Consider the following 223871-nt stretch of genomic DNA (forward strand, 5'->3'; position numbering starts at 1 on the left):
ACCCGGATATCATGCGGTTTCTCGACACCAAACGGGAGAATGCCGATGAGAAGATCCGCATCAAGACACTGAGCCTCGGCGTGGTGATCCCGGACATCACTTTTGAGCTCGCCAAGAAGAATGCCGAGATGTACCTGTTCTCGCCACATGATGTCGAAAAACTCTACGGCCGGCCGTTTTCGGAAATCTCCGTCTCCGAGCTTTACGATGAAATGGTCGCGGACAAACGCATCCGCAAATCGAAGATCAACGCCCGGGAGTTTTTCCAGACCATCGCCGAGATCCAGTTTGAGTCCGGCTATCCCTATGTGATGTTCGAGGACACGGTGAACCGGATGAACCCGATCGCCGGACGGATCAACATGTCGAATCTCTGCTCAGAGATCCTGCAGGTGAACAGCGCCTCCAAGTTCCACGACGATCTGAGCTATGCCGAAATGGGCACGGATATTTCCTGCAATCTCGGGTCCTTGAACATCGCCAGGACCATGGACGGCAAAGACCTCGGTCAGACGGTCGAGGCGGCGGTCCGCGCGCTCACCGCCGTCTCCGAAACGTCGACCATCGACTCCGTGCCCTCGGTGCGCAAGGGCAATGAAGAAAGCCACGCCATCGGTCTCGGCCAGATGAACCTGCATGGCTATCTTGCCCGCGAACATATCCATTACGGCTCTCCCGAGGGGGTGGAATTCACCTCGGTCTACTTTGCCGCCGTGGCCTATCACGCGCTTCGCGCCTCCAATGCTTTGGCGCGGGAGAAAGGCGAGAGTTTCAAAGGCTTCGAAGACAGCACCTATGCCGATGGTACCTTCTTCGACAAATACACGCGTCGCGACTGGTTGCCGGAGATCGACCGGGTGAAGGCCCTGTTCATGGGGATGGAATTGCCGACGCGCGGCCATTGGGCGGCGCTTCGCGAGGCGGTGATGCAGGACGGGCTCTACAACCGCAATCTGCAGGCCGTGCCGCCCACCGGGTCGATCTCCTATATCAACAATTCCACCTCTTCGATCCATCCGATCGTCTCGAAAATCGAGATCCGCAAAGAGGGCAAGATCGGCCGCGTCTATTACCCCGCCCCCTTCATGTCGAACGACAATCTCGGCTATTTCCGCGACGCCTATGAGATCGGGCCGGAGGCGCTGATCGACACCTATGCCGCGGCCACCGAACATGTAGATCAGGGCCTGTCGCTCACGCTGTTCTTCCCGGCGGAGGCCACCACGCGCGACATCAACAGAGCCCAGATCTACGCTTGGAAGAAGGGCATCAAGACCATCTATTACGTGCGCCTGCGCCAAACGGCCCTCGAGGGGACCGAGGTGCAGGGCTGCGTCTCCTGTAGCCTGTGAGGAGGTTCGACATGAAAGATATGCAAGACATCCGCATCCCCCGTGCGATCAATTGGAACCGACTTCAAGACGACAAGGATCTCGAGGTCTGGAACCGTCTGACGGTGAATTTCTGGCTGCCGGAGAAGGTGCCACTCTCAAACGACATTCCGAGCTGGGCGACGCTGTCGGCGGAAGAGCAGCAACTCACCATCCGGGTGTTCACCGGGCTGACGCTTCTGGACACGATCCAGAACACGGTGGGCGCGCCGTCGCTGATGCCCGATGCCGTGACGCCGCATGAGGAGGCGGTGCTCACCAATATCGCCTTTATGGAAGCGGTGCATGCGCGCAGCTACTCGTCGATCTTTTCGACGCTGTGCTCCACCAAAGAGGTCGATGAGGCCTTCCGTTGGTCGGAAGAGAACCCGCATTTGCAGGCCAAGGCCAAAGCCATTCTCGAGACCTACGCGCCCGGCAATGACCCGCTCAAGCGCAAGATCGCCAGCGTATTTCTCGAAAGCTTCCTGTTCTACTCGGGGTTCTACCTGCCGATGTACTGGTCAAGCCGCGCCAAGCTCACCAACACCGCCGACCTGATCCGGCTGATCATCCGCGACGAGGCGGTGCATGGCTATTACATCGGTTACAAGTTCCAGCGCGGCAAGGAGCGCCTCCCGGAGGGGGAGCAACAGGCGTTGAAAGACTATGCTTTCTCGCTTCTCTTCGAGCTCTACGGCATCGAGTGCCAGTATACCGAGGAGCTTTACGACGGGATCGGGCTCAGCGAAGAGGTCAAGACCTTCCTGCATTACAATGCCAACAAGGCGCTGCAAAACCTCGGTTTCGAGGCACTGTTCCCGCCGGAAGTCTCGGAGGTGAACCCGGCCATTCTCGCTGCGCTCTCACCCGACAGCGAGAACCACGATTTTTTCTCCGGCTCCGGGTCGAGCTATGTCATCGGCAAGGCGGTCGCGACCGAGGATGAAGACTGGGATTTCTGAAAGCGTGACCGGGTTGGGGCTTACTGCCCCAGCCCTTCGCGGGTGAGCCAGTCCATCGAGGGCATGATCCCCGAGACCGAGCGCAGTTCCAGAATGAGATGCGGGTCGGCCTCGATTTGGTCGAGCGCGCGGAACACTTCGTGCCAGCGCACCGTGCCTTCCCCAATCGCCCAATGCCGGTCGGCAAAGCCGTCGGCGTCCTGCAGGTGAACATGGCCGAGCATCTCGCCCGCCGAACGGATGAACACATCGACCGGACGCGCGCCGGTGGCGCCATGGGCGTAATGCGCGTGACCTGTGTCGACGGAGAGTTTGATCGCTTCACTGTCGAAACTGCGGGCGAGGATCTTGCGGTCCTCCGGATCGATATCCTCGATATTCTCCAACATGAGCGTGAGACCCATGTTTTCGGCGCGTTTCACCACGTCCCTCAGGCTGTCATGCACCAACTCGATCACCCGACCCCTCGCTCCCGCGTGCAGGTCGAGATTGTGCCAGTCCCATGTGGTGTAGGGCGAATGGATCACCATGAAGCGGGCGCCGAGCGCCTCGGCCACGTCGAGCCCCTGCATCATGCGTTTGGCCACGATCGCCCGGATCTCCGGGTCGGGGTTCGACAAAGACAGGCCCCAGAACGGACCATGGATGCCCAAACGCCCGTTATGGCCGTCGAGCTGTTTCTTGGCCTCCTCGACCAGCCCCTGCCAGTCGCCGGAGATCAGAAGCTCCGGCCAGAAGAAGCTCTGGATCTCCAAGTCACGGTCCTTCTCGATCAGCCAGTCGCGAAACTGCGGCAGGTCCTCGACCATCAGCGCGGCGCCAATCACGGGCAGGGTCATGTCTCTCTCCTATCGTTGCTCGGCGCCACCCTAGGCGCCGAGCATCACGGGAGAATGACAGATCAGCGAGAACGGTTCAGCGGATCGCGAGACCTTCCGCGTCAAACAGATGGCTGCGGCCTTCGCCGAACTTGAGCCCAACTTTCTGCCCCGGTTGATGCGGCGCATCGCCTAGGTCGCGAATGGTCATCTGACCGGCGCCGTTTTCGGCATCGACGATGACATAGGTGTCGGCGCCCAAGTATTCGACCACATCGACCGTACCGTCCAGATCGCCCTGACCGGGCTCCACGATGGTGATATGTTCGGGGCGAATGCCGAAATCCTTACCCTTGTCGCCCTCGCCCACGGCAGAGGCCGGGATGACATTCATCTTCGGCGAACCGATGAATTGCGCGACAAACAGATTGCCGGGGCGCTCGTAGAGTTCCTTCGGCGAACCGACCTGCGCGATCTTGCCGGCTTCCAGCACCACAATCCGGTCGGCGAGTGTCATCGCCTCGACCTGATCATGGGTCACATAGATCATGGTCGACTCGAGCGAGCGGTGCAGTTTCGCCAGCTCATAGCGCATCTCGACCCTGAGCGCGGCGTCGAGGTTCGACAGTGGTTCGTCAAATAGAAACGCCGTCGGGTCACGCACGATGGAGCGGCCGATGGCGACCCGTTGGCGTTGCCCGCCAGAGAGGTCTTTCGGCCGCCGATCAAGATAATCGGTGAGTTTCAGCACATGTGCCGCCTCATCGACCTTTTTGGCGATCTCGTCCTTTGGCTCACCCGCCGCTTTCAGAGCAAAGCCCACGTTGTCGCGCACCGACATATGCGGGTAGAGCGCGTAGGACTGGAACACCATGGCGAGACCGCGTTTCGACGGCGGCTCGGCGGTGGCGTCCCGCTCACCGACAAAGATCTTGCCGCGCGAGGTTTCCTCGAGGCCCGCAATCATCCTGAGAAGCGTGGATTTGCCACAGCCCGACGGGCCGACGAAAATGATGAATTCGCCCTCTTCGATCTTGAGATCGACGCCCTTGATCACCTGAACATTGCCGAACCATTTCTCGACGGCCTGTAACTCGATGCTTGCCATGTTATCTCTCCTTGTCTGCCGCGAGCGGGGTGCGGCCCTGACCGCACCAGGTTAGCCAGACGGCAGCCGTCCAGCCAAAGGACGGGCCGCCACAGGGCGTCCCATCGATCGGATCGTAATATTCCCAGAAGCCGCCCGCCTCGATCAGCCGGGCGGTCTCATCGCGCAACCGTTCCTCGGCCTGCAGGCGTCCCATGTCCTTGAGCCCCATGGCGATCAGTGAGTTGACCACCGGCCAGGTCGGGCCGCGCCAGTAGCGCCGCGGCTCGAACCGCTCGCTGTCGGGATCGGCCGAGGGGATGCCATAGGCAACCTTGTCCCAGGCGCGGGCGAAATGCGCATCCTGCGCCGGGCGCGAGACCCCCGCCAGATAGGCGAGGAAGGCACCGGAGCCTAGCACATTGGCGAATTCACCGCTGCGGATGTCATAGGCATCGAACCAGCCATGATCGGCATTCCACAGCTTGCCTGCGCCTTCGCGCAAACGCGCCTCCTGGGCCTTCAGCTCCGCCGTATCGGCACCAAGGATGTTCCCCAGTTCGATCAGGTCGGCATAGGCACGCATGAGCACGAAGGTGATGCCCGGATCGGCCATGAGGAACGGCCCGTTCTCGATCATCTCCCGGTCGTCCCAGTTCACGGAACGGCCAAAGGCGAGGATCGAGAGATAGCGGTCGTAATCCGAGGCCACCGGCCGTTGATCGGCGTTCAGAAGCCCGAGATCCCGCCGGCTGTTTGCACGGGATTTCACGATGAACGGATCGCTGTCATCGACCGGCACCCCGGCCATGCCGATGTCCCAGTCCGGGCAGTTGTCGCGACCGGATTCCCAAGGGTGCGTGATCGCGACCGGCCCGTCGAAACAGCGCTCCCTGAGCCACCACGCGTGCCATGCGACGAGCTTTGGATAGAGCGCCTTGACATGCGGCAGGCCAGCTTCGGGATCGACCTCATAGATCTTGCGAATGAGCGTCGCGGCCACCGGCGGTTGCGAAATCCCCGAGGTCGGCGGGCTTTGGTGCGCGCCCCAGACATCGGGGCCGGGGAAATACTCCGGATCGACTTCGTGGAACACCATATGGGGCACCATGCCGCTCGGCCATTGCGAGGCGAACAAGAGCTCGACCTCGGCCCAGGCGCGGGGGATATCGAAGGTCGCATAGCCCCAGGCCGAGAACATGCTGTCCCAGTTCCATTGGAACGGGTAGAGCCGCGCGGTCGGGATGGTATAGCCACCACGGTCATTGCCCAGAAGCACGTCGCGGGCGGCCTGATCGAGCGGTTTCGTCAGTGTCTGTGTCATGTCATTACCCTTTCACCGAACCGGCAGTCAGGCCCTTGGTCATGAATTTCTCAAGCCCGAGGAACAGCGCCATGATCGGCACGGTGGCGATCACCGAACCGGCCATCAGGTGTTGCCGCGGGATTTCCGAGGAGTTGAGCGAGGCGATGCCGCGCGTCAGCGTGAATTTCGACGGATCGTCCAGCAGCATGAAGGCCAGAAGGAATTCGTTCCAGGCGATCATGAAAACGTAGAGCGACACCGAGGCCAGCGCCGGCAGCGACAGCGGCAGGGTGATTTTCCAGATCACCTGCAGCCTTGAGAGCCCGTCCATCAGACCGGCTTCCTCGACTTCTGAGGGCAGACCCCGGAAATAGCCCTGAAGCATGTAGAGCGCCACGGGGATGGTCGTCACCGGGTAGATCATCACGATCCCCACGATGGAGTTTCGCAGCCCCATCATCGAAAACGCGATGTAGATCGGCAGCGCCAGAACGATCATCGGCACCATGTAAATGAGCAGGATCGAACGCGAGAACGCCGCCTGCCCCCGAAATCTGAGCCGCGCCACGGCATAGGCGCCGGGGATCGCAAACAAGAGCGTGATCAGCACGGTCAGCACGGAAATGTAGAACGAGGTCCACATGTAAGTGCCGAAATTGAACTCTGTCATCAGCTCGACATAGGACCGGAACAGCCCCCAGCCCTGGGTGAGATCGATCGAGAAATCCAACGGGTTCTGCATCAGCTGCGCCTGATTTTTCAGGCTGGTCATCACCATCACGTAGAAGGGAATGACGACAATGGCGGTGAAGAAAATATAACCGAAGCCCTTGAGCGTGCGGATCACCGCATCCTCGAACTCATGCCGGGTGAGCGCCCCCATGGAAAGCTCTTCGACAAAGACTTTCAGCGGCCAGCCGATACCAATCCCCATGAACAGGGCGGCAACGATCCGCGCCAGCGTCGAGGCATTGCCGGTCAGAACCGGACCGACCCCGAGGGTAAGCGCGACGACATAGACCCCGACAAGCACGCCAGCGGCGATCAGCGCCGTGCCCCGCCAGACCAGCGCCAGGCCGGTCGGAATGCCGAAGATCACCGACCAGATCAGCGAGGGACGGAAGGCCTCACCGGTGGCGAAACTCATCGCCACGGCGACGGTCACCGCCAGCACAAAGGTCCAGAGCACGCCCAGAACAGGCCCGGTGAGATATCCGAAACGGAGGTGTTTCATAGCCCTTCCTCCTTCGACATGAATTTGAAGAAGAAGACCGAGAACGCCAGCAGACAGCCAAAGATCACCACCGCCACAGCGGCGCCCGCGCCGATGTTGGAGACGGCAAAGGCCTGTTCATAGACATTAACGGTCAAGACCCTTGTGCCCGCATTGCCGCCGGTCAGAAGGAAGATGTCGTCGAACTTGTTGAAGGTCCAGATGAACCTGAGCAGGAACAGCACCGACAGAATGCCCAAGAGTTGCGGCAGGCTGAGATACCAGAATTGCTGGAACGGCGAAGCCCCATCCATATCGGCGGCCTCGTACATATCGGTCGGGATCGATTGCATCCGTGCCAGGATGAACAGGAAGGAGAGCGGGAAATAGCGCCAGATCTCGAACAGGGTCACCATGATCAGGGCCAGCGGTCGCTCGCCAAAGAAATTGATCGCCTGATCCGTCACCCCCATCTGCACCAGAAGCGCATTGGCGGAGCCGGAAAACGGGTCGAACAACAGGATCCAGGCAAAGGCCACGGCGATCACCGGTGCCACATAGGGGAACAGGTAAAGTCCGCGCAGAATCCCCTGCCCCTTGAAAGAATGATTGAGCAGCATGGAGGCAAAAAGCCCCATGATCATCGCCCCGAGCGTGCCGAAGATGGTGTAAAACAGGGTCACACCCAACACCGACCAGAACTCGCCGCCGTCAAATACGGATACGAAATTCTGCAGCGTGAACTGATTGTTGGTGAGCACGAATGAGGCTTTGCCGTCGACCTCGACCGGATCGGCATCGACATCGCGCCCGGCGTCGAACCAGGCCTGTTCGGTCACCACCGGAATATTCAGCGTTTCGCGATAGCCACCCTCCCAATCGCCCAGATCGCAGGAGAGCGTCGTCTCAGAGAGGGTACAGCGCGGATCGAGCGCCCCGTTCAACGAAAGGCCGGCGGGCCAGGTGTCGGTCAGCGTCACCCCGGTGATCGCCGAGGTCGGCGAGGAGTTGCGCAAGCGGTAGCGCAGCGTCGCCTCGTCGCCAGCGGCGGCAGGACGTCCGCGCAGGTCTTCGCGCACCACCGTTTCCGGCGCCCGCAAATCGGCCAGCGACACGGGTTTGACGGAGATCCAGAACACCGCCAGAAGCGGCAGGATCACCACGAGAGAAACCGCGAGAAGGGTCGGGGTCAAAAGCCCCCAGGCAAGCCGCGCCTCGGTACGGGCCAAAGGCCCGGTGCCGCGCGGCGGTCCGATGTCAGACATGGAAAACTCCCCGTCCGAAAGATGGAGGATAGGGGGCGGCCAGAGCGACCGCCCCGCAGATGTCACACGCGTTGAAAATCGCGTGTGTTGAACGATCGGGCGCTTACTTGATCGCGCTCAGCTCGGCGTTCATCTCGGCCACGGCGGTGGCGGCATCGATTTCACCATCGATATACTCGCGCACGACGCGGTTGATGACTTGCGAGTTGTTCATCTTGGACGCCAGACCAAGCTGACCTTCCTTGACGCCCCAACGCTGTGCCACATCGAGACCGCCGACGATCTTGTCGATCATGTCCTGAGCATAGAGATCGCCCAAGGGCGCCTTGCGATCCACACCAACCGGCAGTTTCGCCCATTCCTGGATAAAATATTCCGGTGCATTGGCCGTACCGCGACGGGTCGGGAACATGCCTTCGGGCGCGATCGAGAGCGTCTGGACATAGCCCTCATCCATCGAGAAGGCGACGAATTCCTCTGCCGCATCGGTATCCGCATCGGTGGTGATGCCGAAATAGTTGATATTGGCATAGGCGGCGCCCTCCGGGTTCGAAGGACCGGAGAAGGTGGTCACGATACCGGTCTTGGAGGCGAGATCGGTCGAGGTCGGATCATCGTTGATCGTGGGCGGAGCACTGTCGCGCAGACCGGCCAGCTCATCGAGAATGAAGGGCGACCAGATGATCATCGCGGCATTGCCGGAGAAATACAGCGTGCGCGACTGATCCCAGAACAGATCGCCCGGAGGCGAAGCGTCGGCGAGCTTCTTGTAGAACTCGAGAACTTCGGTGGTTTTCGCCTCGTCGAGCGGCGCAAAGCCGTTCTCGTCCACCGGGCTCACGCCATTGGCGAGGAAGACATGTTCGAGCACCTGCGACATGAAGGCTTCGTCCACCTTGGTCGCCGCCACGAACCCGTACATTTCCGGCGGATTGTGCAGTTTCTCAAGCGCGGCTTCCACCGCCGCATAGGAATTCGGCGCCGCAAGACCGGCAGCATCGAACAGATCCTTGCGATAGACGATCATCTGGGTCCAGCCATTGGCCGGCACGGAAGCATAGCCGTCGTCCATGGCCGCCATGCCGAGAGCCCCCGGGGCGAATGTGTCGGCGCCGAGGGTTTCGATCACATCGGTGGCGGCATCCATGTCGAGGATACCGGCCTCGGCCCAGGGCAGCGCATATTGCAGCGAATGATAGATCACATCCGGCAGATCGCCCGCCGCATAGGCGGCCGTAGCGCGGGTGCCCAGCTCGGATTCGGTGACCGGGATCACCTCGACCGCGGTGCCGGTTTTCTCTTCAAAAGCTTTCGCCATCGCCTCCTGCTTTGCCAAGCGATCCGGCTGTTCCTCCGTGGTCCAGAACCGCAGGGTCTCTGCGGAGGCGGCAAAACTCATGAGCGCCAAAGCGCTCGCGGTCGTTGCCAAAAGCATTTGTTTTCTAAGGGTCATCTCTCTCTCCCTGAGTTGGTGAGTTGAACTCTCTGTACGTTTTAAATCTGGTCCGACAGTTCCTGAGCGGAAAGTCGGACCATGTGGCGCGCCAGTTGATCCGGCGTCATCGACGGGCGGCCGGTGGAGCCGCCCGGTTGAAAGTCTGCAGTGATAAGATCCTGGGTCACGGGCACGCCCGCGTCGCGGATCCGGGCGATGAACATGGCGCCCAGAGCGGCACCTGCCTTGCGATTGTCGACGGCGAAACTTGCCAGGCGTGGCCACATCGCCTGCGCCTCGGGCGAGCCGTCATAGCCGATCACCGAAAGCTCGGACCCGATTTTCAACCCCAGCACATTGGCCACCTCGTAAACGCCACGGGCCAGGGTATCGGTGGCACATAGAATGGCCGTCGGCGGCAGCTCCAGTGCCAGAAGACGCCGTGTCGCCTGCGCCGCCTCATCGGGCGAGAGCGCGCCTTCGCTGATCAGTTCGGGCGCGGCATCAATCCCGGCTTCGAGCAAGCCCGCCAGATAGCCCTCGCGGCGCAGATGCGAATAGGCATAGTGGGTCGAGCTGCCGATATAGGCGATGCGTGTATGGCCGAGACCGGCCAGCCACGCGACGGCATCGCGCATGGAGGTCTCGCTCGCGACGTCAAAATAAGACATTTCTTTATGGTCTTTTGGCCGACCATAGCAAATAAATGGGATTTCCTCGCGATCCAGGAAAGCGATCCGAGGGTCCTGCCAGAGCACACGCGGCAGGATGAACCCATCGGCCTTATGATCCTGCACCAGATCGCGCATGATCTTGAGCGTGTCGCTCTCATTCTCGGAGGTGGCGACCGTGAGGGTCCAGCCCTCTTTCGAGGCCGCCTGCGTCAGCCCGGCGAGGAACTCCGCCAGGAACGGCCGGTGCGCATCGTGTTCGGAAAGCTCAACCACGAGGCCCAGCGAACAGCTGCGCCCGGTCTTGATCGCCTGAGCATGGCTCAACGGGCGATAGCCCATGGCCTGCGCCGCACGTTCGACCCGCACACGGGTGGTTTCGGAAATGTCGGGATAGCCGTTCAAGGCACGGGACACCGTCCCCTTCGTCAGGCTCAACGCCTGAGAAAGATCCGTAATCGTCACCCGCGCATTATCGCGGGAGCGTCGATCCATTTTGGTATCTGTCCGCACCTGATTCGCCTCCTCCTCCTCACCAGAAACTCCGAAACCGGTTTCGGCAATGGATTTTTATCAAATAGTCCGCTTTTGCGCTGCGGCAAATTTGCTGCGGCGCAACATGGAAGCGTTTGATCGGGTGGGGAAAATTCAGGCGATACGGAAGACTTTGGCAGCGTCCTCCTTGGAAATATCGGCCTTGTCATGGGTCGAGGTGACACGCCCGCGCTCCATGAAAACAAGCTTGTCAGCGAGCTCATAGGCGAATTCGAAATATTGCTCGACGAGCACGATCGCCATGTCGCCGCGGTCGCGCAAAAGCGAGATCACCCGGCCGATTTGCTGGATGATATTGGGCTGAATGCCCTCGGTCGGCTCATCGAGCAGAAGCAGCTTCGGCTTGATGATGAGCGCCCGGGCGATGGCCAGTTGCTGTTGCTGCCCGCCCGACAGGTCGCCGCCGCGACGATGCATGAAGTCCTTGAGGATCGGGAAGAGATCGAAAATCTCGTCGGGAATCCTGTGTTCGGATTTCGGCAGACAGGTAAATCCCGTCTCGAGATTTTCCTTCACCGTCAAAAGCGGGAAGATCATCCGCCCTTGCGGCACCACGGCGACGCCCTTGTGGGCCAGACTATGGGCGGGCTGTTTGCCGACATCTTCGCCGTCCAGCGCCATGGTCCCGCCGGAACGCGGATGGGTTCCACAGATGGCTTTCAGAAGCGAGGTCTTGCCCACCCCGTTGGTGCCCATGACGCAGGTCACCTTGCCGGCCTCGGCCGAGATGTCGACATCATAGAGGATCTGTGACCCGCCGTAATGCAGGGAGAGGTCTTTCACTTCGAGCATGGCATCTCTCCTTTAGCGGCCGAGATAGACGTCGATGACGTCCTGGTTTTGCGTCACATGGTCGAGCGAGCCTTCGGCCAGAACCGAGCCCTCGTGCAGCACGGTGACCTTGCAGTCCAGGCGCCGGACAAATTCCATGTCATGCTCAACGACCACAACGGCGCGGGTTTTCGCGGCTTCCTTGAGGATATCCGTGGTGTGTTCGCGTTCGCCCAAAGTCATCCCGGCGGCGGGCTCATCGACCAACAGGAGCTTGGGGTCCTGTGCCAGCAACATGCCGATTTCCAGCCATTGCTTTTGCCCGTGCGACAGCTCGCCGGATTTGCGCGAGAGCTGATCGGCGAGCCCGATCTCGGCGGCCAGCTCCTCGACCTTGGCGAGATCCTTGAACTTGGGTTTGAAGAACAGGACCGCAAGCGGATTGCGATCGTTCTTCACCGCCATCAGCAAGTTCTCGAACACGGTCTGATCCTCGAACACCGTTGGGCGCTGAAATTTGCGACCGATGCCGGCGCGGGCGATCCGCGCCTCGTTCATGCCGATGAGGTTACGCGAAAGATCGCCCCAGAGCACCTTGCCCTCGTCGGGTTTGGTCTTGCCGGTGACGATATCCATGAACGTGGTCTTGCCCGCCCCGTTCGGCCCGATGATGGCGCGCATTTCGGCGGGGCCAATGGAAAAGGACAGGTTGTTGATCGCTTTGAACCCGTCGAAGGAGACAGAGATGCCCGAGACTTCGAGCAGCGTGCCGGCGGATTGCGTTGCGGGAGCGCTCATTTCTCGGCCTCCTCTTCACGCAAAGACCCTTTGTCGGGGCCCAGCGGCAGACCATGGCGATCGGGCGACATGCGATGCGAGATCAGATCGAACAACCCGCCGATGCCCTTGGGCGCGAACAGCGTCACGAGGACAAAGGACAGGCCCAGAAGCACCAGCCACCAATCGACCCATTTGATCGTGTAAAATCCGAGATTGATATCGGGCGCCTGACCGCCGGTGAAATAGGTCGAGACGAGCGAGACAAACGCAGCGCCGATCACCGCGCCATAGATCCGCCCGCGCCCGCCGATGGCGACCCAGACCGCGAGATAGATCGAGGCGATAGGAGCAATTTCCGCCGGGTTGATGATCCCCGCCTGCGGGTAATAGAGCGCGCCGCCAATCGCCGCGATCACGCCGGTGAGGGTGAAAACGAAGAGCTTGAACCCCTCGACCGAATAGCCGAGGAACCGCACCCGCGCCTCGTCATCGCGAATGCCACGAATGACCGAGCCGAATTTGCCGGAGACCAGGAAAGTGGCCAGCAGGTACGTCAGGAGAAGCGCCAGGCTTGATGCCCAGAAGAACCAGACCGAGATATAATCCTGTGAAATCGCATCGGCGCCGGGCAGGTTCTGCAAACCCGACAGACCATTGTTGCCCCGCAGGCCGGAGTCGTTCTGGAACAGGTAGAGCGAGAGCGCCAGCGTCATCGCCTGGGTCAGGATCGACAGGTAGACGCCGGTGACCCGCGAGCGGAAGGCGAGCCAGCCGAAGATCAGCGCCAGAATACCCGGCACCAGCACGACGAGCGCGATCTGCGCCCAGAAACTATGGGCGAATGTCCAGATCAGCGGAAAATCACTGGACCCGACCACGCCGAAAATCTGCGTGCCGATGGCATCCGAGATCTCCGAGGGCGTCGGCGGCAGGGCGGCGGAGGCCATGCTCTCGACCACGATCAGCTTGGTGCGGGCATACATCAGCCACATGCCGATCATATAGCCACCAAGCCCGAAAAAGGCGAAATGCCCGAGCGACAGGATGCCCGTGTAGCCCCAGACCAGATCCATGGCGATGGCCACGAGCGCAAGACAGAGCGTCTTGCCCAATGTCTTGACGAAAGAGGTGGAGATCGCCCCCGCGCCATAGGCCTCCGACAGGAAGGTCACGGCGAGGGTAAAGATCACCAGCACAGCGATGAAAATCGGCAGCGAGGGGGTTTTCTTGAACATGTCCATGGCTTGATCTCTCCCTTAATCGCCAGCCGCACGGCCTTTGAGGGCGATGATGCCCTTGGGCCGGAACTGAATGAATATGATGATGAAGACGATCATGTAGGTCTGCGCCGCCAGGGTGTTGGACGGGTTGAACCATTCGATGCCCTTTTGCAGGAAGCCGATCATCGTCGCCCCCAACAGCGTGCCCCAGATATTGCCAACCCCGCCGACCACCACGGTCATGAAGCTCTGAACGATATAGTCGGCGCCAAGCTCAGAGGTGACTTTCGCGTAAAGCCCGATGGCAACCCCGGCAATCCCGGCAATCCCCGACCCGAGCCCGAAGGTCATCATGTTGACCTTGTCCGGGTTGATCCCCATGGACGCCGCCATCGACGGGTTCTGGGTCACGGCCCGGGTCTCGAGACCCAGCCGCGTCTTTTTCATGATGAACAGAAAGACACCGAGGAAGATCAGCGCCAGCACGAAGATCGCAATACGGATATAGGAGATCGACACCACGTCATTAAACGACAGCGCGCCGTCGAGCCAGCCGGGCGAGGTCAACGGCCGGGCCTGGGTGCCGAAGATGTTCTTGGCCAACTGCTGAAGCGCGATGGAGACCCCGAAGGTCGCAAGAAGCGTTTCCAGCGGACGGTTGTAGAGCCAGCGGATGATCAGCCGCTCCATGGCGACGCCGGCGGCGAAGGTCACGGCAAAGGCCAGCGGGATCGCGACAATGATCGACACCGTATAATCCGGGATCACCTGTTGCACGACGTACCCGGTATAGGCGCCCATCATGATGAACTCGCCATGCGCCATGTTGATCACCCCCATCACCCCGAAGGTGATGGCAAGGCCGATGGCGGCGAGGAAATAGATCGAGGCCAGAGACAGCCCGTCGAGCGACAGATCGAAGAACTGGTTGAGCCCTACCGCGCGGTTGATCGAGGCAAGCGTGGCCTCGGCGGCACCGGTCACCGCCCGCGAAGGTTCGTCATAGATCTCGGCAAAGCGCACGCCCTGAACTGCGGTTTCTTCGGTCGCGGCCGGATCGAAATCCGGCACCAGCCCCTGATCCGCGAGAGCGGCATAGGCCCGGTCGCGGGCCTCTTGCGTGTTCAGCTCGGCCAGCGGGATACCGGCCACCGACCCATCCGATATATTGGCCTCGAGCGCAGCTTTGCGCTCCGCCAGGCTCGGCTGCGGTGTGACGGCACCTGCCGCGACCATCAGTGCATACGCCTCTGCGACCGGAAGATCGCGCGACCCGGCACGCAGCTCGCGTTTCACATTGGCGGTCTCACCCACCCCATCGGCATAGGCTATATGGGTGGTGACAATCGGATTGAGCGCCGCGCGGGTGTCGAGCGACAGAGAACCCTTGAACCCTTCGATCGCCGTGACGCGGGCCGCCTCGTCCGGATCGAAGGAAATCGTCAACAGACGTTCGGTGACCTCCTTGAGCGCCCTGATCTCCGGGTCGCTCTCGCTTTTGATGGAGGCGCGCAGCGGCGCCAGATGGCTCGCCTCACCGTCGCGCTGGATCGCCAGAAGCGCCTCACGACGCCGTTCGGGATCGGGGTCGTTCAGCTGGAATTGCACCAGCGCCGCCGCGATCATCGCACGAATGCCGGAGTTCGGCTTCATTTGTGTCAGCTCGGATTTATCCGCCTGACCAACGGGTCCACCGGTGTCGAAATCCAACAGATCATAGGCGCTGCCCTCGGCTTTCACCGCTTTGAAAAACACCCCGTCGCTGTCGCGTTGCCACATGTCCTTGGCCTGCCAGGCCTCAAGCACATCCTGCGCGGCAGGCAGGCCGGAATTGGCCACGGCCTCGATCGCGGGCGCAATGGTCTTGCGCGAGGATTTGACGATGACATCGGCGTGTTCTTGCAACACGTCCTGAATGGTCCGGTCCTGCCCCTGTACCGGCAGGGCACAGGTCAGCAGAAGCAGACAAGCTGCAATGATGCGGCGGATCATGAAAGTACTTTCCGAGTGGGGAGTGCGGGAGGGCGCAAAATGCGCCCTCCCGAAGCGGTCGGTCAGCTCAGTAGTTGGATTTCAGCTGAACGCAGGTCTCGGTCTCGGTGTTGTACATGCCACAGCCGAGGTCTTTCCAATCGGATTTGAGCACGGCCGATTCCGGCAGATAGTCGGTCCAGGCGTCGCCCGGAACCGGATCGGTCTCGGAAATGATGTCGAACTGGCCGTCCGCGAGAATCTCGCCGATCAGCACCGGCTTGGCGAGGTGATGGTTCACCCCCATGACAGCGGTGCCACCGGTGAGGTTCGGGAATTCCTGACCGTACATCTCGGCGCGCACGGCATCGACATCGGTGGAACCGGCGGCGGTGGCGGCATTCACCCACATGTTGAAGCCGATATAATGGGCTTCCATCGGGTCATTGGTCACGCGCGCGTCATCACCGATGAAGGCATGCCATGCGTCGATAAAGGCGGCGTTTTCCGGCGTGTCGGCGGACATGAAATAGTTCCAGGCCGCGAGGTGACCGACGAGGTTCGAGGTGTCGAGGCCCGACAGTTCTTCTTCACCCACCGAGAAGGCCACGACCGGGATATCGTCGGCGGAGACACCGGCAGCGGCAAGCTCCTTGTAGAAGCCGATATTGGCGTCACCGTTGATGGTGGAGATCACGCCGACCTTTTTGCCATCGGCGCCCAGCGCCACCACGTCGGCAACGATCTTCGACCAGTCGGAATGACCGAACGGCGTGTAGTTGACGAAAATATCCTCTTCGGCGATGCCCTTGGATTTCAGGTAAGACTCGAGAATGTTGTTCGTCGTCCGCGGGTAAACGTAGTCGGTGCCCAGAAGCGCGAATTTCTCGACGCCAAGCTCATCGAGGAAATAGTCGGTCGCCGGGATCGCCTGCTGGTTCGGCGCAGCACCGGTATAGAAGACGTTTTTCGACGATTCTTCGCCTTCGTATTGCACCGGGTAGAACAGCAGACCGTTGAGTTCTTCGATCACCGGCAGCACGGATTTACGTGACACCGAGGTCCAGTTACCGAAGATCACGTCGACATCATGCACGGTCAGAAGCTCACGGGCCTTTTCGGCAAAGAGCGGCCAGTCGGACGCCGGGTCCACGACCACGGCTTCGATCTCGCAGCCCAGAACACCGCCTTTGGCATTCTGCTCCTCAATGAGCATCAGCATGGTGTCTTTCAGCGTGGTCTCGGAGATCGCCATGGTCCCGCTCAGAGAGTGCAGAACCCCCACTTTCACGGGGCATTCCGCAACCGCGGAAGACGCAATCGCAGTGCTCGCGAACAGAGCGGCAGCCAAAGTGGTTTTGAGTTGAATTTTCACGTCCAAGTTCCCTTGTTGGACGCTGCAAACTGTCGCGTTTCCCAAACGGGATAGATCCACCTTATTGTTTTATATGGATAAACGCCAACAGTCCCCTTTGCAGCGTTATAAGTTTTATCCCGTGGGACGAAGACGCACCGGCAAGTTTTGTCTCCTCCCACAAGTCCCTTGCAAAGCCATGATCATGTCCCGTCGACGGGTGACGTCATGGTGTGCACAGAAAGACTGCAGTTAGAGGAAATACGCACACAAGCCTGCCAACATTCGCTCAAACCATTAACCACCGGGGATGCAGAGGGCGCCCACGAATTAATCGCTTTTGCGGCGCAGCGCTGACATGCTGAGCGTCCCGAAAAGCCATTCATCACATTTTCACCCTGGACCGGGCCGGGCGCGCCCGGTCGCGCGATTCCTCAATCTCCCGGTTTGCCCCCTCCCGTCGCGGCATCAAGACCCTCAACACAATATTAGGAGCTTTCTGCAAACCTGCCTCGGACTGCCTTGCCGGACCCGCGATCCGGATGACACAAAATAGAGACGGAGCTCACTATGAAAACCAAGATCGGAAACCTTCTGGGATCGGTCGCGACCAAGATCCTGGCGACGCTGCTCGCCCTGGTGGGGACCACCCTCGCCGCCATCCTGGTCTCGGGTTCATTGATCTCGACGATCGACAAGGAGGCCGAGATCCTCGCATCAGAATCGATCCCGCCGCTGGAGGCCGCCTCCGGTGTCTCCAACGCGGTGTCCGGCCTGAAAGACACGGTGAATGCCCTGTTGGTCACACAATCCCACCTGGCGATCCCCGATGTCCTGGCTAAGCTCAATGGCGCGACAGGAGAGCTTCAGACCCAGGTGGACAAGATCGACACCGCAAAATATCCGCAGATGGCCGAGGAGATGGGCGTTTTGTCGAGCGATCTGTCGACCCTCGGCGAAGCCCGTCTCGAAGAGCTCTCGGCCCAGAGCCTCAACATGAAAGCTCTGGCCGCGCTGAATCAGGAATCGCGCACCCTGAGCGACGCGCTTCAGGATCAGGTCGGCCGCGCCTCTTTCGCTTTGGCAATGTCGAGCAACTCCGCGACGACGAAATCGAACCGCGCCGTGCGCAACCTGCTGAAACATCAGGTTGAAGCCCTGAAACTGGCGCTGACCCTCAAATCCGAGGTCAACCTGTCTCTGGCGATGTCGCAGACCCTTCTGGAGACCAATGACATCGGGCTGAGGGGCGATCTGCATCAGAAGGCCACCGCGGGACAGACACGGATCATGATCCTGCTCTCGCAAATGAACAAGAACAAGGCCTCGAAAGGTTTTGTCCCCGGGCTGCGCGAAGCACTGGCTTTCCCCACCGAATTCCTGACCCTGTCGCCCTCCGAGATGAAGCTGCGCGCGCGCCAGCTCTATCAGGCACAGGAAGACATCAACGCCAGAATGACCGACATTGTCGATCAGGTGCTCGCGGATCTCGACAGCGAGAGCGAGGCAGCCCTGTCCGAGAACGAAACCATTCTCAAATCCCTGCTCGAGGACGATGTCCGCCACATCACCGATCTCGCCCATCTCGACACCACGGTCAAATCCGTATTGATCAAGGCCATGCAGGGCACCGCCTCCGCCAATATCGGCTATATCCGCGCCCTGCAGATCGAGATCGACGAAATCGTTCCCCAGATCCGTGATGCAAGCGCCGACCAGCCCGAGGATCTGAAAACGCTCGTGGACTCGGTCCTGACAAAGGTCGATCCGGACACCGGGCTTTTGGCGACCCGTCTGCGTGCGCTCGAGGCGCGCAAATCGGGCCTTATTGCGACCGAATCCGTGGCACAGGACCTGTTGCGGGTCTCCGATGTCGTGTTGCAAATCTCCAAGGACTCGCTCGCCGGGATGACTGCAGCGAGCCATACGCTCGTCAAGACCGCCCGCGGCGCGTCGACCACGATGAACGGCATCTCGCTGATCGCCATTGCCATCGTTCTGGCGGCGCCGGTGCTGACCTATTTCCTCATCATGCGACCGCTGTCGGCGGTGACCGCAAGCACCGAACGGCTGGCCGTCGGCGATATGGGCGAGATCAAACGCGTCGGTGGCCGCTACGGCGAGATTGCCCGGCTGTTCTCCGCTCTGACCGTCTTCCGCAACAATCTGGTCGAGAAAGAGCAGATGGAAAGCGAAGCCGCGGCACGCAAGGACCGCGAAGCTCAGGCCGAAGCCCAGGCATTGCGTGAGAAACAGGAGCGAGACGCCAAGGACCTGGCGCGCCAACAGGAGCTGGAACAACGCGAACGCGAACGCGAGGCCGCGACGGAAGCGGAGCGCCAGGCGCTCGAAGACGCCGCCGAAGCGGAACGTCAGGCCCGTCACGCCGAGCAAAGCGCCGTGGTCGAAGCCCTCGCCGATGGTCTGCGCCGGATGTCTCAGGGCGACGTGCGCTACACCATCGATCAGGAATTCCCGGGCGGCTACGAACAGCTGCGTCAGGACTACAACGCCGCCGTGCTGTCGCTGCGCTCTGTCGTGGAACAGCTGGCCGGCTCGTCGCAAACCATCCACACCAACTCTTCGGAAATCTCCAATGCCGCGCGCGACCTGTCGCAACGCACCGAACGTGCCGCCTCGACCCTCGGAGAAACGGCCTCCGCTCTGACCGAGCTGACCGCAGCGGTGAAATCTGCGGCCGACGGGGCTTCGCAGGCCAACACCACGGTGGCCGGAGCGAAATCCAACGCCCAATCGGCCAGCGCGGTGGTCAAGGATGCGATCTCGGCCATGGATGCGATCGCCGATTCCTCGGATAAGATCTCCAAGATCATCTCTGTCATCGACGATATCGCCTTCCAGACCAACCTCCTGGCGCTGAACGCCGGTGTCGAGGCGGCACGGGCCGGCGAGGCCGGGCGCGGCTTTGCCGTCGTCGCCTCCGAAGTGCGCGCCCTGGCACAACGCTCTTCCGAAGCCGCCCGCGAGATCAACACGCTGATCTCCGTCTCCGGTCAGGAGGTCGGTCGTGGTGTGACCCTTGTCGATCAGACTGGCGAGGCGCTGCGTTCGATCGTGCAGGACGTCTCGGAGATCTCCACCCATATGGCGGAAATCGCCACCTCGGCCGAACAGCAATCGGCAGGGATCTCGGAGATCAACACGGCGGTTGCCAATCTCGATCAGACAACGCAACAGAATGCCGCCATGTTCGAGGAAACCACCGCCGCCAGTATCTCTCTGGCGCATGAGGCCTCTTCGCTCAACGACATCGTATCGCAATTCCGACTGGACAGCGAAACTCCTGTCGAGCTGTCGCATCAGATCGCGGCGGATGACGCGGATGACGATCTCAGCATCGCATCCTGACAACGGTTCGCCACCGGCCCATAACCGGCCCACACCCGGTTCAGGCACTCATTGGCCGGGCGTCCTCGCGGACAGCCCGGCCTTATTCCATCCGGGGCCGGGCTTGCCAAAGCGGAACAATGCGTCATCATGCCGGCATGGCTTTGGCATTTCTTGCGCCATGTCTGCACTTTTTCCCGGCTTTTCCCGGCACGCAGAGGGGCTATGCGAAAACGTCATGGACCTGAATGAAATCCTTGATATGCCTCAAGGAAATCCAACCGGTTCTGCCGCAGTTAGACGCTAACAGAAGTTCAAACATAGCAAGGGCTGAATGTGACTAAGTTCAAGAATGTTCCCTTCGATCAACTTGAGATCGGAATGGAAGCCGAAAACCGCCGTCTTTGCGTGGCCGACGATCTCTATGTCTTTGCCCATGCCTCCGGCAACCTGAACCCGATGCACCTGCCGAAAGAGGACGGCGATCAGGACGGCAAGCCCGAAGCGGTCGCGCCCTCTTTCTGGGTCGGATCTCTGATCTCTGCCGTTCTGGGTAACAATCTGCCCGGTCCCGGAACGCTCTACAAATCCCAGAACCTGACGTTTCACGGTCGCGCCCATGCGGGTGACGAGCTGGTGGCCAAGGTCAAACTCATCCGCAAGGAGAGCGGTCGCAGCGCCGTGTTCGAAACCACGGTGAGCCGCAGCGATGGCACGCTCCTGGTCTCGGGCGAGGCCGAGGTGATCGCGCCGGAAAAACCGACCACCTTCGATGCCCAGGAAGTCCCCGGGCTGATGGTCGAGAGCCATCGTCACTTTGACAAGCTGCTCGAAATGGCTGAGGCCCTGCCCTCGACCAAGATGGCCGTGGTCGCCCCGGAAGAGGCCAATAGCCTGCGCGGCGCTTTGATGGCGGCCGAGCACAATCTGATCATTCCGGTGCTGATGGGCAATGACGCTAGGATTCGCGCCTGCGCCGAGGAAAACGGGCTCGATCTCAACGGCCATGAGATCATCGATTGCCCGAGCCATGCCGAGGCGGCCCAGCTCGCCGTCACCATGGTGCACGAGCGGCGCGCGACCTCGATCATGAAAGGGCATTTGCACACCGACGATCTGTTGCGCCCGATCCTGCGCTCCAACGGCGGGCTCAAGACCGGACGTCGGATCAGCCATATTTTCGTGATGGATGTCCCCGGGCTCGATCATCTCTTGCTGGTCACCGATGCCGCGATCAACATCGCCCCGGATCTGCCGACCAAGGTCGACATCGTGCAAAACGCCATCGATCTCGGGATCAGCCTCGGGATGGAAATGCCAAAGGTCGGCGTGCTCTCGGCGGTGGAAACCATCAATCCAAAAATCCCCTCGACCCTCGATGCCGCAGCCCTGTCGAAAATGGCAGATCGCGGCCAGATCACCGGCGGGTTTGTCGATGGGCCTCTGGCCATGGACAACGCGGTCAGCCTGTCGGCCGCGCGCACCAAGGGGATCAAGGGCGCCGTGGCCGGCCATGCCGAGATCCTCGTCGCACCGAACCTTGAGAGCGGCAACATGCTGGCCAAGGAACTCTCGTTCATTGCCCATGCCGAGGCCGCCGGTGTGGTGATCGGTGCGCGTTGCCCGATCGTGTTGAACTCGCGCTCCGACAGCGACAAATCGCGGCTCGCCTCCTGCGCCGTGGCGGCGCTCCATGCGCAGCGCGCTCGCATGATCCAAGGGGGGATCGGCGGATGAGCTCCTGCATCCTGACGGTCAATGCCGGCTCGTCCTCGGTGAAATTCGCACTCTACGAGACCAGCGAACCGCCCAAGAGCCTCGCGCGTGGCCAGGTGCAGGGCATCGGGTCGACCCCGTCCTTTGAATTCAAATCCGGCGGGTCGGTGGGCAAGAAACCCGTCAAAGCCGCCGATCAGGAACAGGCGTTCGAGGTCATTCTGGCGGAGATCCAGCCGCTGCTTGCCGGCAATGAGGTCGCGGGCGTCGGTCACCGCATCGTCCATGGCGGCCCTTTGCGGGCGACCCCCACCGAGCTGACCGATGATGTGCTCGAGGATCTCGCCACCTTCAACCCGCTGGCGCCATTGCACCAGCCGCACAACCTCGCCGGGGTCCATGCCTCGATCAAGGCTTTTCCCTATGCCTTGCAGATCGGCTGTTTCGACACCGCCTTTCACCGCAACCATCCCTGGGAAAACGATATCTACGCCATCCCGCGCAAATATTACAAACAGGGCGTCAAACGTTACGGGTTTCACGGGCTGAGCTACGATTACGTGTCGCATCAGATCGCCCGCGAACGGCCGGAATTGTCGGACAAGCGGCTGATCATCTGCCACTTGGGCAGCGGCGCCTCGATCTGTGCGGTGAACAACGGCTATTCGATTTCCTCGACCATGGGGTTCTCGCCCCTGGACGGCATCCCGATGTCGACCCGCTCCGGCCAGCTCGATCCGGGCATCCTGCTCTATCTCCTGGAGACGGAAAAAATGTCGGTCGAGGAGCTGACCCATATGCTCTATCACGACTCCGGGCTTTTGGGCCTCTCGGAGCTGAGCGCCGACATGCAGGTGCTCGAAGCCTCCGACGATCCCCGCGCCAAGGAGGCGATCGACTATTTCGTCTACCGGGTGCGGCGCGAGATCGGCGCCATGGCGGCGACACTCTCGGGCATCGACGCGCTGATCTTCTGTGGCGGGATCGGAGAGAATTCACCGATGATCCGGGGCCGGATCTGTGACCGGCTGGGCTATCTCGGGGTCGAGCTGAATCTCGAGGCCAACAGCCGCAATCAGCGCGACATCTGCGCCGGCACCACGCCGGTGATGATCATCCCGACCGACGAGGAACAGGTGATCGCCGATGCGGTGGCCAAGGCACTGATTCCGGCCCAATAAGCGGCAACTGCGCGCCGTGACAGATGACGACCCGCACCGAAACCTCCCTTTTGGGGGCGTCCCTGCCAATTTATTCAGGTCGTCCCAAAGCCCCCGCCACCCGGGGTCTCTATGACGAACACCCCGCCTGCGGGCAGCTCGATCTCGTCATTGCCCTTGAGCGCCACCTCTGTCCCGTCGGGCAGAACCGCGAAATTGCGCCCGACCTGACCCGGCGCGCCACCGGCCACGCCAAAGGGCGGCACCACGCGATGCGAGCTGAGCGTCGTCACCGTCACAGGCGTCAGGAATTCCATCCGCCGCACCACGCCATTGCCGCCATGATGCGCGCCCGCCCCGCCGGAGCCCTCGCGAATGGAAAACTCCAACAGCCGCACCGGAAAACGGGCTTCGAGAATTTCCGGATCGGTCATCCTCGTGTTGGTCATATGGCTTTGCACAGCGTCGCAGCCGTCGAAATCCGGCCCCGCGCCCGTGCCCCCGGCGATGGTCTCGTAATTCTGGAATTCATTGTTGCCCCAAACAAAATTGTTCATCGTGCCCTGCGACCCGGCAATCACGCCCAGCGCACCAAAGAGCGCATTACAGGCCGCTTGCGAGACTTCAGTATTGCCCGCAATCACAGCCGCAGGGGCCAGCGGATTGAGCATCGAGCCTTCGGGCACGATCACGGTCAGCGGCTTGAGGCAGCCCTCGTTCAAGGGGATATTCTTGCCCACCAGCGTGCGGAAGACATAGAGCACCACGGCTTTCGAGATCGCCAGCGGCGCGTTGAAATTTCCGAGGCGCTGCTCCGATGTACCGGTGAAATCCACCGTCGCCGAGCGGTTTTCGGCATCCACCGTCACCGCGACCCTGATCTCGGTCCCCTCGTCCATCGGATAGGTGAATTCCCCATCCGACAGCCGGTCGATGACGGCGCGCACCGAAGCCTCGGCATTGTCCTGGACATACTGCATATAGGCCTCGACCACATCGGCGCCGTAGCGGGCAATCACCCCCATCAGCGCGCGTTTGCCGGTCTCGTTCGCGGCCACCTGCGCCTGCAGGTCGGCGATGTTTTGATCAATGTTTCTCGCGGGATAGCGGCCAGATCCGAGGATCGCGCGGATATGCGCATCCTGGAACGCCCCTTGCCGCACCAGACGGGTGTTCTCGATCACCACGCCCTCATCCTCGAGGCTTTGGCTATCCGGCGGCATCGAACCGGGCGTGCGGCCGCCGACATCGGCATGATGGCCGCGCGAGCCAAGCCAGAAGGCGGGTTTTCCCCCGTTCAAACCCTCGACGAAAATAGGCGTCACCACGGTGATATCCGGCAGATGCGTGCCGCCCCGGAACGGCGAATTCAACACGAATGCATCGCCCTCGGCGGCATCCGGATTTTCCCGCATCACCACCTGGATCGAGTCGGACATGGAGCCGAGATGCACCGGCACATGCGGCGCATTGGCCACCAACTGCCCTTGCGCGTCAAAGATCGCACAGGAGAAATCAAAGCGTTCCTTGATATTCACCGACCACGAGGTATTCGCCAGCGTCGCGCCCATCTGATCGGCGACCGACATGAACAGGTTCGACATGACTTCCAGCAGGATCGGATCGGCCTCGGTCCCGGCGGCGGCCTGATGCACCACCGGATCGACCCGGCTCAGCACCAGATTGGCCTGATCGTCGAGCCGCGCCACCCAGCCCGGCTCGATCACATTGGTGCCGGTGGGCTCCGAAATCACGGCGGGGCCGGCGATCTCGGCATCACGCGACAGGGTCCCGCGATCGTAAAGCGGCACCTTGCCCCAACCCTCGGCCCGCACGGTGAGCATGGCTTTCGGCGCAGCCTCACCGGTGGGCATCGGACGGGCGGCGGGGCTTTCGCCCGTGTCACCCACGGCCTCGACCGCGAGCATTTCCAAAATCAGCTCACGTCCCGGCGGGGCGAAGCCAAACCGCGCCAGATGCGCCTCCTCAAAGGCTTCGGTCATTTCCTCCGCCGAACCAAAGGGCACATCGAGCGTCTGATGTGAGCCCGCATAGCGCAGATGCGCGCGCGCCAGCACGCGAATGTCGGAGAGCCCCTGCCCGGCCACTTCCGCCTCGGCCTCTGCCCTGAGGACGGCAAGCTGCGCCTCGGCAGGCGTCAGATCGCTGAGCGGGCAATCGGCCTGTGCCTCGCGCAGCGCCCGCACCTCGGCCAGCCCCATGCCATAGGCAGACAAGACACCGGCAAAAGGATGGATCAACACCCGCGACATGCCCAGCGCATCGGCGACGAGACAGGCGTGCTGCCCCCCCGCGCCGCCGAAACATTGCAGCGTGTAGCCCGAAACATCGTGGCCGCGCTCGACCGAGATCTTCTTGATCGCATTGGCCATATTGTCGACGGCGATTTTCAGGAAGCCTTCGGCCACTTCTTCGGGGCTGAGCATCTGATCCGTCGCGGCGTTGATCTCTGCCGTGAGCGCTTCGAACCCGCGCCTTGTCGCCGCGACATCCAACGGCTCATCGCCACCCGGTCCGAAGACAGGCGGAAAATGATCGGGCGAGAGCTTGCCCAGAAACACGTTGCAATCGGTGACGGTGAGCGGCCCGCCCCGGCGATAGGCGGCAGGTCCGGGATCGGCACCGGCGCTTTCCGGACCGACCTGAAACCGACCGTCGCGGAAGGAACAGATCGAACCACCGCCCGCGGCCACCGTGTGAATATCCATCATCGGCGCGCGCATCCGCACGCCGGCCACTTCGGTCTCGAAGCTGCGCTCATAGAGGCCCGCGTAATGCGAGACATCCGTCGAAGTGCCGCCCATGTCGAAACCGATCAGCCGGTCGAACCCGGCGGCCTCGCCGGTGCGCACCATGCCGACGATGCCGCCCGCCGGCCCCGACAGGATGGCGTCGCGCCCCTGAAACAGCGCGGCATCGGTCAAACCGCCATTGGATTGCATGAACAACAGCCGTTCGCAGGCATGGCCCAGGGAGAGCGCCTGCGCCACCTGTTCGACATAGCGGCGCAGGATCGGCGACAGGTAGGCATCGACCACGGTGGTATCGCCGCGCGACACCAGCTTCGCCAGACGCGACACCTCATGCGAGACCGAAATCTGAGTGAACCCGATCTCGCGCGCAATCTCGGCCACACGCGCCTCATGCGCAGGGGTGAGATAGCCGTGCAGGAAGGCAATGGCGACGGCGCGAATGCCTCGATCATAGGCCGTTTGCAACCCTGTGCGCGCGACCTCCTCATCCAGAGGCGTCACCACCTCACCTTCGGCAGAGAGACGTTCGGACACTTCGCAAACCGTCTCGAACAACAGATCGGGCCGTTTGATGTCGAGGGCGAAAAGATCGGGCCGTGTCTGATAGCCGATGCGCAACAGGTCGCGGAACCCTTCGGTGATCATCAAGAGCACGCGTTCGCCCTTGCGCTCCAAAAGCGCATTTGTGGCCACGGTCGTGCCCATCTTGACCGCCCCGATCGCGCCTGCGGGAATCGCGTCGCCGGGTGTCAGCCCCAGAAGATCACGAATCCCCTGCTCGGCGGCATCGCGGTAGCGTTCGGGATTATTGGACAGGAGCTTGTGAGTCTTGAGCCCACCATCCGGTGCCCGCCCGACCACATCGGTAAAGGTGCCGCCCCGGTCGATCCAGAAATCCCATTTTCCCGTCGTCATTTGCCCTCGCTTCGCTTTGCGCTTCCTCAACCCGGGCGAGACTATGTCAGGCTTCGGACAGCAACAAGCATACGACACTGCGGCTCCTGCGCTCGTGGTCAAAATTCTTGGAAATTTCCTGTCATTTCCCTCTTGACCCCCTGCGCCCGGCAGTCTACCTACGCGGCACTTCGGCGGAGTAGCTCAGTTGGTTAGAGCAGCGGAATCATAATCCGCGTGTCGGGGGTTCAAGTCCCTCCTCCGCTACCATTCCCCTTCAGTTCGCCCCCTTTCGTCCGCCTCATCGGTCGGACACAAAGCGCAGTGCCCCCGTTCCGGTGTCATCGCCTCTGTAGATCAGTGGCGCGATGTTTTGCGGGCACCGGACAGTCTTGCGGGACCAGACACGATGGGACCCGGCTCTGACTTCCGCGCCATGTCCTCCATAGCGAACGCATGATGAGAGCGATCTTGTCATTCAGTTCGAATGTGCCCAGGCTGTCAGCGACGCGTCAGACCCGATGGTACAGAAAGGTGTCATGATCAGATCCCTTCCTTCCTGCTTCGCCTCTTGCCTTATCTCGGCTTTCTGCCTCGCCACGCCCGCCTTTGCGGATGAGGATCACGACTTTGCCCGCGAGGCTTTCGCCCGGGGCGACATCATTTCGCTGGCCCGCATCCTGCCCGAGCTCGAAGCACAATTTGACGCGCGTCTGATTGATGCAGAGATCGAACGCGAACACGGTGCTATACTCTATGAAATCACACTGATCTCCGACAGCGGTCGCCTGATCGAAGTGGAGGTGGACGCAGAGACCGGCGACATTCTGTCCGAGGAGGACAGCGATGACGATGGCAGGAAAAAACACCGCAGCGAGCGGTATACTGATGATCATGAGGATGACGACTGATGCGAGCTCTGGTGGTCGAGGATGATCTGCGCATTGCCGCAGATCTCTGTGCCGCGCTGACGGCGGCCGGGTTTCACACCGAGACCTGCGGCGATGGCGAAGAGGCCTGGTTCCTCGGCGACACCGAAGATTACGACCTGATCATTCTCGATCTCGGCCTGCCACGGCTCGACGGGCTGACCATCCTCAAACGCTGGCGCGCCAATGGCCGGGACATGCCGGTTCTGGTGCTGACCGCGCGCGGCGCCTGGACCGAACGGGTCGAGGGGATCGACGCCGGGGCCGATGACTACCTACCGAAACCTTTCCGGATGGAAGAGCTGGTGGCCCGGGCGCGGGCGCTGGTCCGGCGCTCCGCCGGGCGGGCGAGCGCGCTACAGAGCGTCGGGGAATTGAGTCTGGATGCCAATCGCATGACGGTCTCGGTCCGGGGCGTGCCAATTGCGGCCACGGCGCTCGAATACCGGCTGCTGGCCTATCTCGTGCTGCATCGCGACCGGGTGGTTTCGCCCACCGAGCTCATTGAACATCTATACGGCGACGATGATGCGCGCGAAGCCAATGCGCTCGAGGCGCTGATCGCCCGGCTGAGACGCAAGCTCGGCACCGGGATCATCGGCACCCGTCGCGGCTTTGGCTATTTCCTCGAAACCGCTGAGGACGCAACCGGGGACCGCAGATGAGAGGCTCGTCGCTGCGCCTCCGGCTCGTACTCGCAGGGGCAGTGGCGATCTCGATTGCGATCGCGGCGGCTCTGCTCGGGCTAACGACCTTGTTCACCGCCCATGTCGAACGCCAGGCCACGGACGCGCTCACCGTCCAGCTCGATCAGGTGATCGCCGGTCTGGATCTCGGCGAGACCGGCGAGGTGGCGCTGACGACGATCCCGACCGATCCGCGGTTCACCCGCCCCTATGGCGGTCTCTATTGGCAGGTCTCCGAAGGCGAGACCGTGCTGCGCTCACGGTCTTTGTGGGATGCGACAATCCCTCTGCCGGTCGATGAGCTGGCGGATGGCGCGGAGCATATTCATACGCTCGACGGCCCCGAGGGGCAGACCCTTCTGGTTGCCGAACGCAGCGTGACCCTGCCGGCGCGGCTTGGCGGCGCCCGCACCCGGGTCGCGGTGGCGATGGACCGCGCCGCATTGGCCGAGGCGCGCAATGCCTTCCTGTTCGACCTGATTCCCTATGCGATCCTGCTGATCCTCGTGCTCAACCTCGCTGGCTGGGTCCAGATCGCGGTCGGGCTGCGGCCGCTGCGTGAAATCGGCTCGCGGGTTGCCGCCGTGCGCTCCGGCACGGCCGAGCGGCTGGGCGAGGATTTCCCGACCGAGGTGCGCCCGCTGGCCACCGAGGTGGACGCCCTGCTCACGGCCCGCGAAGCCGATGTGGTCCGCGCCAGGATGCGCGCCGGCGATCTGGCGCATGGGCTCAAAACACCGTTGCAGGCGCTGTTCGGCGAGGCCCAGAGATTGCGAGAGACCGGGCGCACCGAAGCGGCGGAACATATCGAGGAGATCGTCGGCAATATGCGCCGCCATGTCGACCGGGAGTTGACCCGGGCCCGCATCGCCCATCAGGGGCGCGACGCGCACGCCGATGTCGCGCTGGTGGTTGCCGGGTTGCTGCGGGTGATCACACGCACCCATGAGGGCGGCCTCCGGCAATGGGATGTCGCCATACCCGACGGGCTCAATGTCGCCGCAGATCCCGCCGATCTGTCCGAAGCGCTGGGCACCCTGATCGAAAACGCAGCCCGTCACGCCAAACGTCGCGTGTTGATCTCGGCAGAAGCGCAGGACGCCACGCAGCCGGGTCAGATCGAGATCCGGATCGCCGATGACGGTCCGGGGATTCCTGAGGATCAAATCGCCGCGCTGATGCAGCGCGGTGCCCGCGAAGACACAAGAGGCACAGGGCTCGGCCTCACCATCGCCACCGATATCGCCGAGGCGCTGGGGGGCACGCTGGTGCTTGGCGCCACCTCTGACGGCGGGCTGGAAGCGCGTCTGACCCTGCCTGCCGCTCATCGTACAAGCTGAATCTCCTCTGACATCTCATGGCTGAAACGCTTGCCTGATATTTCGCTGACGGGCGGGGTCAGATTGGCGTCAGCCGCATCATGCCATGAAGACGGGGCAGATCAACGAGGCCCCCATGGCACGGAACAAGACAGAGAATAACGAGACACAACCGGGCGACGCGGAGACAACCGTCAAGGTCTGGGACATCTGGGTCCGGCTGTTCCATTGGGGACTCGTGATGACCGTGGCCACGGCGGCGCTGACCGGATTCTTTGCCAATGCCACCTGGCTGCAACTTCATATCATCGGCGGGCTCATGGCCGGGGCTTTGGTACTGGCCCGGATCGTCTGGGGGCTACTCGGCTCCCGCCATGCCCGCTTCGCCGATTTTGCCCCGAGCCCGCGTGCCGTGATCGATCATTTGCGGACCCAGTCGCGCGGCGGCACGCATCGTCATCTCGGGCATAACCCGTTGGGGGCGCTGATGGTCTTTGCCGTTCTGGCGCTGATCCTGTCGCTGGCGCTGAGCGGATTGGGCACCTTGGGCGGGGTGTTGCGTGTCGGACCGCTGGCACCGGATCTCGGGACCGACACCGGCTTCGCGCTGCGCGAAGCGCACGAGATCCTCGCCCTGATTCTTGCCGCCCTCATCGCCCTGCATCTGGGCGGGGTGGCGTTCGAAAGCTGGCGCTCACGTGAGAACCTGACGCGATCGATGGTCACGGGCCGAAAACCGAGCCGGAGCGGAGATGTTCGACACGCTCCGGTGCGAGCCCGGGGCCTGATCGCGCTCACGCTGATTGCGCTTGCCGGCGGTGGGCTGGCCGTGGCCAATGCCACGCTCTCGGGTCGTCCCGTCCCCGGGCTGCCCACCGCCACAATGCCCGAGCTCGTGACCGAGGAATGCGGCGCCTGTCACATGGCCTATCATCCCGCGCTTCTGCCCGCCGCAAACTGGCACGCGATCATGCGCACGCTCGACGATCATTTCGGCGAGGATGCCTCGCTTGGCACTGACGATGTGGCCGAAATCACCGCCTGGCTCACCACCCATGCCGCCGAAACGGTCGACACCAAACCGGCGCGGCTCTTTGCCCGTGGCCCCGAGGATGCGCTGGCGATCACCGCGCGCCCGGCCTGGCAGAGGCTCCATGCCGATCTGCCGGAGACCTTGTTCACCACGCAACCGGTGGGCAGCGCCTCGAATTGCGCCGCCTGCCATCAGGACGCCGAAACCGGGCGCATGAGCCCGTTTGCCATCACCCTTCCAAAGGAGACACAGCCATGACATCACCGATCCCGAGCCTCAAGGCCGCGATGGCCGCCGCAGCCCTGACGGTCCTCGCCGCCCCCGTGCTGGCGCAGGATACCAGCCCCGACCAGCTTCTCTCTGCCTATGAGGCCGAGGCCGGCGCCAGCGCCGATCTCGCGCGCGGCCAGGCCTTGTTCACCGGCCAGCATACGGGCGGCAAACCCGACACGCCGTCTTGCACCACCTGTCACACCATGGACCCGCGCGCCAAAGGCCAGGCTCGCACCGGCAAGGTGATCGAACCGCTCGCGCCCGGCGCCAATCCGGAACGCTTCACCGAGACCGCCAAGGTCGAGAAATGGTTCGGCCGCAATTGCAACAGCGTGCTCGGGCGCGACTGCACCGCCCTTGAAAAAGCCGACCTCATTGCCTGGCTCTCGAGCCTCTGAAGGAGACCCCTATGCGTAGATTTCTCACCCCGCTTGTGCTCGCGACGCTTGCCATGCCTGCGTTTGCCGAAGACGACTATATCCGCCCAGTTCAGCACCCTCTGACCCAGGAGGAATGTTCGGCCTGTCACATGGCCTATCCGCCGAGCCTCTTGCCGGCACGGTCCTGGTCCGAGATCATGAACACGCTCGACGATCACTTTGGCGAGGATGCCTCGCTCGGTGAAGAGGCCCGCGCCGAGATCGAAGCCTATCTGGTGAGCGCCGCAGGCGACGCCAATGGCCGCCGCTTCCGTGCCGCCCCGGCCGATGAAACGCCGCTGCGGATCACCGACCTGCCGTGGTTCAACCGCGAGCACAAGCGCGAGGTCTCCACCCGGATGCTGGAGCGCGCCGGCTCGATGTCGAATTGTTCCGCCTGCCACCGTGGCGCCGAACGCGGCTATTTCGAAGACGACTGATCCCGGGAACCTCTGCGCGCGGACCGACGGCGCTTGAGCCGAGCCCGCGCGCCATGACCCTGTAAAGCCCCTGTAAATCATGCCGCTTTCGGCCGCACCGACCGGGCGCAGTAGATCGCGACCTGTCACAAGTCGCAGGAATATGGCCTTGCCAGAAGCACCGCATGCAATGCGGAGCGCACACCCCTTCCGATCTTTTCCACCTCCGGCCAGTCCGCGCCACCCCTGTGGTTCGGCGCGCATGCCGCTGCCGAGCCTCAGCTTTCGCGCGGCCAGAAATCAATCAAATTTGATCTGGATTAAAGCGCCATTGACAAACCCAAACGAAATTGTCAGGAAATTGAGCCTGAGAGGTGACCCTGTGGAACTCAGACAACTGGACAGTATCGACCACCCCGTTTCGCTTGGCGAAGCACGCAAGGGCTATTGCGGTCGAGTGCGCTGCCTGCTGCCGCTCCCGGGCACCGGACGGCTCGCCCCGGAAGAAATGGAACGCCGTCTGATCGAAATGGGCTTTATCGAAGGGGTCGATGTCTCGGTGATTCACGAAGGCCCCTTTGGTCGTGACCCGATCGCGGTGCGCGTCGGAACGGCAACCGTGGCGATGCGCCGACGCGATGCCATGGCCATCCTGACGGAATGAGTATCTGATGCCAGATGTCTCAACAGAGACCCCCGCGCGCCCCACCCGGATTGCGCTCATCGGCGCCCCCAACTGTGGCAAGACGTCTCTTTTCAATGCTTTGACCGGCGCCAATCAGCGAGTTGGGAATTATTCCGGCGTCACCGTGACCCGCAAGATCGGGCAGGCTCAAACCCCCGGCATGAATACGCTGCAGATCACCGACCTGCCTGGCACCTACAGTTTGCGCGCCCGCAGCCCCGACGAGGTGGTGACCCGCGACATCGTCTTGGGCACGCGCCAGGATGCCGATCCGATCGATCTCCTGATGATCGTCGCCGATGCCACTCATCTGCGCCCCGGGCTCAGACTGGCCAAGGAGCTCGGCGCCTGCGGCCTTCCGCTTCTGCTGGTCGTGAACATGATCGACATTGCGCGCCATCGCGGCATCGAGATCGATCTCGACCGGCTCTCGGAGGAACTGGGGATTCCCGTCGTCGCCTCCACCGCCGTGCGCCGGGGCGGCACCGATGCGCTTTGGCAGGAATTTGACCGACTGATCGAGGCCGGCCTGCCAGAGCGCAGCGCCTCGGACTGGACCTCACCCAGCGCCGCCGATCTGCGCCGGAACCTGCGCGAAGCCGACCGGATCATCGCCCATGCCGTGACCACCCCGGCCCATCATCGGAGCCTGTCGGAACGGGTCGACGCGCTGCTGCTCAACCCCGTCGCCGGACCGATCATCCTCTTGCTGATCATGTTCGCCATGTTTCAGGCGGTGTTTGCCGGGGCAGCCCCGGTGATGGATGCGATTTCGGCCCTGATCGAGGCGCTTGCCGCGACCGTGTCTCAGCTCCTGCCCGACGGCATATTGGAGAGCCTCGTGGTGGACGGTGCGATTGCCGGCGTCGGCAGCGTCGTCGTCTTCCTGCCGCAGATCCTGATCCTGTTTGCCTTCATCCTGATCCTCGAGGATCTCGGCTACATGGCCCGCGCCGCCTTTCTGATGGACCGGATCATGGGGCATGCCGGTCTGCATGGCCGCGCGTTCATCCCGCTCTTGTCGAGCTTTGCCTGCGCCATTCCCGGCATCATGTCGGCCCGCGTCATCGATGACGAGCGCGACCGGCTGACCACCATCCTGATCGCGCCCCTGATGACCTGTTCCGCGCGCATTCCGGTCTATACGCTGCTGATCGGCGCCTTCGTGCCGGCGCGTCACATCGGCCCGGGCATCGGGCTGCAAGGTCTGGTGATGTTCGCGCTGTTTGCCGCCGGCGTCATCAGCGCCCTCCTCGTGGCCTTCATCAGCCGCATGCTGTTTCGCCGCAACGAGATCCCGGCGCCCCTGATGCTCGACCTCCCGGATTACAAATTGCCCCAGCTGCGCGGCGTCGCCCTCGGCCTTTGGCAGCGCGCTTACGCCTTTCTGCGCCGCGCTGGCACGATCATCTTCACGGCGAGCATCGTGGTCTGGGTCCTCTCGACCTTCCCCTACCCGCCTGCCGGCGCCACCGAACCGGCGATCAACTACAGTTTCGCCGCCATGCTCGGCCACCTGTTGCAGCCGCTTCTGGCGCCCATTGGCTTCACTTGGGAAATCTGCGTCGCGCTCATCCCCGGCATGGCCGCACGCGAAGTGGCCGTGGCCGGGCTCTCCACCGTCTATGCCGTCTCCGGCGGTGAGGCGGCTCTGGGACACGCGCTCGCCGCGCAATGGAGCCTCGCCACCGGCGTTTCGCTCATCGTCTGGTACATCTTCGCACCGCAATGCCTCTCGACCCTCGCCGTCATCCGGCGCGAAACCGGCAGCGCGCGTTGGATGTGGATCGCCGTCGGCTACATGTTCGCCCTGGCCTATGTGGCAAGCTTTGCCGCTTACCACATCACCGCCGCACTTTCCTGATCTGCCGACTTAGCTCTCCGTCGAAAGCCCGCGCTCGGGGTCCTCTGGAGCCTTTGAGAGCTTGAGCCCCAGATCTTCGAGCACCGCCAGAAAGGCCGGTGTCACGAACAGCGCGAGGAAGGTCGCCGCCGTCAGACCGAAGGCGAGACTGGCCACAATAGGCCGCAGGAATTGCGCCTGCGTGCTCTGTTCGAACAGAAGCGGACCCAGCCCCACCACCGTGGTCAGAGAGGTCAGAAAGATCGCCCGGAACCGGTCGCGCACGGCCTCTCGGCCCGCCTCGATCATTCCCGCCCCGGCGCCGCGCCGCTCCGCGATGAAAGCATCCAGAAGGATCGCGTTATTGACCACGATGCCGACCAGGGTCGCCAGGCCGACAAGGCTCGGCAGAGAGATCGCCAGCCCCAAGGCCATATGCCCCCACATCACCCCGATCAGGCTCAGCGGGATCGCCGCGATCACCGCAAAAGGCCGGATGAAACTGCTCATGTAGAAGGCCAGCAGGAAATAGACCCCGATCACACCGGCGAGCATATTGCGGCTGAGCGAGGCACCGGTGGTCGCGGTATCCTCGGCCTCACCCAAGATCTGCACCGTCACGCCGGGGCGCTTTTGCGCCAGCTCTGGGAGGTAATCCGCCTTCATCGCCTGCATCAGCTCACGCGCATTGGCGACAGCCGGATTGATCGAGCCCTGAACTGAGACCGCACGCTGACCGTTCACATGGGTGATGGTGTTGTAGCCGCGCGTCTCGGTCACCTCGGCCACGGTCGAGAGCGGGATCAGCGTGCCATTGGCGCCTGGCACCTCGAGCGAGAGAACATCGCTCAGAGACGCGCGATCGCTGGCCGACAGCCGCGCCACGACATCGATCTGACCGTAAGGATCGGCAAAGGACACAGCAGAGTCGCCACGAAACGCCGCGCGCAACTCACCGGCCAGCGCCTGTGGCGTCACCCCCAAGAGCGCCGCCGTGCCCGGACGCATCCGCAACACGATCTCGGGCTTGCCGGGGCGCAGATCGAAACTGACATCGCGCACCCCGTCAAAATCGCGGAAGAAGCGCCGCAATTCCCGCGCCGTGATCGCCAATTCGTCGAGATCATTGCCAACGAGACGCAGATCGATCGGCTTGCCACCGGCACCGCGCTCCTTGTCGGTAAAGCGCATCGACGCCATGTCCGGCATCGGCCCGGTGAGCTTTTTCCAGCGATCAACGATATCGGTCACCTCGGTCGTGCGCACGCCCGCCGGCAAAAGTGCCGCGCTGACCGTGGCCATATTGGGACCGCTGTTCGGCGCATCGGCATTGAAGCCGTAAGTAATCGTGTAGCTCTTGACCAAGGGCTGACCCTCCGGCTGATCCGGGGTCCAGTCCGCGTCCATCTGTTCGAGCGCTTTGACGACCTTGGCCACCCGTTGCTCGGTGCGCGCGAGCGGCGAGCCCTCGGCCAGCAAAAGTCGCGCCTCCACCGTGTCGCTCTCAAGGCTCGGGAAACTCTGATATTTGATGAACCCGCCAGTATAAGGCGCGATGGAAAGCCCGACAAACAACACCGCAAGACCGAGCGTCAGGTAACGAAAACGCAGGGACAGTTCGGCCAGCGGCACCACCACCTTGTCGCGGAATCCATCGAAGACAGCGTTGACCGCGCGATTGACCCGTCCCGGCCGCGTCTCACCGCCCAAAGAATGCATCATATGCGAGGGCAGGATCAGGAAGGCCTCAATCAGGCTGACCGTGAGGGTGATCAAGAGCACGATGGGAATGTATTTCAGGATCGCGCCAATGTTGCCGGTCAGATAGCCCAGCGGCCCGATCACCATGGCGGTGGTGAGAAACGAGGCCAAGACTCCCGGTCCGACCTGTTTCACGCCATTGATCGCCGCCTCTCTCGGGCTTTCACCGGCCTGTCTGCGGCGCACGATGTTTTCCGAGATCACGATGGCGTCGTCCATCAACAAGCCGATGGCGACCAGAAGCGCCACCATGGTCATCATGTTGATCGTGTAGCCCAGAAGCTGCATCACGAAGATGGCGCCGAGGAACGAGACCGGCAGCCCCATCGCCACCCAGAACGACAGGCGCAGCCCGAAGAACAGCCACATCACCACCAGAACCAGCACCAGACCCTGAATGCCATTGTCGCTGATGATGCGCAGCCGGTCGCGGATGTTGGAGGTGGAATCCTGCGAAATCGTCAGGGTGATATTGCCCGGCGCCTCGGCCTGGGCCTCTGCAATCTGGCGATCCAGCGCCGCTTTGACCTTGAGCGCGTCCTGCGACGCGGTCTTTGACACGGCGACGATGGCGGCGCGCTGACCGCCAAAATACGTCGCCTGCGACGGGTCGTCGAACCCCGCGCGAATGCTGGCCACGTCGCCCAGACGCACCTCTCCGCCGGCAGCACTTTCGGCAATCGGAATGAGCGCCAGTTCGGCGGGTGTACGTTTCTCGCCCAGAAAGCGGATCGAACTGTCACCCGCCGCACCTTCGAGCGTGCCGGCGGGCATGTCGAGGCTCTGACGGGAGAGCCCCGCGCCGATGTCGGAGATCTTCAGCCCGAAGCGTTGCAGGCTGGCCTGATCGAATTCGACGGCGATCTCACGATCCGAGAAGCCATTGACATCGACCTGCGAAATCCCCGGATCGGCACGCAGCCGTTCCGCCAGCTGTTGCGCATAGGCAAAAAGTACGGCCGGGTCATCCGGTCCGGTCACCGCGACGGAGGAGACCGAGGCCACCCGCTCGACGATCTGGGTCACCGGATCGTCGGCCTTGTCCGGGAAGGTCGAGACACCGTCCACCGCGTCTTTGACATCGTTGTAGAACCGCGTCATGTCGGCGCCTTCGATGATCTCGGCACTGATCTGGGCGGCGTTTTCGCGCGCCACACAGGTCAGTTCCGCGAGGTTCTCGACCTTCATCAGCGGAATTTCGGCAACCGTGCAAATGCCGCGCTCGACCTCAGAAGAGGCCGCGCCCGGATAGGCGATCCGCACCGAGACCTCTGAGGGCGGTGTGAGCGGAAAAGTGTCGCGCTGCAACATCGGCAGGGCCATCAACCCCAATCCCAACAGCGCCAGCATCAGGATATTGGCAGCCGTGCGATGCCCGGCGAACAGCCCGATCATTCCGAGCCCTCCTGCGCCTTGCCGGCGCCACCACCGCCGCCTCCAGCACCGCCGCCGGTCTTGACGGGTGCCGGTGCCTGACCGAGGGCCGCGGCGGTGATCTCACCCTTGCGGGCCTCATCCTCGACCGGTTTCACCGCCATGCCCGGCACGGCAATCGACGGATCGGTGATCACCAGCTTGTCGCCTTTCTTGAGCCCTTTGCTCACCACCGCGACATCGCCGGCGACAAAGCTCGTCTCCACCGCACGTTTTTGCAAAGTGCCCTCTTCGGACACCACCAGCGCCGTGCCGCTGCGCACCGCCTCAGTTGGCACCACCAGCGCGTTTTGTTCGGGGGCGGAAAGTTCCACTTCGACAAACATGTTGCGGCGCAGCGGCGGACGCTCACCTGCCGCGCTCTGGGACAGCGGATCGGTCACACGGACCACCACCGGCGCGCTTTGTGTCTGGGCATCGATGGCTTCACCGACCCGTTCGACCCTGGCCGACCAGGTGACCGAATGGCCCGGCGCCGGCAGGCTTACCTCAGCCGCGAGATCGAACACCGTCGCCCCGTCCCCCATCAGCCGCAACAGCGGCCCGATCTTCCCGATCGGGAATTGCGCGGCAATGTCCACCGCCTCGATCCCTTCGCCAGACAGCAGTGTCTGACCGGACCCGACGAATTGTCCCATATCGGCGTTGAGCTCGCGCACCCGCAGATCATAAGGCGCGCGGATTTCGGCAAATCCCAGGTTGCGGATGACGGCGGCGCGCTGGGTCGCGAGCACCTCGCGCTCGGCACCGTTCAAGGTGATCTGGCTTTCCAGCTCCGTCACCTTGGTGCGCGCCGTCAACTCTTGCCGTCGTGCGGTATCGAGCGCGGATTGTGCGGTCACGCCCTGACTGTTCAACTGTTCCTGGCGGGTGAGATCGGCCCGGGCCAGCTCAAGATCGGATTTCGCCAGCTCGAGACTGGACCGCACCGTATCATCCTTGATCGCCGAAGCCGAAAGCTGCGCATCTATGTTCGCGAGATCGAGCTTGAGATCGCTGTCGTCGATCCGGAACAACACCGTGCCTTCGGCGATGATATCGCCGGGGGCCAGGGGCGTCGCCATCTCGATCACCTCGCCGGCGATGCGCGACACCGCCCGCCATTCCCGCACCGGCTCGACCGAACCAAAGCCATTGACCCGCGGCACGATCGGCAGCGGCGCCACGGTGATGACCCGCACGGGTGAGGGATTCTTCGCCATGGAGGAAGGTTCCGGCAGCTTGGCAAAATTGCCCGCATAGACAACGGCCAACCCGCCCATCAGGGCCGGCACCGAAAAAGCCACCAGGCGTCCGATTGCTTTCATCATGGTCAATAGATCCTCCAAATTCGTATCTGCACGGCGCAGAAGGACGCCCTGCCGCACACAAGGCCTCCCGTCGCTAGGTTAGAAAGATGCCCGCGACCTGTCACACTTTATATTGTGTTTCCCGAATGCATATGACGCTTGCGTTTTTAATCGCGACGGATCTTAGCGCAAAGAAAAGACCCCGCCCGAATGGGCGAGGCCTGTCGCAAAGCAGTCGGAAACCAGGGTGGCTTCAGCGCAGCAGCGAATCCAACAGGGATTTCGGGGTAATCATCCCGACCCTCAGCCCGTCTCGGAGCACGGCCACGGGCCGATCCTGTTCCGAAAGTTTGCCGGCGAACTCGGCCACCGGCGTCTCTTCATCCACCTCGAATGCGGTCTCGGCACCGCCGTCGATCATCACATCCTTGGCCCGCAGGAAGGTCAGCGGGTTGGAATGCGCCACGAATTCCGCGACATAGTCATCGGCCGGATTGCTGGCGATTTCGTTGGGCGTGCCGCATTGCACGATCCGCCCGCCTTCCATGATGGCGATGCGATTGCCGAGCTTGAAGGCCTCATCGAGATCATGCGACACGAAGATGATCGTGCGCTTGAGTTGGGCCTGAAGTTCCAGAAGCTCGTCTTGAAGCTTGGTGCGAATGAGCGGATCGAGCGCCGAAAACGGCTCGTCCATCAACAGGATCGGCGCATCTGTGGCAAAGGCCCGGGCCAGACCGACCCGCTGCTGCATGCCGCCCGAGAGCTCACTGACCTTGTTGTCGGCCCAGTTCGACAGTCCGACAAGATCGAGCTGCGCGAGCACTTTCTCGCGCCGCGCTTTCTTGTCCATGCCGCCGAGTTCGAGCCCGAGCCCGACATTCTCGGCGACGCTGCGCCAGGGCAGCAGCCCGAATTGCTGGAACACCATGGCGAGGCGTTCGCGGCGGATGCGCCGCAGATCGGCGGCGGGCGCATCGGTGACATTCACCAGCCTGTCGCCATCGCGCACATGCACTGCGCCGCGCACCACCGGGTTGAGCCCGTTGATGCCGCGCAGAAGTGTCGATTTTCCGGACCCCGACAGGCCCATGAGGACGAGAATTTCACCCTCATGGATGTCGAGATTGCAATCGTGCACCCCCAGGACCTGGTCGCATTTCTCTTGGACCGTGGCCCGATCGAGCCCCTGATCCATCAGCGGCAGGGCGTTCTCCGGATCACTGCCGAACACGATGGACACATTGTCGATCCTGACGGCGGTCTGAGCCGATGTCGTCATTGGTGATCCCCCTTGTTGAGCATCCGGTCGAGGATGATCGCCACGACCACGATCACCAGCCCGCTTTCAAACCCGAGCGAGGTGTTCACCTGATTGAGCGCGCGCACCACCGGCACGCCGAGCCCGTCGGCACCGACGAGCGCCGCGACCACGACCATCGAGAGCGCCAGCATGATGGTCTGATTGAGACCGGCCTTGATCTGCGGCAGCGCGTAAGGCAGCTCGGCCTTCAAGAGCACATCGCGATTGGTGCCGCCAAAGGCCCGCACCGCCTCGGTCAGGCGTTCGGGCGTCGAGGCAATCCCCAGCTGGGTCAGCCGGATCGGCGCCGGCAGCACGAAGATCACCGTGGCGATCAGCCCCGGCACCATGCCGATGCCGAAAAACACGATGGCCGGGATCAGATAGACGAAGGTCGGCAGGGTCTGCATCAGATCGAGCACCGGGCGCAGCGCCGCATAGAACCGCGGTCGATGCGCGGCGGCGATACCGATGGGCACACCGATCGCCATACAGACGACACAGGCCGACAGAACGAGCGTGAGGCTCTCGGTCGTTTCCTCCCAATAGTCCTGATTGAGGATGAAGACAAAGCCGAGCGCCACCAGAAGACAGGTCTTCCAACTGCGTTGAAACAGCCAGGTCAGGGCAACAAATGCCAGGATGATCACCAAGGGCGGCGGCGTTTGCAGCACCCACAAGATTCCCTCGATCAGGCTCTCCATCGCCACAGAGAGCCCGTCCAGCGCGCCCTCGGCATTGTCACGTATCCAGTCGAATACCGCACTGGCAAATTCGCCAACCGGCAGTTTGTGATCTGTCAGCCAATCCACGGCCTGCTCCTTCGTTCTTTGAAATCGGTCAAAGCAAACGACCCCGCCGAAGCGGGGCCGAAGCAGATGTGAAGTGATCAGAGACCGTAGGAGGCTTTCACCGCGGCAAGCGCCTCGCCACCGTCGAGCGTGGTCACGCCCTCGAGCCAGCCGGCGAGGAGATCCGGATGCGCCGTGACATAGGCTTTCACCGCGTCATCGGCATCTTCGCCATCGGTGAGGATGGCCCCCATGATTTCGCTTTCCATGCCAACGGTGAAGTCGAGATTGTCGAGCAGCTTGCCGACATTCGGGCAGTCTTCGACAAAGCCTTTGCGGGTCAGGGTGTTCACGACACCCACACCGCCAAAGAACTCTTCGCCACCGGTGAGGTATTTGAGGTCGAACTCGACATTCATCGGATGCGGCGCCCAGCCGAGGAAGACCACGTCTTCGTTCTTGTCATAGGCACGGCGCACCTGGCTCAGCATGCCCTGTTCGGAGCTTTCCTTGACCTTGAACTCGCCCAGACCATGGGTGTTCGCCTCGGTCAGACCGATCAGGTAGTCATTGCCTTCGTTGCCGGGCTCGATCCCGTAGATCGTCTCGTCCAGCGCGTCGGCGAATTTGGCGATATCGGCGAAATCCTTGAGACCTTTCTCATAGGTATAGGCCGGCACGGCGAGCGTGTAGACGGTGCCCTGAAGGTTCTCATGCACGGATTCGATCGACCCGTCTTCGAGATAGGGGGTCACCGCGCCGCTCTGGGCCGGCATCCAGTTGCCGAGGAAAATATCGGTGTCGCCACCCGACAGCGACGCAAAGGTCACCGGCACGGACAGAACAGAGACGTTCACATCATAGCCGAGCGGCTCGAGAAGCTGCTTCGCGATGGTCGTCGTCGTGGTGATGTCGGTCCAGCCGACATCGGAAAAGGACACTTCGGAACAATCGGCAAAAGCCGCTGTGGCACAAAGAGCGATAACGGAGGAGGAGAGTGCGATCTTCATGTGGTTTCCCTGAGTTGATATTTTAGTTATTGATTGACGAGTCAATTAATAATGACCTATCTCGGAAAAGCAAGCATTTGAAGGAGACCCCGGCTAAATGGCGGGTAAGTCACGGAAATCAGAAGAAGAGCGGCGCGCGGAGCTGATTGCGGCGACGATTCGCGAGATCGGGGCAACCGGTTCTCTCGACGTGACCACAAGCCAGATCGCCAAGCGCGCAGGGGTCTCTCCCGCCCTCGCCTTTCACTATTTCCACGACAAGGAGGGCCTGTTCCTGGCGGCCATGCGCGCGATCCTGACCGAATATGGCGCCGATGTCCGTGTCGCACTCAAGGGCAAGGCCACCCCCGACGAGCGGCTCCAAGCGATCGTGCACGCCAGTTTCGGCATGGCCAGCTTCCGGCGCGAGGCGATCTCGGCCTGGGTCAATTTCTACGCGCTCGCCCTGCGTTCGGCCCCGGCGCGCCGCCTGCTCTATCTCTACCAACGCCGCCTGCATTCCAACCTGGTCAATGCGCTGCGTCCGAAGATCCAGAACCGCGCCCCCGATGTCGCCCGCCGCATCGCCGGCCTGATCGACGGGCTCTATCTGCGCTACGCGCTCGACGCCAAGGCGCTGCACAGCACAGACGAGGCCGTCGGCGTGATCGACGGCTCCGAAGGCGCCCATCACGTGTTGCACGCCATCGCCGCCGAATGCAGCGAAGCGCAGGAGAACGACGACATCTCGCTCACCAAACGCGATCCCGATCCCATCACCCCACTCGCGAGCCCGCAAAAATGACCCAACCCAATATCCTCATTTTGATGGTGGACCAGTTGAACGGCACCCTGTTTCCGGATGGCCCCGCCGACTGGCTGCATGTGCCGAACCTGCGCAAACTGGCCGCACGCTCGGTGCGTTTCGCCAATGCCTATACCGGCTCGCCGCTCTGCGCGCCGGGACGGGCCGCCTTCATGTCCGGGCAATTGCCCTCCGGCACCGGCGTCTATGACAATGCCGCCGAGTTCGGTTCCGACATCCCGACTTTCGCGCACCATCTACGCCGGGCGGGCTATCGCACCGCGCTCTCGGGCAAGATGCACTTCGTCGGCCCCGATCAGCTGCACGGGTTCGAGGAGCGCCTCACCACCGATATCTACCCGGCCGATTTCGGCTGGACCCCGGATTATCGCAAACCGGGCGAGCGCATCGACTGGTGGTATCACAACTTGGGCTCGGTCACCCAGGCGGGCACGGCCGAGATCACCAACCAGCTCGAATATGACGACGACGTCGCCTTTCAGGCGCAGCAATGGATCTATGACGCGGCGCGCAGCGGCAATGCCGATCGCCCCTGGTGCCTGACCGCCAGCTTCACCCATCCGCACGACCCATACGTGGCGCGCAAACGTTATTGGGATCTCTACGCGGATTGCGACCATCTCGCGCCCATCGAGCCCGCCCTGGCCTTCGAGGATCACGACCCGCATTCGCAGCGCATCTTCAACGCCAATGACTGGCGCAATTTCGAGATCACCGAGACCGACATCAACAAGGCCCGCCGGGCCTATTTCGCCAATATCTCCTATCTCGACGACAAGATCGGCCAGATCCTGCAGGTGCTCGAAGATACACAGCAGGAAGCCATCATCTTCTTCGTCTCCGATCACGGCGACATGCTCGGCGAAAAGGGCCTGTGGTTCAAAATGAGTTTCTTTGAGGGCTCGGCGCGGGTGCCGCTGATGATCTCTGCCCCGGGTCTGGAACCACGGCTCGAAGAAACGCCCGTGTCCACCATCGATGTCTGCCCGACGCTCTGCGAGCTGGTCGGCGTCGATATGGAAGAGGTCATGCCCTGGACCGACGGCGAGAGCCTCGTCGGGCTGGCCAAGGGCGGCGAGCGCCTCTCGCCGGTGCGCATCGAATATGCCGCCGAGGCCTCGGAAGCGCCGCTCGTCTCGCTGCGCCGCGGCAGGTACAAGCTCAACCTCTGTGCCCTCGACCCCGATCAGCTTTTCGATCTCGAGGCCGACCCGCAGGAGCAACACAACCTCGCCGATGATCCGGACCACGCCGAGGCCCACAAGGCGCTCCGGGCCGAAGCCGAGGGCTATTGGGATCTTGAGAAATACGATGCCGATGTCCGCAAAAGCCAGGCCCGCCGTTGGGTTGTCTACGACGCTTTGCGCAAGGGTGGCTATTACCCCTGGGATTACCAGCCGCTGCGCGATGCCTCCGAACGCTACATGCGCAACCACATGGACCTGAACGTCCTTGAAGACGCCAAGCGCTTCCCTCCCGGTGACTGAATTGAACGAGACCAAGAAATGACCCAGACCTTCCAGCCGAAAGCCAGCCATTTCATCAATGGCGCCTATGTCGAGGACACGGCAGGCGATGTGATCGAAGTGATCTACCCGCATACCGGCGAGGTGATCGCGACGCTGCATTCCGCCACGCCCGCAATCATCGACCGGGCGCTCGCCTCGGCGAAAGCGGCGCAGGTCGACTGGGCCAAACTGTCCGGCACCGAACGGGGCCGGGTGTTGCGCAAAGCCGCCGAGATCATGCGGGACCGCAACCACGATCTGTCGGTGATCGAGACCCATGACACCGGCAAACCGATGTCGGAGACGCTCGTGGCCGATGCCGCCTCGGGCGCCGATGCGCTCGAGTATTTCGGCGGGCTGGCCGGCACACTCACCGGCGAGCATATCCCGGTGGCGGGTGGCGATTTCGTCTATACCCGCCGCGAGGCTCTGGGCGTCTGCGTCGGCATCGGCGCCTGGAACTACCCGATCCAGATCGCCAGCTGGAAAGCCGCGCCGGCTCTGGCCTGTGGCAATGCGATGGTGTTCAAACCCTCGGAAATGACCCCGCTCACCGCGCTGCAACTGGCCGAGATCCTGATGGACGCGGGTGCCCCCGCCGGGCTTTTCAACGTCGTGCAGGGCTATGGCAATGTCGGCGCCGCGCTGGTCACGGACAGCCGTGTCGACAAGGTCTCGCTCACCGGCTCCGTGCCCACGGGCCGCAAGGTCTATGCCGCCGCCGCCGAGGGCATTCGTCACGTGACGATGGAATTGGGCGGCAAATCCCCGATCGTGGTGTTCGACGATGCCGATCTGGAAAACGCCGTCTCGGCCGCGATCAATGGAAATTTCTACTCGACCGGGCAGATCTGCTCCAACGGCACGCGGGTGTTTGTGCAGGACGGGCTTTATGATGATTTCGTCGCCCGTGTCGCCGAACGCATGGACGGCGCGGTGATCGGCGATCCGATGGATGAGGCCACAACCATCGGCCCGATGGTCTCCGCCCGTCAGCGCGAGATCGTCATGGGCTACATCGAGAAGGGCGTGAGCGAAGGCGCGCGTCTGGTCAAAGGCGGCAAATTGATCGAGGGCGACGGCTTCTATCTCGAACCGACGCTGTTTGCCGATGTCGAGGACGAGATGTCCATCGCCCGCAAAGAGATTTTCGGCCCGGTGATGTCGGTGCTCCGCTTCACGACCGAGGAAGAGGGGCTCAAACGCGCCAATGCCACGGAATTCGGTCTCGCCGCCGGTGTCTTCACCAAGGACCTGACCCGCGCGCATCGCGTTGCCGCAGGCTTCGAGGCGGGCACGTGCTACATCAACGCCTATAACCTGACCCCCGTGGAGGCGCCTTTTGGCGGCTCGAAGCTGTCGGGCGTCGGGCGCGAAAATTCCAAGGCCGCGATTGACCATTATAGCCAGATCAAAACCGTCTACGTCGGTATGAACGATACCGAAGCACCGTTCTGACGCAGATCGAAGGAAGTTTCCATGCAAGCCGAATATGTCATCGTCGGCGCTGGCTCCGCCGGCTGCGCCATCGCCTATCGCCTCGCCGAGGCCGGCAAGACCGTCATCGTCATCGAACATGGCGGCACCGACGCGGGCCCGCTGATCCAGATGCCCGGCGCGCTGTCCTATCCGATGAACATGAAGCGCTATGACTGGGGCTATATGAGCGAACCGGAACCGGGGCTTGGCGGGCGGCGTCTGGTGACCCCGCGCGGCAAGGTCCTGGGCGGCTCCTCTTCGATCAACGGCATGGTCTATGTGCGCGGTCATGCCCGCGACTTCGACACATGGGAAGAAATGGGGGCACGCGGCTGGGCCTATGCCGATGTGCTGCCCTATTACAAGCGCATGGAAAGCTGGGACTGCGGCGGTCATGGTGGTGACCCGGATTGGCGCGGCAAAAACGGCCCGCTACATATCTCGCGCGGCAAACGCGACAACCCGCTGGTCAAGGCCTTTGTCGAGGCCGGGGCGCAGGCGGGCTATCCCACCACCGACGATTACAATGGCGAACAACAAGAGGGTTTCGGCCCTTATGATGCGACGATCCACAAGGGCGAACGCTGGTCGGCCTACAAGGCCTATCTGAAACCGGCGCTGGCGACCGGCAATGTCACCCTGATCCGCGGCCTTGCCCGCAAGGTGGTGATCGAAGACGGTCAGGCGAAAGGCGTCGAGATCGAACGCAAAGGGCAAATCGAGGTGATTTCCGCCAGTCGCGAAGTCATCCTCTCCGCCTCCTCGATCAACTCGCCGAAACTCCTGATGCTCTCTGGCATCGGCGACGCGGCGCATCTCAAAGACCACGGCATCGCGGTCGTGGCAGACCGTCCGGGGGTCGGGCAGAACCTGCAAGACCATCTCGAGCTCTACATCCAACAGGCCGCGACCCAGCCGGTGTCGCTGTTCAAATATTGGAACCTTGTCGGCAAGGCCTTCGTCGGCGCGCAATGGCTTTTCACCAAAAAGGGTGTCGGTGCCTCGAACCAGTTCGAAAGCGCCGCGTTCATCCGCTCGAAACCCGGTATTGAATATCCCGATATCCAATATCACTTCCTGCCCATCGCCGTGCGCTACGACGGTCAGGCCGCCGCCGAGGGCCACGGGTTTCAGGCCCATGTCGGACCGATGCGGTCAAAATCCCGCGGCGCGGTGACGCTCAGATCCGCCGATCCCTCCGAAGCGCCGAAGATCTTCTTCAACTACATGTCGCAAGACAGCGATTGGGAAGATTTCCGCGCCTGCATCCGGCTCACCCGTGAGATTTTCGCCCAGGAGGCCTTCGCCCCTTATCGCGGCAAGGAAATCCAGCCCGGCGCGGCCATGCAATCGGACGAAGAGCTCGATGGTTTCATCCGCGAGCATGCCGAAAGCGCCTTTCACCCCTGCGGCACCTGTCGCATGGGGGAGAAAGACGATCCGATGGCCGTGGTCGATCCGGAATGCCGGGTGATCGGCATCGAGGGCTTGCGTGTCGCCGACAGTTCGATCTTCCCGCAGATCACCAATGGCAACCTCAACGGCCCCTCGATCATGACGGGCGAAAAGGCCGCCGACCATATCCTCGGCAGGGCGCCGCTGGCACGTGAAAATGCCCAGCCCTGGATCGCGCCGAATTGGCAGACGGCTCAGCGCTGAACTCTCCTTCACCCCAAAAGAAAACGACCGGGGCATTGCCCGGTCGTTTGGCTTTGCAGATATGGGCTCGCCTCAGCCCAGCGCCTCTTCCGGCGAGATGGCATCCAGCCCGAGCGCCGCGCCAACGGCCACATTGGTAATCTTGCCGTCCCAGACATTCAGACCGGCCCGCAGATGCGCGTCGTCTTTCAGCGCCTGTTTCCAGCCCTTGTCGGCCAATGCCTTGGCAAATGGCAGGGTTGCGGCATTGAGCGCATAGGTCGAGGTGCGCGCCACCGCGCCGGGCATATTGGCAACGCAATAATGCACGATACCGTCGACCTCATAGGTCGGTTCGGCGTGCGTGGTGGCATGCGAGGTTTCGAAACAGCCGCCCTGATCGATCGCCACATCGACGAGCACCGCACCCGGCTGCATGGTCGAGAGCATGTCGCGGGTGACGAGTTTCGGCGCCGCCGCCCCGGGGACCAGCACCGCACCGATCACCAGATCGGCCTCGGCCACCTCTTTCGCCAGCCCCGCCTGGGTCGCGTAGAGACAGCGGGCGGAAGACCCGTAGTGCAGTTCGAGCCGTTCGAGCGTCGGCAGGGAGCGGTCAAGAATGGTGACATCGGCCCCCAGCCCCACGGCCATGCGCGCGGCGTTGAAGCCGACGACACCGCCACCGATCACCACGACCTTTGCCGGCGCCACACCGGGCACACCGCCCAGGAGCACACCGCGCCCGCCATGGGCCTTTTCCAAAGCGGTGGCACCAGCCTGGATCGAAAGGCGTCCGGCCACCTGACTCATCGGTTTCAGAAGCGGCAAGCCACCGGCCGCATCGGTCACGGTCTCATAGGCGATACAGGTCGCACCGCTCTTGACCAGATCCTCGGTCTGAGCCGGATCGGGCGCCAGATGCAAATAGGTGAAGAGCAGATGATCCGGACGCAGACGGGCCCGTTCCTCGGGTTGCGGTTCCTTGACCTTGACGATCATCTCCGCGGCCTCGAACACCGCTTCTGCCGTCGCGAGGATCTCCGCACCTTCTGCTTCATAGGCGGCATCCTCGGCTCCGATGCCGAGCCCCGCACCGCTCTCGACCACCACGGAATGGCCGGACGCAACCAGCTCCGCAACGCTCTCGGGGGTCAGCCCGACACGAAACTCATTGTTCTTAATTTCCTTAGGGATACCGATGCGCATTTCTTCCTCCGCTTCTGTTGGTACAGGGATGCTAGCCCGGAGGAGACAATAAGAAATTCGAAAGTCTCTCGGGAAATGCACCCAAACGGGATGATTGCATCGAAAGTGAAAAATATTCGGGAAGATGCTTCGATTACAATTCATTAACGCAAAGGATGACCGGCTCGGCTTTCGAACATCCGTTCCCGGCGCAGGTTCAGAAGAGACCTCGGCCAGCCCTGAAGGACGGAGCTGCCACTGAGTCGTTTCTCGCCCGAAATGGCACCGCGCCACGTCACGAAACAGCGCGCGATGCCATTTCGGGCGCACAGATTTTCTGCGACGCAGTTCATTTTTGCCGCATCGCAGAACACGACGCCGTGAAATCGCGTCAACTGTCTGTGAAAATTCGTGAATCCATCGATGATGCGTCAATCCGTCGCGGTGAAGGCCGGCGCTAACAGGCGTAGCCCGGGCCCACAAAACTCGTGGTCGGCGTGCCGGCGACCCAATGAGCCGCCGGGACAGCCGGACAAATAAAAAGGCACGCACATTGCTTAGACTCAGGCCCCTCCTGCTGGCTTCCGCCGGCGCTTTTGCGCTGTCCGGGTGTCAGTACCATGTACTTTCGCCGCAGGGATGGGTGGGTGATCAGGAACGCAATCTTCTGATCATTTCCACCCTGCTCATGCTCATCGTCATCGTCCCCGTATTGATCATGGCGGTCTATTTTCCGCTGAAATATCGCGCCGATCGGGAAGACATGTCGGATTACGATCCGACCTTCGAACATTCCAACAAGATCGAAGTGGTGATCTGGGGCGTTCCGATCCTGATCATCGTCGCGCTCGGGTGGTTCACCTATGACTACACCCACAAGCTCGACCCCTATCGCCCGCTCGACCATCTCGGCGCCGGCGAACCGATCGAGGTTCAGGCGGTCTCGCTCGACTGGAAATGGCTGTTCATCTACCCCGAATTCGGCGTCGCCTCGGTCAACGAACTGGCGATTCCGGAAGGCCGTCCGGTGAATTTCTCGCTGACCTCCTCGACGGTGATGAACACGCTGTCGATCCCGGCACTGGGCGGCATGGTCTATTCGATGGCCGGCATGGAGACCAAACTGCACCTGATCGCGGATACGACCGGCACTTTCCCGGGGCGCTCGGCGCATTACTCGGGTCCGGGGTTCTCCAAGATGACCTTCGACACGCTGTCGATGACCGACGAGGATTTCAACGCCTGGGTCGCCAAGGTGAAAGAGACCGGCGGGGAGCTGACCCGCGCGAGCTATCTTGAGTTGGAAAAACCCACCATCGACGAGCCCGTGCACAGCTATGCCTCGGTGGAAGACGGGCTCTTTGGTCGCATCGTCGAGATGTGCGTCGAAGACGGCAAGGTCTGCATGGGTCACATGATGATGCAGGACGAATTGGGCGGCGGCGGTCTCGCCGGCATTCCGAATGCCGCGGCCTATAGCTATGACCGTGCCCGCACCATCGACGGCTTCGGCAATCTCATCGACCTTCCCGAACCCGAAGTGAATGCTTTCCACGAAGCCTTCCTGAACGACCCGGATGCGATCTGCGGCCCGGATTTCGCGCGCACGTCCGCCCGCACGGAGGAAAAGAACAATGGCTAACGCACAACCTGCCGAGACCTTCTCGCCGATCTTCGGGCGGCTGACGCTCGACTGGATCCCCTATCACGAACCCATTCTGATCGCGACCTTTGCCGGCGTGGCCCTGGGCGGGCTCGTGGTCCTCGCCCTGATGACCTATTTCAAGCTCTGGGGGCCTTTGTGGCGCGACTGGGTGACCTCGGTCGATCACAAGAAAATCGGCATCATGTATATGGTGCTGGGCTTCATCATGCTGATCCGCGGTTTCGCCGATGCGCTGATGATGCGCGCACAACAGGCGATGGCCGCCGGTGAGGCCGCGGGCTACCTGCCGCCGCACCATTTCGATCAGGTCTTCACCGCCCATGGCGTGATCATGATCTTTTTCGTCGCCATGGTCTTTGTCACCGGCATCATGAACTATGTCATGCCGATGCAGATCGGCGCGCGCGACGTGGCCTTTCCCTTCCTCAACAATTTCTCCTTCTGGATGACCGTTGCCGGGGCACTGCTGGTAAACATCTCGCTCTTCGTCGGGGAATTCGCCCGCGTCGGCTGGCTCGCCTTCCCGCCCCTCTCGGGCGCGAGCTATTCGACCGGTCCGGGGATGGATTACTATCTCTGGGCGCTGCAGATCGCCGGCGTCGGCACGACGCTTTCGGGCATCAACCTGATCGCCACCGTGCTCAAGATGCGCGCCCCGGGCATGAAGCTGATGGACATGCCGATCTTTGCCTGGACGACCCTGATCACCAACGTGCTGATCGTCGTCGCCTTCCCGGTGCTGACCGCCACCCTGGCGCTTTTGACCCTGGATCGTTACTTCGACTTCCACTTCTTCACCAATGACTTTGGTGGCAACGCGATGATGTACATCAACCTGATCTGGATCTGGGGTCACCCGGAAGTCTACATCCTGATCATCCCCTGCTTTGGTGTCTTCTCGGAAATCGTCTCGACCTTCTCCGGCAAGCCGATCTTCGGCTACAAGACCATGGTCTGGGCCACCGCCTGTATCATGGTGCTGAGCTTCGTCGTCTGGCTGCACCACTTCTTCACCATGGGCTCCGGCGCCAGCGTGAACACATTCTTCGGCATCACCACGATGATCATCGCCGTGCCGACGGGCGTGAAAATCTTCAACTGGCTCTTCACCATGTACAAGGGCCGCGTGCGGCTCGAAGTGCCGATGTACTGGACCATCGGCTTTCTCGTCACCTTCACCATCGGTGGCATGACGGGCGTGCTGCTGGCCGTTCCGCCGGTCGACTTCCAGCTCCACAACACGCTGTTCCTGATCGCGCATTTCCATAACGTGATCATCGGCGGCGTGGTCTTCGCCGTCTATGCTGCGGTGAGCTACTGGTGGCCGAAAGCCTTCGGCTTCCAGCTCAGCGACAAATGGGGCAAGCGCAGCTTCTGGCTCTGGTTCACGGGTTTCTACTTTGCCTTCATGCCGCTCTATGCATTGGGCCTGATGGGTGTGACCCGCCGGATGAATTCCTATCCGGACCCCGCCTGGCAGCCCTATTTCATCGTCGCGGCCTTCGGCGCGGTGCTGATCCTCGGCGGGATCGTTTCGACCTTCGTGAACTTCTATGTCTCGATCCGCGATCGCGAACAGAACCGCGTCGGAGACGACCCCTGGGATGCACGTACGCTGGAATGGGCGACGCAATCGCCGCCGGCGCCTTATAACTTCCCCGAAAGCTTCCGCGTCAATGGCCGCGAAGCCTTCTGGCAGATGAAGCAACAGGGCTTCAAATGGTCCGGGCATTACACCCCGATCCATATGCCGAAAAGTACCGCCATGGGCGTGCTGATCGCCGCTGCGGCGCTGGTCTTCGGCTTTGCCATGGTCTGGTACATCTGGTGGCTCGCCATCCTGAGCTTTGCCGGCATGCTGATCCTCGGCATTGCCCATACCTTCAACTACAACCGCGACTATTACATCCAGACCGATGTCATTGCCGCGACCGAGAAGAAAGGAGCGACGGCATGAGCCCGCTGGACTCTCCCACCATGACGCCGGAAACGGCCATGACACCGGGTGTCACCGTGATCACCGATGATCACGGCCACCATGACAGCCCCACGCCCATCGGGTTCTGGATCTACCTGATGAGCGACTGCATCATCTTCGGTGCGCTTTTCGCGACCTATGCCGTCCTGGGCGGCGGGTTCGCGGGCGGGCCGGGGCCGAAGGACCTGTTCGAGCCTGGGTTCGTCGCCATCGAGACGGCTTTGCTGCTGTTCTCCTCGATCACCTTCGGCCTCGCCATGCTTCAGGCAGACAAGGGCAAGCTCGGCGGTACCACCCGCTGGCTGATCGCCACCGGCCTGTTCGGCGCCGGCTTCATCGGCATGGAGCTCTATGAGTTCCGTCACCTGATCCACATTGGCGCAGGGCCGGATCGCTCCGCCTTCCTGTCGTCCTTCTTTGCCCTCGTGGGCACCCACGGGCTGCACGTCACCGGCGGTCTGATCTGGCTCATCACCCTGGTGGTTCAGATCAACATGCACGGGCTGAACGGGCCGAACATGCGTCGCCTCGGCACGCTGTCGATGTTCTGGCACTTCCTCGATCTGATCTGGATCGGCGTGTTTTCCTTTGTCTATCTGGTGAGGTTGGTCTGATGTCCGCTGATACGCATTCCGCACAGTCCCACGACGCCGGTCATGGCACAGGGCATGGCACCATGGGCCAGTTGATGATCGGTTTCGCGCTGGCCGCGATCCTGACCATCATCCCCTTCGGCCTCGTCATGGGCGAGGTCGAGATGAACCGGACCGCCCTGGTCGGCATCATCATGGGGCTTGGCGCCATTCAGATCGTGGTGCATCTGGTGTTCTTCCTGCACCTGAACACCCGTTCCGAAGAGGGCAACACCTTCATGGCCACCATGCTGGCGCTGATCATTCTGGTGATCGTGCTCGCGGGCTCGCTCTGGGTCATGCACAACATGAACACGAACATGATGCCCCAGCATGAGATGGATCAGCAGATCGAACAGATGAAAAGCCTGCAATCGCAGCAGGGCTGATCACATCTTTACCGCACCATTCGCCGGGGCCCTCGTGGCCCCGGTTTGCCATTCAGGACTTTCCCAATGCGCCTCTCTCCTCGTCTTTTCTCGCTCAAGATGATCATCGCCACGCTGCTGGCCGCCCTCGGCATCGCCGGGTTCATGAGCCTCGGCTTCTGGCAGGTGAACCGCCTGCACTGGAAACTCGATCTGATCGATCGGGTCGATGCCCGCATCCATGCCGATCCGGTCGCCGCGCCCGGCCCGGCGGATTGGGCCGGCATCACGGCGGAGAAGGACGAATACACCCGCGTCACGCTCAAGGGCGCGTTCCTCGCCGATCAGGATATCCTGATCTATACGCCCTCAGATTTCGGCCCCGGCGACTGGGTGCTCACCCCGTTTCAGCGCGACGACGGCACCATCGTGATGGTCAATCGCGGCGTCGTGCCCGACAATCTGGCCCGGGCGGGCGCGTACACCCATGTCACCGGCCCGACAGAGATCACCGGTCTCCTGCGCCGCTCCGAAGACCAAGGCTGGCTGTTCTCGCGCGACAACGATCCCGAGAACGGCAAATGGTATCGCCGCGACATCGGTTCCATCACAGCGGCCAAGGGCTTTGCCAATGCCGCACCCTATTTTGTCGATCAGGAGTTGACCGATCCCACCGGTTGGCCGCGCGGCGGCAAGACCGTCGTCTCGTTCCGCAACGCCCATCTGAGCTATGCGCTGACCTGGTTCGCACTGGCCGGTGTTGTCCTCCTGGGCTACGCGCTCGTGCTGCGGCTGGAATTCAAGCGCGACACTTGACAGCGGGTCCTGCGCGCCCTCCCCTAGCTCCGAACGGACAGGAAGGCGCGCCATGACGGATCACTCTGCATCCCGAAATCTCATCACCGATGTCGCGGGGCTCAAGGTCGGCAATGCCTCCTCGCCCCGCCTCAAATCCGGCGTCACCGTGGTGACGGCAGACGTGCCCTTCACCGCCTCCGTGCATGTCATGGGCGGCGCGCCCGGCACCCGGGAAACCGATCTTCTGGCCCCCGACAAACTGGTCGACGGTGTCGACGCGCTGGTGCTCTCGGGTGGATCGGCCTTTGGCCTCGACGCCTGTTCCGGGGTCTCGGACGGGCTTTTGCAAGCCGGGCGCGGCCATGCTGTCGGCCCGGCTCGCGTTCCCATCGTTCCCGGCGCGATCCTGTTCGATCTGCTCAATGGCGGCGAGAAGGAGCTCGCCGAGGCCCCCTATCGCGCGCTCGGGCGCGAAGCCTATGACCGGGCCGCCCCGGACTTTGAGATCGGCACCGAGGGCGCCGGCTACGGCGCCCTGACCGCGACGCTGAAAGGCGGGTTGGGCTCGGCTTCCACGCGCTACAAAGACTACACTGTCGGCGCTCTGGTGGCGGTGAATGCCGTTGGCGCAGCGACAACACCGGGCACGGCGCATTTCTGGGCTGCCGCTTTCGAGCAGGGCGCGGAATTCGGCGGATTGGGCCCCGATCCCCGCCGGGGCTTTCGGGCGGAAGAGCTGCCGACCAAGCTCTCTGCGCTCGAAGGACCGGGCGAGGCCACGACCATTGCCATTGTCGCCACCGATGCGGCGCTCACAAAGGCCGAATGCCACCGTTTGGCCGTCGCCGCCCATGACGGGCTCGCCCGGGCGCTGGTGCCGGCGCACACGCCCTTTGACGGAGATCTGGTCTTTGCCCTGTCGACCGGCACGAATGAGATCACCGGAGATCGCGCCATGCTCCTGGCCGGGCTGGGCGCCAGCGCCGCCGATTGCCTCGCCCGCGCCATCGCCCGCGGTGTATATGCCGCTCGGGCGGAACCGGGCGACCTGCTGCCATGCTGGTCGGATCTGAGGAAGGCTTAAAGAAGAATCCGAATGATCACAGCCGCCGCGTCAGCTCGGCGACAGGCATGTCTCAGAACAGCCGCTCCAGCGGCCGGACCCGGTTTTGACGATGCCGCCGAACAAGGGTCTTCTGACGTTTGAGCGGGAGGATCTCCCGCGCCGCAGGATAGCGATCCGGATCGCCCTCGATCCCCGGGAAAAGCGCTGAGAGTTCCTCCCAGGCCCCCCGGCTCATCATCTTGCACGCCTGTGGCCCCGGCAAAAGCGTTTCCGACGGCGCGCCTTCGGCAAAGATAATCTCGTGATGATCGCAGAGCAGATGACAATACACGAGTTCCTCAGGGCCTGATGTGACGGAGATCCCCGGCATGCCGGCAAGCTTGCGCGCCGAGACGAGGACCTCGTCCTGCCCGGTCATGCGCCGGGCGATGCGGGAACTGATCAACATGCGATGCTGAGGAGAGACCCGGAGATCGCGCTTGGGCAGACCGGCCCCCAGCGCCCCGGCGCGGATGTGGATCGGCGCCAGTTTCGGGGTCCAGCCGACACGCGCCCGACCGACCCAGCGCACCGGCTGGGCGCCATGATCGGCGGTGATCACCATATCCCCGGGGCGCAGCGTCTCCACCGGGCGTTCGCCCTCCGGCGTCAGGATGCCGGTGCCCTCGGTGAAACAGGTCACGCCGGTGTTCTCGGTGGTGAAGAACGCGCTGTTGGCCGAGGCGCCGGAGAAGGTGAGCGAGCCGGTGCCGAACTGCAGATTGTCGGAATAATCGACATCGCCGACGCCGTCGTTCGACTGGTTCAGAATGCCATCGTCGGCCTGGTCGGCATAGAGCTCCCAGATGTCGTCGTAGAAGCCCGACAGATCGATGAAATCATTGTTCGTGCTGTCGCCATCCGCGAGCGTGCCGGTGTTGCCGCTGTTGAAATCGGTGATGATGTCGGAGCCGTCGCCGACATTGTAGATGAACGTGTCATTGCCGAGCCCGCCGGTCAGCGTGTCATTGCCGGTGCCGCCGACGATGGTGTCGTCGCCCGAGCCCGCGGTGATGTCGTCATTGCCGGCGCCACCGTCGAGATAGAGCCCGGAATTGTCGGCCGAAGCATCGATCGTGTCGCCGCCGCTGCCGGTGATGATCGCCTCGATATTGTCGAAGGTGACGGTGTTGGTGCCGTCGCTGACCGTGCCGTCCTCCGGCGCGGTGAAGGTGACGGTGAGCGGCGCCGAGACGGCGGAGAAATCGAGCGTATCCGTGCCGGTGCCAGTGCCGTCCCAGTCATCGCCATAGACGATGTCATTGCCCCAACCGTCGTCGAAATAGAAGGTGTCGTCGCCCTCGCCGCCGGCGATCTCATCATTGCCGCCACCACCAGTGATTGAATCATTCCCGGCATCCCCGAAAATGTAATCATCCCCACTGGTGATCTGATCCCCCTCGGCATCGGTATAGCCGACCCCCATCGTGTCATCGCCAGCCGTGCCGTCGACAATCGTCGCATAATTCGCGGCATAGCGTTCGGCCGCCATATTCGCCGTGTCGTTGACCACACTATCCAGGGTGATCGAGGAGACAGGTTGCGCCTCCAGTGCGACCTGATCGGAGTTGTAGCTCAGTTGCGGGACAAGATAGAGATTGCCCGCCGTGTCCTGCATCACCAGAGCGTTGATCGTCGTGGTCGAACCATCCGTATAGGTCAGGGTCGCGTTGTAAGAAATCAGCGCGTCAAAGGTCTGAAGCGACCCGCCATCGATCCGGAACGTATCATTGGCGATCTGGTTGTTGGTGTCGTAGGTGGTGACGTCACCACCCGAGTAGTTGCCCGGGGAAAAGCTATGCACCTGTTGATGCAACGGATCCGTCGTCGTTCCGAATGTGGAACCGACAATGGTGCCCGCGTTTTCCGCGGTGGAATTGCTTTCGAACGGGTCGAGATCTCCGATCGTGCCGAGATAGAAAACGTCAAATGTCGTGGACATGTCCCCTCACCACCGTCAGCTCAAGGGAATGGAAGACCCGAAGACCGCGCCGACCGACCGCAATCGTTCATCGTGCTTCGGACATTCCATGTCTTCGCCATCTTAGCCAGTTGCTCCAAACCCCGCCCAGCCCAGCCATCGGATCGTCGCTACGGCACCGGGGTTAACGTCTGATAACAGCAACTGATTGCCATAGGGTGAACGCCCCCTGACCGGGAATGCCATCGATCGGCGCGGATGAGGACGCGGGCACAGGGCAAATCTCCCCCGAACCGGACAGCGAAAAGGCCGCCGCAGATCTGCGACGGCCTTCGGTTTTCATCCCTCGGATATTGGATCAGGCGACGGCCAGGCTGAAATCCAGCCCGACGATCAGCGGATCGTGGTCAGAAGAGGCATAAACCCCGTCATTGTAGAAATCCGAATTGGTGAAGCTGTCGTCATAGCCGATCAAATCCGGCTCGTCGGCGTTGATATGCCATTCGGTGACACCGGTGACATTGTCCGCCAGAGCGCTGTCGGCCAGGCCCTGATCGAGCGTGCCCTGCGCCCCGTCGAAGACATAGGAATAGGCCTCGTCCTGACCGATGAATTGATCGATCAGGTCGGTGAGACCGGCATCATCGTCAAGGTACTGGACCGCATCCTCTTCGGCATAGGAGTTCATGTCACCCAAGAGCAGATAGTTGCTCGTTCCACCGCCGTTGTACGCATTGGCGATCCAGTCGGCGAGTTCCGTAGCGCCGTCGAGACGGACACCGTTCCAGAACCCCTGACCGTCGCCCTGATCGAAGTTGGCATCGGCATAGAGATCGGCCAGCAGTCCCTCGACCGTGGCGTAATCCGCGTGCCCCGGGTTCGCGGACAACCAGCTCTCCGCCGCATCGGCTACATCCTGCAACCCGCTGTCGCCTTTCGATTTGAAATGCGAGGAAACGACGGTGAAGGTCTCGCCGGTGGCATTGTCCTCAAAGGTCGCTGCAACCGAAGGACGGTTGCGCTGGTAGTCCTCGAAGGAGTAGCCGACGAGATCGCCCAGCGTGCCGGCGATGGCATAGGTCGCATCGGCCGAAGTCTCGTCATAGACGTGATACTCGGAATGCAGGAGCGTCACCGAAGAGCTATCATAGATGATGCCGGTGGTGATCGCATCCGTGCCGATGAAATCGCCGGTGCCGGTCGGATCGACATAGGCATAGCTGGCGCCGGTGCCCTCGGCATTCAACAGATCGACCAGCGTGCCGATCGCTTCGGTGCCGTTGTTCTCGATCTCCTGAAGCGCAACGACCTCCGCCCCGGTGCCGATGATGCCGTCGACGATTTTCGACGACTGGCGGGCGAATTCTTCGACCGTATCGGCGCCGCGCGGATCAAGATCGCCATTCGGCCCGGTGCCCGCGCCAGAGACGTCGATCGTGGTGAAGAAGTTCAGCACGTTGTAGGAGGCGACTTGCAGCGTGCCACCGACATCCTCGGGCGTGGCGTCACGCGCGCCGGAATTGGTGCTCTCGACGAATTCGATCGTGTCGGTCGCGTTCAGGGTCCATTCGTCGAAGGCGAAGCTCAGGACACCTTCGACGGCGCCATCGACCTCGGCGCCCAGACGCAGGGTGGTGCCCGCATCGGAGAAATCATCGCCGCTGTCGAGAATGCCATCGCCATCATCGCCGGCGCCGCCCGAATAGGCCGCGAAACTGTCCGGGTTCTGGGTCGAGGAGCCGTCATCGATCAGCAGGCGGGCATTATCATTGGCCTCGACATGGGCCGCGATCTCGGCGGCTTGCGTCTGGGCGTCATAGATCTGCGTCGCCTGCGTCTGTGTGCCGGCGGAGACCACGATCTGACCGTAGCGGTCGAGATTGAAATTCTCGATCACGGTCAGCGCATCGGTGGTCCCGGTGGTGACCGAAAGACGCATGCCTTCGAGGGCTTCGTAATTCTGGGCGATATCGGGCGAGAGCGTCACTTCGGTCAGCTCCGGCAGGGTATTGCCAGAAGAGATGACATCGACCGAGCTCACCGAGGTAATCTCGGTCAGGCCGAAATACTCGGTCACCGAGCCGCTCACCTCGACCAGATCGCCCAAGGTGACGGCATAGCCCCCGCCGGTGTAGACGAAGATGCCTTCGGAGGTCAGCGCATTGCCATCGCTGTCGGCATCTTCCTCCTGCAGATAGAAGCCGTCAGAGGTGATCAGCGTGACAATGGCGGAGACCATCAGGCTCTCGCCCACGAAGGAGGAGCTCGCGCCCTCGCCCTGAATGGTGGAGATCAGCGTCGGTTCAAGCGGCTCTTCCACATCTCCCGCCGCATCCGGATCGGAGGTCACGAGCACATTGTCGATGAACAATGCTTCGGAAGAGGAATTGCTGTCGAATTCCACCACGAGCTGGGCGGTGTCAATCTCGGCGTCGATCGTCGCGGACAGGGTGGTCCAGGCGCCTTCGACCCCGAGATCGTCGATGTCCATGCCGGTGCTGTCCAGAAGCGAGATCCGCCCCTGATCGGTCTCGACATAGATATTGACCAGATCGTCGGCTTCCCAACCGGTGGATTGCAAGAAGGCATCGAGAGACACGGTCACCTCGCCCACGGCAGAGAGATCGAGCTCGTCGAAGCTCATCACCAGCATGCCATCGGCATCCGAGAGCTCGTAGCCCTGCGTGCCGTCGGTGAAGCTGCCGACCGTGCCGGTGTAGCTCTGCACCCCGACATAATCGCCGTCCGAAATGCCGACGTCCCCACGGGTGTTCACCCAAGAGAGATCATAACCCAGCTGACCGGCGGAGGCCTCGGTGCTGTCCACCGTGGCCAGACCGTCGACATTCACCAGATCGACCGTCTCGCCCAGCGCGACCAGAGACCCGTCCGCCGCGTCGAAATCGTACCGCCCCCCGGTCGCCTCGGTTTCGAAGCTCTGACCGATGGAATAGATCTCCTGAATGGCGACATTGTCGATATAGAGGTTTTCCGAGCTGGAATTGCTGTCGAGTTCGACGATCAGCGTGGCCTCGGTGACATCGGCCCCGAGCGTCACGCTCAGATCCTGCCAGGCGCCTTCGATGCCCAGATCGTCGATGTCCTCGCCCGTCGTATCCAGAAGCGTGACTACGCCCTGATCGGTTTCGACATAGATCTTGATCAGATCATCGGCTTCCCAACCGGTTTCCGCGACGAAAGCGTTGAGCGAGACTTTGACCACGGTGTTGTCGGCCCGCGCCGAGAGATCCACCGTGTCGAAGCTCAGACGCATCAAACCATCGGCGTCCTGCATCTCATAGCCTTGGGTGCCATCGGTGAACTGATCCACCTCGCCGGTGTAACCAGTGACACCAACATAATCGCCGTCGGAGAGGCCGGTATCGCCCCGGGTATTGACCCAGCTCGCGTCAAAGCCCAACAGGCCGGCGGAAGCTTCCGTGCTGTCGACGGTCGCCGCGCCATTGCTCAGATCAACCTCGGTCCCGATCGGCAGAACCGAGCCATCGGTGTCGGTGGCATAATATTTGCCACCCGAGCTTTCGGTCTCGAAGCTCTGGGTCAGACCGATCGGGTCCCAGAGATCGGTGACGGAGACGGTGAGCGCAGCGCTGTCGCTCGCCCCGAACTCATCGGTGACGATCACCTCGAGCTCATAGAGATTGTCGCCATCGGCATCGGCGGGCGCTTCGAAATCCGGAGCGGTGTTGAAGGAGATCTCGCCGGTTTCAGCATCGATGGAAAACAGCGCCGCATCGGCTCCGGCGAGGCTGTAGCTCAGCACCGCGCCGGTGTCGACATCGCTGGCGCTGACGCCAGCATCGATGACAGTGGTGTTTTCGTCGCTGGAAATCGCGGCGTCGCTCAGGCTCAGAACCGGCGCATCATTGGTGCCGGTCACGGTGACAGTGACCGTGGCCACATCAGAGCCACCAAAGCCGTCATCGACCGTGTAGGTAAAACTATCGGTGACCACCTCGCCCTCGGCCAGCGCATCGAAGGCCGCGCCCGGCAGATAGGTGATCTCGCCATTCTCGAAGCTGACCGTCGCGCCCAGCGCCGAGGTGGCATCCACGGCCGAAATCGCAATCTCGTCACCGTCGAACTCCAGATCATTCTCGAGCAGCGCCTCTTCCGAGATCACGGTCTCGACGTTCTCAATCGCCTCGACCGCATCGTCACCGGCCAGAACCGCATTGTTCCGCCCATCGAGATAGAGCGTGTAATCGTCAGCCTCGAAATGCAGCGCCTCGATGCTTTTGAGCTGGTCGACGCCGGTGACATTGCCGTCATCGTCATAAGTGGTGACCAGCGCGGTAGAGGCTTTCAGCCCCTGATGACCACGACCATGATGATGCCCGTGACCACGAGATGCGCCAAAGAGCGCCAGATCGATGTCGCGGATCGAACCATCGTAGATCACCGTGTCAAAGCCATGGCCACCATCGATCCGGTCATTCCCGAGAGAGGCGATGATCGTGTCGTCGCCGCGCTGCCCGAAAATGAAATCACGGCCATCCGTGCCGCTCAGCGCATCATCCCGCTGCGAGCCGAAAACAAAGGTTGGACGGGCATGACCCCAGGCCCAACCGTGAGAATGGCCGTTCGCGAAAAACAGCTGCGAGAATTTGTGATGGTACATACCAGCCCCCCAGGGAATCAATTGATCGAACACATGGCTCTCATCCTAGGGTGACAGGGATATGAAGCGGCAATCCCAAAGGTAAATTGACATTACGTCACCCAAGCCTGTGACTATTTTTTAATCATTGGTCAAAATTATCGGCGACCTCGCACACCAACCGATCCACGCCCCAAAGGCTGTGGAACATAGAGGCCAGCTCCCGGCCCACAAGGTAACAGAGATCACCGCCGCAGTCAGGCTGTCCCCGCTCGACACGGTCTGACGCCTCTCTCACGAAAGCCAGATGTCCTCGTAGTTGTTGGCCTTGAAGTGATCCGACAGGAATTCGATGAACAGCCGCGTTTTGGCGGGCATGTGCCGACGGGCCGGAAAGGCGATATTGATGGTAAGCTGCGGCAGGTCCCAATCATCGAGCACGCGGACCAGACGCCCGGCCTCCAGGTCTTGCTGCACGATATAAGACGGTTGGGCGATGATGCCCATGCCGTCACGCGCCGCCGCCATCAAAAGCTGTCCCTCGTTGCTGGTCAGCGTCGGGGTGACATTGATCGTGGTGCGGGAATTGCCCTTTTGCATGTGCAGTCTCAAAGGGTCGTCGGCGAGCATGTAGATCATCATGCGGTGACGTTCGAGGTCCTCAGGATGGCGCGGCATCCCCATTTCGCCGATGTAATCCGGCGAGGCGACAAGGCGGCGCCGGGTCTTGGCCAGCTTGCGCATGGTGATCGAGCTGTCTTCTTCGACGCGCCGGGTGCGAATGGCCAGATCGACGCCGGTCTCGATGATGTCGTGATAGCGGTTCGAGGCCGCGATATCGACATGGATGCGCGGGTATTTGCGGGTGAATTCCGGGATCAGTGGCATCAGGTGCAGCATCGAAAACGAGGTCGAAGCCGTCAGTTTCAATGTGCCCGAAGGCGAATGCGAAACACTGCCGACCAGGGCCTCGGCATCCTGGAGCTCCGACAGGATGGATTTGCCATAGGAACAAAACAGCTCGCCCTCCTCGGTAAAGGAAATCCGCCGCGTGGTGCGATTGACCAGGCGCACGCCAAGACGCTCTTCGAGAGAGGCAAGGTGGCGACTTGTGGCCGAGACGGATTGTCCCAGAATCTCGGCGGCCTTGCTGATGCTGCCCTGCTCGACGATCTGCACGAGCACTTCTATTTCCGTAAACCGATCCATGGACCTCCCCTTCCATGTTTGCCTCCACGTTTGATGTTAGCGATCACGACAGAAATAATCTCGGGTTATTATTGCAAAATAAGCAAATATCTTTTCCGAACCGGGCGATTTCTTTCGGAAGGCGGAAAGGTAGTTTGGGACTCTACTTGATAAAGAAAATGCGCGTTGCGGCTTTTGCGGTCCTCGCGCGCAGGCGCGTACTGGGAGGAAAATCGTGATCAAACATATCGTCATGTGGAACATGTCAGGGCAAACCGCAGAGGAGCGCAGCAAGGCAGCACAGGTCGTCAAAGAGAAATTCGAGGGCCTGCGGGACGCCATTCCCGGTCTCATCGAACTTGAAATCGGCATCGACGAAAGCGCCGTGGATTATGCCTGCGATATCGTACTCTATTCGGTTTTTGACTCCCGGGAGGCGCTCGCCGCCTATGCCAATCACCCGCTGCATCTGAAGGTGCGCGAAGATCTGGGCACCCTGCGGATCGCCCGGCATCAAGTGGACTATCGACCTGCGGCACAGGTTTGAGACCTGATCCAGCCCCTTCCGAAATCGGAAGGGGCTTTTCGCATCAATGCTGCGACGGCGGCCGGCCGTGGAAGGCATCCTCGAGCAAGAGCGTCAGCCCCTCACGGTCCAGCGGGCGCGGATTCCAATAGGGATTTTCCAAACTCAAATCGACGACCCGGGCAATGCCCTCTTCCGGCATCTCGAGCGCTTTGAGCCCCTCGGGCGCGCCAATCTCACACCCGATCTCATAGAGACGCCGCGCCGGATCATCCGTGTTCAGCGTCTCGCGCAGCCGCGCCATGACCTCCGGAATCGCCGGCGCCGTGTAGGCCAGCGCATGCGGCAGAACGATCGTGTGAGTCGCGGCATGCGGCAGATCGAAGGCCCCGCCCAGCGCATGGCAGAGCTTGTGATGCAGCGCCATGCCGACGGTGCCCAGACAGGTGCCGCAGAGCCACGCCCCATAAAGCGCGTCCGAGCGCGCGGCGCGATCCGCAGGGTCCTTGGCAATGCGCGGTAGCGCCTCGGTCAGAGCCCGCACCCCTTCCGCCGCGATCAGCGACGTGACAGGGTTCGCCTCCCGACAATAGAGCGCCTCGATCGCATGCGCGACGGCGTTCATACCGCTCAGCCCAGACATGGCGGCAGGCAGGGTCATGGTCAGATCGACATCATAGATCACCGTCTCCGGCAGCACCTTTTCGCTCCTGAGCGTACGTTTCACCCCATCGGCGGTTTCGCCAAGGATGGGTGTCATTTCGGAGCCGGCATAGGTGGTCGGGATGACGATCTGACCCAGATTTGTCCGCAGAGCCAAAGCTTTGCCCAAACCAATGGTGGAGCCCCCGCCCAGCGACACGATCCCGTCGGCCCCAACGGATTTCAGATATTTGAGCGCCTGTTCGGTGACCTCCGCGGGCGTGTGCATCCGAGCGTCGGAAAACACCCCGGCACTCAGATCGCCAAGCGTGTCGGACAGGGCCTGCACCTGATCGACCTGCTGCGGTGTGGAGAGCAACAGAACGCGTGTCATCCCGGCGGCCCGGATCTCCTCCCCCAGGGCCTCAAGCTTGCCAAAGCCGAACAGGATACGTCCGGGATTCGCGGTGTAGGTAAAGCTGTGCATGGTCTTCTCTCCGGTCTCGCGGGGGGATCGGCCAGGACGTCCTGTCGTCTCCCTCAGGGCGCGCGATGGTGTTTCTTTGCAGTCTTCCTCAGCAAGGATTGCGGGTGAAAACTTGGCAGCAGAAGCGCACATTGGGAACGTGGAAGAGGTGGGAAACATCTTTGCAAATTCTGCAATTATGCCGCTTTCGAAGGCTCTTTCGACAGGCTCACCTCCCCCCTTCCCGTTGCGACCAGGCGTCTGCGACACCAAGTCAAATAGATTATATCAAATTGATAACAATGACTTTATTTTCAACACCCCACCTTTCCGCAACTCTCGTTCGCATAGGTTCTCAGCCGCCAAAACGGTCCCACCGACTTATGCAAAATTTGGGGCAATTGGGCGCTTGGCACCCTCTCGCCCCCTGACGGCTCTCTGGACATGCAAAGATTTGCGCTCCTAAGATCAGGGCAACCGAAAGGCCGAGCACAAACGCACAAGTCGCCGCCTTTCATGACAGACAACAGCACCTGGTGGAGCAGGCGCCGGCTCAGGGAGGACACAGAATGACACAACCGCGGATCGCCTATCTTGGGACCGGTGCGAACGGCGCCGGGATCGCGGCGGACATGACCCGCGCGGGCCATGATGTGACCCTGATCGAGCAATGGCCCGCCCATGTCGAGGCGATGCGCGCGCATGGCATCATCGTCGAAATGCCGGGCGGACGGTCGGAGACGACGGAGGTCACCGTCAGGCACCTTTGCGAAGTGGCCCAATTGCGCCAGAGCTTCGATCTCGTCTATCTCGGCATGAAGGCCTATGATACCCGTTGGGCGGTCGAGTTGATCAAGCCGATGCTGGCCGAAGACGGTGTGGTCATCGGCATGCAAAACGGCATGACACGCGACACAATCGCCTCGATCGTCGGACCGGATCGCTGCCTTGGCGCGGTGATCGAGGTCACCGCCAATATGTACACGCCGGGCCGAGTCGACCGGCAAAGCTCGCGTGAAGAAAGCTGGTTCGCGCTCGAAGACAGTGCCGAGGTCGGTGCGGAGCGTGTTGCGCTGGCGGCAGAGGTACTGCGCGCCGCCGGGACCGTCGATGTTGTGGCGGATATTCACTCCGCGAAATGGATGAAGCTGGCGGTCAATGCCGCCGAGCTGGTGACCTCTGCACTTGTGGGCCTGCCGTTGATGCACGCGGCGAAAGACCCGGCGCTGTTGAATTTCATGCTGGCCGCCGGTCGCGAAGCGGTGGCCGCCGCCGCCGCGGACGGGGCGGTTTTGATGCCGATCCTCGGCATGCCCGAGGATGTTGACACCTCCGATCCGGCGGCCTTTGCGGATGCGCTTTTTGGCAAGGTGCTGTCGTCCTTCTGCCTGCCGGACACGGAAACCACCTGTTTGCAGGACTGGCGCAAGGGACGTCGCAACGAGGTGCACGGGTTGAACGGCCATGTCGCGGAAGTGGCACACAAAAACGGGCTGCGCGCACCGCTCAATGAACTCACCGTCGCCATGGCCGAGCGCATCGAGGCGGGCGAGATGCCCTTTGACGAGACCAACCGCGATGCCATGGCCGCCGCCTTGGCCGAACACTATCCGGAGCTTGGCAACCTTGCCGGGCTTCCTCCGCACATGGCCGGCGCCTGACACGCAGGGCCGCGCCACTCTGGCTCAGAAAGTCTGAGCACCACGAAATTTGAGCACAGCAAGAATTGCCGATCTGTCCCCGGGCGCCGCACAGCCTGCGGTCGGGACAGGACATGCACCGACATCAAGGGAGAGAGAGTATGACCAGAATTTTGATCAAGAACGCCGCCGTCGTGACGATGGACGACCGTATCGGCGATTTCGAGACCGCCGACATCCTGATCGAGGACGGCGAGATCAAGGAGATCCGCCCCGACATCGACGCGGAGGCCAGCGTGGATGCAAAGATCATCGACGCCGCGGGCATGATCGCCATTCCGGGCCTCTGGGATGCACACCGCCACACCTGGCAGACGGGCCTGCGCGGCATTCTCGCCGACGGGCGTATTCCCGATTACCTGCGCGGGTTCCGCATCCAGATGGCGACGCTCTATCGCCCCGAGGACATGTATGCCGCGAACTATGCCGGCGGGCTCGATTGTCTTGAGAACGGCGTGACCGGTCTGGTGGACTATTGCCACAACATCATCAACGAAGATTACGCCCGCGCCTCGGTCGAGGGGCTCAAGGCCTCCGGCGTGCGGGGTCTCTATGGGCATGGCATGGTGCCGGTGACGGAGAACACCTTTGCCGATGGGCGCGGCTTGTCCGAAGGCAATGAAAAGGCCGATCTCAGCCACAACTGGCGCTATGAGACCGCGCGCGAGATCCGCAAGGAATATTTCGGCGACGATGACCTTCTGCGCTTCGGCATCGCGCCACAGGAACTGGCCATCGCCCCCGCCGCAGAGGTGGAGCAGGAGTTCGATCTGGCGCGTGAGCTGAACGCCCGGATCACCTTCCACAGCAATCAGGTCGCGGTGCCCGACGGCGGGATGCGCGACATGCACACCCTGTCCGAACACGGGCTTTTGGGGCCGGATGTGAACCTCGTGCATATGACCTTCACCAATCCGGAAGAATGGGACATTCTCGATGGCTCCGGCGCCTCCGTGACGCTCTGCGCGGAAACCGAGATGCAGATGGGCATGGGCTTTCCGGTGGCCGTCGAGGCGACGCGCTATACCGAAGCCGGCCCGAGCCTCGGCATGGATTGCACCAGCAGCACCAGCGGCGACATGCTCGCCCACGCGCGTCTTGTGCTGCAATGCACCCGCTGGCATGGCGACGCGGTGCATTACGAGAACTTCAGCCACCCGAAAAAAATCCACTGGACGACCCGCGATGCGCTGGCCTGGGTGACGATCAACGGCGCCCGTGCCGCGGGCGTCGACGACATCACCGGCTCTCTGACGCCGGGCAAACGCGCGGATATCGTGCTCTTGGACATGCGCGGCATCGCCTTTGCCGGCTGGAACCGCAAGGACCCGTGCAGCATGGTCGTGTCGCAGGCCAACAGCCGCAATGTTCACACGGTTCTGGTGGATGGCAAGATCGTCAAACAGGGCGGGCCTCTGTTGCACGTCGATCCCGAGGCGGCGGTGGCCAAGCTCGAAAGCTCGCATGATTTCCTCAACGAAGTCATGGACGAAAATGGCGGTTTCATCCCGCAGCCCCCGGTGCCGCTGCCGCTTTACGAAGCGTGATGGCGGGAGCGTAGTTTTCTTGCGAAATTCGCAAGAAACTTTCCCGAAAACCCCAGATTTTCCCATGTTTTGGGAGATGGCATAGTCAAAAGGCCATAGTCATCAAAGGACCACAGGGGGCGACAGGCGTCGCCCCCTGCCAGACCCCGCATATCTGCCACACCGCGAAGGAGATACCATGCTGTTCGTTATCCACTGCCTCGATCACCCCGGCAAAGTCGCGGATCGGCTGGCGCATTATGACGCACACAAAAGCTACCTCGCCTCGGCGCCGGTCGCCTCGGTGGTGTCGGGGCCGCTGCTGGCCGACGACCACGAGACGATGATCGGCTCCATGTTCATCGTCGAGGCGGAGAGCATCGACGCGGTGAAACAGTTCAACGCGAACGATCCGTTCCATGCCGCAGGGATTTGGCAAGAGATCAACATTCATCCGTTCAGCATGCGCGTCGACAATCGCGGCGCCCGCTGATCGGGAAACGGGCCTGCGGGAGGGTGGGGCCGGATCAGGAAGTTCGTGATCAGAAAGCTCATGATCAAAAGGCTCATGAGAGCCAGTAAGGGAGGACGTACAATGACATATTCTTACACGGCCAAAGGACGGGGGGCAGCGCTTGCCACAACGCTCCTTGGCGCGGCCATGGCCGTCTCGGCACAGGCCGAAACCGCCGACATCGTGGCGCAATCGACCGAAATCGTCGAACAGGGCTACGCCGGTCTCTACGAGGCGCCGCCAAGCTCCGGCCCGGCCGCCGTCGAGGGCAAGAACATCTGGTATATTTCCTGCGGACAGGCCTTTGTGCTCTGCGCCCAGCAGGCCGCGGGCTTTGAAGAGGCCGCTGAACATCTCGGCTGGACCGTCAGCATTCAGGACGGCAAGGCGACGCCCTCGATTGCCAGCGACATCATCCGCCAGGCGGTGGCCGCCAAGGTCGACGGCATCGCCATCTCGGCCTTCGATTGCCCGGGTATCAAAAGCGCCCTGCTTCAGGCCAAGGCCGACGGCGTGCCCGTTGTCTCGGTTCAGTCGATCGATTGCAGCGCCGATGTGTTCGGCGCGGAAGAGCCGCTGTTCACCGCCTCGGTCAACATGCTGGGCTCCACCGATGCGCGGGATTTCTACTACCGTTTCGGCGAATTGCGCGCGCATTACGTGATCGCCAAGACCGGCGGCGAGGGCAAGATCGTCTCCATCGCCGAAACCAGCCAACAGGTTCAGCAGTCGAACCATCAGGGCTTTATGGACATCATCGGCAAATGCGAGGGTTGTGAGGTCGCGGAATCGACCTTCAACTTTGGTCAGGTGCCCAGCCCGGCAACGCAAATCTGGCAATCGGCGTTGCTTCAGAACCCCGATGCGGTGGCCGTGGAATACGGCATCGACGCGCTCATGGAGCTTGGGCTTCAGACCGCCGTGCGCCAAACCGGGCGGCGCGATCTGATCGTGGGCGGCGGCGAAGGCTTCCCGAACAATTTCGAGCAGATCCGCTCCGGCACGCAGACCTTCTCCATCGGGCTGCCGTTCAAATGGTTCGGCTGGGCCGTGGCCGACACGATGAACCGCGTCCAGGCGGGCGAGGCGCCGGAGGACATGCCGAGCCAAGGCACCGGGTTCATGTTCGTCGATGCGGAGCACAACCTGCCCGCGTCGGGGGAGATGCTGGAACCGCCCGTGGATTTCCGCGCCGCCTATCTTTCGATCTGGAACGGATAAACGAACGGTCGTGCCGGGGGCATCCCCGACACGCCGGGACATGTGGCGGCCTCTTCCCATACTCAGGCGCGCCACATGTCCCTCTGTGCCCCTGCGGCACAGCTCGGCAGGAGGAAAACCAACATGCAACACACAACAGACACGACAGGCCCGTCGCACGCCCTGCGCATCCGCAACCTGTCCAAATCCTTTGGCCAGACACAGGCGCTGGATGGGGTGTCCTTTGACATCCGCGCGGGTGCGGTTCACGGGCTCTTGGGCGGCAACGGATCGGGAAAATCGACCCTGATCAAGGCGCTGGCCGGGGTTCAGACGGCCGAACATGGCGGCGAGATCGAGTTTCTCGGCACCAAGGTCTCCGCCGATCACATGACGCCCGAACTGGCGCGGTCTCTGGGGTTGCGCTTCGTGCACCAGAACCCGGCGGTCTTCCCCGCGATGACGGTGGCCGAAAACATCGCCATCGGGGCCAAGTTTCCGACGACGGCGGGCAAAATCCGCTGGAAAGAGCTGCATACACACGCCCAAGAGCTGCTCGACAGGTTCGAGATTGCGGCCAAGGCCGATGATATCGTCGGCGATCTGCGACAGGCGGAACAGACGATGATCGCCATCGCCCGCGCGCTTCAGGACGCCGATAAAAACGCCGTTTCCGCGCTGGTGCTCGACGAACCCACTGCCTCCCTGCCCGACCATGAGGTCGATATTCTGCTCGACGCTGTTCGGCGGTTTGCGGCAGAGGGACATACGATCATTTACGTGAGCCACCGCCTCGATGAGGTGATCCAGCTCACCGATGACGTGACGATCCTGCGCGATGGTCACCATGTTGTCACCCGCCCGACCGAAGGTCTCTCGGAGACCGATCTGATCGAATTGATCGTCGGGCACAGCCTTGAGAAATCCTACGCGTCGGCGCATGCGAAAGCCCCCGTTGCAACGACGCAGCCGCGTCTCGAGGTGCGCAACCTTGCGGGCGGCCCGCTGCAGGACGTGAGTTTCGATGTCGCGCCGGGCGAAGTGCTTGGCATTGCTGGCCTCTTGGGCTCCGGGCGCACCGAAATCCTGCGCATACTCTTCGGCGATCTGGCGCATGAGGGTGGCAGTATTGCCCTCGACGGCCAGCCCGTTGCCTTCAAGGAAGTGCGCGAAGGCATGAAGGCCGGTGTGGCGCTCGTGCCGGAAGATCGCAATCGCGAAGGCGTGTTTCAAGGGCTGTCGGTGCGGCACAATCTGTCGATTGCCGATCTGGGCCGTTTTGCCCGACGCGGTCGGATCAATGGCAAAGCCGAGCGCAAGGAAGCGCTGCGCTCCGTCGCAAATTACCGGATCAAGACTGCCGACGACGCAGCGCTGATCTCGTCTCTCTCGGGCGGCAATCAGCAAAAGGTGGTGATGGCCCGCTGGCTGCGCCGCAAGCCGAAATTGCTTTTGCTGGATGAGCCAACCCAGGGCGTCGATGTCGGCGCGCGCGAAGATCTCTACGCCTCGATCCGCGGCAGCCTCAAGGACGGGATGTCCGTGATCGCCGTCAGCTCCGATTTCGATGAGCTTGCCCAGATTTGCGACCGCGTGATCGTCCTGCGGGACGGTCGCATCACCGATGAGCTTTCGGGCCAGGACATTAACCGACAGACAATGACCCATCTGGTTCTCGCCAGCAGCGGAAAGGATGCCGCATGACACTCGCCAAAGATACCCAAACCCTTCCTACTCAGGCTCTGAAAAAACCGGCCGGACAGGGCTTTAAAAGGACCGAATTCATCGAGCGCGCGGGGCTGATCCTGTTGCTGCTTCTGGTGATCGTGGTGTTCAGCGGGCTGCGCCCGAACACCTTCGCGACCTATGCCAATTTCCGCAGCATCGCGACGGTGCAGCCGGTGATGGCGGTCACGGCGATTGCCCTGATCGTGCCCCTGATCGGTGGACGGTTCGACGTTTCCGTCGGGGCCACCTTGGGCCTGTCCGCGATTGCCACCGCCTCCGCTATGAGCCATTTCGATCTGCCGCTTGTCGTCAGCATTGTCATCGGCATTGGCGCCGGCGCCTTGATCGGGGCGATCAATGGCACCATCGTGGCCTATCTCGGCGTCAACTCGATCATTGGCACGCTTGGGATCGCGACGATCCTTGGCGGCATCGTGACCGGCTACACCAACGGCATTCCGATCAGCAGCGGCCTCTCACCCGTCCTGACCAATATCTCGATCCAATCGGTGTTCGGCATTCCGGTGCTGTTCATCCTCATGGCGCTCATCGCGGCGGCGGCCTGGTTCCTGCTGACCCAGACGCCCTATGGCCGCAATCTCGCGGCGGTCGGCTCCAACGCCGAGTCCGCACGACTGGCAGGCATCCGCACCAAGCGAGTCGTGATGCAGAGCTTTGTCATCGCGGGCAGCCTCGCGGGCGTCGCCGGAGTGCTCCAGATCGGCGCACAGGGCAATGCAGGCCCGCAGCTCGTCGGCATCACCTTTATCCTGCCGGCACTGGCCGCCGCCTTCCTTGGCGCGACCACATGGGAGCCGGGCAAGTTCACGGTGCAGGGCACGTTGATCGGGATTTTCTTTCTCGGCACAACGATCAGTGGCCTGTCGCTTGTGGGCATCCAGCCGTGGATCACCGATGTGTTCAACGGGGCCGCCGTGGTGCTTGCGATTGCGCTTTCGGCACAGCTGCGCCGTCGCCGGACCGGGTCGCTGGAAATCGGCAGTTAAGAGCAGAATAGGAGACCAACATGAGCAAATATTTTTCCGAGGAGCGCTCCGCCGAGGTGGTGAACGCGCGTATGGGCGACGCGATCAATCCGCGCCTGAAAGAGGTGATGGCCAGCCTCGTGACCCATCTGCACGCCTTCGCCAAGGACGTCGATCTGAGCCAGGAGGAATGGGACATCGCCATCGATTTCCTGACACGGACGGGCCAGATCTGCACAGAGGAGCGGCAGGAGTTCATCCTGCTCTCCGACATCCTCGGGTTCTCGATGCTGGTCGACGCGATCAGCAACCGCAGGCCCGAAGGCGCGACCGAGAACACTGTCTTCGGTCCGTTTCATGTGGCCAATGCGCCGGTCCGTGAGTTTGGCGAGACCATTTCGCTCGACGGCAAGGGTGAGCCCTGTCTGTTCACCGGCAAGGTGCTCGACACTGACGGCACGCCCATCGCGGGCGCCTGCGTTGATGTGTGGAGCGACAATTCGGACGGCTATTACGATGTGCAACAGCCGGATATTCAGCCGAAATGGAACAACCGGGGCCGGTTTATCACCCGCGAGGACGGCAGCTACAGCTTTGTCGGCATCAAACCGGTGAGCTATCCGATCCCCGACGACGGTCCGGTGGGCAAGCTTCTGGGCGCGCTGGGGCGGCATCCCTATCGTCCGGCCCATATGCATTTCCTTGTGACCGCCGAGGGCCATCAGACCATCGTCACGCATACATTCGTCGGCGATGACAGCTATATCGGCGACGACACGGTGTTCGGCGTCAAGGAAACGCTGGTCGCCCCTTTCACCAAGACGGACGGTTCCGAGACCTCCTGGCTCTCCGAATTCGACTTCGTGATGGTGCGTGCATAAACGTCATGAACTGCGGCCGCACCGAGCATATCTCAATAAAAAGGGTCGTCCAAAAGACGATCCGGTTTTGCAAAACGCTCGAGGTCTGCCTGATCCGAAATCGTAATATGCTGCCCATCGATCGTGACGCCATACGCCTGCAGCCCCTTGAAGGCGCGGCTGAGGTTTTCCGGCGTCATCCCGAGATAGGAGGCTAAACGGCGCTTCTCGAAGGGCAGATCGAATTCATGCGAAACACCCTCACGTTTCTGATGTCGCAAGAGGTAATTCGCCAGGCGTTCAAGCGACGTGCGCAGTTTCTGTTCCTTTTGCGTCTTGATGACAGCGCGATAACACTCCGCCAGTTCAGTCACCATGGCACGCGCAAAAGCATTGTCCAATTCGAAGACCTTGCGCACATCCTCGCTGGGGATCAGGGCGACACGGCTCTTCTCCAATGTCCGCGCGGACATGAGATAAGGCGCATCCTTGATGGTTGCAGCCAGAATGAAGCTGTTCACAGGGCGAAGTGTGGCCATGATCGTTTCCCGTCCGTTCCAGCTGGAAAAGAGATCAACGGAACCGGACAGAAGGACGTGGAGAAAGTCGCTTGCGGCCCCCTCCTCGATCAATTCGAGCTGCGGCGGGAAATTCTGAACATAGGCACCCCGCATGAGCATCTGAAAATGCTCATCCGACATTTCTGAGAACAAGTGAAGCTCCCGCACATCCTGATGGGATAATGCTGGCATCGTGTTTCAACCTCCTGTTGCGCACCGACAATTGTCAGGCCTTGGCGCAAAATATGTCAAGCACAAGAGACATCAGGTGCAATTCGACTGCATAAACATGCCATCCACGCCCATGACAAATTTATGTAAGTCATTTATATATCAAGATTTTCTGCATTTCGTGATATAGATCAAGTCCCAATTCGCCCCTTCCGTTCTTTTGTCGGCCAAGCCCTCTCCGGGCGTTTCGTCACTCTGCCAATTAGGGGAACAACGATGGAGCTCGAAAACAAGGCCACCGCATTGTGGTCCAACTTTCTGAACGTCAAAATGCCACAGATCAGAACCTTCCACATGACGTGGTTCGCGTTCTTTTCCTGTTTTTTCGCGTGGTTCGGTATCGCGCCGTTGATGAGCGTCGTGCGTGATGAATTGATGCTGACCAAGGATCAGATCGGCTGGGCCATCATCGGCTCCGTGTCGATCACGATTTTTGCCCGCCTGTTCATTGGCTGGCTCTGCGACAGAATCGGGCCGAGGAAGGCCTACACCTGGTTGTTGGTGATCGGCTCCCTTCCGGTGATGGGAATCGGGCTAAGCTGGAACTTCGAAAGCTTTCTGCTGTTCCGCGTCTTGATCGGTGGCATCGGCGCATCCTTTGTGATCACCCAATACCATACAACGGTTATGTTCGCCCCCAACGTCGTCGGCCAGGCAAATGCGACATCCGCCGGATGGGGTAACCTCGGCGGTGGCGTGACGCAATTCGTGATGCCTCTGCTGTTCTCGGTCTTCGTTGTCGGCTTCGGCTTTTCCGAGGCGGTTGGCTGGCGCCTGTCCATGGTCGTCGTCGGCGTCATCATTCTGTTGATCGGTATCGCTTATTTCTTCCTGACCCAGGATGCGCCGGACGGCAACTTCGACGATTTGCGGGCGCAAAACCGGATGCCCGAAAAGAAAAAGGTCACCGGGAACTACATGAACGCCCTCAAAGACCCGCGGGTCTGGGTGCTCTTCGTCATCTATGGCTCCTGCTTCGGTATCGAACTGACCGTGAACAACGTCGCCGCACTCTATTTTGCGGATTACTTCGATCTCTCGCTCGTCGCTGCCGGGTTCGTCGCCGCCTCCTTTGGCCTGATGAACCTGTTTGCCCGCACCCTGGGTGGGGTTTTCGGTGACAATTTCGGGGCGCTCTGGGGCTTGAAAGGGCGCAGCTTCTGGCTGTTCATCTGTCTGCTCTTCGAAGGCATCGCCCTGATCATCTTCAGCCAGATGCAGGTGCTCTTTCTCGCCCTGCCTTCGCTGATCGTCTTCTCGTTGTTCACCCAGATGGCCGAAGGTGCCACCTATTCCGTCGTTCCCTTCATCAACAAGAAAGCGCTCGGCGCCGTGGCCGGTGTCGTGGGCGCCGGCGGCAATGCCGGCGCGGTTCTGGCCGGGTTCCTCTTCAAGAATATGATCGACTGGTCCGAAGCATTCCAGGTGCTCGGTATCGTGGTCGCGTGCGCCTCCTTCCTCGCCTTCTTTGTGCGGTTCTCGACCCGCCAGGAAGACGAGGAGCGCGCCGCCTTTGCGATCGCGAATATCGAGACTTTGCGCCGTCGCGCGGAAAAGGCGAATGCCGCGCTCGAACATGGCCTGAACGCGCTTGAAGCGCGCCGGCCCCAGGCGGCGCAAGACGGACAACCCGCGGAATAAACCAACCTGCGCCCCGCCGCGCGGGGCGCGCATAACAATCCCAACGCCAAGTGGAGGAGAACCCAATGGCGATTGCTCAAACACATCCCGAAAACCACGGTCACACGCTGATCGACTGGCGTCCGGAAGACGATAAATTCTGGACCGAGACCGGCAAATCCATCGCAACCCGCAACCTGTGGATTTCCATTCCCAACCTGCTCCTCGCCTTCTCGGTGTGGATGGTCTGGTCGGTGGTCGTGGCAAAACTGCCGGCAATCGGTTTCGATTATTCCACCGGCCAGCTGTTCTGGCTGGCCGCCCTGCCCGGCCTGTCCGGCGCAACACTGCGCATCTTCTACAGTTTCATGATCCCGATCTTCGGGGGCCGAAAATGGACCGCATTGTCGACCGCATCGCTGCTTCTGCCGGCGCTCGGGATCGGGTTTTCCGTGCAGAACCCGGACACGCCCTACATGGTCTTCCTGCTTCTGGCGCTGATGTGCGGCTTCGGCGGCGGCAACTTCGCCTCCTCGATGGCCAATATCGCGTATTTTTATCCGAAGAAAACCAAAGGCAATGCTTTGGCGCTCAATGCCGGTCTCGGCAACCTTGGCGTCTCCGTCATGCAATTTGTCGTTCCGATGGTCATCACCGCAGGCGTGTTTGGCGCCATCGGCGGCGAGCCCGTCACATTGGCGGATGACAGCCAGCTCTGGATTCAGAACGCGGGCTTCATCTGGGTGCCCTTCATCGCCGTAAGCGCGATCGCAGCCTGGTTCGGCATGAACGATATCGCCGATGCCAAGGCCTCGTTCAAGGAGCAGTCCATCATCTTCTCGCGTCGGCATAACTGGATCATGTGCATTCTCTACACCGGCACCTTCGGCAGCTTCATCGGCTACTCCGCCGGCTTCCCGCTGTTGATGAAAACTCAGTTCCCGGACGTCAACGTGCTGTCCTACGCCTTCCTCGGTCCGCTCGTGGGCGCGCTGTCCCGCGCCGGAACCGGCTGGATCTCCGACCGTTTCGGTGGCGGCCGGGTCACTTTCTGGACTTTCCTCGGCATGATCATCGCCGTGTGGGGCGTGCTGCAGTTCCTGCCGTCCGAAGCCGCACCTGCGGGCAATTTCTGGGGGTTCTTCGCCTGTTTCATGGCGCTCTTCTTCCTGACCGGTGTCGGCAATGCCTCGACCTTCCAGATGATCCCCTCGATCATGCGTCAGGAAATCCCGCGCCTGATGCCAGGCCTCGACGATGCCGCGACGCTCAAGCAATCCGAGCGCGAAAGTGCAGCCATCATCGCCTTCACCAGTGCGATCGCAGCCTATGGTGCCTTCTTTATCCCGAAAGCCTACGGCACCTCGATTGGCATGACCGGGGCGCCGAACGGTGCGCTCTGGGCCTTTCTGATCTTCTACGTTCTCTGCGTCGTGATCACCTGGATCTTCTACAGCCGCAAGAACGCGCCTGTCCCCTGCTGACCCAACAACGGGGTCACGCACGCCCCTGTGCGTGGCCCCCTGCCATCCCCAAGGAGAGCCGAAATGAGCAACCTGCTTGATAGACTGAATTTTTTTCAGCCCAAGGAGCTGGAAAGCTTCGCCGATGGCCACGGACAGGTCACGCGCGAAAACCGGGACTGGGAAGACACCTACAGGAATCGCTGGCGCCACGACAAGATCGTGCGTTCGACCCATGGCGTGAACTGTACCGGGTCCTGTTCCTGGAAAATCTATGTGAAATCCGGGATCGTGACCTGGGAAACCCAACAAACGGATTATCCGCGCACACGGCCCGATCTTCCGAACCACGAACCGCGCGGCTGCGCCCGTGGCGCGTCCTACAGCTGGTATCTCTATTCCGCCAACCGGGTGAAGAACCCGCTGATCCGCGGCAAGCTCATGAAGGTCTGGCGCAAGATGCGCGAGACCATGGGCCCGATCGAGGCCTGGACCGCCATTCAAAGCGACCCGATCCTGCGCCAGGGCTATGTCGAGACCCGCGGCAAGGGCGGTTTCGTGCGGGCGAGCTGGGATGAAGCCACGGAAATCGTCACCGCAGCCAATGCCTATACGACCAAGACCTATGGTCCGGACCGGATTTTCGGCTTCTCCCCGATCCCGGCCATGTCGATGATCTCTTATGCGGCCGGCACCCGCTACCTGTCGCTTCTGGGCGGGACCTGTATGTCCTTCTACGATTGGTATTGCGATCTTCCGCCGGCCTCGCCGATGACCTGGGGCGAACAGACGGACGTGCCGGAATCTGCCGACTGGTACAATTCCAATTATCTCCTGCTCTGGGGCTCGAACGTGCCACAGACCCGGACCCCGGACGCTCATTTCTACACGGAGGTGCGCTACAAAGGCGCCAAATCCGCCGTGATCTGTCCCGACTATTCCGAGGCGGCGAAATTTGGCGATGTCTGGTTGAACGCGAAACAGGGCACCGACGCGGCACTCGCCATGGCCTTTGGTCATGTCATCCTGCGCGAATTTCACCTCGATCGTCAGGCCCCTTATTTCGAGGAATACTGCCGCAAATACTCCGACTTCCCCATGCTCGTGAAACTCGAGAAAAAAGATGGGAAACTCATCCCCGGACGGTTCCTGCGCGCCGACGATCTCGACGGCAAGCTCGGCGAAGACAACAATCCGGAATGGAAAACCGTCGCGATCGACGAGGCTTCAGGCGGCCTCGTCGCTCCCAATGGCTCGATCGGGTATCGTTGGGGAGAACAGGGCGAATGGAACCTCGAGGAAAAGGCTGCCGGGGCAGAGACCAAACTTAAGATGACCCTGGTCGTCGAGGGCGACCATGACGATGTGGTCGGCGTGGATTTCCCTTACTTCGGCGCCGATGCGACCGAGGCTTTCTCCACTGGGGACAAGCGCCCGAATGTCTTGACCAGGAACCTTCCGGTAAAACGGCTCAAGACCGCAGAGGGCGAAGTGGCGGTGGCCACCGTCTTCGATCTGTTCTGTGCCAATTATGGGCTGGATCGTGGTCTGGGCGGCGAATGGGTGACGCAGGATTTCGACGAGGACATCCCCGGCACTCCGGCCTGGGCCGAAAAGATCACCGGTGTCGATCGTGCCAAGATCGTGCATGTGGCCCGTGAATTCGCCCAAAATGCGGAACAGACCAATGGTCGTTCGATGGTGATCATCGGGGCGGGCATGAACCATTGGTACCATATGGATATGAACTACCGTGGCATCATCAACATGCTGGTGATGTGCGGCTGTGTCGGCCAATCCGGCGGTGGCTGGGCCCATTACGTCGGACAGGAAAAACTGCGCCCCCAGACCGGCTGGCTGCCGGTGGCCTTCGCGCTCGATTGGGGACGCCCGCCGCGGCACATGAATTCGACCTCGGCCTGGTATGCACACACCGATCAATGGCGCTACGAGACCCTCACGGCGGGCGAAATCCTGTCTCCCACCGCTCCGGAAGGAGATTGGGACGCGGGTATGATCGATTACAACATCCGCGCAGAGCGCATGGGCTGGCTGCCCTCCGCACCGCAACTCAAGACCAACCCGCTCGAGGTGGCGAAAGCCGCCAAGGAAGCCGGTCAGGAGGTTGCGCCCTATATCGCGGAACAGTTGAAATCAGGCGCGCTCGAAATGTCGTGCGAAGATCCGGATGCACCGGAAAACTGGCCGCGAAACCTCTTCGTATGGCGTTCGAACCTGTTGGGATCGTCGGGCAAGGGTCATGAATATTTCCTCAAACACCTGCTGGGCACGGACAATGGCGTGATTGGCAAGGATATGGGCGAGGAAGGCAAGCAATTGCCGAAGGAAGCCAAGTGGCACGATGAAGCGCCGCGCGGCAAGCTCGACCTGTTGGTGACGATCGATTTCCGCATGTCGACCACCTGCGTCTATTCCGACATCGTGCTGCCGACCGCATCTTGGTATGAAAAAGACGATCTCAACACCTCGGACATGCACCCGTTCATCCACCCGCTTCAGGCGGCGGTGGACCCGGCTTATGAATCGAAATCCGATTGGGAGATCTTCAAATCCCTCGCCAAGAAATTCCAGGAGATAGCCCCCGGATATCTCGGTCAGGAAACCGATGTGGTGGCGTTGCCGATCCTGCACGATACCCCGGCGGAGATCGCCCAAGACCAGGTCAAGGATTGGAAAAAAGGGGAATGCGATCTGATCCCCGGCAAGACGGCGCCGAACTATATCGCCGTGGAACGGGACTATACCGCGATCTACGACCGGTTCACGGCGCTTGGCCCGCTCATGGACAAGCTCGGCAACGGGGGCAAGGGAATCGCCTGGAACACCGAGGACGAAGTGCGGGCGCTGAAGGATCTCAATGGCGAACGTCTCGACGGCTCTGCCAAGGGGCGCCCGATCATCGACACCGCAATCGACGCCGCCGAGGCAGTCCTGATGATGGCACCGGAAACCAACGGGGAAGTGGCGGTGAAAGCCTGGCAAGCTCTTGAAAAGGCCACGGGACGCGAACATGCGCACCTGGCCGAGGGCGAGCATCACAACAAGATCCGCTTCCGCGACATCGCCGCACAGCCGCGCAAGATCATCTCCTCGCCGACCTGGTCGGGGATCGAGAGCGAACATGTGAGCTACAACGCCGGCTACACCAATGTGCATGAGCTGATCCCCTGGCGCACCCTCACCGGCCGTCAGCAACTGTATCAGGATCACCTGTGGATGCGGGCTTTCGGCGAGAGCTTCATGTCCTACCGCCCGCCGGTGGATCTCAAGACCGTCACGGCAGAGATCAACAGCGAGAACGGTGCGCCGCATGTCGTGTTGAACTTCATCACGCCACACCAGAAATGGGGCATCCATTCGACCTATACCGACAACCTGATGATGCTCACGCTCAATCGCGGCGGTCCGGTGATCTGGATTTCCGAGAATGACGCGAAAACCGCGGGCATCGTCGATAACGACTGGGTGGAACTGTACAACGCCAACGGGGCGCTGACGGCCCGCGCGGTGGTGTCGCAACGCATGAAGGACGGCACGACCTTCATGTATCACGCGCAGGAGAAAATCGTGAACACGCCGGGTTCCGAGAAAACCGGTCTCCGCGGCGGCATTCACAACTCGGTCACCCGCGCCGTGCTCAAACCCACGCATATGATCGGCGGCTATGCCCAGCAATCCTACGGCTTCAACTACTACGGCACCGTGGGGTCGAACCGCGATGAGTTCGTCATCGTACGCAAGATGAACAAGGTCGACTGGCTCGACGACGAAGCCACCCCGAAGGAGGCAGCAGAATGAAAATACGTGCTCAAATCGGCATGGTGTTGAACCTCGACAAATGCATCGGGTGCCACACCTGCTCCGTCACCTGCAAGAACGTATGGACCAGCCGCGACGGCGTCGAATACGCATGGTTCAACAATGTCGAGACCAAACCCGGCACCGGCTACCCGACCGATTGGGAAAACCAATCGCGCTGGAACGGTGGCTGGACCCGGACGAAATCGGGCAAGCTGCAACCGAAGCAGGGCGCCAAATGGCGGATCCTGGCCAATATCTTCGGCAACCCGGATCTTCCTGAGATCGATGACTATTACGAACCGTTCGACTTCGACTACGACCACCTGAAATCGGCACCGGAGGGCAAGGCCTTCCCGACCGCCCGTCCGCGCTCCAAAATCACTGGTGAACGGATCGAAAAGATCGAAAAAGGCCCGAACTGGGAAGAAATCCTCGGCGGCGAATTCGAGAAACGGTCGCAGGACTACAATTTCGAGGGCATTCAGAAACAGATCTACGGGGAATACGAGAACACCTTCATGATGTATCTCCCCCGGCTGTGCGAACATTGCCTGAACCCGGCCTGTGCCGCCTCCTGCCCGTCTGGGGCGATCTACAAACGCGAGGAGGACGGGATCGTCCTGATCGATCAGGAAAAATGCCGCGGCTGGCGGATGTGCGTGTCTGGCTGCCCCTATAAAAAGGTCTATTACAACTGGTCCACCGGCAAATCAGAGAAATGCACGCTGTGCTATCCCCGGATCGAGAGCGGCAACCCGACCGTGTGCTCGGAAACCTGTGTCGGGCGCATCCGCTACCTCGGCGTGATGCTCTATGACGCCGACAAGATCGAAGAGGCGGCGAATGCGGCCGAGGAGATGGATCTCTATGACGCCCAACTTGGCGTTTTCCTCGACCCCAATGACCCCGAAGTCATCAAGGAGGCGCTCAAGCAAGGCATTCCCCAGGATTGGCTGAAGGCCGCAAAGGAAAGCCCGATCTGGAAGATGGCGATGGAATGGAAAGTCGCCTTCCCGCTTCATCCCGAATACAGGACCTTGCCGATGGTCTGGTATATCCCGCCGCTCTCCCCGATCCAGAACGCCGCCGAGGCGGGTGCGATCGGCACAGATGGTGCCATGCCGGACGTGAAAAACCTGCGAATTCCGCTCCGCTACCTCGCCAATATGCTCACCGCTGGCGACGAGGCCCCGGTCGCGCAGGCGCTCGAACGGATGTTGGCCATGCGTGCCTACATGCGCTCGAAAAGCGTTGAAGGCGTGGTCGATGAAGGCTTGGCGGCACGCGTGGGCCTGTCCGGGCGCATGATTGAGGACATGTACAAGATCATGGCCTTGGCCGATTACGAAGATCGGTTCGTCATTCCGACGACCCATCGCGAACAGGTCGAAGAGGCTTATGATCTGCGTGGCGGCTGCGGCTTCACCGACGGCAACGGCTGTTCCACAGGGATGTCGAAAGGCTCCCTGTTCGGCGGCGCCAAGAAACCCCTGAAAATGCCAGAGGAGGTCCGAGGATGACACGCCACCCCGAGACGCCCCCAATGGATCGTACGCTCAAATCTCTATCGCTGCTGCTGAGCTATCCGACCCGGGAGCTGCAGAAAACGATGCCAGAGATCGGCGGTGTCCTCGCCTCCGAAACCCGGCTCACGGCGGCCGCGCGGCGCGCCCTGCGCCCACTGATCGAAGAGCTCGGCAGCCGGAACATCTTCGATCTTGAAGAGCAATATGTCATGCTTTTCGATCGCTCTCGCACCCTCTCGCTGAACCTGTTCGAACATGTCCACGGCGAAAGTCGCGACCGGGGCGGAGCGATGGTATCGCTGATGGAAACCTACCGTGAGGGCGGGTTCGAGCCTGCCACCACGGAATTGCCGGACCATTTGCCGGTGCTGCTGGAATTCCTGTCGACCCGTCCGTTCGGCGAGACCAAGGATATTCTGGCAGATGCGGCTCATATCTTCGAGGCGCTGAACGCTCGGCTGGTCCGCCGCGAGAGCCCCTATGGTGCCGTATTCGCGGCGCTCATGCAGATCGCCGGCACCAACCCGGACAGAGAGGCCGTCGCGGAGCTCCTGGAACAACCGGAAGTCGATCCGGACGATCTCGAAGCGCTCGACGCCGTCTGGGAAGAGAGCGAAGTCCGATTTGGTCCCGACCCGAACGCCGGATGCCCGCAGGTGCGCGATATGCTGTCGCGCATGGATCAACCCGTAACACCCGCGCCGCAGGCGCAGGCCAATTGAGGGAGGCCGCCATGCACAACTTCTTCTTCGGAATATACCCCTATATCGCGCTCGGCGTCGGGATCATGGGAAGCATCGCCCGCTATGAACGCGATCCTTTCACCTGGAAATCTTCATCGTCGCAACTGTTGCGCCGCAAGCAGCTGGTGATCGGATCGGTCCTGTTCCATGTCGGGGTTCTGTTCATTTTCCTCGGACATCTGTTCGGCCTTCTGGTTCCGCACCAGATCTATGAGGCCATCGGCATCCATGCCGAGGCCAAGCAACTGCTCGCCGCCGTCGCCGGTGGCATTGCCGGTGTCGCGGCCATCGCCGGCGGGATCATGTTGGCGCAACGCCGCCTGTCCGACCCACGCATCCGCGCCACCTCCAGCTTCTGGGATACGACCATCCTGCTCATGCTGATCGCCCAGCTCGCACTCGGACTGATCAGCGTTCCCTATTCGATCGCCACCGCCGAACATGGCGAGGTGATCAAGTTCATGGAATGGGCCCAGGGCGTGTTCATCTTCCAGCCCGATGTGGCCGAACACATCATCGATGTCCCGCTGATCTACAAGTTGCACATCGTGCTCGGACTGACGATATTCCTCGTCTTTCCCTTCACCCGGCTGGTTCACATCCTTTCGGGCTTTGCTGCCCCGTTCCGCTATTTCTTCACCCGGACGGGCTATCAGATCGTGCGGTCGCGCCGTCAGGCTCCACGCAATCCGGCGGAGTAACGGAGATGAACACCACGCTTTTTCCAGATCTGGTCGTCAATGGCGAAACCGTGCCCCATCATCTGATTGCGGCAGAGGCCCAGAACCACGAGGCGCCGAAAGGAAAACCCGGCATAGCCTGGCGCAAGGCCGCGAAGGCCATCACAATGCGCACCCTGATGTTGCAGGAGGCACAGCGGCGTGGGATCACGACCCTGCCCGAAGAGATCGGCCCCGGTCGTTTCGAAACCGACGAGGAGGCCCTGATCAGGGGCCTTCTCGAACAGGCCGTCGAGGTTGCGCCCCCCGGCGATGCCGAAATCCGTGCCGAATGGGCGCGCGATCCGGCACGTTTCAAGGCGCCGCCGCTCTGGGAGGTGTCCCACATCCTCTGTGCCTGCGATCCGCGCGACGAAGAGGCCCGCAACCACGCCGAAAGGCGCGCAGGCGAGCTCACACGCGAGGCATTGGCCACCCCGAAACATTTTGCCCGTCTGGCCAGCGAACATAGCGACTGCGGATCGAAATCATCGGGCGGCGCCCTCGGACAGCTCGGCCCGGGCGATACGGTGCCCGAATTCGAGGCCGTCTTACGTGTGCTGGCAGAGGGAGAGATCACGACGGAGCCGGTTCTGAGCCGCCATGGCTGGCATGTCATTCGGATGGACGCCTGTGCCGCCGGATCCGAACTGCCTTACGAGGCTGTCAGAGAGCAGATCGCGCAGGCGTTGGAAAAAGCCGCCTGGACAAAAGCCGCAAAAGCCTTTGCGCAAACCCTCGTCGCCAGCGCCGAAATCTCGGGCGTAGATATGGATGGGACGTTAGAGGAGGAATATCCATGAAATCCGTGATTTCGAATACGCGCCGCGGCAATCCCGGGGATGATGCCACCAAGCTGGAATTGCTGGAAGAGCCGCTGGAGTTCATCAAGGAAGACCATATGCACATGCGTGCCGTGTGCGATCAGATCGACCATATCGCCGATACGCCGCTTCCCAAGAAGATCGAAATTTCGAACGTCTTACGCGCCCTGTCCAATGAAGTTCCGCTTTTGGTCAAGGACGAGGAGGAGGACCTCGCCGCGCTCATCCTGGCGCGCTGCACCCCGGACGACGAGATTGAGGTCACACTGGAGCGTCTTCACCGGGAGCATCTGATCTTGTCGGAACAATTGCCCGCGATACGCAGGACATTGGAGGTGCTGCATGATGCCCATCGCCGTGCGACAGAGCAGGAGCGAACAGAACTGCGGGCATTTTCCCATCAGTTGCGCCAGCACATCATCGTAGAAAACGCCCTGCTCCTGCCCTTCGCAAAGGCGCGATTGACCGAAGACGACCTCACCACGTTGCGAAACAAAATGATCACCCGTCGAATTCAGACGATGGTGCGTTGAGAACACTCAGGCCCGGCTATCCAATGATCCCAACACAAAAGTTCGAGAGCCTCGGATGTGGTTGTGACACATCCGAGGACCCCAATGGTCTACCGAGCATCGATACCGCGCTTGAACGGATTGCATCCTTGTGCGGCCGGCCGATCGCGGGGACCGAAACCCTCCCGCTCGGCCAAGCGCATGGGCGTGTTCTCGCTGAGGCGATACATGCACAGGGCGCCACACCACCGTTCGATGCCTCCGCGATGGACGGATATGCGCTCTCCTCGAAAAGCCTGACCGGACAGGGACCGTGGCATCTGAACATCGTCGACGAGGTAACGGCGGGAAGCCTCGGCGAGGGAAAGTCGCTGAGCCCCGGCGAGGCCAGTCGGATCTTTACCGGCGCCCCCCTGCCCCACGGAGCCGATACGGTGGTGATGCAGGAACGGATCGAACGGCAAGGCGACCGGTTCCGCCTCGATTTCAGGCCGCTGGTCGGGGAAAACGTACGCAAGCGAGGCGAGGACATGTCCCCCGGCGACATCATCCTTTCTCCCGGCAAAAGACTCGGTCCGCGCGAGATCGCGGCCCTGGCGGCCGCCGGGGCAGATGAGGTTATCGTCCGCAGGAAACTCCGCGTCGCGCTGATTGTCACGGGCAATGAAATTCGCGAACCCGGCACGACCCTGGCTGCTGCGGAAATCCGCGACGTCAACACGCCGATGCTGCAATCGGCTCTGACCGATGCGCGCATTTCGCTGATTGCATGCCACAGAACCGGCGATGATCCGGACAAATTGCGCCGCCTCCTCGACGAAATGGCGGATGCTTCGGATCTCATCGTCACCACCGGCGGCATTTCGGTCGGCGACAAGGACCATGTGAAACCGGCTATGCTCGAACTTGGCGCCGATCTCTGGTTCAGCGGCGTCGCGATCAAACCGGGAAAGCCGGTGACGCTCGGCAAACTCCGCCAGTCGATCTGGCTCGGCCTGCCCGGTAATCCGGTATCCGCGCTGACCACATGGACCCTGTTCGGGCAAGCGCTCCTGGCACATTTATGCACAGAGGAGACGCCAAACCACCGCAAACGACATGTCGTCACGAGCGCCTCGCTGCGCTGCCACGCCAGCCGCTGCGAACTGCGCCCGGCCCGGCTTGTCGGTTTCGACGGTGCCGGACGGGAACTGGTCACCTTTGACAGCGCAACGCATTCCGCGCGCGTCGCGGGCCTGCCGCAGGCCGATGGCTTCATCTTCATCCCCTCGGGACAAGACGCCCTACCCGCCGGAGCGGTGGTGGAATTCTTACCCTTTTGCGAGAACTGAAAGGCTACAAACATGAAAATCGCCTACACGATGGCGCCGGGCCGCGGCGATATGGACGGCCTGCTGATTCAGGTTGCGAACAGACTGATGTCGCGCGGTTTCCGGCCTGCGGGCACGGTTCAGATTAATACCGACCGTCCCGGAGGCGGCCCGTGCGACATGGACATCAAGGTCCTGCCCCTGGGCCCGATCCTGCGCATTTCTCAACATCGCGGCGCCCACGCCCGAGGATGCCGGCTTGATCCGAATGCCCTGGAGACGGCAGTGGCGCAGGTCTCCACCGACATCGCCACTGAAGAGCTCAGCCACGTCCCGGACTGTCTCATCGTGAACAAATTCGGCAAACACGAAGCGGAAGGCCGCGGCTTTCGCCCGGTTATCGCAGATGCCCTGATGCGGGAGATCCCCGTGCTCGTAGGGGTCAACAGCCTGAACCTCGAAGCCTTTCAGACATTTTCCGGTGGCCTGGCCGTTGAGGTCCCCGCCACTGTCGCTTCCATGCTCGAGTGGTTCGATCACAGTCTGTCCTGTGTCGAGACTACCGGCTGAAACTACCGGACCGCGATCTGGCCCGACAGAGGCCCGATCGATTGCTCCACCCTCGTCTTTCTTAACGAAAGTCAAGGCGATGACATCGCAAATCGGATCAGGTTTTCCCAGTCTCACCCACTGGATGGTGTTCGGAATTCCGAGCTGATCGGGCCGATCCATCGACATGATATCCCGCTCCCGATCGCAAGATGGCGAGCACTCTGCCCCGCCGCACGCGATCCGGCGGACGGATCGGATATCGGTCATCGCGCTTCGAGCCTCCATGCGTGCGACTTTGAAACCAAGTCGTAGCGGGACCGCGATATGAAATTCGAGCCAGTGCAAGACCAGCCAATTCCCCCTTCGCCGCATGGCAAGGTCATCCTTGTCGGGGCCGGACCCGGCGACCCGGATCTGTTGACGATCAAGGCGTTGAACGCCATTCGGAGCGCGGATGTCATCGTGTTCGACCGTCTGGTCAGCCCGGAGATCATGGCGCTGGTGCCACGCGGCACCCGGCGCATCGATGTCGGCAAAGCCCCGAAATGCCATCGCGTACCGCAAGACGAGATCAATCGCCTCCTCCTGAGCGAGGCACGGCAAGGCCACTGTGTGGTCCGCCTCAAAGGCGGCGACCCGCTGATTTTCGGACGCGGTTCGGAAGAGGCCGCGGACCTGCGTGCAGCGGCGATTGAGGTGAGCTATGTCCCCGGCATCACCTCGGCCCAGGGCGCGGCCTGTTCCTCCGGCGTGCCATTGACCCATCGCGGTCTGGCGACGGGGGTGCGCTATGTCACCGGACATCGTGCCCGAGACGCGCATCTGGATCTCGACTGGGCCAGCCTCGCCAACGTCGACACCACGCTCGTCGTCTATATGGGGGCGATGAATGTTGCCGAGATCGCCAGCCGTCTCATCGCCCATGGCATGCCCGGCCCGCTGCCGGTAATGGCCATCGCATCCGCCACGACACCGCGTGAGGCACGGCTGATCTCTTCCCTGCAAAACATTGCGATCGATCTCGAAAACAAGCCGCTCGACGGCCCCGTGCTCTTCGTCATCGGCCATGTCGTCTCGCTTCACCCGGACCACGCCGCCTCTCTCGCCAACATGCAACCCAGACCGACCGCCGATGCCTGACCGTTTCCTGCTTCTCTTCTGTCTTGCCCTGCCCGGCGCCGGTTTTGCGGAGCCGCTGGTCGACACCGGACGGGCGGCCGAGCTCGAGCATATGGTGATCCAGGATTGCGGGTCCTGCCACGGGCTGACCCTGAAAGGCGGGCTGGGCAGCCCGCTCACCCGCGCGGCGGTCGACGGGGTTCCGCCCGAGGTCCTCTCTTCGATCATCCTCGACGGTGTCCCGGAGACGGCCATGCCGCCATGGCGCCCGATCCTGACCGAAAACGAGGCGCTCTGGATCGCCGAATTTCTTTTGAACAGGGAAGACGACCAATGAAACATTTCCTCCTGGCAACCGCGCTCGCGCTCCTGCCCGGGCTTGCCCTCGCCGAGGGCCCCTGCTGCGCAACGGGCGATCTCGGGCTGATCGTGGAGCGCGCCACCGGCTCCGCACTCGTGGTCGATCGCTCGGACCATGCCGCCATCGGTCGCGTCGAAGGGCTCGGCGACATGTCGCATGCGTCGATGACCTACAGCCCCGATGAGCATTACGCCTATGTGTTCGGACGCGACGGCGGGCTCACCAAGATCGACATGCTGACCCAAAAGATCGTCGCCCGGACCATCCAGGCCGGCAATTCGATCGGCGGCGCGATTTCGGATGATGGCGAACTGGTCGCCGTCTCCAATTACACACCGGGTGGCGTCAAGGTCTTCGACGCGGAAACGCTCGAGCTGGTTGCCGATGTGCCCGCCGACGGCAAGACCATCGGCCTGGCCGACCTGCCCGGTCGCCGCTTCATCTGGACCGTCTGGGACACCGGCGAAGCCTTTCTGGGCGATTTCTCCGGCCCGGAACCGATGATCACCAATCTCGGTGTCGTCGGCAAGAACCCGTTCGATGCCGTCGTCACCGATGATGCCCATACCTATCTGATCGGGTTGTTCGGCGAGAAAGGCGTCACCGCCATCGATCTGTGGCAGACCCCGCCCGCCCCGCAACGATTCCTCGAAAACTACGGCAAGGATCACGAGGACATGCCGGTCTATAAAATGCCGCACCTTCAGGGCTGGGCCTTCACCGAGGGGCAGTTCGTCCTGCCCGCGGTCGGGCAATATGCGCTTTTGTGGGTGGATCGTGAGACGCTCGAGGAAACCGGTCGCACCGAGATGCACGGCCAGCCGGTCTTCGTCATCTCGCAGCCCGCCTCCCCCTATGTCTGGGTCAATTTTGCCACCCCGCGCAATGGCGTGGTACAGGTGGTCGACAGTCGCACCCATGAGATCGTCAAGACCCTGGAACCGGGCAAAGCCGTGCTGCACATGGAGTTTGCGCCACGCGGGGCCGAGGTCTGGGTCTCGGTCCGCGATGAGGACAAGATCGTCGTCTACGACACCAGGAGCTTTGAGAAAAAGGCCGAAATCCCGGCCCAGGCACCATCCGGGATCTTTTTCACCGCGCGCGCGCATCAGCCGGGATTGTGACCCATGTTGTCCCGTCTCCCACCACTCGATCAATCCCTCCTGAACAGCTTCCAACGCGACTTCCCGCTTCATCTGCGCCCCTTCGCCTGGATCGCGGCACAATGCGGCAGCAGCGAAGCGGAGGTCCTCACCCGTCTCAGGGCCATGCAGGCCGAGGGGCGCATTGCCCGGGTCGGCGCGACGGTGCGTCCGAACACCGCCGGTGCCTCGACCCTCGCCGCCATGCGTATTCCGGAAGAACGGCTCGAAGAGGTCGCCAACCGCATCTCGGAAGAACCCGGCGTGAACCATTCCTATCTGCGCGAGCATGAGTTCAACCTCTGGTTCGTCCTGACGGCGCCGAATACCGCTGAGCTCGAGCAGACGCTGCACCAGATCCGCACGGACACCGGGATCGATGTGCTTGATCTGCGTCTGGTGCGCCCGTTCAACATTGATCTCGGGTTTGCCCTCGATGGTGCCTATCACAACACTCCGCGACAGGCGGACCCGGATGTCTCGATCCTGCAACCGACCGACCGCCCGCTGCTTGAGGCGCTGTCACGCGGTCTCGACCTGACATCACGCCCGTTTGCTGCATTGGCTCAGGCCCTCAACCGATCCGAGACAGAGGTGATCGCACGGATCGGCACCCTGCATGAGGCCGGTATCCTGACCCGGATCGGGATCATCGTGCGCCACCGCTCCATCGGCTGGTCCTCGAATGCAATGGTGGTCTGGAATGTCCCCGAGGACCGGATGATCGCGGCCGGGACCGCGCTTGCCGCCTGTCCGGGCATCACCCTGTGCTATCAGCGGCGCAGCATTCCCGGCACCTGGGAGTATGGCCTCTATTCCATGATCCACGCCCGCAGCCGGGACGAGGCGCTCGCGCTCCTGTCGCGCGCCGCCGCCCTCCCGGAACTGGCGGGATGCGCCCATGAACCGCTGTTCTCGGTGCGCTGTTACAAGCAGACCGGTGCGCGCTTTGCCAAGAATTCGAAGGTGGCCTGAGATGCGACGCGAGCCTCTTCCCCATGACGCCCTCGACACTGCCGACCGCACATTGATCAACATGTTGCAGGATGGTCTGCCGATCACCTCCCGTCCGTTTGCCGGCATTGCCGCCGAACTCGGCCTGACCGAAGCTGCCGTTCTCCTGCGCATCGCGCGTTTGCGAGACATCGGCGCGATCACGCGTTTCGGTCCGTTTCTCGATGCCGCGGCCATGGGCGGCGCCTTTTGCCTCTGCGCCATGGACGTGCCGGAGCCTCGTTTTGACGCGGTCGTGACTTTGGTCAATGCCCACCCGGAGGTGGCGCATAATTATCAACGCATCCACCGCTTGAACATGTGGTTCGTTCTGGCCTGCGATCGGCCGGAAGGGATCGGACAAGTGGCGGATCGGATCGAAGCGGAGACGGGACTGCCGGTTCTGCGCTTTCCGAAACTCAAGGAATTTTTCATCGGCTTCAAGGTGACAGCATGACCCTCGACGCGACAGACCGCAGACTGCTGAGTGCGACCCAGGCCGGTTTGCCGCTCTCGCCCAGACCTTTCGCCGAGATCGCTCGTGAGATCGGGGTGAGCGAAGACGAAGTCCTCAGACGTTTCGCGCGTCTGCAGGAAACCGGCGTCGTCCGACGCATCGGCGTCGCCCCCAATCACTATGCGCTCGGCATGACCGCGAATGGCATGAGCGTCTGGGATGTCGATGACGACATGGCGGATGTGCTCGGCGCACAAATCGGTGCCCTGGCCTTCGTCAGCCATTGCTACCTGCGCCCGCGCGCCCTGCCGGACTGGCCCTACAACCTGTTTGCGATGCTGCATGGCTCCGAGCGCAGCGACGTGGAAGCGCATCGGCTCGAAGTGCTGTCGCTCCTCGGAGCAGCCTGCCGCAGTCACGACATTCTCTATTCCTCACGCATCCTGAAAAAGACCGGCATGCGTCTCAAAACGGGAGCCTGACCCATGTTTCGCCTCACCCAATACATGCGCGAGCTTGTCGCCCCGACCCCCGTGCGGACCCGCCGCGGTACGGGCGGCGTCAAACCCGTGGTCATCTGGAACCTGACGCGGCGCTGCAATCTGCGCTGTCGCCATTGCTACACCACATCGGCCGATGTGCAGTTTCCATGGGAGCTCAGCTCTGAGCAAGCGCAGGGCGTCCTCGACGATCTGAACAGCTTCGGTCTCCCTGCCCTGATCCTGTCGGGAGGCGAGCCCCTGTCACGTGCCGATTTCTTCGATCTCGCCGGCTACGCCCGACAGTTGAATTTCCGGCACTTGGCCCTGTCCACCAATGGCACCAAGATCAACCGGGAACAGGCCGACAGGGTCGCCGATCTGAACTTTGACTATGTCGGGATCTCGATCGACGGGCTCAAGGATTTCAACGACTGGTTCCGGGGTGGCGAAGGCGCATTCGATCAGGCCATGGCCGGCGTGCGCGCCTGCAAGAAACGCGACATCAAGGTCGGTCTGCGCTTCACCATCACGGAACAGAACGCCCATATGCTCGACGACATGCTGGCGCTCTGCGACAGCGAGGGGGTCGACAAATTCTATCTCTCGCATCTGGTCTATGCCGGGCGCGGCGACAAGAACCGCGGCGAAGACACCGAACATCTCCGGGCCCGCAACGCGCTGGACAGGCTGATCGAACGCGCCTGGGAGGATGTGTCGAACCATCGCCCGCTCGAGATCGTCACCGGCAATAACGACACGGATGCGGTCTATTTCCTGCATTGGGTGCGTCGGAACTTCGGCGCGGATCAGGCCGCACATGTCGAACATCATCTCGAAGCCTGGGGTGGCAATTCCTCCGGCCTCGGCGTCGCCAATATCGACCCGGTCGGGGACGTGCATCCCGACACTTACTGGTCCGCCTACAAGATCGGCAATGTCAAGGAAACGCCATTCACCGAGCTGTGGACCGGCGACGACCGGATGCTCGCCACGCTGCGACAGCGCCCCCGGCCGCTGAAAGGCCGCTGTGGCGATTGTGCCTTCAAACATGTGTGCGGCGGCAACACCCGGATCCGGGCCCTTCAGGTCTCCGGCGATCCCTGGGCCGAAGATCCCGCCTGTTACATGTCCAACGTAGAACTCGGTATCGCGGATGCCGAGCGTCTCACCGTCACCCCGTTCAGAGGCAAGAGCCATGACCCCGCCTATCGCTTTTTCTGATGTGTTTCGAACAGGGCGGCGCGCCGGCATCCTCGGCGCCACACTGGCCTTGCTCGCCAGCCCCGCCCTCGCCGACCCCGATGGCGCAGAGATCTACATGGACCTCTGCGCCTCCTGCCACGCCGAAAGCCGATTGGGCGGCACCGGCCCGGCGCTGATCCCCGAAACCATCGGGCGTTTGCGCGGCAACGCTTTGGGCGAGACCATCACCAATGGTCGGGTGGCCACCCAGATGCCCGCCTTTCGCGACACTTTGAGCGCTGCGGAAATCGACGCCGTGGCGTCCTATGTCAAATCTGCCCTGCCCGACATCCCGCGCTGGACCGCCGATGAGATCGAGGCGACGCGGGCCCTGTCGCCCGACTACACGCCCGTCGCAGCCCCGGTCTTCTCAGCCGATCCGATGAACATCACGCTTGTGGTGGAGACCGGCGACCACCATGTCAGCGTGCTCGACGGCGATACATTCGAGGTGCTCGACCGCTTTGCCACGCCCTTTGCCGTGCATGGCGGCCCGAAATTCAGCCCCGACGGCCATTATGTCTTCGTCATGTCCCGCGATGGCTGGGTCCAGAAATATGACATCTGGGCCTTGCAGGAGGTCGGGCGCGTGCGCGCAGGTGTCAACAGCCGCAACATCGCAATGAGTTCGGATGGCAAATGGCTGGCGGTCGCCAATTACCTGCCACATACCCTGACGCTCCTGTCCACCAAAGACCTGAGCGTGGCCGAGGTCCTGCCGATCGACACCGTGAGCGGCGGCAGCAGCCGGGTCTCCGCCGTCTATCAGGCGCCACAACGTGCAAGCTTCATTCTCGCGCTCAAGGATTCGCCGGAAATCTGGGAGGTCTTCACCAAACCCGAAGCCCTGTTCGAACACCGCCGGATCGACGTCAGCGCCCCGCTTGACGACTTTTTCTTTACCCCGGACTACGCCCATCTCATCGGCGCCAATCGCGGGGCGGAAACCGGTGTCGTCGTCAGCCTCGACGCAGGTCGCGAGATTGCCGATCTGCCGCTGCCGGGCATGCCGCATCTGGGCTCCGGGATCAGCTTCATGTCCGGCGGCAAACGCGTCATGGCCACGCCGCATCTGAGCGAAGGCGTGCTCAGCGTGATAGACATGGACAGCTGGACCATCACCAGGGAAATCAAGACTGCGGGACCCGGGTTCTTTCTGCGCAGCCATGAGAACACGCCCTATCTCTGGGCCGATGTGTTCTTCGGGCCCAACAAGGACAAGATGCATATCATCGACAAGGAAAGCCTCGAGATCGTCAAGACGCTCGATCCGGCGCCCGGGAAAACCGTCGCGCATATCGAGTTCACCCGCGACGGGAAATATGCGCTCGTGTCGATCTGGGAGGATGACGGCGCGGTCATCGTCTATGACGCCGAGACCCTCGAGGAGGTGCGCCGCCTGCCGATGAAGAAACCTTCGGGCAAATACAATGTCTGGAACAAGATCACCTTTTCCGATGGGACCAGTCACTGACATGACAGCTCAAAGCGTTCTGATCGTCACCCATGGCAGTCCCTCGGACCCGGAGCCGCAGGAGATGGCAGTCAACGCACTGGCCCGGCAGGTCGCGCAGAAGCGGCCGGATCTCACCGTCGCGGGCGCCACGCTGGCCGCTCCCGGGCAGTTCGAGGCGAGAGTAGCACAGCTGGGCCGCCCGCAGATCTTTCCCTTTTTCATGTCCGACGGGCATTTCATCCAGCATATTCTGGCCAAACGGGCCGCCCCGTTCGATCTGCGAATTCTGCCCCCTTTCGGGGTCTCACCGGAACTGCCCGGTCTGGTTGCCACCCGACTGTCCCGGGTTCTCGCCGCAAAAGGCTGGCGCAGCGCCGAGACCGGCCTGCTCATCGCGGCACATGGCGGTCAGACCTCGGCGCGCAATGCCACGACCACCCGCGATCTGATGCAACGGGTCGGGGCACAAATCGAATTTCGCGAAATCCGCGTGGGCTTTGTCGAAGAACCCCCTTTCCTGAACGACGTGGCAAAGGAAATGGGCCAGGCCATCTGCCTGACGTTCTTCGCCCAGCGCGCCGGACACGTTCTCGAGGATCTTTCCGCCGCCTTCAAATGCAGCGGGTTCTCGGGGCTGATCCTGCCGCCCTTCATCGAATGGCCGGAAACCCCGGATATGATCGCGACGATCCTCGACGCTCACCCGGGCGAGTCAGACAGGCTATGAGGCTTCGGCGGACCATTCCGCCCCGAAGGCCCCGGTCAGAAACCCGTCGGACAGATCCATCGCCGGATCAAAAGCCTCGAGTTTGCTCACCAGATCCTGCCCGGAAATCTTGCCGGAGAGACGATCGGCATAGCCCGACACCAAGCTGTCGAATGCTCCGATCTGCGGCGACAGCCGGATCGCGGAGACTCCCGCCTCTTGCAATGCCGTGATCTGCATCGCCACCGTCGCGGTGCTGTGGCTCAGGGTCTGCACGCCGTTGACGACGAGGAATTTCTGATCGTCGAGCGTTTCCACCTCCCGACCGTCCGGGTCTTCGCCGCAGACGAACTGGCAATTGTCCTTGGCCCGGTCGTGCAGCCGTGCATGATAGCATCGTCCGGAGATCGCCAGCGGCAGCCGGCCATGGCCCCAAACCTCGACCGCGACACCGAGCTCGTCGCCAACCCTGCAAAGCGCCGCCACCGCCTCGATCGGCAATTCCGGCGGCAGACAGACCCGCGTGGCCCCGCGCCGCGCCAAAAACCGCAGGGCGCTGTCATTATAGACATTGACCAGCGGCCCCACCCAGAATTCCCGATCTTGGGGCAGCTTCTGCAAGGCCGAAAGATCGTTGATCTCGATCGGCAGCCCCATGTCCATCAGATCCGCCGTGAGCTTGCGTTCGCGCTTGAGCGTGATCAAGCCGAGGCTGGTCAGCGCGACCTCCTTACCCGCAGCCAAAAGCGCCTCGACGGCCTGCGGAATCTCCGCCTGCCAGAAGGGTAGTCGCTTCGAACAAACGACCTCTCCCAGAACGACACGTGTCGCGTCACTCTCAGCCAGCGCAGCATAAAAGGCGCGCTGCTGTTCTGCCTGCCAAAAAAACTGGTTCGGTCCAATGGTCAGATCCATCCGCCGTTCTCCTGCTCTCGTCCTGCTATTTTCCTCGGTTGCCACCGCCGATCGTCGCGGCCTATCGCCAGGTCTTGGCATAGGCGCCGGTGGTCGCGGCCTGACCCTCGGTCAGTTTGGCAAGCGCCGATTTCGGCAAGGGTTGACCGGCCGCCTGGGCCTCCACCGCGCCCCGAAAGGCCCGCACCACCTGTGCGACATAGGCCCGCGAGCGTTGCCGCCCCTCGATCTTCAGCGCCGTCACCCCGGCCTTGGCCAGTTGCGGGATCAGCTCCGTCGCGTCCAGGCTCACCGGATCTTCAAAGATATGGCCGGTCTGCGCCCCGGAGGTGAAACAGCCCTTGCACAGGGTCGGGTAAGGCGCCGGGGCGTCTTTGGGCCGACGATGGATCGTGTAGCCCCCGAGCCGCGCCGCCAGCTCGCCGCCCTCCTCGGCATAGACCACATGGCTCGCGGGCGAACAGACACCGTTCATATTGGGCGATTTGCCTGTCGCATAGGAGGACAGCGAACAGCGCCCCTCGGCCATGACACAGAGCCCGCCGAAGACGAACACCTCGGTCTCGACATCGATTTCCGAATTGATCGCCGCGATTTCCGCCACGGTCAGCACCCGCGGCAGCACGACACGACGCACGCCAAAGGTCTCGGCATAGAAATTGATCGCATCCGGATTGGCCGCGGCGGCCTGAACCGACAGGTGCCGGCGCAGCGCCGGGTGATGCTCCGCGGCATAGTCCAGAAGTCCGAGATCGGCGAGGATCACCGCATCGGCCCCGGCCTGTTCCGCGTCCCGCACGGCCGCATGCCAAAGCGCCTCGGCACCCGCGCGCGGGAACGTGTTGATCGCGACCAGCACTTTCGCGCCATGGACATGGGCAAACTGCACCGCCTCTGCCAGATCCTCGCGCGAAAAATTCAGCCCCGGAAAATTGCGGGCATTGGTTTCATCGGCAAAGCCGCAATAGACCGTATGAGCACCGGCCTTTACCGCCGCACGCAACGCCGCCGGGGTGCCTGCGGGACAGACAAGTTCCATCATATGAGCTCTCCAAAAGGATCGGTGCGGTGCAGATGCAGCCCGGTGAACCGCTCGGCGCGGGCACAGGCCTCTCGCATGGCAGAGGCAAACGGCCCTGAAAGCGCGGCCAGTTCCTCGGTCAGGTCCAACTCGGCATCATCCATCGCGTTGCGCAGGGCCAGAGCGGCAGAGGTATCGCCCTCCACGGTCAGATCACGCGAGAAGAACAGCGCATCGCCATCTTCGGCCCCGTGCATCATCGCCAGAAAATGCGACAGCGGCCCGGCCAGCCGCACGTCGTGCTCCGGGGCCGCACCACGCCGATGCGCGCTCATCCGCCCGGGCGCAGGGCAGAGCAGAAGCACATAGGGCAAATCGGTAATGTCGATCAGAAACCTGCGCCCGGCATAGTCTCCGAGACGCCTCAACATATCGGGGTGATCCTTGATCATCCGTGTCGTGACGCTCTGAAGAAACCGGCTCAGGGGCAGAAGCGGCAAAGGTCTCAGCGCCATTCCTACCGGGCGGGGAATGCGCGGGGCATCGCTGGGCATGTGGGCTCCTCATGGTTCTCCCCCCTTCTATGTGGCCCGAGCGCCGCCGGGATTGATTTTCGTCAAACCGGAGTGCGCCGCTTGCTGATAGCGAGAGAAAAAATCGAGAGACTCATGCGATCCCTACCCGTCTTTTCCGATCTGCGCGCCTTTCTTGACTGGGCCGAGGCCCAGGGCGATCTGCGTCCTGTACCGCACCCCGTCGCCGTCGAGCATGAAATGACCGCCGTCCAGCTCGCCGCCTTGCGCCGTGGCGGCCCGGTTTTGCGCTTTGACCATGCCACGGTTCAGGGACAACGCACCGCCATGCCCGTCGTCAGCAATCTTTTCGCCACGCCGGAACGCGTCGCAGCCGGCCTCGGCCTCGGCCTTGGCGAAATACCCGAGTTGGGGGCGTTTCTCGCCGCCCTGCGCGCGCCGGCGCCGATCGAGGGGATGAAAGATGCATTGTCGCGCTGGCCAATGCTCAGGGCCGCGCTACGCACCCGTCCGAAAATCCGTCGCAGCGCGCCGGTTCAGGAGGTGGTGCGGGAAATCGGAAGCGGCGCCGATCTCACCGATCTGCCGGTGCAGACGCCCTGGCCCGAGGATGCCGGACCGCTCATCACCTGGCCGGTTGTCATCACCCGGCCGCAGGACAGCACGCAGAACCAGACCGCCCGCTACAATCTCGGCGTCTACCGTACGCAGGTTCTGGGGCCGGATCGGCTGATCATGCGCTGGCTCGCCCATCGGGGCGGCGCGGCGCATCACCGGACATGGCTGGCAGCCGGCGCGCGCATGCCGGTGGCAATCGCGCTCGGTGCAGACCCGGCAACGCTTCTCTCCGCAGCGCTTCCGCTACCCGAGACCGTGTCGGAACTGACCTTTTCCGGCGTGTTGCGTGGGGCGCGCAGCGAATTGGTGACGGCGCAGACCGTGCCCTTGCTCGTCCCTGCCCATGCCGAGATCATCATCGAAGGCTGGATCGACCCGACCGAGACCGCCCCCGAAGGCCCCTTTGGCGATCACACCGGCTATTACAATTCGGTGGAATCCTTTCCGGTCATGCGGGTCACCGCGATCACCCATCGGCGCGACCCGCTCTATCTCACCACCGTAACCGGGCGGCCGCCCGATGAACCCTCGGTGATCGGCGAGGTTTTCAACACGCTGTCTCTGCCGGTGATCCGGGCACAGATCCCCGAAGTGACCGACCTCTGGCTGCCGCCTGCTGCCTGTTCCTACCGCATGGCGGTGATCCAGATCGACAAGCGCTACCCCGGTCAGGCGCGGCGGGTGATGGCCGCACTCTGGGGCATGCTGCCACAATTCTCCTATACCAAGATGCTGGTGGTGGTGGACCGCGACATCGACCCGCGCAACTGGGACGATGTGGCTTGGGCGCTGGCCACCCGCATGGACCCGGCCCGCGATGTCATGATCCTGAAGGATACACCGATGGACTATCTCGATTTCGCCTCTGAGAAAGAGGGGCTCTCCGGTAAACTCGGCCTCGATGCGACAACCAAGATCGGCACCGAAACCAGCCGGGACTGGGGCAAGGTGATGCAGCTCAGCCCCGAGCATGTCAGTCGCGCCGAGACGATCCTGTCGGAGCTCGGGTTATGAGCCGGGTGGTCCTCGGCGTCTCCGGAGCCTCCGGCGCCATGCTGGCCCGTGATTGCGCCGCGGGGCTTTCCCGCCTCGGCGTGGAAATCGATCTGGTCTGTTCCCCCATGGCGGCACGGACGTTCGAATTGGAGTTGGGGCCGGATGCGCTTGCACATCTGACCGCCAAGGTCGCGCGACGGCACACCCCCGACGATCTGGGCGCCACCATTGCCTCTGGCTCTCATCCGGTTCATGGCATGATCATTGCGCCCTGCTCCATGCGCACACTGGCCGCCATTGCCCATGGGCTCGACGACAATCTTCTGACCCGCGCAGCGGGGGTCCAGCTCAAGGAACGCAGGCCGCTGATCCTGTTGACCCGCGAGGCGCCCCTGACGCTGGCGCATCTGCGCAACATGACGGCGGTGACCGAAATGGGCGCCATTGTCCTGCCGCCCGTCCCGGCCTTTTATCTGAAACCGCAAAGCGTCGGCGAAATCAGCGCGCAGATCGCAGCACGGGCAATCGATCTCCTCCAGATCGGCCCGGCTCAGGCACAGGCCTGGTCCGGGTGACGCGGGGTGAAACGCAACCTTATCCCGTCCCGGCCCCGCACGGTCAGTTGCGCCACCGGAACCGGCGGGTTGTCTTCATCCAGCGAGACACGGTAGCGCCGCATCAGCATCGCCAGAATGAGCGGCCCCTCCGTCATCGCAAAGGCCGATCCGGGACAGACCCGCGCGCCTTTCGAGAATGGCAGATAGGCGATGCGCGCGCTGTCGCGTCCCGCCGGCGTTTCCCACCGCCCGGGGTCGAACCCGTCGGGGTCTTGCCAGAACAATTCGTGACGATGCAGATGCCAGGGGCTGATCACCACCTGCGCGCCCTTCGGCACCGAGCGGCTGCGAAACCGCGTCGGACAGGCCGCCTCGCGCAGATACATCGGCACCGGCGGGTAGAGCCGCATCGTCTCGCGAAACACTGCACGCGCTGTTTTAAGCTTTGAAACGGTCGAGAAATAGATCTTTTCCGGGTCGATCGCACGTTGTGCCTCACCGGCCAGGCGATCCTGCCACTTCGGCGAAAGCGCCAGAAGATAAAGCGCCCAGGCCAGAGCGGCCGCCGAGGTCTCATGCCCGGCCAGAAGGAAAATCCCGACCTGATCCACCATCTCTTCGCGTGTGAAGCAGAACCCGCTCTCGGGGTCGCGCGTGGTCATGATCCGGGTCGCGAGATCATCAGGCGCCGTCCCGGTCGCGATCTGTTCCGCGCGGGCATCGACCAGCTGACGGATCAGATCGCGGATCTGCCACGCGCTTTCGCGGGTCTTGCGTGATCTGAGCCGCGGCACCCAGCGGGGCAAAGGCAGAAAAGACGCAGAATTGATCATCGGGCGCGAAGCCTGATGGGCCTTGAACGCGGCAAACACCGCCTGTGCGGTGCTATCCTCGACCGGCAGGGAAAACAGGGTGCGGAAGATCACATCGAGCGCGATATGGCTCATCTGCGGCTCGACATCGATCACCCGACCGTCGGCCATCTCCGCCAAACGATCGCCCCCGGCCACAGCGGCATCCCACATGGCGGGGAACACCTCACGCAGGCGTCCACTCTCGAAGGCCGGATCGATGATCCGGCGTTGCCGCTGCCATTCCGCGCCGTTGGTGATGAAAATCGAATGCCCCAGAAGTGGCACCAGCCCCTCGAACAAGCGGGTCGATTTCGGAAAATCTTCCGGGCGCTCGCTCAGCACCCGGTCGATGAGCTCCGGATCGTTGCACAGGAAAGAGCGAAAGAACGGCGTGCGAAATTCCGCCATCCAGGCCCGGTAGAGGCGCACGGGCTGGGCGGAGAGAATGTCTTTTCGAAACCGAAGGAGATAGGAAAACAGCGAAACCCGCTCGGGACGTGGAGCGGGTTTCACCGGTTTGGGACACATAGATGGTTGATGAGATGCGGCGCGGGGATTGTCGAACTTCATGCGCGCGCCATCGTCCTTCATTACTTCTCCTTTCGCTGCGTGAAAGGTGTCATTCTGCTCCGATTCGACCATTGACTTTGATCAAGACTAAAACCGTAAGGCTTTCCCTCCGCGCGGAATGGCCGAGTGATTGTCTGCGCCATTGCTTGTGCGATTATCTGCGCGTTCTCGAACTCAAGGCCAAACGACGACACCGATGACCAGCCCGTGCAAAGACAGCAGCGCGCCATAAAGTCCGATCCCGATCAGCAGGCGGGCCAAAGCCTGCCCCCGCTGGTCCCGCGCCGGCCAAATCGTCCCCTTGCGGGTCGCGGCCCAAAGCGCCTCATGGTCCTGACCGCGCGCGCTCAATTCGCGGCGCTTGCGGCGATCGATCATGCGCCCTCCCATGAGCGCAAAGGCACCGAACGCACCGAACAGAATGACATGGGCAAGATCGCCGTTGGACAGGAGATGGGCAAAGGCCCAGAGCGCCAGCGCGAGCAAGAGCGGATGCCGGGTCAGTCGCACGACACCCGGATGCGCCGGATCGAACCGCGCATTCCGGGCGCCGCCGAAAGAGAACGGATTGGGCCTCGCAATGCTCGCAGCCAGCAAGAGACACACGAGGAACATCACCGTCAGCGTGACATGCGGCATCCATGGTGCCGTGTCCCAGATCGGGGCGAAGGGCGCCCGGTTGGCGGCCACGATGAGCCAGACGAGGATGGCGGTGGACAGGATCGAATAGGCGATCCCGAATCCGCGCGCTCCGACACGCGCCACGACCCAGGGTTTGACCGGCGGACGCACCGGAATGGCATGGCTGAGGAAAAACACCACAAAGGCCAGTATGAAAGATCCCCATCCGGTCATGTCATTGCTCCCTGGCCTTCAACAGATGTTCGTACCGCCGATCGGTGAGCGTTTCGAGAAAGGCGATCAACGCCTCGATATCCGCGTCGCTCAGCACCGGTCCCTTGATCAAGAGCCCGACCGACAGGGTTTCGGCCACAGCGACCTTGCCATAGCTCGCGCCGGTTTCCGGATTGGTTTGCCATTCAGACTCCGTGCTTTGGTAGCGGTTGTAGAATCGCACCGCGGTTTCGAGATCTTCGAAAACCCCATTATGCATATAGGGACCGGTGATGGCGACATTGCGCAGCGAGGGGGTCTTGAACCGCCGAAGGTGCTTTGCTTCGCCGGTCACCTCCGCCAGACCGCCATCCTGCGACGCGGCGACGGGGTTTTCTGGCACCCCGGTGTTGAAATAGCGATAAGAGGTGAAAAGCTCGGGCTGCGTCCCGCTCGAATGGCAGGCGCTGCAGTTGCTTGCCTGCGGATCGAAGAACAGCTCTGCACCGCGCTGTTCAAGCGGTGTCAGGGCGGCTTCGCCCCGCAATGCGCGGTCGAATTTACTGTCGAACGGGGAAAAGGACGACCGCCTCTCGAAAGCGGCAAGGGCCTCGGTCATCGCCGCGAACCCGGTGTCTGTCCGGGTCAGAACCCCGGCATCGTAGAGCGCCGCGAACCTCCGTCGATACGCCGCATCTTCGTTCAGCCGTGCCACGACAGCCGCCCGGTCCGGCATTTGCATCTCATTGGGATCGAGAACCGGCCCGGCGGCCTGTTCGGCCAGTGTCGCGGCCCGTCCGTCGTGGAAAAAGCCGCCGATCAAATGCCCACTGGCGTCCGTGCTCCGCTCCGGCGTGAGCGCCGCATATCCCAGCGCAGGGGCATTGCGACGGCCCTTGGCAATGCCATCGGCACCGGTCGAAACCGCCCCCGAGGGATCGGCGAAACCCTGATCCGGGTCGTGACAGCTGGCACAGGATTGTGTCCGGTTGAGCGAGAGGTTCGGATCAAAAAACAACGTCTCTCCCAACTGTTCCAAGGCCGTCATCTCGGCGACGGCCTGCACCTCGGCAGGTTTGGGAGAGACCACGACAAATGCCGCAGCCGTCAGGAGAGCAAGGCGTTTCATTCTGTCGACATCGGTTCAGGACATGGGGTCTGCCGGCCGAGTGAAACCCGTTCAGCGCCGCAGGACATTGACGATTATCAAGGCACCTGACTGAAAAGCTCGGGGAAAGGTTGTCATGGCGCAGAGCACTCTCTACGGTCGGCGCGACTCACGCACGCCAAAGGTCCCGCCATGCGTCATGATATCGCAAGCATTGCCAAAAACTCCCTGTTGCTCAAGAATGCTCCCGCGCAGTTGGTCGACCCGCTTCTCGAGGGGGCACGCGTCACGCAGCACGCACGCGGGGAGACAATTTTTATTCAGGACGACCCGGCGGATGCGATCTATATCGTCGCGCGCGGCTGGATCAAACTCTACCGCATCGCAGCAAATGGTTCGGAAGCGGTCGTCGGCACGTTCACCAATGGCCATTCCTTTGGCGAGGCGGTGGCGCTCCGTTCGGATCGCTATCCGGTCTCAGCGGAAGCGGTTACCGAGTGCGAACTGATCGCAATCAACGCGCATACGCTCATCCGGCTTCTGGAGAGCAATCCCAAGATTGCGATTTCCATGCTGACGGCCACCTATGCCCATCTGCACAATCTGGTCGATCAGGTCGAGCAGCTCAAATCCCGCACCGCGCCGCAGCGGGTCGCGGAATTCCTGCTCGAGCTTTCGGATTGCGACGATGGCGGCTGCACGGTGACTTTGCCCTATGACAAGATGCTGATCGCCGGGAGATTGGGCATGAAACCCGAAAGCCTGTCGCGCGCCTTTGCAAAGCTCAAGGAACAGGGCGTGAAAGTGCGCCAGAATGCCGCCGAGATTACCGATGTGGAAGCCCTGCGTGCCTATGTCGAAGAGGACCCCGCCGCCGCCTGGTCGCGCTGAGACCGCTCAGCCGATGACCCCCAGGGTGATCGCGATGACGAACCAGAGGGCGACGGCCAGGGTGACGCCCGACAAGATGCGGGGGGCCTGCCGCAACTCCAGATAAGCTGCGAGGATCACCCGGCTTTTCACGAACGCCAACCCGAGCAGGACGGGGGCCAACCAGATCGTCTCGGGACCGATCACCGCCAATGCCGTGGTCGCTGCGGATGCCCCGACCAGGATGAGCCAAGCTGTGATCAGCTCTTTCATGCCGCCCCCATCAGATAGATGACCGGAAAGACCGCGACCCAGACCAGATCGACCAGATGCCAGAACGCGACGCCGGCGGAGATTTCCGCGGATCGCCGACGCAGCGCAACGATCGCGAGGATCACTATTCCCGCCACCACATGCGCCGCGTGAAACCCCGTCAACAGATAGTAGAATGTGAAAAACGGATGGGTTTCCGTCGAGATTTGCGCCGCGATCAGACTGCTCCATTCGTGAGATTTCAGCCAGAGGAAGGCAAGCCCGCCCAGCGCAGCCAAGAGCAGCCAGCGCGCCGAGTTGCGCTGTGCACCGATGGCCGCGAACAGGCCGGAGGTGACCAGCAGGATCGTCCCTATTCCCGCCGAGACCGGGTGCAGATGCGTCGCCGCTTCGGCGAACCCCGGGGGATCGGTGATGCGCACCGCGAGAAAGGCCCAGAGCCCGGCGCCGAAGACCAGCATCTCGGAAACGATCAGAACCCAGATCATCAGATCATGCGGCAGCTCTTCACGCGCAACCTGTGCCATTCAGTGCCCCACGATCTGCGCATAAATACGAGGCAAAGCTTCGGTCAACCGGTCCGGGTCCGGCACCAGCGCGAACCCGCCCTGCCCGAAGATCCGCGGGAACCAGGCCTTGCCGTCCCGGTCCACCGTGATGCCGAACACCGCATGCCCGGCGCGGCGGGCCTCGATCACCGCCATACGGCTGTCCTCAATGCCGTGCCGCCCCTCGTAATGGTCGAGATCATTCGGTTTTCCATCCGTGATGACCAACAGAAGCCGCCGCTTGCGCCCCTGTTCCGTCAATCCGGCGCTGGCATGGCGGATCGCGGCGCCCAAACGGGTGTAAAAGCCGGGTTTCAGCGCCGCGATCCGCGCTTCCACCCCCGACCCCATCGGCTCACCGAACGCCTTGGCCCCGGCAATGAACACCCGATCGCGCTTGATCGACGAGAACCCGTGGATCGCGAAATCGTCACCGCAGGCGTCGAGCCCCCAGGCGAGCGCGGTGAGCGCCTCGCGTTCGATGTCGATCACCGGACGCCCGGTCCCCTGATGACAGGTCACGGTCGCCTCGGTCGAACGCGACACATCCAGCAGGATCGACACCGCCAGATCACGCTTGAGTGGCCGGTTCTGACGCCAGACACGGGCATCGCTCTCGCCCGTCGCGGCGAAATCGGCCGCGGCTCGCACGGCGCGTTCGTCGTCCAGCTCATCACCGTCGAGATGCCCCACCGTCGAAATCATCGACGGGCGCAGCGCCTCGAACTGACGTTTGACCGCGCGAATGCGCTTGCGGGCGCGTTGATCGAACTCGGCCCCGGCGGTTCCGTCGGGTGCGACGGCATGGGCCAGAACACGGGTGTGATCCGGCAGGTAGACCCCGCGTTTCACGTCCCATTCCGGATAGGTGCTCTGCGCCGACAGGCGTTCGATTTCCGCATCCTCCGGAGCCAGATCGAGGTGAAGCCTGAGCCGGGTGGCCGGCGCTTTCTTGATCTCTCCCAGACCGATCTCCTCCTGATCGTCGGCGGCCTTTTTGGCACTGTCCTCGTCGTCATCCTCGACCCGGCGGTTGAGATTGATGAACTGCGCATAGGACAGGATCGCTTCGAATTTGTGCAGGATGAAACTGTCCTTTCGGTCGATCTGATCGGAGCGCCGCCGACGCGCCCGCCGGGTCTTTTCATCCTGTTCCTCGCTGTTTTCCGGGACGGGTTCGGCCGGCTGTGTCTCGACTGCCCCCGCCGTCGAGCGCGCGCCGACCCGTGGCTCCACCCAGATCGGAACCGGTCGGAAGGGTCGATATTTGCGCGGCGCTTTCCAGATCGAGACATCGCCGCGCTCGACAGAGGCGAGCATCTTGTGGGCTTTGGGCACAAGCGGGGCGGGATCGCCGAGAATATGTCGGATCACCGCCTCGACAAGCCGCTCCGCCTCCGGCAGCTCCGGCGTATCCCGCAGCGACAGATGCAGCTCGGCGAGCTCTCGATATAGCGATTGCAATCCCGGCGCCTCGTCGAAGCTCCGCCCCAGCGCCTCCCGGATCGATCCAAGCGCCTGCAAATCCGAAACCAGCGGGTCCTCATGGGCCGTGGCGGCGCTGGTCTGCGACGCCATCGCCACCAGCCAGAGATAGGCCGAAGCATTCGCGTCTTCGAACGGAAAACATGCAAGCGTTGCGGGCAGACGCAATGCACCCCCGTCGAAACTCGCCCGCGGCAACTCTTCGGCATAGGTGCCCAGAGCCCGCAGGCGCGACAAGCGATGGTGAGAGATCTCGTCGGAAACCGGTTTGATCTCGACCGACGGATCGCCCCCCATCGCACGGAAAAATACGGCCAGCCGCCCGTCGATCTGCGAGAGATCGACCCGGGCTCCGTCATACGCCTCTGGCGCATCAAAGCGGCTGGCCAATTTGTGCCAAAGCTTCCCGACAGTCTCCTCGGGTTCCCATGGCTCAAATTCGATCTTGCCCATGGCCGGCCTCACCCGAAAACGGCAGTGACAAGATCGAGGAGCCCGCGTTTGGTGTCCGCATCATCGCTGAGCGGCTCAATCATCGCGGTCAAGATGGCCCGTTCGATCGGCATGCCTCCTGCGATCAGCGTCGCGGCATAGACGATCAGGCGGGTCGAAACGCCTTCCTCGACATCCTGTCCTTTCATCGCGCGCAGCTTGTTGGCGAGACGCACGAGCGGTTTGACACGGTCTTCCGGCAAGCCGCTTTCGGCTGCGACCACGGGGATCTCCAGCTCGGGCGCCGGAAAATCGAAATCGATGGCGAGGAAGCGTTGACGTGTCGAGGGTTTGAGGGTCTTCAAGATGTTCTGATAGCCCGGGTTATAAGAGGCCACGAGCATGAAACCCGGCGTGGCGGCGAGCTCTTCGCCGGTACGATCGATCGGCAGGATACGCCGGTCATCGGTGAGCGGGTGAAGCACCACGGTGACATCCTTGCGGGCTTCCACCACCTCGTCGAGATAGCAGATCGCACCTTCGCGCACGGCGCGGGTCAAAGGCCCGTCGACCCAGACGGTTTCCCCACCCTTGAGCAGGTAGCGCCCGATCAGATCGGCGGCGGACAGATCGTCGTGACAGGCCACGGTGTAAAGCGGGCGCCCGAGCCGGGCGGCCATATGGGCGACGAACCGGGTCTTGCCACAGCCCGTCGGACCTTTGAGCAGGATCGGAAGATCATGTGCGGCGGCGGCTTCGAAAACCGCGACCTCATCGCCCTGAGGCAGGTAGAAGGGGGCGATGGCCGCCCCGTTCTGTTGATGTGTGTTCGCGTCTTTCATCTGGCTCACTCCGCAGCCTGTTCGACCACCGGGCCGGGTTTGATCACTTCACGACGCGGAGCGACGATGGCGTAGATGAACAACAGCGCACCGAGGACCACGGCAACACCCGAGCCGAAGCGCATCACGTAGAAGATCCAGAGCTGATCCTGCACATCCATGAAATATTCGCCGTTGACGCGTTGCAGGTGGGTTTGCACCGTACCTGCGAAGGTCAGGGTGAAGGTCATGAACAGCATGCCGCCCGACATCAGCCAGAAAGAGGCCATGTTGAGCACCTGATTGTACGGGTCACGCCCGCGCAGTTGCGGCATGGCGTAGGAAATGATCGCCAGATTGAGCGCCACATAGGCGCCGAAGAAGGCGAGGTGACCATGCGCGGCGGTGATCTGCGTGCCGTGGGTGTAGAAGTTCACCCCGTGCAACGTGTGCAGGAAGCCCCAGACACCCGCGCCGAAGAAGGCCAGCACCGCGCAGCCCAGCGACCACAGGAGCGCAGCCTTGTTGGGATGATCGCGACGGCCCTTCCAGACCATGACGAAGGCAAAGGCCATCATCGCGAAGAACGGGATGACTTCGAGCGAGGAGAAGATCGAACCGATCCACTGCCAATAGCCCGGCGTGCCGATCCAGTAATAATGGTGACCCGTCCCGAGGATACCGGAAAACAGCGCGAGGGCCGCGATCACATACATCCATTTCTCGACGATTTCACGGTCGACCCCGGTGAGTTTCAGCATCAGGAAGCCGAGGATGCCGGCCATGACCAGTTCCCAGGTGCCTTCCACCCAGAGGTGCACCACATACCACCAGTATTGCTTGTCGAGCGCCAGGTTCGACGGGTTGACGAAGGCAAAGAGGAACAGCAGCGCCAGGCCCCAGAGCCCCAGGAGCATGATATTGGTGATCGCGGTCTTGCGGCCCTTGAGCACCGTCATCGAGATGTTGAAGAGGAAAATGAGCGCGGCAACGACGATCCCCGCCTTGACCCATTTCGGTTGTTCAAGGAACTCCCGGCCTTCGCGGCCCAAGAGGAAATTGCCCTCGAACAGGTTGAAGAAATAGGTGAGCACCACGCCCAGCGTGCCGATCACGAAGATCGCCAGTTGAATATAGGCCAGCGTCGGGGAATGGATCTCGCGTTCGCTTTCCTCCGGGATGAGGTAATAGGCAGCGCCGAAAAAGCCCAGGAGAAGCCAGACGATCAGCGAGTTGGTGTGCAACATCCGGGCGACATTGAACGGCAGGATCTCGGTGAGGAAATTTCCGTCGACATAGATCCAGCCCATGATGAGGCCAAGCGTGACCTGAACGGCAAAGAGCGCCATCGCGGTCAGGAAATAGGCCAGAGCGATTTTCTGAGTTTGATATTTCATGAGTGTCTCTCCTCAGCCCGCGTCATTCGGGGGCCAGTCCTGATTGCGAATCGAATCCGTCCACAGCAGGAAGTCGCTGAGCGCGCGATATTGATCATCGTCCAGCTCGAAAAACGGCATCTGACGACGCCCCTCGATGCCGGTCGGCATGGACATCATCCAGCCTTTGAGCCCTTCGAAGGCGGCATCAGGATCGTCCTTCACACCCCAGCGGGTCATGACATTGCCGAGTTCCGGAGCGAAGTATGCCCCTTCCCCGAGGATCGTATGGCAATTCACACAGCCCTTTTCTTCCCAGAGATGTTTGCCCTCGATCACCGAGGCGGTGAGGGTCTCGGCATCTGTCGATGTGTTTCGGATATACAAGTGGCTATGCGCGGATAGCCCCAAAAAAATGAGGATGAAGAACAGGGATCCGCCGTAGAATACGTTTCGGGCCATGCTCTTCGTCATGACTTCTCGCATGACTCTGTCTCCTTGGCTGAGCGGTTGGATATATCCTTCTTGCGGTGCTTGGCGTGTGACCTCCTTAACGAAAGTCAATCGCGCCTCATTTCACCGGTGGCGGACCGACCGGCGCGCGCGGCGGGCGCGGGCTGGTCAGGATCGGCCAGAAGGCCGCCGCCACCAGGGCGAAGGCCAGACACCAGATCAGGCCGGAGAGCAGCACAAGAGGCACATATGCCGCGCCGCCGATCCAGCCGCCGGCCCAGCGCAGAAGCGCGCCACACGGCAACAGGAGATAGGCCAGCGCCACGCCACCTGGCGCGACCAACGGTCTCCCCGCATGTCCCAGCGAGGCGCGCGACATCACCGAGACGGTCATGCCTCCGACCCCGCCGATGGCCAGAAAATGCAGGGCGGCAACATCATCGCCGATCCCCATGAGGGCACCGCCCCAGAGCAGAAGCCCGAGGCCGACGGCGCCGTAGGACAGGTGCAGGGTCCAGAGAATCGGCTGCGTCCACTGAAACCGCGTGTGCCATTTGAGCCCCCGCAAGAGCACGAATCCCCCGGACAGGATCATCACGCTCCCCGTCCACCAGCTGTCCCCGAAGACCAGTTCGGACAGTGGCAGGACCAAACCGGCCGCAATGGCCAGAGGGGTGAAGATCTGTGGATCGCTCGGCATGTCCTTTTCGATCCCGGCGCGATGCATGGCATTGCGCGTGAACGCCGGCGCGACACGACCGCCAAGAACGATGATCATCGAGACCAACGCCAGAAGCCCGACCCGAAGCCCGGTGGCGGCATCGCCCGCTGGCAGGTCCAGCCAATCGAGTTGCACCAGCAGGTCACCGGTCCAGAAGGCCGCCAGGAAGATCAGAAACACGAGGTTTTGCAGCTTCGGCTTCCTGATCAGCTGCAGCGCGATCTTTGCGCCGAGAAATGGCGCGAAGGAAAGCGCAAGAAGAGAGACGACGCCAATCGGAAGAAAATCGATGAAGAACACCGCCATACGGGCGCTGAGCCAAATCGCCGCCGCTGTGCCGATATAGAGATGACGTGCCGCCTTCGCCCCGGTCCAGTTCGGCACCGCCGTCAGGAAGAACCCGGCAAGTGCGGCGCCGCCATAGCCGAACACCAGCTCATGCGCATGCCAATCGGTGGGCGGCAGCCTCTCCGGCAACAGGGCAAGCCCCCCGAAATAGGCGGCAAGCCAGAGAGAGAGAGCCACCAAAGCGAAGAGCACCGCGATCAGGAAGAAAACGCGGAACCCTTCGCCCAGTAGCAGTGTGAAAAATCGTTTCATCACTGGTGATCCTGTTGTTTGCGCGTCGAGGGCAGGATCTCAACCGCCCCGCGATCTGGCCTTAACAAAAATCAAGGAGGTGCAATCACAGACGCGTGAGGGTGTCCGTGGCCTCACCAGCTAACGGAGAAACCAGATGTTCACCCGAGCCACCACACTGAAGCACGCGTTGCTTGGTACGGTTGCCTTGGTCTTCGCAGGTGCCAGCGTGCCTGCCATCGCCCAGGACAACGCGCATGCCAGCGATCCCGCGGCCGCTTACGAACCGTCCATGACCACGCTTGCCCAGATCAACGTCGAGCTCCCCGGCAAGAAACCCGGCGATCCGGTCATGACCGCCGAAGAGTTCCAGATGGGCACCGAGATCTACTTCCAGCGCTGCGCCGGTTGTCATGGCGTGCTGCGGAAAGGGGCGACAGGCAAACCGCTGACCCCGGATATCACCCGCGACCACGGCTACGATTATCTCGAATCGATCCTGACCTACGGCTCCCCGGCCGGCATGCCGAACTGGGGCACCTCGGGGGAGTTGACCGAGGAACAGATCAATCTGATGGCGCGCTACATTCTGCTCGACCCGCCGGCTCCGCCGGAATGGGGCATGCCGGACATGAAAAACAGCTGGGAAGTCGTGATCGCGCCGGAAGACCGTCCGACCGAGAAGATGAACGACATCGACATCGACAACCTGATGTCCGTCACCTTGCGTGACGCAGGTCAGGTGGCCCTGATCGACGGCAACACCTATGAAATTCGTTCGATCATCGACACCGGCTACGCGGTGCATATCTCGCGGATCTCCGCATCCGGCCGCTATCTCTTCGTGATCGGCCGCGACGCGCTGGTGAACATGATCGATCTGTGGATGGAAGTGCCGGACACCGTCGCCAAGATCAAAATCGGTATGGAAGCCCGCTCTGTCGAGACCTCGAAGTTCGAGGGCTACGAGGACAAGTTCGCTGTCGCCGGGGCCTATTGGCCGCCGCAATATGTGATCATGGATGGCGACACGCTCGAGCCGCTCAAAATCGTCTCGACCCGTGGCAATATCTATGACGAACAGACCTATCACCCGGAACCGCGCGTCGCCTCCATCGTGGCTTCACATTACAATCCGGAATTCATCATCAACGTGAAGGAAACCGGCAAGATCCTTCTGGTCGACTATTCCGACCTGAAGAACCTCAAGACGGTGGAGATCGAAGCTGAACGCTTCCTGCACGACGGCGGGTTCGACAGCACCCATCGCTATTTCCTCGTGGCGGCCAACGCCCGTGGCAAGGTCGCGGTGGTGGACACCAAGGAGGACAAGCTCGTCTCGATCATCGAGACCGAAGGCCAGACCCCGCACCCGGGGCGTGGGGCCAACTTCAACCACCCGGTGTTCGGCCCGGTCTGGGCCACCTCTCACCTGGGCGACGAGTCGATCGCGCTGATCGGCACCGATCCCGAAGGTCACGCGGAACAGGCCTGGCAGCTGGTTGACAGCTTCTACGGCCTGGGTGGCGGGTCATTGTTCATCAAGACCCACCCGAATTCGCAACACCTCTATGTCGACGCCCCGCTGAACCCGGACGCGGAAATCACCTCTTCCGTCGCCGTGTTCAACATCCCGGATATGGATGGCGATCGCGACACCGAGGAAGAGTATACCACCCTGCCGATCGGCGAATGGGCCGGGATCGAAGACGGGCAGCCGCGCGTCGTTCAGCCCGAGTTCAACAAACAGGGCACGGAGGTCTGGTTCTCGGTCTGGAATGCGAAGGACAAGGAGAGTGCCATCGTCGTCGTCGACGATGCAACGCTTGAACTGAAATATGTGATCAAGGACGAACGCCTGATCACGCCGACAGGCAAGTTCAACGTGTTGAACACCCAGCACGACATCTACTGATCCCGAAACGAGATCGGGCTCACACTCTCCCGAACCCGATCGAGCGAACCGGCCACGTCCCCCCTACGTGGCCGGTTTTCATTTCAGTCGCGCGGCAGATGACTTTGGTCAATGCGCCGACCGCACGCTCCGCGCAGGTTGCAAGCATGATGACACCCCGCCTCCCGCTCCTGCTCACGCTCCTTGCCGCCCATCTGGCGCAGCCGGCGCTGTCCGGCATCGTCAGCACGGACGGGCATTGGCACGCGGAAACCATCGCCGGAGAGTTGATCATCGCCTCATTGCCGGACGGACGCGAACACCACCGCCGGGCGCTCATGCCGCAGAGCGGAGAGCGCAGTGCCACCGCCGCGCTCCTCGCGCATCAGAATCCGCACGGGGTCCTGCTTGCGCTCGAGGGAGCCGCAGAACTCTGGTTCATCGCCCTCGATGAGGATGCCGGCCCGTTTCATCAGGGCTTCGTGCATTCCTATATCGCCGGGATGGAAGAGAGCCTGGCCTCCGAATCCGGGCTGTTTGCACGCCAACGCATCATGCTCGAGGCGCCTCTCATCCGGCTGCAAGATGAGCCGGACGAAATCTATATCCTGCAAGGCATCCGGACCGATGGCACCTGCGTGCGCATCCATCTGATCGCCAAGCGCGAGATTGGCCCCTGCCCCGAGGACCCCAGCCAATGAACGATGATCTCTTCCCCCATGCCCGGTGGTCCCGACGCAAGATTGCCGTCGTGCTCTATCCGTTCGCCGCCGCGGCCGTGGCGATCAATCTCTTTCTTCTGTCGCTGATGTCACAAGCCATCGGGCTGACCGCGCTGCCACCGGTCTGGGCCCTGATCCTGTCCATCCCCCTGGGTCTCCCTGCAACATGGGGCTTCGCGCGCTGGGTGGAGCGCCTTCTGGACGAGGCCGCGAAATAGAGCTGTAAGAAAAGCCGGAAGGGACCGCCCCCTGACGGGAAATCACCCGGCCGCCCCGGCAAACGCGCGCGCCCTATCGCTCACCTGCTGCCCCGACGCATATCATCCAGCACCGCATAGAAGGCCGGCAACACCATCAACACAAGCACCGTCGCGGTCAGGAGACCGAAGACGACCGCGATCACCAGCGGCTTGAGAGTCTGCGCCTGGGTCGAGGTCTCGAGCAGAAGCGGCGCCATACCGATGATGGTGGTCGTGACCGAGACGAAGATCGGCCGAAACCGGGCGCGCACGGCCTCCCCGGCGGCATCCCTGGCCGGTAATCCTTCGGCGCGGCGGACCTTGATCACCCCGACGAGAAGGATTGCGTTGTTCACGACAATTCCGGCCAGGGACGCCGCGCCCACCAGAGATGGCATCGAGATATTGTAACCCATCAGCACATGACCCCAGATCACCCCCAGAAACGCCAGCGGAATGGTGAGCATCACGATCAGAGGCTCGGCATAGTTGCGGAACTGGAAGCTGAGCACGACGTAAACACCGACCAGCCCGATCAGAAAGCCCCGCAGGATCGAGCGGACGGTTTCCGCGGAACTCGCGGCCTGTCCACCGATCTCGAAACCGAGACCGGGCGTCGCGGCGGTGAGACTCGGCAGGAAATCTGCGGCCAGCCGGGCGGTGATCACGTCGGCATTGCCGATACGCCCGTCCACATCTGCGGCGATGGTCAAGCTGCGCAGCCCGTCACGGCGGGCGATGCTGCCCCAGCCCCGCGCCTCTGCGAGCGTCGCGACGGAACCCAGTGGTACGGTGCCGCCGCCAGGAAGCGCGATCTCGAACTCGGTCAGACCGGCCCGGGTGGCACGGTCTGCGTCGTCCAACCGAACCTCGAGTTCCCAGGCCAGATCGCCACGCCGGATCTCGGAGAGCTGTGTTCCGAGGAAGGCGGCGCGCAACTGGCCCGCAACATCGCTCGCCGTCAGCCCGAGCGCCTCGGCCCCCGGAGACAGGCTCAGTTGCAATTCAGGCGTGCCGGGTCTCAGGTCCAGGATCGCGTTCCGGACCCCGGCGTAGGTTTGAAGCTCGGCCAAGGTCGCGCGCCCTGCCGCCTCGAGTATTGTGAGATCGGCATGGGTCAGACGCAGTTCCACCGCAATCCCCTGCGGACCGATCCCCGGTTCGGTCAGGATCAGCGAGGAGACACCCGGCAAAGGCCCGATTTCCGCGCGCCACAGGGAGGCGATCTCATCGAGCGTGCTTTTCCGCGTCTCGGCCCCCAGAAGGTCTACTCCGACGGTGGCGACATGGGCCCCGGCCTCTCCGGCCGACAGGTTGCGTCCCATGCGTGTGATCCGACGGATCACCAGAGGCTGTGCATCGGGTTGCTCTGGCGTGAGGCGCGCGTTCACCCGCATGAGAGCCGCCTCCACCTGCGTGACCGCCTCGGATGTGCGTACCAAGGGTGTGCCCGCAGGCAGCATCAGCCGCGCCTCGAGAACATCCCCGTCGATCTCAGGGATCGCTTCACGCTTGACCACGCCACTGCCGAGCGCACCGGCGGTCAGGATCAGCGCCGCGACGGCCAGCCCCACCACCAGCCACCGCCAGCGAATTGCGGCATCCGCCAGGCGGCCCACCCCGCGTTCGCGCAGAGCATCGAACCCGGCATCGAAGCGGCGCCGAAAGCCCGAGGGAGCCGTCTCTTTCACGCCCCCCTTCAGGTGATGCGGCAGAATCAGAAAGGCCTCGATCAGCGACGCGGCCAGAGCGGCCAGAAGCACGACCGGCAGGACCTCCAGCACGGCCCCCAGTTCGCCGGCAAGAAAGGCCAGCGGCAGGAACACGGCCAATGTGGTGAGAAAGGACGAGATGACACCGGGGGCCACGGCGGCGACCCCGGCGGCCACGGTCTCGACCGTTGCCCCCTTGGCAGCATGGACGGCGATCGAATCCGCGATCACGATTGAATCGTCCATCACGATCCCGATCGCCATGAGCAAGGCCACCAGCGTCATCATGTTCAGGCTGAGCCCGCTCAGCGCCATCCAGGCAAAGGCACCTGCGAATGCCACCGGCAGACCCATCGCCGCCCAGACCGCGAACCCGGGCCGGAAAAACAGGCTCATCACGATGACGACCAGCACGAGGCCGATCACCCCGTTCTGCACCAGCATCAACAGGCGATCGCGGATGATGGATGTCACATCCTGCACCACCTCGATCCTGATCGTGTCGGGCAGGATGCGCGTCTGTTCGGCGACCAGCGCCGTGACGTCATCGAGCACATGCAGCGCGTCGGCGTCGAGCGTCTTGGCAACGTCGATCAGGATCGCCGGGGCGCCATCGACAAAGGCGCGATCGTGGGCCGGATCAAAACTTTCCTCGATCACGGCCACATCGCCCAAGGTCAGGCTTGCGCCATTGGGCAACACCAGCACCGGGATCGCGGCGAGCGAGGCCACCGTGTCCCGCTCGGCGATGAGGCGCAGCGTCAGATCCGCCCCGGCCCCTTCCAGCGTCCCGGCGGGCAAGTCGATGTTCTGCGCGACGATAACATTCGCCAATGTCGCGGGCGTCAGCCCATGGCTTGACAGAACCGCGTCTTGCACGGACACGCTGAACATCCGCGTCCCGAGACCCGAACGGATCGCCGTGGCGACGCCGGGCAGCGCAGACAGGCGGTCTGACAGACCTTCCGCGTAACGGTCCAGCTCGGCCAGAGGAAGCGCACCCGAGACCGCGACGGACGTCACCGGATCGGTCCGATGCAACTCTCGAGTAATGGCAGGATCGGCGCTTTCCGGGAAAGTGTCGATTGCCGACACCTCGGTGCGCAGGGAATTGACAAAACGCAGGGCGTCATTGCCCGGCGCCATCGTCGCCACGGCACGCGCACGACCGGTCTGCGCCGTGCATGTGAACGTCTCCAGCCCCTCGACGGGCTGCACACCATCCCAAAGCGGTGCACAGATCGCGCTTTCGACGTCAGCAGCAGAGGCGCCGCGCCAGGGCACCGTGATCTCGGCCTCGACGGCGCGAAAATCGGGAAAGGTCTCCCGCAGCAGGCCGGGCGCCGCCAGGACACCCGCGGCCAGGAACAAAAGTAGCAGGAGATTCCCTGCCGTCGGATGCCCGGTGAACCAGCGGATCATTCCGACACCTCGATGGGCAAGAGCGTCATGCCCGGGATAGCCGGTGCGATGTCGTCAAGGACCACGCGGTCACCTGGGGCCAGCCCATCGGCAATCACCACCTGCCCATCCTGGGCAAAGGCGACGGTAACGGTGCGCAATTCCAACAGGTTATCGGGCCCCGCAACACGCACCCTCCCGGCATGCAGGGCCGCCTCGGGGATCACGACGACGCCGTTTCGCGCGCCCCCCGTGAAATCAAGCTGGACCTGCATATTGGGCAGCAGCGGCAGGCGGAGGGGCGGATCTGCGCCCGCATATGGATCCTCGATCTCGACCACCACGGGCACGGTGCGGGCACGCGGATCGAGGGCGCCTTCGATCCGGCTGACACGCGCAGGCCAGACCTGCGCGATATCCGACAAGGGGCTGAGCGACACGTCGATCTGCGTGGCGGGCAGATCGCGCATCATATCCTCCAGGGAGATCCCCCCGGACCGATCGGCCACGAGGCGACGAAAGCTGTCGATCGGCAGATGCGCCACGACCTCGGCTGTTGCGATACCATCGGCGCGGATCACGACATTGCCCGGCGCGACGGTCTGAAAACGCTCGGCGCCCAGCTCGGTCACGCGCAGATCAAAGGGTGTCGTCAGCGTGGTCCGATCGAGCGATCTGCGCGCGCCGTCGCGCGCCGCCCGGGTACGGGCGATCTGCGCCGCGATCCGCGTCTCGCGCGACGGCATGAGGGCAAGCGCGTTTTCCAATTCCGCCACTGTGCGGCGGGCCAGAAGGGTGGCGCGCTCGGCCTCGTCCAGACGGGCCTGTGGAACCGTCCCCTGTTCCGTCAACCGGCGGGTTCGGTCCAGATCTCCCTCGGCCAGCGCCAGCCTTTCGCGTTCCAGCTCGAGAATGCGACCGGTATTGGCGCTCTCCGCTGACAGTTGCGCGGCCTCGGAGGCGAGGGCGTCGAGATCGGCCTCCGCCTGCGCCAGCGCAAGTTCGTAATCCGTCGGGTCGATGCGCAGCACCTCTGTCCCCGCCGCAAACAGGCGGCCCGGTTCCAGTTCGGGATGACGCCAGATCACTTCGCCCTGCACCTCGGCCACGGCGACCCAGGTGTCGGCGGCGCGCAGGTTGCCCCAGGCGGTGGCGGTGGGACGGATGTCTTCCGCAGAGACCGTGCGCACACGGACAGGCTGCGCGGGGATATCGCCTTCGATCTGCGCGGGGCCGGGCGCCGATGAAATCATCCAGACCGCCGCGACGATCGCAAGCGCAACGGGAGGCACGGCGAGGAGAGGCGCGAGACGCATGGCCTCAGCCCTCCGCCCGGCGCATCCGCGCCAGAATGCCGTCGCGCCGGACGAACCGGGCGACCTGAAGATGCAGGGCCTCGAGGACATGGAGGCGGGCAGGAAGGACGATCAGCGCGAAGGCCTGCCAGTGCAGCGCAATCTGCGGGCGGGAATGGCCGGTCGGGACGGTCTCGGAGAACATGGCGGGGCCTTTCTGTCGGACCTATCCGACTCGGACTCGAGGTTGCGAGTGGTCAAACTATATGTTAGTAAGCTATAACTAACAAGAGGGGCAGAGATGACCGGTCGCCAGAGCACAAAGGACCGAAAGGCACAAATCGTGACCGAAGTGTTGCGGCTGGCCGATGAAATCGGGCCGGACCGTCTCAGTACAACGGATGTGGCCAAGGCCGTCGGGCTCAGCCAGCCGGCGGTCTTTCGGCATTTCCCGACCAAGAGCGCATTGTGGCTGGCCGTGGCCGAAGACACCGCGGCGCGCCTGCGCGAAAGCTGGGCCGCCGCCGAGGCGCAAGCCGCCGAACCGCAGGCGCGCCTGAAAGCGTTGATCCGGGCACAATTGAGCGCCGTCGCCGGCACACCTGCCCTGCCCTCGATCCTGTTTTCGCGCGAATTGCAGGTGGAAAATACAGCGCTGCGGGAGGTGTTTCACGGGCTTCTCGCTTCGTTCCAGCAACGTCTTGTCACAGCGCTCCGGGATCAACAGGCTGCAGGCCTTCTGCAGCGCGAGGTCGCGGCCGAAGATGTCGCGATACTGTTGACCTCTCTGGTGCAAGGCGTCGCGATCCGCTGGACCTTGGGCGCGCGCGGCTTTCCCCTTGTCGAGGAAGGGCTGCGGCTTTTCGATCTTCAGATGGCACTCTTGCGCACGCAGGAGGATGTTTCCGATGGGCACATCCAATAAGGCCCGCCGCGTTGCGGGTCTCATCGCGATCGGTTTTGGCGCACTCTCACTCATCTCGGGTGGCACCACACTGCTTGGCGGGCTCGACATGGGGCGGGTCGTTCCCGTCGTACTCTGGTTCAACACGCTGGCAGGGATGGCCTATATCGCGGCCGGCCTTGCGCTCTGGCGCGGCAGGCGATGGGCCTTTGCCCTGTCACTCACCATATTTGCGGCAACATTGCTGGTCTTTGCGATCTTTGGTCTGCACATCGCACAGGGCGGCGCATTCGAGATGCGGACCGTCCTCGCGATGACCTTGCGCTGCGCGATCTGGGGCATGATCGCATGTCTGGCGCATCAAATCCGAGTGACACCTCCCCGTGGATAGGGGCGCGGAGGAGCAATCCCTCGCTCGGGCGGTGTGAGTTCAGGCCCTGTTTCAGGCCTCATTTCAGGCCCCGGAGCCATCTGCTCGGCGCCATCAGCCAGCACAGGGTCAGCCAACAGGGCAAGACATCCGCACGACGGCCTCACCTGCCGCGTTCAACCTGACGACAAACTGACAGTGGCGATCAGGCTGATATCAGGCGGCATGGTGCAAAAGGGGGCATCGGCGGCCATGGAGGCTGCCACCCAATCTGGAGACACCGTATGAGACGCACCATCCTTTTCACCGCATCACTGGCCACCGCGGCCGGTCTTTTCGCACTCGGCGCGACCGCGCAGCAACAGGCCGGCAGCGGCCCGGTACCGACGCCTATGAGCATCGCCGAGATCGCCACGCTGCTGGAAGGCCAGGGCTATACCGTTCGCGAGATCGAATTCGAACGTGACCGCTACGACGTCGAGATGATCGACGGCGCGGGCCGGCGGATCGAAGCCTACCTGGACCCGCTGACGGGCGAGGTTCTTCCTTACCGCGATGGTCACGACGATGATGATCGCTACAAACGCTATGACGACTGATCGCCGAGACGATTGACTTCGGCACCCTGCGGATCCGGGCTTTCCCGATCCGCATCGGTGCCTGAGGCCTGTTGGCGGACTGAACCACAGGTATCTGCGACAGATCTCAGCCAATATAGGAAACAGCCGCGATTTGCGGCTGTTTCGGGTTTCGGACGCTATCGCCAGGGGCCGCTCGGGCGCCCCCTTTGCACCTGTATGTCGCGCGAAACCCGCGCGCCTCAACCGCTGACAGAAGCCAGATAGGCGGCCATATCCTCGGCGCCCTTGCGATGTTTATAGGTCATCTTGGTCTTGGCTTTCGCGTCACCGGTCACATCCGCCAGGAACGCTTTCGGGTCTTGAATATAGGTCGCGATACTTTCTTCGTCCCAGACGAGGCCCGCCTCTCCGGCCGCCGCAAGGCTGTCACCATAGCGGAATCCCTCATAGGTCCCCGCAGTCCGCCCGACGATGCCATAGAGATCCGGACCGGTCTTGCCGCCCTTCTGGATCGCGGTGCCATCCTCCGCGGTGATCGCGTGACAGGCTTTGCATTTCTTGAAATCGTTCTCGCCCACCGCCGGGTCGCCGGCATGGGCGGCAAGGGACATCATCGGCAGGACCACGAGCGCAGCGCTCAAAATTCGCATGGGTATGTTCTCCGTATCATGGGTCTTCGGTCAGAGGATAAAGCTCTCGAGCCGGCTCTCCTTGACAATGCTCAAGAGGGTTTCGGCTTCGCTCCGGGTTCGGGTCAGGATCAATCCGGTCGACAGCCCGTCGGCCAGCGCCGCCGAGGGCGCGCTCACCGAGATCTGGCTGACACCTTGGGCCAGATCGCCAAGACGCGGGTCAAGGATGTGCCCCTGCCCCGGCGCGATTTCCGTCCCGGCAGAGGCCGATGTGGCGATGGCCCGATCCAACAAGAGCCATTTCCCCGCTTCCCGCGTGATACTCACCGGCCAGCCGCCCCGCCCCGGGCCCATGCCCATCGCCAGGATTTCTCCGGTGTCGATCAGCACGTCGTCGATGCCGTTCGCCCGCAGCAAAGCCGCCACGCGATCGGCGATATAGCCCTGAGCGATCCCGTTGAGCGTCAGGGCCTGACCGGGGGCCAGTTTCACGCTTGCGCTGTCGAACCGCAGCCGGTCGAAGCCGATGGCGCGTTTCGCGGCGGCAAGCCGCTCGGGCGCAGGCGCTCGTCCCGCGACCGCCGCCTCGGCGAGCGCCTGCCAGAGCGGCTGCACGGTTGGATCGAACCGCCCCTCGGTGACATCATGGACCCGCCGACACATCGCGAGACAGTCGAGCAATTCAAAGGCCGGACCGTCCAGTCGCCCGGCGCGGTTCAACCGCGACAGTTCGGACCTCCGGTCGTAGAGGCTGAACACCGCTTCGAGCCGGGAGATTTCCGCCTGCGCCATGCGCGACAGCCGCGGCGCATCGGGATGATCGAGGATGATCTGCGCCCGCGCCCCAAGGGTGATCCCCTGCCAGCGAAACGCATGTGCCGGGGCCGCAGCGATGAGGCAGGACGCCGAGGCAATCGTGAGGAAGCGTCGCCGGCCGATTTGCCGTGTCTGTTGCATGTTCAGTTCCCTTTCTGCTTCTGCGCGGACAGAGCGCTCAGACGCGCTTCGATGTCGGATGTATTCTCGTCTGGGGGTTCAATTTGTCGCCCGTCGGGGCCGAGCGCCTCCGCTGTCGAGATATCCGACAACTCTTTCAGCCGACCACCGTGGTCGCGGACAAAGGCCTGCGCCGCGCTCGGGTCGGTAAAGGGCACGAACTCCGGTGCCCCCATGCCGCCACGCATATCGGAATCAATCACATAGATCGGCTCGGACACCTCGACCCAGCCCCCCGGCGCGTCCCATGTCGCACCGCTCATGTCCTGCACATAGGTCGCCGTCACGGCATAGTTTTGCTCCGGCATCTGCAGATAGGCGATGGCGTCTCGCACCTGACTGAAAAAGATCGGTGCGGGCATCCCGTCGAGGTGGATCTGCGCCTTCGGCCCGGCATGTTCGAGCAGGGTCATCTGGCAATAGAAGCCGACCGCTTCCGGCGTCATCTCGACCGGATCGGGGCGCGCCAGCCGGTCATCGCGACAGGCGCCGAGGGCGAGAACGCTCAGGATCACAACGAGCCATTTCATGGTGTCACCCTCCCGAATGCGAACCGCGCAGCGAAAGCCGCCAGGACCGGCCAGAGCAGAAGCGAGGCGAGCGGCTTCCAGATCGCGATACTCGAGGCGGCACCGGCGAGCCCCGAGACCGCACTCACCGCGTCAGATGCTGCGAGATTGTAGATCCGAAAAGCATCGGCCGGATTGAGGATCAACGCCCAGGGGAAGATATCGGTGGTAAAGACCCCGCCATCGTCGGCCACGATCGCCGCAAGCAGACCGAGATCGTAGAGCACGATCATGATCAGCCAGAGACCGATGGCCAGAGCCGCCGCGCCGGAGGGACGGCGTGCCAGCGCGGACATCATGTGACCGAGCGACAGAAATCCCGCGCCCAGAAGGGTCGAGCTCCAGATCAGCCGCCACAGGGCCGGAAGGCCGGCAAAGGCATCGCCCCCGGCGGTGAGAAACGCGTAGCCTGCCGCCAGCCCGTAGCCGGCGCCGACGGCAATCGCGACCACCGCAAGCTGTGCCGCGAGTTTTCCGAGCAACATCTCGGAGCGACTGAGCGGATAGGTCAGATGCAGCGGCAAGGTCCCGCGTTCCACCTCGCCCGCGATGGCATCGAAAGAGATCAGCAAGGCGATCAGCGGCACCAGATAGACCGAAAGCGAGGTCAAGCTCGCGACGGTCACCGATAGGGGATCGGCGGCAAGCGATCCGGCGCTGCCCGCCCCAGCCAAGGACAGAACGAGCGAGAACAGCACCATCAGAACCACCCCGACAGCGACCCAGCGATTGCGCAGCGCGATGGCAAATTCGATCCGGGCAGTGGACAGGATACGGGCAAACATCATGCGGCCCTCCGGCTGATATGCGCGTAGATATCATCGAGCGACGGCGGATGGATGTCGAAATCCGCGACGCGTTCGGTATTGGCCGCAAGCCGTTCCAGCACCTGCCCCTTGTCATCCGGCGCACAGGAGAACACCAGTGCGCCATGCTCTTCCTGGGCCTCCGGGAAGGCATTGGCGAGCGAGGCGCATTTGCCGAGCCGCGGGATCATCGACACGGTCAGCGGCAGGGCGGCGTGACGGCGCAGGTCGTTCAATGTGCCTTCGGTCACCTGTTGGCCTTTCGACAGGATCACGATCCGGTCGGTGCGGGCCTCCACCTCGGACAGCGCATGCGAGGACAGAAGGATCGCCGTGCCGTTTTCCGCCAGCTCATCGAGAATATCGTAGAACTCGCGGCGCGAGATCGGATCGAGACCGGAGGTCGGCTCATCGAGCACCATCAGACGTGGTGCCCCGATCAGCGCCTGCGCCAGACCGATGCGCTGACGCATGCCTTTGGAATAGGTGCCGATCCGACGCCCCGCTGCGCCCTGCAAGCCGACCCTGTCGAGAAGCCCATCGGCCTTCGATGCCGCCTCGCCACGCAGGCGCAGGAAATGGCGGATCTGTTCACGTCCGGTGAGCGCCGGGTGAAATGCGGCGCTTTCCGGCAGATAAGAGCTCAGCGCGCGCGCCACCGGCGAGCCCTGCGCATGTCCGGCGATCGCGATCTCGCCGGAGCTGGGCGCGATCAGTCCCAGAACGCATTTCATCAGGGTCGATTTCCCGGCGCCGTTGTGCCCGAGCAGAGCCACGCGCTCGCCGGCGGCGATGGTGAGCGACACATCGGCGAGCGCGGCGGGACCCGTCGCGTGTCCGTCGTAGCGCTTAGTGAGATGCGAGAGAGTCAGAAGCGTCATCGCGACCTCCATTGGCCCAGAGCGGTGTGGCCTGGGCGAGGGTTTCATAGGGAGACGGCACCCGATGCACCGGTGCGGTGGTCAGCGGGTGGCTGTCGACGACACCGCCGGTCTGGGTGGCCGGGAATTGCGCCTGCGACCACCGCACGAGCTGCACCGCCGGCGTGCCGAGCAGCAGTTTTGCCGCGGGTTGCGACCAGAGGATATGGTCCATCAGATCGTTCGGGCGATAGGCGCTGTCGGCGCGGGCATCACCATCGAGATCGAAGGCGGCGTGATCCGACCAGAAATTGCCCCGCCCCTCATAGGACCATTCGACATCGCGGGTGCCGACGTATTTGACCTGGGTGCGGTTGCCGATAAAGGCGTTGCCGGTGATCGTGTTGCGTTCGGAGCCGGCGGTGAAATGCACCCCGATATCGCAGCCATCAAAGACATTCTCGGCCAGAAGATTGCGGTGCGAATTGTAGATGAAGGCGCATTTTTCCGTCCCGCCGGTCACCAGATTGGCAAAGATGTCGGATTGGTTGGTGTAATTCAGCATGACCCCGTGATCGCGATCATTGATCGAGATATTGTCCCGCGCCACGATCCGGTCGGAATACATCATCGCGAAACCGAGATGGTTGCCGATCGAGATATTGCCTTCGACCGTGCTGTCGTTGGTGTACATGTAATGCACGGCAAAGCGCAGATCGCGGAACAGATTGCCGCGATAGGTGTTGCGCTTGGACGTGTTGGAGAAAATCCCGTCGCGACCGTAGCGGATCTCATTGCCTTCAACCACCGAACCCGGTGCATTCCAGACATAGACCCCGTTGCCGCGGTCATTCATCCGTGCCAGCCGCAGCCCCTCGATCCGGTTGCCTTTCACCAGCGCATCCCGCGCGCCGTGAATGTCGACCCCGACGAGATTGCCGCGAATGTCATTGTCGAGGATACGGGCCCCGCGGGCGGCTTTGGTCAGTTTCACGCCGGCATCAATGGTGTCGTGCGAACGTCCCGACCCGGTGATGGTCAACCCGGTCACAATGACATCGGGCGCATCGACGGTGATGACGGAGCCCTGCCCCGCAGCATCGATCACCGCACCGGATTTTCCGGAGAGCGTCAGCGGTTTGTCGATCACCACAGGACCGGCATAGCGCCCTGCGGTCAGAATAAGATCATCCCCCGCCGCGGCCTGAGCCACGGCGGAAGACAGAGCACCCTCACCCGGCACAACCGTCACCCGCTCGGCACGGAGCGGCGCACCAAGTGAGAGAATGATCAGCAGGGTGAGAATGAACCGGTGCATCTTATGCAGGCTCCACCAGCATGCGGCCGCGCATTTCCATGTGCAGCGCATGGCAGAACCACTGGCAATAATACCAGTAGACGCCGGGTTTTTCGGCCACGAAGGTGGTCGAGGCCGTCGCCTGCGGCGCCACTTCCATCGCCACCCCGTGGTTGTTGAGCGTGAACCCGTGGGTCAGATCATCGATGTCATCGAGGTTGGTGACGATCACGGTCACCTCGTCCCCCTGTTTCACGGTGAATTTCTCCATCGCGAATTCCGGCGCCTGTGCCGACATATAGACCCGCACCTTGTTGCCGTCGCGGATCACCTCGGCGTGCCAGTCATCCATATCGACGCCATCGGCGAGACCCTGGTTGCGCGTATCGGCAAAGAACCGGTCCTCGCGGTTCCAGACGGAGACCGGGTTCACCACCGAACGGTGCACGATGATACTGTCATGCGGCTCGGCAAAGGTCGGGCCATCGTGAACCAGTTCCAGCTCTTCGCCGTTGATCGAGAAAAGCTGCTCGTTCTCGGGCTTCAGGGGACCGACATTGAGGAACCGGTCTTTCGAGAACTTGTTCATCGAAATGTACCATTTGCCATCGGCCTCGAGGGTTTCGCCCATGGAGGTGGAGTTATGGCCCGGCTGATAATGCACGTCTTTCTTGGTGAGGATCGGATCGACATCCTCGCCGGCATAGGCACGCACGGCTTTCTCGATGTTCCACATCACCACCTGGCTGTCCAAAAACAGCGTAGTGAGCGCGTTGCCCTTGCCGTCGAAACAGGTGTGAAGCGGCCCGAGCCCCAATTCCGGCTCCCCGACCACGGCGGAGCGCGGATCGACATCGCTTTCGAACAGCGCGTCGAGTTTGCGCACATCGATCACCGACACAGTGGGCGACAGTTTGCCGTTGATGCAGAGGTGGATCTTATCCGGCGCCATGTTCACGCCATGCGGGCTATTGGGGATCGGAATATAGCGAGTGTATTTCTTGTTCTGACCTTTGCGGCCATCGATCACCTTCACCCCGTTGAGTTCGATGAAATCTCCGGCGGCGATGCCTTTTTCGATCTCTTCGAGATTGAACACCACCACATGGTCCATTTCCGCGGCCATCATCTCCGCGAGGTTCATGCCCATTTCCGAGTTATACGAGGTCGAGAAGGCATATTTGCCATCATAATCGCAATCGGTGTTGTCGAGATTGCCGGAAACCATCACCTGCCAGGCCACCTGCATCTCGTCGGCATCCACGGCGGTGAAGAAGTTGACGTATTTCTCCGGCTCGTCCAACACCGACCCGTCATTGACCATCGGCGTCTCGTCTTCGCCATTGGCAAACACGTAATTGGTGCGCGGCCATTTCTGCGGCCGCAGACCGTGGATCGCCTTGGCGTTGGGAATCTCGAGGATCTTGTCGCATTTCATGACATCGCAACGCACGCGGGCGACGCGGGTGTTGGCCTTGTCATTCATGAACAAGAAACGACCATCGTATTTGCCTTCGGTGAAAGACATGTGGACGTGGTGCAAATCACCGTTGTCATGCACTTTCTTACCCTGGGCTTCGAGATAGGCCTTGGTCTCCGGCAGCATGTTCTCGGTCAACACCTTGAGGCTCTCGTTGGTGGCGCCCCAGCCGGTCGCCGAGCAGCGGTTGAACACCGGCACCCGCATGAATTCACGCATCGACGGAATGCCGAGAATGCGCATCTCGCCGGTCTGTCCCGAGGACCAGAACCCGTAATATTCGTCAAGCTCGCCCGGCCCCGGGATCGCGGCGTCATGACCCGATTGTGCAGCCGCGGAACGCGCGCCCGCTGCGGTCAGTGCGGCCGTGCCTCCGAGCAGGCCAAGCCGCCCGCCAGTGCCGCCGAGCAATGCAGCCCCGGTTGCCGTGGCGCCCATGAAGCCGCGCCGGCTCAGTCCTTTTTGATCCGTCTCAGACATGATGTTTCCTTTCTCTAAGTGCGGATGTTGGGATGGTTTTCGATCCCGGCGGTTTTCGCCGCTCTGGGAGCGTTGGAGAGATCCGGAGGGACATTGGAGCCGCTCGCCGTCGCGCGCCGTTTCAGCTTTTTGATGACGACGGGGCATTTGTCCCTGGATTGGTAGAGCACCTGACAATGCATGCAGTTCAGGCATTCGTTCGGGTTGATCTCGCCGGTCGGGTGGATCGCCTGCACCATGCATTCATTGCCGCAGGTCTGGCAGGGGCTGCCGCAGTCCTTGTAGCGTTTCAGCCAATCGAACATGCGCAGCCGGGCCGGGATCGCCAGCGCCGCACCAAGCGGGCAGAGATAGCGACAGTAGAAACGCTCGACGAACAGCCCGGCGATCAACAGCGCCGCAGCATAGGCGACAAAGGGCCAGGCGCGGATGAATTTCAGCACGATCGCGGTCTTGAACGGCTCCACCTCGGCCAGGTGCTCGGCCTGCTCGATCGAATAGAGCGACACGGCAAAGAGCCCGAGGAAGATCATGTATTTCAACGCCCAGAGCCGCTCGTGCAGCCCCCAGGGCAGGGTGATCTGCGGCACGCCCAAACGCCGGGCGATATGGTTCGACAGCTCCTGCAAGGCGCCGAAGGGGCAGAGCCAGCCGCAATAAGCCCCCCGACCCCAAAACAGCAGCGCAGCCGCGACCGAGAACCACAGGATGAAGGTCAGCGGATCGAGCAGGAAGGCCTGCCAGCTGAACTCTGTCATCAACGCCCCGAACAGGGCCATCAGGTTCACCACCGACAATTGCGCGTTCCACATCCAGCCAAGCGCCACCAGCGTCACGGTCAGAAAGGCATAGCGAAAGATCTTCGTTCCCCGAGCCGAACGGGTCAGCAGCATCTGGAAGAAAAAGGCCAGTGTCAGCACGGCCAGCATGCTGGCCAGCACCACGATCTGCGGCGTCTTGTCCACCCAGATACGTTTCCACAGCGCCGCTTGCGCTGCGGCTTCGCTATTGTCCTCGGAGATCACCGCCGGTTGCGGTGCCGACACTGCGCGCAGATAGGATTTCGGCAGCTGATAGCCCAGATCGAAGGTGGTAAAGACCTTCTCGATCGCAGCCACTTCGCGCTGCACCAAAAGCTGCAGGCGGAAAGGTTTGGTCGGATCGAACCCGACATCGGCGGGGATCTTGAACAGGTCGCGCTCGACAAATTCCGGCGCATCCGCCGCTGCAATCACGCCCATGCGGCGATGACCCCGGTCCCGGAACCGCACGGAGACATCGTCCTGAATGAGCACGATCCGGTCGAAAATCCCGCCCCGCACATAGCCCGAACCTTTGAAGGAATAGAGACCGCGCCCGGTGACGGCGATCGCGTGCTCGCCCTCTTCGAGCCAGTCCTGCAGATTGCGGTTTTCGGCCTCGCCCAGAATGGCCTCGCCAATCCCCGGCACGGAAACCAGCGCCATCTGCATGTCTATGAACACGGTCTCCGGCGGCTCTGTGAGCGCACGTTTGGCGGCGCGCGGATCATCCATGGCGGCGAAGGCCGCGTTGATCTGTCCAACGTCGAGCGACATGCGGCGCACCGTGCCGTCGCCTTCCATGTCCATCCAGCTTGCGGGCGCCTGAACCGTGGCATCGACCTCGAACTTCGGCCCGGTATCCACTTCGGCATGGAGCCCGCCAAGACCGAGAGCTCGCGCAACCTTGAGACCGGAGCGGATGATGCTGTCGTCGATCACCATCACCGTCACGGTCGCCCCGGAGATGATGTTGAGATCATGCGAGGAGCCGCCGCTCTCGGCCTCATCGACCAGGCTCACGCCGCGGTAATCGGCGGCCATGGCCTTGATCTTCGTATCGGGAATACCGATGAGAACGATCGGTTCGGAATGTTTGACGAGTTTCACCCCGAGCACACGGGCATCCCCGTCAACCGCCACCATCGTGTGGATCGGCTTGCCCGAGTAGCCCGTGGTGCCGACGAAATCCGAGGTGACATAGACCCAGCCGAGTTGTTCTTGCCCCGCCAGAATGGGCGCAACCGGGATATCGTCGCGGATCGCCCCGAAAGCATCCGCCCCCTCGACAATCTCGCCGGGGGTTTCCGATTGCAGGAAGCGGGCGAGAACGGGCTGGGTCGCTTGTGCAGTCGCTCTATCCGGAGATAGGAGCCCTGCGAAAAGCAGCGCGATCAGAAGGCAGAAGAGCCTGCCGAAAGACGCAAAAGGATTTTCTGACAATCGCAACATGGATCAAACCTTGCTCTGGCTGGGAGGACCACGGGACGGTCGCCAGATGCGTTCGCTGCGCTCCGGCAGGATGGTCAACGTGATGAAAACGGGTTTCCCCCGCACCGCGTTCAGGCACTTGAATTTAAACGCGAACAGTGCGGCCAGCGGCACGAGGGAACAGTCTGCGCAATGCGCGCATCCTTTGGTGTCTTTGGACGAGACGGGCTCGCCATTCGCATCCAATGTGATCGTTTCCGCCCCGGATTGGCCACAGATCACGATGCTGGTCTGACCCGCGCGGGAAAGAACATGCGCGGTTTTCAAAAGCCCCGACATCCCTGCCCCGGCCAACAGGCTAAGGGCGAGAAACGCGGAGATCACAAGAGGCACATAGCGGGTCATAGCCGCAGAAATGCGCGACACGCGGCGCACACTCATTGACTATTATCAAGAGCACGCGAAAGGCGCCCTTTTCACAAAAACATTCTTTAAATCGAATATCCTGCACCATGAGCTCCCCCCCGTATTTCGGACACTCACATATGCTACGATTTGCAATCTTCTGATCTTCGACGAGAAGGAGACCGGGACCTTGTCCGCCATCGATCCGAGGACGATGGCCGAGTGGAGGCAGACTTCTGCGTCGACGCACTGAACGAGGCCATTCACAAGTTCAGACCGCCCGAGATCATGAATATTTCCCAAGGCCCCAGTTCACGTCCTTCGCCTGGACGGATCGGCTCCGCCGGTCTGGTGTGCGGATCTCCCTCTCGGCGATTACCTGCAATCGCCTGCCGGCAATGTTGGAATGGAAAAGGCCGGTTCCTCGACAAGATCTTCATCGAGAGGTTATGGCACACCCGGAAATACGAGTGTGTCTACCTCCATGTCTGGGAGACCGGTTCAGCGACGAAGGCAGCCATCCCGAACCGGAGGACCTTCCACAACCATCAGCGCCCTCACTCTGCCCTCGGCGGCAAGCCACCGGCGCTGGCCCATTGGCAGAAAAGGATATCAACCAACCCGATCAGCAGCGTCGAGCAGCTTTAATTATGCCAGGTCCTGTCCAAGAGATGCGGCGTGGATCATTCTTCCCAGATCGACAAACCGATCAATCGAACGCAGTACGTGATCTTGGGGAACATGATCTTCCAGAGAGAACTTGTAGAAACAGGCTGACTACGCTTCCTGTCTCGGCCATTTCTGCTGAATGTGACGGCCGCTGAAATGGGTCGACTTAGGGCGATGTGACAAGACAGAACTTCAAACCCAAGCAGAGCCGTGGCGAGAAAGTTGGGAGAGAGATTTATCGTGCGTCCCGCAAACGGTATTCAACGGAACATGCTCTGCTGATTGGACGGAAAGGCAATTTCTCGCCTTTCCGTTATTCCTTCATGTCTAAATCGGATCTTTGACTGCGGTTCGACCGCCAATGACTGCGCGCCGCCGCAGCTGGTCGACCTTTTCCTCGGAATATCCCAGTGCATCACGGAGAACTTCTAAGGTGTTTTCGCCCAAAAGTGACGGCGCTGTCGCCGGAACGGCTCCTCTTCCATCGAACTTTATGGGCCCCCGCACGACTTTCATGGCTCCGATTTCCAGGTGGGACACCTCTTCGACCAGCTGATGGTCCGCGACATGTTGCTGTTCCAAGGCCTCGCCAATGGACAGGATCGGCGCATTGGGGACGTCGAACTGTGTCAGACGGTCCAGCCAATAGACGGTGCTGTCGCGGGTCATCCGTTCATGGAGGATGGGTTCCAATTGGTCGCGATTGGCGAGCCGGGCCTCATAGAGTGCGAAACGCGGGTCTTCGATCAGATCGTCGCGCCCGAGGCATCGTGCGAAATTGTGCCAGAACCGTTCCGTCAGACAGGCGACGATCACATGGCCGTCCTTCGTGGGAAAAGACCCATAGGGGACAATGCTGGGATGCTGCGTGCCAACCGGCTTCGGGCTCTCTCCGGTGACAAAATAGATTTGCGACAGATAGCCCTGCAACGCGATCAGGCTGTCGAGCATTGCGATTTCGACATGACGCCCGTGTCCGGTCACATTGCGCTCATGGAGCGCAGCAAGCACGCCGAACAGAGAGAAAATGCTGCCGGCCATATCCCCCATCGGGATGCCGAGCTTGTTCGGGGCCTGTCCGGGTTCGCAATTGATGCTCATGATGCCCGAGAGCGCCTGCGCCACGATATCAAAGGCAGGTTTGTCTGCGTGGGGGCTGTTCTTGCCGAACCCGGTGATGGAGCAATAGATCAGCTTTTCGTTCACCGCTTTGAGGGTCTCGTAGCCGAGGCCGAGCCGGTCCATCACACCCGGCCGGAAGTTTTCGAGCACGATATCGCTCTGAGCCGCGAGGTCTTTGGCGATCTGCACGCCTTCGGGGGATTTCAGATCAAGAGCGATACTCTTTTTGCAGCGATTGAGCGCGATGTAGTAATGGCTCATTCCTCCGATGAAAGGCGGGAAATTCCGTGTTTCGTCGCCTTTTTCCACCGGTTCGACCTTGATGATTTCGGCGCCGAGATCGGCAAGCACCATGCTTGCGTAGGGGCCGGATAGGATGCGTGAAAAGTCGAGAACTTTGATGCCGGAAAGAGGGCCCTGATAGGTTGTGCGTTCGTGCTGGGTCATCTCATGCCGCCTTTCGGGAAATTTTCATCACCGCCGTGGCAAGGGCGATGACCTGCACGCCGTCAAGAACTTCCGCATCAAGGAACATCAGCGAGCCAGTGGTCTCTCGGACCGTCGCACGAGCTTGCAGACGTGCCCCGGGTTTTGACGCGCTGACGAAGCGCGTGTCCAATTGCACCGTGACACAAGGCGCGCGGTCGGCCGCGTTCCAGGCCTCAAGCGCAATTGCCTGATCGAGCAGCGACGTGATGACACCGCCATGCACCAGCCCCAAGGCATTGCTATGATCCTTTGTGGTCTGCAGCGCGTAGACGAAACCTCCCAATTCGTTGCGCGCGGACATCAAAGGTCCGATCTGTTCCATAAGCCCGCCTGCTTTCAGTGGTTTCCATATGGTCTCCTCCCCAAGTGTCATTGGCCTCTAACTCCCTGTCGTGATTTGCATGGTTTCAATCTCGTCGCGCACCGCCATCAATGCGGCAGCGAGTTTCGGAATTTCGCCCTCATCCAGCCGTTCGGAGATGCCGATGGCGACGAGGGAGCGGATCATTTCCTTTCGTTCGTTAAAGATCGGCACCGCGACCACGGTGACACCGGAAATATAGGTGCCGGTATCCACGGCATATCCGCGTGTGCGTGCCTCTTCGACCTCATCGAACCAATCCTCGAAAGAGGGCGGGTGGTCCCAGACAAGCTTTGAGAACTCGGTTTTCAACTTCGTTTCGTCCAGATCATTGAACGCCGCGAAAAGACGCCCGGTCGCGGAAATCAAAAGCGGGAAACGTGAGCCCAGATCGACCTGAAGCCGGAATGGCAACGAGGATTGCGAGAGCGCCACGACCACCATTTGGCCGGGTTCGGCGAGTTGGGTCGCGATGGCCGTCACGCCGAAACGAGAAGACAGTTCGGAGAGGCGTGGCTGGATCAGCACCGAGAATGTGTTCTTCTGAAGCGCGGACCGCGCTAGGGGCAGAATGCCGATTCCAATCGAATAGCGTTTCGTCTGCGAATCAAATTCGACCATCCCCTCGTCTTGCAGAACGCGCAGAATGTGCAGACAGGTCGAGGGCACCAGCCCCAGCTCCCGGGCGATCGGATTGACGCCCACAGGATCGCTGGATCGGGCCAAAAACCTCATGATTGCAAGGGCACGCGTGACGGCTGGCACCTGCCGTTTCGTTGTCTGAGTGTCGTCCTTTTTGACCATGTTACCCTCTGGTTTTGCATCAAAATCATTGTCTATATACAATAATTATAGCGTATTGACAATAATCTATTCACCTCCTTACCGTTGTTGTCAACGAGCTCGACGCCCCGGAAACGGGCATGACGGCTGGAATGGGAGGAAGAATAAGATGGTCCGACTGACCGAATACACGTCCTACACGGACGCTCAGGCGCATTACTCGAAAGAGGCTTTGTGGGACTTGTTCGATGGCAGCCGCGAACGGTTCAACATTGCGCATGAATGTATCGACCGGCATGTGGATGGCGACAACGTGGCACTGCGGATCGCTCACGCCGATGGGCGGGACGAGATCGTCACCTTTACGGAAATCTCCCGTCGGTCCTCGCAGATCGCGCATTTCCTGAAAGCGAAGGGCATCGAGAAAGGCACCCGCGTCGCGGTGATGATCGAGCCGTCGCTCGCATTCTACTGTGCCATTTTCGGTGCGATCAAAGCTGGTGCCGTGGCGGTGCCGATGTTCACGCTCTTTGGCCCGGAAGGGATCAAGTTGCGGGTTGGCGATTGCAAGCCGGAACTATTCTTCACCAATGCCGAGAAAAGCCCCGAGGCCGAAGAAGGCGGGGCGAAAAACGTCATCGTCGTCGATCAGGCCTTTCTCGACAGCCTGGCCGATCTGCCGGAAACCTTTGAGTGGGACACCAGCGGCAGCGATCTGGCCGTACTGCAATACACCTCCGGCACGACCCGTGCCTTGCCTGCGGCGGTACATCACAATCACCGGTCCATCGTGACCCTCATGGTCGCGGCGCTCTACGCGACGGGTATTCGTCCGGGGGATCGGTTCTTCTGTCCGTCTTCGCCCGCCTGGGGGCATGGTCTTTGGCACGGCACGCTTGCGCCGCTGGCCATGGGGGTCTCGACCGGCACGTTTTCGGGCAAGTTCGATCCGGTGCGCCTGTTGAAAGCGCTAAGTGATTTCAAGATCACCAACCTCACGGCCGCCGCCACGCACTACCGCATGATGCGCAATTCCGGCGCAGCCGAAGACTACAGCTATGCCTTCGACAAGCTGTCCTTCACCGGCGAGCCGATCGACAGCGAAACCGCCGCCTATGTCGAGCGGGTGTTCGGCACCAAGGTGCGCTCCATGTACGGCACCACAGAGATCGGCGTGATCATCGCCAACTATCCTGGCGCCAACGATCTTGAGGTGCGCGACGGGGCCATGGGCAAGGCCGTGCCCGGTGTCGAGGTCGAGGTGCAGCGCGATGACGGATCGCGCTGCGACCCCCTTGAGACCGGCGAGTTGATGGTCAAAAAGGCGGGAAAATGGTTCCCGACCAAGGATTTGGGCCGGGTCGACGCGGATGGCTATTTCTACCACGGCGGGCGTGCCGACGATGTTATCATTTCCGCCGGTTGGACCATCGGCGCCGTCGAGGTCGAAGATGCGATCCTGAGCCATCCGGCCGTCGCCGAATGTGGCGTGATCGGCGCTCCCGACTCTGTGCGGGGGCTAGTGGTCAAAGCCTATATCATCCTCAAGGACAAGGAGACCGACGGCCTTGCCCAGAGCATTCAGGACCACGTGCGCGCCAAGCTCGCGCGCCACGAATACCCCCGCCAAATCGAATTCGTTACCGAGCTGCCGAAAACACCGGCGGGCAAGGTGAACCGCAAGATCCTGCGCGATCAGCAGGCCGCCAAACTTGCCTCGGCCGAATGACGACCGGGCGCAAAACATCTTTCAAGGAGGAATAAGATGAACGATATGACTCGGAAGTTTCCGAAAATCACCGAGGAAGGTCTCGACGATCTGCGTAAGCGGATCGGCGTGAAGATCGAGAAAACCGTTGAGCCGTGGTGCTACGAGGCAACCCGCGACAATATCCGTCACTACGCCCATGGCATCGGCGACGACAACCCGCTGTGGTGCGACCCGGCCTATGCCAAGACCACCAAATTTGGCGATGTGATCGCTTGCCCGTCTTTCCTGTTTGCCACCAGCCGGATCATCTCCGGCTATGTCGGCGGTTTGCCGGGGGTGCATGCGATGTGGTCGGGCGCCAACTGGAGCTGGCACAAGACCATCCCGCGCAACACCGAGTTTCGCACCGAGGCCTATCTCAAGGACCTGATCGAGCACGACACGCGTTTTGCCGGCAAAGCGATCCAGCAGATCTACCACGTCGATTTCTATGACGCCAAAACCGGCGATCTTCTGGCCGATGCCGACAGCTGGTGTTTCCGCACGGATCGTGACCAGGCCCGCGAGAATGGCACGAAATACACCGCCGCCAAGGAAAAAGGGCGTCGCGTCTACACGCAGGACGAGCTGAACGAATACTACAAATATTACGAAAACGAGACCATTCGCGGTGCCGAGACCCGCTATTGGGACGATGTGAACGAGGGCGATGCGATCCCGACGATCGTCAAGGGGCCGATGACCGCCACGGGCTTTATCGCCTATGCGCAGGGCTGGGGCGGTCTTTACATCCGCGCCAATAAGCTGGCCTGGCAGCTTCAGCAGAAACATCCGTCGGCCGGGATCAAGAACCGCTTCGGGATTCCCGATTGCCCGGAACGTGTGCATTGGGAAGAGGAATTCGCGCTCGAAGTCGGCGCGCCGGGGGCCTATGACTATGGTCCCGAACGCTCTTCCTGGCTGACACAGCACGTGACCAACTGGATGGGGGATGACGGTTTCCTTCGCAAAGCGAACTCGCAGGTGCGCCGCCATAACCCGGAAGGTGACATCATTCTGATCAGCGGGAAAGTGACGCGGAAGTTCGAAGAAGACGGGCGCCATTTGTTGGAAATCGAACAGCGTGCCGAACAGCAGGATGGGGAACTTTCCGCCATCGGCTCCGCCGTCGTCGAGCTCCCCAAACGCTGAGGGACGCGCCGACGATTGTCTTGGACGTCAACCACTGGGAGGAAAGGTTGATCGTGTTAGGAACACTCTTGGAAAAACTGGAGGACACCCTGCATTTCGTGGGGTGCCTCGGCCTCGTGATCGTCGTTGCGCTGATCAATGCGGACATCCTTCTGCGCCTGTTCTTCAATGAACCCGTGCAGTTTCAGTTCGAATTCACCGAACTCTACCTGATGCCCGCCCTGGCCACCTTGTCCCTGTCGCGGGTGTTCCGCGATGGAGGGCATCTGGCGCTCGACTTCGTTCCCGAGCACCTCCCCGGACTTTTGGGAAGAGCTGTCGCGAAACTGCGCCTGCTGCTTCCGGCCGCCTTCTTTGGCGCCGTCACCTATATGTCCGGCAAATTCGCCCTCCATGCGTTCTCGCAAGGAGATGTCGAATTCGGAGTGATCGACTGGCCGCTCGGGTGGGCCTATGCCGTTGTGCCTTTGGGCTGCGGCGTTCTGGCTCTGCGGCTGCTCTATGACACTTTTCAAAAAGAAGTGCTTGAGACGACCCAATAGAAACTTTTCAGGGAGGAGACTGAAAATGACTATCGCGAAGAAAGCATTCGCCACCTTTGCAAGCGTGATGGCGCTTGGCGTTTTTGCCGCCCAGGCCGAGACACTGAGCCTTGGGGACTTCCAGTCCACCAGCCATATCGTGTCGGTGGAAGGCACTGTGAAATGGATGGCTGCTGTCGAGGAGGCGACAGGCGGGGAACTCACATTCGACCACTTTCCGTCGCAACAGGCGGCCAAGTCCAAGGCACAGCTCGATGCGGTGAACAGCGGCATTCTGGATGCGGCGCTTCTGGGCGCATCCTATCACGCCGAGACCCTGCCGTTGAACTCGGTCGTTGGCTTGCCGGGCTACTACGGTTCTGCGGTGCAGGGCACAATGGCGCTTCAGGCGATGCTCAAAGAAGGGCCGCTACGTGAGGAGGTGCTTGCCGCCGGTGTGACACCGATTTTCGGGTTCACCTTGCCGCCCTATCAGGTGCTGGCCAAGGAACGTCTCGGCCTGCCTGCCGATTGGGAGGCGCTTGATGTCCGGACTTCGGGCGCCACACAGGCAATGACGGCGCGCGATCTGGGGGCCGTCGGCATTTCGATCCCCGGTCCCGAGGTCTACACCGCGGTGGAACGCGGGCGTCTCGATGCGGTTCTGTTCCCGCTGGCTTCTGTACCCGGCTACAAGCTGAACGAAGTCGTCAGCCATATTTCCACCAACGGATCCTTCGGTGGCTACAGTTTCATCATGGTGGTCCGCAGCGATCTCTTCGACGCATTGGAGGCCGAAGCGCAGGAGGCGATGATCACGCTCGGCAATGAGACCGCCATTCATGTGGCCCAGGCTCAGGATGACAGTGTCGAAGATCTTATCGCACAGTGGAAAGCGGAAGGCATCGATACCTACAGCTTCACCGAGGCAGAACTCGCGGGGCTCAAGGAAGCGATGGGACCTGTGACGGATGATTGGGTCACGCGGATGGGCGGTGAAAAGGCGCAGAGTGTTCTGGCGACCTATCGCGCGCTCACCAGCCAATAACCTGCAGCATCTTCCCGAAACATCAGGGCGGTCGATCACCCGACCGGCTGCCCTCAATAGGACTTCGCGTGCCATTCATGCTGACTTTCATTGCCATACTCGTCCTTCTGGCGCTTCTCATGATCTTCCGAATGCCAATTGCATTCGCCATGGGGATCACCGGCTTCGTGGGACTTTCTCTCCAGCTTGGTCTGCGCCCCGCATTGGCTGTGTTGGAACGGACATTCTTCGACAGCTCCGCCTCGTTCATCCTTGTGGCGATCCCGCTTTTCATCCTGATGGCGGAACTTTTGACGGCCGGAGACGTGACGCGTCGCGCGATCATTTCCTGCCAGGCCTGGATCGGACATTTCAAAGGTGGGCTTGCGATGGCCACCGTCGGAGCCTCTGTCATTCTCGCCGCTCTGGTTGGCAGCTCGACCGCCTCCACCGCGGCGATGGCCGCTTCCGCCTTTCCGGAAATGCGCAACCACAACTATTCGCAGCGCCTTGCCGCTGCTGTGGTCTCTGTCGGAGGAACCCTTGCGGTTGTCGTGCCGCCCTCGATCGTGCTGGTGGTCTATGGTGTGCTTACTGAAACGTCGATCGGCAAGCTGTTCATCGCGGGTATTGTCCCCGGCCTTTTGACAGCCACCGGGCTTGCCGTCGTGATCAAGCTCATCGCGCATACGACCGATCAGGCCCCGAAGGGCGACCCTTTCGAACTCAAACGCGCCGTAAAAAGCAGCCGTCATGTGTTCCCGATGATCGTGCTGATGGTTCTCGTGATCGGCGCCATCTATGGTGGGGTGGCCTCGCCGTCCGAGGCCGCAGCCCTTGGCGTCATGGGATCTCTGGTCATCGTGATCTTTCAGCGGACCCTGAGTTTCATGAACTTCAATCGCTGTGTCTCCGGCGCGATCCGGGCCACTGTGATGATCGTCGCCATCGTCGCCTGTTCCGCGATATTCTCGAACTACCTTGCGTTTACACGCATCACCCATGCCCTTCTGGAATTCGTGGCCACGACCGACATGTCCCGTGGCACGATCATGGCGATCATGATCCTCACACTTCTGGTCATGGGAATGTTCATGGATCAGCTCGCGATCCTCTCGCTTGCCATGCCCTTGGCGTTTCCGACCGCCATGGCGTTGGATTTCGATCCGATCTGGTTTGGCATCGTCGTGACAAAAACAGTGGAAATCGGCCTGCTCACGCCACCTCTTGGCCTCAATGCCTATGTCGCGGCGGCCCAGACCGGCGTCCCGCTCAGTAAAATCTTCCGGGGTATCCTGCCCTTTCTTGGCATGGAGATCCTGGTTCTGCTTTTGCTCCTCTTCTTTCCTCAGATCACCTTGTGGCTGCCAAGTCTGATGCTGCGCTGAGGGCCGAACTGAAAAACGAAAACAAGCTCCCCCGACCGGTTGCCCCGTTGGCGACCGGACAGGAGAGGTGCGCCGATAAGACTGGAGAATGACATGACGATCTTGCACAGCAACGTCAGTATGGAAGCCCCCGAGTTCGAAGAGAACCGGAACGCAATGCAGGCACAATTCGACGAAATCGCAGACGAAGCCGCCCGTGTCATGAAGGGGGGCTCTGAAGCCTCCAGAGCTCGACACGAAGCCCGCGGCAAGCTTTTGCCCCGCGACCGGATCGCCGCTTTGCTGGACCCCGGCGCGCCCTTTCTCGAAGTAGGGCTGTTCGCGGCCAGCGGTCATTACAATGATGAAATCCCGGCGGCAGGCGCGATTGCCGGCATCGGACGGGTCGAAGGGCGCGACTGCATGATCCTGTGCAATGACGCGACCGTGAAAGGCGGCACATACTTTCCCCTGACCGTGAAAAAGCACCTGCGTGCGCAAGAGGTTGCGGAGGAAAACAACCTTCCCTGCATCTATCTTGTCGACAGCGGCGGGGCCAATCTCAACAATCAGGACGAGGTCTTCCCGGATCGCGACCATTTCGGGCGTATTTTTTACAATCAGGCCCGGATGAGCGCAAAGGGTATTGCCCAGATCGCGGTGGTCATGGGGTCCTGTACGGCGGGCGGCGCCTATGTGCCCTCGATGAGCGACCAGACAATCATCGTACGTGAACAGGGGACGATCTTCCTTGCCGGTCCGCCGCTTGTGAAAGTGGCGACGGGCGAAGAGGTCGACGCCGAAACTCTGGGTGGCGGCGATACGCATACGCGATTGTCTGGCGTGGCGGATTATCTGGCTGATGACGACCAGCATGCGCTGGCTCTGGCACGTGAGATCGTGGCCAACCTGGGACCGGTGCCGCGCCCGAATATCGACCTGAAAGATGCGCGTGCGCCGCTCTATCCTGCCGAGGAGATCATGGGGATCGTCCCGGCCAACGACAAAACCCCCTTCGATGTGCGCGAGATCATCGCGCGGATCGTGGACGGGTCGGATTTCGCGGAATTCAAACCGCGCTACGGCACCACTTTGGTCACCGGGTTCGCCCATATCGATGGCGTGCCTGTGGGCATCCTTGGCAACAACGGTGTGCTGTTCTCGGAAAGCTCGCTCAAGGGCGCGCATTTCGTCGAGCTGTGCTGTCAGCGCAAAATCCCGATCCTGTTCCTGCAGAACATCACCGGCTTCATGGTCGGGTCGAAATACGAGGCAGGCGGGATCGCGAAAGACGGAGCCAAGCTTGTGACCGCCGTTTCCACCGCCAATGTGCCGAAAATCACGGTCATCATCGGCGGCTCTTACGGGGCCGGGAACTATGGCATGTGCGGACGCGCCTTCGGGCCGCGTTTCGTCTGGATGTGGCCCAATGCACGGATTTCCGTGATGGGGGGCGCTCAGGCCTCTGGCGTTCTGGCCAATGTGAAACGCGCCGGCATCGAGGCCAAGGGCGGCACATGGTCAGAAGAGGAGGAAAGCGAATTCAAACACCCGACCATCGAGATGTTCGACCGACAGTCCCGCCCGCTCTACGCCTCTTCACGGCTCTGGGACGATGGGATCATCGATCCGCGCAAGACCCGTGACGTGGTGGCGCTGTCGCTGCGCGCGACGCTCAATGCCCCCGTCGAAGAGACGAAATTCGGCCTGTTCAGGATGTAAGCCATGAAAGCACCATTTGAAAAAATTCTGATTGCGAACCGCGGCGAGATCGCCTGTCGCGTCATCAACTCTGCCCGCGAGATGGGCGTGCGCACGGTTGCCGTCTACTCCGACGCCGATCGCCAGGCGCTTCATGTCGAACTGGCAGACGAGGCGGTTCACATCGGGCCTTCGCCTGTCTCTGAAAGCTATCTCGTGGCGGAGCGGATCATCGCTGCCGCCCTTGAGACGGGCGCGCAGGCGATCCATCCCGGCTATGGTTTCCTGTCGGAGAACCCGGAGTTCGTCGAGGCGGTCGAGGCCGCCGGTCTGACCTTTATCGGCCCGTCCGCGGCTGCGATCCGCGCCATGGGGCTCAAGGATGCGGCGAAAGACCTGATGCAAGCGGCGGGGGTTCCGGTCGTACCTGGCTATCAGGGCGAAAATCAGGACCCGGCGTTTCTTGCTGCCGAGGCCGATCGGATCGGATATCCCGTTCTGATCAAGGCGCGCGCCGGCGGCGGCGGCAAGGGCATGCGCAAGGTGGAGGATCCGGCGCAGTTTCGCGACGCGCTCGAGTCGGCCTGGCGCGAAGGACAGTCGTCCTTTGGCGATCCGCATGTCTTGATCGAGAAATTCATCACCTCGCCGCGTCACATCGAGGTGCAGGTGTTCGGCGATGCGCATGGCAATGTGGTGCATCTGTTCGAGCGTGATTGTTCCTTGCAGCGCCGCCATCAAAAAGTGATCGAAGAGGCCCCGGCGCCCGGCATGACCGACACGGTGCGCGCGGCGATGACCGAGGCTGCGGTCACAGCGGCAAAAGCGATCAGCTATGCAGGCGCAGGGACGATCGAGTTCATCGTCGATGGTTCGGGACCGCTGCGCCCGGACGGGTTCTGGTTCATGGAAATGAACACGCGCTTGCAGGTGGAACACCCGGTCACCGAGGCCATCACCGGCGTCGATCTGGTCGCATGGCAATTGCGCATTGCGGCAGGTGAGCCCTTGCCGGTTTCTCAAGACGCTCTGACGATTTCCGGTCATGCCTTTGAAGCGCGTCTCTATGCCGAAGACCCGTCGAACGGGTTTCTGCCCGCGACGGGCAAACTCGAGCACCTGTCGTTTTCGGGCAGCTCGCGCAACGACACCGGGGTGCGTTCCGGCGACACGATTAGTCCCTTCTATGACCCGATGATCGCAAAAGTCATTACCTCAGGCGACACCCGTGAGATCGCGCTTGCCCGTTTGGTCGCGGCACTGAGGGACACTCATGTGGCAGGCACCACAACCAACACCGAATTCCTCGCGACGCTCGCTTTGAACACGGATTTTCAACACGGGCCATTCGACACCGGCCTGATCGAACGCGAACTAGAGGGTTTGACCATGCCGACCCCTGTCTCTGAGGAACATCTGGCCTTTGCGGCTTTGACGGGCCTCGGCATTCGCCCCGACACGCCCCGTCTCGGTTGGCGTCTCTGGGGAGAGGCACGCCATACAGTCGCTCTGGCCTGCGGGCCCGACAGGTTCGAACGTCACCTGATCCTGTATCCGGATGGCGCCATCACTTTGACCGGTGGCGCGCGCGACGTGACCCTGCGCGATGTCATGATCGACAAAGGGCACATGCGCGCCACCACCGGTCTTCACAATGCGCAGATCGAAGCTCGGGCTGTTCACGCTCCTCGCCCTGACGGGCTTTTGATCTCTGTCCAGAGCGGAGGGGTCGTCCACGATTTCTCACTGTTCGATGCGCGTCTGGGCAGCGCCACGGTAGCCGACGAAGGCCATGTCGTGGTGGCGCCCATGACGGGCATGATCGTGTCCCTCGGCATTGCTGTCGGGGACACTGTGGAGCCGGGTATGAAGCTCGGTGTGATGGAGGCGATGAAGATGGAGACCTCCCTGATCGCGCCGCGGGCCGGGCGTATCGCCACTGTGCTCTGTGCTGCCGGGCAAACCGTCGAAGGCGGGGCGGTCCTGGTCACGCTTGAGGAGGAGGCCGCCGCATGACGGGTCAAGTGTCGGATCACGTTCGCATCTACGAGGTCGGTCCCCGCGACGGGTTGCAAAACGAAAAGCGCGTTATTCCTGCGGCGCAGAAGATCGAGTTGGTCAACCGCCTCTCTGACGCCGGGTTCGAAAAGATCGAAGCGACGAGTTTCGTCTCTCCGAAATGGGTGCCGCAGCTTGCGGATGCCTCTGACGTCATGGCCGGAATCACCCGTCGCGAGGGCACAGATTACGCCGTTCTGACGCCGAACCTGAAAGGCTTTGAACGCGCTCTGGAGGCCGGGGCCGACGAGGTGGCCGTTTTTGCCTCCGCCTCCGAAGGCTTCAGCCAAAAGAACATCAATTGCTCGATTGCGGAAAGCCTGACGCGGTTTGAGCCGCTGATGGAGGCCGCCGCGAGAGCGAGGATCCCGGTGCGCGGCTACGTGTCCTGTGTCGTCGCCTGCCCCTATGATGGCGAGGTGGCCCCAGGTGCTGTGCGCGATGTCGCCTCCGCGCTCAAGGACATGGGATGCTATGAAATCTCCCTCGGCGACACAATCGGAGCGGGAACCCCAGAGACGATTGCCCGCATGCTCGAACGTGTCCTGACGTCTGTCCCGGCACAGGCGCTTGCCGGGCATTATCATGACACCGGGGATAAGGCGTTGGGCAATGTCGAGGCCTCGCTCGATCTGGGATTACGTGTATTCGACAGTGCCGTTGGCGGTCTGGGCGGATGCCCCTATGCGCCCGGGGCCAAGGGCAATCTCTCCACCACCGCGCTGGTCGAGCGGCTCGACCAACTGGGCTATCACACCGGGATTGATCGTGCCGCGCTATTGAAAGCCGAAACTCTTGTCGCCGCCATCGCGGCAGATACCCTGTGAGGACAATTCGATGACGTATGAAACGATCCGGATCGAGATCGACACCCGCCAGGTGGCCACGGTAACACTGGCACGGGCTGAGAAACACAATGCGATGGACGCCGTCATGATTGCGGAACTCACCGCCGCCGCAGAGCGTCTTTCAAAGGATGACGACGTCCGCGTCGTGGTTCTTGAGGCCGAAGGGAAAACCTTTTGTGCCGGGGGCGATCTCGGCTGGATGCGCGATCAGGCCGACAAGGATCGACAGGGCAAGATGGAAGAGGCCATGACGCTGGCACGGATGCTGGGACTGTGGAACGCCTTGCCCAAACCGCTGATCGGCCGGGTGCATGGCGCCGCTTATGGCGGGGGGCTTGGCCTGATCTGTGTCTGTGACATCGTGATCGCCGAAGACACCACCCGCTTTGCCCTGACGGAAACGCGTCTGGGCCTGATCCCTGCCACCATAGGCCCGTTCGTGGTCGGACGTCTTGGCGAGGCCTTTGCGCGTCAGGTGTTTTTCAACGCCAAGCCCTTCGACGCCGCTTTTCTGAGCCGCGCGGGTGTCGTTGCGCGCTCCTGCCCGTCAGAGCAGTTGGATGCTTTCGTCGAAGAGGAAGTGACAGCCTTGCTGCAATGTGCTCCCGGGGCTGTGGCCGAGGCAAAGGCGCTCTGCCGAGCCTTGGCCTCGGCCGACCCGGTTGCCGCAGCGGAACTTTCAGCATCGGCCCTGGCCGATCGCTGGGAGACCGAAGAAACCCGTCACGGGATCGCCGCGTTTTTTGCCAGGGAAGAACCATCCTGGCGGAGCGGCTGATCTGTCAGGTCTTTGATGCTTCGGACCAGGTCGGCAAAAGATCTCCTGCCTCGGCACGTGCCGCATGGCCCCCGCATGCAATGGCACGTGCGAGGCATACCGTGGCCACCACTCCGATCCGCACCAAAGCGATCCCATCGTGTGCCGCCTCCGCTGAAGTGATCTAAAAAACTGGGACCACTTCAAAGAGCAGCAGACAACAAATCGCAGCTTATGTCGGTGTCCGAATTTCGGGGGGCGCTCAGATGCTCTTGGGCCGTCCATTGATGCGCCGTTGGTTCGAGCCTCATGAGCGACGATTTCCCCCATGCCGCCATCTGGCAGGGGGGCGTCTATGTGGCGAACTAGCCTCTAAGATTCTGCTGTGGTCTATCGTCTAAAGTAAAAAGAAACGCAAACCGGTCATAAGAAGCGGAAAATAGCTCAACCCACAGTCGCACGGCCAGCGCAGCGTCGCGCACCTATGCACGGCAGGATAAAGAAGGCGATCGGAGCGGCAAAAGTTACAAAATTGAATTCAGGTCTTCCCTACAGAAAAGCCACGAAGCACACTGGTGTGATGGCGAAAAGCGTAGCGAGATTGAAAATCCGCTTATGCCTCTCCTAGCGCGAACCGCGCCGCACAGCCGGCACTGCAGAACGCAACCAGCCCTTCGACGGAAGCCTGCGCCTCCAAGCTTTTCGCGAGCGCCGCGATCCGCCATTCCGATGTCAGGAAGGCCAGAAGCGCTGCCACCGAATAGACAATTCCTTCTGCCACGATCACTCTGCTGACCTTGGGATAAAGCTCAGAGATCTCGTGTATGAAGCGCTGCACAGTCGGATCGAAGAGATCGGCCGAAATATCGGCCCAGACTGGATCGGCTGAAACAATTGCCACGAGCCGCGCATACGCAAGCCATTGCGGATCGTTGCCCGCCGCCTTCTCCAGATAAGGCCGGAAGAAACAGTCCAGGATCGTGTTCAAATCGAGCGCCCCGCGCGATTTTGCCTGCGTCAACGCATCAAGACGCAGACGCGACAATTCTTCCGCCCGACGCTCGATCACTTCGCGAAACAATGCCTCTTTCGAGCCCCCGTGATGGTTCACAAGACCCAACGGCACCTCGGCCAGAGCGGCGATGTCGCGGACCTTGGCGCCGTCGAATCCCTCGCGCGCGAACACCGTTTCGGCCGCATCGAGGATCCGAGAACGGCTCGCAATGGAGCGCTTAGATGGCGCCCTAAGCCTTTGTTTACATGTCGACTTTTTTCTCATCACATCGGGGCTTGCTTATTTTGAACAATGGTTCAATGTAATGGCAATTGGGAGGAGACGCAAGATGACAACAATGAGGAGCACGTTCGCCTTGATTGGCGCGGGCCCGATGGGGCTGGCTGCTGCCAAAGTGCTGGACGAACAGGGAGTGCCGTATCAGGGCTTTGAGCTGCACAGCGATGTGGGAGGACTTTGGGATATCGAAAGCGCGCGTTCGACAATGTATGAAAGCGCACATCTGATTTCCTCGAAACGGATGACAGAATTCACCGATTTCCCGATGCGTGAGGAGGTCGCGGAATATCCCAGTCACCGCGAGATGGCGCAATATTTCCGCGATTTCGCCGATCATTTCGACATACGACGCAATTACCGCTTCGGCGCAGAAGTCACCAAGGTTGAGCCGCTCGGCGGGAATGGCGAGGGCTGGCGGGTCAGCTGGCGCGATGGCGAGGGCGAGCATTCGGAGATCTATGCGGGCGTGCTGATCGCCAATGGTACACTCTCTGAGCCAAACATGCCGGACTTCCCCGGCCAGTTCGACGGCGAGGTGATCCATTCCTCGGGCTATCGCACCCCTTCGCAATTCCACGGCAAGCGCGTGCTCGTCGTGGGTGCGGGCAATTCGGGTTGCGACATCGCGGTGGATGCGATCCATCACAGCGAAGGCTGCGATCTCTCAATGCGACGCGGATATTATTTTGTGCCGAAATATGTCTTCGGAAAACCCGCCGACACGCTGGGCGGAGCGATCAAGCTGCCGATGTGGCTCAAGCGCAAAATCGACGGCGCTCTGCTGAAATGGTTCGTGGGCGATCCACAGAAATACGGGTTTCCCAAGCCTGACTACAAACTCTATGAGAGCCATCCGATCGTGAACTCACTGGTCCTGTTCCACGCGGGTCACGGCGATCTGAAAGTGCGCCCGGACATCGCACGGCTCGACGGAAAAACGGTGCATTTCAAGGATGGCACGCAGGCCGAGTATGACATGATCCTCGCGGCCACGGGCTACAAGCTGCATTACCCGTTCATCGCGCCGGAGCTGCTAAACTGGCAGGGCGATGCGCCACATCTCTATCTCAACGCGATGCATCCCGAACGGGATGACCTCTTCGTGCTGGGAATGCTGGAGGCGAGCGGGTTGGGCTGGCAAGGGCGACACGAGCAAGCCGAGATGGTGGCGCGCTATATTCGCGGGCTACGCGACGGCGCCGATGGCGCAAAGCGCCTACAGGCGAAGAAGACAGAAACGTTCGAGCGTGCGACCGGCGGCATGGCGTATCTCAAGCTCGCGCGGATGGCATATTATGTGGATAAGACGACCTATCGCAAGGCAGTTACCGGCTGGATCAAGGCGCTCGGCGGGAAGGCGACCGCATGACCGGGCTCGACGCGGTTCGGCTCAATTTCAGCCCCGACACCCTGCATCTGCTCAACGCGATCCTCGGTATCGTCATGTTTTCGGTCGCGATCGACCTATCCCCACGCGATTTCCGCCCTCTGGTGCGCAAGCCTTGGGCGTTGATCGTGGGGTTCACCTCGCAATTTCTGGTGCTGCCCGCACTGACCTTCGGGCTGGTTCTGGCGCTACAGCCCGCCCCGTCGATAGCGCTCGGGCTGATCCTCGTGGCGGCCTGTCCGGGTGGAAATGTCTCGAACTTCTTCACCCATCGGGCGGGCGGGAACACGGCACTCTCGGTCTCGCTGACCGCCTTCGCCACGGTGGGCGCGATCGTGCTGACGCCGCTCAATATCGCGTTCTGGGCCAGCCTTTACCCGCCGACACGGGCGCTGCTGCACGAGACCCATATCGACCCGGTGAGCGTGGCGTTCACCGTGGGCGTCATGCTGCTTTTGCCGCTGACCGCCGGAATTGCGCTGAACCATTACCGATACGATCTGACGGCGCGCATTCGCGGTCCTCTGAAATGGATATCGATGGCGATTTTCATGGGGTTCGTGGCGCTCTCGCTCAGCGCCAACTGGACCTATTTCGCGCAATTCGTCGGACTGATCGCGGGGCTGGTCGTGCTCCACAACGCATTGGCGTTTGCGGGCGGATACGGCACCGCGACGCTGGCAGGGCTGTCGCCCTTCGACCGGCGCGCGATCAGCATCGAGACGGGCATCCAGAATTCCGGGCTCGGCCTCGTGTTGATCTTTGCCTTCTTCGGCGGCTTGGGCGGCATGGCGATCGTCGCGGCTTTCTGGGGCATCTGGCACATCATCGCGGGCTTCGCGATCTCAACTGTCATGAGACGAAAGGAGGCCGCGCGATGACCCGGATCCTGATTACCGGAGCGGGCGGCATGATCGGCCGCGTGCTAACCGCTGAACTGGCCGCAAGCGGACACGAGGTCATCGCGACCGATCTGACTGTGCCGAAGACCCTACCCGACACTGTGCGCTTCGTGGCGATGGATGTGACCTCCGACGCCCCCGGCAAGGTCATCGCCCGCGAACGGCCCGAGGTGATCGTGCATCTCGCCTCTATCGTGACCCCTGGCCCCGGCATGGGGCGCGAGCTGGCCTACCAGGTCGATGTAGAGGGTACGCGCAAGGTGCTGGAGGCGGCCCTTTCGGCCGGGGTGCGGCGGCTCGTCGTGACATCCTCGGGCGCGGCCTATGGCTATCACGCCGACAATCCCGTGCCGCTGCGTGAGAGCGATCCGGTGCGCGGCAATCCAGAGTTCGCCTATGCTGATCACAAACGACAGGTGGAGGAGATGCTGGCCAAAGCGCGCACCGCCCACCCGGTGCTCGAACAGGTCGTGCTGCGGGTCGGTACGGTACTGGGCAAGGACACGAACAACCAGATCACCGCGCTTTTCCGAAAGCCGCGCCTGCTCGCGCTGAGAGGCTGCGAGAGCCCCTTCGTCTTCATCTGGACCCACGATCTCGCGCGCATCCTGATCCGTGCCGCGACCGATGGCCCGCCGGGCATCTTCAACGTCGCGGGCGACGGCGCTTTGGGTGTCTCCGATCTGGCGCAGCGTCTGGGCAAACCGCTGCGTCGCCTGCCCGCGCTTGGCATCAAGGCCGCGCTCGCCCTCGCCCATCCTCTGGGGCTGAGCCGCTACGGACCAGAGCAGGTGCGCTTCCTGCAATACCGCCCCGTACTCGCCAATGACGCGCTGAAGGAGGTGTTCGGCTACACGCCCGAGCTGACCAGCGCGGAAGTCTTCGACCTCTGGGCGCGCGAGGCCGGACTATGAGTGCGCGCGTCGCGGTGATTTCGGGCGGCGCCGGGGGGCTTGGGCAGGCGCTCTCGGCGGGGCTGCGCGCCGAGGGCTGGCAGGTCGTTCTGCTCGACCGGGACATCACCGGGCTGACGACCAAGCCAAACGAGGAGGCCGTCGCCTGCGATCTGACCGACGCGGATCAGCTAGGCAGCGCCTGCACAGGCATCCTGACGCGCTATCCCCGGATCGATCTGGTAATCTACAACGCAGGCATCACCCAGATCGGCCCGTTCTCCGCCCTGACCCAGGCCGCACATCGCAAAGTATTCGAGATCAATTATTTCGCGGCGACCGCGATGGCACGGCAGTTCCTCGAACCCGTGCGGGAAAGCCACGGCACGCATCTGGCAATCTCCTCGGTCGCGGGGTTCTCACCGCTCTACCACCGCACGGCCTATGCAGGCTCGAAACACGCGCTGGAAGGGTTCTTCAAATCACTGCGCTCGGAGGAGGCCCCACACGGTGTGCGCGTGCAGATCGCGGCACCGTCCTTCGTGGCGACCAATCTCGACCGCGCCGAGCCGCAGGCCGACGGCATCTCGCGCCCAGGCGCCGCTACGGACGGGGTGGATTACATGACGCCCGAGGCCGCGGCACAGGTGATGCTCGCCGGGTTGAAGCGCAGCCGCCCAATGATCCCGGTGGGCCGCGTCGCGCGGCTTGCGTGGTGGCTCAACCGCGCCTCTCCCCGATTGTTTCAACGCGTGATGGAGCACCGAATAGCAAAAGACAGAAACCAAGACCCGCCTTGACAGGTTGCGCTCCCCGTTTCTCTCTTGAGAAATACAGTTTTATTGCACAAGTTTGTCGAGGGGGGCACTGAGGCGCCTTTAGCTTTATAGAGTTTTTGGGGAAGCAAAAGACTACGCAAATAGCATTGACCTGCCACTGAACTTTCGTCCAACCGCGATCGGACTCCGGAGGTTGTTTACGCCATCTGGCGCAGGTTGAGCAATCGCCCGGCGCGCGAAGCCTTCATCTCGCGCAGCGGCTCGGGCGATTGCGCAGGTCAGGGTTCGGGCATAGGCAGCCGGTGCCTGGTAATTAAAACTGTCTGACGTCAGCGTTCATGGGGCCAAATAAGGTCATTTCTAAGAGAATGCTTGTTGCTCATCGTAGCCATCGAAGAGTGGACGATGAGAAAGACAACAAAGAGCCCTGCCGAAAAACGTCACGCTCAGGTCTTCACAAACCATTTTATCAGATAACGCCTTCCAGGGCCGTCAGCCCTGCCTCGTCATTCACGTACCGCCCAGAGACTGCACCCAGAGCTTTTTGCCCAGATGGCGACCCGCGCCGCCTTGCGTAGCGCATCGTCCGCCGGCACGGAGTTGCCTTCGGAGTTCTCTTGGATGCTGAGTGCAATTCTTCGCCAGAACGCCATAGCTTAAGAACTTTAGGAGCTTATATAGTGGCTTTCGCCTCGGTCATACCCTGCGAAATGCGCCATGGCGACGCATTAATGGGTTCGCAGCTCCAGCGCGTGTCTCCTTTAACAAACCGCACCGCAGCATTCCGATACCTCGACCTATATGGCCTGAACGCTGCCCCTGCCGAAGAGCAGTGCGCGACCGCAAGTAAGTTCCATACGTCATACGCCTCATTCATCGCCTGTGTCTGGGATCACCTCAAATCCAGCCATCGCCATTTCGGCATGCGCAATGTCACGGAACGAAATAAGCGTCTCATTGTCGAGATCGACCGCCATGCCCGTGATGGTAACCGCGCCCAGGAATGAGCCGTCGCTCTCGAACAGTGGAAAGGCAATCGAGGCAAAATGTTTGTTTCGCTCTCCACGCGAAATGTAATACCCCCGCGCTTTCGTCGCCGCATATGCGGGAGTCTCGGCTTCGGTGTACGCGAACAAAAGCTGTGCCGCCGCCCCGCCTTCATCCAGTGACACGCTGCCGCCGACATCGATGAAATATCGAAAATCCTGATAGGCGTGGTCCCGCGCCAGACAGGTCCGTTCGTTGCCTGAACGGATGAAAAAGGAGGTCGTTTGCTCAACCCGTGCGCTGATACGCGCGACCGGCGGCTCGATGCGGGAAATGAAATTCGACGTCGCCTTGAAAATGGAAGACAGCCGGAGATTCGCAGGGCCCGGCGAATAGGCGCCATCTCCGTTCTTCTCTAAAAACCCCCATTTCACCAAAACCTTCAACAGCCGCAAAGCGGTTGCCTTATCAAGGCCGGAAAGTTCCGCAAGCTCCCGCAATTGAAGCCTTTTCCTCTCCATGGAGAAGAGAGAAAGCAGGAGCATCCCGCGATCCAAAACGCCTGAGGGGGGCTTTATATCTGTCATGAATGTGACCTCCATTTTCACGAGAGCGTTGACAGGAAAAATCTTCGCTGTTTTACTGAATAATACATGTTTCATTCAATGAAACAAGGAGGAGGAACGCATGACGACAGAATTTTATTCTGCAGACGATGCAAAACATCGGATGGAGATGGCGAAACTGGCACCCAAGGACTTTGACGCCTGGATGACGCTGAACAAGATCCCGGGGGAGGACAACGGCGCGATCCCGCCGCGTGTGCGCGAGATCGTGGCGGTGGCCGTGGCGCATGCAACAGGGTGCCCCTACTGCATCCAGTCGCACGTCCAGAAAGCCAAAGCCGCAGGCGTCACCAAAGCCGAAGTGGCCGAAGCCGTCTTGCTGTCGGCCGCCCTCTGCGCCGGCGCTGCGGCGGCCCATGGCGGCCTCGCGATGAAATTCTACGGCGACGACCTCTGAGTCTCGAAACGCCACACGATACTGACTTGAAAGGATAACGGATGAGCGTATCCGTCTTTGATATGCAAACCATGTGTCATCTCTGGAGCACACCGGAGATGCGCGACGTGTTTTGCGAAAATACCCGCCTGCAAAAATGGCTCGACTTTGAACGTGCCCTCGCCGAAACGCAGGCCGAGCTTGGTCTCATTCCCGCAGAAGCGGCCTCCGAGATCGCAGCCGCCTGCGACATCTCCAAAATCGATCTGGCCGCGACCGCCGAGGAAACCCGCCGGATCAAGCACACTCTGGTCCCCCTTTTGCGTCAGGTGCAAAAACGACTGAGCCCCGCCGCGTCGGAAAACCTGCACTACGGCGCCACGACCCAGGACGTCGTGGACACCGGGCTGATCCTGCAACTCAAGGACGCCCATGCCATCGTCACCCGTGATCTGGCCACCATCGGACGCGAATTGGTGCGTCTTGCGGGCGAGCATCGTGACACGGTCATGGTCGGCCGGACGCATGGCGTTCAGGCGCTGCCGATCACCTTCGGGCACAAATGTGCGATCTGGCTCGACGAATTGTCACGCCACGCCGAACGCCTCAGCCAGGCAGAAAGCCGTCTGTTCGTGGTCATGCTCGTCGGCGCCGTCGGCAGTCAGGCCAGCTATGGCCCGCGCGTCGCAGAGGTCGAAGCCGGTGTGGCCAAGCGTCTCGGGCTTGCCGCCACGGACATCAGCTGGGCGCCGTCGCGCGACCGAATTGCGGAATACGCCACCCTTCTCGCCATGATCGCCGCCACGCTGAGCAAGATCGGCAACGAGCTGTTCAACATGCAGCGCAACGAGTTTGCCGAGGTCGAAGAGGGCTTCACCGAGGGAAAACTCGGCTCGTCCACCATGCCGCACAAACGCAACCCGACCGCTGCGGAAAATGTTGCGATGCTGTCACGATCCGTGCGCTACTCTGCCACGATGATGCTGGAAGCCATGGTGCAGGAACATGAGCGTGACGGCATTGCCTGGAAATCGGAATGGAAAGCCGTGCCGGAAACGCTTCTCGTCACTGGCGCGATCCTGTTTCAGGCCGGTGCGCTTCTGAAGGGCCTGCGGATCGACAAGGACGCCATGAAACGCAATGTCGAGATGATGCAGGGCTATCTCTTATCGGAAAAAGTCATGCTCGAACTTGGCAATAAAGTCGGCAAGAACACTGCGCATGAATGGCTCTACGAGGCCTCGATGAGCGGCATCGAAAAAGGCCAAAGCTTTGCCGAGGCCCTACGCGCGCACGAACATATCTCCGATACGTTCAGCGATGACAATGTCTCCGAATTGACCCGCCCGGAGGCCTATCTGGGCGCCATCGGCGACAGCATCGACCGCGTTCTGGCGCGCGAAAAAGACGCGCCCTGGCTCGCGGCCTGATCAGGAATTTCCGATGCGCGATTGGAGGAATCGCGCATCGGGATACCGGCCAAGCACGCGCGTGACACGCGTTCTGCCCGGTCGGAAATTCGAGAACGATGATCCTAAAAACGTTCTCAAACAGAAACGCAAGAGTGAAGCTAATGTGTTAATAATACTTAGTTTTCTTCGGGATTTCATTCCCGCACTCATGTATGAATGGGAGGAACAAACATGCATGCACATAACCTGAAAACCGGCGCAGTCGCGCTACTTGCACTCGTCGCCGCCGCACCTGCGATGGCATTCCCGGACAAGCCGATCGAACTGGTTGTCCCCTTTAGCCCCGGCGGCGGCTCTGACGTCTCCGCGCGCGTCTTTGCTCAATGCATCGAGCAGCATGTCGACCAGAAAATTCTGGTGAAAAACATCACCGGCGCGCGCGGCAAAATTGCCGAAGTCGAGGTGCGCGACGCCCATGCCGATGGCTATAAATTGCTTTGGGCACACCAAGGCATGGACATGGGTCTCGCCACCGGACGCTCGGATTACAACTACACCGCCTTTGCCCCCGTCGCGACGACCGTGGCGATGAACTACGGCATCTTTGCCGGCGCCCAGAGCGGCATCGACAGCGTCGAGAAACTGAAGGCGGAAGTTGCGGCCAATCCCGGCAATTATACCATCGGCACCGCTCTGAACGGGTTTTCGCATTTTGCCGCTCTGGACTTTCTCGATCAGGCGGGGGTGAGCACCGATGACGTGCGCACCATTCCGATGTCGGGCGACAAAACGCGTATCGTGGCCGCTATTCAGGGCAACCTCACGCTGGTTCCGACCGCTGTCGGCGCTGCGGCCCCCTATGTCGACTCGGGCGATCTTTCCTCGGTCGCGGTGCTGTCCAAGGATCGCGATCCCCGTCTGGGCGAGACCCTCACCGGCATGGAACAAGGTGTAGACAGCACCTTCCCGATGTATTTCACCACCTTCGCGCCCAAGGACACGCCCGATGATGTGGTGTCCACACTGGCAGAGGTCTGGATGGCCGCCGCCAATGATCCCGACTGTCAGGCGCAGCTTCAGAAACAATCGATGACGGTTGACGCCGCCAGTGGCGGTGCACTGGATGAGGTTCTCGCTCAGCGCTACCAACGGATCGAAGAGCTTGCTGATAAGTTCAACCTGACAGCAACCGACGGCTGAACGACTTGATGGCTGCGTCTTCGTGACGCGCAATCGAACGGGCCCGCCTCCCGGCTCTCCGGCGGGCCCGCCTTTCCTCACTTTCGAAAGGTGGCGCGATGCGTACCACAGACCTTCTTTTCTCGGCGGTCTATCTCTTTGTCATGCTGATCGGCTTCACGCAGATCGGCAATCTGACAGAATTCAGTGCCTCAGGCATAACCTCCGCGAAGTTCTATCCCCAATTGGTTCTGGGCCTCGGCTTGTTGACCGGCGTGATCGAAACCGCCCGCACCCTGATGTCCAATATCTATGCCGAACAACCGGATTTCGCGTCCACATGGCGTGGTGCCTTCCGTCCGCGCCGCGTGGTGCTTTTGGCGCTGTTCATTGTCTATCTGCTCAGCATGAAACCGCTCGGCTTCATGGTCTCCACGGCGGCCTTCTGCTTTGTCACCACGGTTTTGCTGGCACCTGTACGCAACCCCAAGCTCGCGATCGTCGCCGGTCTGGTCACGCTCGGCACCCTCGCGCTGATCTACCTCCTGCTTGTCGTCTATCTCCAAGCTTTCCTGCCCTGAGGACACGATATGTATGATTTGATGCTCGTGGGCGCCTCCCACGTTTTTCAACCCTGGACCTTGCTGGCGATCATGTGCGGTGTCGCAGGCGGTCTTGTGATCGGCTCGATCCCCGGCCTGACCTCGACCATGGCCATCGCCCTCATGGTCCCCCTGACCTATGCGATGGATCTCGAATTTGCCCTGCCTCTTCTCATGGGGGTTTATTGCGGGGCCATTTCGGGCGGTCTCGTCGGCGCGATCCTTCTCAACATCCCCGGCACCCCCGCCTCTGCGGGCACATGTCTCGATGGCTATCCCATGGCAGCCAAGGGCCAGGCGACACGCGCGCTGGCCTTGGCCGTCTATTCCTCGATGATCGGCGGGACACTGTCGGGGCTTGCTCTGGTGTTGATCGCACCGCTGTTGGCGAAAGTGGCACTGTCCTTCGGGCCTTGGGAATACTTCGCGCTGGTGGTGTTCACCTTTTCCTGTATCTCCGCGATGACCGCGAAAGGCCGCGCCGTCAAAGCCTTCATGGCGGCCTTCATAGGTCTGGCCCTTGCCCTCGTCGGCCTCGACGAAGCCTCAGGACAGACACGTCTGACTTTCGGCTTCACCGCCTTCGAATCCGGGTTTTACGAATTGCCCGCCCTAATCGGCCTCTTCGCAATTTCCCAACTTCTGGCGGATACGGATGATATTGGGCAGAAAGGCAAAGTCCTCAAGATCGACTTCCAGCTCCGCACCTTCCTTGGCACCTTCCGCGAAGTGATGTCCCGCAAGCGCGACCTTCTGCGGTCGAGCTTCATCGGCGTGATCATCGGTATTCTCCCAGGCGTCGGCCCCGGCCTTTCCAACATCGTCGCCTACAGTCAGGCCAAACGCGCCAGCAAAACGCCCGAAAAATTCGGCACCGGCGAATTGCCCGAAAGCGTGATGTCGCCGGAGGCCGCCAACAATGCCTCGATGGGCGGCGCACTGATCCCGATGCTGACGCTTGGCATCCCGGGCGATGCCTCGACCCTGATGATGCTCGGTGCCTTCATGCTGCATGGCATTGACCCCGGCCCGCTACTGTTCCGGGACCATGGCGATCTGATCTGGGTGATCTTCATTGCCTTCTTCGTGGCCTTCGCCTTCTGCACTGTCATCTATCACTTCTTCATCCCGCTGACGATGAAAGCGATCTCAGTGCCGCGCCAATATGTGATCCCAGTGCTGCTGATCCTCTGTACCGTCGGGTGCTATTCGCTCAACAACCGGATGTTCGATGTCTACTGTTTCTTGGGCTTCGGGCTTTTGGGCTACTTCCTGCACATCGCCCGCGTGCCCGTTCTGCCCGTCATCCTCGGCCTCATCCTGGGCCCGATGGCCGAAGAACAGCTCAGCCTCGCTTTGGCCTTTGGCCAGGGCTCCGTCCTGCCCTTCGTGACCCGGCCGATCTCCGGCACCATCCTGCTCGTAGCCGTCCTGTCGCTCGTGTTGCCGCCACTTCTCGGTCGCTTCCGCGCCAAGACCGCGATTGATCCCGCCTAATCTTACAGACTTACGTTCCAAGGAGTTCACTGAATGACATCGCTCATTTCCCCTGAGGACCTGATCGCCCGTCTGGGCGATCCCAACCTCGTCCTTCTCGACGCCAGCTGGTATATGCCCGCTGATCCCCGCGATCCCGAAGCCGAGTTCGAGACCGCGCATCTTCCGGGCACCAAACGGTTCGATTTCGACGGCAAGATCAAGGATCACGACAGCGATCTGCCGCATATGATGCCCACGCCAGAGACCTTTGAGGCCGCCGCCCGCGCCCTCGGGATTTCCGCGGGCTCGCAGATCGTGATCTACGACGGCGCCGGGATTTTCGCGGCCCCGCGCGCGTGGTGGATGTTCAAAGCCATGGGCCATGACGCCGTCAGCGTGCTGAACGGTGGCCTGCCAGCATGGAAAGACGCGGGCGGCCCCATCGAGACCGGCCCCGAAACCGCCGCGACACCGGGTGATTTCACCGCAAGCCCCGCAACGGAGCGTCTCGCCTCCGCAGAAGACGTTCTTAAGGCCGTCAACGGCCAAGCGGGTCAACCCACCGCCATCGTCGACGCCCGAGGTGCGCCCCGGTTCGAAGGCAGCCAGCCGGAACCCCGTCCCGGCCTGCGCTCCGGCCATATGCCCGGCGCACGTAACATCCCCTTCGATCAGGTTCTGACCGACGGCAAATATCGCGACGCCGAGGACATTCGCAACATCTGGGCCGCCGCAGGTCTTCCTGATCAAGGGCGCGTCATCGCCAGCTGCGGCTCCGGGGTTACCGCCTCCGTGCTTGCTTTGGCGGCAGAGTCCGCCGGGCTTCCCACGGTCACCGTCTATGACGGCTCCTGGTCGGAATGGGGGCAGGAGAGCCGCTCTGAACTACCCGTCACAACGGGCGCCGCATGAGCACGCCCGACCTTGTCCCGCTCGCCGCGTTCGTCTCAGGCTATATGGTAGATCCTGATGACGCCGCCTTGGCGAGCCGCCTGCGCAGCACGGTTCTCGATTGGGGATCGGCGGCGCTGGCGGGCACCGGGCATCCGTTGTTCTCCGCCTATCAAACCGCCTTTCTCTCCCCCGGGGAGCAAGGCCCGCTGCGCGTGATCGGCACCTCCGGGCGACATCCCATGATAGCCGCCGCAATGACCAATGCCGCGCTCAGTCACCTCTGGGAGGTCGATGACGCCCATCGCGACGCCACCAACCACCCCGGCATCACGGTACTCCCCGCCGTGATGGCCTTGGCCGAAGCCCATCGCCTCGATCCAGCCACGGTCTGCGCCGCCATCGTGGCGGGCTACGAGGCGGTGATCCGCGTCAGTGCTCATCTCGGCGCCCCACATTATGCGATCAATCATTCGACCGCGACCGCAGGCAGTTTTGGCGCCGCCGCCGCCGCCGCCCGAGCGCTTAGGTTCAGCCCCGAGCAAACCCTGTCCGCCTTTGGTCATGCCGGCACGCAGGCCGCCGGTCTCTGGGCCTTGCTGGACGACGATTGCACGGAGTCCAAAGCCTTTCATGCCGCCATGGCGGTGCGCAACGGGCTTCAGGCCGTGCAACTGGTCCAATCCGGCCTTCCTGGCGCGCCACGCATTCTCGAAGGCCCGCGTGGCATGCGTGCCTCATGGCACCTCACCGACACGGATGCTGCATGGCTGGCACCCGATGGCGCCCCTCTGATCCATACCGTCACGATCAAAGGCTGGCCCGTGTGCGGTCAAATGCATTCCGCCCTCGACTGCGCCGCCGATCTGGCCAGACGGGTGCCCCAAGACGCTGCGGCAGCCGGTCCGGTCACGGTGCGTTTGCCAGAAAGTGCCCTCGCGATTGCCGGGCGCCAAGCGCCGACGACGGTCGCCGAGGCAAAATTCTCCACCAGCTTCTGTATTGCCGCGACGCTCTGCGGCAAGCCCCCAAGCCTTGCCGGTCTGACGGAAGCGCTTGTGGTCGACCCGGAAATTCAGCGCCGCGCCGAGGACGTCACGCTTGTCGCAGATGCCGCCATGACGGCGCGTTTCCCCAAGGAACGTCCCGCCGAAGTCTGTCTTGAGACCCCCTCCGGCCCGCAAAGCGAGCGCCGCAGCTTTCGACGCGGCGACCCGGAGGCGCCTTGGACCGATGCCGCAATGATCGAGAGAACACGCGACGTCCTGGCCCTGACGCCATGGGAAACACGACCAGAGGTCCTGATCCGCTGGGCCGATGCCCTCGTGGCGCACTCCCCCGGTTGGGCCGCCGAAACCCTCCACGAGGCTCTGCTGACCACCCGGTGACGGCGCCACAAAGACCACATAAAGCACAGGAAGACCCCGATGACCGCCCTGCCCCTGATCGACCCGCAGACATTCGAGACATTGAAAGACGCATTGCGCGCGGCCCTGCCTGAAGCGGCGGTGATCACCAATCCCGACCGGCTCGCGGCGCTTCTTGCGGAGGAACGTGCGCTATTCGAGGGCAACGCGACGTTCGCCGTGGCCCCCGCCACGACGGAAGAGCTGTCGATTGCCGCGCGTCTCTGTCATGCTCACGGCGTGCCCATGGTGCCGCAAGGTGGCAACACGGGACTGGTCGGCGGGGCCGTCGCGAAAGGTGGCGAGGTCTTGATCTCGATGACACGGATGAACCGCATTCGTGCGGTCGATCCGGTCAATTACACGATGACCGTCGAAGCCGGGGCTGTTCTTGCCGATATTCAGAACGCAGCCGCCGCCGAGGGCTGTCTGTTTCCACTGTCGCTCGGCGCGGAGGGGAGCTGTACGATTGGCGGGAATATTGCAAGCAACGCCGGTGGAATCGGCGTGTTGAAATACGGCAATGCCCGCGAGCTGACCCTCGGACTTGAGGTGGTTTTGCCGGACGGTCGCATCTGGAACGGCATGCGTCCACTGCTCAAGGACAATTCCGGCTTTGCGCTCAAGCATCTGTTCATCGGCAGCGAAGGCAGCGTCGGTTTTGTCACCGCCGCCATTCTCAAACTTTTCCCTGCGCCCGCTGAGGTCCAGACCGCGTTTTGTGCCCTGCCCTCGCCCGAAGCGGCCCTTGGGCTTTTGTCGCTGGCCCGCCGTCTGAGCGGCGATCAAGTCACGGCCTTCGAACTCCTGTCCGATTTCGCATGTGGCATCGTCTGCGATCATGCCGGGGGCGTCTTTCCGCTGTCCGAGCGCGCGCCATGGTACGCTGTCGTCGAGCTGTCCACCTCGCGGGAAGGCTCCGATCTGCGCGAGGTTTTCGAGACCATTCTCGAACAGGGCTTTGAAAACGGCCTGATCGAAGATGCAGTTGTTGCGGAAACGCTTGATCAGCGCGACCGTCTCTGGGCACTTAGGGAACGCACGCCCGAGGCGCAGAAACGCGCAGGCGGGTCGATCAAACACGATATTTCCGTGCCCGTCAGCGACATTCCCGCGTTCATCGCAGAGGCAACCCAAGCCGTCGAAAACTATATGCCCGGCATTCATCCTTGCGCCTTCGGACATGTGGGAGATGGCAATGTTCACTTTAACTTCACCCAGCCCGACGGGATGGATAAACAGGCCTTTCTGGAGCATTGGGACCCGATCAACGAGATCGTCTACCCGATTGCCATGTCCTTTAACGGCTCGATTTCCGCGGAACATGGTGTGGGGCTTCTGAAAGCGGATGAAATTTCGGCCTATCGTCCCGAGATCGAAACCGAACTCAATCACCGCCTGAAAGCTGCGCTTGATCCTGCAGGTCTGATGAATCCCGGGAAGTTCGTAGGCAACGTGAAGTCGCAGAACCAGAGTTGAGCAGGATGTGAGGTGCTCATAGAATTATAGACGCCTTGCCTGACGAGTTAGAATAGCCTGCGTCCAAGGCCGAGCGCAGCCGTGGGAAAACCTCTAGGGCGCGTGACCTGCCACTGAACTTTCATCCAACCGCGATCGGACTCCGAGGGTTGTTTACGCCATTTGGCAGGAGCTGAGCAATCGCCCGGCGCGCGGAGCTTTCATCTCGCGCGAGCCAGGTCGGGTGATTGCTGTGGTCAGGGTCCGCGCGTAATCTGCTGGGGTCTGGTAATCCAGGCCGAATGCGGGCGTTCTGTGTTGTAGTCGCTGGCCCAGGCGGCGATCACGAGGCGCGCATGGGCGAGATTGCGGAACATCATCTCGTTGAGCAGCACATCCCGCATCCGGCCGTTCCGAAAGCCCGAGCAAGAACTTCAGATGCGCGACCGCCTCGCGCTTCACGCATTCGCCATTGTCACTCGGACCAATGGCGTGAGATGGCTCATCGTCACCGCTTTTTTGAACCCAGCTCTTTCATCGCGGCGAGGTCGAGCATCTGTTCGTCCATGAAGCTCATTCGCTTTATTGTCCGTCCTCAAGTTGGGCCGGTCTTTAGCCGATCGTGGAGGAAAAATCCCGTGGCAGGTCAGACCAATTCATGCCGTGTTCTGGCTGACCTTGGACCCGCACCAGATGTCCCAAATTATCTGACGACGCACAACGCCTCGAAACTGCGAACAGCGGCAACTAATTGCAACTGAAAGTGTTCTGCCGAACACCCTCAGAATTTGATGTGCCTTGCAGACCTCTGCACTAGGTCTTTAAGGCCGCTTCGTCGGCGTGCCGGTGAAGGCACTCAAATCCGAGATCGCCGGGCTCGTCGAAAGGCTGACATCCGGAGCCACCCAGCTCAGCCGAACGTGGGGACCCTAAAACGAAATACGGAAATGGGCGCCTCTTGAAGCAGAAAGAAGCTCGATCTTCGCCCCATGGGCCTTAAGCACATTGCGCGTGATGGCAAGCCCCATTCCGGTGCCACCTGCCTGTCGACGGCTGGTGAAGAACGGCTCGAAAACATGCGCAGCATGTCCGGGAGAGACCCCGTCGCCATTGTCCTTTACATCAAGGATGACGCGTCCGGCGCGCTCTGAACAGGAAAGTTCAACCCGGCTCGCGCCATGCTCTCGGGCGTTTCGCAGGAGCTGGGAGCACACAAGTTGCACCCCTTCGATTGCCATCGGTAAAGGCTCTTGCGGGGCGGCACAGATCACCGCCACATCTGTGAATTGATCCCGCAACGATGCGACGACGTCGCCCAAACTGACCTTCCCGATGTAACGGGTCTCGCGCGCCCTTGCGATAGCGCGCAGAGACTCGAGCTGGGCTTCGATCTGCGCGCGGGCGCCATCGAGCTGTTGCAGCAGTCCGGCGTCTTCACCGATCAGCGTCGCGCTGTCCTCCAGCAATTCTGTCGCGGCCCGGATCGCCGAGATCGGCGTTTTCAACTCGTGGACCACATGATCGGTAAAGCTGCGGACCGTCGCCTCCCGATCCCGCAACGCTTCGGTCATAGAGATCACCGCCTCGGCTGTCTGGGTGATTTCCTGCGTCCCGAAATGCTGCGGTCGGGGGGCAATCTGCCCCGCTTCGTGGCTGGCGGCATAATCTCTGAGCTGCGCAATGGGGCGCAGGAGAAGGCGCACCATCAGCCAGCCAAGAGTGGCAGTCGTGACCAGAATACCAATCGCCAAAATAACGGCCGCTTTGCGAAACCCGATCTCGGGCCCAAGATAACGTAACGCCACCAGCCCCAACAGGGACACCAGCAAGGCGCCCGAGAGCCCCCCTCCGATCACGAAACCCAGAGAGGGGCGCCAGCGCCGGCTCATTCGAGTGCTCCCAGGCGCAGACCCTGGCCATGCACGGTTTTGACGATATCGGGCAGCCCTGCGCCCGCGAGTTTATGTCTGAGATTGCGCAGATGACTGTCGAGCGTGCGATCAGACACGGCGCTTTGGCGCCCCCAGACGCTCTCGAACAGTACGGAGCGGGAAACAAGCCGAGAGGGATCTTCCATCAGGGCGGCGAGAAGCTCGAATTCCGTGGCCGTCAGCGGCAACGCCTGGCCGGCGACCAGACATTGCTTGAGCTTCATGTTCAGGGTAATTGCGCGTCTGGATGGAACGCTTGCCACCGGAGCGTTTCAGGATGGTCTTGACCCGCGCGATCACCTCGCGCGGGCTAAAAGGTTTGGTGACATAGTCATCCACGCCGAGCTCGAGACCGAGAATGCGGTCGATCTCGTCATCGCGGGCCGTGAGAAACAGAATTGGGGCATCTGATTGCACACGCAGACGTCGGCAGACTTCGAACCCGTCATCTCGGGCAGTCCAACATCAAGAATGATGAGATCCGGCCCCCCGCGTGCCGCCTCGCGCAGCGCAGATTGCCCATCAGAAGCCGTCGCGACGAAAAATTCGGACCGCTCCAAGGCTACGCATAACAGACCGCGCAACCGTGGATCATCATCAACCAAAAGTATTTTCACGTCGCTTTGCCCGAATATCTGTCACTTGCATTCGGAGGGAAGGATATGGCCCACACACCATTTGCGAAAGCCCCATTCCAGCCAGCTCGTGATCGGGTCGCGAAAGATCCCGCACTCCTCGAATTGCCCCCCTATTGGGTCCTGATCATAAGCACTCAGAACAGCCTCACCTTGACCTGAGGCCAGCGCGGCATGGAACGCGTTGGGGCCAAGCTCGCAAATATAGCCATAGTCCTGTGTGCCGCGTGTCAGGTTATGCTCTGCGATCGCGCCCGCAAAATTGACGAAGCTCGCAGCGTAGGGGACCAGCCCAGCCAGAACGACGAGACGGAACGCGAGCCACATTCGACTCTTGAGCGCACTGATCTGCCTGATCATCACACAGAGCCCCAGCGCAATAAGTCCCACCCAGATCAGGGAGTAGGCGCGCAGGTAGGTCAGGCTGAATTCCTGCACATAGAGATCGAGCCGCATCAGCGCCGCGAGACAGAGCACCGCGTTCTGGGCGACATAGAGGACCATCAGTGGGTGGATCAGCCGATGTTCCCGCAAAAACGGATGGGCCGCCAGTGCGAAGCCTCCGGCCAGGAGCGCTGGCTCCAAAAGCGGATAGGCGCCACGATGGGCGTATTCCGCAAGTGACATACCATGCGGAAGCGCTGCACCGAGCACAATGATGGAGATATTCGTGAGAGTTGACTCGATCGAATAGGGGCAAAAAAGTGAGTCAAATCAGTGCGCGCCGTCACGCACTGCCGCCCCAAACGGTGGGCATTTCTGACCCAGGCCAGGCAAACCTCAGCGAATACATGGCTCACCTCTCGTGCCGTCGCATTTGTCAGTTCGCACGGCTCAGGCTTAGGTCTTCTTTCGACCGTTGATGATGGTCCCGCGGGGAGAGCCCGTCGAGGCTCATGTACGGGCGATTATGGTTAGGGTCATCGCGCCACGCACAGATCAGGACCAGGGCCTAGCGCAGCTTGGCAAGCAGGGGCTCGTTCACACGTTCATCCCTGTGCCTGCCCTGAGGAAGGAATAATTTTTCCTAGACGCCCACGCTGCAAACGTCATGATGCTCGAAAACAGAGACAAAGAAAGGGAGGGTCCGGTGGAGGAGGCTGGTACCCCCCACGACAGCCTTTTGACCGCGTCATTGACGCAGGTCAGCGTGCTGGTCGTGGATGATGAACCGGGGATGCGAAATTTCCTGGTCAAGACATTGACCCCGCATTGCCGGGCGGTCGCCGAGGCGTCGAATGCCGAAGAGGCCGCCGCACAGCTGGCCGCACAGCATTTCGACATCATGCTGCTCGACAACATGATGCCGGGACAGAAGGGATTGGACTGGCTGGCGGAACAAAGAACCACCGGTGGCGTCACCGATGTCATCATGGTCACCGCCTACGCCGATCTGGAGACCGCGATTCAGGCGATGCGGGCGGGCGTATCGGATTTCATCCTCAAGCCGTTTCGCACCAACCAATTGCTGAACGCGGTCTGCCGCTGTCAGCAGACCGCGATGCTGCGGCGGGAAAATCGGCTGCTGCGACGCGAGCTCGAGCAATGCGATCTCGGAGCGCGTCACCGCGACCGGTTGCTCGGCGGATCGCCGGAAATCGAGGAGATTCGCACCACGCTGGAGCGGGTGAAGGATGTCACCACGCCGCTGTTGATCACCGGCGCATCGGGCACCGGCAAGGAAGTGGCTGCGCGCCATCTTCACGCCGCCTCGAAACGCGCGGATCGGCCCTTTGTGCCGGTCAATTGTGCCACCATCCCGGCCGAGATGATCGAGCTGGAGCTTTTCGGACATGCCGCCGGGGCCTACCCCGGCGCGGCCGCGGCGCGCGAGGGGCTTCTGGCCTCGGCCCAGGGCGGAACCGTGTTCATCGACGAGGTGGCGGACCTGTCCGGCCCGGCCCAGATGGCGCTTCTGAGGGTGCTGGAAGACGGGCTGGTCCGGCCAGTGGGCACCGAGCGCAGCCTGCAACTCGACATTCGTTTCGTGCTGGCGAGCGCGCGGTCGCTGCGCCAAGAGGTGGCCGAGGGACGTTTCCGCCCGGATCTGTTTTTCCGCATTGACGTGCTCAATCTTCAGATGCCGCCTCTGGCGCATCGCGGCACGGATGTTCTGGAGCTGGCAGCGCTTTTTCTCGACGACCTGTCGCATCGGCTCGGCCTGCCCGGGCTCGAGATCGACGCGGCGGCGCGCGCAGCCATGCTGCGCTACGACTGGCCGGGCAATATCCGTGAGCTGCGCAATTTCATCGAGCGCGCACTGATCTTTGGCGGGTTCCCACTTGAAACGCTCGGCGGCGAGCAGATCGCCCGCGCCGCGATTGCGCCGCTCGATCAGGTGGAGCGGCGCGAAATTCTGCGCGCGCTCGACGCGGTGGACGGCAACCGCACCGAGGCGGCCCGCCGGCTTGGGGTTTCGCGCAAGACCATCGACCGCAAATGCGCGGCCTGGGGGCTTTAGGCGGTGGCGCGGCGCTGGTCTGTGTTGCGATCGGTGCGGGTGCGCCTGCTGGTCATCGCGCTCCTGCCGATGCTGGTGCTGTTGCCGCTGCTGCTCGGCAGCACCATGATGCGCTGGTCGGGCAAGATTGACGACATCCTGATTTCCAAGGTCAATGGCGATCTGACCATCGCGGATCAATATCTGGCCCGGCTGATGGATATGTCCGGCGAAAGGCTGGATGCGGTGGCGGGATCGGTCGCGCTGCAACAGGCACTCGGGCAGAAGACCGCGCTCGCAGCTCTGCTGGCGGAACGGCGCGTGGCCTTGCAACTCGACTTTCTCTATCTCGCGACGAAAGAGACCAGCCCCGGCGGGTTTCAACCCGGCGCCTGGCCAGTGGTGCGGGCGGCTTGGAACGGCAGAGCTGAAAGCGCCATTGACATCCTCTCTGCGGAGGCGCTCGATCAGCTCTCGCCGGGGTTGGCAGATCAGGCGGCAATCCGTCTGGTCCCGACCGTCGCCGCGGTGGCGACCGCGCGGCAGGTCGAGGATCGCGGCATGATCATCCATTCCGCCGCCCCCGTGCACCTGCCCGATGGCCGCCGAGCGGCGCTGGTCGGCGGGCGGCTTCTCAATCGCAATCTCGATTTCATCGACACGATCAACGCACTGGTCTATCGCGAACAGAGCCTGCCCGAGGGCAGCCGCGGCACGGCGACGCTGTTTCTCGAGGATGTGCGCGTGTCGACCAATGTGCGCCTGTTCGAAAATGTACGCGCGCTTGGCACCCGTGTCTCCGCCGTCGTGCGGGCCCGGGTTCTGGATGAAGGATCGGTCTGGCTCGACCGGGCCTTTGTGGTCAATGACTGGTATATTTCGGCCTATGAGCCGATTGTCGACAGTTTCGGCACGCGGGTCGGTATGCTCTATGTCGGCTATCTCGAGACCCCGTTTCAACACGCCAAGACGGTCTCGATCCTGACCATCATCCTGGTGTTCCTGCTGATCGCCACCGTCTCTGTCCCGATTTTCCTCAGATGGGCCGGGCGGATCTTTCTGCCGCTCGAACGCATGACCCAGACTATCGCGCGGGTCGAGGCCGGGGACCTGCAGGCGCGCAACGGCGATGCCGGGGATAGCGGCGAGATCGCGCAGGTCGCTGGGCATTTCGACGATCTTCTCGACCAGATCCAGGAGCGCGACCGGCTCTTGCGCGATTGGGCCAACAGTCTCGAACAGAAGGTCGAGGAACGCACCGCCGATCTGCGCGCCGCCAATCGCAAACTGGAGAAAACCACCGAGCGACTGATCATCTCGGAAAAACTCGCCGCCGTCGGGGAAATCACCGCCTCTGTCGCCCATGAGATCAACAATCCGATCGCGGTCATTCAGGGCAACGTCGAAGTGGCGCGCAGCCTGCTGGCCGAACATGCCGAGGCGGTCGAGACCGAGTTTCGGCTGATTGACGATCAGATCTATCGCATCGGTTCGATTGTCTCCAAACTTCTGCATTTCGCGCGCCCCGAAGAATATTCCGGCGCCGCCAATGTCATCTCGCCCGCCGAGGTCGTGCGCGATTGTCTCGTGCTGACCCGCCATCAGATCGCGACCAACGGGATCGTGGTCGAAACCGATATGGCAGCGGACAAGAACGTCCTGATGGCCCGGACCGAGCTGCAGCAGGTGCTGGTCAACCTGATCCTGAACGCGGTGCATGCGATGCCCGAGGGCGGCACGCTGTCGCTGGCGGTGCGCGATGTGACGAAAGGCGTGAAAATCGAGGTGGCAGATAGCGGCACCGGCATAGCCCCCGAGACGCTGCGACGCATCTTCGATCCGTTCTTCACCACCAAACAGGCGCAGGGCACCGGGCTCGGCCTGTCGATCAGTCAAACGCTGGTGAGACATGCCGGTGGCACGCTTACCGCAAGCTCGGTGCCCGGCGAGGGCAGCCTGTTCACGATTTTCCTGCCGCAGACCGATCCGCAGTAATTCGGACAAAATGTCCCACATTGCCGCCGCCCGGCAAAGGTGCGCGGACAGGATGTCCGGATTTGCCCGTGCCACATCGGAACAAATGGCCAGAATGTCATTCCAAGTATCTGTTTTAATTATATTATTTATTTGACACAGGAAAGATGTCTTGACCATTTTCTCCCCGTGGCATGCGGTCGCATGCCGGTTTGACCGCACCCGCCCCGGGAGGGGGCGCGGACGGCAACGATCTGACGAACAGGGAGGATAACACCATGAGTAACGTCCAAGGGGGCGGCGCGCTCGGCTTTTTGCACAAGAGCCACATCGTCGCAAAACCCGGTTACAACCGCTGGCGCGTGCCGCCGGCATCCATCGCCATCCATCTTTGCATCGGCTCGGTCTATGCCTGGTCGGTGTTCAACCCGGCGCTGATGCGGCAACACGGCGTCGTCTCGCCCGCCGCCAGCGACTGGAGCCTGAGTTCCGTGGTCTGGATCTTCTCCGTGGCCATCGTGTTTCTGGGCCTGTCGGCGGCCTTTGCCGGCAAATGGCTGGAAGAGGTCGGCCCGCGCATGGTCGGCGTCGTGGCGGCCTTTCTCTGGGGCGGCGGCTTCATCATCGGCTCCTTCGGAATTTCAAGCCACCAGCTCTGGCTGATCTACCTCGGCTATGGCGTGCTCGGCGGCTGCGGCCTGGGGCTTGGCTATGTCTCTCCCGTCTCGACCCTGATCCGCTGGTTTCCGGACCGGCGCGGCATGGCCACCGGCATGGCCATTATGGGCTTCGGCGGTGGCGCGATGATCGCCGCCCCGGTCAAGGGATGGCTGCTTGGTGTCTTCGCGAAAGCGCCCGACTATCTCGGCACCCAGGACGCCGTGGCGACCGTGGTCGAGAATGGCCGGCTCTTTGCCGAAACGGCGGCGGGCAAGATCGAGGTGGTGATCGCCTCGGCCCAGCAAGCCGCCGAGGTTGGCGGGCAGGCCGGCGTCTATGCGGTCGGGACCGGTGATACCGGTGCGGCGGCGACCTTCATGACGCTCGGGATCGTCTATTTCATTGTTATGATCCTCGCCTCTTTCCAATACCGCGTCCCGCAAGACGGCTGGAAACCCGAAGGCTGGGAACCCAAGCCCGTCGCCTCGGGTCTCGTGACCCAGAACAACGTCCATATCGATCAGGCGCTCAAGACACCGCAATTCTGGCAGATGTGGCTCATGCTCTGCCTCAATGTCACCGCCGGGATCGGCGTGATCGGGGTGGCAAAGACCATGATGAGCGAGATTTTCGGCACCACCATGCCGTTGATCGTGACTGCGGGTTTTGCCTCGACCTATGTGCTGATGATCTCGGTCTTCAATATGGTGGGGCGGTTCTTCTGGGCCTCGACTTCGGATTTCATCGGCCGCAAGGCAACCTATATGTGCTTCTTCGTGCTGGGGATTCTGCTCTACCTGTCGATCCCCTATCTGGCCAGCGCCGGCGCCTCGGCACCGTCGACGATCTACCTGATCGGTTTCTACCTGGCGACGATGATCATCTTCTCGATGTATGGCGGTGGCTTTGCGACGATCCCGGCCTATCTCGCGGATATGTTCGGCACCATGCATGTGGGCGGGATCCATGGCCGCATCCTGACCGCATGGTCCACCGCGGGGGTTCTCGGGCCGTTGGCGATCACATCGCTGCGGCAGATGTCCGTCTCGAACGCAATCAACGATCTGGCCGCGCGGGTCGACCCCGGTGTCTTCGCCGACACGTTCGGTGCGCCGATCGGCCAGTTGCAGCAATTGGTGGACGCCCACACGGTGACGATTGCCCGCCTGATGGAGATCGCTCCCGCCGGCACCGTAGATCCGACCCCGAGCCTCTACAACACCACCATGTATGGCATGGCGGCGCTTCTGGTCGTGGCCTTCTTCGCCAACCTTCTGATGAGGCCGGTGAAAGAACATCACCACCACGATGAAGCCGAACTGGCCGCCGTACCGGTCGAGTAATCAATCTGGGGTCGGGGCGTCCAAAGCGCCCCGATCCGATGCCCCGACACAGCAGGCCGGTTCACCCCCTGGCCGAAATCGATCCGCCTGTGTATCGGCATCAACCGAAGAGGCCTGAGGACAAGGAGCCGAGTGTGCGTGTCGACGACAGTCAGAATAGGCAGCTTCTTGCCCGAAGCGAGCTGGTGGTGAACAAAGCCCATGGCCCAAACATCGCTCGGCCAGACGAGAGGTCCGCAAGAGGGGAGAAGTTGATCTTCATCTGATCCGACGACCTCTCTTTTGTCCCGGCAACGCCCCCCACCAAAGGAAGTGCACCACTGTCACTTCTTCACCAAAACATGAGATTGGGTCACAAACCTGACGATCAGGTCGTTTTCGTCTGACGTTCAACTTGGAGAGTAATGGCGCGCTGGGGAGGCGAAGATTAACATGAAGAACACGGCCAACATATTGAAATAAAACAATAAGTAAAGATGGAAAGTTTACCCCGTGTCCCCATTTGTGTCACCTAAATGTGCAAAGATATCTGCCTAAGACGTCACAGAATTCCACCTCCTCCGCGATTCTTAAAATTGTCACTTAACCAATTGTTTTTTATCGATTTATTGCAGATCCTGTCTGATCATTCCATACATGTCTGTTTTGAAAAGGCACCTCTTCACTTCGTAAGGTTTTATGAGGGTGCTTGCTCCACAATTGTTGGTCTTTCCAAGACTTGCTGTCCGTCTCTTCGTCCCATGGTTGGTTAAGGTTTGCCTTGACGTTCTGTTCTTGTCCGTCTCAGACTGGCAGCGGTGGTGGACGAAGTGATTTTTCGATGAGTTTGAAAGGGTGGAGCATGCTCGCATTCGCGGGCTTCGTTGGACTTGGGGTCATCGGTGGCGATGGCAGTGGTTCGTCCGATCACGCAGTGGCTCCTTCAGACGCAAGCGCAGCGTCTCCCATCCAGACTCAGCGTTCCCTTTATGTGACTGGCAATTCTGTCAATGTCAGAGAGGGGCCAAGCACCACTTATCGAAAGATAGGCCAACTTAGCCGAGGACAGGTTGTTCACGAAATTGATCGAAGCAACGGTTGGGTGAAGCTCTCATTCAAAGGGCAGGTTGGCTGGATGTCTGGCAAGTACCTGAGTTCGAGCAAACCGAAAGCAAGTGTAAGGTTCGCGACATCTAGCAGCAGTCCCAAATGTCACCCCAACTACAAAGGCGCATGCGTGCCCATTGCTAGCGATGTGGATTGCGCTGGAGGTAGAGGGAATGGTCCGGCCTACGTGCAAGGGCCCGTCCGTGTCGTGGGGAGAGATGTCTACGGTTTAGACCGTGACAATGATGGAATAGGCTGCGAATAGACCTGCTTTGGGGCTTACGCCTTATTCCTTCCGGCGTCGCTGTGCCTTGGCCCCCTTGATGACCTTCAAGGCATCAGTTGCATTCGATCTGAACAGTAAACGTTTGCGCTTCTTCAGCAAGTTGGGGGCCGTTCATCGCAGAAGATGTATCTGAAATGACGGGCTCCACCCCGTTGAGGGAAAGGAAGAGTTTTGCAGCGCTTCCGCGAATTGCAAAGTTGATGTTTTGAGGAATGTCTCCAATGACTTCTTGCACAGCTGCAGCGTCGAGTTTTGACACAACAACACCAACAACCACCCCTTCTGACGACAAGACTGGCCCTCCCGAATTCCCGGGCTGAACAGGAGCGGAGATTTGCATGGTCGTTTCATCTCCTCCGAGGCCGGTCATGGAAGAGATTGCACCTCTGGTAACGTTGATGCCTCCGAGCAAGCCTGACAAAGGGTAGCCAACGACAGTGATGTCTTGATTCAATTTGGCTACCGTTGGGCTGAACGTGGCTATGGCTTTTGGTTCTGTATTTACCTTTAGAAGGGCCAAGTCGAAATTCTGAGATTGCTCAACAAGACTTGCGTCCTCACCATCGACCTTCAGAGCCTTGCATTCTTTTACCACGTGGGCGTTGGTGAGGACATGACCAAACTCAGAAACATAAAAGCCCGAGCCTGAACTGGTCCTATCGCTTCCGTTTGGTTTCTGGCTCTCTTGGTCAGAAGTTTCCGGGGGGACTGAAGCAAGTAATTGTCCAACTTTGCCTGCCACGTTCAGCAATCTGCCATTCTCTGGGATGCGTAGGGAGGCATAGCGATCAGTGGTGATGCTTGCAGTCAATGCGGCAAGCAGTTCCTTGTCATATGACTCTGCTGAAATCATGAGTGTCCCCCAAACCCCGTCGACCAAATTGGTCCTCGCATATAGAGATTTGCCCTGAGAGTTTGTTGCAGAGGTTATGACTAGATTGTTCTTACGAACCTTGTATGCGTCGCCGCGAACCGCCGAGAAATTTTCGACATATTGATGAAGGTCTCGGGTGCTATTCACATCGCCAAAATGAACAGAAATTCCAAGTGAGCTTCCAATTAGGGAGTAGTTCAGGAAGTTCTCCGAGTGTCGCCCTTCGACCAATTGGGTGGACCACAGCATCGAGAAGCCAAGGGGTTCTTGGAAGGTCATTTCCCATCCCCCTTCAAGCATAAAATCGAGCGCCTCAAGGGACAATGTTACGGCATGAAATTCGAACGGCTCGCTGTCGAATTCCTTGTTGGCATATTGAGACAGAGCGCGAAAAGATCGCTGACCCCAAGCGCCGTCCAATAGCCCGTTGTAATACCCGTCGAGCGTGAGGCCGAGTTGAATTAACCGCAACTCGCTGGTTGAATACCTTCCCGCTTCGAATGGTTGGAATACTTCGTCTTCAGGGGCGGAAAAGGCGCTCGAAATTGAAACGATGAGAATTAACGCGGCGCGGCGAATGGCGCAATATATTGAATTCATGTCACTATCGAGCTTTCGGCTAAGTTCGAAATTTAGAGATTTGCAAGCATGTGCAACGCGGAACTCGGTTGCTCTAAATTGATCTTTGCATTTATCTGGTCATGCGTCGAGTTGAAGGCGTTTCGGACTATTAGAATTTTTCGGGGGATTAATTATGTCATTCAAATTGCGAGCGGGGCTCCTTACTGGGGCGCTGCTTGTGCTTGGTGCCTGTGTGCCAACCACCAGTTACTACCTTTACAATTCGAGAGCCGATGTGTCTCGGGCGCACAACGATGATTTTGAATGCGATTTGGCGGCAGAAAGATCGGTGCCTCAAGCTCTGCGAGTGGCAACAACGCCAATGTATACAACGCCACAATACACGAACTGCTACAAAGTCGGCTATACCGTGCAATGCAATACGACCGGTGGTCAAACATATGGGGGCGACACCTACACATATGATGCGAACAAGAACCTCCGGAATGAGTATTACGCTCGATGTATGGTCGGCAGAGGTTGGCAGGTCTTTGAAGTCCCGGACTGTGATCCGAAGAAGGTGCCAATGGATTTGCGAGAGAAGTTGATGGGCAAACTACGCCAGCCGGCAGAAGGTTCTTGTTACATCCAACTCACCGAACGTGCTGGAAATATTGTCTATCCATCAGAGTTGTTGGAGTAGTAGCCGAAAGGAGAGGCGGCGGGCTCTTTGGCGATGCCGCCTCTCTTGTCTCTTAAGTTTGTGCAGACTTGGTAACCCGATAAACAGACCTCTCAGAGATGCCCAGTGCTTTTGCGATAGCTCGCTTGGTCATCCCCTCTGAGAGCATCCTGTGGACCTCTGGGGCCATGCGCTGGGCGGTTGGGGCGCGTCCTTTGTACTTCCCCTCCCGCTTGGCCTTAACGATCCCCTCCTTCTGACGTTCCAGCATCATCTCTCGCTCGAACTGAGCCACAGAGCCCAAGACGTTGAGCATGAGCTTCCCAGTGGCGTTGGAAGTATCCAGTCCGAGATCGAGAATGCGTAGTCCGACGTTCTTTGCTTCCAAGGCCTCTACGATTTCTCCAAGGTGCCTCACCGATCTGGCCAGACGATCCAGCTTCGTGACGATCAGGGCGTCGCCTTCTCGAAGGTACTCCAGAGCCTCAGAGAGGCCCGTACGGCGGCCTACAGAGCTTGTTTGCTCCTCCCATATCCTTTCGCACCCAATGGCCCTCAGTGACTCTCTCTGAGCCTCCAAGCCTGCGATCTGTTCCAATGTCGATGTACGTGCGTAGCCGATGAGCATGACTGCCCTCCTAATCTGCCAATGATGTCTATGAGATTGTGACAGAGCGTCTGCCAAAAGGCGGAGACCACTCCATAGTCCGGCTATCGCACCATGCGCTGGGCATGACACGGGACCAAGGTCTATTGGCAGAGATGTAAAGCCAAGAGATCACGAAGTTTTTTGGCATTCAAAGGGGGGCGGGGGTGTTTGAAAGGCACTTCAAAAAAGAGGGGGTTTATTATTGCTTATTATTGTTCTTTGAAATCGACGGTTTGTGGCTCGATTGACGACTTAGGGCGGAAACCGGACATTCGCTGCACCATGTTCTGATGTCAGCGAAGCGCAGAGAGCAGACTTTGCGGAGTTAATTGGACTACCGAACGCGCCGTTCATTCCGTCTGGTGTTTCTGCGCTTGACCTTGCTAATTTTTTGCCCCACAAATGAGAGGGAAAAAATTAACAAGGTCAACGAGTATGGAATCACTTCGCCGCCAGACTATCAGCAATCCTGTTGAGCGGGATCAACGTCTTTCTGAACTACAGCTGGAGTGTGATCGACTGATCGCAGCCGGACACCATGCTTTGGCGGGTCGGGCGAGCGCTTCGCCGCTGCACCCTTCGAACACCGCTGGCTTCCTATCCTACGCTGACGGTGTGAAGGGGCTTCGCGCAGAGAATATTGATGACAATTGGCGCGTTTTCCGTCGTGAAGGTGTCGAGGGCATCTGCAACGATGAGCTGAAGCACAGGGTGCTTTTTGCGAACGTATTCGAGGCCTGCGGAGAACGTGACCCCCAAGCCCGCTCTCGCAAAGGAGCAGGCTCTGAGCGCGTTGCGAGCGGTGATCTCTTTGAAAGTGCAGGAATTGATTTGCCTGACTCGGTGATCAAGTTTCGGGGGGACTACAAAACCTACTATCTCATGGTTGATCAAAACGGGGCCATGGAACTCAGCCTTCCCATCGTGAAGGCAGGCGGAAACTTTTTGCGCTGCATCGAACGGATTTTCCTGATCGATGGCTCTGACCTTGACGAAGTCGAATTTGGCGTTGATGAACCCGCAGACGATTCCGATCTGGATTTCGTCGTGACCCGGAAATAACGTGAAACTACTATGTTCAGCAGCAAAAGGCTCAGCCTGGCCAGGAAACGGCGCAGGCTGACGGCAAAAGGTCTCGCCCAGGAAGCAGGAGTATCACCTGTCACGATAACCCGTTTGGAGAACGGCCAAAATGAGGCTGTTCCTGAAACAGTGGAGAAGTTGGCGGAAGCTCTCGGTTACCCGACTGTTTTTTTCTACCAAGAGGATCAATCTGCGCTAACCAAGGAAGTCGTAAGCTTCCGAAGCCTAAAGAGCATGAGCGCCAAGGAACGCGACGCGGCATTGTCGGCGGGAGAAATTGGTGTGGAAGTCTATTCGTGGCTCGACGGCCACTTCAACCTTCCTGATCTTGATCTTCCTCCATTTGATCCCGAACTTACACCTGAGACAGCTGCAGAAGCCTTGCGGCAACATTGGGGTCTCGGGTATGAGCCTATCCCAAACCTCCTCAAGCTGCTTGAGGCGAAGGGAATTCGCGTTCTGGGCTTGGAGGAGAACACCGCGAACGTTGATGCATTCTCCTTCTGGGAAGACGGGCGCGCCTATGTCTTCTTGAACTCGTATAAGTCAGCGGAACGCAGTATCTTCGACGCGGCACATGAACTGGGCCACCTTGTTTTACACAAGCATGGCACAACGCCCGTTGGAGCGAAAAACAGCAAGGAGCCAAATCCTTTCGAAGACTCTCGAAATGTTGAGGTAGAGGCAAACAGATTTGCGGCGGCGTTCTTGATGCCAGAGGAAGACGTGCGTTTACGCCTGCCTCGCTTCATTACAGCAGATGTCATCATCAAGGCCAAAAGGCGTTGGAGGGTTTCAGCAATGGCCCTCGCCTATCGCGTCCACCATTTCCAACGACCGATGCTGACAGAGTGGCAATACCGGTCGATCTGCATCGAGCTTGGCAAGCGGGGATACCGCAGCGGGGAACCAGAGGGCATCCCCCGAGAAAGCTCTGTCCTCTGGAAGATGGTGCTGTCCGAGCTGTGGTCTGATCGCAAAAATCTCCGGCACATTGCGGACGATTTGGCTCTGCCTGTTGGTGAAGTCGAAATGCTGCTTTCGGGGATTTTGCCTCAAGCAGATAGGGCCGAAGTGAGCGGGGGTGGCAATCGTCCAGCTCTGCGACTTGTTAAATAGGCACTGGCTGCCTCAGAGAGAGCAAACTCTTGAGAGAGCTACTCGTTCCTGAACCTTCAGTTCGGATCAATTTCAGAGATGGATGATTTCGACATTGCCCATTTTTGGTCGAGGTATTCGGCCAAGAGGCGGCGGTGACAGGGTAATCCCCCCATTTTTAATGGGGCCCAGCCGTAGAAATCACGCGGCTGCTTTCAGTTTCATGGCGGGTGTCATTCCGCCGATGCCCATGTTGGGTCGCTCGTTATTGTAAGTCCAGAGCCATTCGGTTGCCTGGTCCTGTGCCTCCTCGATGGTTTCAAAAATGAACTGCCCCAGCCATTCGCCGCGAACCGTTCGGTTGTAGCGCATAGGATTGGAACTCGCGTAATTATACACACTCGGCCCATCGACCAACCCCAACGGATCGGCCTCGATATACCGCCCCGTCGTCGGATCGTAGTCCCGCATCCAGTTCTGGTGCAAGCCGCTTTCGGCCTGGAACCATTGTCCCGGAAACCGCGCGTCGATCACGCCGTTTTCCACATGCACACCGCCAAACGGCAGCCAGGACGCCGTCCACACCGTGGTGCCCGCCTCATCGGCGGCGAGCACCGGCCGACCAATGTGATCCGAGCGCACGAAATAAATATTGTCACCCTCAAGCACCGCAATCGGCGCGCCCAAGCAAATGGCCATCCTCGTCGCGCTTGCCACCGAAATAGCGCCAGTGCTCAATAGCTTCGATGACAGCTCTGAAATCCTGACACGGGGGGAGGTCAATTTCCCGATCGGCGTCTTTGTTACTTTTGTGCGACAGGATTGCCTGCATTATCTTTTGCTTAAAATCTCCCAGCGAAAGCTCTTCGCAAGACTGGATATTCGGACCGTAGTAAACGACGGAAGATAAAGGCCAAAAAAGCAATGACGGCAAGACCAGGCTCTCCAAAATCACCTTGATGATTGAAGTGGTTTTCAGACGACAAGGGCCCCTCTCGCCGTCATAGCAAAAGCATCGACCACCAGCGTCGAAGAGCAAGCCGGTGCTGAACTTCGCCTTGCTCGGCAACCTGAACAACGTCGTGAACCCAGACCGTCGATAGACAACGTCCATGGTCGAGAATTCTTTTCGCTCAGGAAGTTCGATCCAGAACAGCGGATATATGAAATCGCGTTGGAAATCAGAGTTGTGCGACATGAAGTGATTCAATTCTTACCTGTGGCGACATTCACAGCGCCGCCAACGGCACCACCAGTCACCCAGCCGGGTGTCCGTACTACCGAGCGAACAGGAGCAGGCCACATGTCAGCTGCTTTCACCCCTTTAATGCGGCGGTAGTAGTCGGTCATAGCGTGAGTCCTCGGGGTAACATAGTTCCCATTTAGCTTGCGGAATGGGGATTTTTCAAAGGCTTTAGCCCAACTTCTTGTCTTATATGCGCGCCACGGAATGGCATGTGAAAACTCTGTCCCAGCCCGGCGCCATGTCGTCGCCGCGAAGCCTGCGCCAGAAAACACGACTCCCACCAGAGCATCGGTTGCAGCTTCTCCCCAAGTGTAGCAGCCATCGCCCCAGATCTGATCAGCAACATATCCGGACGCAACACCAACCGCTGCACCATATGCGGCAGCCACTGCTCATCCAGCCGATGTCCGCTTTGGGCCGAGAGTTACGCTTGCGTTTGCCAAGCAAAACCGCCCCTCTTACGCCTAATAGTATCGTGTTAAGTTGTTGGAGAGTACCTAAGGAGACTTGGAGTTGCCCCAAACCATGTAGGCCTATACCCCCTCCTATAAAGATATACCTAGGGATAGGGGTACCCCTAGGCTGCTTTAGACTGGTCTAAGGGAGAACTCTCCCTCACGACCGGAGCAAATCCAAACCTCTGCATATAGCTTCGAGCAATGGCGAATTTTGCTGTCTCTGCCTGCCTCTTCTTTACGATCAAGCTATCGTGGATGGGGAGTGATGGGCATTCAAGTTCGAAGATGAGCCTTTCCATGGCGTCAAGTATGCACTCCGACTCCTCGTACTGAAGAGATGCCCATTGGGGGCGAGTAAATGCCCTCTCAAGTATAGGATGAAGCTTCAGAACTTCATCGAGAACCTGATTGAAAGAGAATTGGAGCGGGAAGCCCTCCTTTTTCAGGAATTTCTCTTTGTTTCCTCGAGGCCAGCGACTTGGGACTGTCGAGCTGCCAAAGATCATAACAACAGCCTGTTTCATGGCTGCACGGGGAATTCTCTTTGAGGCATAGGGATCAACTTCGTGCTTCAACTCACGCCCATTCATCGCGTACCAGATGAACAGATGACTTGCCCGAACATCGACTTCGACAGTTTCTTCCCCGTCGATCCGAATTTGGCTGCGTTCTGATTTGTGCATGTTTAGCCAATTGTGCCCAGAGGCCGCATAAAGCCTGCCCTCTTGATCAAAGGAGTATGTCTTTGAAATAGCATTGCTGAAATGCCTTTGGATTCTTGGTTTTGTGGTCAGAGAAAATTCATATTCAGCGAGTGCAGCATTCAACTTATCTATTCGTTGGCACTCAGCCAGATAGGCAGGCGTGTTTAGAAGCGACTTTTCAGGCGGCAAGTGCTGGCTGCGCCCATTCCGCCCTTTGCCAACCATTTCCCCTTTGAGGCGTACAGAGGGACTACGGCCAATGTCCTCCGAAAAATGGTTTTCATCGTCTTCAAGGGAAATCCTGTGTTCTTTTGCGATCTCGAAGAATTGCTGGGTTGCCCTATAGCGACTGGCATAGCCGACTTCATTAATCCCTTGGATTCTCTGGCCTTCCCAAGTCGATGGTTTTTGGCTGCCTTTGATCCTGTCCACCAAATCCATTTCAGGCCATGTCGCGATGACCATTTGGAAGTTGTCATGGGTTGCAAGCGTCTCTTTCAGCGCCTCAGGGTCAGAGGGCCGATACATGAAGCCTTCGGCCCCGTTCTTCTGGGAATGGAGTAGAAGGTCCGCTGCAAATGCCCCAATGGTTGCCTTGATCGAAGGGATGTCCTTTTGTTTCGGGCGTCGTTTGCGAGTCTGGGTCTTAAGCTGATGTTCAATGGTCAATTCATAGAGGCGATTCACAAAGGCGTTCGCCGCATTGGATGAGGGGTAATGTCTGAGCGTCGCCATCTCGGCGGCGTTGAGAATAGATTTATCAAAGTCGCTGCCTTTGAGAAGCAATTCGGTTTCCCTTGTATTTTGTCATCGTGTGCTTGCAACGTCGAGAAAGCTTCGAACGTCCCTCAAGCCTTAATCTCTGGTGTCGAGGACAATTTTCTCCAGCCACTCTGCTTTCACAGAGAGCGATGCCCCTCGTCCATATCTCTGCCCCGCAGATCGAGCAGACCAGCCACCAACCTGATCAATGATCTCTTCCGGTGCATTCACATCTCTGAGGCGGTCACGGATTGAATGCCGGAGGCTATGCATCGTTTTATCAATGCCCTGAGCTCTGACCCACTTAGCAATCGCATTTGAGGCGCTTGTTGCCTTGAAGTCCCCCGGTACCGCGTACTTGGGCCAGACGTATTCTGACTTGGTATTTGCAACTATGCGCTGGGCAGCCCAAAGCGCAGCACCAACCAAAGGCACCTCTCTCGTTGATCGAGCCGTCTTCAGGTCGCGAACGTCACTTTCTCGGATGGAAACGTAAGGAACCTCACCCAAAGAAAAGTCGGTGACTTTCAGGCCAATCGCTTCCCCAAGCCGAAGGCCAGTATCCGAGATGAGTGCAACCGCCCAGCGCAATGAGTCATCCCTTTCAATGCAAATTTTTTGCAATTGGGATATCTCATTGATTGTAAATGGCTCCCGAACGACTGAGTCGCTCTTTGGCAGAACAATATTTTCGAAAACGTGTGGACCCGGAAGCCCATTTTCAGCGAACGCATAGCGTAACACCGGAGTGAGGTAGTTCAAATAGCGCTTCACTGTGGCGACCTTATTCCCATCATCGAGCAATTTTCGAACAAAGCCATTTGCCTCTTCACGCTCATACCGATCAACCGGCCTATCTGCTGAATAGGCAAAAAACCGGTTTACCGCATTCCAGCGTGCTTTTCCCTTCTTCGACTTGGGGTCTTCTCTCTTCGCTGCTTGGTATTGACTGACTGCCTCGGAGAACAATGGCGACAACTTCTCACCAAGGAACAGGTCGTAAGCGAGGTTTACATACCCCGGAGTGCGCTCCCGAACATATGCAGGCTCACCATATTGGCCCGTTTCCCGGCAGAGGAACTTAATTTCATCCATGAACTCATCCGGCCAAATACCGGCTGCATCGTATTGAACCCTATCCCCGGGGTTTAGACCGTACGCCTCCAAAAATGCATATGCTGCTTGACGCTCCTCTGGTCCTAAGAGGTTTACGTCACCGCGACGAGCTTTCCATAAAGCATCTTGGCGTAATGCGTGCTCATGAGCCCGTCTTGCGGCCTCAGCCTGAGAGCGTGTTTTCAGAGAAAAGAATAGGACGTCTCGTCTTTCTGGATAGAGAGTGCGCACATCGTCGGGAATTCTTCTTCGGAAATACCAGACGCCTTTGCGGTTCTGAAGATACTTAGCTTCCAAACGGAAGGCTCCCATCTCGAATAGTATTAGTGACACGTGTGTATCCCTTTGTGTCACCTCACAGGCAACCCAAAAGTCTCTAAGTCACTGATATTATTTAAGAACTTGGAGAGCAATGGCGCGCTGGGGAGGATTCGAACCCCCGACCCCTTGATTCGTAGTCAAGTACTCTATCCAACTGAGCTACCAGCGCGCGGGGTAGGGGCGATTTACAGAGAGTCGTCAGGGGGCGCAAGAGGCCATTGTCATTTTTTTGAAAAACTTCGCACGCGGCACGAATTTATTCCGCCGCAGCCGCATTCGATGCGCGTCCGGAAGGGGCAGCCGCCGATGCGGCGTAGCCTTTCGGCAGGTGAATGGCAAAAGAGGTTCCGCTGTCATCCGTACGTTCGAGCACCAGCTGGCCGCCATGGCCGCGCACCAGTTCGGCGGCAATCGCCAGGCCGAGACCGAAACCGCCCTTGCGGGTGCCGCCCTGGAACGGCTGGAACAGGTATTCGCGCGCTTTCGGCGGCAGGCCCGGCCCCGTATCGGTCACCGAGAGCACCCATTCCTCTTCATCCTCACGCCCCGCGACGGAAATTTCACCGCATTTTCCGGTGGCCATGATCGCCTGACGGGCATTGCGCACCAGATTCGACAGCACCCGGTGCAATTGTTCCGGATCGGCGCGCAGCACCATGGTGGCGGGAATATCTTCGGAGAAGGACAGATCGAAGTCATCGATGGAAAGTCGCTCACCCTCGATCACCTCGGCCACCAGCTCGGCCAGACGCACTCCGGTGAGCGTCGGCGCCGGCTCCTCGGCCTTGCCGAAGGCCAAGGTGGTCTCACAGAGGTTCACCGCGCGCTGGATCGAATTGACGAGTTTCGGCGCAGACCGGGTCACCGCCGGGTCCTGTGACATTTCCAGCCGGTCGGTGAACAGCTGCGCCGTGGTCAGGATGTTGCGCAGGTCATGCGAGACCTTCGCCACCGCACCACCAAGCTGGGCCAGACGCTCTTTCTGCCGCAGGGAGGCGGTGAGCTCGGTTTCCATCGCCTTGAGCGCGGCTTCCGCTTCGCGCAGTTCCGCGACCTTGGCCGAAGGCTCGATGATCCGGCGGGCATCCTCGGGGGCCTGGGCATAAGAGGTCATCGCCCCCACGACACGCTTGATCGGGCGCACCAGCAGTGCGCGCACGGCAAGGAACAGCAGGAAGGCGGTGAAAAACGAGATCACCGCAGACAGAAGCAGGATGCGCAGACCATAATCGATCATCGCCGCTCTGAGCGGCGCGGTCGGCAGGGTCACCTCGATCAACAGCCCGGCCTGTTTCACCGGATCGCCAATCACCCGGATCACCCGCTCCGCCGGATCGAACAAGGTCACCATGGCATCGCGGATCAGCTCGAACGCAGGCGCCTCGCGCAGATCGTAAGTGGCATGGACCTGATCGGGAATCGGCGAGGACAGGACGAGCTGGCGGATCTCGTTGCGCCGGAGCACGACGTTATAGACGCCGGCATTGGCCAGAAGCTCGTCCTCGAGATCCATGTCGAGACTATCATTGGCCAGGAGCGCCAACGAGGCGATCTGGGCGCGTTCAAGACGCGACAACAGAAAGTCTTCGCGGAACCGCGCCACGGAGGGCACGAAAATCATGATCTCGGCCGCCATCACGAAGATCACGGTGAGGATCAGGAACCGCCCTGTCAGCGTGTTGATAAAACGCGGCAATGTCATTGCACCTCTTCCGCCGATCCCGCCCTAGGGAACGAGCCTCTGCACCGCTTTCACGACCCATTTGACCTTCCGGTTCTCGAAAAGCCTTGGGGTAAAATAGGCACTCACCGCCCGTTTGTTAAGTTCTGCCAATGTGGGATAAGGCGCGACCATGCCCGCGATTTTGCTCATCTTGAGTTTCAAGGACAGCATGAGCGACCAGAATGCAATCAGCTCCCCGGCCTCAGGGCCCACAATGGTAACGCCCACGGGGCGGCCCTTGACCACCATCAGCTTGATGAACCCGGCGCCGCCGCGGCCTGTGGCAATGGCGCGGTCATTGCCGGTATAGTCGGCGCGCACCACCTCGAGCTTTTCCGCGAATTTCTCGCGCGCCGCCGCCTCGGTGAGCCCGACCTGTGCCAGTTCCGGATCGGTATAGGTGGCATGTGGGATATGATGCGTCCGGGCCTTGGCCGGCAGGGCAAAGAGCAAGGATCGGACGATGATCCCGGCCTGATAGCCCGCCACATGGGTGAATTGCAGCCCGCCGGAGACCACATCGCCGATCGCGTAAATCCGGCGGTTCGACGTGCGCAGATCCGCGCCCACCTTGATGCCGTTCTTGCTGCGATCGACATCGGCATGCTCGAGCCCGAGCTCTTCGCTATTGGCCCGCCGCCCGGTGGCCGCCAGCAGATGGCTGCCCTGCACCACCTGCCCGTCCGACAATGTCACCTGGATAGCACCCGCCGCCCCGCTGATCCGCTCGGCGGCCACACCTTCGCGCAGCGCAACCCCTTCGGCGCGCAGCGTGGCTTTGACCAGCTCGGCCGCTTCCGGGTCTTCCCGGCCCAGCGCATCGAAGGCCTCGATCACCGTAACCTCGGCGCCGAGACGGCGATGCGCCTGCGCCATTTCCATGCCGATCGGCCCACCGCCCAGAATGATCAGATGCCTAGGACAGCCCGTCAGCCCCCAGATCGTCTCATTGGTCAGATAGGGCACAGTGGACAGGCCAGGGATATCCAGCAGCATCGGCCGCGAGCCTGTGGCGATCACAAACCGACGGGCTTTGATCTTGATCCCCCCCGCCTCGACACTCTTCGGCGAGGTGAACCGCGCCTCGGCGCGAATGACCGTACAGCCCAGCCCCTCGAACCGTTCCTGACTGTCATGCGGCGCGATGGTGGAGATCGTCTTGCGCACATGTTCCATGGCATGGGGATAAGACAGGCCTTCTTGCGCGGCATGAAGCAGGGCTTTCGACGGCACGCAGCCGGTATTGAGGCAATCGCCCCCCATCTCGCCCTTCTCGATCAAAACCACCCGGGCGCCCATCTGCACGGCCCCCGCCGCGACCGAGAGCCCGCCAGAGCCGGCGCCAATGACGCAGATGTCGGTTTTGATCCTTTTCGGGGATGCTGTCTTTGCTTTCGTCATGCTGCCTCCTTGCGCCAAACCTTCCACAGAATCGGCAAAAGCGCGAGCAGACAAAGCCCGAGCGTCGGCAAAAGAATGGGCGGGGTGAAGAACACACCGAGATCCGGCGCCTCGCCGCGCTCGAACACAGAGCCGAGCCCGGCGCCAACCGACGTCAGGATCAGCGCCCCGGGAATGATGCCCAGCGCGGTGGAGATGAAAAACCGGTAAAACCGCACGCCGAACAGGGCCGGCAGCAGATTGGCGACAAAGAACGGCACCAACGGCAGGAAGCGGATGAGAAACAGCATCGACCATTGATTCTCGTCGATCCCGTGTTTGATCTTGTGAATGCGTCCTTCGGAGGCATCGATCTTGGAGGCGAGCCAATCGCCCAAGCCCCAGCGCGCCGCCAGAAACAGCACGGAGGCCCCCATGATAGCACCGCTCATATTGAAGAGCACACCGGGGAATGTGCCGAACAGAAAACCACCGGTGAGCGTCGCCACCGTCGCCCCGGGAAGCGAGAGCGCCACGATCACCGTATAACATGTGACGAACAGAACGACCGAGAGCACAGCATAGCGCTCCGTATAGGCCAGAAGCTGCGCCCGATTCTCCGACAGGGCCTCAAAACTCAGATGTTCGCGCAGCATGATCGACAGGCCGAGCCCCAGCCCGGCCAGAATCAACAGCACCCAGAAATGGTGGCGACTGCGGCCCTCGGGCGCATTATCTCTGTCTTTTCCTGTCACGACCCCGTCCTTTGCCCTTGCCAGTCAGGCGTTCAGGCAGGATGATCGCTTCTGCGCCAGAGCACCAGCGCTTTGCACGCGGCTTCACGTGGCAGTGATGATCCGTCAGGGATTTTCCGGCCTCACGGGCAATTTGTTTCAGAATTCCGTGCATTTCCGCGCCATGAGAATTGACAAGCCGCGATGACCCTCCTATTGGCAGGGCTTCGAACGATTACTCGCCTTCGAATCCCTTTGTCATGCCGCTGGCATGGTGATCCCGGGATTTGGGCCCCAACGCAACCGATGGAGATGGCGCGATGAAACGCACCTATCAACCGAGCAACCTCGTCCGCAAGCGCCGTCACGGCTTCCGTGCCCGCATGGCAACCAAAGCTGGCCGCAAGGTTCTGAACGCCCGCCGTGCACGCGGTCGTAAATCCCTGTCCGCGTAATCCACGCCTAGGGACGCCTGATAAAGGCTCACGACGATGACACCGCCGGACGCACCCCAAGCAAAGGCCAAGGCCGGAGCCCAAGGGTCGCAGTCGGCGGTTTTGTCATGCCGAAATTCGTCATGCGCGAATGACAATTCCGACGAGATGCCCGAGATGGAAACCCTCGCCAAACGCGCGGATTTTCTGAAAGCTGCGCGCGCCCGTCGCCAGGGCACCTCGAGCTTTCTCTTGCAGGGTCGCAAACGGTCGGAAGCGGAAGCCGTCCAAGGCATTCGCGTCGGCTACACCTGTTCCAAGAAGGTCGGCAATGCCGTGGCCCGCAACCATGCCAAACGGCGGTTGCGCGAAGCTGCGCGCCTGTTGATCCCCGAATTGGGGCGTGACGGCTGGGACTATGTGCTGATCGGCAAGAAGGGCGACACAAGCGCGCGCGCCTTTGATCTCCTGCTCAAGGACCTCAGATATGCCCTGAGAAAAGTCCATGGAGAGACAAAGGAGAGTAAGAGATGACACCGCTGGCCTTCGTGATCTCCCTGCCCGTGCGCGCCTATCGCCGAACCTTCTCGCCCTTCGTCGGGCATAATTGCCGCTATCAACCGACCTGTAGCGCCTATGCCATGGAAGCGCTCGAAAAACACGGCGGCCTCAAAGGCTCCTGGCTGACCATCCGCCGCATTGGCCGCTGTCACCCCTTGGGCGGCATGGGCTATGACCCGGTGCCGGAGCCACAAGACAGACATGCGCCGAAAGCGAAGCCAACATCCGAGGACACGCCCGATGCTTGACGATCTCGACGATATCCATCCGCTGTTCCACGGCGCCCCCTCCACGACGGAGTTCAAGAAGCTGCGCAAGCGGATCATCCGCAATGTCCGCGAGGCGGTGGAGCAATACGGCATGATCGAGCGCGGCGCCAAATGGCTGGTCTGCCTGTCGGGTGGCAAGGACAGCTATACGATGCTCGCCGCGCTCTACGAGCTCAAATGGCGCGGCATGCTGCCGGTCGAGCTTGTCGCCTGCAATCTCGATCAGGGTCAGCCGGGCTTTCCCGCGACGGTGCTGCCGGAATTCCTCGAGAAAATGCAGGTGCCGCACCGGATCGAGTATCAGGACACCTATTCCATCGTCATGGACAAGGTGCCCGAGGGCCGGACCTTTTGCGCACTCTGTTCGCGTCTGCGTCGTGGCAACCTCTATCGCATCGCCCGCGAAGAGGGCTGTTCGGCGGTGGTGCTGGGCCATCACCGCGATGACATTCTCGAAACCTTTTTCATGAACCTGTTTCACGGCGGGCGTCTCGCCACCATGCCGCCGAAACTGGTGAACGAGGAGGGCGATCTCTTCGTCTATCGCCCTCTGGCCCATGTCGCCGAGGAGGATTGCGAGAAATTCGCCCGGGCGATGAATTACCCGATCATCCCCTGCGACCTCTGCGGTTCGCAGGACGGGCTGCAACGCCAGCAGGTCAAGCAAATCCTCAACGGTTGGGAAAAGAACAGCCCCGGCCGCCGGCAGGTGATGTTCAAGGCCCTGACCAACATCCGGCCCTCTCACATGATGGACCCGAAGCTCTTCGATTTTCTTGGGCTGAGCCTGAACGAGCGCCCTGCCCCCGCCGCGGTTGATGAAAATTCTAACGGAATCCCCAAGTTGCGTTAACCGCGTGGCCACTTTCTTGTCCCATGTTACCCGGTGACTCGGGCCCCAACAGGCCCAAAACCGACCGGAAACGACGGGAAAAAGACCATGAACCATGACATCGCAGCCAAGCTTCAACGCCTGCGCGATGCCCTGACGGGGCCTCAGACACTTGCCTTCCTTCCGGCGCTTTGCCTCGGCGCCTATTGGTTTGGCGGCGAAAAGCTTCTGGTGCTCTGCGCTCTGTTGCTGCCGGCACTGATGGCGAGCCTGTCCGTGCTCACCTCTTTCATCACACCACGCGCCGCCTCGCACCAACAGCCCCGCGACGGGCTCACCAAGCTGCCTTTGCGCATGGCGGTGGTCGAAGCTCTGGACCAGACCCTCGACAGCCGCGACGTCACCGGGCGCACCACCGCCTGTCTGGTCATCGAGATCGATGATTTCCGCAGCATTTGCGGCAACTTCGGCTCCGCTGCAGGCGATGATATTCTGGCGGGCGCGGCGCGTCGGCTCGAAGACGTCTTGCGCGAACACGACACCATCGCCCGGCTCGACAACGCCCGTTTCGCCGTGGCGCTGGCGCCGATGCGCCGCGCCGATCTCGAGACCATGATCCAAATGGCCTCGCGCATTCAGGCGATCCTCTCGGAACCCTATTCCGTCGATGCCACCAAGGTCTTCACCACCTGTTCCATCGGCTTTTGCATGCCCAACCGTGCCCCCGCCGCCTCCGGCCAGGCCTTTCTCGATGCCGCCGAGATCGCTCTTGCCGATGCGCATCGCAACGGCCCCGGTGCGATCCGCGCCTATTCGCCGAGCCTGCCGCCGCGCACGCTTGAACGCGGCAGCATCAATGCCGATGTCGGCGAAGCGCTGGAAAGCGGCCAGATCATCCCCTGGTTCCAACCCCAGCTCTCGACCGACACCGGCGAGGTCTCCGGCATGGAAGCGCTGGCGCGCTGGGATCATCCGGAAAAAGGCACGCTTGGCCCAAGTCAGTTCCTGACCGAGATCGAAGAACTGGGCCTGTTGGAACGCCTGCACGAGATCATCCTCTATCACGCGCTCATGGCGGTCAAAACCTGGGACAAGGCCGGATTCAACGTGCCCTCCGTGGCGGTGAACTTCTCGCCGACCGATCTCGCCAATCCGAAAATCGTCGACAAGATTCGCTGGGAACTCGACCGGTTCGAACTCGAACCTTCGCGACTGAGTGTCGAGATCCTCGAAAGCGTCATTTCCTCTTCGGACAATGACACGATCAGCCGCAACATCTGGGCGCTGAAGGAAATGGGTTGCGGCATCGATCTCGACGATTATGGCACCGGCCACGCCTCGATCGCCAATATCCGCCGTTTCGCCGTGAAACGGATCAAGATCGACCGCTCCTATGTCTCGCGCTGCGATCTCGACCGCGACCAGCAAAGCATGCTGGCCGCCATCCTGACCATGGCCGAGCGGCTCGATCTCGAGACCCTCGCCGAAGGGGTCGAGACCGTGGGCGAACATGCCATGCTGTCGCAGCTGGGCTGTGGTCATGTCCAGGGCTTTTCGATCTCGCGCCCGATGGCATTTTCGGACACGCTGGAATGGATGGATGCGCATAAACGCAAACTGGCCCAGACGCCTCAGATCGGCCGCCGCGCCAGCTAGGCCATCCGCCCAGGGATCCCACATCACTTTCGCGCCTTTTCCAGAAAAAATAGGCAAAACCGCTTGACCTCGAGGCTTCTGGCGGGTTGAACCACCCGAGATGAATTCCAACAATCGGGCGGCCTAGATGGACGATCAAAACAAGAACCTGATTCTTGCCATTGTGCTCAGTGGCATCGTGTTACTCGGGTGGACCTTCTTTTTCCCGGCGCCGGAGACCGTGACGGATCCGAATGCGCCGGCGGTGACGCAATCCGCATCTGACGACACGGCCGCGACGACACCGCCCGCGGCGGGTTCGTCCGCCGATGCTCAGGGCGCCCTGAACGAGACCGCAGATCAGACCGCCGACGCACCGCGCATCACCATCGACACGGATCGCCTGACCGGGTCCCTGTCGCTTGTCGGCGGCCGGATCGACGATCTGTCGCTGAAGGATTACACGATCGATGTCGACAGCGACGAGCTGGTCAAACTCCTGACCCCCGTCGGCACGGACACGCCCTATTACGCCTCGTTTGGCTGGGCTCCGGGCGGCGCGCTGACCCAGGACGACGTGCCGGGCACCAACACGCTCTGGTCGGTGGAGAGCGGCGACACGCTCACCACGCAATCGCCGGTGGTTCTGGTCTGGGACAATGGCAAGGGGCTGACATTCCGCCGCACCATCGCGATCGACGACAATTTCATGTTCTCGGTGACCCAGTCGATCGAGAACACCTCGGGGGCTCCGATCCGCGTTGCCACCAACAACGAGATCGTGCATCTGGGCAAGCCCGAGAACCTGACGCGCCTTTTGGTGCATGAGGGGGCGATCCGCGAAAACGACGGCACGCTGGAAGAGATCAGCTTCAAAAGCGGGTTCCTGAAAACCAAATTCGACGAGCTGAAAGCCGACGCGCGCTGGGGCGAACATGCCGAGTTGCAGGAAGTCACCCAGAACGGCTGGATCGGCTTCACCGATCACTATTGGATGACCACGCTGATCCCCAATGCCGACGATGCTTTCACCTCGGTCGTGACCTATCACGAGGCCAGCGACACCTATAAGACCGTCGCCCGCTACCCGGCCGTGGACATCGCCGCCGGCGGTGCCTTTGAAGTGTCCTCGCGCTTTTTCGCGGGCGCCAAGGAATGGGAAACCATCCGCACCTACGAGCGCGACGGTGGGGTCTATAAATTCAGCGACTCGACCGATTGGGGCCTGTTCTATTTCATTACCAAGCCGATCTTCCGCATCCTGCACGCGCTGCATGGGCTGATTGGCAACATGGGCTGGTCGATCATCGTTCTGACGCTGATCATCAAGGGCATCATGTTCCCGCTGGCCTATAAATCTTATGTCTCCATGGCGCGGATGAAAGAGCTTCAGCCGGAGATGGAAAAGCTCAAGGAAGCCGCCGGCGAGGACCGCGAAAAGCTTCAGCGCGGCATGATGGAGCTCTACAAGACCAACAAGGTGAACCCGGCCTCCGGCTGTCTGCCACTCCTGTTGCAGATCCCGGTGTTCTTCTCGCTCTACAAGGTGATCCTGGTCACCATCGAATTGCGGCACGCGCCCTGGGTCGGCTGGATCCGCGACCTGTCGTCGCCTGACCCGAGCTCGATCCTCAACCTGTTCGGCCTGTTGCCCTTTGCAGCCCCGGAAGCCGGCTCTGCCCTGGCCTTCCTGAGCCTCGGCGTCCTGCCGATCCTTCTGGGCATCTCGATGTGGCTGCAGCAGAAACTGAACCCGGCGCCGACCGATCCGTCGCAGGCGATGATCATGGCCTGGATGCCCTGGGTGTTCATGTTCATGCTCGGCAATTTCGCCTCGGGTCTGGTGCTCTACTGGATCGCCAACAACACGATCACTTTCACCCAGCAGTACCTGATCATGCGCAGCCACGGGCACAAACCCGACGTGTTCGGCAACATCATGCGCTCGCTCAAGCTCAAGAAAAAGGACGCCTGATCTCAGGCGGGATATCCGATGGAATTGCAATTTCCCATCGCTGAACCAGATGCGGCGGCCCTCGAGAAGGGCCGCTTGCTGTTTGCGGGCGAGACCGATTTTCTCAAAGGCGTGGTGGCCATGGACGGCATGCCGCCGGACGACCGGTTGGAAGTGTGCTTCGCCGGTCGCTCCAATGTCGGCAAGTCGACACTGATCAATGCGCTCACCGGGCGCAAGGCGCTGGCACGCGCCTCGAACACGCCCGGACGGACCCAGGAGATTAACTTTTTCACCTGCGCCGAAAGCCACTATCTCGTCGACCTGCCGGGCTATGGCTTTGCCAAGGCGCCGGTGAAAACCGTCGAGAAATGGCAACGTCTCCTGAAAGCCTACCTGTCGGGCCGCGCCACGCTGCGCCGGGCCTTCGTGCTGATCGACAGCCGCCATGGCGTCAAGGACGTCGACGAAGAGATCATGACTCTCTTGGACAAATCCGCCGTGCCATTTCAGGTGGTGATGACCAAGGCCGACAAGGTGAAAGAAGCCGAGCGCGAAAAGATCATCGCCCAGGTGCGTTCGAAAGTCTCGCGCCACCCCGCCGCCTTCCCGGAAATGATCCTGACCTCGTCGGAAAAGGGCTGGGGCATCGATGTCCTGCGCGCGGTGATCGCCACGCTGGTGTAAGCCCCGGGCCGATGTCCGCGCCAGGCCACTTGGCGTGCCGCCTCGAACATTGTAATCAGGGCCAAACCCTCATTTGGAATCCCTGACAATGAAGAAGCAAGACATGAACAGAGACTGGATCGCGACCGCCCGCACCCTTTCCGAAGCGCTGCCCTATTTGCAGCGATACGAGGGTGCCACGGTGGTGATCAAGCTCGGCGGTCATGCCATGGGCTCGGATGAGGCGATGGAAAGCTTTGCCCGCGATGTGGTGCTGATGCAGCAGGTCGGCGTGAAGCCGGTGATCGTTCACGGCGGCGGCCCGATGATCAACAAGATGCTCAACCAGTTGGGGATCGAGTCCACATTCGTCCACGGCAAACGCGTCACCGACAAGGCGACTGTCGAAGTGGTCGAGATGGTGCTCTCCGGCCTTGTGAACAAGCGCATCGTGCAGGCGATCAACGGCCAGGGCGGCCGCGCGGTCGGCATTTCCGGCAAGGATGCCAATCTGATGATCTGCGAACAGACCGACCCGGATCTGGGCTTTGTCGGCACGCCGGTCTCGATGAACCCGGGCATCGTCACCGAGCTGGGCGACGAGAACCTCATTCCGGTGATCGCGCCGGTGGGGGCCGGGCGCAATGGCGAGACCTTCAACGTCAATGGCGACACCGCCGCCGGCGCCATCGCCGGTGCGCTGCATGCCGACCGGCTCCTCCTCCTCACCGATGTCTCGGGCGTAAAGGATGCCAATGGCGAGGTTCTGACCGCGTTGAATTCGCAGCAGATCAAAGATCTGACCGATCAGGGCGTCATCGCCGGCGGCATGATCCCCAAGACCCAGACCGCGCTCGATGCCCTGAAAGACGGGGTGCGGGCCGTGGTGATCTTGGACGGGCGTGCGCCCAATGCATGCCTGTTGGAACTCTATACCGAACATGGGGCGGGCTCGCTCATTCGCGACACACAGCCCCGCGTCAAACCCTCGAAAAAGGGGGCGTGACATGCCCCTCCGCCTCATCCTCATGCGTCACGCAAAATCGAGCTGGGGCGATCCGTTACAAGAGGACATCGACCGACCGCTGACCGCGCGCGGACAGCGCAATGCCCTGTCGATGGGCCATTGGCTGAAAGAGCGCGGCTATATCCCGGACCATGCGCTGGTCTCGAGCGCCACGCGCACGCAACAGACCTATGATCAGGTCTGTCATGCGCTCGGAACGGAGCCCGAGAACACCCTGCTCGAAGCGCTCTACCTGGCCTCTGACGGCTGTCTGTTGCGCGCACTGCACCGGACCAGAGGGCAAACCGTGCTGTTGATCGCGCATAATCCCGGGATCGGTGATTTCGCCGCACGGTTTCCCGACAAGGCCCCCGATCATCGCAAATGCGGCAGCTACCCGACCTGTGCCACCACGGTCTACGAGCTGGGCTGCGAGGATTGGCGCGACGCCACCTGGGGCAAAAACCGCATACTGGATTTCGCCACACCGAAAGAGATCGAAGCCGGTCGACACTAACCCTCTGCACATCATCCAATAGCAAAAGGGCGCCCCGTGAGGCGCCCTTGGATTTTCAACCGGCCTGAAAACTCAGTGGCCGAGGATCTGCGACAGGAAGAGCTTGGTGCGCTCCGATTTCGGATTGTTGAAGAACTCTTCCGGTTCGTTCTGTTCCACGATCTGGCCCTGATCCATGAAGATCACCCGGTTCGCCACCTGACGGGCAAAGCCCATCTCATGGGTCACGCAGAGCATGGTCATGCCCTCTTCGGCGAGCTCGATCATGGTGTCGAGCACCTCCTTGATCATCTCCGGGTCCAAGGCCGAGGTCGGTTCATCGAACAGCATGATCCGCGGTTTCATGCAGAGCGAGCGGGCAATCGCCACACGCTGTTGCTGACCGCCGGAGAGCATGCCCGGGTATTTATGGGCCTGATCCGGAATTTTCACCTTTTCGAGGAAATGCATTGCCGTCTCTTCGGCTTCGCGCTTCGGGATCTTGCGCACCCACATCGGCGCCAGCGTACAGTTCTCGAGAATGGTCAGATGCGGAAACAGGTTGAAGTGCTGGAAGCACATGCCCACTTCCGAGCGGATCTTGTCGATATTCTTGAGATCCGAGGTGAGCTCGGTCCCGTCGACGATGATCTTGCCCTGCTGATGCTCCTCAAGACGGTTGATACAGCGGATCATGGTCGACTTGCCAGAGCCCGAAGGCCCGGCGATGACGATCCGTTCGCCCCGGTTCACCGTCAGATTGATGTCGCGCAACACGTGGAACTCACCGTACCACTTGTTCATGTTGGAGATCTGGATCGCCACCTCGTCGGAGACGGTCATGTGGGAACGGTCGATTTCACGTTCGATAGCTTGAGACATGGTCGGTCTCCTTTTTAACGATGGTCGGTGCGGAGCTTGCGCTCCAGCCACTGAGAATAGCGGGACATGGCGAAACAGCAGATCCAGAAGATGAGCCCGATGAAGATGTAGAGCTCCCAGGTGATGCCGTTCCAGGCGGAGTTGGCACGGATCGCCTGCGCGGCGGCCAACATGTCGAAAATCCCGATGAAGAACACCAGCGTGGTATCCTTGAACAGGCCGATAAAGGTGTTCACGATGCCCGGGATGGAGATCTTGAGCGCCTGCGGCATGATGATCAGCCGCTGTGCCTTCCAATAATCGAGCCCCAGCGCGTCGGCCGCCTCATATTGGCCTTTCGGCAGGGCGGCGAGACCACCGCGGATCACCTCGGCCATGTAAGCCGACGAGAACAGCGTCACCATGACGATCACCCGCAGCGTCAGATCGAACTCCGTGCCCGGCGGCAGGAAATAGTTCAACAGCAGCGACGCGGTGAACAAGAGCGTGATCAGCGGCACGCCGCGGATGAACTCGATGAAACCGACACAGATGGTCTTGACGATCAGCAGGTCCGACTGACGGCCGAGCGCCAGAACGATGCCGATCGGCAGCGACAGGGCGATGCCCGAGACACCGATGATCACACAGATCACGAAACCACCAAGCTCACGGCTCTGGATTTCCTGAAGATGCAGGAGCGGCAGCACCTTGTTGAGGCCGGAGGTCACGGAAGGCCCGATAAAGAACCACCAGATCAACGCCACAGCGACAGCAATCAGCCCGGTGAGGCCCGAGCCAAGCGAGCGCCCCGCAAATTGCGATGCCATATATGCGAGAACGAACCCGAGCGCGACCGATACCGGCCCCCAGATCGTCCCGCCCCAGATCAGCCAGACCATCAGGAACGGGTAGACCGCCGTGATCCAAAGCATCTTGCGCGGCAGCGCGTCAAATAGCACCGGCAGAATGGCAAGGATCAGCAGCACGAAAGCGATATGGGTGCGCCAATACTCGCTCGACGGGAAGAACGTGCCGTAAACGATCTGGTTCCAGCGCTCATTGATCACCGCCCAGCAGGCGTAATGCGTATTGCCGTGGAGATCGTTGAGGATGGTCCGGCATTCCTGCAGCGAATCCGCGGTCCAGACCCCACCGAACGCCCATGGCAAAACCGCTTTCAGCAGGGAATAGATCACATAGATCGAGACCAGCGTCAGAGCCGTATTGAACCAGCCGGAGAACAGGTTCTCGCGCATCCATTTCGCGACCCCGACCTGCCCACGCGGGGCCGGTTGCTGTTCCAGCATTTCCTTGCGCACATAAGCGAGGGGCGTGTTTTGACTACTCATCTCAGCGCTCCTTCAACTTGACGGATTTGTTGTAGATGTTCATGCCCGACGAGATGAACAGGCTGACCACCAGATAGATCAGCATCATCAGGAGCATGCATTCCAGCTCCCGCCCGGTGTTGTTCATCGTCGTCCCGCCGAGCGTCGCGCGCAAATCCTGATACCCCACGGCCAGGGCCAGCGAGGAGTTCTTCGTCAGGTTCAGAAACTGCGAAATCAGCGGCGGGATGATCACCCGCAGCGCCTGCGGCAGGATCACCAGGTTCATCGTCCGCGACGGGCGCAGGCCCAGCGCAAAGGCGGCTTCGGACTGGCCTTTCGAGATGGCCAGAATCCCGGAGCGTACGATCTCGGCGATGAACGCGCCGGTGTAGAAGCTCAACGCCAGCCAGAGCGCCAGCATCGGGTTTCTGAGCATCGTGCCGCCCTGGAAGTTGAACCCTTTGAGTGCCGGCAGATCGAGCCCGATCGGGCGTCCCAAAAGGAAGAACACCAGAAGCGTCGGCACGAATAAGATGGCGAGATTGATCCAGAATTTCGGCAGGATCTGCCCCGTCGCCTCGAAGCGACGATGCGCATAGCGGTTAAAGGCCCAGATCGCCAGAAGCGACAGCAGGAAGACGAGCACCACAAAAACCGACCCCGGCCCCCAGACCGGCGCCGGAATATAGGTGCCGCGGTTGGTGACCGCCACACTGTCCCAGAGCCACATCGAGGCGGACGGAGTCTCGCCCCGGAAAGCACGCGGTTGCGGCAGCGCCTCGGAGAGCACGGCCATGGTGGCGATAATCCAGATCACCACCGGAATATTGCGAAAGGTCTCGACATAGACCGTCATCAGCTTCGAAATGAGCCAGTTTTTCGACAGGCGCAAAACGCCCGCGACCACGCCCACCACGGTGGCGAGGATACAGCCCATGAAGGCCACCAGCAGCGTGTTCAGAAGTCCGACCATCGCTGCACGCAGGTTGGTCGAGGTCGAATCGTATTCGATCAAACGCTGGTTGATGTCGTAATTGGCCGGGTTGAACAAAAACCCGAAGTCGATTTCCTTGCCGAGATTGGCGAGGTTGGTGATCGTATTGCGCACCAGAAACGCCGCGATGAACATGAAGGCGAGCATCGCGATCACCTGAATGGTAATCGAGCGATAACGCGTATCATAGATCAGCTGGCTGAGCCGAAAACCTTGGTCCTGCGGCGTGTCGATAGCTGTCGTCATGAGAGACGGTCCCCTATTTCCCCAGAATATGCTCCAGCAGCGCACAGGCGCTCTTTCCTGTTCGCTGAATTTATTCTTGTCTTATATGCGGAGCTCAAAAGGCGAAGGGCGCGGTATGATCCGCGCCCTTCCCTTTAGATGGTCTTAGCGGAAGGGCGGCGAGTAGATCAGGCCGCCTTCGGTCCACTGTGCGTTCAAGCCGCGCGCCAGACCCACCGGGGTGTTTTCACCGATGTTCTTCTCGAAGCTTTCGCCGTAGTTGCCAACCTGGGTGAGGATGTTCAGAGCCCAGGCGTTGTCGAGGCCGAGCATGGCGCCCAGTTCACCTTCGACACCCAGAAGACGGTTGATCTCCGGGTTGTCCGTGCCTTTGGCAAGCTCGGCGGCATTGGCCGAGGTCACACCGTATTCTTCGGCTGCGATCATCGCGTTCAGCGACCAGCGCACCACGTCACCCCAGTTGTCGTCGCCATGGCGCACGAGCGGGCCGAGCGGCTCTTTCGAGATGATTTCCGGCAGAACCACGTAGCCTTCCGGGTTTTCGAAGGACGCACGCGACGCGGCCAGAGCGGAGGCATCGGTGGTGTAGACGTCACAGGCACCGGCAAGGAACTGGTTCTGCGCCTCGGTGAAGCTTTCGACCGGAACCGGTTCGTAATCCATGTTGTTCACACGGAAGTAGTCGGCAAGGTTGAGCTCGGTGGTGGTGCCGGTCTCGATACAAACGGTGGCACCGGAAAGCTCTTTCGCGGAGGACACGCCGAGATCTTTCGGCACCATGAAGCCCTGACCGTCGTAGTAGTTCACACCGACGAAAGTGTTCTTCAGGTCCACGTCACGCGAGAAGGTCCAGGTGGTGTTCCGGGCCAGCATATCGACCTCGCCGGAAGCCAGCGCGGTAAAGCGCACGGCCGACGTCAGCGGGGTGTATTCAACAGCTTCGGAATCGCCAAAAATAGCAGCTGCGACAGCGCGGCAGACATCGACGTCAAAGCCCACGAACTTGCCGCTCGCATCCGGCGCGGCAAAGCCGGGAGTGCCCGGGTTCACACCACACTTCAGAACGCCGCGCTCTTTCACCGCGGCGAGAGTGGACGAATCCTGAGCCATCGCCGTTCCGGCAGCCAGACCTGCCAGCGTCAGCGCGCCAAGAAATACGGATTTTTTCATGTTTACCTCTTCCTGATATTGCACCCTTTGCGGGCGCTCTTTCCGACCCTCCCTGTGGGCCGGGGGCGATATCGAATTGGGCAAATGCCCCTTCAGTGGGCTTACATTGGAAGGATTCATTCCAGAACGTCAAGGGCGGGATCACAAATCTGCATCAACACTGAGCGACTGCCTAAACCGCTTGCAGATATGCGCGCGGTTTCAGCGTCTCCCGCCACGAAGCGCCAATTAATTGACCACTCGGTAAAACAGCGCAGCCTGAGCAAAGCTGAGACGCTTGATCTCCACGGCCTCCGCTTCCTCTTCGTCTTCCCCCCATTGTTCGAGCTGAAATTGCTCATCAACGCGCGAGATCCGCCAGGCCTCTTCGGCCGGGAGATGTCCTTCGGTCACGGCGAAACCGAGGATCAAAGAGCCGGAAAGGGACACCAGATCGTGAAACGCCGCCAGTTCGAATGCGGTGAAATCATGGGTCTTCCGGCGCAGGGTTTGCAGCGCTTCGGAAGGTTGCGGCAGATGGATCACCCCGGCGCGCGGCTCCAACCGCGCCCCCAGATGCGTCGCGGCCCACTCGAGGATCGGGTCCCATGCTTCCTTTTGACGCGCCACTAGCTCCTTCGGATGTTCGGCCCGATAGCACAGAAGATCGCTGTCGCCATATTCCGCCAGCATATCCGCCACATCGGCTTGCTGCACCGTCACCTTGTCGATCGCGGCATTGGCGCCACGGGTCGCGGGCATGGTATTGGGATCGATCACGCCCTCCTGGGCCTGCCATTCCGCGGCGATCAGCTCAGCCAATGCCCGGGTCGGCACGATCAGCGGCGCCTTCGCCGGCGTGCGCACCGGACGCCCGTCCAGATGGACGGTAAAGCCCCCGTCGGCCTCCGCCACCGTGGTGTCTTTCCAGAACCGCTTTGCTGCCCATTCCGCCACAGCCTATCCTTTCCAAATCTCGTCGAGCGCCGTTTCGAGCGCCTCGAACCGGTCGAGCACCACACGCGCCCCCGCCGTCAAAAGCGCCGCGCGCCCGTGGTAGCCCCAGCTGACACCGATGCCGTGACAGCGCGCCGCCCGGGCCATTTCCATGTCATAACTCGTATCCCCGATCACCACCGCGTCAGACGCCTCGACACCGGCGTCGATCAGACAGGTCTGCACCATAGACGGGTGCGGTTTCGACGGATGATCATCGGCGCTCTGTGCCGAGATAAACAGATCCGCGAAGTCCCAGCCCGCCATCAGCGCCGTCAGCCCGCGCCGGCTCTTGCCGGTGGCAATGGCGAGATACAGATCGTCGCGCGCGCCCAATCGCCGGATCATTTCTTCGGCCCCGGGATAGAGCGGCGAGGCCGCCGGTCCCTGCGCCAGACGATGTTCCTGAAACGCGGCCTTATAGGCTTCGATCATCTGCTCCAGCCTGACCTCTTCCGCCTCGGGCGCGAGATGCCGCATCGCCAGCGGCAGGGACAGGCCCACAATCGACAGGATCGTGTCCCGCCCCGGCACCGGCAGATCTCCGGCGGCAAAGGCGGCTTCCATCGAGGCGATGATATGCGCCTGGCTGTCGACCAGCGTACCGTCGACGTCGAAAATGACCAGCTTCATCCGCGCAGCTCCTCGAAGGGATCCTCCGCGGCGAGATCTTCGGTCCAACCGAAGGTCTCCCAGCTCTGCGCCATGTGATCGGGCAAGGGCGCGGTGACGGTGATCACCTTCTTGGTCACCGGATGTTCAAAGGTCAGACTGCGTGCGTGCAGGTGCAGTTTCTTCGAAATGATCCCGCCCAGCTGCGCGCCCCAGCCATCGCCGAGGTTCTCCTGCCCCGAGCCCCCGTATTTACCGTCGCCAATGATCGGATGGCCGATCTCCGCCATATGGGCGCGCAGCTGGTGCGTCCGCCCGGTGATTGGCTCCATCGCCACCCAAGAGGCGCGCGAGGCCACCCGGTAGAGCGTCGCATAAAGCGTATGCGCGCGTTTCGCGCCTTCGGTGGCATCGATGTCGCGCGGATGCACAGCGATCATCTTTTCGCCCTCGCCGCTCTTGCCACGACCGCGCGCCTTCACCAGCCCGTATTTGATCTCGCCGAGATAGGGCACGGGTACACCGGCGACCAAGGCCCAGTAGATCTTGCGCGTGTTCTTGTGTCGAAACGCCTCGGTCAATTTCGACGCCATCGCAGGTGTGCGCGCCAAGGCGAGCACACCGGATGTGTCCTTGTCGAGACGGTGCACGAGGCGCGGCTTTTCCGGGAAATCACCCTGAAGCGCCACCGAGAGCCCGTCGACATGGCGGGTCTGTTTCGAGCCGCCCTGTGTCGGCAGGCCGGCCGGCTTGTTGATCACGATGATATGCTCGTCCTGATAGATCACCGCATCGCGCATCATCTTGGCATCGGCGGCCGAGATCTTCTCCGCGTCGCGTTTCGGCTTCGGTGCGTTCTCATCGGGCAGTGGCGGCACGCGGATTTCCATCCCCGGCCCGACCCGGCTGTTGGATTTCGCCCGTGCACCATCGACGCGGATCTCGCCCTTGCGGCACATCTTTTCGATGTTGCCCTGAGTCAGCTGCGGAAACATTTTGCGGAACCAGCGGTCCAGCCGTTGTTCCGGTTGATCGTCGCCGATCGTGATCATCTGAACCCGGCTCATGCGTAGAAACTCCGTGCAGAATAAAGACCAAGGGCGATGCCTCCGAGCGCCAACACCAGCGTGCCCGCGACATAAGCCGCGGCAAACGCGTAGTCACCGCGCTCGAAAATGGTCATCGCGTCGAGAGAGAAGGCCGAATAGGTGGTAAAGCCCCCGAGCATCCCGGTCATCAACAGAGGCGCGTAGCGGTTGCCATCCTCATGCGCCAGGATCACCACGATCACCCCCATCAGGAACGAACCGAGGAAGTTCACGAACATCGTGTTCCAGGGGAAGCTCTTGCCCATCAGATGGGTGATGCCGAGGCCGGACAGATAGCGCGCCGATGCGCCGAGTGCGCCGCCCAGGGCGACTTGTATCAAGGGTGCCATATCAATCTCTCCGTTTCGTCCCTGCCATGCGGGTCAGGCTCGGAAATGTCAAGTTTTGCCGGATTTCTTGCGCTCCTCGCGCAGCTTGTCGAAATAGCTCACGCGTTTCGACAGCTCGCGCTCGAAACCACGTTCCACCGGTTTGTAGAACTGGGTGCGTGGTAAACTGTCCGGGAAATAGTTCTGACCGGAGAAGCCGTCTTCGGCGTCATGGTCGTAAGCATAGCCCGCGCCATAGCCCTGTTCCGCCATCAGCTTGGTCGGTGCATTGAGGATATGATGCGGCGGTGGTTCCGAGCCGGTCTTGCGCGCCGCTTCGCGGGACGCCTTATAGGCCGTGTAGACCGCGTTGGATTTTGGTGCGAGCGCCAGATAGACCACGGCCTGCGCCAGCGCCAATTCACCCTCGGGCGACCCCAAACGTTCATATGTCTCCCAGGCATGAAGCGCGATCGTATGTGCCTGTGGATCGGCCAATTGAATATCCTCCACCGCCATGCGCAACAGGCGGCGCGCCAGATAGCGCGGGTCCTCGCCGCCCTCAAGCATGCGATTGAACCAGTAGAGCGCGGCATCCGGGTCCGACCCGCGCACCGATTTGTGCAGGGCCGAGATCAGATTGTAATGCTCGTCGCCGGACTTGTCATATTTCGCCGCCCGCCGCATCAGCCGCTTGCCGAGCTGTTCCGCATCCAATGGCTCTTTGACAGTCCAGGCGGAGACCTGTTCGATCAAATTGAGAAGCGTGCGCCCGTCGCCATCCGCCATCTCATAGAGCGCATGACGCGCCGCCTCGGTGAGCGGCAGGGGCTTTCCAAGCTCGTCCTCGGCGCGGAGGGTCAGGTCTTCGAGATCCTCGGGCGACAGGCGGGTCAGAACCATGACCTGCGCACGCGAGAGCACGGCGGCGTTGAGCTCAAAGGACGGGTTCTCGGTCGTAGCCCCGACCAGAAGGATGGTGCCATCCTCCATATGTGGCAGGAAACTGTCCTGCTGCGCCTTGTTGAAACGATGAATCTCGTCGACGAACAAGAGCGTCCCCTGCCCGTTCTGCCGTCGCATCTTGGCGGCTTCAAAAACCTTGCGGAGCTCCGGCACACCGGAAAAAATTGCGGAAATCTGGATGAAATGCAGATCCGTCTCGTCTGCCAGAAGCCGGGCGATCGTGGTTTTTCCGACCCCGGGCGGCCCCCAGAAAATAATCGATGACAGGGCACCTGCGGCCAGCATCACGCCCAGCGGCGCATCCGGACCCAGAACCTGTTTCTGACCGATCACCTCGGCGAGCGTCTGCGGGCGCAGCCGGTCCGCCAGCGGCCTCGGCGCTTTGCCTTTGGGGTCTGGGATGTCGGAAGAGGAGAATAAGTCGGCCATGGCGCGAAGTTACGCCGCCGATACGCGATGGGAAAGAGGTTTCGGGACCGAAGTCATCGCTTTCGGCCCCGAGCCTTCGGGGAAACTAATGCAGCTTGTTACTGAGATTGATCTGCATACAGGCATTCTTCGCGCCGCCGATATCCATCACCCGGCCGATGATGTCGATATCGAGCCCGACTCGACGCCCCCAGCGATCCCCATGTTCCGGAATAAGACAGATCACCGAGGTCGCCCCCAGAGCCCGTGCCGAGTTGGTCATTTCGCCGATCAGGCTCATCTGCACCCGCATCCGCTGTTTCGCAGGCACGCGCGGCGAGACGAAAATCCGGCTCGATTCCCAGACATGCGGCGCAACCGGTGCCTCGTCGAACAACAGATCCTCGGGGATTGTGTCCAACAATCCACGTTGTGCGTCTCTGATCATGTAGGAATAGATGCCACATTTGGTGGTCGTAGGCGTCAGGCGGATACCTGCCAGGACTTCGCCAAACTCATGCACCGCGATCCAGCGAGATGCGGGCGTGTCGTATTGGTCGTATTCCATACCATCTGCCTCTGGCAGGTCCCACTTCGCATGCTGGATAAATGTTTCATGCCGGGCGCGAAGCATATTGGCGAAGAGATCGCCGTAATTGTGCAGATTGGCAAAAGAAAGCGTGGTCGTTTGCATGGTACGTCTCCGATGTTGGTTGATTTCATCAACGCAACGCGGGAGGAAGTACCGTCATAGCAGCTTGATCTCCTTGGCTTTTTGAATGGCCTCCGAAGTCGTCCGGGCCATCAGACGTTCCCGGGCGGAGACAAGTCGCGCTTTCAGCGCGCTTTCCGAGATCCCGAGCTTGGCCGCGGCTGCTGCGTGACGATCACCGCCCGCGATGCACCGGAGGGCCTGAATCTGGGCCTGTGTCAGATCGGTCTGCGGCTCGGAAATTTCATGCAAGGTACGCACCAGGGTCGCGATCTTGGAAATCTCCTGATCCGAGAACTCACGATCGGATCTCGCGCATCCGACGATGCTGCGCGATTGAACCGGACCGCAGGACACGGCAACACCATAGTTCAGGCCGAATTCAGCGGCCTGCCTCCACAAATTGAACGGATCGGGGAGTTCTATTTCGCTCCACCTTTTGGCTCCTTCGCAACTGAGCCCCCAAGCGATCATCGGATCCCTCAGCGCATAGGCATTGACCGCATAATGCTGGATCCATTTCGGATCATAAGTCGCTTCCGAGATGATTGGCGACGCAAAGCGGATATGGAGCCCGGCCGAATATCCGGCGGGCGCAGCCACACGAAGCTGTGCAAAGAGGCGGGTGAGTTCTGTCGTGTTTGACATGGGAAATCAATTTACTTGCGAAAGGGGCGACAACCTAAAGGCGATCAACATACCTATTGCTAAACCAAATGGCCGAAAATTTAAAGCCAAAAGACGACAGCTATGGAAATGTCCGGTCTAGTTGCGAGGCCGTTGCACACAACGAATTCCAAAAACTGAATGTTTTTCAGGAGATTACGCCGTGGTTTAACCTGAGAACGCCACAGTATTCCCTTGCGTCAACACAAAAAAAGCCCCGCAAAATGCGAGGCTTTTTCCGGAATTTCAGAGAAGATCTCAGTCTTCTTCGGCCATCGCAGCGTCTTCGGCTTCGAGGCGGGCCTTGTCCGCGGCGCCTTTGGCGGCCGGGTCGCGGTCCACCAGCTCGATGATCGCCATCGGAGCCATATCGCCGTAACGGAAGCCAGCTTTCAGAACGCGGGTGTAGCCACCGGCGCGCTCAGCGTAGCGCGGGCCAAGCACTTCGAAGAGTTTCGCAACGTCTTTGTCTTGTTTCAGCTGAGCAGCCGCCTGACGACGGGCGTGCAGATCGCCACGTTTGCCCAGCGTGATCAGCTTGTCCATGATGCGCTTGAGCTCTTTGGCTTTCGGCAGCGTGGTTTTGATCTGTTCGTGCTCGATGAGCGAGCCAGCCATGTTGGAGAACATCGCTTTGCGGTGTTCGTGGGTCCGGTTCAGGCGGCGGTAACCTTTAGCATGACGCATTTTCTATCTCCTTTAGCGTGTTTTGCTTTGTCCGGCAGCCGATGCGTGTCAGCCACTCTCCTTGGGGCCCGTCTCAAAGGGACGATATGCCCGGATCTTCCCCGCCATGTGCGGGCATTTGATGGAGGGGACCAAGGCCCCCTCCGAAAGACTTAGAACTGGTCTTCGAATTTCTTCGCCAGCTCTTCGATGTTCTCAGGCGGCCACTCTTCGACATCCATGCCGAGGTGCAGGCCCATGCCGGACAGAACCTCTTTGATCTCGTTGAGCGACTTGCGGCCGAAGTTCGGGGTGCGGAGCATCTCGGCTTCGGTTTTCTGGATGAGATCGCCGATATAGACGATATTGTCGTTCTTCAGGCAGTTGGCGGACCGCACGGAGAGCTCCAGCTCGTCCACTTTCTTCAACAGAAGCGGGTTGAACTCGAGACCGTCGTCCTCTTCCTGACGACCGGCCGATTCCGGCTCGTCGAAGTTCACGAAGATCGACAGCTGATCCTGAAGGATACGCGCGGCGAAGGCCAGCGCATCTTCCGGGGTCACGGAACCGTCGGTTTCGATCTTCATCGTCAGCTTGTCATAGTCGAGCACCTGGCCCTCACGGGTCGGCTGCACGTCGTAAGACACTTTCTTGACCGGCGAGTAGATCGCATCGACCGGAATCAGGCCGATCGGCGCATCTTCCGGCTTGTTCTTGTCGGCGGAAACGTAGCCCTTACCGGTGTTCACGGTGAGTTCCATGAACAGGTCGGCGCCATCGTCGAGATGGCAGATCACGTGATCCTTGTTCAGGACCTCGATGCCCGCGCTCTCGGAGATGTCACCGGCGGTGACGACCATCGGACCCTTGGCGGAGATCGAGAGACGCTTCGGCCCTTCGACTTCCATGCGCAGGGACACGCCTTTGAGGTTCAGGATGACATCGGTCACGTCTTCACGCACACCGGCGATCGACGAGAACTCGTGCAGCACGTTGTCGATCTGCACGGAGGTGATGGCCGCGCCCTGAAGCGACGACATCAACACGCGACGCAGCGCGTTGCCCAGCGTCAGACCAAAGCCGCGCTCGAGGGGTTCTGCAACAACGGTTGCCTGACGTGCCGGTTCCATGCCCGGTTTCACATCCAGCTGTTGCGGTTTAATGAGCTCGGCCCAATTCTTGTGGATCATGCTAGTGCCTCCATTCTTGTCCTCCCGCCCATGTCCTTAAAACGAGGGGACGCCCGAGGGATCTCAAAAACGCAAAATGGACCGCGGGCGAGAACACCCGCGATCCCAAAATCGTAATGGTGATTACACCCGGCGACGCTTCGGAGGGCGGCAGCCGTTGTGGGCAATCGGGGTCACGTCGCGGATGGACGTGATGTTGAAGCCGATAGCAGCCAGAGCGCGCAGCGCGGACTCACGGCCAGAGCCGGGGCCCTGAACTTCGACTTCGAGGGTTTTCACACCGTGATCCTGAGCTTTTTTACCAGCATCTTCGGCCGCCATCTGAGCAGCGTAGGGCGTGGATTTCCGGGAGCCTTTGAAGCCCATGGTGCCAGCGGACGACCAGGAGATCGCATTGCCCTGCACATCGGAGATCAGGATTTTGGTGTTGTTGAAGGTGGAGTTCACATGAGCAACGCCTGCGGCGATGTTCTTGGAAACTTTTTTCTTCGTCGTACGACGGGTATCGCGTGCCATTGGTCGGTTCTCCCCTTACTTCTTCTTACCAGCGATGGCCTTTGCCGGGCCTTTGCGGGTGCGAGCGTTGGTGTGGGTGCGCTGACCGCGAACCGGAAGGTTCCGACGGTGACGCAGGCCGCGGTAGCAGCCGAGGTCCATGAGACGCTTGATGTTCATCTGCACTTCACGACGAAGGTCACCTTCGACGGTGTAGTTGGCGTCGATGTGCTCGCGGATGGCGAGAACTTCGGCGTCGGAGAGCTCGTTCACACGACGGGTCAGGTCGATGCCAACGGCTTCACAGATGGCGACGGCAGAGGTGTTACCAATACCGGTGATATAGGTGAGCGCGATCGGAACGCGCTTCGCGGTCGGGATGTTTACGCCGGCGATACGTGCCACGTTATTTTCCTTTCGTTGCGGTTCCGTAGTCCCGGAACCTTTTTTCACAACGGAGGCTCGCGGGACAAAGCCGGCGAGCCACAGCTGAATTCAGGTGATGATTGCGTCGGGAGCGACCCGGAACGAATCTATATTCCCCGAGGGGATGGTGTGCCATAGAGGCGAATCGCCGGAGGGTCAAGGCCTTCCGGCGACAGAATGTCTTATGCCAGCGCTTTCGCGATATCGGCCGCAACCTGGTCCATGCTCTGCAGCCCGTCGACGGTCTTCAGATCTCCCCGGGCATAGTAATAGCCGATCAGCGGAGAGGTCTTCTTGTAATATTCCATCAGACGGATCTTGAGGCTTTCCTCATTGTCGTCGGCGCGCACCGGCTGACCTGCCGCAGCGGCCTCTTTCGCCCGGTTGACGATCCGACCAACGAGGGTCTCGTCATCCACTTCGAGCTGGACCACCGCTTCGAGCTGGGCACCGTTGCGGGACAGCAGCTCATTGAGCGCATCGGCCTGAGCCAGAGTCCGCGGGAAACCGTCAAAGATGAACCCCGCCGCATTGCCGGACTTGATCTTCTCATCGATGAGACCGATCACGATCTCGTCGGTGACGAGTTGACCCGCATCCATGATGGCTGCGACTTTCTTGCCCATCTCGGTGCCGGAGCTGCGGGCTTCGCGCAGCATGTCACCGGTCGAAAGCTGCACCATACCCCGCTCCTCGACGAGGCGTTGTGCTTGAGTTCCCTTGCCCGCGCCCGGCGGTCCAAGCAGAATAATGTTCATTTTCTTGCTGTCCCTCTTTTGCTGCGCTTCCTCCCACGCAGCTGAGATTTCTCGATCAGCCCCTCATATTGGTGTGCCAACAGGTGAGACTGGATTTGTTGAATCGTATCCATCGTCACCGATACCACAATCAGCACGGACGTGCCGCCAAAATAGAAGGGGATGGCGAACTGGCTCCGCAGGATCTCCGGCAACAGACAAACGGCTGCGAGATAGGCGGAACCGACCACGAGGATGCGGGCCACGATATAATCGAGGTGCTCCTCGGTCTTCTTCCCCGGGCGGATGCCGGGGATGAACCCGTTCTGGTTCTTCAGATTCTTCGCCACGTCCTCCGATTTGAAGGCGACGTTGGCGGTGTAGAAATAGGCGAAGAAGACGATCATCGCCGTAAAGAACAGAAGGTAAAGCGGTTGACCCGGGCCGAAATAGGCGAGGATCGTGGACATCACCGGACCGACATCCTGCTGACCGGAGAAGGTCGCGATCGTGGTCGGCAGAAGCAAGAGCGACGAGGCGAAGATCGCCGGGATCACACCTGCCGGGTTGACCTTGATCGGCAGATGGCTGGACTGCGCATCATAGATCTTCATGCCCTGCTGACGGCGGGGGTACTGGATATGCACCTTGCGCAAGGCGCGTTCCATGAACACCACAAACGCGATCACGGCGACAACCATGACAATCACGGCCAACGTCACGACCGGCGAGATCGCGCCCGAACGACCGGAGGCAAAGAACTGTGCCAGCGCCCCGGGGATCTCGGCCACGATGCCGACGAAGATGATCAGGGAGATACCGTTGCCGATGCCGCGCTGGGTGATCTGTTCACCGAGCCACATCAGGAACATGGTGCCGCCCACAAGCGTGATCACCACGCCGGCGCGGAAATACCAGCCCGGATCATGGGCCAGGTTGCCGGCCTCGAGCGAAGCGGCGAGACCATAGGCCTGGAACAGCGCCAGAGCGACCGTGCCGAAACGGGTGTATTGGTTGATCTTCTTGCGGCCCGCTTCGCCCTCTTTCTTGAGGTTCTCGAGCGAGGGCACCATCGAGGTCAGCAGCTGAACGATAATGGAGGCCGAAATATAAGGCATGATGCCCAGGGCAAAGATCCCCATCCGCCCGAGCGCGCCGCCGGTGAACATCGACAGGATGCCGCCGATGCCGGATGCGGCCTGGTCCATGAAGTCCTTGAGCGCGCCGCCGTCGATCCCCGGCACCGGAATATAGGTGCCCAGACGGTAGACGATCAGAAGACCGACGGTGAAAAGAATACGCTGACGAAGCTCTTTGGCTTTCCCGAGGGTGCCCCAGTCGAGGTTCGCCGCCATTTGTTCTGCTGCGGATGCCATATGGTCTCTCTATTCACGACAGCGCCGCCCGACCGGCTTTCCGGAGGGCGGCGCTTGGAAAACTCAAACTTGATGTAAGGGGTGAGCCCCCTCGTCACAAGCCTTATTCGGCTGCCGCGTCGGCTTTGACCGCCACGGTGAGCGACCCGCCGGCTTTTTCGACAGCTTCAACAGCCGATTTGGAGGCGCCGGTCACGGTGATCACCGCTTTCGACTTGATCTCACCTTTGGCCAGAACGCGGACACCGTCGAGCTTGCGACGCACCAGACCGGAGGCCACCAGGGTGTCTTCGGTCACGTTGGCGGCGTCGAGCTTGCCGGCTTCGATGAATTTCTCGATCAGGCCGAGGTTCACGACAGCGTATTTCTTGGCGTTGGGCTTGTTGAAGCCACGCTTCGGAAGACGCTGGTAGAGCGGCATCTGGCCGCCCTCGTAGCCATTGATGGCCACGCCGGAACGGGATTTCTGACCTTTGATACCACGGCCACCCATTTTACCTTTGCCGGAGCCGGGGCCACGGCCAACGCGGGTGCGGGCTTTGGTTGCGCCAGGATTGTCGCGCAGTTCATGCAATTTCATGTCGCTTCTCCTTGCCGGATGTGCCCTCCAGCGACGGAGCGGGCAAACGCGGCTTACATATGTTGATTCTCATGGACCGAAGAGTCCACCGGGGGCGTATAGACGCTTGGCCGCGGCGGATCAAGCCTTTGATCCTCTGGCTCTGCGCCCGTCACATCAAGCCGGTTCACATCAATGACAACACCCCGCGGTCTTCCGCGAGGTGCTTGATCTCTCAGTCGGGTCCTGACGCTCGGACGATCGCCGGGTTCAGTCGCGCGTGGCGCGCAAATATTCGGTCCAGCAGGGCACCGGCTCGAGGCTGCGGAGCGCGTTGAACGCCCGCATCATCCTATTTGCCAGGGCCGCGAAAGGACGCGGAAAGCCGATGCTATTTGGGAAGGAAGCGGCGCGTGCCATGGTCGGATCCTTTGTGTCGCTGTCTATCGCTGTGCAGATCGCTCAGATCCGCGCGGCGCTTTCGCGGGCGATGTCGAGAATGTCGGAGCGACCGACACCGATATCGGCCAGTTCGTGATCCGAAAGCGCATCGAGCTGGTTGTAGGTCTGCGTGAAGGCACGCTGACGCGCAAAGCTCAGGCGGATGCCGTCGAGCGTGTTGCGCACGGCAGCGATCAGGCCGGAGCCGGCACTGCGGGAAATATCGGAATAGTGAGCCATTGTTCTTGTCCTTACTTATGGGGCCAGATGCCCCGTCTGTTTTATGTCTCTCTTGGAGTAAGGCTCATGTAGAGGGGGGTGTTTGCGATGACATCCCCCTGTTTTTGCGACTCCGCTATGCACAAAACGCATGCAGTTTTAAAACTGATTACTTTTTGAGCATTTACTTTGGGTGGTGATGGCTTGCATCCCATTGCCGCATCTGCGGGCTGGACAAATCGAAAGCGGGAATGCTGGTCATGAAGTTTTCAAGCATGACCAACAGAGCATTTACGAGCGTGTTCATGTCTGGGCTCCTCTTCGGATTCCGGGTCGCACCGGGCGGGTTTGCCCGGCAGAGAGCGGAGATGAGGAAATCCTGCGCTTCAAATCTTAACGAGGGACCAAGCAAAACGGGCGACTTCGGGGCGCATCGCGCCAATTGTCACGATGCAAAGCACCACGACATGCGCGACCCCGGCCCCGGGATCTCAGAACAGCTCACCCTGCACCTGACGCGCCAACCCGGTCATTTTCGTCTTGTCGAAAGGACCGACCAGCGCATAGAGCCAGGCACCGTCCTGCCAGTAGACCATCGACAATGCGTCTTTCTCGCCATGGCGCAAAGCGGTGTTCTGACGATCCACCACCGGGGTGAGATAAAGCGTCACCCGCGTCCCCTCCCCGTCCTCATACATGAATTGCGCCGCCGCCCCCTGTTCAAAGGGCAAAAGCCGCCCGCCCACGAGCGACAGGCCGTTTTGGTTCAGATCCGGAATCCTTACCTCGGCGCCAAGCCGATTGCTGAGCCAGCCTTTGAGATGATCGCGTTCACTCGCCGGCACTTCGACCGGGTGCACCACCTCGACAGCATAGAGCTCATGCGCCGCCGAAGCCTCGGCCAGTACATCGCCGGCGAGATCCGTCGGGGCAGAGCCGCGCGTCAGATTGCCGGCCCCGAAGCCCAGAGCCAGCAGAGCCAGACCTGCCGCAATCTGTTGCCATCCCCAACCCGCGCGCGCGGGCGTCTGCGATATGGCAGCGGCCTCGACCGCTGCCTCAGCCGCCTCCAAAATCGTATCGAAATGCCCGGCGGGCGGGGTTGGAAACGCAGCCTTGAGCGCGGCCATATCCGTCATCACTTGAGCCACGCGGGTGGCAAGCGTCTCGTCCTCTTCCATTCGGCGCTCGAAGGCCAGCGCCTCCTCTCGGGTCATCTCCCCGTCAACGTAACGATGAATGTCGATATCCATAGTGTCGCTCATGTCACGCTCCTTAACCGCACCGGCTTTCCGCCCCCCGGTTCCTGTCTCAACGCCGCACGGGCGCGCGAAATCCGCGACATCACCGTGCCGATCGGAATGCCGAGCACCTCGGCGGCTTCTGCATAGCTCACCCCATCGATCACCACGAGCAACAATACGTCGCGCTGCTCAGATGGCAGGGCGTCGACCCGGCGCAGCAATTCTGCGGCCTCGAGCCCCTGTTCCGCCGAGGGCAAGGCATGCGGCGTCAGGTCCGCCTCGTCATAGGCGACATGGATATGGCGCGCCGCGGCATGGCGCAACGCATTGCGATGAATGTTCAAGGCCATCTTGGCAAGCCAGGGCCGGAGCGGGCGCTCCGCTTGCCACAGATGTTTCTTGCGCAGGGCGCGTTCGGCACAATCCTGAACCAGATCGTCGGCCCGGCTGCGATCGCGCGTCAGCGCAAAGGCGTAACGCCAAAGCGACGGCAGGGCCTCTTGCAATTCCTCTCGAAACCGGGTCATCCGAACCTCTTTGAAAACGGCGGAGAGAGCATCCCCTCCCCGCCAACGCATGATCGTATCAGGAGTAGTGATGCGGCTTACGGGCGGGCCGTATGCCAGACATCCTTGACGCCGTCGCCGGTCATGTCACCGGGTTTCTCATCCTTGACCCAAAGATAGAGCGGCTGACCTTTGTAGGCGACCTGCTCGGTGCCATCCTTGCGGGAGATCACCGAATAGCCAGAGGGCAGTTTCATCCCGGCTTCGCCGAACACCGGCGGCCAGAGCCCGGCACATTCGTCATAGCAATTGGACACGCCCTTTTCGTCCTTGTCGAAGGTGTAGAGCGTCATGTGCGTGTCGGCGGACATGAGGTAGGTCTCATCGCCGAGCTTGCCGGTCACGACAGGCGCATCGGCGGCAAAGGCAGTGGTGGCGAAAGTGGCCAGCGCAGCCGCGAGGGGAAGGGTCTTGAGCATATCTGATCTCCAAAAACTGTCGTCTGCTCCGCTGCAGACATGAGAGATACAGCGCGAGAGGCGGTTTTATTCCCGGAGCATGGAACTTTTTTGAATACCCAAGAAAAGAAAACGCCCCGCTGTTTCCAACGGGGCGCTTAAGATCATTCACAAGCGGCACAGAGGCCGGGACTGGGCTCAGCCGCGCTCTTCGACGATTTCGACGAGGTGCGGGATCGAGGCGACCATGCCACGGATGGAGGGGGTATCCTCCAGCTCGCGGGTCTTGTGCATCTTGTTGAGGCCGAGGCCAACGAGCGTCTGACGCTGTTTGGCCGGGCGGCGGATCGGGGAACCGATTTGTTTCACAACGATGGTTTTAGCCATTTGTCAGTCTCCTTACGCGTCTGCAGCTTCGGCAGCCGGCTCATCCTTTTTCAGGATTTCGGCGACTTTCTTGCCACGGCGCTGAGCCACGGAACGCGGGGAAGCCTCTTTCTTGAGACCGTCGAGCGTGGCGCGGATCATGTTGTACGGGTTCTGGGAGCCGATGGATTTGGCAACCACGTCCTGCACGCCGAGCATTTCGAACACGGCACGCATCGGACCACCGGCGATGATCCCGGTACCGGTCGGTGCGGTGCGCATGACGACTTTACCGGCGCCGTGACGACCTTCGACGTCGTGGTGCAGGGTGCGGCCCTCTTTGAGAGCAACGCGGATCATCTGACGCTTGGCTTGCTCGGTGGCTTTGCGAATGGCCTCGGGGACCTCTTTCGCTTTGCCTTTGCCGAAGCCGACGCGGCCTTTTTGGTCGCCCACAACCACGAGAGCAGCAAAGCCGAAACGCTTACCACCTTTCACGGTTTTGGACACGCGGTTGATCGCAACCAGACGATCGGCGAATTCCGGAGCTTCGTCGCGCTCGCGACGGTCCCGGCGGTTTTCACGTTCTGCCATAGAACTTTCCTTACAAAAGGTGGCGCGTGGTCCCATTTGCAGGGCGCGCCGTTGAACTCGATCCTTGGTGCGGATCGCCTTAACGGCGACCTGCCCGGATCATCGGGGGGGCGTTACCGCCCCCCTCAAGTCGATTAGAACTTCAGACCACCTTCACGCGCGGCGTCGGCCAGAGCCTTCACCTTGCCGTGGAAGAGGAAGCCACCACGGTCGAAGTAGCACTCTTCGACGCCGGCTTTCTTCGCGCGCTCTGCAATCGCCGCACCAACTTTGGAAGCGGCTTCGACGTTGTTCTTGCCGACCACGCCGAGATCTTTCTCGAGGGTGGAAGCGGCGGCCAGGGTTTTGCCCTGAACGTCGTCGATCAGCTGAGCGCTGATGTTCTTGTTCGAACGATGGATCGACAGGCGAAGCTTGCCGACATTGTTCTTGCGAAGTTTGTTCCGAACGCGCAGGCGGCGTTTCAGAAACAGGGTCCGTTTGCTGTTTGCCATGATGAGCGTCCTTACTTCTTCTTGCCTTCCTTGCGGAAGATATACTCGTCTTTGTATTTGATGCCTTTGCCTTTGTAGGGCTCGGGCTTGCGCCATTCGCGGATATTGGCCGCGACCTGGCCGACGAGTTGCGGGTCAGTGCCCTCGACGGTGATCTCGGTCGGTTTCGCAGCCGTCACAGTGACGCCGGCGGGAACCTCGAAGTTCACCTCGTGGGAGTAGCCCAGGTTGAGTTTGAGCACGTTGCCCTGCATCTGAGCACGATAACCAACACCGTTGATCTCGAGCTCTTTCTTGAAGCCGTCGGTCACACCGGTCACCATGTTGGCGACCATGGTGCGGGACATGCCCCACTGCTGGCGAGCGCGCTTGGATTTGCCACGCGGGGTGACGGTGACGGCGTTGTCTTCGACAGCGAGCGTCACATCGTCGGTGGCGGTGAAGGAGTGAGCGCCTTTCGGGCCTTTCACTTCGATGGTCTGGCCGGACACAGAGGCGGTGACGCCGCTGGGAAGTTCGACCGGTCTTTTACCAATACGAGACATCGAATGACCTCCTTAGAAGACGGTGCAGAGCACTTCGCCACCAACGTTGTTGGCACGAGCGCTTGCGTCCGACATCACACCTTTGGGGGTGGAGACAATCGACACGCCGAGGCCCTGACGGACCGACGGGATGTCCTTGACACCGAGGTAGACGCGGCGACCGGGTTTGGAAACCCGTTTCAGTTCGCGAATGACCGGGGTGCCTTCGAAGTATTTCAGGCTGATTTCAAGGGTCGGGTGACCGTTGACGTCGGTGCCTTTTTCATAACCGCGGATATAGCCCTCGTCGAGCAGCACATCCAGGACCCAGGCCCGCAGCTTGGACGCCGGGGTGGAGACGGTGGATTTGCCACGCAGTTGAGAGTTGCGGATACGGGTGAGCATATCGCCGATAGGATCGTTCATATCTCTGCCCTCCTTACCAGCTGGATTTCACGAGGCCGGGGATCTGGCCGAACGAGCCGAGTTCCCGCAGCATGATACGGGAGACCTTCAGCTTACGGTAGTAAGCGTGCGGACGACCGGTCAGCTGACAACGGTTGTGAAGACGGGTGGCCGAGCTGTTGCGCGGCAGTTCAGCAAGCTTCAGGGAAGCGCGGAAACGCTCTTCCATCGGCTTGTCTTGATCGTAGATGACCTCTTTGAGAGCAGCGCGTTTGGCAGCGTATTGTGCCACCAGCTTCTCGCGCTTGCGCTCACGGGCGATCATGGATTTCTTAGCCATGTTCTCTTAACTCCTCGCGCGATCAGCTGTTGAAGGGCATGTTGAAAGCTTTCAACAGGCTCTTGGCTTCAGCGTCGGTTTTCGCCGTGGTGGCGATGACAATGTCCATACCCCAGACTTCGTCGACTTTGTCGAAGTTGATCTCGGGGAACACGATGTGCTCTTTGATGCCCATGGCATAGTTGCCACGGCCGTCGAAAGATTTGCCGGGAACGCCGCGGAAGTCGCGGATACGCGGCATGGCGATCGTGATCAGACGGTCGAGGAATTCATACATACGGTCGCCACGAAGGGTCACCTTCGCACCGAGCGGCATGTCTTCACGAACGCGGAAACCAGCGATGGATTTCTTGGCTTTCGTGACGAGCGCCTTTTGACCGGCGATGGCGGTGAGATCTTCCTGAGCGGATTTCGCTTTTTTGGAGTCACGCACAGCTTCAGCACCGCAACCGATGTTGAGAACGATTTTGTCCAGACGCGGGATCTGCATGTCGTTTTTGTAGCCGAACTCTTCTTTCAGAGCGGCACGAATGCTGTCCTTGTAGGTCGTCTTCAGACGCGGGGTGTAATCAGCAGTGTCGAGCATCAGATCACGTCTCCCGTGGTTTTGGCGAAACGCACTTTCTTGTCGCCTTCGAATTTGAAGCCGACGCGGGTGGCTTTGCCGTTTGCATCGAGAAGCGCCAGGTTCGACAGGTCGATCGGCATGGCAACCGGCTTGCGGCCGCCCTGATCGCCCTGAGTGGCACGGGTGTGACGGATGGCAATGTTGATGCCTTCCACGATGGCTTTGCCTTTGGCGGGCATCACGGCGGAAATCTCGCCCTGTTTGCCTTTGTCCTTGCCGGCAAGCACGACGACCTTGTCGCCTTTGCGAAGTTTAGCAGCCATTACAGCACCTCCGGAGCGAGAGACACGATTTTCATCATGCCTTTTGCACGCAGCTCACGAACAACCGGGCCAAAGATACGGGTACCGACCGGCTCGTTGTTGTTGTTGAGGATAACGGCGGCGTTGCGATCGAAACGGATCGCGGTGCCGTCTTCACGACGGACTTCCTTGGCGGTGCGAACGACGACGGCTTTACGCACGTCCCCTTTTTTCACACGGCCACGCGGAATCGCTTCCTTGACCGACACCACGATGATGTCGCCCACGGAGGCGTAACGACGGTGGGAACCGCCGAGGACCTTGATGCACTGAACACGGCGAGCGCCGCTGTTGTCAGCAACATCCAGATTGGTCTGCATCTGGATCATTTGGTTTCTCCCGACCTTTGGGGCGATCTGCAGTGATCGTGACCCCCAGGGTTTCGATTAAGCTGGGAGGAGGCTTGTCTGATCAGATCAGACGAGCACTTCCCAACGCTTGGTTTTCGACTTCGGCGCACATTCCACGATGCGGACGGTATCACCGACGTTGAATTGGTTGTTCTCATCGTGAGCCCGGTATTTCTTGGACTTACGGATGGTCTTTTTCAGAACCGGGTGTTTGAAGCGACGCTCCACGGACACGGTCACGGTCTGTTCGTTCTGGTTCGAGGTCACGACCCCGGAAAGAATACGTTTGGGCATAGGTCTCGCTCCTCTTACTCAGCCGACGCGGCTTTTTCGTTCAGAATGGTCTTCACAAGCGCGGCCGAACGGCGCGCCTTGCGGATCTGAGCGGTGTTTTCGAGCTGACCCGTGGCCTGCTGAAAGCGCAGGTTGAAGGATTCTTTTTTCAGATTGGCGAGCTCGGTCTTGAGCTCATCCGGCGTTTTCGCACGCAATTCCTGGGCGTTCATATTCGCCTCTCCTTGGTTCCTGTTAGCACCGGCAAGCGCCCTATAAGGGGTGACTTGAAACCCGGTGGGTTATGTCAAAGCACAAAGACTCCCTCGAAAGGGAATCTGTGAGATGCCGCTCTATAAGGGAGTCGCAGGAGCAGGGCAAGGGAAAGTTGGGGATTTCCCGGTCATTCCTTCACCCCACCTTCGCCAGATAGCGATCCAACCGGTTCGGGATGTCGCGCAGGTCATAGGCGATGCGCTGGTGGACCTGTTTTTCCGTCTCGAAATATTCGTCGGTGGTCTCCTGATCCATGTCGCCGATCCCGACCATGGCCTCATAGATCTCGAGAAACGCGCTGATCTCTTGTGCCACGCTCTCGAGCCCCAGCACCTTGAGCGCGGGAAGTGCGCGACGCACCTCATCCTCTCCCATATTGCCGATGCCACCATCGAGCCCGCCGGCGGTGAGATAGAGATGCAGCGATTGCGCGTCGAAACAGAGCTGTTCGGCCTCGGTGCGCTCCGCGGGATCTTTCTCCCAGGCCTGGCGATAGAGCTGTTCGTGCCGCGGCTGACGGCTTTTGCGTTGGCGCAGAAAAAACAGCAGTGCGACGAGCACCAGCACGAAGCCCAAGGCGCCCACAACGATCGGTGCGACGGGGATCAGGGGGAATGGCAAACCGGAAGTCATGAGCTACGCCTCTCTTTGGTCCCCTCCTCTATCATGCGACAAAACCGCTTTGCATCCGGCAATCTGCGTTTTTAGTGGAGGTGGGGCGCCAGCTGCGGTAATCCCGCATCAATGGCGCCCTTGCCAGAACCGGACCCACAGCCCCGAACCGGAGACCATCATGGCCGATATCGAATCCCTCTTCGTCACCCGTCTCTACAAAGCCAAGCTCGGCGAATTCTCGCCCGAGATCGATCAGGACGAGCTGTTCGACAGTTGCTATGCCATCGCCGAGGACGACGAGGCCGGGCAGCAATGGTGCGAGGACAAGGGCTATCCGGGCTATACCTCCTATGCCTCGCTGACCGACCTGCCCTGGCGCTTCCCGATCTTCAAGGACATCGTCGAGGCGCTCGACCAGCACGTCGCCAAGTTTGCCGAGGATCTGGAATTCGATCTCGGCGACCGCAAACTGGTGCTTGAAGATCTTTGGATCAACATCCTGCCGGAGGGCGGTTACCACTCCGCCCATATTCATCCGCATTCGGTGATCTCCGGCACCACCTATGTCGCCATGCCCGACGGCGCCTCCTCGCTTAGGCTCGAAGACCCGCGCCACGCCATGATGATGGCCACGCCTGCGCGCAAGAAAGACGCCCGCCGCGAGATGCAGAATTTCATCTACATGGCCCCGGAAGCGGGCGACATCATGCTCTGGGAAAGCTGGCTCCGCCATGAGGTGATGATGAACCAGAGCGAGTTCGACCGAGTGTCGGTGAGCTTCAACTACAAATGGGGTGAGTAACGGTTCGCGCATCTGTGTGACACACGCTCCCCGAGAGCGTTTGAGTTACGACGGGGCGGCATCCCGGACAGACGAGTAACTCAGCGCCGCTCAAGCGCCCGTTCGATCCGTTCCAAACGGCCGAGTACGTCGTCGCGGTAGCTGTCCGTGGCGGCGTGTTCCTCCTCGACATGCGCGTCCTGCATGGTCGAGACGATCAGACCGACGACGAGGTTCATCACCGCGAAGGCCGTGATCAGGATGAAGGGCACGAAGAAGAGCCAGCTTTGGGGATGGACTTCCATCACCGGGCGCACGATCCCCATCGACCAGCTCTCCAGCGTCATGACCTGAAACAACGTGTAGAGCGAATTCCCAAGCGTGCCGAACCATTCCGGGAAGGACGGGCCGTAGAGCTTCGTCGCGATCACCGAGCCGATGTAAAAAATGATCCCCGTCAGCAGGAACACCGAGGCCATGCCCGGCAGCGCGAGGATAAAGGCCTCGACGACGCGGCGCAGGCTCGGCACCACCGAAACCACCCGCAACAGCCGCAAGATTCGCAGGGCGCGAAGCACCGAGAGCCCCTCGCCCACCGGCGAGAGCGAAATGCCCACGATGGCGAAATCAAAAAGGTTCCAACCGTCACGGAAGAACCGCGGCCCCTGCGCGTAGATTTTCGCGACAAGCTCGAGAACGAAAATGCTCAGACAGATCATGTCGAGCACTTCGATCAGCCAACCCACCCGCGCCATGATCCGGCCCGAAGTCTCGAACCCCAGGATCACGGCGTTGAACAGGATCACAGCCATGATGAAGTGGCGGGTGATGGGGCGGTCGAGAAGGTGGGAAATCTGTGCGCGCATCTTTGTCTCTGTGGGGTCAGTTGAGGCTAGATATGCGTGGAGCACAGCCTCGGTTCAAGGGCGCATTCACTGTTCGCTTACCTTAGAAAGATCGCCTCTCAGGATCGGCCAGGTGATCCGGGTGTTCTCGTGATCTAATGCGCGCTCTATCACAGGTAAAGTTTCAGACTCTTGCTCGGCAACTGCCACCAGATATCGCAAAACTGTGGCTTGGGTCTCGCTTAACACCGGTCCGGCATCGCGAGACCAATGCAGCATGAATCCTCTAAGCACATCATCAAACAGGCCTTCTGCACTCTCGTAGTCGCCATTCTTAACCAGCATCCTTGCATAATCTATTTTGAGCAGATTGGACTTTATGTAGGCACGATGCCCCTTGCCGGGCGCGTATGGTTGAAGCTCTTTGCTCAGCTCTATCGCTTTTCGGCAAGACTCCGATCGTTCATTAAAACTATGTTGAACGTCGTGGCACAGCTCATATGCATGCTGATACCGCTTATTTTTGTACGACATATTCCAGAAGAACGCTGCCACGCCAATAATCGCGATACCTGCGAAAATATTTGGCAATATACGCTCCAGCTTATCAAAATCAGTCATACAGCCATGCCAATAAAATGCGTTCAAAGAGTGTCGATAGAATACCGCCTTCCGTCACAAACAAAACCCCCGCCGATTTCTCGGCGGGGGTCTCTATTCTCAACCAGGGCATGTTCTCATCGTTTCTACGAAACGACTGCCACATGCTGTTGACCCTTCGCTTACGCGAAGCGCAACCTCACCAGTCTTCTTTTGCAACCGTACGGGTTTTGATCGGCAGTTTCATCGCGGCAAGGCGCAGGGCCTCACGGGCGACTTCTTCCGACACGCCGTCCAGTTCGAACATCACGCGGCCCGGTTTGACTTTGCAGACCCAACGGTCGACAGAGCCTTTACCTTTACCCATCCGCACCTCGACCGGCTTCGCGGTCACCGGGGTGTCCGGGAAGATACGGATCCAGACACGGCCCTGACGCTTCATGTGACGCGTCATGGCACGACGGGCAGCTTCGATCTGACGCGCGGTGATACGCTCGGGCTCGACGGCTTTCAGGCCGAAGGTGCCGAAGTTCAGATCGGAACCGCCTTTTGCCAGACCGTGGATACGGCCTTTGTGCATTTTGCGGAATTTTGTACGCTTAGGCTGAAGCATTGATCAGACCCTCCTTAGCGACGGCCGCCGCGGTCACCGCGAGGTGCCGGACCGGCTTGGGCTTCTTCGGCGCGACGGTCACGAGCCTGCGGGTCGTGTTCCATGATCTCGCCTTTGAAGATCCAGGTTTTGATGCCGATGATGCCATAGGCAGTCGACGCTTCAGCGTGGGCGTAATCGATGTCAGCCCGCAGGGTGTGAAGCGGCACACGGCCTTCGCGGTACCATTCGGTACGGGCGATTTCAGCACCGCCGAGACGGCCAGCGACGTTCACCTTGATGCCGAGGGCACCCATGCGCATGGCGTTCTGCACGGCACGTTTCATGGCACGACGGAAGGACACACGACGCTCGAGCTGCTGAGCGATGGACTCGGCCACCAGCTGCGCGTCCAGCTCCGGCTTGCGCACTTCAACGATGTTGAGGTGCAGCTCGCTGTCGGTCATCGCGGCGACTTTCTTGCGCAGGGTTTCGATGTCTGCGCCTTTCTTGCCGATGATGACACCCGGACGGGCGGTGTGGATCGTGACGCGGCACTTCTTGTGCGGACGCTCGATGATCACACGGCTGATGCCGGCTTGCTTGCATTCTTCCTTGACGAACTCACGGATTTTCAGGTCTTCGAGAAGAAGATCACCGTAATCCTTGCTGTCAGCGTACCAACGGCTATCCCAGGTGCGGTTGACCTGGAGACGCATGCCAATCGGGTTTACCTTATGACCCATTAGTTTTGCTCCTCAACTTGACGCACCTTGATGGTGATTTCCGCGAACGGCTTCATGATCTTGCCAAACCGACCACGGGCACGCGGACGACCGCGTTTCATGGTGAGGTTCTTGCCAACCCATGCTTCGGCGACGATGAGTTCATCGACGTCGAGGTTGTGGTTGTTCTCGGCGTTGGCGATCGCAGACTGAAGGCATTTCTTCACGTCGGCAGCGATACGCTTGTTGGAGAAAGTCAGGTCGGTGAGAGCCTTGTCGACTTTCTTGCCGCGGATCATCTGAGCCACGAGGTTCAGTTTTTGCGGGGAAACGCGAAGCATTTTGGTTTTCGCCATTGCTTCGTTGTCAGCCACGCGACGGGGATTTGCTACCTTACCCATGACTTACTTCCGTTTCGCTTTTTTGTCGGCGGCGTGACCGTAATAGGTCCGGGTCGGTGCATATTCACCGAACTTCTGACCGATCATGTCTTCCGAGACGTTGACGGGGATGTGCTTCTGGCCGTTGTACACACCAAAGGTGAGACCAACGAACTGAGGCAGGATGGTGGAACGGCGGGACCAGATCTTGATGACCTCGTTGCGACCGCTCTCGCGAGCTTTCTCGGCCTTCTTGAGGACGTATGCGTCCACAAACGGGCCTTTCCAGACAGAACGTGCCATATCTTAGCGACCCTTCTTCTTGGCGTGACGCGAACGAATAATGAGCTTGTCCGTGCCTTTGTTTTTACGCGTTTTCGCGCCTTTGGTCGGCTTGCCCCACGGGGTCACCGGGTGACGACCACCAGAGGTCCGGCCTTCACCACCACCATGCGGGTGATCGATCGGGTTCATGACAACACCGCGGACGGACGGACGAATGCCTTTGTGGCGGTTACGACCGGCTTTACCGAAGTTCTGGTTGGAGTTGTCGGGGTTCGACACGGCGCCGACGGTGCACATGCATTCCTGACGGACGAGACGCAGCTCGCCGGAGGAAAGACGGATCTGTGCGTAGGAGCCATCACGACCAACGAACTGAGCGTAGGTGCCTGCAGCGCGGGCGATCTGGCCGCCTTTGCCGGGCTTCAGCTCGACGTTGTGCACGATGGTACCGATCGGCAGACCGGAGAACGGCATGGCGTTGCCGGGCTTCACGTCAGCTTTGGCGGAGGCGATGACCTTGTCACCGACGGCCAGACGCTGCGGAGCCAGGATGTAAGCCTGTTCGCCGTCTTCGTATTTGATGAGCGCGATGAACGCGGTGCGGTTCGGGTCATATTCGATCCGTTCCACGGTCGCTGCGACGTCAAACTTGTTCCGTTTGAAGTCGACGATGCGATAGAGACGCTTTGCACCGCCGCCTTTGCGGCGCATGGTGATCCGTCCGGTGTTGTTCCGGCCGCCGTTCTTCGTCAGACCCTCGGTGAGGGATTTGACGGGGCGACCTTTCCAAAGCTCCGAACGGTCGATCAGAACCAGCCCACGCTGGCCAGGCGTCGTCGGTTTATACGACTTGAGTGCCATAGTTTCTGTCTTCCGTTTTGCTTTGGGTCCTAGATGCAGCGCGCCAGATGGCACATGTGCTGCGACCCGTTTTCGTCTAAGGCCGGGGGCTCTGTGACCTTCGTCGTGACCCTCGTCCCACACAAATCACGGGCCCCAAGAACGAATCCGGGGCCGTGAGATGGGCGGGGTATAGTGGGTGTTGGGGGAGGAGTCTATAGCGGAGTGGAAATAATCCACTATGGGTGGGAGATGAACGCGAACGCCTGCCAATCTAAACTTCAAAATCAGACTTCACACCCGGTATTCCACCAAACATACGTGAGAGCTTTCTGCGCAACCAATTCGGAGTTGGCAGATTTTCCTCGACCAGCTCCATTTTCTGTAGAAAGTCCCACCAGTCCCTAGGTAGATCAAAGAGACTGTTTAACATGGAGGGAGCATTTGTTTGCCCCTTTGTAACCAGAACAAATCCTGCGGGACCGCATTCATCACCATCGTCCCATTTCAAAGAAAGGCTTCCCCCGTCCCAACCACTGTCACGATGCGCTCCATGCTTTGCGGTGTTTGCTACAACCGAACACATTGCCTGCAGTGGGATCATATTAGCGAGTACACGGTCGAAATACTTACGGCGGTCTTGTTTTTCCTTTTGGGGATAGCCACTGACAAAGCTATTCCGAGCCCAAGTCTCAAGTGACCACGCGGCTATGCAGGCATTCAAAGCGGCGTATACTAGTGGCTGTCCTTCATCCGGGTAGCTTCTCTGGATATCGGAAAAGACTTCCATGTCCCAGTACATCTTCTCCCACATAGTTCGAACATCCCCAATTAGCACAGTATGCCGTGTTGGCGGATGATCCGAAGTCTGGGTTCGTTTGCTCATTTAAATTCTTCACCGAATCATTCTCGAACAGAGGAGAAGCGCGAGCGCCTGCCCGTGGGGTGGCGCATCATCTTCTGATCGGCGCACTTTATCCCAGCCAAGTTACTCCATGATAGGAGCGTTGCACGAGAATAGCAAAAGCGCCAGCCCTCTGGGACGGGCAGGCGCTCGCGCGGCGGCTACGCCTTGATTCCGCGCGGTTGCGTACCGTAGACGGCTCTAGACAAAAAAAGCCCCCCGGCTCTCACCGAGGGGCTTCTTCATTTCTACCTGATCTCTAAAACTTAGAGACCGGTGGTCACGTCGATGGCGTTGCCGTCTTCGAGGGTGACATAGGCTTTCTTGACGTCTTTACGCTTGCCCGGCTGACCGCGGAACCGCTTGGTCTTACCTTTGGTGACAACCGTGTTGACCGCTTTCACCTTCACACCAAAAAGCTCTTCAACAGCTTTTTTGATCTGCGGTTTGTTGGAGTCGATGGCGACTTCGAACACCACAGCACCAGCCTCGGAAGCCATGGTGGCTTTCTCGGTGATGATCGGTTTGCGGATCACGTCGTAGAGTTCAGCTTTGTTGGTCATTTCAGGCGAGCCTCCAGAGCTTCGACACCTGCTTTGGTGATCACGAGCGTGTCACGTTTCAGGATGTCATAGACGTTGGCGCCAATGGTCGGCAGCACGTCGACGCCAGCGAGGTTCGCAGCCGCAGCTTTGAAATTCGCATCAACGTCGGCACCGTCGATCACCAGAACGCGCTTCCAGCCCTGTTCCTTAACCGCTTTGGCGAGCAGAGCGGTTTTGGCTTCGGCGAGTTTCGCGTCTTCGATAATCACCAGATTACCGGAGGCGGCTTTTGCCGAAAGAGCGTGGCGCAGGCCGAGCTTGCGGAATTTCTTCGTCAGCTCGTGACCGTGCGACCGCGGGGTCGGGCCTTTGTAGATACCACCTTTACGGAAGATCGGTGCCTTGCGGGAACCGTGGCGTGCGCCGCCGGTGCCTTTCTGGCGATAGATCTTCTTGGTGGAGTAGGACACTTCCGAACGGGTCTTCACCTTGTGGGTGCCGGCCTGCGCATTGTTGCGCTGCCAACGAACCACGCGGTGCAGGATGTCCGCACGCGGCTCAAGACCGAACAGAGCTTCGTCCAGGTCGAGTTTGATCACGTTGAAAGTCATGCTTCACCTCCTTCAGCCGGAGCTTCTGCGGCGGGAGCCTCAGCAGCGGCAGCGGATTTCAGAGCAGCCGGAAGCGGGAGATCGGCCGGAGCCGCCTTTTTCACAGCGTCTTTGATGGTGACCCAGCCGCCTTTGGAGCCAGGAACGGCGCCTTTGACCATGATCAGGCCACGGTCGGCGTCGGTCTTGACGACCTGGAGGTTCTGGGTGGTGACACGGGCAGCACCCATGTGACCGGCCATCTTCTTGCCCTTGAACACACGGCCCGGGTCTTGACACTGACCGGTGGAACCGTGGGAACGGTGGGAGATGGACACACCGTGCGTGGCGCGAAGACCACCGAAGTTGTGACGCTTCATCGCACCGGCGAAACCTTTACCGATCGAGGTGCCGGAGATGTCGACATACTGACCTTCGAGATAGTGGTCGGCGGAGATTTCCGCGCCCACTTCGATCAGCTTGTCTTCATCCACGCGGAACTCGGCCACTTTGCGCTTCGGCGCAACGTTTGCGGCGGCGAAATGGCCGCGCATGGCTTTCGAGGTGCGTTTTGCTTTTGCGGAACCAGCACCGAGCTGAACGGCGGTGTAGCCGTCTTTCTCGTTGGTGCGCTGAGCCACGACTTGCAGATTGTCGAGCTGGAGAACGGTGACAGGGATCTGTTTGCCGTCTTCCATGAAGAGGCGGGTCATGCCGACCTTCTTCGCGATGATACCAGAGCGCAACATGTTCATTGCCCCCTTAGACTTTGATCTCGACATCCACACCAGCGGCGAGGTCGAGCTTCATCAGCGCGTCCACGGTCTGGGGGGTCGGGTCGACGATGTCGAGAAGACGCTTGTGCGTACGGATCTCGAACTGGTCGCGGGATTTCTTGTCGATGTGAGGACCACGGAGAACCGTGAACTTCTCAATCTTGTTCGGCAGCGGGATCGGGCCACGGACCTGAGCGCCAGTGCGCTTTGCCGTGTTGACGATTTCCTGGGTCGACGCATCGAGGACGCGGAAATCGAATGCCTTGAGCCGAATACGGATGTTCTGGCTTTGCATTGCATTGCCTTTCATAGGCTATTGAGGTTGAGAGGAAGATACCCGCGCATCGGGCACCCTCATCGAACCTTATGGGTCGGGCACTGGAGACCAGCGAATCCCTCTCCATGCGTTCTCGATGAAGAGAACTCGCGCGATATAGAGGGGGATGGGCTTTATGGCAAGGGGTTTGTCTATGTGTTCACAATGAAACGCGCTCTTTCTGAGAGCTCGTCATAGGTCACGATTTCTAACCTTCTTTGTTCCTGCCGAAAAAGCTCAAGGGAGGCCTTCTGCTGGCCTCGGGCTTTTCATTGCCTTTGCTTGGCAAAGTCAACTGTCACCCGACGCTTGCAACCTCACTCTGCAGATGCCGCCATTGCGATCATCCGATCCCAAACAAAAAGGGCGCTCCACGGAGCGCCCTTTTCTATTCTCAAATCAGCGAGAGATCACTCGATGATTTTGGAGACATGTTTGTCTGTGCGTCTCGGGATCATCGCTTTCAACGCAAAAGAGGCGCCCGCAGGCGCCTCTTTCGTTTGAATATTCGCGAAGCGAATTACTCGATGATTTTGGACACAACGCCCGAACCGACGGTGCGGCCGCCTTCGCGGATGGCGAAGCGCAGACCTTCTTCCATCGCGATCGGTGCGATCAGCTCGGCCGACAGTTTCAGGTTGTCGCCCGGCATCACCATCTCCGTGCCTTCCGGCAGAATGCAGGTGCCGGTGACGTCGGTGGTGCGGAAGTAGAACTGCGGACGGTAGTTCGCGAAGAACGGCGTGTGACGGCCACCTTCTTCTTTGGTGAGGATGTAGACCTC

Annotated in this window: 214 protein-coding genes, 2 tRNA genes and 6 pseudogenes (1 of these 222 only partly in view); 100 read left to right on the forward strand and 122 right to left on the reverse strand. The window is 60.9% G+C overall.

Features of this window, described 5'->3' with window-relative positions; translation table 11 throughout:
* Together nrdE and nrdF are read left to right on the forward strand one after the other, a co-directional pair.
* Window positions 1-1352 carry the 3' portion of a class 1b ribonucleoside-diphosphate reductase subunit alpha gene (nrdE, locus tag BM151_RS09905; RefSeq protein WP_090060490.1) on the forward strand. The gene continues 796 nt to the left of window position 1, outside the view, so only the last 1352 of its 2148 coding nucleotides appear in the window; its start codon lies beyond the left edge, outside the window; the stop codon is at window positions 1350-1352.
* An 11-nt stretch (window positions 1353-1363) separates the two neighbouring features.
* Window positions 1364-2335, forward strand: a complete 972-nt coding sequence (gene nrdF, locus BM151_RS09910) for a class 1b ribonucleoside-diphosphate reductase subunit beta (protein ID WP_090060491.1) — start codon at window positions 1364-1366, stop codon at window positions 2333-2335.
* 20 nt (window positions 2336-2355) lie between these two features.
* Here the strand turns inward: nrdF and BM151_RS09915 are convergent, their stop codons facing one another.
* The 12 genes from BM151_RS09915 to urtA all read right to left on the reverse strand — a co-directional run bounded on the left by BM151_RS09915 (window position 2356) and on the right by urtA (window position 16808).
* On the reverse strand, window positions 2356-3174 hold the full coding sequence (locus tag BM151_RS09915; protein ID WP_090060493.1) for a sugar phosphate isomerase/epimerase family protein: 819 nt from the start codon (window positions 3172-3174) through the stop codon (window positions 2356-2358).
* A 76-nt stretch (window positions 3175-3250) separates the two neighbouring features.
* A complete protein-coding gene (locus tag BM151_RS09920) occupies window positions 3251-4261 on the reverse strand; it encodes an ABC transporter ATP-binding protein (RefSeq protein ID WP_090060495.1) in 1011 nt (336 codons plus the stop codon).
* Window position 4262: 1 nt separating this feature from the next.
* The gene (locus BM151_RS09925; RefSeq protein WP_090060496.1) at window positions 4263-5564 is read right to left on the reverse strand and encodes an MGH1-like glycoside hydrolase domain-containing protein; all 1302 of its coding nucleotides are present in this window, start codon (window positions 5562-5564) and stop codon (window positions 4263-4265) included.
* 4 nt (window positions 5565-5568) lie between these two features.
* Window positions 5569-6780 (reverse strand): ABC transporter permease subunit, encoded by a 1212-nt coding sequence (locus BM151_RS09930; RefSeq protein WP_090060497.1) that lies wholly within the window; start codon window positions 6778-6780, stop codon window positions 5569-5571.
* Window positions 6777-8024, reverse strand: coding sequence for a sugar ABC transporter permease (locus BM151_RS09935; RefSeq protein ID WP_090060499.1), 1248 nt, complete (start codon window positions 8022-8024; stop codon window positions 6777-6779). The genes BM151_RS09930 and BM151_RS09935 overlap by 4 nt, the downstream gene beginning before the upstream one ends.
* Window positions 8025-8127: 103 nt before the next feature.
* Window positions 8128-9477, reverse strand: coding sequence for an ABC transporter substrate-binding protein (locus BM151_RS09940; RefSeq protein ID WP_090060500.1), 1350 nt, complete (start codon window positions 9475-9477; stop codon window positions 8128-8130).
* Between the two features lie 41 nt (window positions 9478-9518).
* Window positions 9519-10625 carry a LacI family DNA-binding transcriptional regulator gene (locus BM151_RS09945; protein ID WP_090060502.1) on the reverse strand — a complete coding sequence of 369 codons (1107 nt, stop codon included), beginning with the start codon at window positions 10623-10625 and terminating at the stop codon, window positions 9519-9521.
* Window positions 10626-10778: 153 nt separating this feature from the next.
* A complete protein-coding gene (urtE, locus tag BM151_RS09950; protein WP_090060504.1) occupies window positions 10779-11477 on the reverse strand; it encodes an urea ABC transporter ATP-binding subunit UrtE in 699 nt (232 codons plus the stop codon).
* A 12-nt stretch (window positions 11478-11489) separates the two neighbouring features.
* Window positions 11490-12254: an urea ABC transporter ATP-binding protein UrtD gene (gene urtD / locus BM151_RS09955; protein ID WP_090060506.1), complete on the reverse strand. Its 765-nt coding sequence runs from the start codon at window positions 12252-12254 to the stop codon at window positions 11490-11492.
* Window positions 12251-13477 carry an urea ABC transporter permease subunit UrtC gene (urtC, locus tag BM151_RS09960; protein WP_090060508.1) on the reverse strand — a complete coding sequence of 409 codons (1227 nt, stop codon included), beginning with the start codon at window positions 13475-13477 and terminating at the stop codon, window positions 12251-12253. The genes urtD and urtC overlap by 4 nt, the downstream gene beginning before the upstream one ends.
* Before the next feature lie 15 nt (window positions 13478-13492).
* Window positions 13493-15448 (reverse strand): urea ABC transporter permease subunit UrtB, encoded by a 1956-nt coding sequence (urtB, locus tag BM151_RS09965; RefSeq protein ID WP_090060510.1) that lies wholly within the window; start codon window positions 15446-15448, stop codon window positions 13493-13495.
* Window positions 15449-15515: 67 nt separating this feature from the next.
* Window positions 15516-16808 (reverse strand): urea ABC transporter substrate-binding protein, encoded by a 1293-nt coding sequence (gene urtA, locus BM151_RS09970; RefSeq protein ID WP_090060513.1) that lies wholly within the window; start codon window positions 16806-16808, stop codon window positions 15516-15518.
* 543 nt (window positions 16809-17351) lie between these two features.
* On the opposite strand from urtA, the gene BM151_RS09975 reads away from it, so the two are divergent.
* The 3 genes from BM151_RS09975 to BM151_RS09985 all read left to right on the forward strand — a co-directional run bounded on the left by BM151_RS09975 (window position 17352) and on the right by BM151_RS09985 (window position 23026).
* A complete protein-coding gene (locus BM151_RS09975; protein WP_090060515.1) occupies window positions 17352-20150 on the forward strand; it encodes a methyl-accepting chemotaxis protein in 2799 nt (932 codons plus the stop codon).
* A 315-nt stretch (window positions 20151-20465) separates the two neighbouring features.
* Window positions 20466-21866: a bifunctional enoyl-CoA hydratase/phosphate acetyltransferase gene (locus tag BM151_RS09980; RefSeq protein WP_281245299.1), complete on the forward strand. Its 1401-nt coding sequence runs from the start codon at window positions 20466-20468 to the stop codon at window positions 21864-21866.
* Window positions 21863-23026, forward strand: a complete 1164-nt coding sequence (locus BM151_RS09985) for an acetate/propionate family kinase (RefSeq protein ID WP_090060519.1) — start codon at window positions 21863-21865, stop codon at window positions 23024-23026. Before BM151_RS09980 ends, BM151_RS09985 begins: the two co-directional genes overlap by 4 nt.
* A gap of 74 nt (window positions 23027-23100) precedes the next feature.
* On the opposite strand, the gene BM151_RS09990 is transcribed toward BM151_RS09985, so the two are convergent.
* Entirely contained in the window at window positions 23101-26694 is a 3594-nt protein-coding gene (locus tag BM151_RS09990) for a hydantoinase B/oxoprolinase family protein (protein ID WP_090060522.1), read from the reverse strand.
* A 172-nt stretch (window positions 26695-26866) separates the two neighbouring features.
* On the opposite strand from BM151_RS09990, the gene BM151_RS09995 reads away from it, so the two are divergent.
* The 9 genes from BM151_RS09995 to feoB all read left to right on the forward strand — a co-directional run bounded on the left by BM151_RS09995 (window position 26867) and on the right by feoB (window position 34300).
* A tRNA-Met gene (locus tag BM151_RS09995) sits at window positions 26867-26943 on the forward strand.
* Between the two features lie 269 nt (window positions 26944-27212).
* A complete protein-coding gene (locus tag BM151_RS10000) occupies window positions 27213-27584 on the forward strand; it encodes a PepSY domain-containing protein (protein ID WP_177213089.1) in 372 nt (123 codons plus the stop codon).
* Window positions 27584-28267 (forward strand): response regulator transcription factor, encoded by a 684-nt coding sequence (locus tag BM151_RS10005; RefSeq protein ID WP_090060526.1) that lies wholly within the window; start codon window positions 27584-27586, stop codon window positions 28265-28267. The genes BM151_RS10000 and BM151_RS10005 overlap by 1 nt, the downstream gene beginning before the upstream one ends.
* Window positions 28264-29628 (forward strand): sensor histidine kinase, encoded by a 1365-nt coding sequence (locus BM151_RS10010; protein WP_090060528.1) that lies wholly within the window; start codon window positions 28264-28266, stop codon window positions 29626-29628. Before BM151_RS10005 ends, BM151_RS10010 begins: the two co-directional genes overlap by 4 nt.
* Window positions 29629-29743: 115 nt before the next feature.
* On the forward strand, window positions 29744-30898 hold the full coding sequence (locus tag BM151_RS10015; RefSeq protein WP_090060763.1) for a cytochrome b/b6 domain-containing protein: 1155 nt from the start codon (window positions 29744-29746) through the stop codon (window positions 30896-30898).
* Entirely contained in the window at window positions 30895-31311 is a 417-nt protein-coding gene (locus tag BM151_RS10020) for a DUF1924 domain-containing protein (protein ID WP_090060530.1), read from the forward strand. The genes BM151_RS10015 and BM151_RS10020 overlap by 4 nt, the downstream gene beginning before the upstream one ends.
* An 11-nt stretch (window positions 31312-31322) precedes the next feature.
* Window positions 31323-31772 (forward strand): diheme cytochrome c, encoded by a 450-nt coding sequence (locus tag BM151_RS10025; RefSeq protein ID WP_090060533.1) that lies wholly within the window; start codon window positions 31323-31325, stop codon window positions 31770-31772.
* 361 nt (window positions 31773-32133) lie between these two features.
* Window positions 32134-32415: a FeoA family protein gene (locus BM151_RS10030; RefSeq protein ID WP_245781169.1), complete on the forward strand. Its 282-nt coding sequence runs from the start codon at window positions 32134-32136 to the stop codon at window positions 32413-32415.
* A 7-nt stretch (window positions 32416-32422) separates the two neighbouring features.
* Window positions 32423-34300, forward strand: a complete 1878-nt coding sequence (gene feoB / locus BM151_RS10035; protein WP_090060537.1) for a ferrous iron transporter B — start codon at window positions 32423-32425, stop codon at window positions 34298-34300.
* Window positions 34301-34309: 9 nt separating this feature from the next.
* Here feoB and BM151_RS10040 read toward each other — a convergent pair whose 3' ends face one another.
* The 5 genes from BM151_RS10040 to choX form a co-directional block, all read right to left on the reverse strand.
* Window positions 34310-37435, reverse strand: coding sequence for an efflux RND transporter permease subunit (locus BM151_RS10040; RefSeq protein ID WP_090060539.1), 3126 nt, complete (start codon window positions 37433-37435; stop codon window positions 34310-34312).
* The gene (locus BM151_RS10045) at window positions 37432-38784 is read right to left on the reverse strand and encodes an efflux RND transporter periplasmic adaptor subunit (RefSeq protein ID WP_090060541.1); all 1353 of its coding nucleotides are present in this window, start codon (window positions 38782-38784) and stop codon (window positions 37432-37434) included. The genes BM151_RS10040 and BM151_RS10045 overlap by 4 nt, the downstream gene beginning before the upstream one ends.
* A gap of 232 nt (window positions 38785-39016) precedes the next feature.
* Complete coding sequence (choV, locus tag BM151_RS10050) at window positions 39017-40045, reverse strand: choline ABC transporter ATP-binding protein (RefSeq protein WP_090060544.1); 1029 nt, start codon at window positions 40043-40045, stop codon at window positions 39017-39019.
* Window positions 40042-40878, reverse strand: a complete 837-nt coding sequence (gene choW, locus BM151_RS10055; RefSeq protein ID WP_090060546.1) for a choline ABC transporter permease subunit — start codon at window positions 40876-40878, stop codon at window positions 40042-40044. Before choW ends, choV begins: the two co-directional genes overlap by 4 nt.
* A 77-nt stretch (window positions 40879-40955) precedes the next feature.
* Entirely contained in the window at window positions 40956-41867 is a 912-nt protein-coding gene (choX, locus tag BM151_RS10060) for a choline ABC transporter substrate-binding protein (protein WP_090060548.1), read from the reverse strand.
* Window positions 41868-41964: 97 nt separating this feature from the next.
* Here choX and betI point away from each other — a divergent pair, with 97 nt between their 5' ends.
* Genes betI through betA form a run of 4 tightly spaced genes read left to right on the forward strand, consistent with a single transcriptional unit; the run spans window position 41965 to window position 47318 of the window.
* Window positions 41965-42651 carry a transcriptional regulator BetI gene (betI, locus tag BM151_RS10065; protein WP_090060550.1) on the forward strand — a complete coding sequence of 229 codons (687 nt, stop codon included), beginning with the start codon at window positions 41965-41967 and terminating at the stop codon, window positions 42649-42651.
* A complete protein-coding gene (betC, locus tag BM151_RS10070; RefSeq protein ID WP_090060552.1) occupies window positions 42648-44159 on the forward strand; it encodes a choline-sulfatase in 1512 nt (503 codons plus the stop codon). Before betI ends, betC begins: the two co-directional genes overlap by 4 nt.
* A gap of 18 nt (window positions 44160-44177) precedes the next feature.
* Window positions 44178-45638: a betaine-aldehyde dehydrogenase gene (gene betB, locus BM151_RS10075; RefSeq protein ID WP_090060554.1), complete on the forward strand. Its 1461-nt coding sequence runs from the start codon at window positions 44178-44180 to the stop codon at window positions 45636-45638.
* 21 nt (window positions 45639-45659) lie between these two features.
* The gene (gene betA / locus BM151_RS10080; protein WP_090060556.1) at window positions 45660-47318 is read left to right on the forward strand and encodes a choline dehydrogenase; all 1659 of its coding nucleotides are present in this window, start codon (window positions 45660-45662) and stop codon (window positions 47316-47318) included.
* A 72-nt stretch (window positions 47319-47390) separates the two neighbouring features.
* Here betA and ald read toward each other — a convergent pair whose 3' ends face one another.
* Entirely contained in the window at window positions 47391-48506 is a 1116-nt protein-coding gene (gene ald / locus BM151_RS10085; RefSeq protein WP_090060558.1) for an alanine dehydrogenase, read from the reverse strand.
* A gap of 490 nt (window positions 48507-48996) precedes the next feature.
* Between ald and cyoA the strand changes: the two genes are divergently transcribed.
* The 6 genes from cyoA to BM151_RS10120 all read left to right on the forward strand — a co-directional run bounded on the left by cyoA (window position 48997) and on the right by BM151_RS10120 (window position 55011).
* Complete coding sequence (gene cyoA, locus BM151_RS10095) at window positions 48997-50127, forward strand: ubiquinol oxidase subunit II (RefSeq protein ID WP_090060562.1); 1131 nt, start codon at window positions 48997-48999, stop codon at window positions 50125-50127.
* Entirely contained in the window at window positions 50120-52108 is a 1989-nt protein-coding gene (cyoB, locus tag BM151_RS10100; RefSeq protein WP_090060564.1) for a cytochrome o ubiquinol oxidase subunit I, read from the forward strand. The genes cyoA and cyoB overlap by 8 nt, the downstream gene beginning before the upstream one ends.
* Before the next feature lie 38 nt (window positions 52109-52146).
* Window positions 52147-52743 carry a cytochrome o ubiquinol oxidase subunit III gene (gene cyoC / locus BM151_RS10105; RefSeq protein WP_218151357.1) on the forward strand — a complete coding sequence of 199 codons (597 nt, stop codon included), beginning with the start codon at window positions 52147-52149 and terminating at the stop codon, window positions 52741-52743.
* Window positions 52743-53150, forward strand: coding sequence for a cytochrome o ubiquinol oxidase subunit IV (gene cyoD, locus BM151_RS10110; protein WP_090060567.1), 408 nt, complete (start codon window positions 52743-52745; stop codon window positions 53148-53150). The genes cyoC and cyoD overlap by 1 nt, the downstream gene beginning before the upstream one ends.
* Window positions 53151-53216: 66 nt before the next feature.
* Window positions 53217-53945, forward strand: coding sequence for an SURF1 family protein (locus BM151_RS10115; protein ID WP_090060569.1), 729 nt, complete (start codon window positions 53217-53219; stop codon window positions 53943-53945).
* Window positions 53946-53997: 52 nt separating this feature from the next.
* Window positions 53998-55011, forward strand: a complete 1014-nt coding sequence (locus tag BM151_RS10120) for a P1 family peptidase (RefSeq protein WP_090060571.1) — start codon at window positions 53998-54000, stop codon at window positions 55009-55011.
* A gap of 52 nt (window positions 55012-55063) precedes the next feature.
* On the opposite strand, the gene BM151_RS10125 is transcribed toward BM151_RS10120, so the two are convergent.
* The 3 genes from BM151_RS10125 to BM151_RS10135 all read right to left on the reverse strand — a co-directional run bounded on the left by BM151_RS10125 (window position 55064) and on the right by BM151_RS10135 (window position 62783).
* Window positions 55064-56974, reverse strand: coding sequence for a Hint domain-containing protein (locus BM151_RS10125; RefSeq protein WP_090060573.1), 1911 nt, complete (start codon window positions 56972-56974; stop codon window positions 55064-55066).
* Between the two features lie 337 nt (window positions 56975-57311).
* Entirely contained in the window at window positions 57312-61595 is a 4284-nt protein-coding gene (locus BM151_RS10130; RefSeq protein WP_090060765.1) for an ExeM/NucH family extracellular endonuclease, read from the reverse strand.
* A gap of 273 nt (window positions 61596-61868) precedes the next feature.
* A complete protein-coding gene (locus BM151_RS10135; RefSeq protein ID WP_090060575.1) occupies window positions 61869-62783 on the reverse strand; it encodes a LysR family transcriptional regulator in 915 nt (304 codons plus the stop codon).
* A gap of 214 nt (window positions 62784-62997) precedes the next feature.
* Between BM151_RS10135 and BM151_RS10140 the strand changes: the two genes are divergently transcribed.
* Window positions 62998-63309, forward strand: coding sequence for a Dabb family protein (locus tag BM151_RS10140; RefSeq protein WP_090060577.1), 312 nt, complete (start codon window positions 62998-63000; stop codon window positions 63307-63309).
* A gap of 43 nt (window positions 63310-63352) precedes the next feature.
* On the opposite strand, the gene BM151_RS10145 is transcribed toward BM151_RS10140, so the two are convergent.
* Window positions 63353-64417 carry a maleylacetate reductase gene (locus BM151_RS10145; protein ID WP_090060579.1) on the reverse strand — a complete coding sequence of 355 codons (1065 nt, stop codon included), beginning with the start codon at window positions 64415-64417 and terminating at the stop codon, window positions 63353-63355.
* A gap of 548 nt (window positions 64418-64965) precedes the next feature.
* Between BM151_RS10145 and BM151_RS10150 the strand changes: the two genes are divergently transcribed.
* The 7 genes from BM151_RS10150 to BM151_RS10180 all read left to right on the forward strand — a co-directional run bounded on the left by BM151_RS10150 (window position 64966) and on the right by BM151_RS10180 (window position 72931).
* Window positions 64966-66057 carry a ketopantoate reductase family protein gene (locus BM151_RS10150; protein ID WP_090060582.1) on the forward strand — a complete coding sequence of 364 codons (1092 nt, stop codon included), beginning with the start codon at window positions 64966-64968 and terminating at the stop codon, window positions 66055-66057.
* Window positions 66058-66197: 140 nt separating this feature from the next.
* A complete protein-coding gene (locus BM151_RS10155) occupies window positions 66198-67643 on the forward strand; it encodes an amidohydrolase family protein (RefSeq protein WP_090060584.1) in 1446 nt (481 codons plus the stop codon).
* A gap of 178 nt (window positions 67644-67821) precedes the next feature.
* Window positions 67822-68115, forward strand: a complete 294-nt coding sequence (locus tag BM151_RS10160) for a YciI family protein (RefSeq protein WP_090060586.1) — start codon at window positions 67822-67824, stop codon at window positions 68113-68115.
* Window positions 68116-68217: 102 nt separating this feature from the next.
* On the forward strand, window positions 68218-69357 hold the full coding sequence (locus BM151_RS10165) for a sugar ABC transporter substrate-binding protein (protein WP_177213090.1): 1140 nt from the start codon (window positions 68218-68220) through the stop codon (window positions 69355-69357).
* 123 nt (window positions 69358-69480) lie between these two features.
* Complete coding sequence (locus BM151_RS10170; protein ID WP_090060589.1) at window positions 69481-71040, forward strand: sugar ABC transporter ATP-binding protein; 1560 nt, start codon at window positions 69481-69483, stop codon at window positions 71038-71040.
* On the forward strand, window positions 71037-72071 hold the full coding sequence (locus BM151_RS10175) for an ABC transporter permease (RefSeq protein WP_090060591.1): 1035 nt from the start codon (window positions 71037-71039) through the stop codon (window positions 72069-72071). The genes BM151_RS10170 and BM151_RS10175 overlap by 4 nt, the downstream gene beginning before the upstream one ends.
* Window positions 72072-72091: 20 nt before the next feature.
* Window positions 72092-72931, forward strand: coding sequence for an intradiol ring-cleavage dioxygenase (locus BM151_RS10180; RefSeq protein WP_090060593.1), 840 nt, complete (start codon window positions 72092-72094; stop codon window positions 72929-72931).
* A 32-nt stretch (window positions 72932-72963) separates the two neighbouring features.
* Here BM151_RS10180 and BM151_RS10185 read toward each other — a convergent pair whose 3' ends face one another.
* Window positions 72964-73662 carry a helix-turn-helix domain-containing protein gene (locus BM151_RS10185; protein ID WP_090060595.1) on the reverse strand — a complete coding sequence of 233 codons (699 nt, stop codon included), beginning with the start codon at window positions 73660-73662 and terminating at the stop codon, window positions 72964-72966.
* A gap of 255 nt (window positions 73663-73917) precedes the next feature.
* On the opposite strand from BM151_RS10185, the gene BM151_RS10190 reads away from it, so the two are divergent.
* From BM151_RS10190 to BM151_RS10280, 19 genes are all read left to right on the forward strand, one after another.
* On the forward strand, window positions 73918-75342 hold the full coding sequence (locus BM151_RS10190; RefSeq protein WP_090060597.1) for an MFS transporter: 1425 nt from the start codon (window positions 73918-73920) through the stop codon (window positions 75340-75342).
* 65 nt (window positions 75343-75407) lie between these two features.
* Window positions 75408-76805 carry a NarK family nitrate/nitrite MFS transporter gene (locus tag BM151_RS10195; protein ID WP_090060598.1) on the forward strand — a complete coding sequence of 466 codons (1398 nt, stop codon included), beginning with the start codon at window positions 75408-75410 and terminating at the stop codon, window positions 76803-76805.
* Window positions 76806-76868: 63 nt separating this feature from the next.
* Window positions 76869-80603: a nitrate reductase subunit alpha gene (locus BM151_RS10200; RefSeq protein WP_090060600.1), complete on the forward strand. Its 3735-nt coding sequence runs from the start codon at window positions 76869-76871 to the stop codon at window positions 80601-80603.
* On the forward strand, window positions 80600-82126 hold the full coding sequence (gene narH, locus BM151_RS10205; protein WP_090060602.1) for a nitrate reductase subunit beta: 1527 nt from the start codon (window positions 80600-80602) through the stop codon (window positions 82124-82126). The genes BM151_RS10200 and narH overlap by 4 nt, the downstream gene beginning before the upstream one ends.
* A gap of 23 nt (window positions 82127-82149) precedes the next feature.
* A complete protein-coding gene (gene narJ, locus BM151_RS10210; protein WP_090060604.1) occupies window positions 82150-82854 on the forward strand; it encodes a nitrate reductase molybdenum cofactor assembly chaperone in 705 nt (234 codons plus the stop codon).
* An 11-nt stretch (window positions 82855-82865) separates the two neighbouring features.
* Window positions 82866-83576: a respiratory nitrate reductase subunit gamma gene (gene narI / locus BM151_RS10215; RefSeq protein WP_090060605.1), complete on the forward strand. Its 711-nt coding sequence runs from the start codon at window positions 82866-82868 to the stop codon at window positions 83574-83576.
* A 5-nt stretch (window positions 83577-83581) separates the two neighbouring features.
* Window positions 83582-84397 (forward strand): peptidylprolyl isomerase, encoded by an 816-nt coding sequence (locus BM151_RS10220; protein ID WP_090060607.1) that lies wholly within the window; start codon window positions 83582-83584, stop codon window positions 84395-84397.
* Entirely contained in the window at window positions 84394-84951 is a 558-nt protein-coding gene (locus tag BM151_RS10225; RefSeq protein ID WP_090060608.1) for a hemerythrin domain-containing protein, read from the forward strand. Before BM151_RS10220 ends, BM151_RS10225 begins: the two co-directional genes overlap by 4 nt.
* 23 nt (window positions 84952-84974) lie before the next feature.
* On the forward strand, window positions 84975-86261 hold the full coding sequence (locus BM151_RS10230) for a molybdopterin molybdotransferase MoeA (RefSeq protein WP_090060609.1): 1287 nt from the start codon (window positions 84975-84977) through the stop codon (window positions 86259-86261).
* 12 nt (window positions 86262-86273) lie between these two features.
* The gene (locus BM151_RS10235; RefSeq protein WP_090060610.1) at window positions 86274-86810 is read left to right on the forward strand and encodes a DUF2478 domain-containing protein; all 537 of its coding nucleotides are present in this window, start codon (window positions 86274-86276) and stop codon (window positions 86808-86810) included.
* A gap of 306 nt (window positions 86811-87116) precedes the next feature.
* Window positions 87117-87932, forward strand: a complete 816-nt coding sequence (cobA, locus tag BM151_RS10240) for a uroporphyrinogen-III C-methyltransferase (protein WP_090060611.1) — start codon at window positions 87117-87119, stop codon at window positions 87930-87932.
* The gene (locus tag BM151_RS10245; RefSeq protein WP_090060612.1) at window positions 87925-88248 is read left to right on the forward strand and encodes a c-type cytochrome; all 324 of its coding nucleotides are present in this window, start codon (window positions 87925-87927) and stop codon (window positions 88246-88248) included. Before cobA ends, BM151_RS10245 begins: the two co-directional genes overlap by 8 nt.
* Window positions 88245-89396: a cytochrome D1 domain-containing protein gene (locus BM151_RS10250; protein WP_090060613.1), complete on the forward strand. Its 1152-nt coding sequence runs from the start codon at window positions 88245-88247 to the stop codon at window positions 89394-89396. Before BM151_RS10245 ends, BM151_RS10250 begins: the two co-directional genes overlap by 4 nt.
* A gap of 3 nt (window positions 89397-89399) precedes the next feature.
* Window positions 89400-90389: a siroheme decarboxylase subunit beta gene (gene ahbB / locus BM151_RS10255; protein ID WP_090060614.1), complete on the forward strand. Its 990-nt coding sequence runs from the start codon at window positions 89400-89402 to the stop codon at window positions 90387-90389.
* Between the two features lies 1 nt (window position 90390).
* Window positions 90391-90864, forward strand: a complete 474-nt coding sequence (locus BM151_RS10260) for an Lrp/AsnC family transcriptional regulator (protein WP_090060615.1) — start codon at window positions 90391-90393, stop codon at window positions 90862-90864.
* On the forward strand, window positions 90861-91346 hold the full coding sequence (gene ahbB / locus BM151_RS10265; protein WP_090060616.1) for a siroheme decarboxylase subunit beta: 486 nt from the start codon (window positions 90861-90863) through the stop codon (window positions 91344-91346). The genes BM151_RS10260 and ahbB (BM151_RS10265) overlap by 4 nt, the downstream gene beginning before the upstream one ends.
* Before the next feature lie 3 nt (window positions 91347-91349).
* Window positions 91350-92567 carry a heme d1 biosynthesis radical SAM protein NirJ gene (nirJ, locus tag BM151_RS10270; RefSeq protein WP_090060617.1) on the forward strand — a complete coding sequence of 406 codons (1218 nt, stop codon included), beginning with the start codon at window positions 91350-91352 and terminating at the stop codon, window positions 92565-92567.
* Window positions 92542-94062 (forward strand): nitrite reductase, encoded by a 1521-nt coding sequence (locus BM151_RS10275; RefSeq protein ID WP_090060618.1) that lies wholly within the window; start codon window positions 92542-92544, stop codon window positions 94060-94062. Before nirJ ends, BM151_RS10275 begins: the two co-directional genes overlap by 26 nt.
* 1 nt (window position 94063) lies before the next feature.
* Window positions 94064-94771 carry a sirohydrochlorin chelatase gene (locus BM151_RS10280; RefSeq protein ID WP_090060619.1) on the forward strand — a complete coding sequence of 236 codons (708 nt, stop codon included), beginning with the start codon at window positions 94064-94066 and terminating at the stop codon, window positions 94769-94771.
* Here the strand turns inward: BM151_RS10280 and ubiV are convergent.
* The 3 genes from ubiV to ubiT form a co-directional block, all read right to left on the reverse strand.
* Window positions 94766-95665: a ubiquinone anaerobic biosynthesis protein UbiV gene (gene ubiV / locus BM151_RS10285; protein WP_090060620.1), complete on the reverse strand. Its 900-nt coding sequence runs from the start codon at window positions 95663-95665 to the stop codon at window positions 94766-94768. The two genes, BM151_RS10280 and ubiV, sit on opposite strands and share 6 nt — an antisense overlap.
* Before the next feature lie 61 nt (window positions 95666-95726).
* On the reverse strand, window positions 95727-96704 hold the full coding sequence (ubiU, locus tag BM151_RS10290) for a ubiquinone anaerobic biosynthesis protein UbiU (RefSeq protein WP_090060766.1): 978 nt from the start codon (window positions 96702-96704) through the stop codon (window positions 95727-95729).
* Complete coding sequence (gene ubiT, locus BM151_RS10295; protein WP_090060621.1) at window positions 96704-97240, reverse strand: ubiquinone anaerobic biosynthesis accessory factor UbiT; 537 nt, start codon at window positions 97238-97240, stop codon at window positions 96704-96706. The genes ubiU and ubiT overlap by 1 nt, the downstream gene beginning before the upstream one ends.
* A gap of 114 nt (window positions 97241-97354) precedes the next feature.
* On the opposite strand from ubiT, the gene BM151_RS10300 reads away from it, so the two are divergent.
* Both BM151_RS10300 and BM151_RS10305 read left to right on the forward strand, forming a co-directional pair.
* Window positions 97355-98851 (forward strand): UbiD family decarboxylase, encoded by a 1497-nt coding sequence (locus BM151_RS10300; RefSeq protein ID WP_090060622.1) that lies wholly within the window; start codon window positions 97355-97357, stop codon window positions 98849-98851.
* Window positions 98848-99408: a UbiX family flavin prenyltransferase gene (locus BM151_RS10305; RefSeq protein WP_090060623.1), complete on the forward strand. Its 561-nt coding sequence runs from the start codon at window positions 98848-98850 to the stop codon at window positions 99406-99408. The genes BM151_RS10300 and BM151_RS10305 overlap by 4 nt, the downstream gene beginning before the upstream one ends.
* On the opposite strand, the gene BM151_RS10310 is transcribed toward BM151_RS10305, so the two are convergent.
* The 3 genes from BM151_RS10310 to BM151_RS10320 all read right to left on the reverse strand — a co-directional run bounded on the left by BM151_RS10310 (window position 99384) and on the right by BM151_RS10320 (window position 102777).
* Window positions 99384-100814 carry a cytochrome P450 gene (locus BM151_RS10310; protein WP_425429544.1) on the reverse strand — a complete coding sequence of 477 codons (1431 nt, stop codon included), beginning with the start codon at window positions 100812-100814 and terminating at the stop codon, window positions 99384-99386. The genes BM151_RS10305 and BM151_RS10310 overlap by 25 nt on opposite strands.
* 174 nt (window positions 100815-100988) lie before the next feature.
* Window positions 100989-101669: an NnrU family protein gene (locus BM151_RS10315; protein WP_090060624.1), complete on the reverse strand. Its 681-nt coding sequence runs from the start codon at window positions 101667-101669 to the stop codon at window positions 100989-100991.
* Window position 101670: 1 nt separating this feature from the next.
* On the reverse strand, window positions 101671-102777 hold the full coding sequence (locus BM151_RS10320; protein ID WP_090060625.1) for a cytochrome-c peroxidase: 1107 nt from the start codon (window positions 102775-102777) through the stop codon (window positions 101671-101673).
* A gap of 171 nt (window positions 102778-102948) precedes the next feature.
* Between BM151_RS10320 and BM151_RS10325 the strand changes: the two genes are divergently transcribed.
* On the forward strand, window positions 102949-103647 hold the full coding sequence (locus tag BM151_RS10325; RefSeq protein ID WP_090060626.1) for a Crp/Fnr family transcriptional regulator: 699 nt from the start codon (window positions 102949-102951) through the stop codon (window positions 103645-103647).
* Between the two features lie 6 nt (window positions 103648-103653).
* Here the strand turns inward: BM151_RS10325 and BM151_RS10330 are convergent, their stop codons facing one another.
* The 7 genes from BM151_RS10330 to BM151_RS10360 form a co-directional block, all read right to left on the reverse strand.
* A complete protein-coding gene (locus BM151_RS10330; RefSeq protein ID WP_090060627.1) occupies window positions 103654-103899 on the reverse strand; it encodes a cytochrome C oxidase subunit IV family protein in 246 nt (81 codons plus the stop codon).
* Window positions 103896-104426 (reverse strand): cytochrome c oxidase subunit 3, encoded by a 531-nt coding sequence (locus BM151_RS10335; protein WP_090060628.1) that lies wholly within the window; start codon window positions 104424-104426, stop codon window positions 103896-103898. Before BM151_RS10335 ends, BM151_RS10330 begins: the two co-directional genes overlap by 4 nt.
* Window positions 104427-106385: a nitric oxide reductase activation protein NorD gene (locus BM151_RS10340; protein WP_090060629.1), complete on the reverse strand. Its 1959-nt coding sequence runs from the start codon at window positions 106383-106385 to the stop codon at window positions 104427-104429.
* 8 nt (window positions 106386-106393) lie between these two features.
* The gene (locus BM151_RS10345; protein WP_090060768.1) at window positions 106394-107206 is read right to left on the reverse strand and encodes a CbbQ/NirQ/NorQ/GpvN family protein; all 813 of its coding nucleotides are present in this window, start codon (window positions 107204-107206) and stop codon (window positions 106394-106396) included.
* 5 nt (window positions 107207-107211) lie between these two features.
* Window positions 107212-108582: a cbb3-type cytochrome c oxidase subunit I gene (locus BM151_RS10350; protein ID WP_090060630.1), complete on the reverse strand. Its 1371-nt coding sequence runs from the start codon at window positions 108580-108582 to the stop codon at window positions 107212-107214.
* Between the two features lie 12 nt (window positions 108583-108594).
* On the reverse strand, window positions 108595-109047 hold the full coding sequence (locus tag BM151_RS10355; protein ID WP_090060631.1) for a c-type cytochrome: 453 nt from the start codon (window positions 109045-109047) through the stop codon (window positions 108595-108597).
* A gap of 85 nt (window positions 109048-109132) precedes the next feature.
* A complete protein-coding gene (locus tag BM151_RS10360) occupies window positions 109133-110335 on the reverse strand; it encodes an NnrS family protein (protein ID WP_090060632.1) in 1203 nt (400 codons plus the stop codon).
* A 136-nt stretch (window positions 110336-110471) separates the two neighbouring features.
* Between BM151_RS10360 and BM151_RS10365 the strand changes: the two genes are divergently transcribed.
* From BM151_RS10365 to BM151_RS10375, 3 genes are all read left to right on the forward strand, one after another.
* Window positions 110472-112229 carry a nitrite reductase gene (locus tag BM151_RS10365; protein ID WP_090060633.1) on the forward strand — a complete coding sequence of 586 codons (1758 nt, stop codon included), beginning with the start codon at window positions 110472-110474 and terminating at the stop codon, window positions 112227-112229.
* Window positions 112230-112378: 149 nt separating this feature from the next.
* Window positions 112379-112909, forward strand: a complete 531-nt coding sequence (locus tag BM151_RS10370) for a hypothetical protein (protein WP_143093083.1) — start codon at window positions 112379-112381, stop codon at window positions 112907-112909.
* A complete protein-coding gene (locus tag BM151_RS10375) occupies window positions 112906-113148 on the forward strand; it encodes a hypothetical protein (protein WP_090060635.1) in 243 nt (80 codons plus the stop codon). Before BM151_RS10370 ends, BM151_RS10375 begins: the two co-directional genes overlap by 4 nt.
* A gap of 80 nt (window positions 113149-113228) precedes the next feature.
* On the opposite strand, the gene BM151_RS10380 is transcribed toward BM151_RS10375, so the two are convergent.
* Genes BM151_RS10380 through BM151_RS10390 form a run of 3 tightly spaced genes read right to left on the reverse strand, consistent with a single transcriptional unit; the run spans window position 113229 to window position 117782 of the window.
* A complete protein-coding gene (locus tag BM151_RS10380) occupies window positions 113229-116303 on the reverse strand; it encodes an efflux RND transporter permease subunit (RefSeq protein ID WP_090060636.1) in 3075 nt (1024 codons plus the stop codon).
* A complete protein-coding gene (locus BM151_RS10385) occupies window positions 116300-117598 on the reverse strand; it encodes an efflux RND transporter periplasmic adaptor subunit (protein ID WP_090060637.1) in 1299 nt (432 codons plus the stop codon). Before BM151_RS10385 ends, BM151_RS10380 begins: the two co-directional genes overlap by 4 nt.
* Window positions 117599-117602: 4 nt before the next feature.
* Window positions 117603-117782, reverse strand: coding sequence for a hypothetical protein (locus BM151_RS10390; RefSeq protein WP_090060638.1), 180 nt, complete (start codon window positions 117780-117782; stop codon window positions 117603-117605).
* A gap of 138 nt (window positions 117783-117920) precedes the next feature.
* Here BM151_RS10390 and BM151_RS10395 point away from each other — a divergent pair, with 138 nt between their 5' ends.
* From BM151_RS10395 to BM151_RS10405, 3 genes are all read left to right on the forward strand, one after another.
* Window positions 117921-118502 carry a TetR/AcrR family transcriptional regulator gene (locus tag BM151_RS10395; protein WP_245781171.1) on the forward strand — a complete coding sequence of 194 codons (582 nt, stop codon included), beginning with the start codon at window positions 117921-117923 and terminating at the stop codon, window positions 118500-118502.
* Window positions 118486-118872: a hypothetical protein gene (locus BM151_RS10400; protein ID WP_177213091.1), complete on the forward strand. Its 387-nt coding sequence runs from the start codon at window positions 118486-118488 to the stop codon at window positions 118870-118872. The genes BM151_RS10395 and BM151_RS10400 overlap by 17 nt, the downstream gene beginning before the upstream one ends.
* Before the next feature lie 263 nt (window positions 118873-119135).
* A complete protein-coding gene (locus BM151_RS10405) occupies window positions 119136-119450 on the forward strand; it encodes a PepSY domain-containing protein (RefSeq protein ID WP_090060641.1) in 315 nt (104 codons plus the stop codon).
* Between the two features lie 221 nt (window positions 119451-119671).
* Here the strand turns inward: BM151_RS10405 and BM151_RS10410 are convergent, their stop codons facing one another.
* The 9 genes from BM151_RS10410 to BM151_RS10450 are packed head-to-tail and all read right to left on the reverse strand — an operon-like array spanning window position 119672 to window position 129224.
* The gene (locus tag BM151_RS10410; protein WP_090060642.1) at window positions 119672-120082 is read right to left on the reverse strand and encodes a c-type cytochrome; all 411 of its coding nucleotides are present in this window, start codon (window positions 120080-120082) and stop codon (window positions 119672-119674) included.
* A gap of 30 nt (window positions 120083-120112) precedes the next feature.
* Window positions 120113-121021 (reverse strand): FAD:protein FMN transferase, encoded by a 909-nt coding sequence (locus BM151_RS10415; RefSeq protein ID WP_090060643.1) that lies wholly within the window; start codon window positions 121019-121021, stop codon window positions 120113-120115.
* Between the two features lie 2 nt (window positions 121022-121023).
* Window positions 121024-121590, reverse strand: coding sequence for a nitrous oxide reductase accessory protein NosL (locus BM151_RS10420; RefSeq protein ID WP_090060644.1), 567 nt, complete (start codon window positions 121588-121590; stop codon window positions 121024-121026).
* Entirely contained in the window at window positions 121587-122414 is an 828-nt protein-coding gene (locus BM151_RS10425; protein ID WP_090060769.1) for an ABC transporter permease, read from the reverse strand. The genes BM151_RS10420 and BM151_RS10425 overlap by 4 nt, the downstream gene beginning before the upstream one ends.
* Window positions 122414-123316 carry an ABC transporter ATP-binding protein gene (locus tag BM151_RS10430; protein WP_090060770.1) on the reverse strand — a complete coding sequence of 301 codons (903 nt, stop codon included), beginning with the start codon at window positions 123314-123316 and terminating at the stop codon, window positions 122414-122416. The genes BM151_RS10425 and BM151_RS10430 overlap by 1 nt, the downstream gene beginning before the upstream one ends.
* Window positions 123285-124613, reverse strand: a complete 1329-nt coding sequence (locus tag BM151_RS10435) for a nitrous oxide reductase family maturation protein NosD (protein ID WP_090060645.1) — start codon at window positions 124611-124613, stop codon at window positions 123285-123287. The genes BM151_RS10430 and BM151_RS10435 overlap by 32 nt, the downstream gene beginning before the upstream one ends.
* 1 nt (window position 124614) lies before the next feature.
* Entirely contained in the window at window positions 124615-126552 is a 1938-nt protein-coding gene (gene nosZ, locus BM151_RS10440; protein ID WP_090060646.1) for a TAT-dependent nitrous-oxide reductase, read from the reverse strand.
* A gap of 14 nt (window positions 126553-126566) precedes the next feature.
* The gene (locus BM151_RS10445) at window positions 126567-128804 is read right to left on the reverse strand and encodes a NosR/NirI family protein (RefSeq protein WP_090060647.1); all 2238 of its coding nucleotides are present in this window, start codon (window positions 128802-128804) and stop codon (window positions 126567-126569) included.
* A 3-nt stretch (window positions 128805-128807) separates the two neighbouring features.
* Window positions 128808-129224, reverse strand: a complete 417-nt coding sequence (locus BM151_RS10450; protein WP_177213092.1) for a hypothetical protein — start codon at window positions 129222-129224, stop codon at window positions 128808-128810.
* 252 nt (window positions 129225-129476) lie between these two features.
* Between BM151_RS10450 and BM151_RS22005 the strand changes: the two genes are divergently transcribed.
* Window positions 129477-129836, forward strand: coding sequence for an integrase core domain-containing protein (locus BM151_RS22005; protein WP_425429545.1), 360 nt, complete (start codon window positions 129477-129479; stop codon window positions 129834-129836).
* Between the two features lie 348 nt (window positions 129837-130184).
* On the opposite strand, the gene BM151_RS10470 is transcribed toward BM151_RS22005, so the two are convergent.
* Genes BM151_RS10470 through BM151_RS10480 form a run of 3 tightly spaced genes read right to left on the reverse strand, consistent with a single transcriptional unit; the run spans window position 130185 to window position 132633 of the window.
* Window positions 130185-131426 carry a CaiB/BaiF CoA transferase family protein gene (locus tag BM151_RS10470; protein WP_090060651.1) on the reverse strand — a complete coding sequence of 414 codons (1242 nt, stop codon included), beginning with the start codon at window positions 131424-131426 and terminating at the stop codon, window positions 130185-130187.
* Between the two features lies 1 nt (window position 131427).
* Complete coding sequence (locus BM151_RS10475) at window positions 131428-131790, reverse strand: PaaI family thioesterase (RefSeq protein WP_090060652.1); 363 nt, start codon at window positions 131788-131790, stop codon at window positions 131428-131430.
* A 57-nt stretch (window positions 131791-131847) separates the two neighbouring features.
* Complete coding sequence (locus BM151_RS10480) at window positions 131848-132633, reverse strand: IclR family transcriptional regulator (protein WP_090060653.1); 786 nt, start codon at window positions 132631-132633, stop codon at window positions 131848-131850.
* Between the two features lie 148 nt (window positions 132634-132781).
* On the opposite strand from BM151_RS10480, the gene BM151_RS10485 reads away from it, so the two are divergent.
* From BM151_RS10485 to BM151_RS10525, 9 genes are all read left to right on the forward strand, one after another.
* Window positions 132782-134341, forward strand: a complete 1560-nt coding sequence (locus BM151_RS10485) for an acetate--CoA ligase (RefSeq protein WP_090060654.1) — start codon at window positions 132782-132784, stop codon at window positions 134339-134341.
* A 36-nt stretch (window positions 134342-134377) separates the two neighbouring features.
* Window positions 134378-135514, forward strand: a complete 1137-nt coding sequence (locus tag BM151_RS10490; protein WP_090060655.1) for an FAS1-like dehydratase domain-containing protein — start codon at window positions 134378-134380, stop codon at window positions 135512-135514.
* A gap of 53 nt (window positions 135515-135567) precedes the next feature.
* A complete protein-coding gene (locus tag BM151_RS10495) occupies window positions 135568-136056 on the forward strand; it encodes a TRAP transporter small permease (protein ID WP_090060771.1) in 489 nt (162 codons plus the stop codon).
* A gap of 25 nt (window positions 136057-136081) precedes the next feature.
* On the forward strand, window positions 136082-137083 hold the full coding sequence (locus BM151_RS10500) for a TRAP transporter substrate-binding protein (protein ID WP_090060656.1): 1002 nt from the start codon (window positions 136082-136084) through the stop codon (window positions 137081-137083).
* Between the two features lie 77 nt (window positions 137084-137160).
* Window positions 137161-138450 carry a TRAP transporter large permease gene (locus BM151_RS10505; protein ID WP_090060657.1) on the forward strand — a complete coding sequence of 430 codons (1290 nt, stop codon included), beginning with the start codon at window positions 137161-137163 and terminating at the stop codon, window positions 138448-138450.
* Between the two features lie 93 nt (window positions 138451-138543).
* Window positions 138544-140151: a carboxyl transferase domain-containing protein gene (locus BM151_RS10510; protein WP_090060658.1), complete on the forward strand. Its 1608-nt coding sequence runs from the start codon at window positions 138544-138546 to the stop codon at window positions 140149-140151.
* A 3-nt stretch (window positions 140152-140154) separates the two neighbouring features.
* Window positions 140155-142146, forward strand: coding sequence for an acetyl/propionyl/methylcrotonyl-CoA carboxylase subunit alpha (locus tag BM151_RS10515; protein ID WP_090060659.1), 1992 nt, complete (start codon window positions 140155-140157; stop codon window positions 142144-142146).
* Window positions 142143-143015, forward strand: a complete 873-nt coding sequence (locus BM151_RS10520; RefSeq protein ID WP_425429542.1) for a hydroxymethylglutaryl-CoA lyase — start codon at window positions 142143-142145, stop codon at window positions 143013-143015. Before BM151_RS10515 ends, BM151_RS10520 begins: the two co-directional genes overlap by 4 nt.
* Before the next feature lie 10 nt (window positions 143016-143025).
* A complete protein-coding gene (locus BM151_RS10525) occupies window positions 143026-143814 on the forward strand; it encodes a crotonase/enoyl-CoA hydratase family protein (RefSeq protein ID WP_090060660.1) in 789 nt (262 codons plus the stop codon).
* A 592-nt stretch (window positions 143815-144406) separates the two neighbouring features.
* On the opposite strand, the gene BM151_RS10530 is transcribed toward BM151_RS10525, so the two are convergent.
* Window positions 144407-145072: a TetR/AcrR family transcriptional regulator gene (locus BM151_RS10530; protein WP_090060661.1), complete on the reverse strand. Its 666-nt coding sequence runs from the start codon at window positions 145070-145072 to the stop codon at window positions 144407-144409.
* Here BM151_RS10530 and BM151_RS10535 point away from each other — a divergent pair.
* From BM151_RS10535 to BM151_RS10550, 4 genes are read left to right on the forward strand one after another with little or no spacing between them, the layout of a single operon-like run.
* Complete coding sequence (locus BM151_RS10535) at window positions 145017-146456, forward strand: flavin-containing monooxygenase (protein ID WP_245781175.1); 1440 nt, start codon at window positions 145017-145019, stop codon at window positions 146454-146456. The two genes, BM151_RS10530 and BM151_RS10535, sit on opposite strands and share 56 nt — an antisense overlap.
* Window positions 146453-147355: a bile acid:sodium symporter family protein gene (locus BM151_RS10540; protein ID WP_090060663.1), complete on the forward strand. Its 903-nt coding sequence runs from the start codon at window positions 146453-146455 to the stop codon at window positions 147353-147355. The genes BM151_RS10535 and BM151_RS10540 overlap by 4 nt, the downstream gene beginning before the upstream one ends.
* On the forward strand, window positions 147352-148290 hold the full coding sequence (locus BM151_RS10545; RefSeq protein ID WP_090060664.1) for an SDR family oxidoreductase: 939 nt from the start codon (window positions 147352-147354) through the stop codon (window positions 148288-148290). Before BM151_RS10540 ends, BM151_RS10545 begins: the two co-directional genes overlap by 4 nt.
* The gene (locus tag BM151_RS10550; RefSeq protein WP_090060665.1) at window positions 148287-149069 is read left to right on the forward strand and encodes an SDR family NAD(P)-dependent oxidoreductase; all 783 of its coding nucleotides are present in this window, start codon (window positions 148287-148289) and stop codon (window positions 149067-149069) included. The genes BM151_RS10545 and BM151_RS10550 overlap by 4 nt, the downstream gene beginning before the upstream one ends.
* Before the next feature lie 848 nt (window positions 149070-149917).
* Here BM151_RS10550 and BM151_RS10555 read toward each other — a convergent pair.
* Window positions 149918-150622 (reverse strand): IclR family transcriptional regulator, encoded by a 705-nt coding sequence (locus tag BM151_RS10555; RefSeq protein WP_177213093.1) that lies wholly within the window; start codon window positions 150620-150622, stop codon window positions 149918-149920.
* A 100-nt stretch (window positions 150623-150722) separates the two neighbouring features.
* On the opposite strand from BM151_RS10555, the gene BM151_RS10560 reads away from it, so the two are divergent.
* The 8 genes from BM151_RS10560 (at window position 150723) to BM151_RS10595 (ending at window position 159485) form a co-directional block, all read left to right on the forward strand.
* Entirely contained in the window at window positions 150723-151058 is a 336-nt protein-coding gene (locus tag BM151_RS10560; RefSeq protein ID WP_090060667.1) for a carboxymuconolactone decarboxylase family protein, read from the forward strand.
* 41 nt (window positions 151059-151099) lie between these two features.
* The gene (purB, locus tag BM151_RS10565; RefSeq protein ID WP_090060668.1) at window positions 151100-152467 is read left to right on the forward strand and encodes an adenylosuccinate lyase; all 1368 of its coding nucleotides are present in this window, start codon (window positions 151100-151102) and stop codon (window positions 152465-152467) included.
* Window positions 152468-152680: 213 nt separating this feature from the next.
* Window positions 152681-153649 (forward strand): tripartite tricarboxylate transporter substrate binding protein, encoded by a 969-nt coding sequence (locus BM151_RS10570; RefSeq protein ID WP_177213094.1) that lies wholly within the window; start codon window positions 152681-152683, stop codon window positions 153647-153649.
* A gap of 98 nt (window positions 153650-153747) precedes the next feature.
* Complete coding sequence (locus BM151_RS10575; RefSeq protein WP_090060670.1) at window positions 153748-154209, forward strand: tripartite tricarboxylate transporter TctB family protein; 462 nt, start codon at window positions 153748-153750, stop codon at window positions 154207-154209.
* A gap of 9 nt (window positions 154210-154218) precedes the next feature.
* The gene (locus BM151_RS10580) at window positions 154219-155727 is read left to right on the forward strand and encodes a tripartite tricarboxylate transporter permease (RefSeq protein WP_218151356.1); all 1509 of its coding nucleotides are present in this window, start codon (window positions 154219-154221) and stop codon (window positions 155725-155727) included.
* A 33-nt stretch (window positions 155728-155760) separates the two neighbouring features.
* Window positions 155761-156621: a 3-mercaptopyruvate sulfurtransferase gene (sseA, locus tag BM151_RS10585; RefSeq protein ID WP_090060671.1), complete on the forward strand. Its 861-nt coding sequence runs from the start codon at window positions 155761-155763 to the stop codon at window positions 156619-156621.
* Window positions 156618-157988 carry an MmgE/PrpD family protein gene (locus BM151_RS10590; RefSeq protein WP_090060672.1) on the forward strand — a complete coding sequence of 457 codons (1371 nt, stop codon included), beginning with the start codon at window positions 156618-156620 and terminating at the stop codon, window positions 157986-157988. Before sseA ends, BM151_RS10590 begins: the two co-directional genes overlap by 4 nt.
* Before the next feature lie 39 nt (window positions 157989-158027).
* Entirely contained in the window at window positions 158028-159485 is a 1458-nt protein-coding gene (locus BM151_RS10595; protein ID WP_090060673.1) for an FAD-binding oxidoreductase, read from the forward strand.
* 121 nt (window positions 159486-159606) lie between these two features.
* On the opposite strand, the pseudogene BM151_RS10600 reads toward BM151_RS10595, so the two are convergent.
* The 3 genes and pseudogenes from BM151_RS10600 to BM151_RS21985 form a co-directional block, all read right to left on the reverse strand.
* Window positions 159607-159877, reverse strand: a pseudogene (locus BM151_RS10600) (integrase core domain-containing protein); the annotation flags it as partial.
* Between the two features lie 516 nt (window positions 159878-160393).
* Window positions 160394-161353, reverse strand: a complete 960-nt coding sequence (locus BM151_RS10605) for a HAMP domain-containing sensor histidine kinase (protein ID WP_090060674.1) — start codon at window positions 161351-161353, stop codon at window positions 160394-160396.
* Window positions 161350-161619, reverse strand: a complete 270-nt coding sequence (locus BM151_RS21985) for a winged helix-turn-helix domain-containing protein (protein ID WP_342714564.1) — start codon at window positions 161617-161619, stop codon at window positions 161350-161352. The genes BM151_RS10605 and BM151_RS21985 overlap by 4 nt, the downstream gene beginning before the upstream one ends.
* Between BM151_RS21985 and BM151_RS22010 the strand changes: the two genes are divergently transcribed.
* Window positions 161618-161806: a hypothetical protein gene (locus tag BM151_RS22010; protein ID WP_425429547.1), complete on the forward strand. Its 189-nt coding sequence runs from the start codon at window positions 161618-161620 to the stop codon at window positions 161804-161806. The genes BM151_RS21985 and BM151_RS22010 overlap by 2 nt on opposite strands.
* On the opposite strand, the pseudogene BM151_RS22015 reads toward BM151_RS22010, so the two are convergent.
* The 3 genes and pseudogenes from BM151_RS22015 to BM151_RS21835 form a co-directional block, all read right to left on the reverse strand.
* Window positions 161738-162012, reverse strand: a pseudogene (locus BM151_RS22015) (response regulator); the annotation flags it as partial. The gene BM151_RS22010 and the pseudogene BM151_RS22015 sit on opposite strands and share 69 nt — an antisense overlap.
* 21 nt (window positions 162013-162033) lie before the next feature.
* Window positions 162034-162684: a DUF4153 domain-containing protein gene (locus BM151_RS10615; RefSeq protein WP_177213095.1), complete on the reverse strand. Its 651-nt coding sequence runs from the start codon at window positions 162682-162684 to the stop codon at window positions 162034-162036.
* 166 nt (window positions 162685-162850) lie between these two features.
* Window positions 162851-163036: pseudogene (locus BM151_RS21835) on the reverse strand (integrase core domain-containing protein); the annotation flags it as partial.
* A gap of 84 nt (window positions 163037-163120) precedes the next feature.
* Between BM151_RS21835 and BM151_RS10620 the strand changes: the two are divergent.
* From BM151_RS10620 to BM151_RS10630, 3 genes are all read left to right on the forward strand, one after another.
* Window positions 163121-164491: a sigma-54-dependent transcriptional regulator gene (locus tag BM151_RS10620; RefSeq protein ID WP_245781176.1), complete on the forward strand. Its 1371-nt coding sequence runs from the start codon at window positions 163121-163123 to the stop codon at window positions 164489-164491.
* Between the two features lie 69 nt (window positions 164492-164560).
* Complete coding sequence (locus BM151_RS10625) at window positions 164561-166465, forward strand: sensor histidine kinase (RefSeq protein WP_090060774.1); 1905 nt, start codon at window positions 164561-164563, stop codon at window positions 166463-166465.
* Window positions 166466-166722: 257 nt separating this feature from the next.
* Window positions 166723-168447 carry an OFA family MFS transporter gene (locus tag BM151_RS10630; protein WP_090060776.1) on the forward strand — a complete coding sequence of 575 codons (1725 nt, stop codon included), beginning with the start codon at window positions 166723-166725 and terminating at the stop codon, window positions 168445-168447.
* Between the two features lie 110 nt (window positions 168448-168557).
* Here BM151_RS10630 and BM151_RS21840 read toward each other — a convergent pair.
* Window positions 168558-168674: pseudogene (locus tag BM151_RS21840) on the reverse strand (IS3 family transposase); the annotation flags it as partial.
* A 614-nt stretch (window positions 168675-169288) separates the two neighbouring features.
* On the opposite strand from BM151_RS21840, the gene BM151_RS22020 reads away from it, so the two are divergent.
* On the forward strand, window positions 169289-169798 hold the full coding sequence (locus tag BM151_RS22020; RefSeq protein ID WP_425429546.1) for an SH3 domain-containing protein: 510 nt from the start codon (window positions 169289-169291) through the stop codon (window positions 169796-169798).
* 73 nt (window positions 169799-169871) lie between these two features.
* Here BM151_RS22020 and BM151_RS10645 read toward each other — a convergent pair whose 3' ends face one another.
* Entirely contained in the window at window positions 169872-171293 is a 1422-nt protein-coding gene (locus BM151_RS10645; protein ID WP_090060677.1) for a S1 family peptidase, read from the reverse strand.
* Between the two features lie 154 nt (window positions 171294-171447).
* On the opposite strand from BM151_RS10645, the gene BM151_RS10650 reads away from it, so the two are divergent.
* A complete protein-coding gene (locus BM151_RS10650; protein WP_090060678.1) occupies window positions 171448-171957 on the forward strand; it encodes a hypothetical protein in 510 nt (169 codons plus the stop codon).
* Between the two features lie 52 nt (window positions 171958-172009).
* On the opposite strand, the gene BM151_RS10655 is transcribed toward BM151_RS10650, so the two are convergent.
* Complete coding sequence (locus tag BM151_RS10655; RefSeq protein WP_090060679.1) at window positions 172010-172564, reverse strand: recombinase family protein; 555 nt, start codon at window positions 172562-172564, stop codon at window positions 172010-172012.
* Between the two features lie 456 nt (window positions 172565-173020).
* Between BM151_RS10655 and BM151_RS10660 the strand changes: the two genes are divergently transcribed.
* Window positions 173021-173647: a hypothetical protein gene (locus tag BM151_RS10660; protein WP_090060680.1), complete on the forward strand. Its 627-nt coding sequence runs from the start codon at window positions 173021-173023 to the stop codon at window positions 173645-173647.
* A gap of 12 nt (window positions 173648-173659) precedes the next feature.
* Window positions 173660-174787: a helix-turn-helix domain-containing protein gene (locus tag BM151_RS10665; protein WP_090060681.1), complete on the forward strand. Its 1128-nt coding sequence runs from the start codon at window positions 173660-173662 to the stop codon at window positions 174785-174787.
* Window positions 174788-174967: 180 nt separating this feature from the next.
* On the opposite strand, the pseudogene BM151_RS21845 reads toward BM151_RS10665, so the two are convergent.
* From BM151_RS21845 to BM151_RS10705, 10 genes and pseudogenes are all read right to left on the reverse strand, one after another.
* Window positions 174968-175135, reverse strand: a pseudogene (locus BM151_RS21845) (integrase core domain-containing protein); the annotation flags it as partial.
* Between the two features lie 6 nt (window positions 175136-175141).
* Window positions 175142-175465, reverse strand: a pseudogene (locus tag BM151_RS21850) (RHS repeat-associated core domain-containing protein); the annotation flags it as partial.
* On the reverse strand, window positions 175428-175964 hold the full coding sequence (locus BM151_RS10675) for a hypothetical protein (RefSeq protein WP_090060682.1): 537 nt from the start codon (window positions 175962-175964) through the stop codon (window positions 175428-175430). The pseudogene BM151_RS21850 and the gene BM151_RS10675, both read right to left, overlap by 38 nt.
* A gap of 8 nt (window positions 175965-175972) precedes the next feature.
* Window positions 175973-176116: a hypothetical protein gene (locus BM151_RS21630; protein WP_177213098.1), complete on the reverse strand. Its 144-nt coding sequence runs from the start codon at window positions 176114-176116 to the stop codon at window positions 175973-175975.
* A gap of 473 nt (window positions 176117-176589) precedes the next feature.
* A complete protein-coding gene (locus tag BM151_RS10680; RefSeq protein WP_090060683.1) occupies window positions 176590-177960 on the reverse strand; it encodes a hypothetical protein in 1371 nt (456 codons plus the stop codon).
* 69 nt (window positions 177961-178029) lie between these two features.
* The gene (locus BM151_RS10685) at window positions 178030-179385 is read right to left on the reverse strand and encodes a DUF6538 domain-containing protein (RefSeq protein WP_177213099.1); all 1356 of its coding nucleotides are present in this window, start codon (window positions 179383-179385) and stop codon (window positions 178030-178032) included.
* Window positions 179386-179465: 80 nt separating this feature from the next.
* A tRNA-Arg gene (locus BM151_RS10690) sits at window positions 179466-179542 on the reverse strand.
* Window positions 179543-179629: 87 nt separating this feature from the next.
* Window positions 179630-181075, reverse strand: a complete 1446-nt coding sequence (locus BM151_RS10695; protein WP_090060685.1) for a sensor histidine kinase — start codon at window positions 181073-181075, stop codon at window positions 179630-179632.
* A gap of 24 nt (window positions 181076-181099) precedes the next feature.
* Window positions 181100-182497 carry a dihydrolipoyl dehydrogenase family protein gene (locus BM151_RS10700; RefSeq protein WP_090060686.1) on the reverse strand — a complete coding sequence of 466 codons (1398 nt, stop codon included), beginning with the start codon at window positions 182495-182497 and terminating at the stop codon, window positions 181100-181102.
* The gene (locus tag BM151_RS10705) at window positions 182494-183231 is read right to left on the reverse strand and encodes a TVP38/TMEM64 family protein (RefSeq protein ID WP_245781177.1); all 738 of its coding nucleotides are present in this window, start codon (window positions 183229-183231) and stop codon (window positions 182494-182496) included. The genes BM151_RS10700 and BM151_RS10705 overlap by 4 nt, the downstream gene beginning before the upstream one ends.
* A 299-nt stretch (window positions 183232-183530) precedes the next feature.
* Between BM151_RS10705 and rpmH the strand changes: the two genes are divergently transcribed.
* From rpmH to BM151_RS10750, 9 genes are all read left to right on the forward strand, one after another.
* On the forward strand, window positions 183531-183665 hold the full coding sequence (gene rpmH, locus BM151_RS10710; protein ID WP_043868490.1) for a 50S ribosomal protein L34: 135 nt from the start codon (window positions 183531-183533) through the stop codon (window positions 183663-183665).
* A 36-nt stretch (window positions 183666-183701) separates the two neighbouring features.
* Complete coding sequence (gene rnpA / locus BM151_RS10715) at window positions 183702-184178, forward strand: ribonuclease P protein component (protein ID WP_090060687.1); 477 nt, start codon at window positions 183702-183704, stop codon at window positions 184176-184178.
* Window positions 184175-184453 carry a membrane protein insertion efficiency factor YidD gene (yidD, locus tag BM151_RS10720; protein ID WP_090060688.1) on the forward strand — a complete coding sequence of 93 codons (279 nt, stop codon included), beginning with the start codon at window positions 184175-184177 and terminating at the stop codon, window positions 184451-184453. The genes rnpA and yidD overlap by 4 nt, the downstream gene beginning before the upstream one ends.
* Complete coding sequence (gene ttcA / locus BM151_RS10725; RefSeq protein WP_090060689.1) at window positions 184446-185327, forward strand: tRNA 2-thiocytidine(32) synthetase TtcA; 882 nt, start codon at window positions 184446-184448, stop codon at window positions 185325-185327. Before yidD ends, ttcA begins: the two co-directional genes overlap by 8 nt.
* Before the next feature lie 87 nt (window positions 185328-185414).
* Window positions 185415-186962, forward strand: coding sequence for a putative bifunctional diguanylate cyclase/phosphodiesterase (locus BM151_RS10730; RefSeq protein ID WP_090060690.1), 1548 nt, complete (start codon window positions 185415-185417; stop codon window positions 186960-186962).
* Between the two features lie 127 nt (window positions 186963-187089).
* Window positions 187090-188916: a membrane protein insertase YidC gene (gene yidC, locus BM151_RS10735; protein WP_090060691.1), complete on the forward strand. Its 1827-nt coding sequence runs from the start codon at window positions 187090-187092 to the stop codon at window positions 188914-188916.
* Between the two features lie 18 nt (window positions 188917-188934).
* Entirely contained in the window at window positions 188935-189582 is a 648-nt protein-coding gene (gene yihA, locus BM151_RS10740; protein WP_090060692.1) for a ribosome biogenesis GTP-binding protein YihA/YsxC, read from the forward strand.
* 88 nt (window positions 189583-189670) lie between these two features.
* Window positions 189671-190567 carry an acetylglutamate kinase gene (argB, locus tag BM151_RS10745; protein ID WP_090060693.1) on the forward strand — a complete coding sequence of 299 codons (897 nt, stop codon included), beginning with the start codon at window positions 189671-189673 and terminating at the stop codon, window positions 190565-190567.
* Window position 190568: 1 nt separating this feature from the next.
* Window positions 190569-191084: a SixA phosphatase family protein gene (locus BM151_RS10750; RefSeq protein WP_090060694.1), complete on the forward strand. Its 516-nt coding sequence runs from the start codon at window positions 190569-190571 to the stop codon at window positions 191082-191084.
* Window positions 191085-191156: 72 nt separating this feature from the next.
* Here the strand turns inward: BM151_RS10750 and BM151_RS10755 are convergent, their stop codons facing one another.
* From BM151_RS10755 to BM151_RS10920, 36 genes are all read right to left on the reverse strand, one after another.
* Entirely contained in the window at window positions 191157-191945 is a 789-nt protein-coding gene (locus BM151_RS10755) for an amino acid ABC transporter ATP-binding protein (protein ID WP_090060695.1), read from the reverse strand.
* A gap of 14 nt (window positions 191946-191959) precedes the next feature.
* Entirely contained in the window at window positions 191960-193276 is a 1317-nt protein-coding gene (locus BM151_RS10760) for an amino acid ABC transporter permease (RefSeq protein ID WP_090060696.1), read from the reverse strand.
* Window position 193277: 1 nt separating this feature from the next.
* On the reverse strand, window positions 193278-194498 hold the full coding sequence (locus BM151_RS10765) for an amino acid ABC transporter permease (protein WP_090060697.1): 1221 nt from the start codon (window positions 194496-194498) through the stop codon (window positions 193278-193280).
* A 144-nt stretch (window positions 194499-194642) separates the two neighbouring features.
* Window positions 194643-195668: an amino acid ABC transporter substrate-binding protein gene (locus tag BM151_RS10770; protein WP_090060698.1), complete on the reverse strand. Its 1026-nt coding sequence runs from the start codon at window positions 195666-195668 to the stop codon at window positions 194643-194645.
* Window positions 195669-195896: 228 nt separating this feature from the next.
* On the reverse strand, window positions 195897-196604 hold the full coding sequence (locus tag BM151_RS10775; RefSeq protein ID WP_090060699.1) for an ATP12 family chaperone protein: 708 nt from the start codon (window positions 196602-196604) through the stop codon (window positions 195897-195899).
* Window positions 196605-196607: 3 nt separating this feature from the next.
* Window positions 196608-197276 carry an HAD-IA family hydrolase gene (locus BM151_RS10780; protein ID WP_090060700.1) on the reverse strand — a complete coding sequence of 223 codons (669 nt, stop codon included), beginning with the start codon at window positions 197274-197276 and terminating at the stop codon, window positions 196608-196610.
* A complete protein-coding gene (locus BM151_RS10785) occupies window positions 197273-198322 on the reverse strand; it encodes an RluA family pseudouridine synthase (protein ID WP_090060701.1) in 1050 nt (349 codons plus the stop codon). The genes BM151_RS10780 and BM151_RS10785 overlap by 4 nt, the downstream gene beginning before the upstream one ends.
* A complete protein-coding gene (gene crcB / locus BM151_RS10790; protein WP_090060702.1) occupies window positions 198319-198693 on the reverse strand; it encodes a fluoride efflux transporter CrcB in 375 nt (124 codons plus the stop codon). Before crcB ends, BM151_RS10785 begins: the two co-directional genes overlap by 4 nt.
* Before the next feature lie 48 nt (window positions 198694-198741).
* Entirely contained in the window at window positions 198742-200067 is a 1326-nt protein-coding gene (locus BM151_RS10795) for a replication-associated recombination protein A (protein ID WP_090060703.1), read from the reverse strand.
* 85 nt (window positions 200068-200152) lie between these two features.
* A complete protein-coding gene (locus tag BM151_RS10800) occupies window positions 200153-200740 on the reverse strand; it encodes an acyl-homoserine-lactone synthase (protein WP_090060704.1) in 588 nt (195 codons plus the stop codon).
* Window positions 200741-200794: 54 nt separating this feature from the next.
* Window positions 200795-201406: an autoinducer binding domain-containing protein gene (locus BM151_RS10805; RefSeq protein ID WP_090060705.1), complete on the reverse strand. Its 612-nt coding sequence runs from the start codon at window positions 201404-201406 to the stop codon at window positions 200795-200797.
* 276 nt (window positions 201407-201682) lie between these two features.
* Window positions 201683-202111, reverse strand: a complete 429-nt coding sequence (gene rplQ / locus BM151_RS10810; RefSeq protein ID WP_090060706.1) for a 50S ribosomal protein L17 — start codon at window positions 202109-202111, stop codon at window positions 201683-201685.
* Between the two features lie 152 nt (window positions 202112-202263).
* Window positions 202264-203280 carry a DNA-directed RNA polymerase subunit alpha gene (locus BM151_RS10815; protein WP_090060707.1) on the reverse strand — a complete coding sequence of 339 codons (1017 nt, stop codon included), beginning with the start codon at window positions 203278-203280 and terminating at the stop codon, window positions 202264-202266.
* Between the two features lie 123 nt (window positions 203281-203403).
* Window positions 203404-203796, reverse strand: coding sequence for a 30S ribosomal protein S11 (gene rpsK, locus BM151_RS10820; RefSeq protein ID WP_090060708.1), 393 nt, complete (start codon window positions 203794-203796; stop codon window positions 203404-203406).
* A gap of 15 nt (window positions 203797-203811) precedes the next feature.
* Window positions 203812-204180 (reverse strand): 30S ribosomal protein S13, encoded by a 369-nt coding sequence (gene rpsM / locus BM151_RS10825; RefSeq protein WP_090060709.1) that lies wholly within the window; start codon window positions 204178-204180, stop codon window positions 203812-203814.
* Between the two features lie 203 nt (window positions 204181-204383).
* Window positions 204384-204959, reverse strand: a complete 576-nt coding sequence (locus BM151_RS10830) for an adenylate kinase (RefSeq protein ID WP_090060710.1) — start codon at window positions 204957-204959, stop codon at window positions 204384-204386.
* Window positions 204956-206314, reverse strand: a complete 1359-nt coding sequence (gene secY / locus BM151_RS10835) for a preprotein translocase subunit SecY (RefSeq protein WP_177213100.1) — start codon at window positions 206312-206314, stop codon at window positions 204956-204958. The genes BM151_RS10830 and secY overlap by 4 nt, the downstream gene beginning before the upstream one ends.
* Before the next feature lie 103 nt (window positions 206315-206417).
* Window positions 206418-206894, reverse strand: coding sequence for a 50S ribosomal protein L15 (gene rplO, locus BM151_RS10840; protein ID WP_090060712.1), 477 nt, complete (start codon window positions 206892-206894; stop codon window positions 206418-206420).
* Between the two features lie 249 nt (window positions 206895-207143).
* Window positions 207144-207293, reverse strand: a complete 150-nt coding sequence (locus BM151_RS21635) for a hypothetical protein (protein WP_177213101.1) — start codon at window positions 207291-207293, stop codon at window positions 207144-207146.
* Between the two features lie 42 nt (window positions 207294-207335).
* Window positions 207336-207554, reverse strand: a complete 219-nt coding sequence (locus tag BM151_RS10845) for a DUF1127 domain-containing protein (RefSeq protein WP_090060713.1) — start codon at window positions 207552-207554, stop codon at window positions 207336-207338.
* A 163-nt stretch (window positions 207555-207717) separates the two neighbouring features.
* Window positions 207718-207840 carry a hypothetical protein gene (locus tag BM151_RS21955; protein ID WP_281245302.1) on the reverse strand — a complete coding sequence of 41 codons (123 nt, stop codon included), beginning with the start codon at window positions 207838-207840 and terminating at the stop codon, window positions 207718-207720.
* A 184-nt stretch (window positions 207841-208024) separates the two neighbouring features.
* Window positions 208025-208798, reverse strand: a complete 774-nt coding sequence (locus tag BM151_RS10850; protein WP_143093084.1) for an anti-sigma factor family protein — start codon at window positions 208796-208798, stop codon at window positions 208025-208027.
* Complete coding sequence (locus BM151_RS10855; protein ID WP_090060715.1) at window positions 208795-209304, reverse strand: RNA polymerase sigma factor; 510 nt, start codon at window positions 209302-209304, stop codon at window positions 208795-208797. Before BM151_RS10855 ends, BM151_RS10850 begins: the two co-directional genes overlap by 4 nt.
* Window positions 209305-209381: 77 nt before the next feature.
* The gene (locus BM151_RS10860) at window positions 209382-209762 is read right to left on the reverse strand and encodes a COG4315 family predicted lipoprotein (RefSeq protein WP_090060716.1); all 381 of its coding nucleotides are present in this window, start codon (window positions 209760-209762) and stop codon (window positions 209382-209384) included.
* A gap of 177 nt (window positions 209763-209939) precedes the next feature.
* Window positions 209940-210128, reverse strand: a complete 189-nt coding sequence (rpmD, locus tag BM151_RS10865) for a 50S ribosomal protein L30 (protein ID WP_066707085.1) — start codon at window positions 210126-210128, stop codon at window positions 209940-209942.
* A gap of 12 nt (window positions 210129-210140) precedes the next feature.
* Window positions 210141-210701: a 30S ribosomal protein S5 gene (rpsE, locus tag BM151_RS10870; protein ID WP_090060717.1), complete on the reverse strand. Its 561-nt coding sequence runs from the start codon at window positions 210699-210701 to the stop codon at window positions 210141-210143.
* Window positions 210702-210835: 134 nt separating this feature from the next.
* Entirely contained in the window at window positions 210836-211195 is a 360-nt protein-coding gene (gene rplR, locus BM151_RS10875) for a 50S ribosomal protein L18 (RefSeq protein ID WP_090060718.1), read from the reverse strand.
* A gap of 11 nt (window positions 211196-211206) precedes the next feature.
* On the reverse strand, window positions 211207-211740 hold the full coding sequence (gene rplF, locus BM151_RS10880; RefSeq protein WP_090060719.1) for a 50S ribosomal protein L6: 534 nt from the start codon (window positions 211738-211740) through the stop codon (window positions 211207-211209).
* A 12-nt stretch (window positions 211741-211752) separates the two neighbouring features.
* The gene (rpsH, locus tag BM151_RS10885; protein WP_090060720.1) at window positions 211753-212145 is read right to left on the reverse strand and encodes a 30S ribosomal protein S8; all 393 of its coding nucleotides are present in this window, start codon (window positions 212143-212145) and stop codon (window positions 211753-211755) included.
* Window positions 212146-212158: 13 nt separating this feature from the next.
* Window positions 212159-212464 carry a 30S ribosomal protein S14 gene (gene rpsN / locus BM151_RS10890; RefSeq protein WP_043868457.1) on the reverse strand — a complete coding sequence of 102 codons (306 nt, stop codon included), beginning with the start codon at window positions 212462-212464 and terminating at the stop codon, window positions 212159-212161.
* A gap of 22 nt (window positions 212465-212486) precedes the next feature.
* The gene (gene rplE / locus BM151_RS10895; RefSeq protein WP_090060721.1) at window positions 212487-213050 is read right to left on the reverse strand and encodes a 50S ribosomal protein L5; all 564 of its coding nucleotides are present in this window, start codon (window positions 213048-213050) and stop codon (window positions 212487-212489) included.
* On the reverse strand, window positions 213050-213355 hold the full coding sequence (gene rplX / locus BM151_RS10900) for a 50S ribosomal protein L24 (RefSeq protein ID WP_090060722.1): 306 nt from the start codon (window positions 213353-213355) through the stop codon (window positions 213050-213052). The genes rplE and rplX overlap by 1 nt, the downstream gene beginning before the upstream one ends.
* Complete coding sequence (gene rplN, locus BM151_RS10905) at window positions 213355-213723, reverse strand: 50S ribosomal protein L14 (protein ID WP_090060723.1); 369 nt, start codon at window positions 213721-213723, stop codon at window positions 213355-213357. Before rplN ends, rplX begins: the two co-directional genes overlap by 1 nt.
* An 87-nt stretch (window positions 213724-213810) precedes the next feature.
* Entirely contained in the window at window positions 213811-214038 is a 228-nt protein-coding gene (gene rpsQ / locus BM151_RS10910) for a 30S ribosomal protein S17 (protein ID WP_066608601.1), read from the reverse strand.
* Window positions 214039-214052: 14 nt separating this feature from the next.
* A complete protein-coding gene (gene rpmC, locus BM151_RS10915; protein WP_009574014.1) occupies window positions 214053-214250 on the reverse strand; it encodes a 50S ribosomal protein L29 in 198 nt (65 codons plus the stop codon).
* A 178-nt stretch (window positions 214251-214428) separates the two neighbouring features.
* A complete protein-coding gene (locus BM151_RS10920) occupies window positions 214429-214926 on the reverse strand; it encodes a hypothetical protein (protein ID WP_090060724.1) in 498 nt (165 codons plus the stop codon).
* Between the two features lie 160 nt (window positions 214927-215086).
* Here BM151_RS10920 and BM151_RS10925 point away from each other — a divergent pair, with 160 nt between their 5' ends.
* Window positions 215087-215710: a TIGR02466 family protein gene (locus BM151_RS10925; protein ID WP_090060725.1), complete on the forward strand. Its 624-nt coding sequence runs from the start codon at window positions 215087-215089 to the stop codon at window positions 215708-215710.
* A gap of 80 nt (window positions 215711-215790) precedes the next feature.
* Here BM151_RS10925 and BM151_RS10930 read toward each other — a convergent pair whose 3' ends face one another.
* The 13 genes from BM151_RS10930 to BM151_RS10985 form a co-directional block, all read right to left on the reverse strand.
* Window positions 215791-216555, reverse strand: a complete 765-nt coding sequence (locus BM151_RS10930) for an ion transporter (protein ID WP_090060726.1) — start codon at window positions 216553-216555, stop codon at window positions 215791-215793.
* 66 nt (window positions 216556-216621) lie between these two features.
* A complete protein-coding gene (locus tag BM151_RS10935) occupies window positions 216622-217155 on the reverse strand; it encodes a hypothetical protein (RefSeq protein WP_090060727.1) in 534 nt (177 codons plus the stop codon).
* A gap of 178 nt (window positions 217156-217333) precedes the next feature.
* Window positions 217334-217747: a 50S ribosomal protein L16 gene (rplP, locus tag BM151_RS10940; RefSeq protein ID WP_090060728.1), complete on the reverse strand. Its 414-nt coding sequence runs from the start codon at window positions 217745-217747 to the stop codon at window positions 217334-217336.
* 14 nt (window positions 217748-217761) lie between these two features.
* Entirely contained in the window at window positions 217762-218472 is a 711-nt protein-coding gene (gene rpsC / locus BM151_RS10945; protein ID WP_090060729.1) for a 30S ribosomal protein S3, read from the reverse strand.
* The gene (rplV, locus tag BM151_RS10950; protein WP_009574009.1) at window positions 218472-218852 is read right to left on the reverse strand and encodes a 50S ribosomal protein L22; all 381 of its coding nucleotides are present in this window, start codon (window positions 218850-218852) and stop codon (window positions 218472-218474) included. The genes rpsC and rplV overlap by 1 nt, the downstream gene beginning before the upstream one ends.
* Before the next feature lie 3 nt (window positions 218853-218855).
* Window positions 218856-219134, reverse strand: a complete 279-nt coding sequence (gene rpsS, locus BM151_RS10955) for a 30S ribosomal protein S19 (RefSeq protein WP_090060730.1) — start codon at window positions 219132-219134, stop codon at window positions 218856-218858.
* Window positions 219135-219137: 3 nt separating this feature from the next.
* The gene (gene rplB / locus BM151_RS10960) at window positions 219138-219977 is read right to left on the reverse strand and encodes a 50S ribosomal protein L2 (RefSeq protein ID WP_090060731.1); all 840 of its coding nucleotides are present in this window, start codon (window positions 219975-219977) and stop codon (window positions 219138-219140) included.
* A gap of 253 nt (window positions 219978-220230) precedes the next feature.
* Window positions 220231-220842 carry a hypothetical protein gene (locus BM151_RS21450; RefSeq protein ID WP_177213102.1) on the reverse strand — a complete coding sequence of 204 codons (612 nt, stop codon included), beginning with the start codon at window positions 220840-220842 and terminating at the stop codon, window positions 220231-220233.
* 284 nt (window positions 220843-221126) lie between these two features.
* Window positions 221127-221423, reverse strand: coding sequence for a 50S ribosomal protein L23 (locus BM151_RS10965; RefSeq protein WP_090060732.1), 297 nt, complete (start codon window positions 221421-221423; stop codon window positions 221127-221129).
* Window positions 221420-222016 (reverse strand): 50S ribosomal protein L4, encoded by a 597-nt coding sequence (gene rplD, locus BM151_RS10970; RefSeq protein ID WP_090060733.1) that lies wholly within the window; start codon window positions 222014-222016, stop codon window positions 221420-221422. The genes BM151_RS10965 and rplD overlap by 4 nt, the downstream gene beginning before the upstream one ends.
* Window positions 222013-222741: a 50S ribosomal protein L3 gene (rplC, locus tag BM151_RS10975; protein ID WP_177213107.1), complete on the reverse strand. Its 729-nt coding sequence runs from the start codon at window positions 222739-222741 to the stop codon at window positions 222013-222015. The genes rplD and rplC overlap by 4 nt, the downstream gene beginning before the upstream one ends.
* 16 nt (window positions 222742-222757) lie before the next feature.
* Complete coding sequence (rpsJ, locus tag BM151_RS10980) at window positions 222758-223066, reverse strand: 30S ribosomal protein S10 (RefSeq protein ID WP_066607445.1); 309 nt, start codon at window positions 223064-223066, stop codon at window positions 222758-222760.
* Between the two features lie 541 nt (window positions 223067-223607).
* A partial coding sequence (locus BM151_RS10985) for an elongation factor Tu (protein ID WP_483862376.1) occupies window positions 223608-223871 on the reverse strand: 264 nt, incomplete at its 5' end.

It is taken from the genome of Celeribacter neptunius (assembly GCF_900113955.1).
Classification (GTDB): Bacteria; Pseudomonadota; Alphaproteobacteria; order Rhodobacterales; family Rhodobacteraceae; genus Celeribacter; species Celeribacter neptunius.

Coding starts and splice junctions, on each gene's coding strand:
- nrdF (WP_090060491.1), top strand. CDS start 1,364: ATGAAAGATATGCAAGACATCCGCATCCCCCGTGCGATCAATTGGAAC.
- BM151_RS09915 (WP_090060493.1), bottom strand. CDS start 3,174: ATGACCCTGCCCGTGATTGGCGCCGCGCTGATGGTCGAGGACCTGCCG.
- BM151_RS09920 (WP_090060495.1), bottom strand. CDS start 4,261: ATGGCAAGCATCGAGTTACAGGCCGTCGAGAAATGGTTCGGCAATGTT.
- BM151_RS09925 (WP_090060496.1), bottom strand. CDS start 5,564: ATGACACAGACACTGACGAAACCGCTCGATCAGGCCGCCCGCGACGTG.
- BM151_RS09930 (WP_090060497.1), bottom strand. CDS start 6,780: ATGAAACACCTCCGTTTCGGATATCTCACCGGGCCTGTTCTGGGCGTG.
- BM151_RS09935 (WP_090060499.1), bottom strand. CDS start 8,024: ATGTCTGACATCGGACCGCCGCGCGGCACCGGGCCTTTGGCCCGTACC.
- BM151_RS09940 (WP_090060500.1), bottom strand. CDS start 9,477: ATGACCCTTAGAAAACAAATGCTTTTGGCAACGACCGCGAGCGCTTTG.
- BM151_RS09945 (WP_090060502.1), bottom strand. CDS start 10,625: ATGGATCGACGCTCCCGCGATAATGCGCGGGTGACGATTACGGATCTT.
- urtE (WP_090060504.1), bottom strand. CDS start 11,477: ATGCTCGAAGTGAAAGACCTCTCCCTGCATTACGGCGGGTCACAGATC.
- urtD (WP_090060506.1), bottom strand. CDS start 12,254: ATGAGCGCTCCCGCAACGCAATCCGCCGGCACGCTGCTCGAAGTCTCG.
- urtC (WP_090060508.1), bottom strand. CDS start 13,477: ATGGACATGTTCAAGAAAACCCCCTCGCTGCCGATTTTCATCGCTGTG.
- urtB (WP_090060510.1), bottom strand. CDS start 15,448: ATGATCCGCCGCATCATTGCAGCTTGTCTGCTTCTGCTGACCTGTGCC.
- BM151_RS09975 (WP_090060515.1), top strand. CDS start 17,352: ATGAAAACCAAGATCGGAAACCTTCTGGGATCGGTCGCGACCAAGATC.
- BM151_RS09985 (WP_090060519.1), top strand. CDS start 21,863: ATGAGCTCCTGCATCCTGACGGTCAATGCCGGCTCGTCCTCGGTGAAA.
- BM151_RS09990 (WP_090060522.1), bottom strand. CDS start 26,694: ATGACGACGGGAAAATGGGATTTCTGGATCGACCGGGGCGGCACCTTT.
- BM151_RS10000 (WP_177213089.1), top strand. CDS start 27,213: ATGATCAGATCCCTTCCTTCCTGCTTCGCCTCTTGCCTTATCTCGGCT.
- BM151_RS10005 (WP_090060526.1), top strand. CDS start 27,584: ATGCGAGCTCTGGTGGTCGAGGATGATCTGCGCATTGCCGCAGATCTC.
- BM151_RS10010 (WP_090060528.1), top strand. CDS start 28,264: ATGAGAGGCTCGTCGCTGCGCCTCCGGCTCGTACTCGCAGGGGCAGTG.
- BM151_RS10015 (WP_090060763.1), top strand. CDS start 29,744: ATGGCACGGAACAAGACAGAGAATAACGAGACACAACCGGGCGACGCG.
- BM151_RS10020 (WP_090060530.1), top strand. CDS start 30,895: ATGACATCACCGATCCCGAGCCTCAAGGCCGCGATGGCCGCCGCAGCC.
- BM151_RS10025 (WP_090060533.1), top strand. CDS start 31,323: ATGCGTAGATTTCTCACCCCGCTTGTGCTCGCGACGCTTGCCATGCCT.
- feoB (WP_090060537.1), top strand. CDS start 32,423: ATGCCAGATGTCTCAACAGAGACCCCCGCGCGCCCCACCCGGATTGCG.
- BM151_RS10040 (WP_090060539.1), bottom strand. CDS start 37,435: ATGATCGGGCTGTTCGCCGGGCATCGCACGGCTGCCAATATCCTGATG.
- BM151_RS10045 (WP_090060541.1), bottom strand. CDS start 38,784: ATGATGAAAGCAATCGGACGCCTGGTGGCTTTTTCGGTGCCGGCCCTG.
- choV (WP_090060544.1), bottom strand. CDS start 40,045: ATGACGACATCGGCTCAGACCGCCGTCAGGATCGACAATGTGTCCATC.
- choX (WP_090060548.1), bottom strand. CDS start 41,867: ATGAAGATCGCACTCTCCTCCTCCGTTATCGCTCTTTGTGCCACAGCG.
- betI (WP_090060550.1), top strand. CDS start 41,965: ATGGCGGGTAAGTCACGGAAATCAGAAGAAGAGCGGCGCGCGGAGCTG.
- betC (WP_090060552.1), top strand. CDS start 42,648: ATGACCCAACCCAATATCCTCATTTTGATGGTGGACCAGTTGAACGGC.
- betB (WP_090060554.1), top strand. CDS start 44,178: ATGACCCAGACCTTCCAGCCGAAAGCCAGCCATTTCATCAATGGCGCC.
- betA (WP_090060556.1), top strand. CDS start 45,660: ATGCAAGCCGAATATGTCATCGTCGGCGCTGGCTCCGCCGGCTGCGCC.
- ald (WP_090060558.1), bottom strand. CDS start 48,506: ATGCGCATCGGTATCCCTAAGGAAATTAAGAACAATGAGTTTCGTGTC.
- cyoA (WP_090060562.1), top strand. CDS start 48,997: ATGAGCCGCCGGGACAGCCGGACAAATAAAAAGGCACGCACATTGCTT.
- cyoB (WP_090060564.1), top strand. CDS start 50,120: ATGGCTAACGCACAACCTGCCGAGACCTTCTCGCCGATCTTCGGGCGG.
- cyoC (WP_218151357.1), top strand. CDS start 52,147: ATGACACCGGGTGTCACCGTGATCACCGATGATCACGGCCACCATGAC.
- cyoD (WP_090060567.1), top strand. CDS start 52,743: ATGTCCGCTGATACGCATTCCGCACAGTCCCACGACGCCGGTCATGGC.
- BM151_RS10115 (WP_090060569.1), top strand. CDS start 53,217: ATGCGCCTCTCTCCTCGTCTTTTCTCGCTCAAGATGATCATCGCCACG.
- BM151_RS10120 (WP_090060571.1), top strand. CDS start 53,998: ATGACGGATCACTCTGCATCCCGAAATCTCATCACCGATGTCGCGGGG.
- BM151_RS10125 (WP_090060573.1), bottom strand. CDS start 56,974: ATGTCCACGACATTTGACGTTTTCTATCTCGGCACGATCGGAGATCTC.
- BM151_RS10130 (WP_090060765.1), bottom strand. CDS start 61,595: ATGTACCATCACAAATTCTCGCAGCTGTTTTTCGCGAACGGCCATTCT.
- BM151_RS10135 (WP_090060575.1), bottom strand. CDS start 62,783: ATGGATCGGTTTACGGAAATAGAAGTGCTCGTGCAGATCGTCGAGCAG.
- BM151_RS10145 (WP_090060579.1), bottom strand. CDS start 64,417: ATGCACAGCTTTACCTACACCGCGAATCCCGGACGTATCCTGTTCGGC.
- BM151_RS10150 (WP_090060582.1), top strand. CDS start 64,966: ATGACACAACCGCGGATCGCCTATCTTGGGACCGGTGCGAACGGCGCC.
- BM151_RS10155 (WP_090060584.1), top strand. CDS start 66,198: ATGACCAGAATTTTGATCAAGAACGCCGCCGTCGTGACGATGGACGAC.
- BM151_RS10160 (WP_090060586.1), top strand. CDS start 67,822: ATGCTGTTCGTTATCCACTGCCTCGATCACCCCGGCAAAGTCGCGGAT.
- BM151_RS10165 (WP_177213090.1), top strand. CDS start 68,218: ATGACATATTCTTACACGGCCAAAGGACGGGGGGCAGCGCTTGCCACA.
- BM151_RS10170 (WP_090060589.1), top strand. CDS start 69,481: ATGCAACACACAACAGACACGACAGGCCCGTCGCACGCCCTGCGCATC.
- BM151_RS10175 (WP_090060591.1), top strand. CDS start 71,037: ATGACACTCGCCAAAGATACCCAAACCCTTCCTACTCAGGCTCTGAAA.
- BM151_RS10180 (WP_090060593.1), top strand. CDS start 72,092: ATGAGCAAATATTTTTCCGAGGAGCGCTCCGCCGAGGTGGTGAACGCG.
- BM151_RS10185 (WP_090060595.1), bottom strand. CDS start 73,662: ATGCCAGCATTATCCCATCAGGATGTGCGGGAGCTTCACTTGTTCTCA.
- BM151_RS10190 (WP_090060597.1), top strand. CDS start 73,918: ATGGAGCTCGAAAACAAGGCCACCGCATTGTGGTCCAACTTTCTGAAC.
- BM151_RS10195 (WP_090060598.1), top strand. CDS start 75,408: ATGGCGATTGCTCAAACACATCCCGAAAACCACGGTCACACGCTGATC.
- BM151_RS10200 (WP_090060600.1), top strand. CDS start 76,869: ATGAGCAACCTGCTTGATAGACTGAATTTTTTTCAGCCCAAGGAGCTG.
- narH (WP_090060602.1), top strand. CDS start 80,600: ATGAAAATACGTGCTCAAATCGGCATGGTGTTGAACCTCGACAAATGC.
- narJ (WP_090060604.1), top strand. CDS start 82,150: ATGGATCGTACGCTCAAATCTCTATCGCTGCTGCTGAGCTATCCGACC.
- narI (WP_090060605.1), top strand. CDS start 82,866: ATGCACAACTTCTTCTTCGGAATATACCCCTATATCGCGCTCGGCGTC.
- BM151_RS10220 (WP_090060607.1), top strand. CDS start 83,582: ATGAACACCACGCTTTTTCCAGATCTGGTCGTCAATGGCGAAACCGTG.
- BM151_RS10225 (WP_090060608.1), top strand. CDS start 84,394: ATGAAATCCGTGATTTCGAATACGCGCCGCGGCAATCCCGGGGATGAT.
- BM151_RS10230 (WP_090060609.1), top strand. CDS start 84,975: ATGATCCCAACACAAAAGTTCGAGAGCCTCGGATGTGGTTGTGACACA.
- BM151_RS10235 (WP_090060610.1), top strand. CDS start 86,274: ATGAAAATCGCCTACACGATGGCGCCGGGCCGCGGCGATATGGACGGC.
- cobA (WP_090060611.1), top strand. CDS start 87,117: ATGAAATTCGAGCCAGTGCAAGACCAGCCAATTCCCCCTTCGCCGCAT.
- BM151_RS10245 (WP_090060612.1), top strand. CDS start 87,925: ATGCCTGACCGTTTCCTGCTTCTCTTCTGTCTTGCCCTGCCCGGCGCC.
- BM151_RS10250 (WP_090060613.1), top strand. CDS start 88,245: ATGAAACATTTCCTCCTGGCAACCGCGCTCGCGCTCCTGCCCGGGCTT.
- ahbB (WP_090060614.1), top strand. CDS start 89,400: ATGTTGTCCCGTCTCCCACCACTCGATCAATCCCTCCTGAACAGCTTC.
- BM151_RS10260 (WP_090060615.1), top strand. CDS start 90,391: ATGCGACGCGAGCCTCTTCCCCATGACGCCCTCGACACTGCCGACCGC.
- ahbB (WP_090060616.1), top strand. CDS start 90,861: ATGACCCTCGACGCGACAGACCGCAGACTGCTGAGTGCGACCCAGGCC.
- nirJ (WP_090060617.1), top strand. CDS start 91,350: ATGTTTCGCCTCACCCAATACATGCGCGAGCTTGTCGCCCCGACCCCC.
- BM151_RS10275 (WP_090060618.1), top strand. CDS start 92,542: ATGACCCCGCCTATCGCTTTTTCTGATGTGTTTCGAACAGGGCGGCGC.
- BM151_RS10280 (WP_090060619.1), top strand. CDS start 94,064: ATGACAGCTCAAAGCGTTCTGATCGTCACCCATGGCAGTCCCTCGGAC.
- ubiV (WP_090060620.1), bottom strand. CDS start 95,665: ATGGATCTGACCATTGGACCGAACCAGTTTTTTTGGCAGGCAGAACAG.
- ubiU (WP_090060766.1), bottom strand. CDS start 96,704: ATGGAACTTGTCTGTCCCGCAGGCACCCCGGCGGCGTTGCGTGCGGCG.
- ubiT (WP_090060621.1), bottom strand. CDS start 97,240: ATGCCCAGCGATGCCCCGCGCATTCCCCGCCCGGTAGGAATGGCGCTG.
- BM151_RS10300 (WP_090060622.1), top strand. CDS start 97,355: ATGCGATCCCTACCCGTCTTTTCCGATCTGCGCGCCTTTCTTGACTGG.
- BM151_RS10305 (WP_090060623.1), top strand. CDS start 98,848: ATGAGCCGGGTGGTCCTCGGCGTCTCCGGAGCCTCCGGCGCCATGCTG.
- BM151_RS10310 (WP_425429544.1), bottom strand. CDS start 100,814: ATGAAGTTCGACAATCCCCGCGCCGCATCTCATCAACCATCTATGTGT.
- BM151_RS10315 (WP_090060624.1), bottom strand. CDS start 101,669: ATGACCGGATGGGGATCTTTCATACTGGCCTTTGTGGTGTTTTTCCTC.
- BM151_RS10320 (WP_090060625.1), bottom strand. CDS start 102,777: ATGAAACGCCTTGCTCTCCTGACGGCTGCGGCATTTGTCGTGGTCTCT.
- BM151_RS10325 (WP_090060626.1), top strand. CDS start 102,949: ATGCGTCATGATATCGCAAGCATTGCCAAAAACTCCCTGTTGCTCAAG.
- BM151_RS10330 (WP_090060627.1), bottom strand. CDS start 103,899: ATGAAAGAGCTGATCACAGCTTGGCTCATCCTGGTCGGGGCATCCGCA.
- BM151_RS10335 (WP_090060628.1), bottom strand. CDS start 104,426: ATGGCACAGGTTGCGCGTGAAGAGCTGCCGCATGATCTGATGATCTGG.
- BM151_RS10340 (WP_090060629.1), bottom strand. CDS start 106,385: ATGGGCAAGATCGAATTTGAGCCATGGGAACCCGAGGAGACTGTCGGG.
- BM151_RS10345 (WP_090060768.1), bottom strand. CDS start 107,206: ATGAAAGACGCGAACACACATCAACAGAACGGGGCGGCCATCGCCCCC.
- BM151_RS10350 (WP_090060630.1), bottom strand. CDS start 108,582: ATGAAATATCAAACTCAGAAAATCGCTCTGGCCTATTTCCTGACCGCG.
- BM151_RS10355 (WP_090060631.1), bottom strand. CDS start 109,047: ATGCGAGAAGTCATGACGAAGAGCATGGCCCGAAACGTATTCTACGGC.
- BM151_RS10360 (WP_090060632.1), bottom strand. CDS start 110,335: ATGAAACGATTTTTCACACTGCTACTGGGCGAAGGGTTCCGCGTTTTC.
- BM151_RS10365 (WP_090060633.1), top strand. CDS start 110,472: ATGTTCACCCGAGCCACCACACTGAAGCACGCGTTGCTTGGTACGGTT.
- BM151_RS10370 (WP_143093083.1), top strand. CDS start 112,379: ATGACACCCCGCCTCCCGCTCCTGCTCACGCTCCTTGCCGCCCATCTG.
- BM151_RS10375 (WP_090060635.1), top strand. CDS start 112,906: ATGAACGATGATCTCTTCCCCCATGCCCGGTGGTCCCGACGCAAGATT.
- BM151_RS10380 (WP_090060636.1), bottom strand. CDS start 116,303: ATGATCCGCTGGTTCACCGGGCATCCGACGGCAGGGAATCTCCTGCTA.
- BM151_RS10385 (WP_090060637.1), bottom strand. CDS start 117,598: ATGCGTCTCGCGCCTCTCCTCGCCGTGCCTCCCGTTGCGCTTGCGATC.
- BM151_RS10390 (WP_090060638.1), bottom strand. CDS start 117,782: ATGTTCTCCGAGACCGTCCCGACCGGCCATTCCCGCCCGCAGATTGCG.
- BM151_RS10400 (WP_177213091.1), top strand. CDS start 118,486: ATGGGCACATCCAATAAGGCCCGCCGCGTTGCGGGTCTCATCGCGATC.
- BM151_RS10405 (WP_090060641.1), top strand. CDS start 119,136: ATGAGACGCACCATCCTTTTCACCGCATCACTGGCCACCGCGGCCGGT.
- BM151_RS10410 (WP_090060642.1), bottom strand. CDS start 120,082: ATGCGAATTTTGAGCGCTGCGCTCGTGGTCCTGCCGATGATGTCCCTT.
- BM151_RS10415 (WP_090060643.1), bottom strand. CDS start 121,021: ATGCAACAGACACGGCAAATCGGCCGGCGACGCTTCCTCACGATTGCC.
- BM151_RS10420 (WP_090060644.1), bottom strand. CDS start 121,590: ATGAAATGGCTCGTTGTGATCCTGAGCGTTCTCGCCCTCGGCGCCTGT.
- BM151_RS10425 (WP_090060769.1), bottom strand. CDS start 122,414: ATGTTTGCCCGTATCCTGTCCACTGCCCGGATCGAATTTGCCATCGCG.
- BM151_RS10430 (WP_090060770.1), bottom strand. CDS start 123,316: ATGACGCTTCTGACTCTCTCGCATCTCACTAAGCGCTACGACGGACAC.
- BM151_RS10435 (WP_090060645.1), bottom strand. CDS start 124,613: ATGCACCGGTTCATTCTCACCCTGCTGATCATTCTCTCACTTGGTGCG.
- nosZ (WP_090060646.1), bottom strand. CDS start 126,552: ATGTCTGAGACGGATCAAAAAGGACTGAGCCGGCGCGGCTTCATGGGC.
- BM151_RS10445 (WP_090060647.1), bottom strand. CDS start 128,804: ATGTTGCGATTGTCAGAAAATCCTTTTGCGTCTTTCGGCAGGCTCTTC.
- BM151_RS10450 (WP_177213092.1), bottom strand. CDS start 129,224: ATGAGTGTGCGCCGCGTGTCGCGCATTTCTGCGGCTATGACCCGCTAT.
- BM151_RS22005 (WP_425429545.1), top strand. CDS start 129,477: ATGAATATTTCCCAAGGCCCCAGTTCACGTCCTTCGCCTGGACGGATC.
- BM151_RS10470 (WP_090060651.1), bottom strand. CDS start 131,426: ATGACCCAGCACGAACGCACAACCTATCAGGGCCCTCTTTCCGGCATC.
- BM151_RS10475 (WP_090060652.1), bottom strand. CDS start 131,790: ATGGAACAGATCGGACCTTTGATGTCCGCGCGCAACGAATTGGGAGGT.
- BM151_RS10480 (WP_090060653.1), bottom strand. CDS start 132,633: ATGGTCAAAAAGGACGACACTCAGACAACGAAACGGCAGGTGCCAGCC.
- BM151_RS10485 (WP_090060654.1), top strand. CDS start 132,782: ATGGTCCGACTGACCGAATACACGTCCTACACGGACGCTCAGGCGCAT.
- BM151_RS10490 (WP_090060655.1), top strand. CDS start 134,378: ATGAACGATATGACTCGGAAGTTTCCGAAAATCACCGAGGAAGGTCTC.
- BM151_RS10500 (WP_090060656.1), top strand. CDS start 136,082: ATGACTATCGCGAAGAAAGCATTCGCCACCTTTGCAAGCGTGATGGCG.
- BM151_RS10505 (WP_090060657.1), top strand. CDS start 137,161: ATGCTGACTTTCATTGCCATACTCGTCCTTCTGGCGCTTCTCATGATC.
- BM151_RS10510 (WP_090060658.1), top strand. CDS start 138,544: ATGACGATCTTGCACAGCAACGTCAGTATGGAAGCCCCCGAGTTCGAA.
- BM151_RS10515 (WP_090060659.1), top strand. CDS start 140,155: ATGAAAGCACCATTTGAAAAAATTCTGATTGCGAACCGCGGCGAGATC.
- BM151_RS10520 (WP_425429542.1), top strand. CDS start 142,143: ATGACGGGTCAAGTGTCGGATCACGTTCGCATCTACGAGGTCGGTCCC.
- BM151_RS10525 (WP_090060660.1), top strand. CDS start 143,026: ATGACGTATGAAACGATCCGGATCGAGATCGACACCCGCCAGGTGGCC.
- BM151_RS10535 (WP_245781175.1), top strand. CDS start 145,017: ATGGAGCGCTTAGATGGCGCCCTAAGCCTTTGTTTACATGTCGACTTT.
- BM151_RS10530 (WP_090060661.1), bottom strand. CDS start 145,072: ATGAGAAAAAAGTCGACATGTAAACAAAGGCTTAGGGCGCCATCTAAG.
- BM151_RS10540 (WP_090060663.1), top strand. CDS start 146,453: ATGACCGGGCTCGACGCGGTTCGGCTCAATTTCAGCCCCGACACCCTG.
- BM151_RS10545 (WP_090060664.1), top strand. CDS start 147,352: ATGACCCGGATCCTGATTACCGGAGCGGGCGGCATGATCGGCCGCGTG.
- BM151_RS10550 (WP_090060665.1), top strand. CDS start 148,287: ATGAGTGCGCGCGTCGCGGTGATTTCGGGCGGCGCCGGGGGGCTTGGG.
- BM151_RS10555 (WP_177213093.1), bottom strand. CDS start 150,622: ATGACAGATATAAAGCCCCCCTCAGGCGTTTTGGATCGCGGGATGCTC.
- BM151_RS10560 (WP_090060667.1), top strand. CDS start 150,723: ATGACGACAGAATTTTATTCTGCAGACGATGCAAAACATCGGATGGAG.
- purB (WP_090060668.1), top strand. CDS start 151,100: ATGAGCGTATCCGTCTTTGATATGCAAACCATGTGTCATCTCTGGAGC.
- BM151_RS10570 (WP_177213094.1), top strand. CDS start 152,681: ATGCATGCACATAACCTGAAAACCGGCGCAGTCGCGCTACTTGCACTC.
- BM151_RS10575 (WP_090060670.1), top strand. CDS start 153,748: ATGCGTACCACAGACCTTCTTTTCTCGGCGGTCTATCTCTTTGTCATG.
- BM151_RS10580 (WP_218151356.1), top strand. CDS start 154,219: ATGTATGATTTGATGCTCGTGGGCGCCTCCCACGTTTTTCAACCCTGG.
- sseA (WP_090060671.1), top strand. CDS start 155,761: ATGACATCGCTCATTTCCCCTGAGGACCTGATCGCCCGTCTGGGCGAT.
- BM151_RS10590 (WP_090060672.1), top strand. CDS start 156,618: ATGAGCACGCCCGACCTTGTCCCGCTCGCCGCGTTCGTCTCAGGCTAT.
- BM151_RS10595 (WP_090060673.1), top strand. CDS start 158,028: ATGACCGCCCTGCCCCTGATCGACCCGCAGACATTCGAGACATTGAAA.
- BM151_RS10605 (WP_090060674.1), bottom strand. CDS start 161,353: ATGAGCCGGCGCTGGCGCCCCTCTCTGGGTTTCGTGATCGGAGGGGGG.
- BM151_RS22010 (WP_425429547.1), top strand. CDS start 161,618: ATGTTCAGGGTAATTGCGCGTCTGGATGGAACGCTTGCCACCGGAGCG.
- BM151_RS21985 (WP_342714564.1), bottom strand. CDS start 161,619: ATGAAGCTCAAGCAATGTCTGGTCGCCGGCCAGGCGTTGCCGCTGACG.
- BM151_RS10625 (WP_090060774.1), top strand. CDS start 164,561: ATGCTGGTGCTGTTGCCGCTGCTGCTCGGCAGCACCATGATGCGCTGG.
- BM151_RS10630 (WP_090060776.1), top strand. CDS start 166,723: ATGAGTAACGTCCAAGGGGGCGGCGCGCTCGGCTTTTTGCACAAGAGC.
- BM151_RS22020 (WP_425429546.1), top strand. CDS start 169,289: ATGCTCGCATTCGCGGGCTTCGTTGGACTTGGGGTCATCGGTGGCGAT.
- BM151_RS10645 (WP_090060677.1), bottom strand. CDS start 171,293: ATGAATTCAATATATTGCGCCATTCGCCGCGCCGCGTTAATTCTCATC.
- BM151_RS10650 (WP_090060678.1), top strand. CDS start 171,448: ATGTCATTCAAATTGCGAGCGGGGCTCCTTACTGGGGCGCTGCTTGTG.
- BM151_RS10655 (WP_090060679.1), bottom strand. CDS start 172,564: ATGCTCATCGGCTACGCACGTACATCGACATTGGAACAGATCGCAGGC.
- BM151_RS10660 (WP_090060680.1), top strand. CDS start 173,021: ATGGAATCACTTCGCCGCCAGACTATCAGCAATCCTGTTGAGCGGGAT.
- BM151_RS10665 (WP_090060681.1), top strand. CDS start 173,660: ATGTTCAGCAGCAAAAGGCTCAGCCTGGCCAGGAAACGGCGCAGGCTG.
- BM151_RS10675 (WP_090060682.1), bottom strand. CDS start 175,964: ATGTCGCACAACTCTGATTTCCAACGCGATTTCATATATCCGCTGTTC.
- BM151_RS21630 (WP_177213098.1), bottom strand. CDS start 176,116: ATGACCGACTACTACCGCCGCATTAAAGGGGTGAAAGCAGCTGACATG.
- BM151_RS10695 (WP_090060685.1), bottom strand. CDS start 181,075: ATGACATTGCCGCGTTTTATCAACACGCTGACAGGGCGGTTCCTGATC.
- BM151_RS10700 (WP_090060686.1), bottom strand. CDS start 182,497: ATGACGAAAGCAAAGACAGCATCCCCGAAAAGGATCAAAACCGACATC.
- rpmH (WP_043868490.1), top strand. CDS start 183,531: ATGAAACGCACCTATCAACCGAGCAACCTCGTCCGCAAGCGCCGTCAC.
- rnpA (WP_090060687.1), top strand. CDS start 183,702: ATGACACCGCCGGACGCACCCCAAGCAAAGGCCAAGGCCGGAGCCCAA.
- yidD (WP_090060688.1), top strand. CDS start 184,175: ATGACACCGCTGGCCTTCGTGATCTCCCTGCCCGTGCGCGCCTATCGC.
- ttcA (WP_090060689.1), top strand. CDS start 184,446: ATGCTTGACGATCTCGACGATATCCATCCGCTGTTCCACGGCGCCCCC.
- BM151_RS10730 (WP_090060690.1), top strand. CDS start 185,415: ATGAACCATGACATCGCAGCCAAGCTTCAACGCCTGCGCGATGCCCTG.
- yidC (WP_090060691.1), top strand. CDS start 187,090: ATGGACGATCAAAACAAGAACCTGATTCTTGCCATTGTGCTCAGTGGC.
- yihA (WP_090060692.1), top strand. CDS start 188,935: ATGGAATTGCAATTTCCCATCGCTGAACCAGATGCGGCGGCCCTCGAG.
- argB (WP_090060693.1), top strand. CDS start 189,671: ATGAAGAAGCAAGACATGAACAGAGACTGGATCGCGACCGCCCGCACC.
- BM151_RS10750 (WP_090060694.1), top strand. CDS start 190,569: ATGCCCCTCCGCCTCATCCTCATGCGTCACGCAAAATCGAGCTGGGGC.
- BM151_RS10755 (WP_090060695.1), bottom strand. CDS start 191,945: ATGTCTCAAGCTATCGAACGTGAAATCGACCGTTCCCACATGACCGTC.
- BM151_RS10760 (WP_090060696.1), bottom strand. CDS start 193,276: ATGAGTAGTCAAAACACGCCCCTCGCTTATGTGCGCAAGGAAATGCTG.
- BM151_RS10765 (WP_090060697.1), bottom strand. CDS start 194,498: ATGACGACAGCTATCGACACGCCGCAGGACCAAGGTTTTCGGCTCAGC.
- BM151_RS10770 (WP_090060698.1), bottom strand. CDS start 195,668: ATGAAAAAATCCGTATTTCTTGGCGCGCTGACGCTGGCAGGTCTGGCT.
- BM151_RS10780 (WP_090060700.1), bottom strand. CDS start 197,276: ATGAAGCTGGTCATTTTCGACGTCGACGGTACGCTGGTCGACAGCCAG.
- BM151_RS10785 (WP_090060701.1), bottom strand. CDS start 198,322: ATGAGCCGGGTTCAGATGATCACGATCGGCGACGATCAACCGGAACAA.
- crcB (WP_090060702.1), bottom strand. CDS start 198,693: ATGGCACCCTTGATACAAGTCGCCCTGGGCGGCGCACTCGGCGCATCG.
- BM151_RS10795 (WP_090060703.1), bottom strand. CDS start 200,067: ATGGCCGACTTATTCTCCTCTTCCGACATCCCAGACCCCAAAGGCAAA.
- BM151_RS10800 (WP_090060704.1), bottom strand. CDS start 200,740: ATGCAAACGACCACGCTTTCTTTTGCCAATCTGCACAATTACGGCGAT.
- BM151_RS10805 (WP_090060705.1), bottom strand. CDS start 201,406: ATGTCAAACACGACAGAACTCACCCGCCTCTTTGCACAGCTTCGTGTG.
- rplQ (WP_090060706.1), bottom strand. CDS start 202,111: ATGCGTCATGCTAAAGGTTACCGCCGCCTGAACCGGACCCACGAACAC.
- BM151_RS10815 (WP_090060707.1), bottom strand. CDS start 203,280: ATGATCCACAAGAATTGGGCCGAGCTCATTAAACCGCAACAGCTGGAT.
- rpsK (WP_090060708.1), bottom strand. CDS start 203,796: ATGGCACGCGATACCCGTCGTACGACGAAGAAAAAAGTTTCCAAGAAC.
- BM151_RS10830 (WP_090060710.1), bottom strand. CDS start 204,959: ATGAACATTATTCTGCTTGGACCGCCGGGCGCGGGCAAGGGAACTCAA.
- secY (WP_177213100.1), bottom strand. CDS start 206,314: ATGGCATCCGCAGCAGAACAAATGGCGGCGAACCTCGACTGGGGCACC.
- rplO (WP_090060712.1), bottom strand. CDS start 206,894: ATGAAATTGCATGAACTGCGCGACAATCCTGGCGCAACCAAAGCCCGC.
- BM151_RS21635 (WP_177213101.1), bottom strand. CDS start 207,293: ATGGCACGCGCCGCTTCCTTCCCAAATAGCATCGGCTTTCCGCGTCCT.
- BM151_RS10845 (WP_090060713.1), bottom strand. CDS start 207,554: ATGGCTCACTATTCCGATATTTCCCGCAGTGCCGGCTCCGGCCTGATC.
- BM151_RS21955 (WP_281245302.1), bottom strand. CDS start 207,840: ATGAACACGCTCGTAAATGCTCTGTTGGTCATGCTTGAAAACTTCATG.
- BM151_RS10850 (WP_143093084.1), bottom strand. CDS start 208,798: ATGAGCGACACTATGGATATCGACATTCATCGTTACGTTGACGGGGAG.
- BM151_RS10855 (WP_090060715.1), bottom strand. CDS start 209,304: ATGACCCGGTTTCGAGAGGAATTGCAAGAGGCCCTGCCGTCGCTTTGG.
- BM151_RS10860 (WP_090060716.1), bottom strand. CDS start 209,762: ATGCTCAAGACCCTTCCCCTCGCGGCTGCGCTGGCCACTTTCGCCACC.
- rpmD (WP_066707085.1), bottom strand. CDS start 210,128: ATGGCTAAAACCATCGTTGTGAAACAAATCGGTTCCCCGATCCGCCGC.
- rpsE (WP_090060717.1), bottom strand. CDS start 210,701: ATGGCAGAACGTGAAAACCGCCGGGACCGTCGCGAGCGCGACGAAGCT.
- rplR (WP_090060718.1), bottom strand. CDS start 211,195: ATGGCAAACAGCAAACGGACCCTGTTTCTGAAACGCCGCCTGCGCGTT.
- rplF (WP_090060719.1), bottom strand. CDS start 211,740: ATGTCTCGTATTGGTAAAAGACCGGTCGAACTTCCCAGCGGCGTCACC.
- rpsH (WP_090060720.1), bottom strand. CDS start 212,145: ATGAACGATCCTATCGGCGATATGCTCACCCGTATCCGCAACTCTCAA.
- rpsN (WP_043868457.1), bottom strand. CDS start 212,464: ATGGCTAAGAAATCCATGATCGCCCGTGAGCGCAAGCGCGAGAAGCTG.
- rplE (WP_090060721.1), bottom strand. CDS start 213,050: ATGCTCGACACTGCTGATTACACCCCGCGTCTGAAGACGACCTACAAG.
- rplX (WP_090060722.1), bottom strand. CDS start 213,355: ATGGCTGCTAAACTTCGCAAAGGCGACAAGGTCGTCGTGCTTGCCGGC.
- rplN (WP_090060723.1), bottom strand. CDS start 213,723: ATGATCCAGATGCAGACCAATCTGGATGTTGCTGACAACAGCGGCGCT.
- rpsQ (WP_066608601.1), bottom strand. CDS start 214,038: ATGCCCAAACGTATTCTTTCCGGGGTCGTGACCTCGAACCAGAACGAA.
- rpmC (WP_009574014.1), bottom strand. CDS start 214,250: ATGAACGCCCAGGAATTGCGTGCGAAAACGCCGGATGAGCTCAAGACC.
- BM151_RS10920 (WP_090060724.1), bottom strand. CDS start 214,926: ATGACTTCCGGTTTGCCATTCCCCCTGATCCCCGTCGCACCGATCGTT.
- BM151_RS10925 (WP_090060725.1), top strand. CDS start 215,087: ATGGCCGATATCGAATCCCTCTTCGTCACCCGTCTCTACAAAGCCAAG.
- BM151_RS10930 (WP_090060726.1), bottom strand. CDS start 216,555: ATGCGCGCACAGATTTCCCACCTTCTCGACCGCCCCATCACCCGCCAC.
- BM151_RS10935 (WP_090060727.1), bottom strand. CDS start 217,155: ATGACTGATTTTGATAAGCTGGAGCGTATATTGCCAAATATTTTCGCA.
- rplP (WP_090060728.1), bottom strand. CDS start 217,747: ATGCTTCAGCCTAAGCGTACAAAATTCCGCAAAATGCACAAAGGCCGT.
- rpsC (WP_090060729.1), bottom strand. CDS start 218,472: ATGGGTCATAAGGTAAACCCGATTGGCATGCGTCTCCAGGTCAACCGC.
- rplV (WP_009574009.1), bottom strand. CDS start 218,852: ATGGGTAAGGTAGCAAATCCCCGTCGCGTGGCTGACAACGAAGCAATG.
- rpsS (WP_090060730.1), bottom strand. CDS start 219,134: ATGGCACGTTCTGTCTGGAAAGGCCCGTTTGTGGACGCATACGTCCTC.
- rplB (WP_090060731.1), bottom strand. CDS start 219,977: ATGGCACTCAAGTCGTATAAACCGACGACGCCTGGCCAGCGTGGGCTG.
- BM151_RS21450 (WP_177213102.1), bottom strand. CDS start 220,842: ATGAGCAAACGAACCCAGACTTCGGATCATCCGCCAACACGGCATACT.
- BM151_RS10965 (WP_090060732.1), bottom strand. CDS start 221,423: ATGACCAACAAAGCTGAACTCTACGACGTGATCCGCAAACCGATCATC.
- rplD (WP_090060733.1), bottom strand. CDS start 222,016: ATGACTTTCAACGTGATCAAACTCGACCTGGACGAAGCTCTGTTCGGT.
- rpsJ (WP_066607445.1), bottom strand. CDS start 223,066: ATGCAAAGCCAGAACATCCGTATTCGGCTCAAGGCATTCGATTTCCGC.